Here is a 224,479-nt window from a genome sequence, read left to right as displayed (position 1 = left end):
GCGCCTCCCACCTCCTCCCCGAGGACGCGCCCCAGTACGCCGAGGCGGTGGCCACCTGGGTGACCGACACCTTCGCCGCACCGGACACCGCGGCCGTGGGCAGCCGCGGCACGGCGGTGGAGCCGGCCCGGCCCTGGGCGGCCCTGGCCGCCCGCGCCGAGGACGACTCCCCGGCCGTCGTGGAGACCGGCGGGGACTCGGTCACCTGGGCGGAGCTGGCCCGCCGGGTCGCCGACCTCGCCGCCGGGCTGGCGGCGGCCGGTGTCCGTCCAGGAGATCGGGTGGCGCTCCTGCTGGAACCGTCGGCGGACCTGACGGCAGCGGTCTACGCCACCTGGCACGCGGGCGCCGTCATCGTGGTCGCCGACAAGGGACTCGGCTTCCGGGGCATGCGCCGCGCGCTCCGGGGAGCGGCGCCGGACCACGTCCTGGGCGGCCCCGCCGGCCTGGCGGCCGCCAGGGCGATGGGGCTGGCCGGGACGCGCATCGTCGCGGGGCGGACGACGGCCCGGCTGCGCCGGGCCCTCGGCGCCGAGCGCGACCTGGCCTCGCTGGAGGCCCTCGGCCGGTCGTCGGCCGCGCCCGAGGAGGTCCCGGCGGACTCGGACTGCGCGGTCGTCTTCACCTCCGGGGCCACCGGCCCCGCCAAGGGTGTGGTCTACACGCAGCGCCAGGTCGGCGCCCAGCTGGAGCTGGTCAGGACCGCCTACCGCCTCACGCCGGGCGACTCGCTGGTGGCCGCGTTCGCCCCCTTCTCGATCCTCGGACCGGGGCTCGGGATCGCGTCGTCCGTGCCCGACATCGACGTCACGGCGCCCGGCACGCTGACCGCCGCGAAGCTGGCCGACGCGGCGGCCGCCGTGGACGCCACGGTGGTCTTCGCCGCACCGGCCGCCCTGCGCCGCGTCGCCGACACCACCGAACAGCTCACCGCGGAGCAGCGCTCGGCGCTGAGCCGGGTCCGGCTGCTCATGTCGGCCGGCGCACCCGTGCCGACCCCGCTGCTGCACTCCCTCCGGGAGACGTTCCCGCGGGCCGAGGCGCACACGCCGTACGGCATGACCGAGGCGCTCCCGGTCACCGACGTCTCCCTGGACGACGTCGAGGCCGCCGGGCCGGGGAACGGCGTCTGCGTCGGCCGCCCGGTGCCCGGTGTCGAGATCCGCGTCAGCCCGCTCTCCCCGCTGGGCGCGGCCGACGGCCCGCTCACCGAGGCGCCCCACGTTCCCGGCGAGGTCTGCGTGCGCGCCCCCCACGTGAAGGACCGCTACGACGCGCTGTGGGCCACCGAGCGATCCGCCGCCCGCGATCCCGGATGGCACCGCACCGGGGACGTCGGGCACCTGGACGGCGCGGGACGGCTCTGGATCGAGGGTCGGCTGGCGCACGTGATCAGCACCGCGGAGGGGCCGCTGACCCCGGTCGGCCCGGAGCAGCGGATCGAGCGGCTGGACGCCGTCTCCGCCGCGGCGGTCGTCGGCGTCGGCCCGGCAGGCGCGCAGGTGGCCGTCGCCGTCGTCGTGCCCAGCGCCGCCCCCGGGCGACGGCGCTCCCGCCTCCGGGTGGCAGCCGGTGCCGAGCGGCTGACCGTGGCGTCGGTCGAGCTCGCCGACCGGGTCCGGAACGCGGCCGGGACGGACCTCGCCGCCGTGCTCGAGACGAAGGCGCTGCCGGTCGACATCCGGCACCAGTCGAAGGTCGACCGGGCGGCACTGGCGCGCCGGGCGACCCGGGTCCTCTCCGGCTCGCCGGTGCGATGGGCGACCCGGAGCGGCGGAACCTCGTGAAGGTGCTGGTCACCGGCGCGAGCGGGATGCTCGGCCGGGTCACGGCCCAGCGCCTGATCGCGCGGGGCGACGAGGTGACGGTCTTCCAGCGCCGTCCCTCGGGCCTGCCCTGCGCCGAGGTGCTCGGGGACATCGCCGACCCCTCCGTGGTGGCACGGGCGGCCGCGGGGCAGGACGCCGTCGTCCACCTCGCCGCGAAGGTGGACGTGACCGGGACCTGGGAGGAGTACGCCCGGGCCAACGTCGAGGGCACGCGGAACGTCGTCGCCGCCTGCTCCGCCGCGGGCGTCCAGCGGCTGGTGCACGTCTCCTCCCCCTCGGTCTCGCACGCCGGGGCACCCCTGTTCGGGGCCGGGGCAGGGCCGGCCGACCCGGCCCGGGCGCGTGGCGCCTACTCGAGGTCCAAGGCGCTGGCCGAGCAGGTTGCGCTCGGCGCGGACTCGGCTGCCCTCGCGGTGCTGGTCCTCCGCCCGCACCTGGTGTGGGGCCCGGGCGACGAGCAGCTCGTGGCGCGGATCGTCGCCCGGGCCGGCAGCGGCCGCCTCCCGCTCATCGGTTCCGGCGCGGCCCTGATCGACACCACGTACGTCGACGACGCCGCTGCCGCCCTCGTGGCAGGGGTCGACGCGTGCGGGCCCGTCCACGGAGAGGCGCTGGTGGTCTCCAACGGTGAGCCCCGCACGGTGGCCGAGATCCTGCGACGGCTGTGCTCGGCAGCCGGCGTGCCCGGACCCCGGGGTCGGGTGCCGGCGCACGCCGCCTGGCTGGCCGGCGCCGCGGTGGAGAGGACCTGGTCAGCGCTCGGCCGCCGGTCGACCCCTCCCCTGACCCGGTTCCTCACCGAGCAGCTGACGACGGCGCACTGGTTCGACCAGCGGCGGACCCGGACCGCGCTCGGCTGGCGGCCGGAGGTCGGCCTCGACGAGGGCTTCGCCCGGCTGGCCGCCTGGTACGGCGATCGGCACACGGCTCCGGACGACGCAGTCCTACCCGCCTGACGCCGGACGCTCCGGCCGTCAACCGTCCGGGGAACGCGCCTCCTCCTGGGCCGGGGTCCGCCGTCCGAACCACAGGATGCCCGTCCCCAGCGACAGGACCAGCAGGACCGACATGGCGATCAGCAGCGGCACCGGCCCGAACTGGGCGATCAGCGGGAGCGACGCCGCGGTGACCAGTCCGCCGCCGAAGAAGGGCTCGAAGGCCAGCTGCTTGTAACCGAAGGCCTCCATCGCCGGGGTGGCGGCGTTGGGGTCGGCGACCCGGATCAGGATCAGGCCGGTGGCCGTGACGCCGAGGGACTGCCCCAGGTCGCCGATACCGCGCTCGAACCAGAAGCGCGGGATCATCCGGCGCGCCAGGAAGACGAAGGCGCCCACGTTCCACGAGAGGCCGGCGACGGCGAGGAGGAGGAACGTCACCCAGTTGTCCGCGATCGCCTGGATGGACAGCGTGGCGAGGGCGCTGATGATCAGCAGGTCGAGGGCGATCCCCTGGATGCGCAGCATCATCCGCCGGTCGACGATGCCGGTCCGGTCGAACCGGTCGACGAACTTCTGCACCAGCACCCCGCCGATCATCGCCAGCGGGAACAGCGGCACGAACTCGAAGAGCTCGACGGTGTCGGCCCACAGCGCCGCCTCGAGAGCCTGGAGCGCCTCGAGCAGGCCGAGGCCGATGAGGATCGCCACGGCGACGATCGCGAAGTGGATGGCCAGCGGCTCGACCGAGGCGGTGCGCACCGTCATCAGCGCGGCGGGCGGCTGCTCCTCCCGCTCGTAGAGCCCGCGCTGCTCGGCCAGCGACGTCTTCGCGTCGCCCTCCAGCACCTGGGCGCGGCCGGTGTGCACCCCCCAGTTGATCAGCGCGATGCCGACGACGACGCCGGAGACGACGCCCACCGTGGCCAGGCCCAGCGCCAGGTCCTGCGCCTCCGGGAAGCCCAGGTCGGCGAAGGTGGTGCCCAGGCCTGCGGCCGTGCCGTGGCCGCCCTCGAACCCCACCTCGATGAGCGCGCCGACCATGGGGTCCTGGCCGAGGAACGGCACGAGCAGCAGGACGGCCAGCAGCAACCCGATCACGTACTGGCCCGACGCCATGGTGACGCCGAGGGCCAGCTGCGGCCCGGCGAGCTCGGCGGCCTCCTTCACCTTGGGGATCCGCTCGCCGAGGAACAGGGTCGCGAAGACGACCGAGATCAGCAGGCCCGGCAGCGACGCCCAGACCTCGAGGAACTCGGCCGGCCACAGTCCGCCGCTCAGCGGCGCGTCCTCCCCGCCGATCGCCTCGGCCACCGAGCCGACCACCTCGGGGCCGATGAGCAGGGCGAGGAACCCGCCGATGATCGAGCTGGGGAGGAAGAGCTTCTGGGCGATGCGTGACCGGATCCGGACGAGTTTGGCGACCAGGAGCAGGACGCCCAGCACCAGCAGGCTGAGTCCGATGACGTCAGGGGACACGCTGCCTCCGTCAGGTCAGGCCGTCCCGGGGACCGGTCGCGCCGGCCGGTCCCCGCCGGGTGCCGTCCACCATGGCGGCTCCGGTATCCGGCGACAACCGGTTCCGGCGCACCGGCTGCGGCCTGTGCCCGGGCGTCGTCGAGGATCAGGTCGACGTCGATCGCCGCGGCGGCGGCCGTCCGCTGCGCCGCCGCGGCCATGACCGGCGCCGTGACGTGGGCAGTCGGTCACGAGGCGGTTCGGCCACCGCGCGGCCCATGCCCTCAGGGTGGTGGGACGTCTCCCGGTTCGCGGGCCGCAGGCAGCTCCGCCACGACGCGGAGACCGCCGGCCGGGCGCGCGACGATGGTCAGCGTTCCGCCGTGCGCCCGCACGATGCCCTGGACGATCGCCAGGCCGAGGCCCACGCCCGCGTGGTCGGAGCGGATGCGCTCGGTGCCGCGCCGGAACGGCTCGGAGAGCGTCGAGACCAGCTCCGGATCGATCTCCTCGCCGGTGTTCTCCACGGTGAGCACCGCCGTCCCGGAGCGGGCGCCGGTTGTGATCCGCACCGTGCCCCGCTCGGGGAGGTTGTGGACCACGGCGTTGTGCAGGAGGTTCGTCGCCATCTGCAGCAGGAGCGACGGTGATCCGACCGTGGGGGCGGCGTCCGCGGAGGTCTCGATCGTGACGCCGTGCTTCTCCGCGAGCGGCAGGAGCGTCTCGGTGGCTTCCTCGGCCACGAGCGAGAGGTCGACGCGTTCCCGGGGGAAGGATCCTCCCTCGGTGCGGCTGAGCAGCAGGAGTGCGTCCGTGAGGTCGATCGCCCGGGCGTTGACGTCGTGGAGGCGGTCGACGAGCTCGGCCGGGTCGCGGTCCGGGTCCTTGCGGGCGACCTCCAGCAAGGTCTGCGTGATCGCCAGCGGGGTGCGCAGCTCGTGAGAGGCGTTGGCCGCGAACCTCTGCTGTTCGGCGACGTGCGCCTCGAGCCGCGCGAGCATCCCGTCGAAGGCGTCGGCGAGCTCCCGGAACTCGTCCTGACGGCCCGGCAGCCGGATGCGGTGGGAGAGCGACCCGGTCGCCGCCGTGCGGGTGGCCTCCGTGATGCGGCGCAGCGGGGCGAGCATCCGGCCGGCGAGGAACCACCCTCCCGCGAGACCCAGCACGAGCAGGAACGCCAGCGCAGCGGCCGCGCGCGGGACGAAAGCGCGCACGAGGTCCGACCGGTTCGGGACGAAGAGCCCCGGTTGGCGTCCCGGCCGGCCGGAGGTGACGAGCACGCCGTCGGGCACGTAGCGCAGCAGGAACACCCACACGACCGCCAGGAGCAGCGCCCCCGCGAGCACGAGGAAGCCGGCATAGCTGAGAGTGAGCTTGAGGCGGGCACTCGGACCGGGGGCCCTAGCCATGGTCCCCTCCCCCGGGTGCCGTGCCCGGTGCTGTGTCGATCCGGTACCCGACGCCCGGAACGGTGGCGATGAGCCACGGTTCGCCGAGGCGCTTGCGCAACGCCGAGACGGTGATCCGGACAGCGTTGGTGAAGGGGTCCGCGTTCTCGTCCCACGCGCGCTCCAGCAGCTCCTCGGCGCTGACGACGCCCCCTTCGGCGGCGACGAGGACCTCGAGCACGGCGAACTGCTTCCTGGTCAGCGCGACGTACCGGCCGTCCCGGTAGACCTCGCGCCGGAACGGATCCAGCCGCAGACCCGCGATCTCCCGCACGGGCGGCCGGTTGTGCGCTCGCCGGCGGTCGAGTGCTCGGAGCCGCAGGACCAGCTCCCTGAGCTGGAACGGCTTGGTGAGGTAGTCGTCGGCGCCGAGCTCGAACCCGGACGCCTTGTCGTCGAGCCGGTCGGCAGCGGTGAGCATCAGGATCGGCATGCCGCTGCCCGACGCGACGATGTGCGCGGCGATCTCGTCACCGGACGGCCCGGGGATGTCGCGGTCGAGGACCGCGATGTCGTAGGCGTTCACGCCCAGCAGTTCGAGCGCGGTCTCGCCGTCCCCGGCGACGTCGGACGCGATCGCTTCCAGACGCAGCCCATCGCGGATGGCTCCTGCCAGCAACGGTTCGTCCTCGACGATCAGCACGCGCACGCTGCCGAGGCTAGAGAACGAGCACGTATCGCCGGCATATCGAGAAACGCGTACGTGGTGGCAACGGAACCCTGCCTTGACTGCAGGCATGTCCCACAGCGACCACGTACGAACGAGAGCCGGGCGGGCCCGATCGACCATCGCAGTCGTCCTGGTACTGCCCATCGCCGCGATCGTCGGAGGGATCCTCGGGTACCAGGGGGTGGCAGCCCCGTCCTCGTCGGCAGCACCCGTCGTCCGGACGGACGGGGAGGAGCGAGCAGTCCCCGACGACGACGTCCGGAGCGGTTCGCCGTCCCCCGACCTGCGTCACAACCCGGATGCGCCCGACCGTCCCCGGCCGCTCGGCGTGACGGTCGACGACGGCGTCGTGCCCGACGGTGTGACGGTCTTCGACGGCGAGTTCCCGGCCGTGGCCAACCTCGATGCCGATCTCCTCGGCGCCCTCCGCAGGGCAGCGGCGGCTGCCGCGGGTGACGGGGTCGGGTTCACCGTCACCAGCGGCTGGCGTTCCCCTGCGTACCAGGAGCAGCTGCTCCGCGAGGCCGTCACCGAGTACGGCTCGGAGGAGGAGGCTGCCCGATGGGTGGCCACGGCGGAGACCTCCGCCCACGTGTCCGGGGACGCGGTCGACGTCGGCCCCTCCGAGGCACGGGCGTGGCTGGCCGAGCACGGGGCGCGGTACGGGCTGTGCCAGACCTACCGCAACGAGCCCTGGCACTACGAGCTGCGCCCCCGGGCCGTCGACGACGGCTGCCCCAGGCCGTACGCCGACCCCACCCACGATCCGCGGATGCAGCAGTGACCGGGGCTCCGTCCGGCTCGGTGACGAGCGCCGACGTCGAGCCGCGGTCGCCGCGCCGGCGGGAAGTCGTCCCTGACGCTGATGCCGGCAGCTGCGCCCAACTGCGTTGTTGCGGCCGCTCGCGCACGAGAGGATGGCCGGGTGAACACGCGGTCCACCTCATCCCGAGCCCTTGCCGCCCTGGTCGGCGGGGCGGCAACCGCCCTGTACTACGCCACGCCGGACTTCATCCCCTCGCGCACGACCCGCGGCTGGGCGAAGGCCGGGCTCACGGCCGTCGCCTTCGCGGCGTCGGTCCCCGACCTGCGGGCGACGCGGCGCACCGCCCCCGCTGGGCAGGAGCCCGACGGCGCGGTCACCCCGGCGCAGGCACTCCGTTCGCTGCCCGCCCGCAGCAAGGCCGTCATCGCCGGGTCCGTGGCCGCCGCACTCGCCGCGGGGGTCGGCGCGCAGCTGACCGCGGAGCGGTGGATGTTCCGCCGCGGCGAGGCACGGGCGGCGGCCGGGAAGCGACTGCCGCACACCGGCCCGGCCGTGGTGTACGGGGCGCTGTCGAGCGTGCTCTGGTTGTTCCCGTCGTCACCGGACACGCCCTGACGGGACGAGCCGTCGTCGGCGGGACGACCCCGCGAGCGACGCGCTGCCGGCCCGGGATCCACCCTCACGTGGGACGGACGTACGGCGCCACCGCTCCGGCCGGTCGCAGGGCCTGCGCGCGGTCGGCGAGCAGCTGACGGACCTCCTCGACGGTCCCCACCTCGAGGCACTCCTTCGCCACCTCGTCGCACGCGCGCAGGGCCAGTGCCCGCACCGCCGCCTTCACGCGCGGCACGGCGGCGCCCGCGACGCTGAGCTCCGTCACACCCAGGCCGAGCAGCAGGGGGACGGCCAGCGGATCAGCTGCCATCTCGCCGCACACAGCGACGGGAGCCCGACCGGCCGCCCGGCTGCCCACCTCGCCGATGAGGCGCAGAACGGCCGGGTGGAGCGGATCGGCCAGCGGCGCCACGGCCGGGTTCCCGCGTTCGACGGCGAGCGCGTACTGCGTGAGGTCGTTCGTCCCGATGCTGACGAAGTCCAGGTACGGCAGGAACGCCCCGACGGTCAGCGCCGCCGCCGGCACCTCCACCATGATCCCGATCCGCAGGGAGCTCGGCAGCCCCTCCGGGCCGGCCGCCCGGTCGAGCAGCTGCCGTGCCGTGATCAGCTCGTCGACGGCCGTCACCATGGGGAACAGGACGTTGACCGGCGCATGGCGCGCGACCTCGCAGATCGCGGTCAACTGCTCGACGAACAGCTCCGGCCGCGCGAGCGAGAGGCGCAGGCCCCGCAGGCCGAGATAGGGGTTCGCCTCGGAGGGCTGCCGGAGGTAGCGCAGCGGCTTGTCGCCGCCGACGTCGAGGGTCCGGATCGTGATGGGATGGCCGTCGAACGCCTCCGCCATCGCGCGGTACTCCCGCTCCTGCTCCGCCACGGACGGCGGGCGGTCCCGATCGACGAAGACCAGCTCGGTCCGGACCAGGCCGGCGCCGTCGGCTCCGGTCGCCGCCGCGGCACGGGCGTCGGCGACGGACGCGAGGTTGGCCGCCACCTCCACCCGGACGCCGTCCGCGGTGATCGCCGGGCGGGTCGCCTCGGCCGCCGAACGCTCCGCCTGCTCGGCGAGGCGGGCCGCCTCGCGCCGGTACTCCTCGAGGGCCTCGGGGGCCGGATCCACGACCACCCGCCCGGCCGCACCGTCGACGACGACCACCGTGCCCTCGGCCACGTCGAGGACCGCCGGGCCGGCGGCCACGACCGCGGGGATGCCCAGCGAGCGCAGCAGGATGCTCGCGTGCGAGGTGGCGCTCCCCCCGGCGAGGACGACACCGCGCACGGTGCGCGGGTCGAGCGCCGCAGCCTGCGCCGGGGTCAGGTCCCGGTCGAGCAGGACGCCGTCCACCGCCACCGGCACCGCCGCGGTGGCACCGCCCAGCGCGCGCAGCACCTGCTCCCCCACCGCCCGGACGTCCGCTGCCCGACCGCGCAGGTAGGGGTCGGGCAGCGTGAGCCAGCCCTGCTCCACCGTGCCGACCGCCGCCTCCCAGGCGGCCGGCGCGGAGGTGCCGGCGTCGATCCGCGACCGCGCCTCCCCCAGCAGCTCCGCGTCGTCGAGCAGCAGCAGGTGGGCCTCGAAGATCCCGGCCGCCGCCGCTCCGGCGCTCTGCAGCGCGCCGTCGCGGAGCCGCTCGACCTCCCGGCGGACGTCGGCCACGGCCTCGGTCAGCCGTCGCCACTCGGCGGCGGGGGGACCGGCTGGTCGGTCGGTGGGCGGCGGCGACCACGTGGGCAGCCGGCGGGCGGGGCCGATCCCGATCCCCGGGCCCGCGGGCAACGGTGTTCCCGGCGCGGGCGGCGCGTCACCGGACGGGGCGGCCTCGCCGACGTCGTCCACCTCGTCGAAGCGGCGTGCGGCCAGCGCCAGCAGGCGGTCCACCGCGGCGCGCGCCTGCCGTCCGGTCGCCGCCACCTCGACGACGTGCCCCTGGAGCGCACCCAGCGTCGCCACCCGGCTGAGGCTGGCCGCCGGGACCACCGCTCCGCCCGCCGTGAGGTTGCGCAGCGTCACCGCGGCGTCCAGCCGGCGCACCTCCGCGACCAGCCGGGCCGCGGGCCGGGCGTGGAGCCCGTGAAGGTTCTCGACGGTGAAGGTGGCGGTGACACCGGTCCCGTCCTCCCCGCGGGCCGGGCCTCCGGGTTCGTCGTCGGCACCCAGGTGCCCGGTCTTCGCCAGGAGCGCCGCCCGGGCCTCGGCGGCGACCTCCTGCCGGGATGCGCCACCGGCAGCCGCGACCGCCGCGACCACGAGCCCCTCGACCAGCGGTGCCGGGCAGAGCGTCACGCGGTCCCGGACGACGTCGTCGTCCAGCAGCTCCAGCGCCATCTCCGCGCTGAGCACCGCGCTGCCGAGGTCCATGAGGACCACCACGCCGGCGTCGCCGTCGACGCGCTGGATGGCTGCGGCGATCTGGACGGCGTCCGTGCCGAAGGTCGTGTCGCCGAGCCCGGCCGCGACCGCGATTCGGGGCTCGGCGCCGTGCACCATCTCCGTCGCCAGCGCGACGGCGGCCGTGGCCAGGGCCCGGCTGTGCGAGACGACCACGATCCCGACGCCCTGCGCTCCGCCACCGCTGGACGCCGTCATCCGCAGGGCGTCCCGTCGGCCGGCCCGGCCGCCACCGGATTCTGGACGCCACCCAGGGCCGTCGCCGCCGCGGCGACGAGCAGCGCCGCACTGGTCGCGCCGGGGTCCTGGTGCCCGGCGCTCCGCTCGCCGAGATAGCTGGCCCGGCCCTTGCGGGCCGGCATCGGGATCGTCGCGTCCCGCCCCGCGGCCGCACCCGCCGACGCCCGCTGCAACGCGGTGCCCCACGGCTGGCCGTCGGCCAGCGCCGCCTCCAGTGCGTCGACCGCCGGGGCCAGGGCGTCGTACATGGTCTTGTCCTGCGCCTCCGCCTTGCCACGGGCCACCACCCCCTCGAGCCCCGCGCGCAGCCCGGCGGCGAAACCGTCGGGGTCCACCGGTTCGGCGTCCCCGACGGCTCCGCCGAACCGGAGGAAGAAGGTTCCGTACAGCGGGCCGCTCGCCCCGCCGACGGTCGACACCAACGTCATGCCGACCTTCTTGAACAAGGCGCCCGGCGTGGTGGCCGCGCCCTCGTCGAGCGCAGTCACCACCGCGGTCATCCCGCGGTGCATGTTGGCGCCGTGGTCGGCGTCGCCGATCGCCGCGTCGAGCTCCGTGAGCAGGTCCTTGTTCTCGTCGACGAGCCGAGCGAAGGCCCGGACCCAGTCCGCCAGGTCGCCCGTCGTCATGCCGTCAGCCATCGGTCAGACCCCCCACCGCAGCGCCGGCGTCCGCACGGGCGCGTCCCACAGCGAGAGCAGGTCGTCGTCGACGCGCAGCAATGTGACCGACGTGCCGGCCATGTCGAGGGAGGTGATGAAGTTGCCGACCAGCGAGCGGGCGATCTGCACGCCGCGCCCGGAGAGGATCCGGTTCACCTCGTTGACCATGACGTAGAGCTCGATCAGCGGCGTCCCACCGAGGCCGTTGACGAAGCAGAGTACGCCGTCGCCGGAGCGGAACGGCAGGTCGTTGAGGACCGGCTCGACCAGCATGGCGGCGATCTCCCGTGCCGACGCCAGCGGGATGCGCTCGCGGCCCGGCTCGCCGTGGATGCCCACGCCGAGCTCCATCTCGTCGGGCCCCAGGTCGAACGACGGGTGCCCGACCGCCGGCAACGTGCAGCTGGTGAGCGCGAGGCCCATGCTGCGGCCGTTGGCGTTCACCGTCCGGGCCACGTCGGCGACCTCGTCCAGCGAGCGGCCCTGCTCGGCGGCGGCACCCGCGATCTTCTCCAGCAGGACGGTGACGCCGACCCCCCGCCGCCCCGCCGTCCACGTGCTGTCCTGGACGGCGACGTCGTCGTCGGTGATCACCGGGACCACCCGCGCCCCGGTCTCGGCCTCGGCCAGCTCCGCGGCCATCTCGAAGTTCATGACGTCGCCGGTGTAGTTCTTGACGACGTGCTGGACTCCTGCGCCGCCGTCGACCAGCTTCGTGGCCGCGAGCACCTGGTCGGGCACCGGAGACGTGAAGATCTCGCCGGCGCAGGCGGCGTCGAGCATGCCCAGCCCCACGAATCCGCCGTGCAGCGGCTCGTGGCCGGAGCCGCCGCCGGAGACGATGCCGACCTTGCCCGGCTTCGGCAGGTCGCCGCGGTGGATCACCTTGTTCGCGTGGTCGACCCGCAGGTCGGGGTGGGCGGCCTCGAAGCCCCGCAGGGCTTCCGAGACGACGTCCGCAGGGTCGTTGACGAGCTTCTTCATGACTTCGGTTCTCCTGGTGGCGTAGGGATCAGGAGGCCGTCGCGGGTGCGCGGGCCTCGTCGGGGGCGCCCACGTCGACGCCGGGCACGGCGGCGCGCCACGGCGGGCGTCCGCGCGATGACGGTGCAGGCGAGTGCGAGGCCCACCACGCCGTCGACACCGTCGCCGCCGTGCGGTGGTCCGCACGGACCACGGTGGCCTCGCCGGAGAACCCGACGACCGGACGCCGGGGCAGGGCCGTCTCGTCGAGCACGGGGCCTCCGCTTCACCGAAGACCATTCGACATCGTCGAATGTGTGACGTGGATTACTAGAGCGCGCCGGTGCTCGACAAGGCACGGCCACGCACCGGACGAGCGGGAGGGGCGGGCCGGTGATTCAGTCCGTCGACCGGGCGGTCCGGGTGCTGACGGCCCTGCAGGGCTCCCGCCGGATGGCCCTGTCCGAGCTGGCCGCCAGGCTCGAGCTGCCCCCGTCGACCGTGCACGGGCTGGTGCGCACCCTCGTCTCCCACGGGCTGGTGGCGCAGGAACGCGGGTCGGGCCGCTACCAGCTGGGCCCCGCCGTCCTGCGCCTGGGCAACGTCTACCTCGACACCATCGAGCTGCGCTCCCGCGCGATCCCGTGGGCCGAGGAGGTGGCCCGCCGGACCGGGTTCGCGGTGCGGACCGCCGTCCTGCTGCTCGACGACGTCGTGATCATCCACCACGAGCCGCGCCCCGACGGCAGCCGGCAGATGCCCGAGGTGGGGATCGTCATCCCCGCCCACGCCTGCGCCCTGGGCAAGGCGATCCTCGCCTTCTCCGGAGCGGCCGGACGGGGTGTGCTCCAGGAGCCGCTGAGGAGCATGACGGGCGAGACCCTCACCTCCGTGACGGAGCTCCGGGCCGAGCTGGAGGAGGCGCGCTCCACCGCTGTCGCCCTGGAGCAGGAGGAGGCTCTCCTCGGCGAGTGCGGGCTCGCCGCGCCGGTCTTCGATGCGCACGCCGATGTCGCCGGCGCCATCGGCGTCGTCGTCCCGTCGGCCGCCTGGCCGGTGGACGACTCCGTCCTAGGGGCGGTCCGGGAGGCGGCGCGGGCCGTCTCCCGGGAACTCGGCGCGCCGGGGTGGCCCGTGCACGGCGTCTAGCTCCTCACCGGTCCACCGGGCGCCTCACGAACGTGTCGCCAGGCCCTGCCGCAGCTCGCCCAGGGCATGCGCGAGGCTGACGCGGGGCTGCCAGCCCCACCCGCGCGCGCGGTCGGTGCGCAGCCGGCCGGTCCAGACCGGCTCGTCGGTCCACTCGGGCTCGACGCCCAGCGCATCGGTCACCGTGCCGAGGTAATCCCGCCAGGTCGCGGGCTCGCCCGCGACGATGACCGGGGTCGTACCGCCGGCGACCGGGCCCCGTTCCGCGTCGTCGGCGGTCGCGACGGCGCCCGTGGCGACGTCCGCGATCAGGGCCGCCAGGTCCTCGACGTGCACCCAGGCCCAGGTCTGCGCCGGGTTCGCCCGGCGGTTCCCGTCGCGGATCGCCCGCGGCCGCAGCGTGTTCCACACCGACGTCTCGCCGGCCCCCAGGATGGCCGGCGGGCGGACCAGCACGGTGGTGAGCCCGCTGATCTGCGCAAGCGCGGCGTCGGCGGCGTTCTTGGTGTCGGGGTAGTCGCCGCTCCCCTCGGGCAGGAGGGCGCCGTCCTCGGCCACGTCCCCGACGCCGGCCGAGCGGTCGTAGACCCCGGCCGTGGACACGTGGACGAGCCGGGCGACGCCGGCATCGCGGGCGGCCCGGGCGAAGGCCGACGTGCCCTCGACGCCCACCCGGTGCTGCACCTCCCGGGGCGAACCCATCGGGTGGACGGTCGTGACCACCGCGTCGACGCCCCGGGCCACCGTGCCGGCGAAGCCCTCGTCGGCGAAGTCACCGACGTGCTCGACGACCCCGTCGAGCGCGGGCGCACTGCCGGCGCGCCGGACGACGGCGCGCACCTGCGCCGAGCGCTCGACCAGCGCGCGGCACACCGCGGTGCCCACCAACCCGTTCGCACCGGTCACCACGACGGCGGGAGAGGTATCGGCCATGCCGTCCACCCTGCCAGCGACCCGACCTCGGCGCCTGCCGCGCGGGGCGGGGAGTGTCGGCAGCCGGCCGACGGGTAACGGGGGTCGATGCCCCCCTCCCCCTCGTCGCCCTCCGCCGCCGACGGGACCAGCGACCTGGCGGCGGTGCTCGCCGAGGTCGCGGACCGGTCCCAGCATCGCGCCGAGGAGGGCGAGGTCAAGGAGCAGCCCGAGGAGCTGACCTCGGCCGAGCCCGCCCGCTTCGCCCTGGCGCTCGCCGAGCTCGACGGGACCGAGCACGTCACCGGGGACGCCGACGTCGGCTTCGCGGTCCAGAGCGTCGTGAAGGTCTTCGCGCTCACGGCTGCCCTGCAGCGGGTGGGTGAGGAACTGTTCGAGCGGCTGGGCCGCGAGCCGTCCGGGGACCCGTTCAACTCGCTGATCCAGCTCGAGCACGAGATGGGCGTGCCGCGGAACCCGTTCATCAACGCCGGGGCCCTCGTGGTGAGCGACGTGCTGATCGACGTGGCGGACGATCCCGTCGGCTCGGTGGCCGGCCTCCTGGGCGAGCTGGTCGGCGACGAGCTGGTGGTCGACGAGACCGCACTCGACGCCGAGCGGGAGGGCAGCCACCTCAACCGCGCCATCGCCCATCTCATGCGGTCGTTCGGGAACCTGCACCACGAGGTCGACGAGGTCATCGAGCTCTACGCCCGCCTGTGCTCCCTCACGGTCACCACGCGGACGCTGGCCCGAGCCGCTCGTTTCCTGGCCAACGACGGCGTCGAGCCACGCACGGGAACCACGGTGCTCTCCGAGCCCCTCGCGCGCCGGGTCAACGCGCTGATGCTGACGTGCGGCACGTACGACGCGGCCGGCCAGTTCGCCTACGACCTGGGATTCCCGTGCAAGAGCGGCGTCGCCGGCGCGGTCATGGGCGACGTGCCGGGCCGGTTCGGTGTGTGCGCGTGGTCGCCGCCGCTGGACGAGAAGGGCAACTCACGAGCGGGACGGGCCGCCCTGCACCTGCTGTCGGAACGGCTCGACCTGTCCCTGTTGTGACCTGCCCCGGCCGCACCGGTACGGGGTGGGCGACCCTCCGCTCCGGCCAGGCGGACCCGGCCGTCCGGACGAGGTCCCGGCGCGATGGGCCGGCACCCGCATCCGGCCACGGCGCTCCGGCTCGGGGTCGCGGTGCCCGGAAGGGCTCCACCGACGGAGTGGCGACGGCCCGGGCCGCCGCGTGGCGGTCGGGTCCGAGGGAGCTGTCCCGGACCCGACCGCCGTGCGGGTCAGCGGCTGCCGCCCCCGATCATGGGGTCGTCGTCGGCTTCCCTGGTTCCCCGCTCCACGCCCTCGGTGGAGGTGCCAGCGGTGAAGCCGGCGGGGTCGGACTCGTCCACGACGACCTCGTCGCGCACCGCCTCCCTCGGCGGCTGCGGAACGACCGCGACGTCCTCCTGCGGGGGCTGTGCCTTCTCCTGGCCGCCGCCCTGACTGCTCCCGGACGCGGCGGCGGCAGCACCCGCGGCTGCCACGCCGGCCACCGCGGCCGCTCCCGCGGCGACGGCCTTGCCGGACACTCCCGCCTTCCCGCTGTCGCCGCGGGAGGTGAAGGCCGCGTTCACCCCGGGGGTGCCGACGTCCTCTCCGGGGTTGATCGTGCCGCGCCATCCGCCGGTGGCGTAGCCCTCGCTCTCCACGAGGGACTTGAAGCGCTGGAGGTCGGACTCCACCTGCCGCTCCACGACGCCGAGCTTGTCGCCGACCTTCTCCACGAGCCCTTCGGGCTCGTACTCCAGCGACAGGTGGACGAGGGTGGACCCTGCGCCGACCGGCTCGAACCGCACGGCGCCGGCGTTCGTCGCGCCCTCCTGCGCGGCCCAGGCGATCTTCTGGTCCGGCACCTGCTCGATGATGACTGCTTCCCACTCGCGCCGGACGCCCGCGATCTCCGCCACCCAGTGCAGGCGCTTGTCGCTGTGCTGGTGCACCTCCTTGACCCCGCCCATGAAGTACGGGAAGTCCTCGAACTGGGTCCACTGGTTGTAGGCCGTGGACACCGGTACGTCGACCTGGATCGACTTCTCGGCCTTGGTGGTCATCGCTGACTCCTTGTCACTGGTCGTCCGCTGTCGTAACCGCGCCACTCGGCTACCCCCGCCACGGACGGTCGATGCAGCGGCTCGCGGTCCGCGTCGACGTGCCATGGGCGCCTCGCGCCGGACCGGGCGGCCGAGCCGGCCCGGGAACCACCGGCCGGGTGGAGGACGTTGTCCCTGGGCCCCCACCGCCTGAGACGAGGAGCCCGATGACCACCCCGCTGCCGACCGGCACCGCCGGCGCCCTGGACGTGCGGGCCGACGAGGAGCTGTCCTTCCTGCTCTCGCTGGACCCCGCGGTGGTCGCCGTCCTCGGTGGCGTGCTCCTCGTGCTCCTGCTGGTCGCCGCGCTCGCCGGATGGCTGGTGCTCAGGCGCTTCCGGCGCAGCCCGCTCGCGGCCCGTGGCCGGGAGCTCGCCGCCCGCGGCCGGGTGCTCGGTGTGCAGGGGGCCACCGCCGTCGCCGCGCGCCGTCTGCCGCCGGGCCAGCGGCGCTCGGCCGCGGAGCTCCAGCTCGACGTCGCCCGAGCCCGGGACGGGCTGCGCCGCCAGGTCGTCGCGGCCCAGGCCGCCGGTGCGCATCTCGGCGACGTCCCCGAGCTGCTGCCGTCGCTGGAGGCCGAGGGCAGCCGCCTCGAGCAGCGCCTGCGGCAACGGGCGCTGTTCCCGAACCCGACGGAGCAGGCCGACCCGGAGCCGGAGGCCCGGGCGTACCTCGAGATGGTCGCCGACGTCTGCGACGCGGTGCGGCAGGCGGAGGACGTCGCGTCGGCGGCCGGGAGGGCGGCCACCGACGTCGCCGACGCGGTCGCCGCCCTCCGCGCGCACACCACCGCCTACCAGGAGCTCACCGCCCAGCCGGTGGCGCCGCCGCTGCCCCGGATCCCGTCCCCGTCGCCGGAACCCCCGGTCCGGGAGCCCACGCAGCGGTGAACGGATGGGCCCGGGGTACGGGCCCGCCGGCAGCGCGACCTGGACGGATCAGGGCACCGGGATGCCGCGACGCCACCGGGTGGACCATCGCCATGACGCGCGTCACACTCCTGTCGTCGAGGCGTCCACCGAACAGGAGCACCGGGCCATGCGCCGCTGCTTGATCGTCGCCAACCAGACCCTCTCCGCCGACGCGCTCCGGCGGGCCGTCCAGGACCGGATCACCGCCGAACCGCACGCGTTCCACCTCGTCGCGCCCGCCACCCCGGCAGAGGACGAGGTCGAAGGCCCCAGCGCCTACGCCGGCCTGGGGCCCTCCGTGACCGACCGCGCGTACGCGCTCGCCCGCCAGCGCCTCGACCGGGCGCTGGAGGACCTCCGCGCCCTGGGCGCCCAGGTCGACGGCGAGGTCGGCGACCCCGACGCGCTCCAGGCCGTGCGGGCCACCCTCGGCCACTTCCCGGCGGACGAGATCGTCGTCTCCACGCTGCCGCACACGCTCTCCCACTGGCTCCGCCGTGATCTACCGGCGCGGCTGCGCAGGAGCTGCGGCGTTCCGGTCACCCACCTCAGCGCCGACGCCGCCACGAGTACGAGCGCGTGAGGGCGCACGGCAGGCGGGTCGCAGTCGTCGCCTGAGCCGCCCGATCGAGGCGGAGGTGAAGGCGACACCGAACCGTCTGCAGCGAGCCATGGACGAACGCCTCGGGACGATGGGGACCGAGCACGCCGAGCACCGCACGATCGACATCCGAAAGCGCCAGCAGGTGCGCGTGAACTACCGGCTCCCCTGGGCCTGCACCTCCCCGTTCGCACCGATCCGAACCACCGAGATGGTGCGTCGGCAGCAACGCACGTAGGCGGCGCGAGCGTGCCAGGAGCGACATCGTGCCTCCGGCGGGCTCGACGCCGGCGACCCGTCCCGGGCACCGCGAGGTCCGGAGCGGATCACCCCTCAGCAGGTCTGCCCGGCCCGGCGGCGGGCCGGGAACCGGGGGCAGAGCCGCCGGCCGAGGCGGCCGTGGAGCCCACGGGGGCCGGGAGCGGCGGCGCCGACGTCGCCAGCCCCTCGAGCACACCGACCAGCTCGTCGATGCGCCTGTTCACCTCCCTGCGGAGCCGGGCGGCGAGGCGCTCCCAGTCCTGACGGGAGGGCGCCTGCTTCGGGGGCAGCTCCTCGAGAGCGGCACCGATCTCGGCGAGCGAGAGGCCGGCCTCCTGCGAGGCACGGATCATCGCGACCCGGCACAGGACATCGGCGAAGAAGCGGCGCTTCCCGGCGACTCGTTCGCAGGGCAGCAGGCCCTGGTCCGCGTACCAGCGCACGGCCGACTCCGCGATCCGCATGCGCGCGGCGACCTGGCCCACGGTCAGCCCGTCGACGTGCCAGTCGGCGTCCACGGGGCGAGCCTGGCACGTCTCGTTGCTTGCCCTCAAGTGCACGTGAGGTCCTAGCGTCGCCGTCCGCGGAGGTCCCGCTCCGCACCACACGGAAGGAGAGGACGGTGACCACGAGACGACCCACGGTGCTCACCACCGGGGCCACCGGGCGGGTCGGCCGCCACGTCGTGAGCGGCCTGCTGGAGCGCGGCGCCACAGTGCGCGCGCTCGTCCGCCACCCGGCCACGGCCGATCTGCCACCAGGCGTCGAGCTGGTGGCGGGTGACCTCACCGAACCGGCCAGCGTGGCAGCCGCAGCGGCAGGCGCGGACGCCGCGTTCCTGCTCTGGCCCAGCTTCTCCGCCGAGGGGGCGGCCGAGGTGGTCGAGACCCTGGCGGCGCACGTCCGGCACGTGGTCTACCTCTCGGCTGCCCGGTTGCAGCGCGGGCAGCGCGGGTCCATGCCCGGAGTGTGGGCCGACGTCGAGCGCCTGGTCGAGCGCAGCGGCTCCTCCTGGACCTTCGTGCGGGCCGGTGGCTTCGCCGCCAACACACTGGCGTGGGCGGACCAGCTCCGCTCCGGCGACACCGTGCGCCTGGCCTTCCCGCTGGCGGCACGGTCGCTGGTCCACGAACGCGACATCGCCGACGTCGCCGTCCGCGCCCTGCTCGACCCGGAACACGTCGGCCGCAGCTACGCCGTGACCGGGCCGGAGGTGCTCACGCAGGTCGACCAGGTGGGCCTCATCGCCAAGGCCACCGGACGGCCGCTGCAGATCGAGGAGCTGACCGCGCAGCAGATCATCGACTCCGCCGCTCCGGAGGAGCGCCCGATCCTGGAGGCGTCCCTGGCGCACTGGGCCACGCTGGTCGGCGATCCCGAGAACTCCACCGACGACGTCCTCGCGGTCACCGGTCGCCCGGCCCTGAGTCTCGCGCAGTGGGCCGAGGAGCACGCCGCGCAGTTCGGCCTGGTCAGGGCGTAGCTCCGGCGTCACCCCTCGGGACCGCCCTCGCACAGGAGGAGGCGGCCCCGGACGTCCGGGACCGCCTCCTCGTGAGGGCGCGCTGCGCCCTCGGTCAGCGGGTCGAGCAGGTGAGGTAGGCGAAGCCCTCCCGCGCCGCCTCGAAGGGGTCGAACGTGGGGTCGCCGAAGCGCGGGTCGTGCTCGACGACGAAGTACCGGGTGCTGCCGCCGGCCACCCGGAAGATCGGCGCGAAGTCGATGTCCCCGCGTCCGACGATCTCGATCCGCCGGTCGAGCTCCTCGTTCAGGTCCTTGACGTGGAACAGCCGGACCCGGTTGCCGTACTCCTCGATGATCTCGATCGGATCGGCGCCGGCGAAGACCGCCCAGTACAGGTCGAGCTGCGACACGACGTGCCGCCGCTCGGTGTGCTCCATGAGGATGTCGAAGGCGCTGCGGTCGCCGAAGGTGGTCTCGAACTCCCAGTTGTGGTTGTGGACCATGAGCCACTGCCCGGCCTGGCGGGCCTGCGCACCGACCGCGTCCAGGTACTCGGCGTAGGCGATCCACTCGGCCTCGGTCGTGAGCTGCGGGGTGCCACCGGAGCCGAAGTAGCGGACGCCCAGGACCCGGTTCTCCTCGAGGATCTGCGCGATGTCCGCCGGCTCGGCGTGCGTGCCGACGCCGACGTGCCGCCCGGAGGCCTTGAGCCGGTACTCCCGGAGCAGGTCGGCGTACTGCTCCGCGGTCATCCCGCTCAGGGTGAACGGCTCGACGTTGCGGTAGCCCATCTCGCTGAGCCGGCGGAGGACCTCCTCGTGACGGGCCTGCGTGGCGGCGTCGGTGCCGAAGCCGATGTACTCGGCGAACGTCCACAGCTGGACGGAGACCTTGCTCGCCGGCACGGGCCGCTCGGCGCAGTCGGAGGTCCCGGACGCCCCGGGCGCGGGCGGTGCCGCACTCGCCGTGCCGACGAGTCCCAGGAACAGCAGTGCGGACAGCGCAGCGAACAGCGCGGCCCGCAGCGTGTGGCGCAGGTTTCTCTTCACCTTCACGGATTCCCCTCGAGTGGCTGTGACGGCGCGCGTCATCGAGCGCAGTGAGCGCCTGTTCGGCGTGCCGTTCGTGACGAGATCTCGGGGGCCACCGCCGGACGACGACCCCTGAGGCCCCAGGTGTGTGCTGCGTCACGAAGCTAGCAATGCTTCTGCTCCGTCGGAAGCAGAAGTTCGTCAGAACCGGGCGCATGTGCTCCTCCCGCCGCCTACGCAGAGAGGGCATCGGTCCGCCGGACGTGCCCCGCCCGCGCGAGCCGGGAACAGTGGCCCCCGACCGGGACGACCGCGGCCCGGTGCAGCAGCGAGGGGAGACGCGTGTCGGTGGGCAAGCGCTTCGAGGAGCTCGCCTGGAGCCCCACGCCGATCGGCGAGCTCAGCCTCCGCCGGCGCCGGGACCCGGTGACCGGGGCCGACGTGTTCGAGGTCAAGCTGGGCGACGAGTTCTTGATGTCCTCCCTGTTCACGGTCGCCGAGGTGGAGGTCGCCCGGCTGGCCCTGGCGCGATTGGACGGCGACCGGCTGGACGTGGCGGTCGGGGGCCTGGGGCTCGGCTACACCGCCCAGGCGGTGCTCGCCGACCCCCGGGTCGCCGAGCTCGTGGTGGTCGATCTGCTGGAGCCGGTCATCGAGTGGCACGAGCAGGGGCTGCTGCCGCTCGGGCGCGCCGTCGCCGCGGACCCGCGGTGCCGACTGGTGCACGGCGATTTCTTCGCGATGGTCGCGGGAGACGGGTTGGACCCGGCGGCCCCCGGCCGGGTCTTCGACGCCGTCGTCGTGGACATCGACCACTCCCCCGGGCACCTGCTGGACGAGGGCAACGCACCCTTCTACCGCCCCTCGGGCATGCGACGGCTGGCCGCCCTCCTCCGGCCCGGCGGCGTCTTCTCGCTGTGGTCGAACGAGCCACCCGACGAGGAGTACCTGGCCGCGCTGTCGGCGGTCTTCGTCGACGTCGACGCGCAGGTGGTGAACTTTCCCAACCCGCTGCAGGACCGCCCCGCCGCCAACACGGTCTACCTGGCCACCGCCCGGGGGTGAGCGCGGCCGTCGCCGCCGAGACGTCGGGCGGCGCCGCCGGAACGTCCCGCCTGCCCGACGGGGTCCACCGGAGTGGCTCTCCGCGCGAGACCGCGCCACGATGGGCCCCCGCCGAACCTGGAGCCCGGTCTCCCGACCGGCAGACGGCCGGTCAGCGAGAAGGATCGACCATGGTCATGCCGGCCACCGTTGCGCGGTCGAAACCGGGAAGCAGCGCAGCCGCCTCGTCCAGTCCGATCGTGCGTTCCACCAGCCGCTCGGGGTCGAGCGCCCCCTGCTCGATGAGGGCCAGCATCCCCGGGTAGTCGGCCGCCGCCATCCCGTGGCTCCCGAGCAGATCGAGTTCCCAGCCGATCACCCGCTCCATCGGGACCCGGGGGTGCCCGCCGACGGGTGGCAGCAGCCCGACCTGGACGTGCCGGCCCCGACGGCGCAGGGCGAGGATGGCGTCGGCACAGGTCTGCTCGCTGCCCACGGCGTCGACGGCGACGTGGCTGCCGCCACCGGTCAGGTCGCCGACCACGGCGGGGACGTCGATGCCATCCGCCCGCAGGGTGTGCTCCGCGCCCAGCGCGGCGGCGACGTCGAGCGCCTCGGGATTGCGGTCCACCGCGACGACCCGGCCGCCCAGCGCGCGGGCGATCATGACCGCGCTGAGGCCCAGACCGCCGGCGCCGAGCACGGTCACCCACTCCCCCTCTCGGACCCGCGCACGGCCCACCAGGGCGCGGTACGCCGTGGCGAACCGGCAGCCGAGGCCCGCCGCGGCCGCGAACCCGACGTGGTCGGGGATGCCCACGAGGTTGGTGTCCGCGGCGTGCAGGGCCACGTACTCGGCGAACGATCCCCAGTGGGTGAAGCCCGGCTGCTGCTGATCGGGGCAGACCTGGGCCTCCCCGGCCCGGCACCACGCGCACCGGCCGCAGCCGCAGACGAACGGCACGGTGACGCGGTCACCGATCCGCCAGCGACGGACACCGGCACCGAGCTCCACCACCACACCGGCGAGCTCGTGCCCCGGTACGTGCGGGAAGGCGATGTCGTCGTGGCCTGCCCAGGCGTGCCAATCACTGCGGCACATCCCGGTGGCCATCACCCGCACGACCACCCCGTTCGCCGGCGCGGCGGGCACCGCCACCTCCCGCACGAGGGGCTGTGCCCGGACAGCATCGACGACCATGGCGCGCACCCCGCCATGCTGCCAGCCCGCGGGAACCGGCCGGGAACGCCTCGCCCAGAGCGGCGGAGTGGCCGGCCGCTGCCGCACGGGTGCGACGGTCAGGCGCCTCCGGTGGTGCGCCTCGTCACCGCACCGGACCGCCCGCGGGGCGTCGGCTCCTGCGCCGCTTCCCGGCGGCGGGTCTCGTCGATCCACGCGTCGATGCCCTCCCACCAGTGGTAGAGCCAGTCGACCTGCTCGGTCGCCTCGCGCGGCACGTCGGCCGCCGGGACGAACCACCAGCGCAGGTGCAGCGTCTTGTCCATGGGCAGGCCCCGCCACAGGTCCCGCACGGTGTTGAGGTGCTCCAGCCCGGTGTGCGCGACGAAGACGACGTCCGCGTGCGGGGCCGCCTGGAGCGCCGCGGCGACGCCGGCCGGCCGCGGCGGCAGCACGTGCTGCATCGCCTCGGCCCGGCGGACCGCGGCGAGCAGCCCCCGGGAGCGCAGCCGCTCGATGGCCCGGAAGCGACGCTGCGGGGTGAAGTTCGCCCCCTCGGGGAAGACCAGGAGGGCGTCCTCCTCGCCGAGCCCTCGGGCCAGGTCGGCGATCGCCCGCACGGAGGCCTCGGAAGCCCCCGGCCCGGCCGCGACGAAGTGGTTGGGCAGCCGGTTGAGGTAGAGGTCGATCAAGGGGTCGAGCTGGAGGAAGTCCTTGAGCACGATCCGCGGCCGGCGGAGGTGGTCGCGGTTCATCAGGGTGTGCACGAGCAGGAGCGAGTCCCCCGGCCCCGCATGGCGGGAGAGCACGATCATGGCGTTCGTCGAGCCGGGCTGGCCGTCGTCGAGCGGTGACCAGGACGCGCCGTCGGTGATCAGCCGCAGGGCGAAGATCCGCTGCGCCACCCGCATGAGCACGTCGAGGAGCACGCGCAGGACGGTGTAGTGCGCCCTCCGGTAGGCCGACCGGGTCAGCAGGCCCGCCCGCCGCAGCGTCCACAGCACCGCGCCGGCCGCCTGGCCGGCGACCTGCAGCGCCACGTACACCAGCACGAAGAGCAGCAGTCGCAGCGCCCGCCAGCGGCCGGGGAGCCACACCGAGACGATCGCCGCCACGAGTACCAGCACGGGCAGCAGCACGATCCCGGCCACGAGGGCACCCAGCAGGAGGGGGCCGGCGAGGCGGCGCACGGGGCGCGGTGGGAGCACGTCAGACCGTCCGGTCGTCGGACGGGTGGGTCCGCGCCAGGTGCTCCAGGGCGGCGTCCCGGGCCCGGTCGATCCGGCTCCGCACACCGGAGAAGTCGCGGTAGCGCAGGTTCCGCAGGTCACCGGCCGAGGGCTCGGCCTGCTCCCCCGAGGGCAGGACGTGCAGCGCCACCCCCGAGGGCAGCGCCGCGAGGTCGGCGGCGAACCGGTGCCGCCGGGCGATCTCGAACGCCACCGTCGCGACCTCCCAGGGCCGGGTCGGTGGGCGCAGCGGCCGGTCGATCCGCCCGACGTGGAGCACGTAGATGGTGTCGGCGCCCAGCGCCACCGCCCGGCCCACCGGGATGCTGTGCACCAGCCCGCCGTCCAGGTAGTGCTCGCCGTCGAGCTCGACCGGCGGGAGCAGACCCGGCACCGCGCAGGACGCGAGCACCGCCGGGACCAGCGGCCCGTCGGAGAACCAGTGCTCGGCGGCCCGCTCGATGCTGGCGGCGACGCATTGGAACGGGACCCGCAGCTCGCCGAAGGTCTCCACCGGCAGGTGCCGGGCGAGCAGGTCGCGCAGCGGCTCCCGCGGGTGCAGGTGGGTGCGCGTGCGCACCAGCGTCCCGACCCGCGCGAGCACGGAGCCGGCCAGAACCCCCTCGGATGCCAGCTCCTCCCAGACGGCGCGCATCCGGTCCACCGCGGCCGGCGTGGGGTCGGCCGCGACGAGCGCGCCGTTGATGGCGCCCACCGACGTGCCCACGATCAGGTCCGGGCGGATTCCGTGCTCGAAGAGGGCCTCGAGCATCCCGACCTCGGCCGCTCCGAGCACTCCCCCGCCGCCGAGGACGAAGGCCGTGCCTCCTCCACCGGCCGGCACCTGCGTCGAAGCCATGGCCGCATCCTGCCAACTCCCTGCCCGGCCGGCCGGACGTGCGGGACCCGGCACCGCTCCGGTACCGACGACGCGGCGGGGAACCCCGCCGTCCAGCGGATCGGGTCACGTGAGCGCGGCGAGCACCTTCGTGACGCGGCGGGCGCTCGTCTCCGGAGTGCGGGCACCGGCCACCGACTCCGCGTGCGCCCGCTGCTTGCTGTACGAGAGGGATGCCCAGGCGTCGGCCGCGGCGGGGTGGGCGGCGAAGGCCTCGGCGAGCGCGGGCGGGAGGTCCACCGTGCGCGGCGCGTCGTCGACCTCGAGCCGCACCTCGACCTCGTCCCCCGCCCCACGGCCGGTGGCCGCACGGGTCGCGGCGCTGAAGGTCACGAGGAACCGGCCGCCCATCGAGGCGGTGGTCGTGCGGTAGGTGTGGCCGCCGTCGACGGTGACGACCACGGGCACCCGCGCACCGCGGCCGAAGCTCCGCAGCACGTCGTCGGGAACGACGATGCCGACGTTGTTCCCGCCGCTCGCCCAGAGGGTGGTGCGAAAGGTGGCCGAGGTGGTGGGGGTGCTGGTCATGAGGGCTCCTGCCGTTCCGCGTCGCTCACGAGCGGTAGACCCCCGCCGCCACCCGTTCTCATCGGTCCGGTCGGCCGACCGCGAGCGGGCGGGATCGACGCACGCCCCCTCGTGCGCGGCGCGGTGCGTCTCCGGTCGCCGACCTGCGACGGAGGGAGGAACGTAGGGCAGGTCGTCGCCGCATGGCGTTCCAGCCCGGACGGAGGTCGCGTGGCACGTGTCCACCTGCTCGCCACAGGCGGCACCATCGCCAGCCGGCAGGGGCCCGAGGGGCTCGCGGCCGTCACCCCCGCAGCCGAACTGCTCGAGGCGGCCGGTCCCCTGGCCGGCCTGACCGTGACGACGAGCGACCTCGGCACCGTCGGCAGCTTCGCGCTCACGACGTCCGACCTGCGGGAGCTGGTGGCCGAGGCGCGACGCTGCCTGGCCGGCGGGGTGGACGGCGTCGTCCTCACCCAGGGCACCGACACCATGGAGGAGTCCGCGTACCTCGCCGACCTCGTCCACGACGACTCGCGCCCCATCGTCTTCACCGGGGCGCAACGCCCGTTCGACAGCCCGGCTCCCGACGGTCCCGCCAACCTCGCCGATGCGCTGCGGGTCGCCGCCTCCCCCGCCGCGCGGGACCTCGGCGCCCTGCTCTGCTTCGACGGCCTGGCCTTCGCCGCCCGCGGGGTGCGCAAGGTCGACACATTGCGCAGCGGTGCGTTCGGCGCTCCCGGGCGTGGGCCGGTGATCCGGCTGGCCGGCGAGTCGGTGCTGCCGCTGGCCACGCCCGCGCGCCGCCCACCCCTCCCGCTCGACCTGCGGTCGGAGCTGCCCCGCGTCGATGTCGTGGCCTGCTACCTGGGCGCGGACGCGTCGCTGCTGCACGCGGCGGTGGCCGCCGGCGCCGCGGGCGTCGTCGTGCAGGCCTTCGGCGCCGGCAACGTCCCCCCGGCGATCGCCGAGGCCGCCGAGGAGCTCGTGGCCCGCGGGATCCCCGTCCTGGTGTGCTCCCGGGTGGCATCGGGCCCCGTGGCACCGCTCTACGCCGCCGGCGGAGCCCGCCTAGCGCGCGGCGGGGCCGTGTTCGCCGGTGATCTGAGCCCGTGGCAGGGGCGGCTGCTGCTGGCGGCGGCGCTCGCCCTCGCCCCCGACGATCCGCAGCGGGTCCTGGACCAGCACCTCACCGGCTGAACCCCCGCCCCGGCCCGGGGCGGCCTAAGCGAAGGAGCGCGACGACGATGAGCAAGGAGATCTTCGTGGCCTTCGGTGTCGACATCGACGCCGTGGGTGGCTGGCTGGGCTCGTACGGCGGGGAGGACTCCCCGGACGACATCTCGCGGGGTGTGTTCGCCGGCGAGGTCGGCGTCCCGCGCATCCTCGAGCTCTTCCGGCGCAACGAGCTCACCCAGACGTTCTTCTGGCCGGGGCACTCGATCGAGACGTTCCCGGAGCAGTTCGACGCCTGTGTCGCGGCCGGGCACGAGATCGGCGTCCACGGCTACAGCCACGAGAACCCGATCGCGATGAGCCGGGAACAGGAGCAGGCGGTGCTCGACCGCTGCATCGGGCTGATCGAGCAGAGGGCCGGGCGCCGCCCGACGGGGTACGTCGCGCCGTGGTGGGAGTTCAGCGGCGTCACGAACGAGCTGCTGCTCGAGCGCGGGATCACGTACGACCACTCCTTGATGCACCGCGACTTCGAGCCCTACTACGTCCGGGTCGGCGACTCGTGGACGAAGATCGACTACTCGGCGCCCGCGGAGAGCTGGATGGAGCCGCTCGTCCGCGGGGAGGAGACTGATCTGGTCGAGATCCCCGCCAACTGGTACCTCGACGACCTGCCGCCGATGATGTTCATCAAGTCCAGCCCCAACAGCCACGGCTTCGTCAACCCGCGGGACATCGAGCAGATGTGGCGCGACCAGTTCGACTGGGTGCACCGGGAGATGGACTACGCGGCGTTCACCATGACCATCCACCCGGACGTCGCCGGGCGCCCGCAGGTGCTGCTCATGCTGGAACGCCTGATCGAGCACATCAACGGGCACGACGGCGTCCGCTGGGCGACGTTCGACCAGATCGCCGACGACTTCCTGCGCCGCTCCCCGCGCACGGCTGGCCGGTCCTAGGTCCGGGCGCGGCCGGGCGTCCCCGCACCGCCGGCCAGGGCGGTGCGGGGACGCCGGGGAACCGGCCCCGATCAGGCGGCCGTGCCCACCATGCCGTGCGGATCGAGCACGTACTTGCGGGGCGCGCCCTGGTCGAACTCGGTGTAGCCGCGCGGTGCGTCCTCCAGCGGGATGACCGTGGCGTTGACCGCCTTCGCGATCTGCACCTTGTCGTGCAGGATCGCCATCATCAGCTGGCGGTTGTACCGCATGACCGGGCACTGGCCGGTGGTGAAGACGTGCGACTTCGCCCAGCCCAACCCCAGCCGGATGGAGAGCGACCCGGTCTTCGCCGCCTCGTCGGCCGCGCCCGGGTCCCCGGTGACGTAGAGCCCGGGGATGCCGAGGGCACCGCCGGCCCGGGTGATCTCCATCAGCGAGTTCAGCACGGTCGCGGGCGCCTCCTGCTGGGCCCCCTCGCCGTGTCCCCGGGCCTCGAAGCCCACGGCGTCCACGCCGCAGTCGACCTCGGGCTCGCCCAGGATCTGGGCGATCTGGTCCTTCGGGTCGCCCTCGGAGACGTCGATCGTCTCGCAGCCGAAGCTGCGGGCCTGGGCCAGCCGGTCCTCGATCAGGTCGCCCACGATCACGACCGCGGCCCCGAGCAGGTGCGCCGACACGGCCGCTGCCAGTCCCACGGGACCGGCGCCGGCGATGTACACCGTCGACCCGGTGGTCACCCCGGCCGTGTAGCAGCCGTGGTAGCCGGTCGGGAAGATGTCGGACAGCATCGTGAGGTCCTGGATCTTCTCCAGCGCCTGGTCGCGGTCGGGGAAGCGCAGGCAGTTGAAGTCCGCGTACGGAACCATGACGTACTCGGCCTGACCACCGGTCCACCCGCCCATGTCGACGTACCCGTACGCCGAGCCCGGACGGTCCGGGTTCACCGTGAGGCAGAGGCCGGTCCGGCCCTCCTTGCAGTTGCGGCAGCGGCCGCAGGCGATGTTGAACGGCACGCTGACGATGTCGCCGACGTCCAGGAACTCGACGTCGGGCCCCTTCTCCACGACCTCCCCGGTGATCTCGTGCCCGAGGACCAACCCCTCGGGAGCGGTCGTGCGCCCGCGCACCATGTGCTGGTCGCTGCCGCAGATGTTGCTGGTGACCGTCTTGAGGATGACCCCGTGCGGCGTCTTGCGGCCGACGTTGGACGGGTGCACCCCCGGGCCGCTCGACAGCTCCAGCTTGGGGTAGTCCAGGTCCGCGACCTCCACCTTGCCCGGTCCCATGTACCGGACGGCCTTGTTCCCTGCCACCGCGCTCCTCCTCTGGTCCTGGACGGCCCGCGTCGTGCGCGTCCCCTCCGTGGTCCCCCGCGCCGATCGGCGCGGACGTCTCTGCCGTCCGGTCGGGCGGCGCCGCGTCACCCACCGCTCCGGTCGCGGGGCGCGGTCGGGCGTGGCGGGGCGAGCCGTGCTGAGGGTCGGCGGCGAGGGCGCCCCACCAGGCTGACCGGCATCGGGACCTCCGCAGCGGTGCGACCAAGGCGTGATCCAGCTCACATGCCGGTCCCTCCCGTCCGCAATCGGGCACGGCACCGGTCCGCGCGGCGGCTACCCGATCCGCGGCTACCCACGACGCGGTGTGAGGGCGTCGACGCCGAGACGTCACCTCGCTCGTCGGGTGCAGGAGCGGCGCCCCCGACCCCGCACCGCGGTCAGGTGCGACCGACGCTGAGCACGGTCAGGTAGGCGGCCAGCCCCAGGGCGAGGCAGCCGGCGATCACCGGGGCGTAGGACCCGGAGGCATCGACGGTCGCACCGGCGAGCGGCGCTCCCACGGCCGAGCCGAGGCCGGCGCTGGTGTACAGCACCCCCAGCAGGCCGCCCAGGCGGGTGGTGCCGAAGCGCTCGGCGACGACCGCGGGACCGATCGCGACGAACCCTCCGTAGCCCACCCCGAGCACCACGGCGAAGGCGGCCAGCACGCCGTACCCGCCACCGACCCCCCACAGCGCGAAGCTCACGGCCATCGTCAGGAAGCACCCCTGGAAGGCGCGCAACGTCCCGGTCCGCGCGGCGACCAGTCCGAGCAGCAGCCGGCCGGCGGTGCTCGCCGCGCCGATCACCCCGACCAGCGCTGCCGCCGCGACCCGGTCGATCCCGGCCTGCTCGGCGTACCCGGGCAGGTGCACGAAGGGCACGAACAGCGCGACGGCCATGAGGCCCGACGCCAGGTACAGCCGCCGGTAGTCCCGGTTCCGGACGGCCTCGCGCAGCGTCAGCGCCGCCGGGCCGGTCTGCACCGGCGGGCGCTGCACGGCCGCGGCGCACACCAGCAGGACGACCGCGCCGGCCAGTCCGAGCACGAGGTGCGTGTTCCGCCAGCCCAGCTCGCCGATCAGGGCAGCCGCCAGGGGCGCGACGGTGAGCGTGCCCAGGCCGATCCCCGTCACCGCCACCCCGACGGCGATGGTCCGCCATCCCTCGAACCACCCGCTGACGACGGCGACCATCGGGACGTACGCGCAGGCCACCCCGATGCCCACCCCCAGGCCGTAGGTGAGCAGCCCGATCCACAGCTCGCCGGCCTGCGAGGTCGCGGTCAGCCCGGCCCCGAGCGCGACGCCGCCGATCAACAGCACCCGCCGGGGGCCGTAGCGGTCCACCGCGACGCCGCTGAGCGCGCCGAGGCCGAAGTAGGTGAGCGAGGTCAGCGCGAAGAAGGCCGACGTGGCGCCCCGGCCGGAGCCGAACTCCGCCGCCATGGGCTCGAGGAACGCGCCGAAGGAGTAGGCGATCCCGAACGACACGAACATGCCCGCGAACGCCGCGGCGACCATGACCCAGCCACGGCCCGTGTCGACGGCTGCCGAGGGGCGCATGGCGGAGGACGATACGAGATCGCCGCGGGTGCGCCCGGGAGGCCGGGCGTCCGGGGTCAGGGCTGCCAGCGTCCGCGGACGTCCTCGGCGAAGGCCGCGTACTCCCGGATCGGGAGCACCTCCTCCAGGGTCAGGTGGTGACTCATCGGTAGGGCGCCCATCACGACCTGGTCGAGCTGGTCGTGCGACTCGACGTCCAGGACGCCGATGACCCTGCGCTGCCCGGCGACCTTGTACAGGTTCTTGACGAGCCCCGCCTCCATCGCGCCGAGCGCCGCCTCCGTCTCCCGCTCCCACTCGTCCCAGAAGGCGTCCCGGTCCAGCCGGGTGTGGTCGACGCGGAGGCTGACGTAGAACAGCATCGGGGCGCTCCTGGGATCCGCACGGCGTCCGGCCGACGCCGGTTCTGCCGGGACGGCCGCAGTGTGTCCGCCCTCGCCCCCTCGGGACAAGAGGCCGGGCCCCGCGCCCGGGCACGGAGGGTCCGACGGCGCTCCGGGCCGGGGTGGCCAGGGTGGGACGTCGACGCGCGAGCGCTCGGGCGTCTCAGGCGCCTCGGGCCCGCTCCCCGCGCCTCAGCCGCGGTCGACCGGGCGGCGGAACAGCTTCCCGACCCGCGAGGGCGGTTGCTCCGCGGGCGGCCGGGGGCGCTGCCGCGCGCCCACGGCGTGCGCGCCGGCCGGCCAGGGCCGGGCGGCCTCGGTGAGCCGCTCGTGGGCGAGGTAGTGCTGCACGACGTCCGGGGCCGCTCGGTGACCGCGGGCGGCGACGTCGTGCCGCGCCTCCCACTCGCAGACCCGCTTCTCGAACGCCGTCATCTGCAGCGGATCCGGCGCCCGGCGCCCGCGCCCGGCCCCCGGTCCCCCCTGTGCGTTCTCCCTGGTGGTCATCCCGCCTCCTCGAGGCCGCTGGTGAGGACCACGGTGCTCCTCCGGGCGCCGCGGGGGCAGGGCGGAAGATCCCTGCCCGCTCCGCGCGGCCGTCCCACGCACGCGTGCCGGAACCGGCCACTCCGCCGAGCGCACCGTGGCGCGTGTCACCATCGCCCAGGCAGCAGGACCGCTCGCAGTACCGGCCCCGACGCTCCGAGCAGGCGGGCCCGGGCTCCGGACGCGCAGGACACCCAGTGGAGGGCGTGTGATGACGCAGGACCAGGGCCGCACGATCTACGTCGACGGGCAGTGGTGCCCGGCCGACGGAGGTGCCTCCTTCGACGTCACGGACCCGGCCACGGGGCAGGTCATCGGGCAAGCCGCGGACGGTGGCCGGGCGGAGACCGAAGCGGCGATCGCCGCCGCGGAGCGCGCGCTGCCGGCGTGGTCCGGGGCGACGGCCTACCAGCGCGCGGCCGTGCTGGCGAAGGCCGACGGCCTGATGCGCGAGCGCCGCAGGGAGCTGGCCGCGCTGATGACCCGGGAGCAGGGCAAGCCGCTCAAGGCCGCCATGAACGAGGTGGCGTACGCCGCGGACTTCCTGGCCTGGTTCGCCGAGGAGGCCAAGCGCATCGGCGGCGTGACGATCCCCTCGGCGCGGGCCGACCAGCGGTTCCTGACCATGCGCCAGGCGGTCGGTGTGGTCGCGGCCATCACCCCGTGGAACTACCCGATCTCGATGCTCACCCGCAAGCTCGCGCCGGCCATCGCGGCCGGGTGCACCTCGGTGCTCAAGCCGGCGGACCAGACGCCGCTCTGCGCGGTCGCGACGGTGCAGCTGCTCGCCGACGCCGGCGTCCCCGCCGGCGTGGTCAACATGGTCACGACCACCCGGGCGGCGGAGGTCGGCGACACGCTGCTGGCGTCACCGGTGGTCCGGAAGCTCACCTTCACCGGCTCCACTGCGGTGGGGAAGATGCTCGCCGCGAAGGCCGCGGCCACGCTGAAGCGGGTGTCGGTGGAGCTGGGCGGGCACGCACCGTTCCTCGTGTTCCCCGACGCCGACCCCGTCCGCGCGGCCAAGGGCGCGGCGCTGGTGAAGTTCCTCAACACCGGGCAGGCGTGCATCAGCCCGAACCGCATCTACGTGCACCGCTCCCTCTACGACACCTTCCTCACGACGCTCGAGCAGCGGATCGCGGCGCTCCGCATCGGCCAGGGCGACCAGGACGGGGTCACCATCGGCCCGCTCGTGGACGAGCGCGCCGTGGCGAAGATGGAGGCCCAGGTGCTCGACGCGCGCACCCGGGGCGCCCGGGTCGTCATCGGTGGCGAGCGGGTCCAGGTCGACGGGCTCGACGGGACGACCTTTTTCGCCCCCACGCTGCTGGCCGACGTGACGCCGGACATGCTCGTCTCCCGCGAGGAGACCTTCGGCCCGATCGCCGCGGTCACCCCGTTCGACGACGAGGACGAGGTCATCGCCCGGGCGAACGACACCGAGTACGGCCTCGCCGCGTACGTCTACACCAACGACCTGTCGACGGCGATCCGGGTGACCGAGCAGCTGCGTTTCGGGATGGTCGGGATCAACGACATCAATCCCACGTCCGCCGCGGCGCCCTTCGGCGGGGTGAAGGCGAGCGGCCTCGGCCGCGAGGGCGGGTACGAGGGCATCGACGAGTACCTCGACACCAAGCTCGTCGGCATCTCCGTCTGACGCCCCGCCGCCCGGGTGGCGGGGCGCGGCGGGGCCTGCGGCACCCGCTCCGCCGGGAGCGGGTGCCGGGCGGCGGTCACCTGAGGTGGTGCACCTCCTGGAGGCGGTGGACGGGGGTCGGGATCCGCTCGTAGCGCGCCTTCAGCTGCAGCGCGAGGTACAGCGAGTAGTGCCGCGACTGGTGCAGGTTCCCGCCGTGGAACCACAGCGCCTCCTGCTGGGTGGGCTTCCACATGTTGCGCTGCTCGCCCTCCCAGGGCCCGGGGTCCTTGGTGGTGTCCGAGCCGAGGCCCCACACCTTGCCGACCCTGTCGGCCACCTCCTGGCTGATCAGGTCGGCCGCCCAGCCGTTCATCGACCCGTACCCGGTGGCGTAGACGACGAGGTCGGCCGGCAGCTCGGTGCCGTCCTCCAGGACGACGGCGTCCTCGGTGAGGTGGTCGACGATCCCGTGGGCCAGCTTCACCTCGCCGTTCGCGACCAGCTCGGCAGCCCCCACGTCGATGTAGTAGCCGGAGCCGCGGCGCAGGTACTTCATGAACAGGCCGGAGCCGTCCTCGCCGAAGTCGAGCCAGAACCCGGCCTTCTCGAGCCGGTCGTAGAAGTCGGCGTCGCGCTCCTTCATCTGGTCGTACAGCGGGATCTGGAACTCGTGCATGATCCGGTACGGCAGCGAGGCGAAGATCAGGTCCGCCTTCTCCGTCGTGACGCCGGCGGCCAGCGCCTGCTCGGAGTAGAGCGCGCCGAGCCCGATCTCCATGAGGGTGTCGCTCTTGACGATGTGCGTCGAGGAACGCTGCACCATGGTGACGTCGGCGTCGTTCTCCCAGAGGGCCCCGCAGATGTCGAAGGCGGAGTTGTTGCTGCCGATGACGACCGCCTTCTTCCCGGCGTAGGCGTCGGGGCCCGGGTGCGCCGACGAGTGGTGCTGGTCGCCGCGGAAGACGTCCTGGCCGGGGATGACCGGGACGTTCGGCTTGCCGGACATCCCGGTGGCCAGCACGACGTGCGCCGGGCGCAGGGTGAGTGGCTTGCCGTGCCGCTCGACCTGGACGGTCCACTCCCCCTTCTCGGGCGAGTAGGCGGCCGTCGTGGCCACCGTGCTGCCCCAGTACGGGACCTCCATGACCGTGACGTAGGACTCGAGCCAGTCGCCGATCTTGTCCTTGGGTGAGAACACCGGCCAGTTGTCCGGGAACTTCAGGTACGGCAGGTGGTCGTACCAGACCGGGTCGTGCAGGCACAGCGACTTGTACCGGCCGCGCCACTGGTCCCCCGGCCGGTCGTGCTTGTCGACGACGAGAGCCGGCACGCCGAGCTGCCGCAGCCGGGCGCCCAGGGCGATGCCGCCCTGGCCGCCGCCGACGACGAGCACGTAGGGCTGGACGCTCACCCCCAGCTCGGCCTCCTCCTTCTCCCGCCGCTCCAGCCAGGTGAGGCGGTGCTTGTTCGCCCCGTGCTCGGCGCCCATCGGCCGAGCGGCGCCACGTGGCTCCTCGTGGCCCTTGAGCTCGTGCATCGTGGTGAGGAACGTCCACGCCTTCGGCGCACCGTCCTCCTCGACCAGGCGCACCAGCCCGGTGCCGCGGCCCACGGCTGTCTCGAAGGTGAACCACGCGGTGGTGACGCCGTCGGCCTCCTCGGGCGGCTCCGCCACGGTGAACGACGACGGGTCGGTGCGCTCCAGCGTCTGGGTCAGCAGGTCGCTCACGCCGGCCGGGTTCTCGACCGTGGTGATGTTCCAGCTGAAGGCGATCAGGTCGCGCCAGAAGCTGGTGGCGGCGAACATGCCGGCCGCACGCGCGACGTCGCGGGCGCGCAGCGCGTCGGCGAAGTCGGCGAGCCAGCGCTCGGCCCGCTGCGCCGGGGCCTGCGTGGTCGTGTCGAGGGTCTGCGTCATGGCTACCTCCCGCGGGCACGGGTCGACGTGGTGTGATGTGCAGCACAGCGCCCGGGGGTCGGCGGCGGAAGCGTTGCAGCGTGTTGCACGCGGCCGGGGCGAGGTGGAGGTGCGGCGTGACCGGCTACTCGGCGATCGCTCCCGGTACCGACCTGTCGCAGCACGCCCGCGTGCTGGTGCGCGTGCACGACGCGGTGATCGGGGGCAGCCGGCCGCCCGTCCGCCCCCGCGGGGTCGTCGCGCGCTCGTGGTCACGGGTCCTGGGCCTCGGGCTCGACCCGTCGCGCACCAACGCCCGCGAACCGCTGTGCCCCGCCGAGGTCGAGCGCCGACGCCGGTGCTCGCCCCTGCTGCCGGTGATCGGTGAGCTGCGGCAGGTCCTCGGCAGCGTGGCGGACGCGTCGGCCTTCCTCATGGTCGTCACCGACGCCGACGGCGTCCTCCTCTGGCGGGAGGGATCGGCCCGGGTGCGGCTGCGCGCCGACGCCCTGGGCTTCACCGAGGGCGCCCGGTGGACCGAGCAGACCGTCGGCACCAACGCCATCGGGACGGCGTTGGCCGAGGCGGCGCCGGTGCAGCTGTTCTCCGCCGAGCACTTCGAGCAGGCCCAGCACCCCTGGTACTGCACGGCCGCGCCGATCCACCACCCCGTCAGCGGTGAGCTGCTCGGCGTCGTCGACGTCAGCGGGCCCGCGCTGACCCTGCACCCGGTCATCGCGGCGCTCGTCGAGACCGCCGTCCGGCTGGCAGAAGCCCAGCTGTGGCGGCACCACGAGCAGCGCCTGGAGCGGTTGCGCCGCTCGGCCCGCGGCGTGCTGGCCACCGCCTCCGGCCCGCTGCTGCTGGTCGACGAGCACGGCTGGGTCGCGCACCGGTCGGGTATCGCCGCGCGCGACCGGGTCGCGGTGCCGCGCGATGGCACGGTGCTCGCCGTCCCGGGCCTCGGGCTGTGCACGCCCGAACGCGTCGGTGAGGGCTGGCTGGTCCGGCCGCACGACCCCGGGGACGCCGTCGCCGCCGAACTGGACCTCACCGGCCCACCCGTGCTCCGCCTCCGGTCGCGCGGTGACCCCTGGGTCACCCCGCTGACCCGCCGGCACGCCGACCTCCTGCTCCTGCTGCACCAGGCCGGCCGGGCGGGGCTGGGCGCCGACCGGTTGAGCACCGCGCTCTTCGGCGACACGGCGCACTGCGTCACCGTCCGGGCGGAGATGTCCCGGCTGCGGAAGGTGGTCGGCGGCCTGGTGACCACCAACCCCTACCGCCTGGCCGCCGGGGTCACGCTGACGGTGCTCCGCCCCGAGGAGGGCTGACGCGCACCGGCGACGGCGAGGCGGGCGGTCGGCCCCGTCGCCGTTGCGACCACCCGCCTCCAGGGGTGGGATGAGTCATGGCTGTGGCCCGGCACGGGCGTCCCCCGACCGGCACCGAGGACCGGGAGGACGGGACCGAGCGGTACGACGCGGACTCGCCGCACCGCATCTCCGCCGCGGGTTGGCGGGCTCTGCTGGCGCGAGCCGTCCGGCAGCTGCTCACCGATCGGCTGATGGTCCAGAGCGCCGGGGTGGCGTTCTTCGCCGTCCTGTCGGTCGCCCCGGTGCTGGTGACCGCCGTGTCGATCTACGGCGTCGTGAACACCCCGGGAACGGCGCTCGAGCAGCTGTCCGAGGTGGCGGACGTGCTGCCCGACGACCTCGAGTCGATCGTCGCCGACCAGCTCACGACGATCACCGCCGCGTCGGCCCAGGTGCTCACCTTCCGGGGACTCACCGGCCTCCTCGTGGCCCTCTGGACGGCGACGACCGCGATGACGTACCTCATCGACGGCGTCTGCATCGCCTACCACCAGACGGAGACCCGGGGTCTGCTGCGCCGCAGTGGCCTGGCCCTGCTCTTCGTGCTCGCCGGCGCCGTGGGGCTCGCCGGCCTGATCGCCGCGGCGGGGGTCGTCGGCGCCCGGCTCGCTGGCGCCCCCGGTCCGGTCCGCGCCGCCGCGTCGGTGCTGTCCTGGATTGCGCTGGCTGTGCTCATGGTGGCGGCCCTCACGGTCCTCTACCGGTTGGCCCCGGACCGCAGGGACGCGCGGTGGCGGTGGCTCACGGCCGGATCGGTGCTGACGACGCTGGTGTGGCTCGGCACCACCCTGGCCTTCTTCTCCTACGTGCAGAGCCTGGGCAGCTACCAGTCGACCTACGGCTCCCTCGCCGGCGTGGCGATCAGCATGTTCTGGCTGTGGACGACGGTCGCCCTCATCTTCCTCGGTGCCGCGGTGAACGCGGAGACCGAACGGCAGACCGTGCGCGACTCGACGGTCGGGCCGGAGCAGCCGCTCGGCCGACGAGGCGCCGTCGTGGCCGACAGCGCGCCGCCGTACCCGAACGACGGCTGAACCGGTACGCGCCGGCCCCTCCGGCATCCCGGTCACCCGCCCACCGCGCTCCCGGGACCCCGCGCCGACGGGCGCCGCAGCAGCACCCACGAGGTCCCCGGCCGCGCTACCGTCCGCGTCCTGGCCCGCTGCTGCAGTCCTTCCACGACGTCGTCCCGGAGGTGGACCGGAGGTGACCGCCGACCGCGAGGCCCTGCTGCGCTCGCTGTACGACGCGTTCGACGCGCGCGACATCGAGACGGTGGTGGCGGCGATGACGCCGGATGTGGACTGGCCCGACGGCTGGCAGGGCGGCCGGCTCGTCGGGCGTGACGCCGTCGGCCAGTACTGGGAGCGCCAGTGGGCCGAGATCCGGCCGAACCTGCGGCCGACCGCCGTCTCCGAACGCGGGGACGGCTCGGTCGAGGTCGGCGTCCGGCAGGTGTTCCGCGACCCCGGCGGTCTCGTCCTGGAGCGCTCCGACGTCCGCCACGTCTACACCTTCGACGGTCACCTCGTGCGGCGCATGGACGTCGAGCGGTAGCGGCCGACGAGGCCGGTCAGCGGGCTCCGGAGTCGAACTCCATCCACGCTCTCCGCCGGTCCTTCCGGGAGCGCGCCTGCGACATGGCCTCCACCCGGCGACGCTGCTCGTCGGTCTCGTTCCCCTGGGCGACGGCCCGCTCGGCCTCGTGCATCGCCTCCTCGGCCGCGGACTCCGCCGGCGTCTGCGGGGTCTCCTCCACCGGACTGGACTCCTCCCCCGGCTGCTCCGGTGACCGGTAGGGGCTCTCGGCCGGGAGGTTGCCGCTGATCCGGCCGTACGCGCCGAGCAGCAGCAGGACCAGGCCGACGACGGCCGAGAAGACCACGTTGCTGAAGCCGAAGGCGAAGACGTTGAAGTCGGTGCGCAGCACCGCCAGGTTGCCCAGTGCCGACACGAGGAACAGCACCCCGACGGCGATCATGACCGTCGAGGCGACCCGCGCTCCCGCGAGCGCGCCGCCGATCAGCACGAGCCCGACGATCACGGAGACGGTGGACAGCAGACCGTTCGTCGACATGCCCACCACCGATTCGCCAGTGGTCGAGAAGAACGGCAGCCCGCGGGCGAAGCCGAGTACCGCGAACACCAGCAGGACGACACCCACGACGCCCGCTCCCACGCGGTGCACCATGAGCACCCGGTTCCGCACGGCCCGCCGGTCCGCCGGCGACGGCGATGTCGTGGTCGATCGCTGCGGGTCACTCCTGCGGGTCATCGGAAGGGTCCCTCCCTCGGATACCGAGGCGATCGGCGCCTACGCCTCCTGACGTCCGTACCGGCCTGTCTCCGATGAACGAGCCGGGCGCCGGCGGAGTGCCCGCCCGAGCACCGGTCCGGGGCGATCGGCGCGGGAAGTCAGGCGCGCACCCGGTTCCCCGGCCGACGGCGGCGGGCGAAGAAGCGCTCGACCCGGCGCCACCGGTTCGGTGTCTTCTCGGGATCCATGACCTCCGACTCCGCCAGCGCCCGGTCGGCCGGGCCGAGCTGCGGCGGCTCGAACGGCACCAGCGAGCGGCCGGTCGGGCGGCGCAGTCGCTCGATGCCCCGCACCAGGGAGCCGGTGTCGGCGATCGCGGCGGTGACCTCCTCCGGCGCGCAGCCCAGGTGCTCGGCGATCAGCCGGTCCCGGAAGGCGACGATCGTGTCGGCCAGCCCGTCGGCCCCGGGCCGTCCCTCGACCGCCTCGATCGCCAGATCGCACTCGGTGTCCAGGCCCATCGAGCGGTTGTTCACGTTGCTGGAGCCGATGCGGAGCAGCCGGTCGTCGACGACGGTGATCTTGGCGTGCACGTAGATGTGCGCGCGCCGCTCGGTCACCGGGGTGTAGATCCGGAACCGGTCGTGCACGTCGGCCTCGCGGACGATCTCCAGCGCCCGGGCACGCGCGGTGCCCATCGCCTTCTCGGAGAGCCAGCCGTCGGCCGTCCAGGGGTTGACCACGACCACGTCGGGGCCGTCGGGCTCGCGCAGCCGTTCGGCGATCGCCTCGGCGATCCGCCGGCTGGCGAAGTACTGGCTCTCCACGTAGAGCGCCCGGCGGGCACCGGCGATCAGGGCCAGCCACAGCAGCTCGACCTCGTGCACCAGCGGTGTGCCACCGTGCTCGGGCCGGGTGCGGGAGATCGCCACGTCCACGTCGGTGAGCAGGGGCTCGACACCCTCGGGCCAGTGGTCCCGTTCCTCGGGCAGGGGCTCGAGGCGCTCACCGGTGCCGCTCTCCCACCGTTCGCGGGCCAGCTCGGCGAGAGCCCGTGCGGCAGGGCCGGTCATGATGCTGGTCGCGTCGTGCCACGGTCCGGTGAGCCGACCCGGTGCGGGCCCGGTCGCCGGCCGGCAGCGGTGCGGGTTGTCATCGGCGTGGTCGGAGGTGTCCCAGCGGTCCGCGGTGACGTCGATGCCGCCGGCGAACGCCAGGGAGTCGTCGATCACCACGATCTTCTGGTGGTGCGCGCCGCCGACCGGGTGGTGGGTGTCGACGGCGAGGGTGAGCCGTTCGGGGGCGCGCCGGTCCAGGAGCACGATCGGCTTCAGCCCCCGGCCGAGCGCGCGCAGCATCCCCAGGTCCCACTGCAGGACGCCGACGTGCAGGTCCGGGTTCTGCTCCACCGCCCGCTCGAGCACGTCGCCCAGCCGGTCGTCCTCGGGCCGGCCGCCGTCCAGTGGGTCGAGCCGGATCCGGGGATCGAAGTCCCAGCCGATGAACAGCACCCGGCGCCGGGCACCCAGCACGGCGCGCTTGAGGGTGGCGAAGTACCCGGCCGCGTCGACGAAGACCGCGAACCGGGTGGCCTGCTCGATCCGCCAGCAGGTCTCGCCGGGGACCAGCAGCCGTGCGCCCTGCTCGGGCGCGCCGACGTCCCCACCGCGCGGGGCGGAGAGCCTGAGCCCGGGATCGGTGCTCGCCTCGCCGCCGCCCGTCACACCGGCAGTCTGCCCGGCGGCGAAGGCGCGGACCAAGCCTCCCCCCTCCGGACGCCCGATCGGGTCCTCGGCCGCGGCGCTCCACCGGCGATCCGGCCCGGTCGGGGCCTGCTCCCCGCCGGCACCGGCTCGGCCACCTCGTCGGGGTGCCTGCCCCGGGCGACCGGATCCGCGCCCGCGACGGGACGCCGTTTTCTGTCGGCATCCCTCACCAGCATGTCGTGGCGGCACCGGTGGGGAACGAGCCCGCGGGTGCCGTCCATGGCGGTTCCCGCACGCAGAGGAGGACCAGTGAGGATCGTCGTCACCACGCCCACCGGTTCCGTCGGCTCGCGCGTCGTGCGCCTGCTGCTGCAGGCCGGGCAGCGGCCGACGCTGCTGCTCCGGGACGCCGGCCGGCTCGACCCGGCCACCCGCGCCCTGGTCGACACGGTCGAGGGGGACCAGCGCGACCTCGACGTGGTGCTGCGCGCGACGGAGGGGGCCGACGCCCTGTACTGGGTCAACCCGCCCACGGACGACGACGACCCGATCGAGGCCCAGCGCCGGCTGGGCCGGATCGCCGCCCGCGCCGTGGTCGACAACGGCATCACGCGCACGGTGTTCCAGAGCAGCGTGGGTGCGGAGAAGCGCACGGGTGCCGGGGACATCGACGGCCTGGCCGCCACCGAGGTGGCGCTCGACGGCACCGGCGCCTCGGTCACCCATCTGCGCTGCGGCATGTTCTTCACCAACCTGCTGCTCGACCCGGGCCTCGACGAGGGCGTCTTCCGCGTCGCCCTGCCGGTGGGCATGCCCCTGCCGTGGGTCGACCCGCGGGACGTCGGGGACGTCGCCGCCGTGCGCCTACTGTCCACCACCTGGTCCGGGCGGCACGTCCAGGCCGTCCACGGGCCCGAGGACCTCAGCTGGGCCCAGGTCGCGGACGTCGTGGCCGCGGCGACCGGACGCTCCGTTCGCGTCGAGCGCGTGCCCGACGACACCATCCGAGCCGGGCTGCGGGCCGCGGGCCTCACCGATCCCCAGGTCGAGGCGATCCTCGGCATGAGCACCGGTCTCCGCGACGGGTTCGTCCCGGAGGACCGCCAGAGCGTCGTGACCACGACGCCGGGCACGCTCGCCGCCTGGGCGTACGAGCACCTGAACCAGCGGGCCTCCTAGGCGCTCGCGGGGTGAGCACCGGGGCGGCGCGACGGCGGGCGGGGTGGCCGCTTCGCCACCGGCCCTTGGTGCCCGCCTCCCTGGCGGCCACTGGAACACCTCACGGCCGAGGAGCGCTGGCGCCGACGTGACCGACATGTCCCCGGGGCTGTCCCTGCTCGACCGTTCCCGCACCCGGATCGGCGAGCCCGACGCCGCGGCGCTCCAGGGCAGCGTCGCGCGCGCCGTCCACGCCGAGCAGCTCGGGTTCGAGCGGTTCTGGGTCGCCGAGCACCACGGGGTGCCGGGGATCGCCGGCGCCGCCCCGGCGGTGGTGCTGGCCGCCGTCGCCGGCCGGACGACGACGATCCGGCTCGGCTCGGCCGGCGTGATGCTGCCGCACCACCAGCCGCTCGTCGTCGCCGAGCAGTTCGCCACCCTGTCGGCCTTCGCGCCGGGCCGGGTCGACCTGGGGCTGGGCCGCTCCCCCGGGTTCACCGCGCCGGTGCGCCGCGCCCTGCGGGAGGCCGACCGGGACTTCCCGGCCGATCTCGCCGAGCTGCACGCCTACCTCACCGGCGCGGCGGAGATCACCCTGCACCCGCAGCCCGTCGGCCCGGTGCCGCTGCACGTGCTGGCGACCGGGCGCGGGTTGCAGGTCGCGGCGGAGCTGGGGCTCCCCGTCATCGTCGGCGGCCCGCTGCTGGGCCTGGCCGGCGACCCCGAGCCCGGGCTGGCCGCGCTGGCCGAGTACCGGCGCACCTTCCGGCCCTCCAGGCAGCAGCCGGAGCCGCGCGTCGCGATCAGCCTCGACGTGCTGGTCGCCGACACCCCGGCGGAGGCCGCGGACCTGCTGCTGCCCGAGGCGTGGGCGATGGCCCGGGCCCGCACCACCGGCATCTTCCCGGCGCTGGAGCCGGTGGCCGCGGTCCGCGCCGCGCACCGCACCCCCCGTCAGCAGCAGTACGTCGAGGAGACGGCTGCGGCGGCGATCGCCGGCACGCCCGCCCAGGTGGAGAGCAGGCTGGCGGAACTGCTCGACCGCACCGGGGCGGCCGAGCTTGTGGCCGCCGGCAGCACCTTCGACCGGGCGGCCCTGGCCGCCTCCGACGCCGCCCTGGCGGCTGTGCTCGGCCGGCGGCCGGTGCCGGCCGGCGCCGGCACCGGCTCAGGAGGTGGGCCCGCCCCGTCGGGCCGCCCCGGGTCGGCTCAGAACGCCGGCAGGACGGCGCCGGAGTAGTTCTCCTCGATGAACTGACGCACCTCGTCGGAGTGCAGCAGCTCCTCCAGCGCGACGATCCGCTCGGCGTCCTCGTCGCCGCTGCGGACCACGAGCAGGTTCGCGTTCGGGTTGCCCTCGGCCTCCTCCAGCGCGAGGGCGTCCTCGGCCGGGGAGAGGTCGGCGTCGATCGCGTAGTTGCCGTTGATCACCGCGGCGTCGACGTCGGCCAGCGAACGCGGCAGCTGTGCGGCCTCGACCTGCTGGATCTCCAGGCCCTTCGGGTTGCCCTCGATGTCCAGGGCCGTCGGCGCGGATTCCCCCGTGTCGGCCAGGGTCAGGAGGTCGTTGGCCTCGAGCAGCCGCAGGGCGCGGGCGGCGTTGGTCGGGTCGTTCGGGATCGCGACCGTACCGCCGTCGGGGAGGTCGGCCAGGGTGGTCAGCGAGGCGGAGTAGATGCCCAGCGGCTCGATGTGCACCGGCTCCAGCGCGGTGAAGTCGTAACCGGCGCTGGCCTCCTGCTCCTCCAGGTAGGGCACCGTCTGGAAGTAGTTGGCGTCCAGTGAGCCGTCGTCGAGGGCGACGTTGGGCTGCACGTAGTCGGTGAACTCGATGATCTCCAGGTCCAGGCCGGCGTCGTCGGCGAGCTCCTCGTCGACGAACCGCAGGATCTCCGCGTGCGGCACCGGGGAGGCGCCGACGCGCAGGGGCTCGTCCGCCGCCGACAGCTCGGCGTCCCCACCTCCGCAGGCGGTCAGGCCGAGCAGCGTGGCGGTGGCGACGGCGGCGAGGGTGGTCCGGGTGGGGCGGAGCATGTGCGGGGTTCTCCTAGCGAGAGGTCGGGTGGTGCGGAGGATCAGGCGTGCGCGAGCCGTCGGGCCCAGCGGTCGCCGGCCCACTGGAGCAGCTGGACCAGCACGAGCAGCAGGACGACGGTGACCACGGTGATGTCGGTGCGGAACTGCTGGTAGCCGTAGCGGATGGCGAAGTCGCCGAGGCCGCCGCCGCCGATGGCGCCGGCCATCGCCGAGTAGCTGATGAGAGCGACGACGGTGACCGTGACGCCCGAGACCAGCGACGGCAGCGCCTCGGGCAGCAGCACCGTGCGGACGACGTCGCGCCGGCGGGCGCCCATGGCCAGCGTCGCCTCGACCTTGCCGTGCCCGACCTCCCGCAGGCTGGTCTCCACCAGCCGGGCGAGGAACGGGATGGCGCCGATGGTCAGGGGCACGATCGTCGCCGTCGACCCGATCGTGGTCCCCACGATGCCCCGGGTGACCGGGGCGACGAGCACCAGCAGGATGATGAACGGCAGCGACCGCCCCAGGTTGACCACCAGGCCGAGGACGCGGTGCAGCACCGGGCTCGGGGAGAGCGCGCCCGGTGCGGTGACGGTGAGCAGCACGCCGAGCGGGACGCCGAGCAGCACGGTGAGCAGCGTGCTCACGCCCACCATGTACAGCGTCTCCCACGTGGCATCGGCCAGCTGCGGGGCGATCCGGTCCCAGTTGCTCACCGCTGCACCTCCGGGGCGTCGAGGAATCGGGGCTCGTCGGGTCCGTCCGGCGGCCCGGCCGCCGGCTGCTCCGGCTCCCGCCACGCCGCCGGCTCGTCGCCGGGGTGGGCGCGCTCGACCAGGGACCCGCCGTCCCGGAGGCGCAGGAGCGCGGGGTCCAGTCGCCCGTCGTCGCCGGTGACCGAGAGCAGCAGCCGACCGAAGCGGCGGCCGGCGACGGTCTCCACCGACCCGCCCACCACCTCGACGTCGAGCCCCAGCTCGCCGGCGAGGGTGCGCAGCACCCGGCCCTCCGGTGCGGCGTCGGTGACGGTGACCCGGACCAGGTCGCCGGCCCGGCCGGCGACGGGTGGGGCCGGGAGCAGCTGGGCGGCCAGCGGTGACCGGGGGCGGGTCAGCACCTCGGTCAGCGGGCCGCCGTCGACGACCCGGCCGCGGTCCATGAGCACCGCGCTGTCGCACACCGCCCGGACCACCGCCATCTCGTGGGTGATGAGCAGAACGGTCAGGCCCAGGTCGGTGCGCACCTGCCGCAGCAGGTCGAGCACACCGGTGGTGCTCGCGGGATCGAGGGCGCTGGTCGCCTCGTCGCAGAGCAGCACCTTCGGCCGGGCGGCCAGCGCGCGGGCGATCGCGACGCGCTGCTTCTGGCCACCCGAGAGCTGCGCCGGCCGGGCGGCGTGCCGGTCGCCCAGGCCCACCAGGTCCAGCAGCTCCGCCACCCGGCGGCGGCGGTCGGCCCGGCCGACGCCGGCGAGCTCCAGGGGGTGCTCGACGTTCCCGGCGGCGGTGCGGGAGTCGAGCAGGTTGAAGTGCTGGAACACCATGCCGACGGTGCGTCGGGCACGCCGCACGCCGTCGGCGTCGAGGTCGGTGAGCGGCTGACCGTCGACGACCACCCGCCCCGACGTCGGCCGCTCCAGCAGGTTGACCAGCCGGGCGAGGGTGCTCTTGCCGGAGCCGCTGGGGCCCACCACGCCGGCGAACTCGCCGTCGGCGACCGACAGGCTCACGCCGTCGACGGCGACGACCTCGGGTGCCCCCCGGCGCGCGGGGAAGACCTTGCGGACGTCGGACAGCTCGATCACGGGGGCCTCTGGATGGCTCGGCGGGGCAGGGCGCGGACGGGGCCCGGACCGGCGCGGTGGCGCACGCCGACGACGGGCGGCGCGCGGTGTCTCCGCGAAGGTGGGCGGCGCGGCGCGCTAGAGCAGGCTCGCCGTGCGCAGGAGGTCGACGGCGCGACGACGCGTCAACGCAACACTCCTCGGCACCCGTCGAGCATGCCGCGCCGGTCGGCCGGCTGCCAGCGGGGCGGGCAAATGTGAGAGAACGCTCAACCACATGGTCGTGCGGTTCAGCGATCGACCAGCGGAGACGTCGCCTCGGCGCTCGCCGCCGCCCGCCGCGGAACCCCCGGCTGGAGCGCGTCGATCAACCGGTCGTCGAGGGCCGCCGCTCCCCCGGTGACCACCACGGTCGCCGTCCACTCGGTCAGCTCCGTGTTCTGGCCCTGAACGGGTCGGGCCGGCCCCTGCACCCGGAGCGTCGACCAGTCCGGGTCCGCTCCCGCAGCGGCCGCCATCACCCGCAGTTGCCCGCGGAGCCCGGCGGTCACCCGGTCCCGGTCGGAGAACGGCACAGCAGCGGCAGCGCGGTACATCATCGCCCCGAGGTCTGCCCATTTCGGCTGCCCACTACACGTATTCAGCGCCCTCGTCACCCCGCGGCACCCCGCCGGTAACCGCGCGTCGGCGGAACGGCTCAGATGAACGGCACCACGACCGCGACGGTGAGCACCGCCAGGCCGAGCGACAGGTGGCGGTAGTTCTTGTACCAGGGCTTGCCGCGGAGCTCCCCGGACTCCTCGCGCCACGTCTGCCGGTCGAACACCACCTCGGCGATCTTCTCGCGGTCCGGCGCCTCGGTGGACAGCGTGATGGCCACCAGGGTGACCACGCTCAGGAGGAGCATGATCCCGGTCGCGTACAGGAACTGGACGCCGTACAGCTCGAAGATCTCCCCGGTGACGAAGCCGATCACCCCGATGGGGACCACGACGACCAGCGTCCAGAAGGCGGCCGGCGCGGTGGCGCGCTTCCAGAAGATGCCGCCGAGCAGGACAACGACGATCGGCATCGTCACGTAGCCGAGGAACGACTGGAAGTACTGGACGATCGTGTCGAACTGCAGGATGACCGGCGCCCAGGCCACCGCGATGAGCATGAAGATGCCGACGAGCACCCGGCTCATCAGCAGCAGCCGCTTCTCGCTGTACTCCTTGTCACGGGTCTTGACGAAGTCGTTGATCACCAGGCTCGCGGCCCCGTTCAGCACCGAGTCCAGGGTGGACATCAGGGCGGCGAGCAGCGCGGCGACGATCAGCCCGCGCAGCCCGACGGGGATGAACTCGAAGATCAACGAGGGCCAGGCGAGGTCCGGATTCTCCAGGTCGGGGAAGACGTCGCGGGCGAGGATCCCGGGGAAGATCAGCAGCACGAGCAGCGGCAGCTGCATCAGGCCGGCGAACAGCGCCCCCCACCTGCCGTGGTCCAGGTTCTTCGCCGCCAGCACCCGCTGGACGACGACGTGGTTGGCGACCCACACGTAGAAGCCGAGCCAGATCGCCCCGGTGAAGATGCCCGGCCACGGCAGGAAGTCGTCGTCGGGCGGAGGCGCGATGGTGAAGCCGTCCTCCGGCGCGAGCTCGGGGAACACCGACCACTGGAAGTCGAACTCCCGGAACACGATCACGAAGATGATGCCGGCCGCCAGGAACAGCAGCACGCCCTGGATCGTGTCGGTGATCATCACCGCCCGCAGCCCGCCGAGGATGACGTACACGCCCGCCAGCACGGCGATCGCCACGATGTGCACGATCATCGGGACGTCGGGGAACAGCAGGTTCAGGACCAGCGCGCCGGCGATCATGCCCCCGGCCGAGTCGATGAGCATGCCCGTGAGCACCGTGAAACCGGAGAACGCGTACCGGGAGCGCCGGTCGTACCGCCGTTCGAGGAACTCCGGGACGGTGCTGATCTTCGACTGCAGGTAGATCGGCAGGATGAGCACCGCGAAGACCAGCAGGACGAGCGTTGCCATCCACTCGAAGTTCCACACCGCGATCCCGGTGTCGTAGCCGGCTCCGGCCAACCCCAGGAACTGCGTGCCCGAGAAGTTGGTGACGATGAGCGAGAAGCCCACGAGCGGCCACGCCATGCCGCGGCCGGCGAGGAAGTAGTCGTCGGAGTCCGAGGTCCGCCGGGACACCCAGTAACCGATCCCGATGATCATGACCACGTAGGCGCCGATGACCACGAGGTCAACGGTCGCGAGGTCGAATTCGGGCATGGCACCGCCCTCCCCCTGCGCCTCGTCGCGCATGGTCCAAGTTGGCGGATGAGCGGGCCTGCCGCGACTCGGAACCGGGTCGCCCCGGCGCCGCCGTCCGGCCGGTCAGCCGGGAGCGAGCAGCGCCACCACCTGGCAGCGGATCTCGAGGTCCTCGCGCGCGGTCACCACCACCGTCCGCACCGGCGCGTCGTCGCGTTGTCCGCTGCACGCCGACGGCTCCAGCGGCCGGGGGCGAGGGTGTCCAGGTGAATTCCCGGCGCCGTCGTCAGCCGGTGAGCTCGGCCATCATGCGCAGGGTCTCCGGAGAGCCACCGACCAGCATCGTGGTGACGAGCGACTCCTCCCAGGCGGCGAGGTCGTCGGCGATCTTGGCCCGCGGCCCCACGAGCGCCACCTTCTCCACCATCGCCAGCGGGACGGCCGCCGCCGCCTCGTCCCTCCGGCCGGCCAGGTACAGCTCCTGGATGCGGGCGCACTCGGCCTCGAAGCCCATGCGCGCGAAGACCTCGTAGTGGAAGTTCACGCCCCGGGCACCCATCCCGCCGACGTAGAGGGCGAGCATCGGCCGCACGCGGTCGGCCGCGGCGTCGACGTCGTCGGCCACCTCCACCTGGACCATGCAGGCGACCTCGAAGCCGTCGGCGCCCCGGCGGACCCCCGGGCGGGCGAAGCCCTCGGCGAGCGACTCCCGGTAGTGCCCGTCGTCGTGCGGTGAGTAGAACAGCGGGATCCAGCCGTCGGCGATCTCCGCGGCCAGCGCCACGTTCCTCGGCCCCTCGGCCGCCAGCAGGACCGGGATGTCGGTGCGGAGCGGGTGCACGGTCGGCCGCAGCGACTTCCCCAGCCCGGTGCCGCCCGGGAAAGGGATGCGGTAGTGCTCGCCGTCGTGGCGCACGGGCTGCCGCGCGAACACCTGCCGCAGCACCTCGACGTACTCGCGGGTGCGGGCGAGCGGCCTGGGATAGGGCTGGCCGTACCAGCCCTCCACCACCTGCGGCCCGGAGACCCCGAGGCCCAGGACGAACCGCCCGCCGGAGAGGTGGTCCATCGTCAGCGCCGCCATGGCGGTGGCCGTCGGCGTCCGGGCGGACATCTGCACCACCGAGGTGCCGAGCCGCAACCGGGTGGTCGCGCTGCCCAGCCAGGCCAACGGGGTGAGGGCGTCGGACCCGTACGCCTCCGCGGTCCACACCGACTCGAAGCCCAGGCGCTCGGCCTCGGCGACCAGCTCGGCCTGACCCGGCGGCGGCCCGGCCCCCCAGTACCCCAGCGACAGCCCCAGCCTCATCGAGCCCCTCCTGTCCGGCGTGCCGTGCGACGGCGGTCGACCGGCGTGGGCGGCCGGCGACGAGGCGCGACGTTAGCGCAGCGGGTTGTTGTGCGGGTCACACCCGGCTGATAGACCTGACGCCGACGTCAAGTTCGGCCGGTGGCGCTGCCGTCGGCCATTCCCACCGGGAGTTCCGATGCGCTTCACCGACGAGCACCACGCCTTCCGGAAGCTGGTGCGCGACGTCGTCGACCGGGAGATCGCCCCCCACGTCGACGAGTGGGAGGCGGCGGGCACCTTTCCGGCCCACGAGCTGTTCCCGAAGCTCGGCGAGCTCGGCCTGCTGGGGCTCGAGTACGACCCCGAGTACGGCGGGCAGGGCGCCGATCACCTGTTCAGCGTGATCCTGTGCGAGGAGCTGCACCGCTCCGGGTGCGCCGGCGTGCCGATGGCGATCGGCGTGCAGACCATGATGGCGACGCCGTCCCTGCACGAGTTCGGCAGCGACGAGCTCAAGCGCCGCTACCTGGAGCCCGCGATCCGGGGCACCGCCGTCTGCTCCATCGCGGTGACCGAGCCCGGCGCCGGCTCCGACGTCGCCGGGCTGCGCACCCGCGCGGTGCAGGACGGCGACGAGTGGGTGATCAACGGCAGCAAGCTGTACATCACCAACGGCACCCAGGCCGACTGGCTGTGCCTGCTGGCCCGCACCTCCGACGAGGGCGGGCACCGCGGGATGAGCCAGATCATCGTGCCCACCGACGTCCCCGGCTTCGCCGTCTCCCGGAAGCTCGACAAGCTGGGCAACCGCTCGTCCGACACCGCCGAGCTGTACTTCGAGGACGTGCGGGTGCCGGTGTCGAACACCATCGGCACGGTCGGCCGCGGCTTCCAGCAGCAGATGTCGCAGTTCGTGGTGGAGCGCATGTTCGCCGCCTACGGCGCGGTGGGCAGCTGCCGGATGGCGCTGGAGCGCACCCGGGACCACCTCCAGCAGCGCCAGGCCTTCGGCGGGCCGCTGCTGGCCAGCCAGTACATCGCCTTCCGGCTGGCGGAGCTCGCCGCGCAGGTCGACCTGCTGCAGTCGCACAACTACGCGTGCGCGGAGGCCTACCTGAACGGCGAGGACACCACCCGCCAGGCCACGGTGGCCAAGCTGACCGCCGGCCGGCTGCTGCGCGAGGTGGCCGACACGTGCCTGCAGTTCCACGGCGGCATGGGCTACATGGAGGAGACCTGGACCGCCCGGTTCTTCCGGGACAGCCGGCTCGCCTCGATCGGCGGCGGCGCCGACGAGGTGATGCTGCAGGTGCTCGCCCGGATGCAGGGGTTCTCCGCGTGAGCGACCGCAGCGCCCTGCTGGCCGCCCTGGTCGACGACCTCACGGCCGAGTCCGCCGACCTCGACGCCCGGGTGGCGCCGCTCGACGACGCCGGGTGGCGCACGCCCACCCCCGCGGCCGGCTGGGACGTCCGCGACACGATCAACCACCTGCGGTTCTTCGACCGGGACGCCCTCCTGGCCGTGACCGACCCCGCCGGGTTCGCCGCCCTGGTCCAGGGGCTCGGCGACGCAGCCGGCGACTACGTCGAGCGGCGCACCGCCGAGGGCCGGGACACGCCCCCCGCGGAGGTCCTCGCCGACTGGCGGGCCGGCCGGGAGGCGCTGGCAGCCGCCCTCCGCGCGACCGACCCCGGCGTGCGGGTGCCGTGGTTCGGCCCGCCGATGAGCCCGGCGTCGTTCGTGACCGCCCGGCTGATGGAGACGTGGGCGCACGGTCAGGACGTCGTCGACGCCCTCGGGCAGGACCGCCCGGGCACACCGCGGCTGCGCTCGGTCGCCGAGATCGGTGTGCGCGCGCGGCTCTTCTCCTACGCCGTCCGCGGGCTGCCGGTGCCCGACCGCGCGGTCCGCGTGGAGCTGACCGGGCCCGGTGGCGAGCGGTGGACGTGGGGGCCCGCGGACGCCGCCGACACCGTCCGCGGCCCGGCGCTGGACTTCTGCCTGCTGGTGACCCAGCGCCGGCACCGCGACGACCTCGCCCTGGAGGTCACCGGGCCGGCCGCGCGGGAGTGGATGTCGATCGCGCAGGCCTTCGCCGGTCCCCCCGGCGCGGGCCGGCAGCCGCTGGTCGGTGCCCGGTGACCGCACCCCTCCGCATCGCCAACGTCTCCGGCTTCTACGGCGACCGGCACAGCGCCATGCGCGAGATGCTGCACGGCGGCGCGGTCGACGTCCTCACCGGCGACTACCTCGCCGAGCTGACCATGCTCATCCTCGGCCGGCAGAAGGCCGAGGACCCGGCCGCCGGGTACGCCCGCACCTTCCTCTCCCAGCTCGAGGAGTGCCTGGGCACGGCGCTGGAGCGCGGCGTCCGGATCGTCAGCAACGCGGGCGGGCTCAACCCGCAGGGGCTCGCGGCGGCGGTCACCGAGCTCGGCCGGCGCCTCGGGGTGCCGGTGCGGGTGGCCACGGTCGGTGGCGACGACCTGCTGTCCCGCCTCGCGGACCTGCGCGACCGCGGTCTGCTCCGCGCCGGTGACACGCCACCCGGGGACGGCGAGGTTCCCGACGCCCTCACCGCCAACGCCTACCTCGGGTGCCGGGGGATCGTCCGGGCCCTGCAGGGCGGCGCGGACGTCGTCGTCACCGGCCGGGTCACCGACGCCAGTCTCGTCGTCGGCCCGGCGGCCTGGCACCACGGCTGGGGGCCCGACGACCTGGACGCGCTCGCCGGGGCCACCGTCGCCGGGCACGTCCTGGAGTGCGGCGCTCAGGCGACGGGCGGGAACTTCAGCTTCTTCGCCGAGCTGCTCGACGCCGACCCCGCGGCGCTGGACTCCATCGGCTTCCCGCTGGCCGAGATCGCCGCCGACGGCACCTCGGTGATCACCAAGCACCCGGGCACGGGCGGGGCGGTCACCGTGGAGACGGTCACCGAGCAGCTGCTCTACGAGCTCACCGGGAGCGCCTACGGCGGCCCCGACGTCGTCACCCGCTTCGACGGCCTGCGGCTGCGGCAGGCCGGCCCCGACCGGGTCGAGATCACCGGGGCCCGCGGGCTGCCCGCCGGGGAGTGGCTCAAGGTCGCCGTCAACCGCCTCGGCGGCTTCCGCAACTCCATGACCCTGCCGCTGACCGGTCTGGACGTCGAGCGCAAGGCGGAGCTGCTGCGCCGCCAGCTCGCCCCCGCGCTCGAGGCGATCGAGGACGTCACGGTGGCGCTGGCCCGCACCGACTCGCCGGATGCCGACGCCCAGGAGGAGGCCGCGGCCCTGCTGCACGTCACGGTCAAGGACCGCGACCGCCGGAAGGTGGGCAAGGGCTTCACCGTCCCGGTGATCGAGCTCGGCCTGGCCAGCATCCCGGGCTTCCACGCCACCGCCGCGCCGCCCAGCCCCTCGCCGTACGGGGTGTACTCGGCGGCCTGGGTGCCGGCCGGGGAGGTGCCGCAGGTCGTCGGCCTGCCCGACGGGACGACGCAGACGCTGTCCCCGGCCCCCGCGGCGGCTCCCGGCGCGCCGCCGCCCGACCCTGTCGCCGCGCCGACGTGGGCGGGCGACGCCACCACCGCGGCCGTCCCGCTCGGCCGGGTCGCCGGTGCCCGCAGCGGCGACAAGGGCGGGGCGGCGACCCTGGGCGTCTACGCGCGCTCCGACGACGGCTACGCCTGGCTCGCCGCGTTCCTCACCCCCGACCGGCTGCGGGTGCTGCTCCCCGAGGCCGCCGCCCTCCCGGTCACCCGCGAGCTGCTGCCCGGCCTGCGGGCGCTGCTGTTCCAGCTACCCGGTCTCCTCGGCGACGGCGTCGCCGCGGGCACCCGGTTCGACCCCCAGGCCAAGGCCGTGGGCGAGTGGCTGCGCTCCCGCGTGGTCGACGTCCCGGCCCGGCTGCTGCCCCCGGAGGTGGGCTCATGACGATGCTGGACGAACGGGCCGCGAGCAACCGCGCGGCCCTGCTGGAACGACTGGCCGAGCTGGAGGTGGAGCGCGGCCGCGCCAACGCCGGCGGCGGCGAGAGCGCCGTGGCCCGGCACCGCGACCGGGGCAAGCTCACCGTGCGGGAACGGATCGAGCTGCTGCTCGACCGGGACAGCCCCTTCCTGGAGCTCTCCCCCTACGCCGCCTGGGGCACCGACTTCCCCGTCGGCGCGAGCACCGTCACCGGCATCGGCGTCGTCGAGGGCGTGGAGGTGATGATCTCCGCCAACGACCCGACGGTCCGCGGCGGCACGTCCAACCCGTACACGCTGCGCAAGTCCCAGCGCGCGCACGACATCGCCGAGACCAACCGGCTGCCGTTCCTCAGCCTGGTCGAGTCCGGCGGTGCGGACCTGCCCACCCAGTCGGAGATCTTCATCCCCGGCGGCCGCGGCTTCCGCAACCTCACCCGGCTCTCCGCCCAGGGCATCCCCACCGTCGCGCTGGTCTTCGGCAACAGCACCGCGGGGGGCGCCTACGTCCCCGGGATGAGCGACCACGTGGTGATGATCGACGGGCGCAGCAAGGTGTTCCTGGCCGGACCGCCGCTGGTGAAGATGGCCACCGGCGAGGAGGCCGACGAGGAGTCCCTCGGCGGGGCGTCGATGCACGCCCGCGTCTCCGGCAGCGCCGACCACCTCGCCGTCGACGAGGTCGACGCCATCCGGCTGGGCCGGCAGATCGTGCGCAACCTCAACTGGCGCAAGCAGGGCCCGGGCCCCTCACGCCCGGCCGACCCCCCGCTGCACGACCCCGAGGAGCTGCTCGACCTGGCGCCCGCCGACCTGCGGCAGCCGCTGGACCCGCGCGACGTGCTCGCCCGCATCGTCGACGGCAGCCGCTTCGACGAGCACAAGCCGCTGTACGGCACCTCCCTGGTCACCGGGTGGGCGAGCATCCACGGCTACCCGATCGGCGTGCTGGCCAACGCCCGCGGCGTGCTGTTCCGGCAGGACGCCGAGAAGGCCGCGCAGTTCATCCAGCTGGCCAACCAGACCGACACCCCGCTGCTGTTCCTGCAGAACACCACCGGCTACATGGTCGGCACCGAGTACGAGCAGGACGGGATCATCAAGGCCGGGTCGCAGATGATCAACGCGGTCTCGAACAGCGCGGTCCCGCACATCACCCTCAACATCGGCGCCTCCTACGGCGCCGGCAACTACGGCATGTGCGGCCGCGCCTACGACCCCCGCTTCCTCTTCACCTGGCCCAACGCTAAGAGCGCGGTCATGGGCGCCGCCCAGCTCGCCGGCGTGCTCGACATCGTCGGCCGGGCCAGCGCCCGGGCCCGCGGCCGCGACTACGACGAGGAGGCCGCGGCCGCCATGCGCGCCGCGGTGGAGCAGCAGATCGAGGCGGAGTCGCTGGCGCTGTTCCTCTCCGGCCGGCTCTACGACGACGGCATCATCGACCCCCGCGACACCCGCACCGTCCTCGGGCTGGCGCTCTCGGCGATCTCCAACGCACCGGTCCGAGGGCTGCACGACGGATGGGGGGTGTTCCGGCTGTGAGCCGCACCCTGAGCTGCGTCCTGGTCGCGAACCGGGGCGAGATCGCGCGGCGGGTCTTCACCACCGCCCGTGCCATGGGCCTGCGCACGGTGGCGGTGCACTCCGACGCCGACGCCGACGCGCCGTTCGTCCGCGAGGCCGACGTCGCCGTCCGGCTGCCCGGCAGCACGCCCGCCGAGACCTACCTGCGCGCCGACCTCGTGGTGGCCGCCGCGCTGCGGGCCGGCGCCGACTGCGTCCACCCCGGCTACGGCTTTCTCTCCGAGAACGCCGACTTCGCCCGTGCGGTCGCGGCCGCGGGGCTGGTGTTCGTCGGCCCCGACCCCGAGGCCGTCGAGGCCATGGGCAGCAAGCTCGCCGCGAAGGAGCTGATGAGCCGCGCCGGGGTGCCGACCCTGCCGAGCGTGGACGCCACAGGGCTGTCCGGCGACACCCTGGAGAAGGCCGCCGGTGAGGTGGGCTACCCACTGCTGGTCAAGGCCTCCTTCGGCGGGGGTGGCCGCGGCATGCGGGCCGTGCGCGGGCCGGACGAGCTGGCCGACGCGGTGGCCGGCGCCGGCCGGGAGGCGGCCTCGGCCTTCGGCGACGGCACCGTTTTCCTCGAACGCCTGGTCGAGCGGCCGCGGCACGTCGAGGTGCAGGTGTTCGGCGACCGGCACGGCACCACGGTGGCGCTGTTCGAGCGGGAGTGCTCCATCCAGCGCCGGCACCAGAAGGTCGTCGAGGAGGCCCCCTCCCCCGCCGTCGGCCCCGAGCTCCGGGCCCGGCTGCAGGAGGCCGCGGTGGCCGCCGCGCGGGCGATCGGCTACGTCGGCGCCGGCACGGTGGAGTTCCTGCTCGACGAGTCGGGCGAGTTCTTCTTCCTCGAGATGAACACCCGGCTGCAGGTCGAGCACCCGGTCACCGAGGCGGTCACCGGGCTGGACCTGGTCCGCCTGCAGTTCGACGTCGCCGCCGGCCGTCCGCTGCCGGCGGCGGCCGTGTCGGCCACGTCGTCCGGCTCGGCGATCGAGGTGCGGCTCTACGCGGAGGACCCGGCGCGCGGCTGGCTGCCGCAGTCGGGACGGCTCGCCGACTTCGCGATCCCGGCCGACACCGCCTTCCGCACCACCGCCGGGCCCGGCATCCGGGTCGACAGCGGGGTGGAGGCCGGTGGCGAGATCGGCGTGCACTACGACCCGATGCTGGCCAAGGTCATCGCCTGGGCGCCCGACCGGTCGTCGGCGGCGCTGGCGCTGGCCGGGGCGCTGGCCCGGGCGCGGTTGCACGGGCTGACCACCAACCGCGACCTGCTGGTGCGCGTGCTGCGCAGCGAGGCCTTCCTCGCCGGGGAGACCGACACGGGGTTCCTCGACCGGCACGGGCTGGCGCAGCTGGCCGCCCCGCTGGTCGACGAGGCCGCCCGGCGCCGGCACGCCGTCGTGGCCGCGCTGGCCGGGGCGGCGCTGCGGCGGGCCGGCGCGCCGGTGCTGGGCGGGCTGCCGTCGGGCTGGCGCAACAACCCCACGGCCCCGCAGGTCACGGTCTTCGACACCGGCACGGTGCGCTACCGGATCGGCTCGGCAGGCGTCACCGCCGACGTGGACGGCGAGCCCGTGCCGCTCACAGTCCTCGGTACGTCGGTCCCGGCCCCCGGCCGGGTGCGGCTGGACCTCGAGCTCGGCGGGCTGCGCAGCACCTACGACGTGCACGCCGACGGCGACCGCTGGCACGTCGACGGTCCCGAGGGCGGCAGCACGCTGGTCGAGCAGCCCCGGTTCCCGGAGCCGGGCGCCGCCGTGCAGCCCGGATCCCTCACCGCCGCCATGCCCGGAACCGTGGTCCGGGTGGCGGTGGCCGAGGGCGAGCAGGTCGCCGCGGGCCAGCTGGTGCTGGTCCTGGAGGCCATGAAGATGGAGCACCCCGTGGTCGCGCCGGCCGACGGGGTGGTCACCCACCTGCACGCCGACGTGGGCCGGCAGGTGGAGACAGGCGCGGTCCTCGCGGTCGTCGGCGAACCCCCCGCACCGCAGACCGAGACCGAAGGGAACAGCCATGCGTCCTGACCTGTCCGGGGTCGACCCCCTGGAGCTCAACCTCGCGACCCGCTTCTCGGTCGGCGACATGCTCACCCGCACCGCCCAGCTGTTCGCCCACCGCACCGCGATCGTCGACGGCGACGAGGAGATCGGCTACGCGCGGCTCGACGGGGCGGCCGAGGCGTTCGGTCGCGGCCTGCTCGACGCCGGCGTGGGCCGCCAGGAGCCCGTTGCCTTCCTGCTGGGCAACTCGTGGCGCTTCGCCGCCAGCTTCTTCGGCTGCGCGAAGGCGGGGCTGGTGGCGCTCCCGGTGAACCTGATGCTGGCGCCGGAGGACATCGGCTGGATCCTCGCCGACTCCGGCACCCGCACCGTCGTCGCCGACCCGCCGTTCCTCCCGCTGCTGGAGGCGGTGCTGCCGCAGCTGCCGCAGATCACCACGGTGATCGTGACCGGCGACCAGGCCCCGGCGTCGGTCGCCGGCCGCGACGTGCGGCGCTGGGACGACGTCGCGACCGACCCCACCCCGGTCCAGGTGATCGTCGAGGACCGCGACACCCTGCACTGCCTCTACACCTCGGGCACCACGGCCCGGCCCAAGGGCGTGCTCACCAGCCACCTCTCGGTGCACGTGGGCGTGCTGAGCAACGCGCTGCAGACCGGCCACCGGCGGGGGGACGAGTTCTCCGTCCTGCCGATCGTGCTCCCCCTGTTCCACACGACCGCGCTGGACACCCTCCTGCTGCCGATCCTGCTCACCGGCGGCACCGCCGTGCTCCCTCGCGGGTTCGAGCCGGAGGGCTTCCTCGAGGTCGTGGAGCAGCGGCGGGCGACGCACCTGATGCTGCTGCCGATGATGTACGGCGCGCTCCTGGCCTCCCCCGGGATCCGGACCCGCGACCTCTCCTCGGTGCGGCTGTGCATCTACGCCATGGCCCCCATGCCCCAGGAGCGGATCACCGCGATCGCCGCCGCCTTCCCCAACGCCCAGGTGCTGCTCGGCTCCGGGCAGACCGAGTGCGTACCCGCGACGGTGTTCCAGTGGCCGGCGCACCAGGAGACCAAGGCGGCGTCCTGGGGTCCGTCCACGGTCACCGTCGACACCCGGATCATGGACCCGGCCGGCGCCCTGCTGCCCGCGGGCGAGACCGGCGAGATCGTCTACCGCGGCCCGCACGTGATGAGCGGCTACTGGAACAACCCGGCCGCCAACACCGCCGCGTTCGCGCACGGTTGGTTCCACAGCGGCGACGTCGGCCACCTCGACGACGAGGGCGTCGTCTGGTTCACCGACAGGGTCAAGGACATGGTGAAGACCGGCGGCGAGAACGTCTCCTCGGTGGAGGTGGAGCGGGTGCTGCTGGCCTCCTCCGAGATCGCCGAGGCGGCGGTCATCGGGGTGCCGGACGACCGCTGGGGCGAGGCAGTGACCGCGGTGGTCGTGCCGGCCGACCCGGACACCGACCCGGTCGCGCTGGCCGAGCGGCTGCTCGCCCACTGCAGGCAGCACCTGGGCGGCTTCCAGGTGCCCAAGCGGATCGAGGTCCGCGCCGGGCTGCCGAAGACGGCGACCGGGAAGATCCAGAAGCACGAGCTGCGGGACGAGTTCCGTGCCTGACGACCGCCTGGTCCAGGTCGCCCGGCGGGGGCCGGCCGCCGTGCTGACGCTGGACTCCCCGCACAACCGCAATGCGCTCTCCCGGGCCCTGGTCGAGCAGCTGCACGCCGCGCTGGGTGCGGCGCTGGCCGACGCCGCCGTCCGCGTGGTGGTGCTGACCGGGGCGGGCCCGGTGTTCTGCTCGGGCGCCGACCTGAAGGAGCAGCGGGCCGGCGGCGCACCGGGCGCGGTCGGCCTGCCGGAGGTGCTGGCCCTGCTCCTGACGGGGCCCAAGCCCGTGGTCGCCCGGGTGAACGGGTCGGCGCGGGCCGGTGGACTCGGCCTGATCGCGGCCTGCGACCTCGCGGTGGGCCCCGCGGGGGCGACCTTCGCGTTCAGCGAGGTCAGGATCGGTGTGGCGCCGGCGATCATCGCCGTCCCCGTCCTGCGGCGGATGGACCCGCGGGCGGCGCGGGAGCTGTTCCTCACCGGCGAGCCGTTCGACGGTGCCCGGGCCGGGGCGGCCGGTCTGCTCGACCGGGTCGTGCCCGACGACCGGCTGGACGCCGCCGTCGACGAGCTCGTGGAGCAGCTCGGCCGCGGCGCCCCGGAGGCGCTCGCGGTCACCAAGCGGCTGCTGCGCGAGCTGCCCGGCGCCGACCTCCAGGACGACTTCCGCCGCATGGCGGAGGTGTCCGCCGAGCGGTTCGCCTCCGCCGAGGCGCGGGAGGGCATCGCCGCGCTGCTGGAGAAGCGCCGACCGGCCTGGGGCCTCGACGCCTGAGCTCAGCCGGGGCGACCGGCCCCGCCGTCCGGCCAGGCGGCGGGCGGCAGGCCGATCGCCCCGGCCCAGAGCCGGGTCAGGACGTCCACGGCGGCGTCCTCGTCCAGGTCCTCCACGGGGTCCTGCCACAGGTGCGCGAACGACTCGACCATCGCGCCGAGGGCGCTGGCCGTGGCCCGCGGCGGAAGGGTGCGGTCGGCCAGCCCCAGCTCCTGCAGCCGCAGCAGACCTTCCATCCCGCGGCGCACGAAGACCTCGCGGACGTCGACCCGCAGCCGCCGGAACTCCTCACGGGTGTCGGCCAGCGAGTCGAGCACCCGGAGGATGCGGGCGTGCCGGGTGACGGCGCCGAGGTAGAGCCGGTTGGCCGCCTCGATCCGCCCGTACGGGTCGTCCGGCGGCAGCCGCGAGCCGACGGTCGTCGCGGCGAACACGTCCTCGACGACGACGGCCACGATCGCCCGGAGCAGCGACTCCTTCGAGTCGAACCAGGTGTAGAAGGTGCCGTGCGAGACGCCGGCCCGCTCCGCCACCAGGTCGATCCGGACGTCGGCGAACCCGCGCTCCTCGAACAGCTCGCGCCCGGCCTGCAGCAGGGCGGCCCGCGTCCGCCGGCCCCGGTCGGTCACCGGCAGCTGCTCCTGCTCCGCGCCTGGCATGCCACCTCCGAGAGAACCGGGCCGGAGCAGCCTGCCACACCGCGCCCGCGAGCCGGCGCACGCCGCCGACCCCGCCGGGGCGCCCCCTAGGCCGTGGCCGTCGTCCACGGGGCGGCCGGAGGGCGCGCGACCCGCGTCGCGCATCATCGACTCCTCCGGCGGGCGGCCCGGTCGCCCTCCCCCAGCAGATCGCGAGTGAGCATGCACGAGATGTCGTCCGGTGCCCCGGCGGGTACCACGGGGCCGGGGACCAACTGGGCCGGGAACGTCTCCTACCGCGCGGCGCGGCTGCACCGGCCGACCAGCCTCGCCGAGCTGCAGGCCGTCGTCGCCGCCGGCCACCGGGTCAAGGCGCTCGGCTCGCGGCACTGCTTCAACGACATCGCCGACACCACCGCCGAACTGGTGGCCCTCGACGTGCTGCCCGGCGAGGTGACGGTCGAACGGGGCAGCGACGAGGCCGGCGGCGTCGCCTGGATCCCCGGTGGCGCGCGCTACAGCGAGGTGGTGCCCCGCCTGGCCGAGCAGGGTTTCGCGCTGCACAACCTCGCCTCGCTGCCGCACATCACCGTCGTGGGGGCCACGGCCACCGGAACGCACGGGTCGGGCAACCGGAGCGGCTCGCTCAGCACCGCGGTGGCGGGTCTGGAGCTCGTCCGGTCCGACGGCGAGCTCGTGACGCTGGGGGCCGGCCACCCCGACCTCGCCGGCGCCGTCGTCCACCTGGGTGCGCTCGGGGTGGTGACCCGGATCGGCCTGCGCTTCCAGCCGACCTTCCAGGTCCGCACTACCGTTTTCGTCGGGCTGACCTGGGACCGGCTGTTCGCCGACTTCGACGCGGTGGCCGACGCCGCCTACAGCGTCAGCGTGTTCACCGACTGGCACGAGGTGACGCAGGTGTGGGTGAAGGCGCGCACCGACGAGCACGACGTCACGCCGGAGGAGTTCTTCGGCGCCCGGGCCGCGACGGAGCCCACGCACATGCTGCCCGGCACCCCGGTCGAGAACCTGACCGACCAGCTCGGCCTGCCCGGCGAGTGGCACGAACGGCTGCCGCACTTCCGGACCGGCTTCACCCCCAGCAACGGCGACGAGCTGCAGACCGAGTACTTCGTCCCGCGCCGGTACGGGCAGCAGGCCTGCGACGCGCTGCGCTCCCTCGCGCCGCGGATCGCCCCGCTCCTCCAGGTGAGCGAGCTGCGCACCGTGGCGGCGGACGACCTGTGGCTGAGCCCGGCCTACGGCGGGGACGTCCTGGCGCTGCACTTCACCTGGCTGCCCGAGGAGGCGCCCGTGCGCGCCCTGCTGCCGGAGATCGAGGCGGCGCTGCGCCCCTTCGGCGCCCGACCGCACTGGGGGAAGCTCTTCACCACGGGCGCCGACGAGCTCGCCGCGCTGTACCCGCGGATGCCCGCGTTCCGGGAGCTGGTCCGCCGCTTCGATCCGCGTGGCGCCTTCCGCAACGACTTCCTGGACCGGACCGTCGCCGCGTTCGGGTGACGGTCAGCCGGGGCCGGCGTCCCGGGCGACGCCGAGGTGGTGCGCCGCGGCCTCGCCCAGCGAGACGGCGTCCACGGCCACGGTGACCACGGTGGCGCCCTCCGCGGCGAAGCCCGCCGCCTCCTCGCCGCTGCGGGCGTGCACCCCGACGGGAACCCCGGCGGCCCGCGCCCGGGCGATGATCGAGGAGAGGACGGTGCGCAGCTCGGTCCGCCGGTCGGCGCCGGTTAGCTCCAGCGACAACGCGAGGTCGCCGGGGCCCACGTAGAGACCGTCGATGCCCTCCACGCGGAGGACGGCGTCGAGATCGGCGAGCATGGACGCCGCCTCCACCATCACGAACACCAGCGGCTCCTCCGCCCCGCCGGAGAGCCGGCCGACCGACCGTCCCCCGCCCGGCGCGTACCGGCAGGCGGCGACGATCTCGCGGGCGTGCTCGGCGTCGCGGACGTTGGGCACGATCACGCCACCAACGCCCAGATCCAGGGGCCGCCCGACGTCGGGGAACAGGGCGCTGCGGGTGCGGGCCAGCGGCACCGAGCCGGCGGCGGTGACCGCCGCGCAGATCCCCGGGAGCTCGGCCTCGGTCGTCGCCCCGTGCTGCAGGTCGACGACCACGTAGTCGGCGCCGGTCCGCGCGAGCAGCTCACCGGTCACCGCCCCGGGCAGCACGTTCCACAGCCCGTGGCAGGCCCGGCCCTGCGACCACCGCCGTCGCAACCCCGCCGCGCTGCCCGCCATTCGGCCCTCCCTCTCCGCACCCGAACCGGTTCGATCCTGCGCGCACGGCGCGGCGTGCGCGACCGAGCGGCACCGTCCGCGCGAGCAGGGCACGCCCAGCCGCGGCACTCAGCCGGCGCCGACCTCCACCCGGGCGGCCTCGATGCGGCCGGCGCGCGGGCCCGGACGCCAGCTCGGCGCGGTGCACACGAAGAGGGTTCGGCCGTCCTCCCCGCCCAGCGCGCAGGCGTAGGAGAGCGAGCCGCTGCCCACCTCGACCCGGGCGGTCACCTCTCCCCCGTCGCGCACCCGGAGCACCTCCGGCGTACGTGCGGTGGCCACCCACACCTGCCCCTCGGCGTCCAGGCAGATGCCGTCGGGGGCGACCCCCGGAAGCTCGGCGAAGACGCGGCGACCGGAGAGCGCCCCGTCCGGCGCGACGTCGAACGCCGTCAGCCGCGCGCCGTAGGTCTCGGCGACGACGAGGGTGCGGCCGTCGGGGCTGAGCACCATGCCGTTGGGGAAGACGACGTCCGCCGCGGCGACGGAGACCGAGCCGTCGGGGTCGACGCGGACCAGATCGGTCGCCTCGGGGGCGTCGCCGCCCTCGAGGTCGAAGCCGAAGCTGCTGACGTAGGCCCGGCCGGCCGCGTCGACGAGCAGGTCGTTGGCCCGGAACCGGGTCACGCCGGTCAGGTCGGCGTGCACCCGGATGCCGTCCTCCCCCACCCGCAGCAGCGCCCGCCGCACCATGGAGACGACCAGCAGGTCACCCCCGGGCAGCCAGCCCAGCCCCGACGGGCTGTCGTCGAACTCCAGCGCCACCTCGGGGCCGCCCGCGGCGGGCATCCGGCGCACCACGCGGTCGTGGAAGTCGGAGAACCACAGCCGGCCCGCGTGCCAGCGCGGGGCCTCCGGGAAGCCGAGGTCGTCGGCGAGCACGGTCGTCGTCGGAGCGGTCACCGGCGGACCGTAGCGCGCACCCGCCCGTGGGTCAGGCGGACGGTGCCTCGGCGGTCCGCGGCAGCCGGCCCATCAGGAAGAACTCCGGGTTCGGGGTGATCGCCGCGAAGTGCGCCAACCGGTTGGAGAGCGCGAAGAAGGACGTGATCATGCCGACGTCCCAGATGTCGTCCTCGGTGAGCCCGTGCTCGGCGAGACCCGCCAGATCCTCGGCGGTGACCGCCGCCGGGTCGGCCGCCAGGCGGGTGGCCACCGCGAGCACGGCGTGCATGCGCGGGGACAGCGGCGCCTTGCGCCAGTCGACCGCGACGTGGTCGGCGATGTGCGGGTCCTTCGTGCGGATGCGGGCGACGGCGCCGTGCGCGACGACGCAGTACAGGCAGTCGTTGCCGGCGCTGGTGGCCACCACGATCAGCTCCCGGTCGGCCTTCGACAGCCCCGGCGTCTCCTTGTCCATGAGCGCGTCGTGCATGGCGAAGAACGCCCGGGCCTCGTCCGGCCGCCAGGCCAGCGCGGCGAACACGTTGGGCAGGAACCCGGATCGCTCCGCGACCTCCGCGTAGCGCTCGGCGAGGTCGGGGGGCAGCTCGCCGGTGGACCGGAGGGGGAAGCGGCTGATCGGCATCTCGGTCATCGGCCCACCCTGGCAGCGCGGGCGTCCCACGTCACCCGCCGGAGGCCGCGGTGACGGCGGCGAGCACCGCGGGGTACGCCGACTCCGCGGCCGACCGCAGCTCCGCGTCGGTGCGGTCCTGGACCGGATGCGGCACCAGCACGCACGGCGCGGGGAAGCCCAGCGCCGCACCCTGCACCCGGGCGGCCTCGGCGAAGGCCTCGCTGGCGAGGAAGACCCCGACGACGCCGCGGCGCTCGAGGTCGGCGATGTCGTGCACACTGCACGACGTGCACGAGCCCTAATCGGCCAGTGCCTCGATGACCACCTCGCACTGCTCGGCTATCTCGTGCCGCAGGTCCACCGGGGCGGTGCGGGCGAAGGTCGGCTTTCGGTAGCGGCGCACGACCGCCCCGTCGGCGGTGAGCAGCTCGGCCAGGCGATCGAGGACGACGTCGCCGCGCGCCTTGCTGATGTCGAGCAGCCCCACGCGGCGGCCGCGCAGCGAGGCAGGGCGGGGCAGCAGCTCGCGGGCGGCCGCCCGCTGCTCCCCGGTCGGGTCCAGGACGGTCCTCATGCATGCACCTCTCTGGTCACCGGGACGCTCCCGGTCTCCCCGGCCACCCAGCCCCCGATGATCGCGCTGAACAACCCGGCGTCGCCGCCGGCGTGCGCGACCAGCAGACCGCCGGGCCGGAACTTGGGCAGGTCGCCCCCGGCCGGACCGGCGGGTATCCCTTCGGCCATGCCACCGGCACCGCGCACCAGCTCGTCGGCGGGGAGGGTGAGCAGGCCCTCGAGCTCGGCGAGCAGCCGCGCGCGGTCCCAGCCGGCGTCGCGGAACACCCGGCCGTGCTCGGGCGAGACCAGCAGCATCGCGTCGAACGCCATCGGCAGCTTGGGGTGGGCGTTGACCCGCAGGCACGCGGCGAACGTGCGGGCCAGCGACCCGGGATCGCGGCTGAGCTGGTCGACCACCGGCTGCACGCCCGACCCGGCGAAGACGGTGACGGCGTTCCCGGGGACGCCGCGGTCGGCGGCCAGCGGGGTGAACGGGCTGTCGTGCTCGCGCTCGGCGAAGCAGAAGGTGAACTTGCCCGGGTTGCCGAACGTCGCCCGGTCGACCTCACCGGGGCGGCCGCCACCGACGTTGCGGACCACGAGCTGCAGGGCGCGGCCGATGGTGGCGTTGGCGCGATTGCCCTGCCCCAGGGCGTTGACCCCGCTGTTCATGCCGATCCGCGCGGCCACCGGTCCGTTCACCACGACGAGCGGCCCGGAGAAGTACGTCGTCGCGAGCAGCCCGTGCAGGGCGAACTCCGCGGCGGCGGCGGCCTCCAGGGCGGCCAGCACGACCGGCAGGTGCTCGGGCAGGCAGCCGGCCATGACCGCGTTGACCGCCACCTTCTCCACCGTGCACTCGACGAGGTCGGGCGGCACCACGGCCACGACCTCGGCGGGATCGCGGGTGGTGCCGCGCAGCATCCGCAGCACCCGCTCCGGCGTCGGCGGGACGACGGGCAGCCCGTCGGTCCAGCCGCGGTCGAACAGCGCCTCGTGCTCGTCCTCCAGCTCGGCGAGCTCGACCCGCCGGCTCGCCAGCCCGCTGCCGCCGTAGCGGGCCTCCAGCCCGTCGACGCGCGAGGGGTCCACCGAGAGCGAACCGCAGCCGGGCCGGTGCTCGGGCAGCCCCGCACCGAGTCCCGGGACCCCGGTCAGCTCGACCCACTGCTCGCGGCTCCACCCGACCACCCGGGCGGTCTCGGCGCCGTCGGCCACGCGCAGCAGGGTCGGCACGGTCTCGATGCCCAGCCGGTAGGACAGCTCCAGGCCGGTGTCGTCACCGTCGAACCACCCGGCGTCGTCCTGGCACCAGACGGCGGCGCCGAGCTGCCGCAGCACCGGCTCGACGAGGACGCAGGTGGGGCAGTCGCGCTTCACCACGGCCACGAGACCGTCGGGGAGCCGCACGCCGCGACCGTACCGAGGCGCCGGCCCCCCGGCCAGGCGCGCGGGTCAGCCCGCCCGGGGGCCGAACCTCGTCAGGCGGACGGTCTCCGGCAGGGCGGCGAGGCCGGCCAGCAGATCGGCCGGCAGCGGGTCGCTGACGTCGGTGACCGCGTAACCCAGCTCCCCGCGCGTGGCCAGCACCTGGGCGTCCACGTTCAGGCCGTGCTCGCCGACGAGCGCGTCGACCCGCGCCAGGACGCCCGGGACGTTCCGGTGCAGCAGCGCGAAGCGGTCGGCGGAGGTGCTGTGCAGGACGACCGTGGGCAGGTTGACGCTCAGCGTCGTCGTCCCCGTGGCGGTGTAGTCGACGAGCTTGCCGGCCACGAACCGCCCGATGTCGTGCTGGGCCTCCTGCGTCGAGCCGCCGACGTGCGGGGTGAGGATCACGTTGGGCAGGCCGCGCAGCACGGAGGTGAACGCGTCGCCCTGCTCGCGCGGCTCCTCGGGGAAGACGTCGACCGCTGCTCCGGCGATGTGCCCGCTCAGGATGTTCTCGCGCAGCGCTTCGTGGTCGACGACGAACCCGCGGGAGAGGTTGAGGAACAGGCTGCGCGGCCGCATGCGGGCGAACTGCTCGGCGCCGAACATGCCCGCGTTGCCGCCCCGCCCGTCCACGTGCAGCGTGACGGTCTCCGACCGCTCGAGCAGCTCGTCGAGGGTCTCGCAGCGCTGCGCGTTGCCGAGGGCCAGCTTGTCCTCGAGGTCGTAGAAGAGCACCCGCATGCCGAGCGCCTCGGCGAGCACCGAGAGCTGGCTGCCGATGTTGCCGTAACCGACGATGCCCAGCGTCCGCCCGCGGATCTCGTGGCTGCCGGCGGCCGACTTGTCCCAGGTGCCGGCGTGCAGCGCGCGGTCGCGGTCGACCAGCCGCCGGGCCAGGATGATGATCTCGGCGATCGCCATCTCCACCACGCTGCGGGTGTTCGAGAACGGCGCGTTGAACACCGCCACGCCCGCCGCCGCGGCCGCGGTCAGGTCGATCTGGTTGGTGCCGATGCAGAAGGCGCCCAGCGCCGAGAGGCCCGGACGGCTGCGCAGCACCTCGGCGGTCACCTGCGTCTTGGACCGGATACCGAGCACGTCGACCCCGTCGAGCGCGGCGATCAGGTCGGCCTCGTCCAGCGCACCCCGCAACGACTCGACCTCGTAACCGGCGGCACCGAGGATCTCGGTCGCGACCGGGTCGATGTTCTCCAGCAGCAGCGCTCTGGGCACGTCCGGGACCTCCTCGACCGTGGAACCGCCGGCCCGGTGCGCCGACGCGTCGCCGCGCGTGCGCGACCTGCCCAGTATCCCGGCGGCACCGACCCGGCCTGCGACCGGTGTCCCGCTGCGCTCGGGGCCGGGCGCTGGTTCACTTCCCGGACGGCCGCGCCACGGCGACCGTGGCGACGGGAGGCGACCGGCGTGTGGGCGCAGCGGCTGAGCGGACCGTTCACCTTCGAGCGGGTGGAGGTCACCGCGCCGCGCGCCGAGGACCTGGCGGACGGGCAGGTCCTGCTGGCCACCAGGGCGGGCGGCATCTGCGGCAGCGACCTGCCGTTCTTCAAGGGCGCGCCGTTCCTGCACGCCGCGGACCCTGCGAACCGGACGACGCGGGCGCCCGGTTTCCCGCTGCACGAGGTGGTCGGCGAGGTCGTCGCCAGCCGGCACCCCGCGCACTCCCCCGGTGACCTGGTCGTCGGCTGGGCGGCCGCCTTCGACGGGATCGCCGAGCTGGTCGTCACCGACGGCGACGGGCTGGCCGGCTACGACACCGCGCTGGCGCCGACCACGGCCGTGATGCTGCAGCCGCTCGCCTGTGTCCTCTACGCCGCCGAGCAGCTCGGTGACGTGCGGGGGAAGGTGGTCGCCGTCGTCGGCCAGGGGCCCATCGGGCTGCTGTTCAGCCACGTGCTCAAGCAGCGCGGCGCCGGTGTCGTCGTCGGGGTCGACCGGGTCGACCGCAGCGCCGCGGCCGACGTCTTCGGCGTCGACGAGACGGTGACCGCCGGCGCGAGCCTGTGGGCGGCGTCCCTCGGCGACGCCGACCGGCCCGCTGTCGTCGTCGAGGCCGTCGGCCACCAGGTGACGACGCTGCAGGACTGCCTGGTCGCCGTCGCACCGGGCGGCGAACTGCTCTACTTCGGCATCCCCGACGACCCGGTCTACCCGCTGGACATGATCACCTTCCTGCGGAAGAACCTGACCCTGCGCGCCGGGGTCACGCTCGAGCGCGCGCGGGTGCTGCGGAACGCGGGCACTTACCTCGCCGCACACCCGGAGCTGCGCGACGTCTACGTCAGCGACGTCCACCCGGTCGACGACGTCCAGGCCGCCTTCGCGGCGGCGATCCAGCCGCGACCCGGCCAGTACAAGATCGTGCTCTCCACGGCCTGACCGGGCTCCGCCCGACGCGCTGCGGCGGGTCAGCCGTCCGCGCGCGGTCCGCCCGGCTCCGCACCCGTCCGCGACCGCGCGGCCAGCCAGCGCTGCCACTCGGAGCGGTCGCTCGCCCCCGGTGCGGCCGACAGCGCCACGACGGCGGCGATCGCCAGGACGGCCGCCACCAGCACGACGGTGGCCAGCACCTCCCACTGGAACAGGACGTCGACGGTCATGCTGCCCGGGGCCGGGGCGGAGCTGGACGGTGCCATGCGCCACGGTGTGCCCCGCGCCGGCCGGCCGTGAACGCCCGCGCGGCGCCACTCACCCCACCGGGGGACGTCACGCAGAGCGACGGCCACCGGAGGCGACGGCCGGACCGGGTGCGCACCCCACCCCGCCGGGTGACGAGCCCCGTGCTGGACGGGCGCGCCGCCGCTCCGCCGACCTAGCGTCAGCGCGATGGTCGCCGGAACAGCACAGGAGGAGGCAGCGGCATGAGCACTGCGACGCAGGACCAGAGCGCTGTCGAGGTCATCGGCAGCGCACCGCCGGCCGAGCGCACGCCGCCGAACGTCTCCGGGGACCTGCCCACCATCTTCCGGGCCGCGCCGATGTTCGGCCGGGCGCTGGCCGGTTACGACCGGTTCCAGGTCGACACCTACGTCCAGTGGGCGGAGGACGAACTCGCCACGGCGGACCGGGAGCGCGAGCACCTGCTCGCCCGCTGCCTGCAGACCCAGGCCGCGCTCGACGACGCGCGCCAGCTGCTCGACCACTCCGCCGGTGGCGGCGAGTTCCTGCGACTGTCGGACCGCATCGGGTCGATGCTCGCCGCGGCGGCCGACCAGGCCGAGGGCATCACGGCCGAGGCGGAGGCCCTTCGCGCCACGGCCCGCAGGCAGGCCGACGAGCTCACGGCCCGCGCCGAGGCCGAGCTGGCGGATGCCCGGGCGCGGGCCGGCGAGACGATCGCCGACGCCGCCACGCGGGCCCAGGCGATGGTCGCGGCGGCGCAGCGGGTGGTCGACGATGCCGAGCAGGCCCGCCGGGACGCCGCGGCCGAGGCGGAGGCCCGCGCGGCGGCCGCGCGCGCCGTGGAGCAGCGCGCCGCCGACCAAGCCGCTCGTCTCGGGGAGCAGGCCGCGGCCGATGTGGCCCACCTCCGCGTGCAGGGCAGGGACGAGGTCGTCCGGATGCTGGCGACCGCCCGGGCGGAACGCCGGCGCGCGGACGACGAGGCGGCGGCGCTCCGGGACCGCCTGGATGCGCAGGCGGCGGAGCGCCGGGCCGCGCTGCTGGCCGACGTCACCGAGCTCGAGCGCCGGCGGTCCGATCTCGAGACGGAGCTCCGGCGCACGGCCGGCTCGATCGCCCTCCCGACGGAGCGCCCGGAGGCCACGGCGCCCGGCCGGTTCCTCGGCCGGCTGCGCCGCGCCCGGCCACCGCGGGGTCGCTGAGCGCACCGGGCGCCGCACCGGGACGGCGCCCGGCCCGGATCGGCCCCGCACCACCCCCGGCGCGCACCTGCTGACCGGGCCGGCTGGTCGTGCCGGTCGGCACGGCCTCGACCGCCCCGCGACCACAGCATCGGGCGCCGGTGCTCAGAAGACGCTGTAGCCGCCGTCGATCACCACGGTGCTACCGGTCTGGTAGGCCGATGCGTCGCCGGCCAGGTAGACGGCGATGCCGGCGAAGTCGTCCGGCTCGCCCCAGCCGCCGGCGGGGACGCGCGAGATCACCCGGTCGGTGACGGTCGACGACGACTGCGCGGCGGCGGTCATGTCCGTGGCGATCCACCCCGGGAGGACGGCGTTGACCCGGATGCCGTGGCGGGCCAGCTCGACGGCCGAGGACCGGACCAACCCGGTGAGGCCGGCCTTGGCCATGCCTCGGGGAATCCGGTGGCCGTGCCGTCGGACGGCGCCCGGGTGGCCCGCCCGCCCTACTCGAAGTAGCGCCGCGGCGTGTCGACCAGCATCTGGCGGAGCTGCTCCTCGGTCATCCCGCGCTCGCGCAGCATCGGCAGCACGTCCCTGCTGATGTGCGTGTAGTTCCAGTTCGGCGCGATCTGCTGCTTCGCGGCCTGCCCCTCGACGCCCGGGAAGTAGTCGATGTAGCAGCTGGCGTCGTGGGCGAGCACCATCCGGTCGGCGTAGCCCCGCTCGGCCAGCGCGACGATGGTGTCCACCCGCGAGGAGGTCGGGTTGTAGATGTCGAGGCCGAACCGGTCCATGCCGAGCAGGCAGCCGGCCTCGGCCAGTTCGCTCAGGTAGTCGAGGTCGTTGCTGTCCCCGGCGTGCCCGATGACGACCTTGGTGAGGTCCACGCCCTCCTCGCCGAAGACCTGCACCGCCAGCCGGCCGGCGCCGGTGTGCGACGAGGTGTGCACGGTGATCGGCGCGCCCGTCTCCCGGTGGGTCGCGGCGACGGCGCGCACGGTCCGCTCGACGCCCGGCGTGAGCCCCTTCGCCTCGATGACGCACTTGAGGAACGCGGCCTTCACCCGGGTGCCGGCGATGCCGTCGCGGATGTCGCCGGTGAAGTCGTCGACCATCGGGTCACGCGGCAGGTCGAGCAGCAGCCCCGGGCCGCGGTGCTCGTACTGGTGCGGGATCTCGTCGTAGGTGTAGAGCCCGGTCGCCACGACGATGTTGATGTCGGTCTGCTCGGCGACCCGCTGCACCCGCGGGATGTAGCGCCCCAGTCCCCACACCGTCGGGTCGACGATCGTGTCGATGCCCAGCGCCTTGAGCTCGTTCAGCTGGTCGACCGCGTCGGCGACCCGCTCGTCCTCGTCCCACCAGTCGCCGGTGCCGTAGTTCTGCACGTGCTCGGTGGAGAGCACGAACACGTGCTCGTGCATGAGGGTCGCACCGAGCTCGGCGGTGTCGATCGGGCCACGGACGGTCTCGACGGTGGGCACTGCGGGGCCTCCCAGGTGTTGTGCGGTGTTCCGGACGGCCACCCTTCAGGGGCCCGCGCCGAGCGGGCGAGGCGTGGGGGGAAGGGTGGTCCTTCTTCAGCGCGGTGAGTGGGCGGTCTGCCAGTCCGTCTGCTCGCGCAGCGGCGGCTTGAGCACCTTGCCGCCGGGGTTGCGCGGCAGCGGATCGGCGCGCACGGAGACGAACTGCGGCACCTTGAAGTCGGCGAGCCGCTCACGGGCGAAGCCCAGCAGGCCGGCCGGGTCGAGCTCCTGCCCCGGACGCGGGACGACGACGGCGCCGACCTTCTCCCCCATCATCGGGTCGGGCACGCCGACGACGGCGACCTCGCCCACGGCGGGGTGGGCGGCCAGGGCGTTCTCCACCTCGACGCAGTACACGTTCTCCCCGCCGCGGTTGATCATGTCCTTCTTGCGGTCGACGACGTACACGAGCCCCTCGTCGTCGATGCGGGCCAGGTCGCCGCTGTGCAGCCACCCGTCGACGAAGGTCTCCGCCGTCTGCTCGGGCTTGCGCCAGTAGCCGGCGACCACGTTCGGGCCGCGGATCAGCAGCTCGCCCACACCGGTGGCCGGGTCCGGATCGGCCACGTCGAGGTCGACGACGGGGGCGGCGAACCCGACGGAGTCGGCGTGCTCGGCGGCGTACTCGTCGGGCAGGTAGGTCGAGACCGAGGACGTCTCGGTCAGGCCGAAGCCGTTGCCCACCCGGGCCGTCGGGAACGCCGCCTTGATGCGGTGCACCAGGTCCGGGGCGATCGGCGCGCCGCCGTAGCTGACCGCCCGCACCGACGAGGTGTCCACGTCGGCGAAACCGGGCTGCTGGAGCGCCAGCCAGTAGATCGCCGGGACGGTGGTGAGCACGGAGATGCGCTCCTCCTCGATCGCCCGCAGGAAGGCGCCGACCTCGAACGCCGGCATGATCACCGACGTCCCGGCCACCGCGGTGACGACCAGCAGCTGGGAGTTGCACCCGGTCACGTGGAAGAGCGGGACCGAGATCAGCGTCGAGAGCCGCGCGTCCCGCGGCAGCCCGAGGCAGCGCAGGCAGGTCTCGACGTTGGACAGGAAGTTCTCGTGGGTGGTCATCGCACCCTTGGGGAAGCCGGTCGTGCCGCTGGTGTAGAAGATCCCGGCCAGGTCGGTGTGCCCCTGGTCGGTGACGGCGAGCGGCTCGCCGTCGGGCAGTGCCGCGCCGGGCCCGACGACGAGCGCGGCACCGGAGTCCTCGACGACGTAGCGCACCTCCGGCTCGGCGAACCGGGTGTTGACCGGGACGACGACGGCGCCGGCGAGCAGCGTCCCCCAGAAGGCGAGCACCCAGTCGGTGCCGTTGCCCAGCCGGTTCGCCACCCGGTCGCCCGGTGCCACCCCGGCCGCCCGGAGCCCGCCGGCGACGCGGGACGCCCGCTCCCACAGCTCCCGGTAGGTGACGCGCTCGCCGCCGAGCTCGACCAGCGCCTCGGCGTCGGGGTGGGCATCGACGGCGGCGCGCAGCAGCTGCACCAGGTTCTGCGGCAGGCCGGTGTAGCGGCGGATGCCGTCCGGCCCGGTCCCGGTGCCGCCCCGGTCGAAGGGATAGGGCATCCGAACCTCCCGCTGACCTCGCCGTCCGCGTCGTCCCGGCAGTCTGTCGGCGGACGACCCGGCTGTCCACCGGTCCGCCGGGTCAGTCGACGAGCGGACGGATGTTCTCGGCCCAGACGTCCCAGCCGAGCCGGCCGATCAGCGCGGTGACGACCACGAGGAAGACGACGCGGATGAAGCCGCTGCCGCGGGTGGTCGCCGTGCGGGAGCCCACGTAGCCACCGAGCATGTTGGCCACGCCCATCAGGATGCCGAGGCCCCAGAACACCGCACCGTAGGGCACGAAGAAGACCAGGGCGCCCAGGTTGGTGGCGACGTTGACGATCTTGGCCTTGGCGCTGGCGTGCAGGAAGTCGTAGCCCAGCAGCGACACCAGCGCGAACACCAGGAAGGAGCCGGTTCCGGGGCCGAGGATGCCGTCGTAGAACCCGATGGCCGCACCGACCGCCGCGGCGACGCCGTGGTGCCGCCGCCCGCTGTGCCGCAGCTCGGTCACCTCGCCGAGCGACGGCCGCAGCAGCGTGAAGGCGGCGATGCCGATGAGCGCGACGACGATGACCGGTTTGAAGACCGCGGCCGGGAGCGCCGCGGCCACCGAGGCCCCCGCGATGCTGCCCACCAGGGCCACCCCGGCCATCGGCAGCGCGGTCCGCAGGTCGGGGTGGACCCGGCGGTAGTAGGTGACGGCGCTGGTCGTGGTGCCGAACACCGACGCCAGCTTGTTGGTGGCCAGCGCCTGCACGGGGCTCATCCCCGGGACGAGCAGCAGCGCGGGCAGCTGCACGAGACCGCCGCCCCCGACCACGGCGTCGATCCACCCGGCCGTCAGCGCGGCGAGCAGCAGGAGCAGGAAGACGCCGCCGGTGAGCCCCTCGGGCAGCAGCCCGCCCGGGAGGAGAGCGTCCATCCGGCCCCGCACCTCCTCGTCCCCGGCCCGCCCCGGGCTCGCCCCGAGCACGGTAGGGGCCCGCCGGCGGCACCCGTCAGCGGGGTCCGCGGTCGGCCTCCTTGCCCCGGCGGCGGCCGCCCGCGAGGGTGGCGCCGTGCGCAGACGGACGTTCCTCGCCGCGGCCGGGGCCACCCTGCTCGGGGCCTGCTCCAGCCCGGCCGCCGACCGCTCGGCCGCTCCCACCGGGCGCAGCCCCCGCACGTCGGGACCGGGCACGCCGACGCCGGCGGACACGCCGGCCCCGTCCAGCGCTCCGCCGACCCCGGCAACCGCGGAGGAGGTGCTGGCCCGGTCGACCGTGCCGGTGCTCTGCTTCCACCAGCTGCGCGAGTTCCGCGCCGACGACAGCGCGTACGCCCGCACGATGATCACCCCGCCGGCGGCCTTCCGAGCCCAGCTGCAGGCGCTGCGCGACGGTGGCCGCACCCCGGTCGGCGTCCCGGAGCTCCTGGACCACCTGCAGTTCGGCGCACCGCTGCCCGACCGGCCCGTCGTGCTCACCTTCGACGACGGCTCGGCGACCCACCACTCGGTGGGCCTCCCCGTGCTCCAGGAGTTCGGCTACCCGGCGGCCTTCTTCCCGATGACCGTGGTTCTCGGCAAGGCGGACTGGCTCAGCGCCGAGCAGCTGCGCGAGCTGGACCGGGCCGGCATGACCATCGGTGCGCACACCTGGGACCACCAGCGGGTCGACCGGCTGACCGGCGACGAGTGGGCGACGCAGCTGGACCAGCCGCGGGCCGAGCTGGGCGAGATCCTCGGCCACCCGGTGGAGGTGCTGGCCTACCCGCACGGGATGTGGTCGCCGGAGGCGCTGCCCCACGCGGCAGCGGCCGGCTACCGGGCGGCGTTCCAGCTCGCCGATCCCCAGGACCGGGCGTACCCGCTGCTGACCATCCGGCGGATCATGCCGCCGCCGACCTGGGACGGCCCCACGCTGCTCGCCCAGCTGGACGCCTCGTTCTGACCAGGGATCAGCCGCGGCCGGCGGCCGCGCGGAGCAGCACGGCAACCTCCGGCGTGGCCGCGTGGGCCCCCGCCGTCAGGAACGACTGCTGCACGACCTCGTCGAGCCGGGTGCGCGACATCATGTCGTTACCCATCACTTGCTGCTCACCGGGCCCGGGCCGGAAGACGACCGTCGCGACGCCGTCGGCCTCCAGCGCCCGCACCTCGCGCTGCAGCAGCCGGTCCGAGTAGCGGCGGGCCGCCGGTAACACGCCGGGCCGCCACCCGGTGGGACCGCTCATCGGCGCGACGACGACGACGAGGTCCAGCCCCTGCCCGCGCAGGACGGCGGCGTTGGTCGGTGAGTGCGCGCCGCCGTCGACGTAGTCGTGCCGCCCGACCGTGACCGGGGCGAAGTAGCCCGGCACCGCGCACGACGCCCCGACGGCCAGGTGCAGCGGCGCCTCCGGCGCACCTGGACGGCCGAACACGACGCGGCGACCGTCCCGCCGGCGCACCGCGCAGACCCAGAGGTCGCGGTCGGGCCAGCCCGGGCCGGCCAGCTCCCGGAGCGCCGCCAGCTGCTCGACGACGTCGCGCCGCCCCGGCGCCAGGAGCGCCATGCCCGCGGCCATCGGGCGGAACTGCAGCGGCCGGGTGAGCGCCCGCTGCACCATGTGCCGCCCGGGCAGCCGCAGCGGGCCGCGCACCAGCTCCCAGGGCCGGAACGGCGCGAGCTCGGGCACCGACGCCTCGGCCACCTGCCGGAGCACGGCGTCGTCGCCGGACAGCGGTGCCTTCACCGTCCACGCGGCGAGGTCCTCGGCGGCGACGCCCAGCCGCAGGAGGGCGCCGGTGATCGAGCCGGCCGACGTCCCGACGATCACATCGGCCGTCCGCGCGTCGAAGCCGACGTCGTGCTGCAGGACGGCCAGCACACCCGAGTGGTAGGCCTGCCCGACGACCCCGCCACCGCCCAGCACCAGACCCACGCGCGCCACGGCCCCGAGCCTGCCACCCGCCGGGACTGCGGGCAGGTCGTCCTCCGCCCGGCCTGTGCCGGCTCACCCGTACGAGGTGGCCGGCACCCGCGGGCCGCGTCGTAGCTCAAGGTCGGCCGGGAACACCCGATGGGACTGCGTCGGCCGGAAGGGGCGCGAGGTGGCACACGACAGCACGAGCACCAGCTCGGGGGGACGGCGCAGCCGGGGTGCCCTCGTGGTGTCCGGCCTGCTGGTCGGGGTGATGGGTGTGCTCGGGCTGGTGTCCACGCACGCGGCCGGCGCGCTCGCGATCGACCAGCACCGGGAGGACCGCGTCCAGCAGGTGGCGGTCCTCGGTCAGCTGACGGCCCAGACCGTGCGGGACGGCTTCGTCCAGCTGGCCTCGGTCATGACGGTCCAGGAGCAGTCCGGCGTCCCGCCGTTCAGCGCCACGCCCACGGACGGGCCGGCTGCGGAACAGGACGCCGCGCGGATCCAGAAGATCGTCGTCACCTCGGGCGGCGCCATGGACCTCGGTGCCGCCGTCTTCAACACCCGCGGTCAGGTCGTGGCGTCCTACGCGCCCACCGGCGACGCCGCCTCCCCCACCGACCCGGGGTTCGAGCCGTTGGTCGCGGCGGTCCGCGATCCGGCAGCCGGCGAGGTCCCGCTGTCCGGGATCGTGACCATCGGCGCCGAGCCCGCCCTCGCGCTGGGTGCCCCGGTACGGCTGTCCGACGGGAGCGCCGGCCTGTTCGTCTGCTTCTGGTCGGCTCGCGAGACCAGCACCGAGTACTTCACCGCCGGGGAGGGCGAGGGCTGGATCGTCGACGCCGCCGGGCTCGTCGTCGGCGCCCCGGAGCCGGAGCTGATCGGGGCCCCGCTGCCCTACCCCGAGGTGCTGGCGGCCGCGCGCACCGGCGGCGGGAACGGCATCGTGGACACCGACGAGAGCGGCACCGACCACGTCAGCGCCTGGCAGCGCGTCGACGGCACCAGCTGGCTGGTGTTCAGCGTGCAGACCCGGGAGGCCTTCCAGGGGCACCTGGAGCGGGCCAGCCTGCGCAGCCAGCTGCTCGTGCTGGCCCTGCTGCTGACCACCGGGACCGCGCTGGTCGTGCTGAGCCGTCGCCGGGAACAGGCGATGGCGGTGATCGCCTCGACCGACGAGCTCACCAGGATCCACAACCGACGGGGCTGGTTCGAGCTGGCGGAGCTGGAGCTGGCCCGGGCCGCCCGGGCCGGCGAGACGCGGCTGGCCGTCTTCCTCGACCTCGACGGCCTCAAGCAGGTGAACGACGTCCTGGGTCACGAGGAGGGCGACCGGGCCATCGCCTCGGCCGCGGCGGTGCTGCGGGCGGCGTGCCGGTCCGGCGACGTCCTCGGCCGGCTCGGGGGGGACGAGTTCGTCGTCCTCCTCGGCGACGGCGCGGACGCGGCCACCGCCCGTTCGCGGGTGCAGGACGCGCTCGACTCCTTCAACGCCGGCTCCAGCGCCGCCTTCGAGCTCCGGTTCTCCATCGGCGCCGAGCTCTGGGACCCGCGGGAGCCGTGCTCGGTGGAGGACCTGGTCCGCCGCGCCGACGAGCGGATGTACGCCGACAAGCAGTCGCGCACCGACCGCTACGACAACCTCATCCGCGTGCCGGTCAAGGTCGCGGCCGGCTGAGCGTCCGCACCTGGTCCGTACGTGTGCCTCGAACCGGCAGCCGCGGGGAGACGCCCACACCCCAGCGCGGAGCCCGTGGCGAGGGGCCGTCGGGCCGTCCCGCATGCTGAGCAGGTGTTCGACTCCACGCACCGACGACGCAACCCGCTCACCGGCGAGTGGGTCCTCGTCTCCCCGCACCGCACGGCCCGGCCCTGGCAGGGGCAGGTCGAGGACGCGGCGGTGCCCCGGCTGCCCGCCTACGACCCCGGCTGCTACCTCTGCCCGGGCAATGAGCGGGCCGGCGGGCAGCGCACCCCGCGGTACGACGGCACCTTCGTCTTCGACAACGACTTCACGGCGCTGACCCCGGACGTGCCGGCCGCGGCCACGGACCGATCCGGCCTGCTGGTCGCCGAGAGCGAGCGCGGCGTCTGTCGGGTGATCTGCTACTCGCCTCGGCACGACCTGGCGCTCGGACAGCTGCCGGAGGACCGCATCCGCGCGGTGGTGGACACCTGGGCGGACCAGTACACCGAGCTCGGCGGACTGGACTGGGTCAGCTGGGTGCAGGTGTTCGAGAACCGCGGCGCGGCCATGGGCGCCAGCAACCCCCACCCGCACGGCCAGATCTGGGCGCAGGAACGGCTGCCCACCGAGGCGGTGCGCGAGCTCGCCACGCAGCAGGCCGCCGCCGAGGCGGGGAGCTGCCTGCTCTGCGAGTACCTGGCCGTCGAGGAGGCCGACGGCGAGCGCGTCGTCTTCCGCGACGAGCACGTCACCGTGCTGGTCCCCTTCTGGGCGGTCTGGCCGTTCGAGACCCTCGTGCTGCCGCGCGCCCACTGCGGTGCGGTGCCCGACCTCGACGGCGCCCGGCGGGACGCGCTGGCCGGCGCGCTGGGCCGGCTCGCCCGCTGCTACGACGGGCTCTTCGGGGTGCCCTTCCCGTACACGATGGGCCTGCACCAGCGCCCCACCGACGGGCGCGAGCACCCGGGCTGGCACCTGCACGGGCACTTCTACCCGCCGCTGCTGCGCTCGGCGACGGTGCGCAAGTTCATGGTCGGTTACGAGATGCTCGCCCAGCCGCAGCGCGACCTCACCCCCGAGAGCGCGGCCGCCCGACTGCGGGAGGTGACCGCGTGAGCGGCGTCGCGGCCCGCGAGACCTTCGCCCGGGCCGTAGGTGGCGACCCCGATCTCGTCGTCCGCTCCCCCGGGCGGGTCAACCTGATCGGCGAGCACACCGACTACAACGACGGCTTCGTGCTCCCGGCCGCTCTGGACCGGGGCACGGTCGTCGCGGCCCGCCGGCGGTCCGACGGCCGGCTGCGGACGACCGCCGTGCGCATGGGCGGGAACGACGACCGGGCGGTGGCCGACCTGCGGCCGCAGGAGGGCACCGGCTGGTCCCGCTACGTGGCCGGGGCCGCGGCCGTGCTCCAGGACGAGGGGCACCAGCTGACGGGCGCGGACCTGGTGATCGACAGCGATCTGCCGATCGGGGCCGGTCTCTCCTCGTCCGCGTCGCTGGAGCTCGGCGTGATGGTCGCGCTGCTGGCGCTGACCGGGGACGCGCTCCCGCCGGAGACGCTGGCCCGCCTCGGCCAGCGGGTGGAGAACGAGGTCATCGGCGTGCGCACCGGCATCATGGACCAGCTCGCGATCGCCGGCGGCGTCGCCGGGCACGCGGTGCTCGTCGACTGCCGCAGCCTGCGCACCGAGGCGGTCCCCGTGCCGGCCGGGACGGCGATCCTCGTTCTCGACAGCGCCGTTCCGCGCACCCTGGCCGGCTCGGCGTACAACGACCGGCGGGCCGAGTGCGAGGCCGCCGTCGCCGCGCTGCGCACCGTCGACCCCGGCCTGCGGGCGCTGCGCGACGTCTCCTCCGACCTGCTCGCCGAGCACGCCCGGCTGCTCGACGAGGTGCAGCTGCGCCGGGCGCGGCACGTCGTCGGGGAGAACGCCCGGGTGCTGGCCGCCGCCGACGCGCTCCGGCGCGGAGACGCGCGCGCCTTCGGGGAGCTGATGGACCGGTCGCACGCCTCGCTGCGCGACGACTACGAGGTGAGCGTCCCGGAGCTGGACGCACTGGTCGACATCGCCCGCGGCACGGCAGGCGTGCTCGGGGCGCGGCTGACCGGGGCCGGCTTCGGGGGGTGCGCGGTGGCGCTGGTGGAGCGCGACTCCGCGGCAGCGGCGGCCGCGGCGATCACCGCGGCCTACCGATCGGCCATGGGCCGGCCGGGAGAGGCGACGATCTGCACGCCGTCGGACGGCACCCGGGTGGTGTGACCGCCCGGCCGTGAGGGTTCGGGCGGTCGACCCCCGCGTCCGCGAGCCGACCGCCCGAAATGATCAGCCCGGGCCGGAAACCGGGCCGATCCGCCGGTCCGCTGCCCACCACGCGGCCGCGGCACCGGACGAGGGGAGGTAGGTGCGCGTCTGCTGGGTGACCCGGAGCAGCGCCCGCAACTCGGCGAGCCCTCCCTCGAGCACCCCGGCGGCACGGGCCTGGACCAGGGCGTTGCCCAGGGCCGCGGCCTCGACCGGGCCGGCGACCACCGGCAGGCCGCACGCGTCCGCGGTAAGCTGGCACAGCAACTCGTTGCGGGCGCCCCCGCCGACCAGATGCACCACCTCGACGTCCCGGCCGGAGAGCTCCGCCGCCCGGCGGACGGTGCGCCGGTAGGCCAGCGCGAGGCTGTCGAGGATGCAGCGAACCGTCTCGGCCTGGCTCGAAGGCACGGTCTGCCCCGTTTCCCGGCAGCGCTCCGCGATGCGCGCGGGCATGTCCCCCGGTGGCAGGAAGCGGTCGTCGTCGGGGTCGACCACGGCGGTGAAGGCAGGCACCCGCGCGGCGGCCGCGAGCAGGTCGGCCAGGTCGGCCGGCAGGCCGGCGGCCGCCCAGGTGCGCAGCGACTCCTGCAGCAGCCACAGTCCCATCACGTTGCGCAGGTAGCGCACGGTGCCGTCGACGCCGAGCTCGTTGGTGAACCCGGCCTGGCGGCTGCCCTCGGTGAGCACCGGCGCGTCCAGCTCCAGGCCGACCAGCGACCAGGTGCCGCACGAGACGTAGGCGAACCGGCCGGACTCCGCAGGAACGCCGACGACGGCGGACGCCGTGTCGTGCGACCCGACCGCGGTCACCGGGACCGGCCCGGCCAGCCCCGTCTCGGCGAGCACCTCGGCGGTCAGCTCCCCCAACCGCTCCCCCGGCTGCCGCAGCGGTGGCAGCAGCCCCCGGTCCAGACCAAGCCGGTCGACGACGTCCCACGCCCACTCCCGGGTCGTCGCGTCGAGCAGCCCGGTGGTGGAGGCGTTGGTGACCTCCGCGCCCACCGCGCCGGTGAGCCAGTACGCCAGCAGGTCGGGGACCAGCAACGCCGTCCGGGCGGCGGCGAACTGCGCGCTCCCCCGGGCCGCGGCAAGCTGGAACACCGTGTTGAACGGCAGGTGCTGCAGCCCGTTGACCCGGTACAGCTCGTCGGGCGGGACGACCGCGTGCACGTCCGGCACCGCGGTGGCGTGCCGGCCGTCGCGGTAGTGCAGCGGGTTGCCCAGCAGCGCGCCGTCGGCGTCCAGCAGCCCGACGTCGACCGCCCAGCTGTCGATGCCGACCCCGCCCAGCCGGCCGGCGTCCCGGCCGGCCGCCCGCAACCCGTCGAGCACGCCGGCGTAGAGCCCGAGCACGTCCCAGTGCAGGGTGCCCGCCGTGCGCACCGGCCGGTTGGGGAAGCGGTGCACCTCGTGCAGGTCGAGCCGATCCGGGCCCACCGTCGCGGCCATCACCCGGCCGCTGGAGGCGCCGAGGTCGACGGCCGCGAAGGCGGGCATCAGCGGAGGAAGGCGCCGGCGACGCCGGAGTCGACCGGGATGTGCAGCCCGGTGGTGCGGGTGAGCTCGCCACCGGTCAGCGCGAAGACGGCGTCGGCCACGTGGTCGGGCAGCACCTCGCGCTTGAGCAGCGTGCGCTGGGCGTAGAACTCGCCGAGCTCCTCCTCCTTGACCCCGTAGACGGCCGCGCGCTGCGCACCCCACCCACCGGCGAAGATGCCCGAGCCCCGGACGACCCCGTCGGGGTTGATGCCGTTGACCCGGATCTGGTGCGGCCCGAGCTCCGCCGCCAGCAGCCGCACCTGGTGGGCCTGGTCGGCCTTGGTGGCGCCGTAGGCGAGGTTGTTCGGGCCGGCGAACAGCGAGTTCTTGCTGGAGATGTAGACGACGTCGCCGCCCATCCCCTGCTCGATCATGATGCGCGCCGCCTCGCGGGAGACGAGGAAGCTGCCCTTGGCCATGACGTCGTGCTGGAGGTCCCAGTCGGCCTCGGTGGTCTCCAGCAGCGGCTTCGAGATCGACAGCCCAGCGTTGTTGACCACCAGGTCGACGCCGCCGAACGCGAGGCAGGCCTCGCGGAAGGCGGCGGCCACGGCCTCGGCGTCGCTGACGTCGGCGGCCACGCCGAGCGCGACGTCGGACGAGCCGATCTCCTCCGCGGCGACCTGCGCCTTGGCGAGGTCCAGGTCGGCGACGACGACGCAGGCACCCTCGCGGGCCAGCCGCTGGGCGATCGCCTTGCCGATGCCGCTGGCCGCGCCGGTGACCAGCGCCACCCGGGACGCCAGCGGCTTGGGCTTCGGCATGCGCTGGAGCTTGGCCTCCTCCAGCGACCAGTACTCGATGCGGAACTTCTCGCTCTCGTCGATCGGCGCGTAGCTGGAGACCGCCTCGGCGCCGCGCATCACGTTGATGGCGTTGACGTAGAACTCACCGGCCACCCGCGCGGTCTGCTTGTTGGCGCCGAAGCTGAACATGCCCACGCCCGGCACCAGCACGATCGCCGGGTCGGCGCCGCGCATGGCCGGGCTGTCCGGGGTGGCGTGCCGGGAGTAGTAGGCCGCGTACTCGGCGCGGTACTCCTCGTGCAGCTCCTTCAGCCGCGCGACGACGTCCTCCACCGGGGCGTCGGCCGGCAGGTCGACGACCATCGGGCGCACCTTGGTGCGCAGGAAGTGGTCCGGGCAGGAGGTGCCCAGCGCGGCCAGGGGCGCGAGCTTCTCGCGGGACAGGAACTCCAGGACGACGTCGGAGTCGGTGAAGTGGCCGACCTGCGGCTTGTCGGTGGAGGCCAGTCCGCGGATCACCGGCGCGAGCGCGGCGGCCTTGGCGCGGCGCTGCTCCTGCGGCAGCGGCTCGAAGCCGGGGACGACGGCGCCGAACGGCTCGGCCTTCCCCTTCTCGGCGAGGAACGTCTCCGCGGTGCGGATGATCTCGAGGCTGTTGGCCTCGCACTCCTCGCTGGTGGCGCCCCACGCGGTGATGCCGTGCCCACCGAGGATGCAGCCGATCGCCTGCGGGTTCTTCTCCTTGATCGCGGCGATGTCCAGGCCGAGCTGGAATCCGGGCCGGCGCCACGGCACCCAGACCACGCGGTCGCCGAAGCACTCGCGGGTGAGCGCCTCGCCGTCGGCCGCCGTCGCCAGGGCGATGCCGGAGTCCGGGTGGAGGTGGTCGACGTGCGCGGCGTCGACGAGACCGTGCATCGCGGTGTCGATCGACGGTGCGGCGCCACCGCGGCCGTGCAGGCAGAAGTCGAAGGCGTGGACCATCTCGTCCTCGCGGTCGACACCCGGGTAGACGTCGACGAGCGAGCGGAGCCGGTCCAGCCGGAGGACGGCGAGGCCGGCCTCCTTCAGGGTGCCCAGGTCCCCGCCGGAGCCCTTGACCCAGAGCAGCTCGACCGGCTGCCCGGTGACCGGGTCGGTCTCGCTGCCCTTGGCGGAGGTGTTGCCGCCGGCGTAGTTGGTGTTGCGCGGATCGGCGCCCAGCCGGTTGCTGCGCTCGATGAGGTCACTGACCACGGGGTTGCTCACGTTCGGGAGTCCTCTCTTGATGGCGTTTCGTGCCCAGCCGTGGCCCCCTGCAGGGCCCCGCCGCGAGCGGAGCGAGTGGCGGGGGGCAGGGAGTCCTTTCTCAGGCGCCCCAGCCGGCCTGCTGGCCGCCGACGCGCTCGCGCTCGATGCGCTGCTGGTAGCCGCTGCGTGCATAGGCGGCGTACGGGTCGGGGTCCAGGCCCTGGGACTCCCGCAGCTCGCCCAGCAGCGGGCGGACGTCGGTGCTGAACGCGTCCATGAGCACCGAGTGCGCGTCGAGTACCTCACCGGCCTGCTGCGCGGCCGCCAGGGCCTCGCGGTCGACCAGCAGCGCCTTCGCCGTCGCCTCCTGGACGTTCATCACCGAGCGGATCTGCCCGGGGACCTTCTTCTCCAGGTTGTGGCACTGGTCGAGCATGAAGTTGACGCCGGACTCCGGGCGGAGCGCGTCGTTGCCGACGATCTCGTTCATGATCCGGAACAGCTGGAACGGGTCGGCCGAGCCGACGATCAGGTCGTCGTCGGCGTAGTTGCGGGAGTTGAAGTCGAACGCCCCGAGCCGGCCGGCCCGCAGCAGCTGCATGACGATGAACTCGATGTTGGTGCCCGGGGCGTGGTGGCCGGTGTCGAGGACGACGGTGGCCTGCTCCCCCAGCGCCAGGCAGTGCACCAGCGACGTGCCCCAGTCGGGGATGTCCATCGCGTAGAAGTGCGGCTCGAAGAACTTGTATTCGAGCAGGATCCGCATGTCCGCGTCCAGCATCGCGTAGATCTGCTGGAGGGAGTCGGCCAGCCGGTCCTGCCGGCCGCGCAGGTCGTCCTGGCCCGGGTAGTTGGTGCCGTCGGGCAGCCAGATCTTGAGGTCGGTGGAGCCGGTCTGGCGCATGACCTCGATGCACTGCGCGTGGTGCTCGACCGCGCGGCGGCGCACTGCCGGGTCGGCGTGGGTGAGCGAGCCGAGCTTGTACTCGTCGTCCTGGAACAGGTTCGAGTTGATCGCGCCGATCGTGACGCCGAGGTCGCGGGCGTGTGCGGCCAGCTTGCCGTAGTCGTCGACGAGGTCCCACGGGATGTGCAGCGATACCCGCGGCGCGGCACCGGTGTGGCGGTGCACCTGGGCGGCGTCCTCGAGCTTCTCGTAGGGGTCGCGGGCGACGCCCGGCTGGCCGAACACCTTGAACCGGGTGCCGGAGTTGCCGAACGCCCAGGACGGCAGCTCGATGGTCTGGTCGGCCAGCGCCGCGAGGGCGCCGGTGCGGAGGTCGGTCACGGGCGTGCTCCGTTCGAGTGCGGGGGTGGTGCCTGGTCGAGCGCCGCGAGCTGGGCGTCGAGGTCGAAGACGAGGTCGAGCTGCTGCTTGGCGCGGCCGTCAGCGCCGCCGGGGAGGTCGAAGAAGGGCGCCATCTCGGCCTCCCACCGGGCGCTCACCGCGGTGACGTCCATGGCGGCCTGCGCGCCGGCGAGGTCGTCGGTCTCGACGATGCCGACCAGCAGGCCGTCGTTCCGCAGGAAGAGCTGGTAGTCGCGCCACCCGGCGTCCCGCAGCGCGTGCAGCATCTCCGGCCAGACGGCGGCGTGCCGCTCGCGGTACTCGGCCAGCCGGTCGGGCCGGACCTGGAGGGTGAAGCAGATGCGGGGCACGAGGAAGTTCCTCTCAGGTGTTCGGGCGCGGGCCGGGCCTGCCGCCGCCGACCGGACGACGGCCGGCGGCGGCAGGCGAGGTGCGATCGGCTCAGAAGTCGAACTCGCCGATGTTCTCGGCGTCGAAGACCGTGGGTTCGCCGAGGACGACGACCCCGCCCTCCTCGACGGTGTACTCGCCCAGCTCGCCGGCCTCGAAGGTCTCGCCCTCCTGGCCGGTGATCTGCCCGGCGGCGAGGGCCGCCCCGGCGTAGGCGGCCAGGTAGCCCAGCTCCTCGGGGTTCCAGAGCGCGAACGCCTGGACGGTGCCGTCCTCCACGTACTCGCGCATCTGGTTCGGCGTGCCGAGACCGGTCAGCGCGACCTCGCCCTTGTACTCGGAGCCGGACAGGTACCGCGCCGCCGCTGCGATGCCGACCGTGGTCGGCGAGATGATGGCGTCGAGGTCGGGGTGGGTCGCCAGCAGACCCTGGGTCTCCTGGAAGGACTTCTGGTCCTCGTCGTCGCCGTAGACGGTGGCCACGATCTCGATGCCGGGGTACTCCTCGGCGGCGTACTCCTTCATCATCTCGATCCACGCGTTCTGATTCGTGGCGTTGGCCGTCGCCGACAGGAAGGCCACCTGGCCCTCGCCGCCGATCTGCTCGGCCACCAGGTCGATCTGGGTCTGCGCGATGCCCTCGGCCGTCGCCTGGTTGATGAACAGGTCACGGCACTCGGGGTCGGTGTCGGAGTCGAAGGTGACGACGGCGGCGCCGGCCGAGCGCGCCTGGTCGAGCGCGCCGCAGATCGCGTTCGGGTCGTTGGCCGAGGTCAGGATGACGTCGGCGCCCTGCTGGGTGAGCGTGTTGATGTAGCTCACCTGCGAGGAGGCGCTCGCCTCCGACGGACCGGTGACCGTGAGCTCGCCGTCGAACTCGGAGACGGCTGCCTCCGCGCCGTCGGCGGCGGTGTCGAAGTACGGGTTGTTGACCTGCTTGGGCAGGAAGGCGACGGCGAGGTCGGCGGGGATCTCGGCGTCCGGGTTCGCCTCGGCGGCCGCGCCGCCTCCGCCGCCGGTGGTCTCCTCGTCGCCGCGGGTGGTGCCGCCACAGGCGGCCGTCGCGAGGACGAGGGCGGCGACGGCGACACCCGTCACGCCGCCGCGCAGCGGCCGGCGGCCGGTCAGGAAGCTGGTCATTGGTTCCCTCTCTGGAGTGCGCCGGCGTGAGAGCGGCCGGGGTCGGTGGGTCGGACGGGCACCCGTCGGTGGGTGCACGGCGGTGGTGTCACGGGATCCGGCTCCGGGCAGCGGCACGCCGCCGGACCCATCCGATGACCTGGGGGGCGACCACGGCGGCGATGAGCAGCACGCCGGTCACGATGTTGAGGACGTCGGCCGGCACGCTGGCCAGGCGCAGGGCGTTGCGCACGGCACCGAGGAGGAGCGCGCCGGCGAGGACGCCGACCATCCCTCCCCGGCCGCCGAAGATCGACACCCCGCCCAGCAGGATGGCGGCGACGACCTGCAGCTCGAGCCCGGTGGCGTTGTCGGCGCGGGCGCTGCCGTAGCGGAGGGTCCAGTAGACCCCGCCCAGCGCGGCGATCACCCCGGTGACGACGAACAGCCAGAACTTGGTGCGGGCGACGTCGATGCCGCTGAAGCGGGCGGCGTCCTCGCTGTTGCCGATCGCGTACAGCGACCGCCCGATCGGGGTGGCGTGCAGCACGACGCCGAAGACGAGGACCAGGACCGCGAGGGGGACGGCCGCCACGGGGATCCCCGAGTCGCCGATCGTGCTGATCGCCCACGTGGTCCACGCCCGGGGGAAGTCGGCCACCGCCTGGTCACCGAGCACGACGAAGGCCAGCCCCCGGTAGAGGGCGAGGCTACCGATGGTGACCGCCAGCGACGGCAGGCCCAGCCGGGTCACCAGCGCGCCGTTGACCGCCCCGAGCACGGCGCCCAGGAGCAGGCACAGCGGGACGATGAGCTCCAGCGGGAGGCCGGCGATCCACAGCTGGCCCATCACGGCCCCGGTGAGGCCGACCGTGCTGGCGACCGACAGGTCGATCTCGCCGGTGATGATGACCATCGTCAGCGGGAGCGCGATGAGCACGATGACGATCACGTCGAGCAGCAGGAAGCCGGTGTTGCGCGCGGTGGCGAAGCCCTCGACCGAGAGGGAGGCCAGCAGCACGAAGACGACGAGCACCAGGGTGATGACCCCGTCGCCGGTGCCCAGCAGCCGCATCCGGTCCGACAGCGTCCGCGGCGGCGCCTGGTCCTCGGCGGGCGGGGCGACGGTCTCAATGGCCACGGGAACTCCTCCTCCGCAGGCGCCCGGCCAGGCGCAGCGCGAGCACCCGGTCCAGCGCGATGGCGGCGATGATCAGGGCGCCGACGGCGGCGTTGCGCCAGAACGGGTCGATGCCGAGCTGCGGCAGGGCGGTGCCGATGGTGGTGAGGAGCAGGGCGCCGAGCGCCGCGCCGGCCACCGAGCCGCTCCCGCCGAAGATGGCCACGCCGCCGACGACGGCGGCGGCGACGACGGTCAGCTCGTATCCGGTGCCGGCGGTCGCGTCCAGCGTCTGGAAGCGGGCCGCGTACAGCACCCCGGCCAGCCCCGCGAGCGCCCCGTTGACCACGAACGCGGTGAGCACCCGCCGGCCGACCGGGATGCCGGACAACCGCGCGGCGTCCGGGTCCGAGCCGATGCCGTACATCTCCCGGCCGCTGCGGTAGCTCCGCAGGTAGTAGCCCGCGACGAGCACCACCAGGACGGCGACGAGGAAGAGCACCGGGATGCCGAGCAGCCGGGCGGTCCCCAGGGACTTGAACCCGCTGGGCAGATCGGCGGCGTTGATCTGCAGCCGGCCGCTGGTGCTGGCCCACAGGGCGTCGATGCCGCGGAAGACGTAGAGCGTGCCCAGGGTGACCACGAGCGAGGGCACCTTCGCGACGGCGACGATCACGCCGTTGACGACGCCCGCGACGGCGCCGACCGCCATGCCGACGAGCACCGCCAGCAGTACCGGCGTGTCCGGCTGCGTCGCCAGCAGCGTCCCGGTCGCGTAGGCCGACAGGCCGAGCGTCGAGCCGACGGAGAGGTCGACGTTCCGGGTGATGATCACCATCGTCTGGCCGGCCGCCAGCACCGTCAGGATGGACGCCGACAACAGCAGGTCGCGGATGTTCTGCTGGGAGAGGAACCGCGGCTGGACGACCACCGTCACGACGACGAGCAGCAGCAGCGCGGCGAGGATGCCGAACTCGCGGACGGCGAACAGCCGGTGCACCAGCGGGCTGCCGCCGGTGCCGCGGCCGGACGTCTCCTCCGGGGCGGCGGGAGGCCGGGTGACCGCCGTGCTCACGACGCCACCGCCGTGCGGGTCGCCTGACCGGTGGCCGCGAGCATCACGTTGCTCTCGTCGGCCCGGGAGCGCGGGATGTCGTCGACCAGCCGCCCCTCGTGCATGACGAGGACGCGGTCAGCCATGCCCAGCACCTCGGGGAGCTCGCTGGAGACCATGACGACCGCCATCCCCTCCGCGGCGAGCTGCGACATCAGCCGGTGCACCTCCGCCTTGGTGCCGACGTCGATGCCCCGGGTCGGCTCGTCGACGATCAGCACCTTCGGCCCGGTGGAGAGCCACTTGGCCAGCACGACCTTCTGCTGGTTGCCGCCGGACAGGGTGGAGACGGGATCGCTGAGCCTGCCCGCCTTCACCTGCATCCGCCGGGTCCACTCCGACGCGGCGTCACGCTCGCGCCGGGCGGACAGCCAGCCCCGCCGGGACAGGGCCCACCGGCGGGTGAGCGTGGTGTTGCGCTCGACGGAGAGCTCCATGACCAGGCCCTGCTGACGGCGGTCCTCGGGCACCAGCGCGACGCCGGCGGCCATGGCCGCTGCGGGGCTGCCCCGGCGGAGCTCCTGGCGGGCGACGCGCACGGTGCCGGCGTCGTAGGGGTCGACGCCGAACACCGCGCGCACGACCTCGCTGCGGCCCGCCCCGACCAGGCCGGCCAGCGCGACGATCTCACCGGCGCGCACGTCGAAGGAGACGTCGCTGAAGACCCCGGCGCGGGTGAGCCCGCGGACCTCGAGCAGCACCTCGCCGGGCTCGACGTCCTGCTTGGGGAAGAGGGTGGCGACCTCGCGGCCCACCATCGCGTGCACGACCCGGTCGACGGTCAGCTCCGAGGTGCGTTCGGTGGAGACCCACTCGCCGTCGCGCATGACGGTGATCCGGTCGCAGAGTTCGAACACCTCGTCGAACCGGTGGGAGATGAACAGCACCGCGGCGCCGGCCTCCCGCAGGGCGCGGGCGACGGCGAACAGCCGCTCGACCTCGACGCCGGACAGCGCGGCGGTCGGCTCGTCCATGACCAGCACCCGCGCGTCGAACGACAGCGCCTTGGCGATCTCCACCATCTGCTGGTCGGCGATCGACAGGCCACGCGCGGGTCGGTCGGGGTCCAGGTCCACGCCGAGGCGGTCGAACAGCTCGCGGCACCGCGCGGCCATCGCCTTGCGGTCGATGCGCCGGCCGGCCGTCAGGGGCTGCCGGCCCATGAAGATGTTCTCCGCGACCGACAGGTCGGGGAAGAGCGTGGGCTCCTGGTAGATCACCGCGATGCCCGCGGCCCGTGCGGTCGCCGGGCTGTCCAGGCGCGCCGGCTCGCCGTCCAGGAGGACCCGCCCGCCGTCGGGGGCGTGCACCCCGGCGAGGATCTTCACCAGCGTCGACTTGCCCGCGCCGTTCTCGCCGACCAGGGCGTGCGCCTCACCGGCGCGCAGCTCCAGGCGGGCGCCGCGGAGCGCGGCAACCGCCCCGAAGGACTTGCGCACGTCCTCCAGCGCGAGGACGACGTCGCCGGGCGTCGCCGGCTCCCTCGTGTGGTCCACAGTGACCGCCTCCGTGTCCGTAGCACCGCTGTGAATCGTTTCACCAGCGATGTGACGGCCACCATAGGAAGGCCGTGATTGTTGTGTCAACCGCCACATCTCGGCCGTGATGCGAGCGTGACCCGGGCGCGCGCTATGCGGTTGACACGTTTCAGACAGTGGCCCCATCATGGCCTGCACCGGGTCTCGCGCGAGGTCCGTCGACGCGCGCCCGAGGAGGAGCACTGACCGCCAGCATCCGGGACGTCGCCGGCCGGGCGGGCGTCTCGGTGGGCACGGTCAGCAACGTCCTGAACCGGCCGGAGGCGGTCGGCCCCGCCACCCGCGAGCGCGTGCTCGCCGCGATCGCGGAGCTCGGCTTCGTCCGGAACGAGTCCGCCCGGCAGTTGCGCGCCGGGTCCAGCCGGACCGTGGGGCTCGTGGTCCTGGACATCGCGAACCCGTTCTTCACCGATGTCGCCCGTGGCGTGGAGGAGGTGGTGGACGCCGCCGGGCTGTCGCTGATCCTCTGCAACACCGACGACCGCCCGGAGCGGGAGACCGCGCACCTGGCCGCCCTCGCCGAGCAGCGGGTGCACGGCGTGCTCATCACGCCCACCGCCGAGCTCAGCCCGGACCTCGCCGCCCTTCGCAGGAGAGGCGTACCCGTCGTGCTGCTCGACCGCCGGGCTCCGGACGGTGACCAGTGCGCGGTCGCCACCGACGACGTCCTCGGTGGCCGGATCGCCGCCGAGCACCTGCTCGAGCGCGGCCACCGGCGCATCGCCTTCATCGGGGGCGCCTCCGGACTGCCGCAGGTGCAGGAGCGGCACGCCGGCGTGGCCAGCGCCGTCCGCGAGGCGTCGGGCGCCGAGCTCACCGTCCTGTCCCCGGAGGAGCTCACGGTGGCCGGCGGACGCGAGGCGGCGGGGCGGATCATCGGCATCCCCGCCACCCGGCGCCCGACCGCCGCGATCTGCGCCAACGACCTGCTCGCGCTGGGTGTGCTGCAGGAGATGGTCCGGCACCGCGTGCGGGTCCCCGACGAACTGGCGATCGTCGGCTACGACGACATCGACTTCGCGGCCGCCGCCGCCGTCCCGCTCACCTCGGTGAGCAAGCCGCGGCACGCCATGGGCCGCCGCGCCGCGCAGCTGCTCCTGGACGAGGCGCGCGAGGGCCACGTCCACGAGCAGCCCGTCTTCGAGCCGGTGCTCGTCGTCCGCGAGTCGAGCATGGTCCGGCGGGATCCGCCGCCCGACCGGGAGGGGATCCGATGAAGGTCGCGCTCTTCGCCACCTGCCTGGTCGACACGATGGTGCCGCGGGTCGCCGAGGCGACGGCGGTGCTGCTGGAGCGGCTCGGCCACGAGGTGGTCGTGCCCCCGGGCCAGAGCTGCTGCGGGCAGATGCACGTCAACACCGGCTACCGGCGCGAGGCGGTGCCCGTCATCGCCAACCACGTGCGCGCGTTCGCCGGGGCGGAGGCGATCGTGGCGCCGTCCGGCTCCTGCGTCGCCTCCATCCACCACCAGCAGGCCGCCGTCGCCCGCCGCGCCGGGGAGCACGCGCTCGCCGACGACGCCGCGGCGCTGGCCGAGCGGACCTACGAGCTGTCGCAGTTCCTGGTCGACGTCCTGGGCGTCACCGATGTCGGGGCGTACTACCCGCACCGGGTCACCTACCACCCGACCTGCCACTCGCTGCGGATGCTGAGGGTCGGCGACCGGCCGCTGCGCCTGCTGCGCGCCGTCCGCGGCCTGGAGCTGGTCGAGCTGCCCGCGGCCGACCAGTGCTGCGGGTTCGGCGGCACGTTCGCGGTCAAGAACGCCGAGACCTCGACCGCGATGCTCACCGACAAGATGGCCAACGTGCTCGCCACGCACGCCGAGGTGTGCACCGCGGGCGACGCCTCCTGCCTCATGCACATCGGCGGCGGGCTCTCCCGCCTCCGGGCCGGCACGCGCACGGTGCACCTGGCCGAGATCCTCGCGTCGACGGAGGACGCCGTGACCCCCGAGCAGTCGACCCGACCGGCGGTGCGCTCGTGACCGCCGTCTTCCTGGGCATCCCGACCGCTCCCCGGGGCATCGGGCACCTGCGCGGCGACCGGTCGTTCCCCGACGCCGCGCGCGACTCGCTGCGCGACGGGCAGCTGCGCGCCAACCTCGGCCATGCCACGGCGACGATCCGGGGCAAGCGGGCCGCCGTGGTCGGCGAGGTGCCCGACTGGGCGGAGCTGCGCGAGGCCGGCCGGGCGATCAAGGCCGCCACGATGGCCCGGCTCGACGAGCACCTGGTCGCCCTGGAGGAGCAGGTCACCGCCCGCGGCGGCACGGTGCACTGGGCCCGCGACGCCACCGAGGCCAACCGGATCGTCCTCGACCTGGTGCAGGCCACCGGCACCGACGAGGTGGTCAAGGTCAAGTCGATGGCCACCCAGGAGATCGGGCTCAACGAGGCGCTGGAGGCCGCGGGTATCGCGGCGCACGAGACCGACCTCGCCGAGCTGATCGTGCAACTGGGCGAGGACCGGCCGTCGCACATCCTGGTCCCGGCGATCCACAAGAACCGGGCCGAGATCCGCGAGATCTTCCTGCGCACCATGCCCGGGGTGGACCCCGAGCTCACCGACGACCCCCGTCGGCTGGCCATGGCGGCGCGGGCGCACCTGCGCGAGCGCTTCCTCCGGGCCCGCGTGGCGATCAGCGGGGCGAACTTCGCCGTCGCCGAGACCGGCACCCTCGCCGTCGTCGAGTCCGAGGGCAACGGGCGCATGTGCCTGACGCTCCCGCAGACCCTCATCACCGTGATGGGCATCGAGAAGGTGGTGCCCACCTGGACCGACCTCGAGGTCTTCCTGCAGCTGCTCCCCCGCTCCTCGACGGGCGAGCGGATGAACCCCTACACCTCGCTGTGGGCCGGGGTCACGCCCGATGACGGACCGCAGGAGTTCCACCTCGTGCTGGTCGACAACGGTCGGACGGCGGTGCTCGCCGACGAGGTGGGGCGCGAGGCGCTGCACTGCATCCGCTGCTCGGCGTGCCTGAACGTCTGCCCGGTGTACGAGCGCGCCGGTGGCCACGCCTACGGATCGGTGTACCCCGGGCCGATCGGCGCCGTGCTCTCCCCCCAGCTCACCGGCGTCGAGGACAACGCGTCGCTGCCGTACGCCTCGTCCCTGTGCGGCGCCTGCTACGACGTCTGCCCGGTGGCGATCGACATCCCCTCGATCCTGGTGCACCTGCGCGCCGAGCACGTCGAGGCCCAGACGCGCACGACCCCTGAAGCAGCGGCCTTTCGCCTCCTCTCCCGCGTGATGGCCTCCCCGCGGCTCTGGCGGCTCGCCCAGCGGGCCGCCGGTCTGGGCCGGTTCCTGGCCCGTGGGCGGCCGACCCTCCCGGCCACGCTGCCGCCGCCGCTGTCGGCCTGGACCCGGTCCCGCGACCTCCCCACTCCGCCCGGGAAGACCTTCACTTCTCAGTGGGCCGAGGAGCACCGGCGGTGAGCGCGCGCGAGGAGGTGCTCGGGCGGATCCGCACGGCGCTGGGCCCGGACCGGCGCGCCGAGGAGCCCGTCCGGCGCGACTACCGGCGGCGCGACGACCGCCCCGCCGCCGTGCTGCACGAGGTGCTCACCGACCGGCTGGAGGACTACAAGGCCACGGTGGTGCGCTGCGCGCCGGCCGAGGTGGCCTCCACCGTGGCCCGGTCGCTCGGCGACCTGGACCTGCCCCCCGACGCCGTCGTCGTCGCGCCGGACCTGCCCGCGGACTGGCGGCCCGACGGCGCGGTGCCGGACGACGGCCGGCCCGCGGTCGGGCTGGCGTCCTTCGGCGCGTCGGTCACCGGGGTGGCCGTGGCCGTGGCCGAGACCGGCACGCTGGTGCTGGACGGCTCCCCGAGCTGCGGCCGGCGGGCCCTGTCGCTGCTGCCCGACGTCCTGGTGTGCGTGGTGACGGCGGACCAGGTCGTCGGCGGGGTCCCCGAGGCGCTCGCCCGGCTGGAACCGACGGCCCCGCTCACGATGATCAGCGGCCCGTCGGCGACCAGCGACATCGAGCTGCAGCGCGTCGAGGGCGTGCACGGCCCGCGCACCCTGGTCGTCGTCCTCGCCGGCTGACCGGCCGATCGGCCGGACGGCCACCCTCTCCGGCGGAACGGTGCCTAGCCTCGGGTGCGTGCCCTTCACGCTTCCCGACGCCCACCTGCTCGCCCTGGAGGCGCACGAGGGCCAGGTGGACGAGGACGGCCGCGACCACTACCTGGCGCAGCTGCGGCCGCTCGCCGAGGCGCTGCGGCCGTTCGGACCCGAGGCCGAGATGGCCGGCGTGCTCAAGGACGTCGTGGCGGGCACCCGCGACCACCCCGACCCGGCCCGCCGGTACGACCTGGACCGGTTGCGGGCCCTCGGGGTGCCGGGCGTGGTGGTCGAGGCGATCGACGCGGGGACCCCGCGCCCGGGCGAGCCCTACCTGTCCGGGTTCGTCCGCCGGGTGGCCGCCCACCCGCTGGCCCGCCTGGTGAAGCTGGTGGAGAACAAGGCCGACCTCGCCGCCACGGAGCGGCTGGCGGGCACCGACCCCGACCGGGCACGCACCCTCCGCGAGGGCCGCTACCGCCCGGTCCGCCGGATGCTCCTGTCCGCCGAGGCCGCCGACCGGGTGCACGGCCACCGCATCCTGGTCTGACGGGCCGGCGCCGCACCCGCTGTGTCGGCCCGTGGTGGTGTCGCCCCGTGCCGACACCACCACCACGGGTCGACGACCGGCGCGGCCCGCCGGCGGGTCAGCCTCCCGGCGCGAGCGCGGACGACAGCTCCGCGCACACCTGGGCGAGGGCCTGCGGCGCGCTGCGGCAGAGCGTCGGGAAGGCCAGGTACCCGTGCGGCATCCCGACGTAGGTCGTTGCCCGCACCGGCACCCGCGCGGCCCGCAGCGTCTCCGCGTAGCGCAGCCCGTCGTCGCGGATCGGATCGTGCTCGGCGACCTGCACCAGCGCCGGCGGCAGGCCGCCGTGGTCGGCGGCGAGCAGCGGCGAGACGTAGGGGTGGGTGCGGTCCCGGTCGCCCAGGTAGTGGGCGCGGTAGGCCTCCATGTCGCGCCGGGTGAGGATCGGGGCGTCGGCGTTCTCGGCGATGGAGGCGCTGCCGAACGTCAGGTCGGTCGCCGGGTAGAGCAGCGCCTGGACGGCGATCGCCGGCCCGGACCGGTCGCGGGACATGAGCGCGACGACCGCGGCCAGGTTCCCCCCGGCGCTGTCGCCCATAACCGCCAGCCGGCCCGGATCGGCCCCCAGCTCGCCGGCGCGGGCGGCGACGTCGACCAGCGCCGCGTAGCAGTCCTCGGGCGCGGCGGGCCACGGGTGCGCCGGCGCGAGGCGGTAGTCGATCGACACCACGACGGCGCCCACGGTCGCGGCCACGTTGCTGCACAGCCAGTCGGCCTGGTCGAGCGAGCCGAGCACCCAGCCGCCGCCGTGGAAGTTGACCACGAGCGGCAGCGGCCCGCCGGCGGCGCCGCGGGGGCGGTAGACCCGCATCGCCAGCGGTCCCGCCGCGCCGGCGGTGACGCCGTCCTGCAGGGTCACCCCCGGCGCCACCCCGCCCAGGAGCAGGTCGGTCAAGGGGTTGTGCCCGGGCGAGCGCTCCTGGACGCGAGCGAGCCGCTCGGCGTCCAGGGTGGCGACCGACCCCAGCCGCAGCGCCCGCCCGAGCAGCCGCACCCGCAGGTCGAGGCGAGCCACGTCAGCGCCCGAGGATGCCCAGGTCGACCGGCAGCTGGACGCCGGTCACGTGCCGGGCCTCGTCCGACGCCAGCCAGGCCACCGCGGAGGCGATGTCCTCCGGCTGGGAGATCGGGTCGGGCAGCGCGCCCATCAGCATCGGCGCCAGCGTGGTGGAGAACTGCTGGGCCAGCTCGAACATCTCCGCCGGCTGCATGCCGGTGGCCACGCCGTGCGGGTGCACGGTGTTGACCCGGATGTTGTGCTGCCCGAGCTCGTTCGCCATGGTCCGCGCCAGGCCGACGATGCCGTGCTTGCTGGCCGCGTAGTCGGCGAGGAACGGCAGCCCCCGCAGCCCGGCCACCGAGCTGATCACGATGATCGAGCCGCCGGTGCCCTGCTCCAGCAGCACCGGCACGGTCGCCTTCATCGTGAAGAACGTGCCGGTGAGGTTGGTGTCGATCGTCTCCTGCCACTTCTCCACCGGGATCTCCCAGGACATCGAGCCCGAGCAGATGCCGGCGTTGGCGACGACGACGTCGAGCCGGCCGAACTCCGCCACTCCGTCGCGGACCACGGACATCTGCCCGTCGAGGTCGCGGACGTCGACCTTGCGGGCCAGGATGCACCGCCCCTGCACCTCGACCAGGCGGGCGGTCTCGGCGAGGTCCTCCTCGGTGGGACCGGCGTAGGACGTGGTCTTCGCCGTCTCGCAGTTGTCGATCGCGATGACGTCGGCGCCCTCGGCCGCGAGCCGGACCGCATGGGCGCGGCCCTGGCCGCGGGCGGCGCCGGTGACGTAGGCGACCTTGCCGGCGAGCCGGCCGGACGTGCTGGTGGTCACGCATTCCTCCGGGGGTGAGGGAACCGGCGCGCGGTCGCGCGCCGGGCGGGTAGGGGCCGGGCTCAGGCGGGCCGGCGGGCCATGCGCCGGGCGGCGCGCAGTCCGAAGACGGCGGCGGGGCCGATGGTGGAGCCCGGGCCGGGATAGGTCCGGCCCATGACGGAGGCGGAGTTGTTGCCCGCGGAGTACAGGCCCTCGATGACCGAGCCGTTCTCGCGCAGCGCACGACCGTCGGGGTCGGTGACCACGCCGCCCTTGGTGCCGAGGTCACCGATGACCACGCGGAACGCGGTGAACGGGCCCTTCTCCAGCGGACCGAGGCACGGGTTGGGCCGCACGGTCGGGTCGCCGTAGTAGCGGTCGTAGGCGGAGTTGCCCCGCCCGAAGTCGCCGTCGATGCCGGCGCGGGCGAACCCGTTGAACCGCTGGACGGTCGCCTGCAGCCGGCCCGGCTCCATGCCCAGCCGCTCGGCCAGCTGCGGGATGCTCCCGGCCTTGACCATGATCCCGGCTTCGCGCATCGCCTTGTTCAGCCGCGGGTCCAGGGCGAACGTCCGCAGGTACCGGCGGGCGTGCCGGGCATCGGCGATGAGCCAGTACGGGCCGTCCTTGTCGTGCTCGAGCATGTGGTGGCCGAGGTCGACGTAGGACTCCGACTCGTTCGCGAAGCGGTCACCGCGGGCGTCGGTCATGAGCGAGTAGGGCATCGACCGCTCCCCCACGATGAACGCCGACGTGTGCCCGGCGGGGGCGGCGACCGACGCGCCCCACCACGCCTCGTCCATGAGCTCCAGGGCCGTCCCCGCGCGCTGCGCGATCTCGATCGGGCCACCGACGTTGCCGGGGTTCCCCGACGGCGAGCCGTCGATGCCGTGGTGCTTCTGCCGCCAGTCGCGGTTGTGCTCGAACCCACCGCCGGCCAGCATCACGCCGCGCACGGCGCGGATGCGCACCTCGCGACCGTTGCGGCGGACCCGCACGCCCACCACGCGCTCGTCGTCGAGGACCAGGTCCTCCAGCGGCGCCTGCAGCCAGAGCGGCACCTTCCCGTCGACCACGACGGCCTTGCAGAAGGCGGTGGCCAGGGCGACCCCGATCCCGACCACCCGCCGCCCGCGGGCGACACCACCGAGCGCGCGGAACACGAACCGCGCGCCGCGCACGAACCCGCCCGGGGTGGACCAGGCCCGGCCCAGCAGCCATACGTCGTCGGTCTTCACCGGGAGCGGCACCGCGTTGCGCAGGGTCGACCACCAGTCGCCGATCTGCTTGGAGTCCAGCGGCTCGGCCTCGAGCGAGCGGCCGATCTTGCCGCCGGGGAGCTCGGGGTAGTAGTCGGGGTAGTCCTTCGCCCGGGCGAAGGCGAGGCCGTGCCGTTCCGCCGTCGTCACGAAGCCGGCGACACCGTCGACGAACGCCTCCTTGCGCTCCCGCGTCGCGGCGCGCCCCTCGTCGCCGACCGTCGCCTCCAGGTAGGCGAGCGCCTCCTCCCGGGAGTCACCGGCGCCGGCGCGGCGCATGAGCGGGTTGTCCGGCAGCCACATGCCACCCCCGGACATCGCCGTGCTCCCGCCCCACTTCTCCGTGCCCTCCAGCAGGAGCACGCTGAGCCCCTCGTCCAGGGCGCCCAGCGCGGTGGCGAAGCCGGCGCCACCGGTACCGACCACGACGACGTCGTAGGTCTCGTCGAACTGCTCCACGCTCCCGGCCACGGTGCCCTCCTCGCCCACCGACCGGACAGTATTGTCCGGATCGCTAGGGTGTGAGCATGGCCACGTCGGGCGGGAGAGTCAACCGGGGTCCGGCAGCGGCTCCGGACAACCGGCGGGCGATCCTGCAGGCGGCCCGCCGGGTCATGGCCGCGGGTGGCTACCGGGTGCCGCTGAGCGCGATCGCCCGCGAGGCGGGCGTGGGGCAGGGCGTGCTCTACCGGCACTTCCCGACGCGGCTGGATCTGGCGTTCGCCGTGTTCGAGGACAACTTCGCCGAACTCGAGGCGATCGCCGCCGATCGGGACGCCGGGTCTCTCGGCCGGCTGTGGAGTCGCCTGGTCGACCAGGCCATCGAGACCACGGCCTTCGTCGAGATGGTCGTCGACGCCCGCCGGAACCTGCCCGAGTACGACGGGGCGGAGCGGCTGCTCAGCCTGGTGGAGGCCACCCTGCGCCCCGCCCGCGACGCCGGGGTCGCCCCCCCGGAGGTCACCGCCGACGACGTGCTGCTCGCCCTCCGGATGACCTTCGGCGTGGTCATGACCGCCGCGACACCGGACGCCGTCCGGCCCGCCGTCGACCGGGCCCTGGCACTGCTGGACCCGCCGTGGGCCCGGCCGCGTGCCGGGGTCAGCCGGTGAAGGCCTCGATCTCGGCGAGCCGGGAGGGGGTCACCGTCTTCAGCCGGGCGACGGCGCGCGCCAGCGGGACCAGCTCGATCTCCGTCCCCCGCAGCGCGACCATCTGACCGGTACGGCCCTCGTGCGCAGCGATGGTGGCATGCAGGCCGAAGCGGGTCGCCAGCACGCGGTCGAACGACGTCGGGGTCCCACCGCGCTGGACGTGCCCCAGCACCGTGGCCCGCACCTCCTTGCCGGTGCGCCGCTCCAGCTCCTCCCCCAGCTGCTGGGTGACGCCGGTGAACCGGCGGTGGCCGAACTCGTCGACGCCGCCGCGACGGAAGGCCATCTGCCCGGGCAGCGGCTCGGCCCCCTCGGCGACGACGCCGATCACGTGGGACGCCCCGCGGGCGAACCGGTCGCAGACCAGCCGCACCACCTCGTCCACGTCGAACGGCTGCTCGGGCACCAGGGTCAGATGGGCGCCGGCGGCCAGGCCGGCGTGCAGCGCGATCCACCCGGCGTGCCGGCCCATCACCTCGACCAGCAGCACGCGCTGGTGCGACTCGGCGGTCGTGTGCAGCCGGTCGATGAGCTCGGTGGCGATGCTGACCGCGGTGTCGAAGCCGAACGTCAGATCGGTGCCGTCGATGTCGTTGTCGATCGTCTTCGGGATGCCCACCACCGGCACGCCGGCCTCCGACAACACGTGGGCCGCGGTGAGGGTGCCCTCCCCGCCGATGGGGACGAGGACGTCGACCCCGTGCTCGTCGAGCGTGCCGATCATCTCCTCGATGCCGGCGTGCAGCTTCTCCGGAGCGACGCGGGCCGAGCCGAGCGTCGTGCCACCGCGGGTGAGCAGGCCGTCGACCGCGGCCACGTCCAGCGGCGTCCAGCGGTTCTCCAGCAGCCCGCGCCAGCCGTCGCGGAAGCCGATCACCTCGCTGCCGTAGTGGGCACCGGCGGTGCGCACCACCGAACGGATGACGGCGTTGAGGCCGGGGCAGTCCCCGCCTCCGGTCAGGATTCCGATGCGCACCGGCTGGCTCCTCGCGCTCGTGGGCCGGGTTGACCCGACCATACGTCATGACGTCTCGACGACCGCCCGCCGACGCGCGGGGTGACTGCGAGCCGTCGGCGCGGCGCGCCTGCCGGTCACCGCCCGGGGCGGAAGGGGTTCCGGCCGGGCCGGAACAGCGTCTCCTGGGTGAAGCTCGCGCCGAGCACACCGCCGGCCGTGGTGATCGATCCGGTGTACCAGCCCCGCCCCCCGGACACGGTGCGCGGCACCATGTCCATGAGCACCCAGTCGTCCAGCGGCGCGTGGCGGTGGAACCAGACGGCGTGGTCCAGGCTCGGGCCGGGGGCGGCCTCGTCGTCGGGCAGCGCCGACAGCCCGGTCCCGATGTCGGAGAGGTAGGTCAGCACGCAGGCGTGCACCAGGCGGTCGGCCGGCAGCGGCACGGTGGCCCGCGCCCAGAAGCGGGTCGGCCAGTGCGCGTCCGGGTAGGGCTGCGGGGGCCGGCGGCTCTCCATGGAGAACACCCGGGGCAGCTCGAAGACCGGCAGCCCGTCCGGCGCCTCGACGGCGGGGGTCGGCTGCACCTGCTGGTCCGGGCCGGGACCGGGCACCGCGAACGAGGCCGACATGCTGAACACGACCTCGCCGCCCTGGAGGGCGACCACCCGCCGGGCCGAGAACGAGCCGCCGTCGCGGTCGCGGTCCACGCGGAAGATCGTCGGGCGGGCGGCGTCACCGCTGCGCAGGAAGTAGCCGTGCAGCGAGTGCGGGAGGCGGTCCGTGGCGACCGTGCGCCCGGCGGCGTACAGCGCCTGCGCGGCCACCTGCCCGCCGTACAGCGGGAAGGGGTCGCTGAACAGCAGGGTGCTGCGGTACAGGTCGCGGTCGATCTCCTCCAGAGCCAGGACGTCGAGGACCGTCGGCCCCGCCGCTCGGCGTGCGTCGTCGGCAGCCACGGTCTCCACGCAGGGCACCCTAACCGGGTCCTCGGATCGGGTTAGGGTCCCCTCTGTACCGTCGCCAGTCGTGATGAGCGAGCCACGGAACGGCGACGGACGACCGCCCCGCAGACGGATCCCCCGGATCGGCGAGGTGGTCCGGACCTCGTGGCTCACCCCGCACATGGTCCGCGTCGTGCTCGGCGGCGAGGGCCTGGCCGGCTTTCCCGACGGCGAGTTCACCGACCGCTACGTCAAGCTGCTCTTCCCGCCCGCGGACGCGTCCTACGCGGTCCCCTACGACGTCGAGCAGGTGCGTGCCGAGCTGCCCGCCGACCAGTGGCCGGTCACCCGCACCTACACGGTGCGCGCGTGGGACGCCGCCGCCGGCGAGCTGACCATCGACTTCGTCCACCACGGCGACGAGGGGCTCGCCGGCCCCTGGGCCGCCGCGGCCCGGCCCGGCGACCGGATCCAGTTCATGGGACCGGGCGGCGCCTACGCGCCCCGGCCGGACGCCGACTGGCACCTCCTCGCCGGCGACGAGGCCGCGCTCCCCGCCATCGCCGCGTCCCTCGACCGGCTGCCGGCCGGCGCACGGGCGCTGGTGTTCGTGGAGGTGGCCGGGCCCGAGGAGGAGCAGACCGACCTGGCTCTCTCCCCCACCGTCGACCTGCGCTGGCTGCACCGGGGCGACGCGCTGCCCGGTGTGGCCCTGGTCCAGGCGGTCGAGGCCACCCAGCTCCCGCCGGGGAACGGGCACGTGTTCGTGCACGGCGAGGCGTACGCCGTCCGCGACCTGCGGCGCCACCTGCGGGCCGAGCGCGGGCTCGACCCGGAGTGGACGTCGATCTCCGGCTACTGGCGGCGCGGAGACACCGAGGACGCCTGGCAGTCGGGCAAGCGCCAGTGGAACGCCGCGATCGAGGCCGAGGACGCCGTCGGTCGCTGACCGTCAGCCCCCGAGCGGCGGGGCGAGCTCCGCCGCGCCCGGCGCCTCCGGGCCGCCGACGACAGGGTGCACCACCCCGGCGCTCCCGCCGCCGCGGCGCTCCACCTCCGCGGCGGCCAGCAGCAGGCCGCCCGGCAGGTACTCGATGCCCGTGGCCGCGCCGAGCTCCTCCACGACGGTGAACTCGTGCCCGAGGGCGGTGAGCGGCTCGCCGTACGCGTCGACGAACGCCGGCTCCGCGCTGACCGCGGCCGTGTTGCGCTGGCTGGCGCGCGGGGCGGCGATCGCCTCCGCCAGGTCCATGTTGCGGTCGACGCGGTTCACCAGCGTCTGCAGGACGGTCGTGATGATCGTGCTGCCGCCCGGCGAGCCGAGGGCCAGGACCGGCTCGCCGTCGTGCAGGACGATCGTCGGCGCCATGCTGCTGCGCGGGCGCTTCCCCGGGGCGGGCAGGTTCGGCTCGGGCCGGGTGGGGTCGGCGGCGGCGAACGTGAAGTCGGTCAGCTCGTTGTTCAGCAGGAACCCGCGGCCGGGCACCGTGATCCCGCTGCCCCCGGTCTGCTCGATGGTCAGCGTGTAGCTGGCGATGTTGCCGGCGGCGTCGCCGACCGTGAGGTGGGTCGTGGACGGACCCTCCGCACCCTCCTCCACCGTCGGCCCCTCGCCGGCCGGGCAGGGGGCGTACTCGCCGTCCGGGTCGCCCGCGGGGGTGGGCTTCGCCAGCACCGCATCCGGCGCAATGGCGCAGGCTCGCTCCGTGGCGAACCGGTCCGAGAGGAGCTCGGCCAGCGGCACCTGGTTGTACGCCGGGTCGCCGACGTAGGCGTTCCGGTCGGCGAACGCCAGCGCGCTCGCCTCCAGGTAGGCGTGCAGCACCGGCACCTCGGGCAGCGAGGCGAGCGGGAAGGGCTCCAGGATGTTCAGCGCCTCACCGACGGTCGAGCCGCCGCTGGACGGAGGGGCCATGCCGTAGACCTCGAGTCCCCGGTAGCCGACCCGGGTCGGCTCCCGGAGCGGCGCCTCGTACAGCGCTAGGTCCACGGCCTCCAGCAGACCCGGCCGGACCTCCGCGGCCCCCTCCGCCTCGGGCGGGTCCTGCACCGTCGCCACGATCTCCTCGGCCAGCTCCCCCGTGTAGAGCGGGTCCACCCCCTTGCCGGCCAGCAGCCGGTAGGTGTCGGCCAGGTCGGGGTTGCGGAACACCGATCCCACCTCGGGCAGGGCGCCGCCGGGGAGGAAGAGCTCGGCGGTCGGCGCGAACATGCGGAACCTCTCCTCGTTGTCCGCCGTCTGCTGCCGGAACGTCTCGTCGACGACGAAGCCCTCGTCGGCCAGCCGGGTCGCACCGCCGAGCGCGTCGGCCAGCGACCAGGTGCCGAACTCCTCCAGCGCCGTCACCCAGGTGGCCGGGGTGCCCGGCGTGCCCACCGACAGACCGCTCGAGACTGCCTCGGCGAACGGGATCGGGTCGCCCGCCTCGTCGAGGAAGGCGTCCGCGCCCATGGCCAGCGGTGCGGTCTCCCGGCCGTCGATCGTGGTGACCTCTCCGGTTGCGGCGTCGTAGTAGACGAAGAAGCCGCCCCCGCCGATGCCCGCCGAGTACGGCTCCGTGACGCCCAGCGCGGCGGCCGTGGCCACCGCCGCGTCCGCAGCGTTGCCACCGGCGGCCAGGACGTCCAGCCCCACCCGGGTCGCGTCGGGGTCGACCGTGGCGACCGCGCCCCCGGTGCCCACGGCCAGCGCGCGCTTCTCCGGGGGCGCCCCGCCCGGAGCGTCGTGCGGGGCGGCGCTCGCGGGGCCGCCCGCCACGAGGGCGCCGCCGGCGAGCGCAGTCAGGGCCAGGAGGGTGGTACGCGGACGCGGCATGGGAGCTCCTCGGGCGTCATCGCTGCGCAGGAACCCATGGGACACCCGCGGAGCCCGGCGCGCCAGGCGGTCCGGCGTCCCCGTCCCGGGACGGGGACGTGGCGGCGGCTGTCACACAACCGTCGTGCCTGGTCGGGGCGCCGACGGGTAGCCGGGGACCATGGACTCCCCACTCAGCTCAGCACCGCCTCTCGCGACGAGCTCCTGCGCCTGGCCCGGGAGCACGGGATCCCCGGCCGCAGCCGGATGGCCAAGGAGCAGTTGGTCGCCGAGCTGCGGCAGCGGGAGCAGCCGGAGCCGCTGCACGAGACCGAGCAGCCCGGCGCGGGCCGGCAGCAGATCGGCTCCCGGGTCGACGCGTTCCGCCGGCTCGCCGAGGCGCGGGCGGCCGGCGAGATGGTGCTGATCCCCCGCATGCTCACCGGCAACGACCGCCGGGTGCACGTGCGGGAGACCGTGCGCGAGGACCACGAGACCCGCATCGCGAACGGGGACCTGGAGGCGCGGGCGAAGTTCGACAAGCTCGCCGGCTCGGTCTTCCACTTCTTCCGCGGCACGAACCTGCTCTTCTACCGGGACCTGGTCGGCGAGGACGCCCGGCTGCCCACGGTGCTCGCGCTCGGTGACGTCCACCCGGGCAACTTCGGCGTGATGCCCAGCTCGGACAACGTGCCGATCTTCGGCGTCAACGACTTCGACGACGCCTACTACGCGCCGTTCACCTGGGACCTCAAGCGGGGCGCCGTCGGCTTCCTGCTGGGCGCGGCCGAGAAGTCCGGCTCCGGCCGGAAGAAGCAGCGGGCCATCGCGGAACGGTTCGTGCGCGGCTACGCGGCCGGCATCGCCTCCTACGCCGCCGACGGCCGGGAGCAGACCGAGCAGCTCCGGCTCGACAACGCGCCGCCCCTGATCCGGCGGCTGATCGCCGGCACGCTGGAGACCAGCCGCGCCGACTGGCTGGCCGGTCTGCTGGACGAGACCCGGAGCGGCTTCCGGACCGACGAGGAACTGGTGCCGGTCAGCAGCCGCCGGCAGGAGTTCCAGGAGCTCGTCGACCGCTACGTGGCCGAGAACGAGGTGGCGGTGCCCGAGCGGGCCGGCGCGGTGCGGGTCAAGGACGTCGCCGAGCGACGCGGCGCCGGCACCGCCTCGCTGGGCCTGACCCGGTACTACGTGCTCGTCGCCGGGGTGCGCGACGACGGGACCGACGACCTCCTCCTGGAATTCAAGCGCGCCCGCCGCTCGGCCCTGTCCGGGCTGGTGCCGCCGTCGGGATACGAGGTGGACGGCGAGGGCGACCGCATCCGGCACGCCCAGCGGGTGCACCTGGTCAGCGGGGACGTCTTCTACGGCAGCGTCGACATCGGCGGCCGGAGCTTCATGGTGCGCGAGCGGGCACCGTTCCGCGACGACATCAGCCTCGGCTCGCTCTCGACCGGCGAGTGGAAGCAGTACGCGGAGATCTGCGGCCGGGTGCTGGCGCACACCCACGCGATGTCCGACGAGACCGGCAACGTCGACTACGACGTGGAGCCCGCGATCCTGGACGCGATCGGCAACCGGGACCTGTTCGTCGACGACATCCTGCGGTTCGCCGAGGAGGCGGCCGCCCGGGTGCGCCGGGACCACGAGCACTTCGTCGCCGACCACGCGCTGGGCGCCTTCCGCAGCGTGGACGTCGTCTACCGCTGAGCACCTCGCGGACGCTCCCCGGCCCCGTCCCCGACCCCGTCCCCGGCCTCGTCCTGCGCGACGTCGCCGGGGAAACTCTCGGCGTCGGCGGCCCGCGGCCTCGCCCCCTTCCGGAACGACGCCTCTACCCGCTGGAAGCCCTTGTACCGCTCGCTGCGCGCGTAGCCGGTGTAGGCGCGGACGTCGGCCGGGGTCAGGTCCACGTCGTCGGTGAAGGGGGTCAGCAGCGACCGGGGGTAGAGCCGTCGGTGCCGGACGACGTTGATCTCGGCGGCCAGCACGACGACGAGCGCCTGCAGGTAGATCCAGACGACCAGGCCGAGGATCACGCCGAAGACGCCGTAGACGTCGGTGGAGCGCGTCACGTACGTGCCGAAGTAGTAGGTGCCGAGCACGTGCAGCAGCTCCCAGAGAACCGCGGCGACGACGGCACCGACGGCGACGTTCCGCCAGTCCAGCCGGCGGGCGGTGAGCACCTGGTAGACAACCAGGAAGATCCCGACGTTGATCGCCAGGCCGACCAGCGTGCCCGCGGCCGCCACCACCGGCCCGGGCACCGGCAGCGCGCCGGAGAAGGTCGACACGAAGGCGGTCAGCGCGGTCGACGCCACCGCGGCCAGGCCGAGCGCCACGACGAGCAGCAGGCTGCGCAGCCGGGACAGCAGGGGGTTCGGCTGGGCGAAGCGCGGCACGGCGTAGATGCGGTTGAGGGCCGCCTGGGCCGCCTGCATGACGCCGAGCCCGCCGTACAGGCTGCCGAGGACGCCGATAACCAGCGCCACGCCGCTCCCCCGGAAGGTGCCGATGTTCTCCACCAGCGCGGGGCCCAGCAGCGGGAAGTCCGACAGCGCGGACTCGAGGATCCGCTGCTGGAGCGCGGGGTCGTCCTGTAGGAGGAAGCCCAGCACGGAGGTGAGCATCAGCAGCAGCGGGAACAGCGAGACGACGCCGTAGTAGGTGATCAGCGCGGCGAGGTGCGGGCCGCGGTCGTCGGCGAACTTGTAGGCCACCGCGAGCGGGAAGCCCACCACGCGATGCCGGGCCTGGAACGCGTCGAACCGCGCGACGACCGACATCGGTGCACCCCTCCCTCGTCGGCGGCTACCCACGACCCGCCTGCGCACTCGCGACCGCGGCGGATCCCCCGTAGGAAGAGGGCATGTCCGAGTCCTTCCCCACGCTCGCCGAGCTCGCCGCGGAGGAGGAGCGCCTGCAGCTCACCTCCTTCACCAACGAGGACGCGTGGGTGCTCGGCTGCGCACTGGTGGCCGCCGCGAGGCGCGATGCCGCCCCCGTCGCCGTCGAGATCACCCGCAACGGCCACCGGCTCTTCTCGGTCGCACTGCCCGGGGCGACGCCCGACAACGCCCACTGGATCGAGCGGAAGTCCCGGGTGGTGCACCGGTTCGGGCACAGCTCGCTCTACGTCCGGCAGGCCAGCATCGAGCGCGGCACCACCTTCGAGGCGGAGTTCGGGCTCGACCCGCAGCACTACGCCGCGCACGGCGGCGCCTTCCCGCTGCTGGTGCGGGACGTCGGCCCGGTGGGTGTCGTCGCCGTCTCCGGGCTCCCCCAGCTGGACGACCACCGGATGGTCACCGCCGTCCTCGCCGAGCACCCGGGGCGCTGACCCCGGTACCGATCGCGCCCGGCCGGCGTGACGGACACCACCGACCGAAGTGGTCGGTACACCTACCGATCCGGTCGGTCGCGCGTAACCTGCATTCCGTGGCGCGACCGTTCCGGCAGCAGGTGGACGAGGGCATCCTCGACCACGCCGCCGCCCTCTTCGCGCGGCGCGGCTTCGCCAAGACGTCGGTCCAGGACGTCGCGGACGCCGTCGGGTTGTCCAAGGCCGGGCTGCTGCACCACTTCCCCAGCAAGGAAGCGCTCCACGCGGCCGTGCTGGCCCAGGCCGGCGCGCTCGGCCAGCGGGTGCTCGACCAGGTGGTCGACCTGCCGCCGGGCCCGGCACGCGACCGGCTTGCGCTGGACGTGCTCGTCGACATCGCGCTGGCCCACCCCGGGCTGGTCGCGCTGCTCCTCGCCCCGCTGACCCAGGGGGGCACCGAGGACGCCGGGCCCGAGGTCGAGACCGCCGTCGCGGCGGCTCTGGAGGCCTTCGGCGTCACCCCCGGCGCGCTCGGGTCCGAACGGGCCATCCGGGTCGTCGGCGCTCTCACCGCGCTGGCCGTGCTCACCCTGACGGCCCGGCAGCACGACGGCACCACCGCGTGGCGCCCCCTCGTCGTCGCCACCTGCTTCGACGCGCTCGGCCACCACGGGGCCGGCGCCGCTCCTCCCGCTACCGACCAGGTGGAGGCCTGATCCCCATGGCTGTCTTGTTGTCCCGGCTCGGCGCGTTCGCGCACCGCCGCCGTCTCCCGGTGATCCTGGTCTGGCTGGTGGTCCTCGTCGCCGGCGGCGCGGGCGCCGCGACCCTCGCCGGCGAGACGACGAGCTCCTTCTCCATCCCCGGGCAGGAGTCGACCAACGCCCTCGAGCGGATCGGCGAGGAGTTCGGCGCCGGCGGTGAGGGCGCGACCGCCCGCGTGGTCGTGCAGGCGCCGGAGGGCGAGACCCTCACGACGCCCGAGAACGCGCCGGTCGTCGGGGAGCTCGTCGCCGAGCTCGCCGAGCTGCCCGGCGTGGTCGACGCCACGAACCCGCTGGACCCGGCGGCGCCGGCGGTCAACCAGCAGCAGAACACCGCCTACAGCACCGTCACCTACGACGCGGCGCCGGGCGAGGTCACCCCCGGGCAGCAGGAGGCGCTGCTCGAGGCGGTCGACGGCGCGCGGGAGGGCGGCTTCACCGTCGAGGTCTCCGGGGAGGCCACCCAGGAGGCGCCGCACGTCGGCGGCCCCGCCGAGGCCATCGGCGTCGTCGTCGCGCTGGTCGTCCTCGCCGTCACCTACGGCTCGCTCGTCCTCGCCGGCCTCAACCTGCTGACCGCCCTCGTGGGCGTCGGCATCGGGGTCCTGGGCATCACCATCGCCACCGGCTTCACCGACCTCTCCTCGACCACCCCGACCCTCGCCGCCATGCTGGGGCTGGCCGTCGGCATCGACTACGCGCTCTTCATCGTCAGCCGCCACCGGCAGGAGCTGCGGGCCGGCGCCGACGTGGGCACCGCGATCGCGACCGCCGTCGGCACCGCCGGCTCCGCGGTGGTGACCGCGGGGCTCACCGTCGTCATCGCGCTGACCGGCCTGGCCGTCGTCGGCATCCCGTTCCTCACGCAGATGGGCGTGGCGGCGGCGCTGACCATCGTCGTCGCCGTCCTGATCGCGCTGACCCTGGTACCGGCCGCGCTGAGCTACCTGGGGTACCGCGCCCTGCCGCGCGCGCAGCGGTCGGCCGCGCAGGAGGGCGCGGGGGGCGTCGCGACCTCGCACCGGCGGGGGCTGCTCGCCGGGTGGGCGGACACCGTGACCCGCCACCGCATCCCCTCGCTGCTGCTCGCGGTCGTCCTGCTGGGCGCGATCGCCGTGCCGTTCTTCTCGATGCAGACCACGCTGGTGCAGACACCCCCGGCCGACAGCACCCAGGCGCGCGCCCAGCAGCTGCTCGCCGACGGTTTCGGCGAGGGCTTCAACGGGCCGATCACCGTGCTGTTCGAGGGCGCCGGGGCCGCGGAGTCCGCCGCGCAGGTCAGCGGCACGATCTCCACGCTCGACGACGTCGCGCTGGTGACGCCGCCGGTGCCGAACGCCGACGGCAGCGCCGCCCTGCTGACCGTCATCCCCGAGTCCGGCCCCACCGACCCGGCGACCGAGCAGCTCGTGGCCGACCTGCGCGCCGAGTTCGCCGACCTCGAGGGCGTGCAGGCGTCGGTCACCGGGCAGACGGCGGTCAGCGTGGACGTCGCCCAGAGCCTCGACGAGGCCCTGCCGGTCTACCTCGCCCTCGTGGTGGGCCTGGCGCTGGTGCTCCTCGTGCTGGTGTTCCGCTCGCTGCTGGTGCCGCTGGTCGGGGTGCTCGGCTTCGTGCTGACCATCGGCGCCTCGCTCGGCGCCACGGTGGCGGTGTTCCAGTGGGGCTGGCTCGCCGACGCGGTCAACCTCGACACCACCGGGCCGCTGATCAGCCTCACGCCGATCCTGGTGATCGGCATCCTGTTCGGGCTGGCGATGGACTACCAGATCTTCCTGGTGTCCCGGATGCACGAGGCGCACGCCCACGGCGTGGCACCCCTGCAGGCGATCCGCACCGGGTTCCGCCAGGCCGCGCCGGTCGTCGTCGCCGCCGCACTGATCATGTTCTCGGTCTTCGCCGGGTTCGTGCCGGCGGGCGAGGCGACCATCAAGTCGATCGCCTTCGCCCTGGCCGCGGGCATCCTGTTCGACGCCTTCGTCGTCCGCATGGTGCTCGTCCCCGCGGCGCTGGCGCTGCTGGGCGAGCGGGCCTGGTGGCTGCCGCGCTGGCTGCGCTGGCTGCCGGTGCTCGACGTCGAGGGCTCAGCGCTGGAGAAGTCGGCGCCTCCGCAGGACCGGGAGTCGGTCGGCGCAGCCCCGCGCTGAGCCGCACGACCTTGGTCATGGAACGGCCCGCCTGCACCGCAGGCGGGCCGTTCCGTCGTCCGGGATGGAGCAGGCCCGGCGACGTGGTCGCGACCGGCTCGGGCTACCGGATCGACGCGCCCGCCGGCTGACGGCTCGATGACTCAGCGTCGTCCTCGGCTCCCCGTCCAGCCCCGGCTCATTCCTGTGGATACGCCGCTGACCTGTGGATTCGTCCTGCGCGCGGTCGTCGACGGCGGTAGTATTCGCACATGTGTTCGACAGGTGGGTCCGATGCGCTGGCCCGGTTGGCCGCCGCGCTGGACGACCTGTCGGCCGAGGACCTGACCGGCCGGTTCGGGCCGCAGCTGATCGAGCGGCTGGGCCCGCTGCTGACCACGGCCAACCGGCTGACCGCCGAGGCGGCGCGCACGGTGCGCCAGTGCGAGCTCACCGGCGCCGCCGAGCACGACGGCAAGGCCTCGATGGCCTCCTGGCTGCGCGGGCACGCCCTGCTCTCGGCCGGCGCGGCATCCCGGCTGGTGACCTCCGGGCGGGCGCTGGACGCCCTGCCCGCGGTGGCCGCGGCCGCCGCCTCCGGTGCGGTCACGGCTGAAGCGCTGGTGGCCATCGCCCCGGTGGCCGCGCCGGCCACCCTGGCCGCCGCCGCCGCGCAGGGCGTGGACCTGGCCGGAATCGATGCCACCCTGGCCGAGGTCGCGGCGTCCCGCCCGCACGCCGAGCTGCGCCAGATCGTGGCCCACTACCTCGCCCGCCTCCACCCCGACGGCCCCGAACCCGACCCGACCGAGGGCCGGTCGCTGTCGATGACCAGGCATGCCGACGGGTCGCTGTCCTTCCGCGGGGAGCTGGACGCCGTCGGCGGGGAGAAACTCCAGGCCGCGGTCGAGTCGATCGTGCAGGCCAACCGGCCCGCCGGGGACACCCGGACTCGCGCCCAGCAGCAGGGTGACGCCCTGGTGCAGCTGCTGTGCGACAACGCCCTGGCCGCCGGCGCCCTGCCGACCCTGCGCACCCACAAACCGCACGTCGTCGTCCGGGTCGACCTCGAGGACCTGGTCGACCCCGCCACCGGCCCGGCCGCAGCGAAGCTCGGCTTCGGAGCCACCATCTCCGCCGCCCGCGCCCGCTGGCTGGCCTGCGACGGCACCGTCACCCGCATCGTGATCGGCCCCGAGGGCCAGCCCTTGGACCTCGGCCGCGCCCCGGCCGCTCCGCAGGGACCCGCCGCGAGCTTGCGAGCGGTGGGGGGCGGAGGGGTCCTTTCATTCGCCGGCTGCGACGCCCCCGCCCACTGGTGCGACGTCCACCACCTCCTGCACTGGGCAGACGGCGGCGACACATCCCTGGCCAACTCAGGGCTGCTGTGCGAACGGCACCACACCAAGGTCCACCACGGGTACCGCATCGTCCGGGACGCCGAGGGCCGATGGCACACCTACCGGCCCCACGGCACCGAGATCCTCATCCTCCCCCACCTCACCGGAGAACCAGAGCGGGCACGAACCGGCTGAGTCCCCCACAGCTGCTGGAACCTCGGACGGCCGCTCGTCGTGCCGCGCTCCGACGCCCGTTCCCAGCGCTGGCGCCCAGGCGCGCCCGGGGGCATGAATCGGTGACCGTCAGTGTTGGGTGTAGACGACGGTGTGCCTCCGGGAGGCGCACAACCCCCGGACTCTCCACCACGAAGGAACACATTTGCCTGACACCCACGCCCAGCCCGCCACCGTGCGCCGCCGGGAACGCTCCGCCGGCCGCCAGGCCGCGGCGCGCGAGACCGACCGAGCGGCCGCCCGCGAGGAGAAGCGCGCCCAGCAGAGCTGGGTCGAGGGAGCCGCGCCCGAGCTGCCGGCCCGCGCGACCCGCCCCGAGAACGTCGTCTTCCACCTCGGCCCGACCAACTCGGGCAAGACCTACGAGTCCCTGCAGGCGCTGGCCGCCACCGGCTCCGGCGTCTACGCCGCCCCGCTGCGCCAGCTCGCCCACGAGGCCTACGCCAAGCTCTCGGCCCAGCTGCCCGAGGGCACCGTGGGCCTGTCGACGGGCGAGGAGGAGATCGACCCGTTCGCGCCCATCGTCTGCTGCACGGTGGAGAAGGCGCCCGACCGCGGCGAGATGCTGGTGCTCGACGAGGCCCACTGGGTCACCGACCCCGACCGCGGCCACCACTGGGCGCGGCTCCTGCTCACCGGCGAGTACCGCGAGATGCACCTGATCTCCGCTGCCGAGGCCTACCTGGTGCTCAAGCCGCTGGTCTCCGACGCCGAGCACGTCGAGGTCGTCAACCACAAGCGGCTCTCCCGGCTGGACGTGCTCCGCGCGCCGGTGCGACCGGCGAACGTGCGGCCGCAGACCCTCGTCGTCGCGTTCTCCCGCAAGGCCGTCTACGCCGTCGCCGCGGAGCTCGACCAGCACCGGCCCGGCAAGGTGGGCGTCCTCTACGGCGCGCTCCCGCCGGCCACCCGGCGCGAGGTCATCGAGCGGTTCACCAGCGGCGAGCTCGACGTGCTCGTCACCACCGACGTCATCGGCCACGGCATCAACGTGCCGGCCACGACCGTGCTGTTCGCCGAGACGACCAAGTTCGACGGCCAGGAGATGCGGCCGCTGCGCACCTGGGAGGCCGCCCAGATCGCCGGGCGGGCCGGGCGCTACGGCCTGACCGGCCACGGCGCCGTCGGCATCCTCATCGGGGTGAGCGGGCTCAAGCCGATCGCCTCGCTGGTCGGCGCCGGAGCCGCCGTGGCCCGCGGCGACGAGATGAGCGACCTGCCCAAGCGCGCGCCCCGGCTGCGGCCGGAGCTCGAGGACCTCGGCGCCTTCGAGGCGGTCGACCTCCCGGAGGCCCTGACCCGTTGGATGGCCTGGGCGCGGGCGGCGACCCGCGACGAGGCCATGACCGCCGACGACGTCACCAGCCTCGTCCTGCGGGTGCACGCCCTGCTGCCGCTCCTGCGCGGCCCGCTGGGCGCGGCCGGCGACCTGACCACCGTGTGGCGGCTGGTCAACCTCGCCATCGACTACAACCCGCCGCGCCGCACCCGCTGGCTGGTGCTCGCCAAGGCGGCGCTGCAGCACGCCGTGGGGCTGCCCGTCCCGCCCGAGACCGTGCTGCCAGACGTCCCCCGCGGCGGCACCGTCGAGGAGTACGAGCAGGCCGCCGCGGCTGCCCGGGACGCCCAGACCCTGCTCCGCCAGTTCCCCGGCGTCGCCGGCCTGGACAGCGAGGACGCCGCGTGGGTCGAGGAGGAGTGCGCCGAGATGATCACCGAGCTGCTCCCCGACGCCATCGCGCTGGGCCGGTCCGGGAAGTGCGTGGAGTGCGGCAGCGCGATCGCGCCGTGGTTCACCACCTGCCGGCCCTGCAGCGCCCCCGCGGGTCGCGGCGGCGGCGAGCGGGACCGCCGGCCGAGCACGGGCGGCCGCCGGACCGCCGGTCGCGCGGCCGGCCGCACGCTCGGCGGGCGGCAGGGCGGTCCCCGGGGCAGGTCTCGCCGGAGCTGATCAGCCGGGCCGCCCGCCCCCCTCCCCCGCCGGCTGCTCCGCCCCGGTGCCCTCGGGGAACCACAGCACCCGCTGGGGGAAGGGGATGGAGATCCCGGCCGCGTCCAGCGCCGCCTTCAGCGAGATGGCGACGGCGCTGCGCACCCGCCAGCGGCTCGCGATGTCGGCCGGGTGCCAGTAGCGCACGGCGACGCTGATCGAGGAGTCCGCGAACTCCTCCACCCAGACCTCGGGCGGCGGGCTGGCCTGCACCTCGTCGGTGTCGCGGCACGCCTGCAGCAGCACCTGCCGGGCCCGCTCCAGGTCGGCGTCGTAGGGCAGCCCCACGGTGAGCGAGGTGCGGCTCACCGGCGTCTGGGTGTAGTTGATGATCGGATTCTTCAGCACCTCGGCGTTGGGCAGGTACACGACCAGCCCGTCGTAGGTGCGCAGGACCGTCGTCCGCAGGTTGACGTCGTCGACCACGCCCTCGTGGTCACCGCTGCCGATCTGGTCGCCCACGCGGAAGGGGTGCCGGACCTGCAGGAGCACCCCGGCGATGAAGTTCTGCAGGATGTCCTGGGCGGCGAAGGCGATCGCGATACCGCCCACGCCCAGCGCCCCCAGCAGCGGTCCGATCTGCACGCCGATGAGGCCCAGCGCGTAGACGGCCCCCGCCGCGGCGATCAGGACGCTCGCGAACCGGCCGACCACGCGGCCGATGTGACGATCGCCCTCGCGGTCGATCGCGCGGACCAGCACCCGGCGGACGACGGCGGCCAGGGCGATGCCGAGGACCAGCGCCAGCAGGGCCGCGGTGGCCTCCTGCCACCTGATCGCGTCCGTGACCAGCTCGTCCTCGGCCGCCAGGAGTGGGATCAGGGCATGCTGTCCGGCCACCCCCGGAGGCTAGGCAGCGCTCGCGGATCCCGCTGCGCGACACGGGTCGTCCGACGGCGACAGGACACAACTGGCCAAACGGACGAGACGGTTTCGTACGGATTCTGCCAGTGCCGACGCGACAGCTCCTCCGTAACGTCACAGGTAGCAAGCAGGCCGTACCGGTCCGTCACCGCGCCTGCCACCGGCCACCGTTCGAGGAGCTTCCCCCGTGTCTTCCTTCTCCCGCCCCGTCCTCACCCTGGTTCCCGGCTCCGCCACCGAGCACCTCGCGCCGATCGACGACGCCCCGGCCTGGCCGGCCCTGCCGGCGGCCGACGACGCGTGGCGGCTCGACGCGCTCTGCGCCGAGACCGACCCGGAGGCGTTCTTCCCCGAGAAGGGCGGGTCGACCCGCGACGCCAAGCGCGTCTGCACCGGCTGCCCGGTGCGGGCCGAGTGCCTGGAGTTCGCGCTCGCCAACGACGAGCGGTTCGGCATCTGGGGCGGCCTCTCCGAGCGGGAGCGCCGCCGGGTGCGCCTGCAGCGCCGCGACACCATCAGCGCCTGATCGTCCCCGGCCGCCCGCCGGTGATCCTCGTACCCTCGGAGGGGTGACCTCCGCGCCGGTAAGCACCGTTGCCCTGGACGACCGCTTCGCGCGGGACTTCCCGGAACTAGCGGTCCCCTGGCGGGCCGAGGAAGCTCCCGACCCGCGGCTGCTGGTGCTCAACGAGCCGCTCGCCGCGGAGCTGGGCCTGGACGCCGCATCGCTGCGCAGCGCCGAGGGCGTGCGCCTGCTGGTCGGCAACCTGGTCCCCGACGGCGCCACACCGGTGGCGCAGGGCTACGCCGGGCACCAGTTCGGCGGGTTCACCCCCCGCCTGGGCGACGGACGCGCACTCCTGCTCGGTGAGCTCACCGGCCCCGACGGAGCGCTGCGCGACCTGCACCTGAAGGGCTCCGGCCGCACGCCGTTCGCCCGCGGCGGCGACGGCCTGGCCGCGGTGGGCCCGATGCTGCGCGAGTACGTGGTCAGCGAGGCGATGCACGCCCTCGGCATCCCGACGACGCGCGCCCTGGCCGTGGTGGCGACGGGCCGCCCGGTGCGCCGCGAGACCCTGCTGCCCGGCGCCGTGCTCGCCCGCGTCGCGAGCAGCCACCTGCGGGTGGGCAGCTTCCAGTACGCCACCGTCCTGGGCGACGTCGAGCTGCTGCGCCGCCTCGCCGACCACGCCATCGACCGTCACCACCCCGACGCGGCCGGCGCCGAGCACCCGCACCTCGCCCTGTTCGACGCGGTGGTCGCCGCCCAGGCCGAGCTGGTCGCCCAGTGGATGCTGGTCGGCTTCGTGCACGGCGTGATGAACACCGACAACACGACCATCTCGGGCGAGACCATCGACTACGGCCCGTGCGCCTTCCTCGACGCCTACGACCCGGCCACCGTCTACAGCTCCATCGACCACAGCGGGCGCTACGCCTACGGCAACCAGCCCGCGGTCGCCCAGTGGAACCTGGCCCGGCTGGCCGAGGCGCTGCTGCCGCTGCTGTCCGACGACCAGGACCGGGCCGTCGCCCTCGCCGTCGAGTCCCTGGGCCGCTTCGGCCCGCTGTACCAGACCGCCTGGACCGCCGGGATGCGCGCCAAGCTGGGCCTGCCCGACGACGTCGAGGACTCCGTCGTGCGGCCGTTGGCCGAGGAGCTGCTGGCCTTGCTCGCCCGGGACCACGTCGACCTCACGGCGTTCTTCCGCGGGCTGGGGTCGGCGGCGCGGGGGGACGTCGAGCGCGTCCGGCTGCTGTTCCTCGACCTGGCCGGCATCGACGACTGGCTGGGGCGCTGGCGGGCGCTCGCCCCCGACGCCGCGGCCATGGACGGCGTCAACCCGGCGTACATCCCGCGCAACCACCTCGTCGAGGAGGCCCTGGACGCGGCGACCGACGGCGACCTGGCGCCGCTGGAGCGGCTCCTGTCCGTGGTGACCGCCCCCTTCGACGAGCGGCCGGGGCTGGAGCGCTACGCGGAGCCCGCCCCGCAGGACTTCGGCGCCTACCGCACCTTCTGCGGGACCTGAGCACGGGACCGGAACCGCCGGCCCCGTCGCGACGGGTTCACCCCGGCCGCGCCGGGTAGTCGCGATCCGTGCCACGAGAGATGGACCCCCGGGACCCGGAGACCCTGTACGCCGAGGGGCCGGTGGCCCCCGAGCCCCCCGACGACGACGTCCCCGACACCTCTCCCCTGCCCGACTCCGGCGGCACCGGTCCCGGGCCGGACGACCTCGACCGGCTGCTCTGACGGCCGGCCGACCGGCCGGTGCCGGTGCCGGTCAGTCAGATCCGGGCGGCGGGCGCCACCTCGTCGCCGGCCGGCTCCGTCGCCGTGGCGGGGGCGTCGTCGTCCTCGTCCTCCGGGGCGGCGGTCTGCTCACCGGCGTCCCCGTCGTCGTCCTCCGGCGGGGTGGTGGACCCGGTGTCCCCGTCGTCCTCCGGCGGGGTGCTGGACCCGGTGTCCCCGTCGTCCTCCGGCGGGGTGCTGGGCTCGGTGTCCCCGTCGTCCTCCGGCGGGGTGCTGGGCTCGGTGTCCCCGTCGTCCTCCGGCGGGGTGCTGGGCTCGGTGTCCCCGTCGTCCTCCGGCGGGGTGATCGGCTCGGTCGTGCCCCCGTCACCGTCGGGCGGGCTGCTCGGCCCGGCGATGACCTCCCCGTCCTGCGGCGGGGTGCTCGGGCCGGCGACATCCCCGCCGGGGGACGTCGTGGGCGTGCCCGTCGCCGGATCCGCGCTCTCCTCCGCCGGGCCGCGGGTCGACGCGCCGCTCGGCACCGGCTCCTCGGCGACCGGCACCTCCGGGGCAGGTGCCACGGGCTGGGGGCGTCCCACCGGGATGGCACCCCCACCGGTCGACGGCGCCACCTCCGGAACCGTCACACCCGGCCGGACAGCGACACCGAGACGCACCTCGTCGCCGGGGAGCAGCATGCCGGCGGCCGGCTCGAGGCGGGTCACCGTGCCCGGGGCCTGCTCCGCGGTCGCGTCCTCCTCCTGCCGCACCGTCAACCCGAGCGCGCCGAGTTCAGCGGCCACCTCGGCGGCCGGGCGGCCGAGGTACTCCTCCGGCGCCAGCACGACGCCCGCGGCTGCCGAGGGGGTCGAGACGGCGCCGGCGGACCGGCCGGCGCCCGCGTCCCCACCCGGATCCGGGATGATCCACAGGGCGCCGCCCCCGAGCAGGAGGAACGCCGCCAGCGGCGTCGCGACGGCCAGGGCCGGACGACGGCCGGCCCTCCCGGGCGCCGCCCGGGTGCCCCGGGACGGGGGGCGCGCCGCCCGCACCGGGCGCGTGACCAGCGGCCGGCGACCCGGTGCGGTCCCCGCCGGTCGGTGGATCGCCTCCTCGATGGCCGACAGGAAGGCGCCGCCGTCCCGCGGCCGCTGCGCCGGGTCCTTGACCAGGGCGGCGTCGATCAGGGCGCGCACGCCGGGCGGCAGCTCGGCGGGAAGGGGCTCGGGGTGCTCCTGCACCTGCTTGAGCGCGACCGTGACCGGGTTGTCGCCGTCGAAGGCGGCCTGGCCGGCCAGCGACTCGTAGCCGACCAGACCGAGGGCGTAGACGTCGCTCGCCGGGCTGACGTGCTCGCCCCGGGCCTGCTCGGGCGACATGTACTGGGCGGTGCCGACCACCTGCCCGGTGCCCGTGATCGGCGCGCTCCCCGCCGACCACGAGATCCCGAAATCGGTCAGCTTCACCGTGCCGTCCCGGCCGAGCAGGATGTTGGCCGGCTTGACGTCACGGTGGACCACGCCGGCCCGATGGGCCTCGGCCAGCCCGGCCGCCGCCTGCCGCAGCAGCGAGAGCGCGGCGGCGGTGTCCAGCGATCCCACCTCGGCCAGCCGAGCCGACAGCGGGGGCCCCTCCACGAGCTCCATCACCAGGTAGGCCAGCCGCTCGCCGGTGTCCTCGGCGGTCGTCTCCCCGTAGTCGAGGACCGCGGCGATGTTGGGGTGGCTCAACGCCGCCGCGTGCCGGGCCTCGGAGCGGAAGCGCGCCGCGAACACCGGGTCGTCGGCGTACTCGCTGCGCAGCACCTTGACCGCCACGGACCGGTGGAGCTGCAGGTCGCGCGCCCGCCAGACCTCACCCATCCCGCCGACGGCGATGAGCTGCTGCAGCTGGTAGCGGCCGTCCAGGCACCGTCGGCTGGTTCCGGCCGTGGTCACTCCCGAGTCCCCTCGTGTCGGTGCCGAGAGGGCGCCTCCGCGCTCCCCCGTACTCGTACGTCCTGCAGGTGTGCCCGCCCGGAGGGGGTCTGAACCCCGGCGGAGCCGACGAGGTGGAACCCATCCGGCCCCACGCGCCGCCGCGGTGCCGGCCGCGGATCCGCCTGCGGGCTCTCGTACCGTGCGTGCCGGCCGGCCGCAGCGGCCTGCCGCACCGAACGACAGGAGCACCCATGAACACCGGCGCCGTCCTCATCACCGGCGCGAGTTCCGGCCTGGGCGAGGAGATGGCCCGGCAGTTCGCCGCCCGCGGCCACGACCTGGCGCTCTGCGCCCGGCGCACCGATCGGCTGGACGCCCTCGCAGCGGAGATCCGCCCGGCCACCGGCCGGCGGGTGGAGACCGCGGCGCTCGACGTCACCGACGCCCAGACCGTGCCCACGGTCTTCGCCGCGTTCGCCGCGGCGTTCGGCTCGATCGACCGGGTGGTCGTGAACGCCGGCCTCGGCAAGGGAGCGCCCCTGGGCACCGGCCGGGCCGAGGCCAACCGCGAGACGGCGATGACCAACTTCGTCGGCGCGCTGGCGCAGACCGAGGCGGCGCTGGAGATCTTCCGCCGCCAGGGCCGCGGGCACCTCGTGCTGATCTCCTCGATGTCGGCGCTGCGCGGCATGCGCCGGTCGATGACCACCTACGCCGCCACCAAGGCCGGGGTCGCGTCCCTCGCCGAGGGGCTGCGGGCCGAGCGGATCCCCGGCCTGGACGTGTCGGTGATCTACCCCGGCTACATCCGGTCGGAGATGAACCAGCACGTGCAGCAGCGGACCCGGTTCATGGTGGACACCCCGACGGGCGTCCGCGCCATGGTGGCCGCCATCGAGGCCCGGCGGGCCACGGCCTACGTCCCCGCATGGCCGTGGGTGCCCATCGGGCTGGCCATGCGGGTGCTACCGCTGTCCGTGGTCCGCCGGCTCACCTAGGCACCGCCGCGGGGCGGCGGGGTCAGTTGTAGTTCACGTGCACGTGGTCGAAGTGGTTGGCCGTCGCGCTGCCCCGGTTCTCCATCGCCTGCCACGATCCGCCCGGGGACGAGAGCATGCGCTGCTGCCAGATCAGGTAGTCCACGCCCAGCTCGGCCCAGTGGGCGCGGTGGTAGGCGACGATCGCGTCCCCGAGGGCGGCGTCGGACATCACCATGTAGTCCAGCGCCAGGCCCGAGGGGTGCCCGCCCGGGTCGGCGGCGCTGGCCCGGGTGCCGCCGAGGGTGATCCCCGCGGCGCCGGGCACGTTGCTGACCACCGCGTCGGCCGCGGCCTGGGTCTGCGCCTTCACGCTGCCCGCGGTGTTGGAGATCCGGGCGACCGCCGTGGCCGCCACGGAGGCGGCGGTGGTGGCGGCGGCCCGGGCCTCCTGCGTGGGCGTCGCCGCGGCGGGGGGCGCGGCCGCCCGCTCGGCGGCCCGGGCCTCCTCCGCGGCCTTCTCCTCGACAGCCTTCGCCTCGGCCTCGGCGCGGGCGGTGGCCTCGGCCTCGGCGCGGGCGGTGGCCTCCGCCTCGGCCGCCTGCCGGTCGAGCTCGGCCTGGTCGGCCGCGGCCTGGGCCTGCTGGGCCGCGACCTGCTCGGCCTCGCGGCTGCTGCGGCTGGCCGCCAGGTCCTGCAGCGGGGCGAGGTCCTCGGCGACGTCGACCGGGCCGGAGCGGGAGGTGAGCCCGAGCTCCTGGGCGACGCTCACCGACTGCGAGGTGCCGGCCTCGGCCTGGGCGCCCGGGTCCACGCCGACGAGGGTGTTGACCAGGAGGGCACCGGCGGCGGCGACCCCGAGGTAGAGCGCCGGACGGCGGAGGCCCGAGGGCGGGCGACGGCGGAGGACGAGCGGGCCACGACGGCCCGAGGTGGTGGTGCGGGGATCCATGGGTTCGGGGTGCTCCGTTGGTGCGGCGGGATCGGCCGGGCGAGGCGGACCGCGAGGGATGCGGGCTGCGGACCGGCGCCGGGTCGCGGGGCCACCGGGCACCGGCGGCTCGGCCGGCGGTTCATCGGTGGCGGGGGGCGACCGGCGGGACGCCGGGTGCGCGTGCGGTCAGGTCCGGGGACGCACCGGGGGGCGGCGGTGCCGGCGGGCGCGGGGTGGTGCGGCGGTGCAGGGGCGCGCCATGCGGCGGCTCTCCGTTTCTTCCGTCGTGCCGCCTACCGGGTTAGCTGACGGATTCGGACGGGAAGCAGCCCTACCCGCACCGGGACGTGCCCGGTGCGCGATTCACCCCAGAACTTCGGTGGGTCCCCGGCTCGCCCGCAGCTCGAAGGCGGCGGGCGACTCGGCGGCGCCCGGCAGACCCTCCCCGGATGGGGAGAGAACGATCGGCCGGGCTCCGCCACGGTAACCGTCGTTATGCAGTCGTGACAATGCGGAAGCGGTCACTTCCGCAGATCGTGACGCGTGTCGCGCCACGTCTCCTGCCCCGTCGGTGGTGTATGGCAGGCCGTCAGCCGGCGTCGGCCCAGGCCCGGACGACGGCGACGTCCAGCGGGAAGTCCACCGGGAAGGCGCCGAACAGCAGCCGCCCGGCCGTGGTGGCCGCGGCGCGCACCGCCTCGACCACGTCGTCGGCCAGGTGCTCGGGGGTGTGCACGACCACCTCGTCGTGGAGGAAGAACGCCAGGTGCGCCCGGGTCTCCAGCGGCCCGTCGCCGCCCAGCCGCCAGAGCCGGTTGCGGAGGTCGGCCAGCCAGCACAGCGCCCACTCCGCTCCGGTGCCCTGGACGACGAAGTTGCGGGTGAACCGACCCCAGGCGCGGCGAGCGCGGTCGCGGTCCTCCCGGGAACCGGCCTGCTCCGCGGCGTCGCCGAGCCCGTCCGCCCGCTGCGCCCAGGCCGCGCTGGGCGACGGCGACCCCCGGCCCAGCAGCGTGTGCACCACCTCGCCGCGTTCGCCGGCCCGGGCGGATTCCTCGACCAGGCCGATGGCGCGCGGGTAGCGGCGGGCGAGCCGGGGCATCATGCGGCCGCTCTCCCCGCGGGTGCCGCCGTACATGGCCCCGAGGATGCCCAGCTTGGCCTCCGCCCGGGTCGCCACCGCGCCACCGGCGACCATGCCCGCGTAGAGGTCCGAGGCCCGCGCCGCCTCGGCCATCGCGGTGTCCGCGCTCATCCCGGCGAGCACCCGGGGCTCCAGCTGGGCCACGTCGGCGACGACGAACCGCCAGCCGTCGTCCGCGACCGCCGCGGGGCGGATCAGCGTGGGCACCGAGAGCGCACCCCCGCCGTTGGACGCCCACCGACCCGTGACCACCCCACCCGGCAGGAAGGCGGAGCGGAACCGCCCTCCCTGCACCCAGGCCTCCAGCCAGCTCCAGCCGTTGGCCGTGAGCAGCCGCATCAGCTTCTTGTACTCGAGCAGCGGGGGGACGCACGGGTGCTCGAGCTGCTCGAGGGTCCACGAGCGGGTGTCGGCCACCGGGAGGCCGGCCTGCTGGAGTGCCCGCAGCAGCTCGGCCGGCGAATCGGGGTTGAGCGACGGGGTCCCCAGCGCCGCGCGGATCTCGCCCAGCAGCCGCTCGAGCACCGCGGGGCGCCCACCGGTTCCCGGGCGCGGGCCGAGCAGGTCGGTGAGCAGGCGCTCGAGCACGTCGGCCCGCCAGGGCAGGCCCGTGTGCGTCATCTCGGCCGCCACCAGGGCGCCCGAGGACTCCGCGGCCAGCAGCAGGGCGAGCCGGCCCGGCCGCGCGGAGGCCGCCACGGTCACCTGCTGGCGCTCGTGCTCGGCCAGGGGGTCGAGCCGGTCCGCCGGGTCGGCCAGCGGGAAGAGGGCGGACTCCGGCGGCGGGCCGGGCTGCAGCACGTCCCACCCAGGGGTGTCGTCCCCGGCGAGCAGCTCCTGGGCCGCGAACGGGGACCGCCGCAGGATCGCGTGGCCGAGCCGCAGGTCGGTGCAGCGCTCGACGCGGACTCCCGCCGCCAGCAGCGCGGGGTACCAGCGGGTGGTGTCGTCCCACACCCAGCGGACGGGTGCGGCAGCGGCCTCCCGCTGTGCCACGACGGCGGGCAGCCCCCCGGCCGCGACGCGGGTGACCGACCCCGTCGACCCGTCGTCGACGAGCTCCGTCATCTCCACCGCGGACTCGCGGCGCCGGAGCAGGATCCGCTGCACGCCCGCAGTGTCGCCGACGGAGCCGACCGATCCGCCGGACGGCCCCGACGCATGTCCCCGGTGCGGGAGCGCGCGAGGACGGCGGCCGGCGCGACGCGACGCGACGCGACGATGGAGCAGGGGGTGCTCGTCGCGACAGGCCGCCATCACGACGGACCCACGACGTCGAGCAAGGTCAGCGCCCGGCGTCCACCCCCGCCGCCTGCAGGTAACGGCCGAGGGCGGCGCTGTTGTCCTGCAAGCAGGCGATCCGCGCGTCGATCTCGCGCCGAGTGGCCACGAGGGTCGCGATGAGGTCGGGGCAGGGCTCCAGCTCGGGCCGCTCGCCCCGGGCGCATGGCAGGACGTCGCGGATGACCTCGGTGGACAGACCCGCAGCCAGCAGCCCTTGGATCTGGCTGACCGTCAGCGGCGCGTCGCCGGGGAACTCCCGATAGCCGTTGGCCGCGCGCGCCGGGGTCAGCAGCCCCTGCTCCTCGTAGTAGCGCAGGGCTCGCGGACTGGCGCCCGTCCGCCGAGCCAGCTCACCGATGCGCACGGCGCTCTTCCCTCCGCCCTTGACCTTCACGTCGACGTCAGACTTTACGGTCGCCGCCATGTCCACCGATCAGCGATCCCTGCGCCTGCCCCGCGCGGCCACTCCGGCCCTGCCCGCTGTCGTCACCGGCACGGGACCGGTCCTCCTGCTCCTGCACGGCGCCGGCGGCAGCCCGCAGGACAACTACCCGTTCCTGGACGACCTGGCTTCCGACCACACCGTCGTAGCGCCCTACCTCCCCGGCACCGCCCCCGCTCCACTGCCCGATGGACCACTGGACGTCGACCCGGTCGCCGACCAGGTCGTCGCCACCGCGGACGCCGCGGGGGTGGACACCTTCGCCCTGTCGGGCTACTCGCTCGGCAGCGCCCTCGCGATCCGCGTGGCCGCCCGACACCCGGAGCGGGTCACCGCGCTGGTTCTGACCGCCGGCTTCGCTGCCGCCCGCCCGTCGCTCGCGGCGACCAGCCGGCTGTGGCAGCGGCTGCTCGAGCAGGACCCCGTCGGCGCCGGCTGGTTCGTCGCGGCCCTGTTCCCCGGGGATGCCGCGCTCCACGCCCTCGGCCGGGACGCCACCGCCCAGCTGGCCCGGGACGTCACCGAGCACCTACCGGCCGGCGCACGCGCGCAGGTCGAGCTGGTCGGTCGCGTCGACGTCACCGCCGACCTGCCCCGGTTGGCCGCACGCCGTCTTCCGGTCACGCTCCTCGTCCCCACGCGCGACCGGCTGGTCGACCCCGCACATTCCGCAGACCTCCAGGCCGCCCTGCCGCACGCGGTCCGACACGAGCTGACCACGGGTCACGACGTCGCCGGCGAGGCCCCGATCGCCTGGCTGCAGATCCTTCGAGCCGCGGGCACGACGCCCTGATCCCCCGCGGCGCCCCCGAACCGACCACCGCCCCCGCCGACCCGCCCGTCCGGGAGGCGCCTAGCCGAGCAGCCGGCGAAGACAGCGGACGGGCGTGGCGAGGACGGCCCGGGCGACGTGCACGCCCAGCCGCAGCAGGTCGGCGTAGTCGGGCGGACGGACGGTGGCACCCGCCCCTGGCCGGCCGGGAGACGGCCGGTCGTCCGTCGCCACCCGGGCCGCGGCGACCGGCGGGGCCGGCGCCGGTGTCTCGGTGAGGAGCAGGTCGACCGCCGACCGGCGTCGTGGGGCCCGGAGCGAGTCGAACGACGGGATGGCCGGCGCCACCGGACCGTCCTCCTCGGACGGCTCGCCATCGGTCGGCTGCCCACCGGCCGGCCCGCCCACCGCCGCGCCGGCGCCCGGCAGCTGGGCCGGCGGCTCGGGGACGACGGCGCGGATCGCCGCGACCAGGCCCGGTCCGAGGCCGGCGACGTCGCTGAGCTCCCGCCGGGTGAGCGCGGCGAGCGCCTCGACGTCGGTGATCCCCGCCCGGGTCAGCGCGCTGACCGCGCGCGTCGGCAGACCCAGGTCACGGATCGTCCCGGCGGGCTGTCCCGGTGAGCTGGTCGGCATGTCGGCCAACCCTAGCGATGCCGGCCCGCGGTCGCGCCGGCGGCGGCAGCCCGGTCAGACCTCGGTCACCTCGTAGGTGTGCCCCGCCGCGCGCAGCCGCTCCACGAGCACCTCCCCCAGCGCCGTCGCCGGCGTCAGCGAACCGGCCCGGTCGGGCAGCCGCTCCCCGTCGAGGGCGAGCGCCAGCGCGGCCTCCCCGAGCATGACGGCGGTGGCGGCGTACCCCGGGTCGCCGCTGCCCGCGGCGGTGGCGCGGTAGCGGCGGCCGCTCTCGGTCGTGGCGTCGACCACCATCCGGAACCAGCCCTTCCGCCGCACGGCCTCGCTCGGGCCGGTGCCCGGCGCGGGGAGCACCCGGTCCAGCACCGCACGGGTGGGCGCCAGGCTCATGGCGGACACGGTGGCGACCAGCCCGGCGGAGACACCGGCCGCGGCGACGGCGCCGAGCGGCCCGCGCCCCACCCCCATGACCTCGCCGTAGCGCATGTCGCGCCCGTACGCCCAGCCCTGCAGCGCGTTGCTCCGCCGCACGATGCGGGTGTTGAACGGCGCCATGACGAAGGCGGCCGTCCAGCGCCCGTCGTCGGTCCGGCGTGGCAGCGCACCGTCGAGGGGCTGCGGGGTGTCGGGCTCGGCAGCCCGGTCGGGGCTCAGGCCGAACGGGTCGCCGACGACGCGACGCAGCGACGGGTTCTCCTGCATCGCCTCCACCTGGGCGCGCATCGAGTCGATCGTGCCGCCGCTGAGCCCGCCCCGGGCCGTGGCCACCAGCTGGACGTCGCGCAGCCCTCCCGCACCGTCGGCCGCGGCCCGCCGGCCCAGCAGGAGGGCGCTGAGGTCGGAGGGGATGGAGTCGTAGCCGCAGGCGTGGACGAGGCGGGCGCCGGTCTCCCTGGCGACGGCGTCGCAGCGCTCGATGGCGTCACGGACGAACAGGATCTCCCCGGTCAGGTCGGCGTAGTGCGTGCCGGCCCGGGCGCAGGCCTCCACCACCGGCAGCCCGTAGCGGGCGTAGGGGCCGACCGTGGTGACCAGCACGCGGGTGCTGCCGGCGAGCGCGGTCAGCGACGCGGGATCGGTCGAGTCGGCCTCGACCAGCGCCCAGTCGCGGCCGGCGGCCGGCAGGGCGTCGCGGACCTCCTCGAGCCGCCGCCGGGAGCGCCCGGCCAGCGCGATGCGGGTTCCCTCCGGGGCGTGCTCGGCCAGGTAGGCCGCGAGCAGCCGCCCGACGAAGCCGGTGGCCCCGTAGACGACGAGGTCGTAGGTCCGTGCGTCTTCAGCCATGCGGCCATCCTGACCCGCCCGGGGAGCGCGGGCAGCCCGCGCTCACCCCGGGCGCCACCTCACGGCGAGGTCACGGAACGGCACACGGGTCACTCCGACCTCCCCCGTGCGCAAGGAACTGCGGGGAGGTGCCGATGGAGGTCGCATGGCAGTGCGGCTCGCAACGGTGCGGACCGCGACCCGGCAGCAGGTCGCGGCCCAGACGTCGACGTCCCCGTGGTGGCGGTCGGCGGTGGTCTACCAGGTCTACCTGCGCTCGTTCGCCGACGGCAACGGCGACGGCATCGGCGACCTGGCCGGCCTCCGCTCCCGGCTGCCGTACCTGGCGTGGCTGGGGGTCGACGCGGTCTGGATCAACCCGCACTACCCCTCCGGTGGTGCCGACGGCGGCTACGACATCGTCGACTACCGCGCCGTCGACCCCGAGTACGGCGACGTCGCGGACCTGGAGGCGCTCGTCGCCGAGGCCCGCGCGCTCGGCCTGCGGGTCGTGCTCGACGTCGTCCCCAACCACACCTCCGACCGGCATCCCTGGTTCCAGGCCGCGCTGGCCGACCCGGACTGCCCCGAGGCGTCGCGGTACCACTTCGCGCCCGCGTCGGAGGAGCCGCCGAACAACTGGCGCTCGCTCTTCGGCGGCCCGGCGTGGTCGCGCACCCCGGACGGCCGCTGGTACCTGCACCTGTTCGCCCCCGAGCAGCCCGACCTCAACTGGCGCGACCCCGCCGTCGCCGCCGACTTCGAGCGGACGCTGCGCTTCTGGCTCGACCGCGGCGTCAGCGGATTCCGCGTCGACGTCGCCTACGGCCTGTTCAAGGACGCCGGCCTGCGGGACAACCCGGGCGCCTACTCCCCCACCCTGTTCGGGCACGGCCCCGAGCAGGCGATGACCTGGAACCAGCCCGAGGTGCACGACGTCTGGCGCCGCTGGCGGTCGATCTGCGACGAGTACCCGGAGACGATGCTCGTCGGCGAGGTCTGCCTGGCCGATCCGCACGAGGTGGCCCTCTACTCGCGGCCCGACGAGATGCACCAGTCCTTCAGCTTCCGCCTGCTGAAGTCCCCGTGGTCGACGGAGGCCTTCGCCGACGGCGTGCGGAGCGCGCTGGACGCGTTCGGGCAGGTGGGCGCACCCGTTTCCTGGGTGCTCGGCAACCACGACAAGGACCGGCAGGTCACCCGGTTCGGTGGTGGTGCCGTGGGCACCGCCCGTGCCCGCGCCGCCGCGCTGCTCATGCTGGCCCTGCCCGGCTCCGCCTACGTCTACGCCGGCGACGAGCTGGGCCTGCCGCAGGCCGACGTCCCCGACGAGGCCAAGCGCGACCCGATCTTCTTCCGCAGCGGCGGCGCCCGCAGCGGACGGGACGGCTGCCGCGTGCCCATGCCGTGGAACCCCTCGCCCGGCGTGGGCTTCTCCGCCGGGACGGCGGCCGAGCCCTGGCTGCCGATCCCCGACGAGTGGAGCCGGTACGCGGTGTCCCGCCAGGCGCGGGACGGCGGGTCGATGCTGACCCTCTACCGCCGCGCCCTGGCGCTGCGCGAGGCCCACCCGGCCCTCGGCTCGGGCGAGGCCACGGTCAGCACCCGGGGCGACGTCCTCACCGTCCGGTGCACGGCCGCCGACGGCAGCGTCGTCCGGTGCGTGGTCAACATGGGCACCGGGACGACGCTCGTGCGCACGCGCGGCACCGTGCTGCTGGCGTCGAACACCAGCGTGCGGCGGTCACCGGGCACCGTGGCGCTGCCCCCGCACACGGCGATCTGGCTCGCCGAGAGCTGAGCTCCTCCCAACGGGGTATGTCCGCGCCCTGGGGTTGGAGCCGTCGCGGCGACGGGCCGATGGAGGTCCGGTGACCAGCGTGGCGGAGAGATCCGGTGGGGAAGGCGGCTCCGTCGTCCCCGCACCGGCTGCCGTCGATGCCGGGGCCGTGGGGCTGTGGGAGCGGATCGCCGAGCTGGAGGACCGCTCCCGATTCGACGACGACGGCTTGGAGGAGCGGGCCGAGCAGGCTCTCGCCGACGCTCGCGAGGTCGGGACGGCCGAGCTGGAACAGCGCGCCCGGCTGGTCCAGGCCGACCTGGTGCGGCGCCGCGGCAACATCGCCGAGGCAGGCCGGCTGGCCCGGGAGATCCAGCGCTGGGCTGCCGACCGCGGCTTCCGCTGCCTCCTGGCGCGCAGCCACTTCGTGCTGGCCGCGGTGTTCCAGGAGCTGGGCGATCTCTCCCTGGCGCTGGAGAACGCCGTCCGCGCCGTCGAGCTGCTCGACGAGGACGTCCGGCCCCAGCAGCGGATCGACCACCACGCCCGGCTGGCCGACTGCCTGGGGCTCAACGGCGACCTCGCCGCGCGGGAGCGCTACGACCACGTGCTCCAGCTCGCCGACGAGATCGGCGACGTCGACCGGCAGGTGCTGGTGCTCAACAACCGCTCCTACTGCGAGATCCTCTCCGGTCACTTCGAGGAGGCCCTGGTCTGGAGCACGAAGCTGCAGGACCTCGCGGCACGGCACGGCGTCCCCCTCCGAGTCGGTCGGCTGGACACCGTCGGCCGCGCGCTGCTGGAGCTGGACCGGCTGGAGGACGCCGAGGCCGCACTGCTGCCCGGTCTGCACCCGGAGGTCCTCGACGCCTCGCTGGACGGTGACGCAGGCGCGGACTTCCTGCTGACCCTCGCCGAGGTCCGCCGCCGCCGGGGGCACCTCGACCGGGCCCGGGACAGCCTCGACGAATGCCTGCGCCGCTGCGAGCGGTATGGGCTGACGTCCATCCGCGTGCGCGCCCGCCGGGAGAAGGCCGAGCTGCACGCCGCCGCCGGGGACTTCCGGGCCGCGTACGAGGAGCACCGGCAGTACTCCGACGAGCTCGTCGAGCTCCAGTCGGCCGAGCGCGACGCCCGGGCCCGGGCGTTGCAGGCCATGTACGAGACCACCGAGGCCCGCCAGCAGAGCCGGCGGTACCGCGAACTGTCGCTGCGCGACCCGCTCACCGGCCTCTACAACCGCCGCTACGTGGACGACGAGCTGCCGCGCGTGCTGGCCGCGCACCCCGGCGAGGTGACGGTGGCGCTGCTGGACCTCGACCACTTCAAGCAGATCAACGACACGTGTTCGCACGAGGTGGGCGACCGGGTGCTGCGCACCGTGGCGGAACTCCTCCAGGCACACGGCCGTCCGGACTCCGGCCCGAGCGGCGCGTTCGTCGCCCGGCTCGGCGGGGAGGAGTTCCTGGTCGTGCTGACCGGCACGGACCCCGCCACCGCGACGCGGCACCTCGAGGACCTCCGCCGGGCCATCGCGGAGCACCCGTGGGGAGAGCTGACCGGTGGCCTGCCGGTGACCGTCAGCATCGGCACGGCCGGCGGCGGCGCCACCGCGGCGGATGCGCTCGGCCGGGCCGATGCCGCCCTGTACACCGCCAAGCGGCGGGGTCGGGACCGCGTCGTCGCGTCCTAGGTCCCGTCCCGCCGCGCGACGGTCAGACCGGTTCGACGCCGAACACCCCGGCCAGCCGCTCGATCTTGCGCGCGCGGGCGAGCCGGGGCAGGTCGCTCCCGTCGCGGATCACCTGACCGCGGGCGTCGAAGTCGGCGAGGAAGTCCCGCGCCCACGCGACGTCGGAGGGGGCGGGGCTGATGACCTCGTTGATGACCGGCAGCTGCTCCATGTCCAGGCACAGCTTCCCGGTCAGCCCCAGGGAGACGGTGACCGCGGACTGCTCCCGGAGCACCGGGAGGCTGCTGCTGACCGTGGGGCCGTCGATCGGGCCGGGGAGCCCGCCGATGCGGCTGGCCACCACCAGGCGCGAGCGGGGGTAGGCCATGGCCAGGTCGTCGGCGCTCGTGCCGGTGTCGCGGCGGTAGTCCCCGCTGCCGAAGGCCAGCCGGAACGCACCGCGGGCGCGGGCGATGTTCACGGCCTCCTCGATGCCGAGCGCGGACTCGACCAGGGCCAGGACCGGCGTCGCGCCGCCGAGGCGGTCGAAGGTCTCGGTCACGTGCTCGGCGGCCTCGGCCTTGGCCAGCATCACGCCCAGCAACCCCGGCACCCCGGCGAGCGCGGCGACGTCGTCGGCCCAGAACGGGGTGGAGTGGTCGTTGATCCGCACCCAGGCGCTGTTGCCCTCCTGGGACAGCCAGGCGATCACCCCGTCGCGGGCCTCGCCCTTGTGCGCCGGATCGACGGCGTCCTCGATGTCCAGCACCACCTGATCGGCTCGCGACGCGTGCGCTCCGTCGAACAGCTCCGTGCGGGCGCCGTTCACCAGCAACCAGGAGCGGGCGTCCTCGGGGCCGACCCTTTTGCTTCTCACCACCGGTCCATCCTCGTACGGATCCGCTCCCGGCACCGCCCGGCGCGCCCGCGCCGATCCGTTCGGATGACCTGACCGGTCCCCGCACGCAGGTGTTCCCCGGTCCCCCTCGGGTACGCCGGGCAGGCACGGACGACCCCGAACGAGAGGAGCAGACGTGACCGAGGGAGACCTGGAGCAGACCGGCACCGGCGACGCCGCCAAGCGCATCGGCCAGGCGCCGACGACCACCGATGTCACCGACCCGGAACGCTCGTCCCGCAACACCGCCGCCGGCTCCGGTTCCGAGCCCGGCGAGGGCCCCGTGCAGCCCGCGGCCGACGAGGGCGTCGACCCCTCGGCGAGCATCGAGCCGCACAACGAGGGCCTGGCCTGAGCCCGCGGCCCGTCGCCGGCTCCCCTCGGGGGCGGGCGACGGGCCGCCGTCAGACCCCGGCCACCCGGGGGGCGACCTCGGTACCCAGCAGCTCGATGCCGCGCAGCAGGTCCTCGTGCGCCAGCCGCGGGTTGGTCATCTGCAGGGCCACCCGGTCCACGCCCCCCAGTTGCTCGGACACCCGCAGCAGCTTGGCGGCCACGGTCTCCGGGTCGCCCATGAAGAAGGCGCCGTCGGGCCCGCTGGTCGCGTCGAACTGCGCCCGGGTCGGGGTGGCGAAGCCCCGCTCCCGGGAGATCTTCGCGAACATCTCGTGCCAGCCGGGATAGATCGTGTCCGCCGCCGCCTGGGTGCTCTCCGCGACGAACCCGAACACGTGCAGCCCGACCTGCAGCGCCTCGGGCGGGTGCCCGGCGTGCTCACCAGCCCGCCGGTACAGGTCCACCAGCGGGGCGAACTGCCGCGGCTCGCCACCGATGACCGCCACCATCAGCGGCAGCCCGAGCAGCCCCGCCCGGGCGAAGGACTCGGGGGTGCCGCCGACGCCGACCCAGATCGGCAGCGGGTCCTGCAGCGGGCGCGGGTACACCCCCTGACCGGTCAGGGCCGGCCGGTGCTTCCCCGACCAGGTGACGTGCTCGGACGCCCGGATGCGGAGCAGCAGGTCCAGCTTCTCGGCGAACAGCTCGTCGTAGTCGGCGAGGCTCAGCCCGAACAGCGGGAACGCCTCGGTGAACGACCCGCGGCCCACCACGAGGTCGATCCGGCCCCGGGAGATCAGGTCGAGGGTGGCGAACTGCTGGAAGACCCGGACCGGGTCGGCGGCGCTGAGCACCGCGACCGCGCTGCCGAGGCGGATGCGGGAGGTGCGCGCCGCTGCGGCGCCGAGGATCACCGGCGGCGCGGAGTCGTAGTACTCGCTGCGGTGGTGCTCCCCGATGCCGAAGGAGTACAGCCCCACCCGGTCGGCGAGCTCGATCTCCTCCAGCAGGTGGGCCATCCGCTCCTCCGGGCCGATCAGCCGCTCGGTGCGCGGGTCGGTGACCGCCGCGACGAAGCTGTCGACGCCGACGTGCATGGCCTTCCTCCAGGAGTTCGGTCGGGGGCGGGGCCGGGTGGTCCCGCCCCCCAGTCAACACCGCGGCCGCGCGGGGCGCGCCCGCTCGGCGGGGTGCTCCTCCCCAGCACCGCGTCCCACGTCAGCCGCGCCGCCGCCCGGCGGTCGACGACGATCGCGTCACCGGCCTCGGCGGGCGCGTCCCCCAGCCCGGCGAGGTACCGGCGCCACCGACGCTCGTGGCGCCGCATCCGGGCGTCGGGCAGGGTCCGGCCGCGGGCCCGCTGTCCCTCCTGGGCGAGCTCGGAAGGCACGTCGAGGAGCACCAACCGCACCGACCGGCCGGCGCTGCGGGCCGCCCCCAGCACCGCCGCCCGCCATCCGGGGCTGGTCCAGGGATCGGTGAGGACGACGACGGGCGACCCGCCGGCGACATGCCGGAGGACCCCCCACCGGTGCACCAGGTGCACCCACGGGCGGAGCAACCGGTAGGGCACGCCGATGTCCGTGCCGCGGATCCGGGCCGCGACGTCCTCGGAGTCCAGGGCGGTGAGGGCACCGCCACCGTCGTGGGCGAGCAGCCGCCGCAGCAGCGTCGTCTTCCCGCTCCCCGGCAGCCCGGCGACGACGATCAGGCTGGTCCCGGTCACCGGATCACCCCCGCGCCCCGTGCTCACCATGCCGCCTCCTCCGTCAGCCGGGGCCGACGGTGCGCTGCGGACCTCCCGTCGGCGTGTGAGCCGGCTGGGGAGCGGCTGTGCGTCTCCCGGGAGCCGGGCTAGCGGGAGACGCGAACCGACGCCGACGTGAGCGTGCAGGGACAGCGTGTGTCGGTGCCCGTGGACACCGCCGCGCTCGGGGACCTGGCGCGGCGGCCGCCCTACCCGGGTGTCCGCCGTGCGACGGACTTCCCGCCCCACCGCGCCACGGGCCAGGCGAGGACGGCGGTGACCGCGGCGAGGGCCGCTACACCGAGGACGGCGGTCCGCAGGCCCGCGGCGCCGGCCAGCGCACCGACGTACACCGGCCCCAGCACGAAACCCAGGTAGGCAGTCGCCGCGACGGCGGAGGTGGCCCGGCCGCGGAGCTCCGGCCGGATGTTCCGGAGCGCCTCGCGGAGCAGCGTCGGGAAGAGCACCGACGTGCCCGCCGCGGCCAGCGCCAGCCCGGCGAGGGCGGGAACCGGCGTCGTCGAGCGGGCCAGCAGCAGCGTTCCGGCGGCCGCCGCGACCGCGCCGCCGGTGAGCACCGGCGCGGGGGGCAACCGGCCTGAGGCGCCGGCCGCGAACCGGGTCAGGGCTGAGACCCCGGCGAAGACCGCCGGTGCGGCGGCGGTCAGGCCGCCGGCGACGGAGATCTCGTCGGCCAGGAAGACGGCGCTCCACGACTGGTGGGCGTTCTCCACCGCGAAGGCCAGCGCCCCGACCAGCCCCGTGCCGACGAGCGGCAGTGCCCACGACGGCGCGCGACCGGCAGCCGGTGCGTCGGGGGGCGAGGAGCCAGCGGCGGGCGTGAGCCGCACGGTCCACAGCGAGCGCGCGGCGACGAGCGCGACGAGCACGACGAGCGCGAAGGCGACGCCCACGGGTGTTCCCGCCGCCTCGAGACCGCCGGTGACCAGCGCACCGGCCACCACGGCGGTCGAGAAGACGCCGTGGGCACGGGTCAGCACCGGCCGGCCCGCGGCGCGCTCGGTCGCCCCGGCCACCGTGTTGACGCCGACGTCGGCGGCTCCGGAGGTCGCCCCCAGCAGGAGCAGCAGCGCCGCCAGCGAGCGCAGGTCCGCCGCAGCGGTCGCCACGGCCACCCCGCTCGCCGCCATGAGCACGAGCGCGATCCCGGCCACGCGGCCGCCGAACCGGTCCACCGCCCGGCCGGCGAGCAGCATCGCCGGCAACGCGCCGGCCCCGATGCAGAGCAGCGCCGCGCCCAGCTGAGCCTCCCCCACGCCGGTCGCGTCCCGCACGGCGGGGAGGGCCGCCCCCCACGTGCCCCACAGCGCACCGAAGGCCGTGAAGCCGAGGTAGGCCGATCGGGCGGTGGGGGACGTGGCGAGTTTATCGATACACACATGGCTAGACTAACCGCGTGGCAGGCAGACCGACCATGTCCGACGTCGCCCGTGCGGCCGGCGTCTCGGTGATGACGGTCAGCTACGCCTACAACCAGCCCGGCCGGGTCGCGCACGCCACCCGGGAGCGTGTGCTGCAGGCCGCGACCGCCCTCGGCTACGCCGGCCCCGACGCCGCCGCCCGCAACCTCCGCCGCGGCCGTGCCGGCAACCTCGGCGTCGTCCTCGGCGAGCACCTCACCTACGCCTTCGCCGATCCGCAGGCCACGGCCTTTCTCGCAGGGATCGCAGAGGTCTGCACCGGGCACGGACTGGGGCTCACGCTGATCCCGACCACCGGAGGACCCGCCGACGTGCAGCGCGTCCGGGAGGCCGCCGTCGACGGCTTCGTCGTCTGGACGACCGTCGACGACGACCCGGTCCTGGCCGCGGTCGCCGCCGCCCACCGCCCGGCCGTCGTACACGGCGGACCGGCGGTCGACGGCATCCACCTGGTGACGATCGACAACCGGGCCGCCGCGGCAGCCATCGGGACGGTAGGGCTGCGGGGCTCGACCCGTCCCGCGGTGCTCTCCTTCCCCCTCGACCGACGGCGCGAGCCGGGCCTGGTGCTCGGACCGGACCCCGGGGCCGCGGCGTTCCCGGTCACCCGCGACCGACTGGCCGGCTACCGCGACGCGGTCACCGCCGCCGGCCTGGACTGGGCCGGCGTCCCGGTCGTGGTACTGGCCCGGAACGACCCCGCCGAGGCCGGACGGGCGGTCGGGCGGTTGCCGGCCGCCGCGGACGCCGTGCTCGCCATGGGCGACCAACTCGCACTGGCCGTGCTGCGCGCCACCGCTCGGGCGGTCCCCGGCCAGCTCGCCGTCACGGGGTGGGACGACTCCCCCGGCGCGGCCGCCGCCGGGCTCACCACCGTGCGGCAGTCGCTGCAGGATCAGGGCCGGCGCTGCGCCCGGCTGCTGGTGGGCGACGCGCCCGGCCCGGAGCCCACGTGGACGGTGGTCGAGCGCACCACCACCCGCTGAGCGGTCAGCCCGCGGGCGGGACCACCCGGTCCAGCCAGGCCAGCAGGTCGGCGATGACCTCGTCCCGGTTGGTCTCGTTGAACACCTCGTGCCGGGCACCGGGGTACGCCCGCAGCGTCACGTCGCGCACCCCGGCCTCGCGCAGCCGGTCGACGAGGACCTGGACGAGCGCCAGCTGCCCGTTGAGCGGGTCCGCATCCCCGACGGCGACGTACACCGGCAGGTCGCCCCGGATGCCGCGCAGCCGCTCGGGGTCGGCCAGCTGCCGCCCCGACAGGAACATCTGCCTGCTGTCCGCGGCGGCCAGGCCGAACCCGCACCGCGGGTCGGCGACGTAGGCGTCGACCTGCGCCTCGTCGCGGGAGAGCCAGTCGTAGTCGGTCCGGGCCGGCGCGAACGGCGCGTTGAACGCCGAGAGGTCCGTCGGTCCGTCGAGGTCGACGGCGGGCTCGAGCAGGTCCAGCACCGTCGTCCCGGTGAGCACCAGGGCGGCAAGGTCGGCGGAGTGGTCGAGGACGTACTGCTGGGCGGCGAAGGAGCCCATGCTGTGGCCCAGCAGCACCAGCGGGACGTCCGGCAGGTCGGCGCGCACGTGCGCGGTGAGCCGACCGATGTCGCGCACCAGCTCGTCCCAGCCGCCAAGGCCGAGCTCTCCCCAGTGGCCGTCCTGCGCGGTGGCGCCGTGCCCGCGGTGGTCCTGGCCGACCACCACCCAGCCGGCGCCGGTCAGCGCGGCCGCCAGCGGTTCGTAGCGCAGCAGGTGCTCGCCCATCCCGTGGGTCAGCTGGACGATCCCGCGCGCGGGACCGGCGGGGTCCCACCGGTAGGCGGTGACGCGGACGTCGGAGGCGGAGTCCAGGGAGAAGGTCTGATCCGGCATGCCGGGAGGCTACGGGTGCCCGCGGGCCGGCTCAGCTCGACTCGGCGATCCGCTTGATCGCCGCGAGGGTGGCGGGGATGCCCTCGTGCGCCTGCCGGGTGCGGAGGGCGATCTGCTCGTCGGCCCGCTCCCCGTAGCGCTCGGCGAAGAGGGCCAGCCCACCGGGCAGGAACTCCCACGACTCGGTGAGCTCCGTCCCGCCGGCGACGGGGGCGAGCGTGAAGCTCCAGTGCACCAGGTTGCCGCCGACGACCCAGGCGAACTCCCGGCCGCGGTCGGCCACCACCACCTGCGAGCGCGTCTCCCAGGTCCGGTCCGGGGTCACGTTGCGCCCGCTGAACCAGTCCCCGACCGCGCCCGACGCACCCTCGTCCCACCAGCACTCCCGGCAGACGGGGCTCCACTCCCCGGTGCGGGTCACGTCGGAGACCAGGTCGTACAGCTCCTCGGGCGACGTCGCGACGGTGATCGACCGGGAGTGGCGCAGCTCGCTCATCGGCGCAGTCTCGCAGGCGCCATGCGTGGTCGCGCGGGCCCGCCGGGTATGCGCGCCGCGTGGAAGAGCTGCTGCAGGACGTCGTGGACGTGCTCGTCGTCGTCGTGGAGGCCTGCGGTGCCGCCGTGATCATCATCGGCGCCGTCTGGGCGTTCATCCGGTTCGCCTGGGCCGGCCTGCGGCACCGCGACGTGCACGGCTTCGTGCCGGTCCGGCTGACGCTGGGCCGCTTCCTCGCCCTGGGGCTGGAGTTCCAGCTCGCGAGCGACGTCCTGCGCACCGCCGTGGCACCCAGCTGGGAGGAGATCGGGCAGCTCGCCGCCATCGCGGCCATCCGGACGGCGCTGAACTACTTCCTCGGCAAGGAGATCGCCGAGGAACGCCGCGAGGTCGCGGAGGACCGCGAACGGTCCGGGCGGGGATCGGACCACGCCGCGTCGCCGCAGCACACGGCCGGGACGGCGCCGGACCGTCGGGGGCGGCCGGGGTGAACGCCTGGCTCGCCACGGTCACCGGCCTGGCCGCGCAGGTGGTCGTCGTGCTCGCCCTGCTGTCCGGCGCGCTGGTGCTGGCAGTGACCCGTTCGCCGGCTCCGGCGCTCGCGATCACTCTCGACCACCTCGTCGCGGCCGGGCTGCTCCGGCTGGCCGGCGAGCCGAGCTGGCAGGCGATCATGACGGCCGCGGTGGTGATCGCGATCCGGCACCTGGCCGGCTACTCCCTGCGCCACGGGGCCGCGTCGTGGCGGAAGGGGCCGGGCCCCCGTGCCGGCCGGTCGCCCCTGACCCCGCGGCGGCTGCAGGACGAGGTGCACCGCGCCCTGCACCCCGCCTGGCGGCGGTGACACCGTCGTCCTGGGGCACCTGTGGGCCACGACCCGGCTCCCCTGACCCGGTCCGCGGTCCCGGGGGTCAGGACCGCCCGGGCTCCGCCGACGCCGGCGTCTGCCCGCCCTCCAGGTCGCCCTCGGTGTCGAGGTAGGCCTGCTGGAGCTCGGCGAGCAGCGCCGGATCCGGCTCGGCCCACATCTTCCGGTCCACCGCCTCGAGCAGCCGCTCGGCGATCCCGTGCAGCGCCCACGGGTTGCTCGTCTCCAGGAACTCCCGGTTCTCCGGGTCGAGCACGTAGGTCTGGGCCAGCTTCTCGTACATCCAGTCGGCGACCACACCGGTCGTGGCGTCGTAGCCGAACAGGTAGTCCACGGTCGCGGCGAGCTCGAAGGCGCCCTTGTAGCCGTGCCGTCGCATGGCGGCCAGCCACTTGGGGTTGACCACCCGGGCGCGGAACACCCGCGCGGTCTCCTCGGACAGCGACCGGGTGCGCACGTGCTCGGGCCGCGTCGAGTCACCGATGTAGGCCGCGGGCGCCCGGCCGGTGAGCGCGCGGACCGTGGCCACCATCCCGCCGTGGTACTGGAAGTAGTCGTCGGAGTCGGCGATGTCGTGCTCGCGGGTGTCGACGTTCTTGGCCGCGACGGCGATCCGCCGGTACGCGGCCTCCATGTCCGGCCGCGCCTGGACGCCGTCGAGGTCGCGGCCGTAGGCGTAGCCGCCCCAGACGGCGTAGACCTCGGCGAGGTCGGCGTCCCCCCGCCAGTTGCGCGAGTCGATCAGCGGCAGCACCCCGGCCCCGTAGGCGCCGGGCTTCGAGCCGAACACCCGGGTGGTGGCCCGCCGCCGGTCGCCGTGGGCCGCCTCGTCCGCGTCCACGTGCGCCTTCACGTAGTTGGCGTCCGCCGGCTCGTCGAGCCCGGCGACCAGGGTGACCGCGTCGTCGAGCATGGTCACCACGTGCGGGAAGGCGTCCCGGAAGAAGCCGCTGATCCGCACGGTGACGTCGATCCGCGGCCGCCCGAGCTCGTCGAGCGGAACCGGCTCCAGCGCGGTGACCCGCCGCGAGGCGTCGTCCCACACCGGCCGGACGCCGAGCAGCGCGAGCACCTCGGCGACGTCGTCGCCGGAGGTGCGCATCGCCGAGGTGCCCCACACGGAGAGGCCGACCGAGCGGGGCCACTCGCCGGTGTCGGCGCGGTACCGGTCGAGCAGCGACTCGGCCATCGCCGAACCGGTCTCCCACGCCAGCCGGGAGGGCACCGCGCGCGGGTCGACGGAGTAGAAGTTGCGCCCGGTCGGCAGCACGTTCACCAGCCCGCGCAGCGGGGAGCCCGACGGCCCGGCGGGCACGTAGCCGCCCTCGAGCGCGTGCAGCGTCGCGTCCAGCTCGTCGGTGGTGCGCGCCAGCCGCGGCACCACCTCGTCGACGGCGAACCGCAGCACCGCGGCCACGGCGTCGTCGTCGTGGCCGAGCACCTCCCGGACGACGTCGGCCACGGCGTCGGGCGTCCACCCCCGGGCCTCCATGCCGGCGACGAGGGCCTCGGCCCGCGCCTCCACCTGGTCGGTGGCGGTGCGGCCGGCGGTGCCGTCCTCGGTCAGGCCGAGCGCCTCGCGCAGCCCGGGCAGGGCGACCGAGCCGCCCCAGATCTGGCGTGCCCGCAGCATCGCCAGGACGAGGTCCACGCGGTCCTGCCCCGACGGCGGGGTGCCGAGCACGTGCAGCCCGTCGCGGATCTGCGAGTCCTTGATCTCGCAGAGCCAGCCGTCGACGTGCAGGATCATCTCGTCGAAGTGGTCGTCCTCCGGCCGCTCGTTCAGCCCGAGGTCGGCGTCGAGCTTCGCCGCCTGCAGCAGCGTCCAGATCTGCGCGCGCACCGCCGGCAGCTTCGCCGGGTCCATGGCGGCGACGTTGGCGTGCTCGTCGAGCAGCTGCTCCAGCCGGGCGATGTCACCGTAGGAGTCCGCCCGGGCCATCGGCGGCACCATGTGGTCGACGAGCGTGGCGTGCGCCCGTCGCTTGGCCTGGCTGCCCTCGCCCGGGTCGTTGACCAGGAACGGGTACACCAGCGGCAGGTCGCCGATGGCGGCGTCGGGGCCGCAGGAGGGCGAGAGCCCGACGGTCTTGCCCGGCAGCCACTCCATGTTCCCGTGCTTGCCGACGTGCACCAGCGCGTGCGCGCCGAACACCGAGCGCAGCCACCAGTAGGCCGCGAGGTAGTGGTGGGACGGCGGCAGGTCGGGGTCGTGGTAGATCGCGATCGGGTTCTCCCCGAAGCCGCGCGGCGGCTGCACCATCACCACGACGTTGCCGGCGCGGAGCGCGGCGAAGACGATCGCCTGGTCGTCGCCGGAGCCGTCCACGAAGAGCGAGCCAGGGGCCTCACCCCAGTGCTCCACCATGGCCTCGCGCAGGTCGGCGGGGAGGGTGTCGAAGAAGCGCCGGTACTCGGAGGCATCGATGCGGACCGGGTTCCCGCTCAGCTGCTCCTCGGTGAGCCAGTTCTCGTCCTGGCCGCCGGCGGCGATCAGGGCGTGCACCAGGGCGTCGCCGTCGAGGTCGGCGACGCCGGGCAGCGCGTCGGGGCCGTCGAACGGGCCGATGTCGTACCCGGCGCCGTGCATGGCGGCGAGCAGCCGGACGACCGAGGCCGGGGTGTCCAGCCCGACCGCGTTGCCGATGCGGGCGTGCTTGGTCGGGTAGGCGCTGAGCATGACGACGATCCGGCGCTCGGCGGGTGGGGTGTGCCGCAGCCGGGCGTGGGCGACGGCGGTGCCGGCCACCCGTGCGGCCCGCTCGGGGTCGGGCACGTAGTGCGTCAGGCCGTCGGCGTCGGTCTCCTTGAAGGAGAAGGGCACGCTGATCAGGCGGCCGTCGAACTCGGGGATGGCGACCTGGTTGCCGACGTCGAGCGGCGACAGCCCGTCGTCGTCGGCGAGCCACTCCTCGCGGGAGCGGGTGAGGCACAGCCCCTGGATCACCGGCACGTCGAGCTCGGCGAGGGCACCGACGTCCCAGGCGCCGTCGTCGCCGCCGGCCTGCGCGGTCGCCGGGCGGGAGCCGCCGGCGGCCAGGACGGTGACCACCAGTGCGTCGGCGGTGCGCAGGGTCTCCAGCAGGTCGCCGGGCACGCTGCGCAGCGAGCTCACGAACACCGGCAGCGCCCGGCCACCGGCGTCCTCGATCGCGGTGCACAGCGACTCGACGAACGCCGTGTTCCCGGCCAGGTGGTGGGCGCGGTAGTAGAGCACCGCGACGGTCGGGCCGGTCCCCCGGGAGCTCCGCTCGAGCAGCCCCCAGTCGGGCGCGACCGACGGCGGCTCGAACCCCTCCCCGGTGAGCAGCACGGTGTCGGAGAGGAACCGGTGCAGCTGGGTGAGGTTGTCCGGCCCGCCCTGCGCCAGGTAGCCGTGCGCCTCGGTCGCCACGCCCATGGGCACGGTGGAGAGCTCCATGAGCTCGGCGTCGGGCAGCTGCTCACCGCCCAGCACGACGACGGGGACGCCGGAGCCCAGCAGCGGCGCGAGCACCTCCTCGTACTGGCGGCGGACGCCCAGGATGCGGACGACGACCAGCTCGCTGCCCTCCGTGAGGGCAGCCATGCCGGCGGCGTCGAGGCGGGCGGGGTTGCCCAGCCGCCAGTCGGCGCCGCTGGCGCGGGCGGAGAGCAGGTCGGTGTCGCTGGTGGAGAGCAGGGTGAACACGTGTGTGCGGCCTCCCTCGGGGTCCGCGCCCCGGGTCGTCGGGCACGGCAGCCGGAGTGTCTGGCTCGCCCCCGCTGCTCAGCGCAGCGCGGGCTCACAGTGGCGGGACCGCGCCGGGTTCGCACCGGCTTCCTCGCCGCACTGCCGTGTTGTGCCGCAGACGCTACCGGGCGGTCCCGCGACCGTCTCAGCCGTCGGTCCCGACCCCGTCCCAGTCGACGACGCGGTCGGCCACCGCGTCCACCAGCGGGCGGTCGTGCGAGATCGCGAGGACGCCGATGCCGGCCGACCGGCAGTGCTCGAGCAGCAGCCGCCAGATCGCCGCCTGGGTGACCGGGTCGAGGCTGGCGGTGATCTCGTCGGCCACCAGGTGGCGCGGCCGGGCGAGCAGTGCCCGGGCGAGGGCCACGCGCTGGAGCTGGCCGCCGCTGATCTCGTGCGGGCGGCGGTCCAGCCAGCCGGGCTCGACCAGCCGCGGGTCCAGCGCCGCCGGCTCGTCGGCCGGCGCGCCGGTCGCGGCGAGCACCTGCCGGACCGTCCAGCGCGGGTCCATCGCCCGCTCCGGGTGCTGGAAGACGAGCTGGACCGGGTGCGGTGCCCGACCGGACCGTGGCTCCCGGCCGTCGAGGGTGACCCGGCCGCGGTGCGGCCGCGCGAAACCGGCCAGCACCCGCCCCAGGGTGCTCTTGCCCCCGCCGCTCGGACCGCACAGCCCGACCACCTCGCCGGCCTCGATCGCGAGGTCCGCCCCGGCGAGCACCCACGGGCGGTCGCGGCCGTAGCGGAACCAGACGTCCTCGGCGCGCAGCATCACGCCTCCGCCGGCACGCGGAAGCCGTGCGCCGGCAGCGCCTGCCACATCGCCCGCGTGTAGGGGTGGGCCAGCCGCTCCCCGGTCCCGGTGAAGTCGGCGGGGCGGGCCTCGTCCACGGTGCGCCCCTCGCGGCAGATCACCACCCGGTCGGCGACCTCGACCGCGGCCTCGAGCTCGTGGGTGATGAGCACGACGGCGCAGCCGTCGTCGGCCAGCCCGCGGAGCTCGGCCAGCGTCGACCGGACGGTCGCGGTGGGCAGCCCGGTGGTCGGCTCGTCGGCGAGCAGCAGCCGGGGCCGGCTCATCGTCGCCATCGCGACCAGCACCCGGCGGGCCATGCCGCCGGAGAGTTCGTGCGGGTACCGGCGGAGCACCTCCGCGCCGAGGCCGCGCCGCTCCAGCGCCTCCGCCGCGGCGCGGCGCGGATCGGGGTGCCCGGCCAGCCGCGCCGACCGCCGGACCTGGCGGCCGACGGGGCTGGTGGGGTCGAGGAAGGCCGCCGACTGCGGCAGCAGCGTGGCCTCACGACCGGCCAGCCGGCGCCGGTCCTCCGGCGCACGCACGGTGCCGTCGAAGGCGATCGTCCCCCGTTCGACGGCGTTGGGCGGCAGCAGGCCCAGGACGGCGTGCGCGAGCAGGCTCTTGCCGGCCCCGCTGGCGCCGACGAGGGCGACCACCTCTCCGGCCGGGGCCACGAGGTCCATGCCGGCCAGCGCGGTCACCGTCCGGCGACGCAGCCCCCGCTCGTACTGGACGAAGTCCACCTCGAGGCCGCGGACCTCCAGCAGCGCGCTCACAGGTGGGCGCTCCGCGGGTCGAGCAGGGCGCGGCCGTTCTCCCCGATCGTGTCGACGAGCTTGACCACGGCCAGCAGGCACAGCCCCGGCAGGACCGCGAGCCACCACGTCCCCGCGCTCAGGTAGCGCATCGCCTCGGCCAGCAGCACCCCGATCGAGGGCTCACCGGGGTCGACGCCGAGCCCGAGGAACGACAGGGCCGCCTCGTGCAGGATCGCGTGCGGGAAGAGCAGGACCGTGCCGACGACGAAGTGGCCGGTCAGGTGGCCGGCCAGGTGGTGCCGGGCGATCCAGCCGCGACCGCGGCCGAGCTGCCGGGAGACGGCGACGTAGTCGGAGTAGACGACCTCGCGCGCCCGGCCGCGCAGCACCCGGGTCAGCGTCGGCCAGTGGGTCAGGGCCACGGCGAGCACCGTGGCCCGCGTGCCGCCGCCGAGCGCGAACGCGAGCAGGATCAGCAGCACCAGGTGCGGCAGGGCGAGGAACAGGTCGACCAGCCAGCTCACGACCCGGTCGACGACGCCGCCGAAGACCGCGGCGGCGCAGGCCAGCACCAGCGCGATCCCGGCGGAGATCAGCGCCGCACCCGTTCCGACGAGCAGGCTGAGCCGGAGCCCGGCCAGGACACGGGCGAGCACGTCCCGGCCCAGCGGGTCGGTGCCGAAGGGGTGCTCGGCCGACGGCGCCAGGTTGCGGTCGCCCAGCTGGGTCGTGACGGCGTCGTCGGCCGCCAGCCCCCCGGCGACGAGGACGGCGAGCACCACCACCAGGGACAGGCCGGTCCAGGCAAGGGTGCGGCGGCGGCGGTCACCGAGGAACCCCGGCCGGACGGCCGGCTCGGCGGCGACGGCGCTCATCGCACCCCCTGGCCGGCCGGGGACGGAGCGACCGGCGACGCCGCCCGATCGGGCAGCTCGTCGGGCGACGGGGAGCGGGGCGCGAGCACCGGGCCGCGCAGGCCGCGCCGCGCCCGGCGGGCGCCGGCGAGGTCCGCCGAGACCCGCGGGTCCAGCCGCGCGTGGACGAGGTCACCGAGCTGGTTGCCGACGAAGACGAACACGGTGGTGAACAGCACGATGCCCAGCAGCAGAGGCACGTCCTGCCCCAGCGCGGCGGCCGTCGTCGCCGCGCCGAGGCCGGGATAGGCGAACACCTGCTCGGCCAGCACGGCGCCGCCGAAGAGCTCGCCCAGCGAGCTGAACTGCAGCAGCACGGCCGGCGCCGCGGCGTTGCGCAGCACCCGGTGGACGACGACGCCGCGCGTGGACTCCCCCTGAGCGCGGGCGAAGGCGACGTAGTCGCTGGCCAGCGCCTCGACGACCGCGTGCCGGGTGTGCAGGACGACCGGGGCGATGCCCACGACCGACAGCGTCAGCGCCGGCAGCGCGAGGTGGTGCAGCCGGTCCAGCAGGGTCACGTCCTCGGCGAGCGTCCCGACCGGGACGGCGCAGCACACCGGCGTCCACCCCAGCTGGACGGAGAAGACGTAGAGCAGGAGGAGCCCGACCCAGAAGGTCGGCGCGGAGGCCAGGGTGTAGGCCCACCAGCAGATCGCCCGGTCGGCGAAGCGTCCCCGCCGCGCCCCGGCGAGCACGCCGAGCGCGAACCCGACCAGCCCCGACAGCAGCCAGGCGGTGGCCATGAGCGCGAGGCTGGCGAGGAAGCGCTCACCGATGACGTCGGCCACGGGCTGGCCGAACGTCAGCGAGCGGCCGAGGTCGCCCTGCACGACCTGCCCGAGCCAGGCGGCGAACCGCTCGGGCGCCGGCTCGTCCAGCCCCCACCGCTCGGCGATCTGCGCCCGCTGCTCCGGGCCGATCGCGGCCACGTCCCCGCCGACGTAGGCGTTCACCGGGTCGACCGGTGAGTGGACCATCAGCGTGAACGAGGCGACCGCGACCGCCGCGAGGAGGAGCACGAGCCGCACCAGCCGGCCGCCCACCCACCGCAGCACCGGTCGAGCGCGGCTCAGCAGCTCCACTGCCACCCGGCGATGCCCGCGGTGATCGGCCAGCCGTGCCCGTGCGGTTCGACCTGCGTCGAGCCGAGGTCGAGGCACTCGTCGACGAAGTAGGTGTGGTCGAGGTTGACCAGCCACGCCCAGGCGGCGTCCCCCGACGGCCCGAAGCCGGTGCCCTCGCCGTCGTACTGGGCGGCCCGCCAGTGCGGGATGGCGCTCTCCTGGTCGGGCGCGGTCATCGCCGCCTCGAGCTGCTCGTCGACCGCCGGGTTGGCGTAGAAGCCCGGGTTCCAGTACTCGACCCCGGCCTGGCGCGAGGAGTAGAGGTTGTACATCTCGGTGGGGTCGTGGCTCCCCCAGCCGAACAGGACGGCGTCGGCGTGCAGCCGCTGGTCGATGACGTCCCAGCTGGCGCCGTCCGCGGTGACCTCGATGCCCACGGGCGCGAGCATGTCCGCGACCGACAGCGCGAGCGCCTGCCGCAGCGAGTCGCCCGCGGGGTAGAGCAGTGTGAACGCGGCCGGGACGCCGTCCCGCTCGCGCACGCCGTCGCCGTCGGAGTCCACCCAGCCGGCCTCGTCCAGCAGCTGCCCGGCCCGCTCCGGGTCGGCGTCCTCGATCGCCGCCGCCGGCTCCGCCCAGGGCAGGCCGTCGACCGGTCCCGTCGCCGGGGAGCCGAAGCCCTCCAGGACGCCGTCGACGAGCGCCGCCCGGTCCACTGCGTGGTTGACGGCCTGGCGGATCGCCCGGTCGGAGGTCACGTCGTTGCCGATCGGCTGCCCGTCGTCGGTGGTGCGGCCCTCGTCCGGCACGTACGGGAACATGATCCCGCGGTTGTCGACCGACGGGACGGCGACCAGCCGCATGCCCGGTACCTGGGTCGTCGCCAGCGCGGACGGGACCGCCGCCATGTCGACCTGGCCGGCCGTCGCGGCCGCCAGCGAGGTGTCCTCGCCGGTGAACTGGAAGACGATCCGCTCGAACTCCGGCTGCTCGCCGTAGTAGTCCTCGTTGCGGTCCACGATGAGCTGCTGGCCCTCGTCCCACTGCACGAAGCTGAACGGCCCCGAGCCCACCGGGTCGCGCGCGTAGTCCGGGCCGTGCGCGTGCTCGGGCACGATGCCCAGCGAGACGAGCCGGTTGACGAAGGTGCTCTGCGGTCGCTCCAGGCGGAGCTCCACCGTGTCCTCGTCGACGGCGACCGCCTCGGCCAGCGCGGTGACGTCGGTGAGGCCGCCGCTCCGGCTCGCGGTGGTGAACGTGTAGGCGACGTCGTCGGCGGTCACCGGCTCGCCGTCGGTGAAGCGCGCGTCGGTGCGGATGTCGACGGTCCAGACCAGACCGTCCTCGCTCACCGACCACTCGGTGGCGAGGTCCGGGACCAGGTCGAGGTCGGCGTTCCGGCTCAGCAGCGTGGACTGGAACAGTGGCGAGCCGTACCGGCCCCAGCCGAGGGTCGGGTCGAAGCCGTCGTCCGGCTCACCGCCGATGGCCAGACGCAGCTCGGTCGGCGCGGCGTCGGCGGCCGGTGCGGCCGCTCCCCCGCCGCCGCAGCCGCTCAGCGCGACCAGGGCCACCGCACCCATCGCGGCGACGCGCCCCGCCGGCCACTCCCCGCCCATGCCCGCTCCCGTGCTCGACCTGCTCCGACCCTGGGCCTCCGACTCTATTGCAAAGTCTTTGCAACAGACTCGTCGGTGTCGGTACCGGTGCCGCCCGGCGCATCCGGATGGGACCGCCCGGCGGAAGCAGGGGTGTCGAACGGACCACCGAGGGAGTCGTCATGGCACTGCGTCCCCACCTCCGCCGCACCGGCCCCCCCGCCGGGGCCCCACCGACGTCCGGCGCGGCCGCCCCACCGGCAGCCGGCACCCCGACGCCGCCGGCGTCCCGGACCCGCCGGGCGCCCTCCGCGCCGCCCGCGGGTGGCCGCAGCCCGGGCGGCGACCGGGTCCTCGCCGTGCACCGGATCGGCGCACTGCTCGTCGCCGCGGTGATCGCGGTTTTCGGCATCCTCGGCTTCGCCGACGGGCTGGAGTTCTTCTCGACCGACGGCGAGCGGATCCTGGGGCTGTCGTCCAACGGCCTGCTGTCGACGATCTCGGTGGTCACCGCCGCCGTGCTCGTCGCGGCGGCCCTCCGCGGGGCCGCACATCGCGTCGACGGTCATGATCGTCGTCGGCGTGCTGTTCCTGGTCTCGGCGCTGGCCAATCTGGCCGTGCTGCAGACCGGGTTGAACGTGCTCGCGTTCCGCTTCGCCAACGTCGTCTTCTCGGTCGTCGCCGGACTGGTCCTGCTGCTCCTGGGAGCCTACGGGCGGGTCAGCGGGAACCTGCCGCCCGACAGCCCCTACGCCCGCCCCGGCAGCGATGCCGGCGGCGATGACCCGGCCGCCGACCACCCCTCCACCCCGGCGGAGTTCGCCGCCGAGCGGGCGATGCGGGACGCCGAGGTGGCGGTGGTGCAGCACACCGCCACCCTCGACCAGCAGCGCCGCGTGGCCGCCATGTCAGCGGCGCACAGCCGGGCGGAGCGCCGCCGGATCTGGCTCTCCTTCGACGAGCCCACTGGCGGGGCGATGCCTCAGGTGGCCGACCAGTAGCCGACCGCGGAGTCCCGGTCCCTGGCCACGCCGAGATGCCGGCGCAGGTGCGTGGCCAGCGCCCGGGTCGCGGCCGCCTCGCAGGGACCCAGAACCAGTCCCGCGACGGGTCGGCCCCCGCGGACGCCGATGGGCCCGCCGCCCAGGCGGCGGTCACCGCGTCGCGCAGCGCAGCCCCGGGCGCGGCGCGGTCGCGGTCCACCCGCAGGACCTCGTGCCCACGGCGGCGCGGACCGGTAGTTCGCGGTCGGACGGGTGGCGTGCGGCGCTGGTCCGGCGCATCGCCGGCCTGCCGCTGCTCGCGCCCCTGCACCGCCCGGCCGACGGCCGTGCGCCGCGTCGTCGTGGAGCCGGACGCCGGCAACGAGCTGGCCCTGGAGCGCGTCCGCCGGACAGGGTTCGAGCTGGGGCCGGAGGTGGACCTGCCGCAGAAGCGCGCGCGGCTGGCCTTCCTGCACCGGGAGACCCTCGAGGCGTTGAGCGGTGCGGCAGGCATATCGGGCTGACGCGCCCGGTCGGCCGCCCTAGCCTGCCGCGGTGGCCTACGACCCGCTGGCGGAGAGCATCGCGCTCATCGAGCGCGGTGTGCCGGACTCCCCGCCGCGGATCAGCCGGCGACGGCGGTTCGCCCCGCTGGCCGTCGACGTCGACGGGGACGCCGCCTGCACCCTCTTCGCCCGCCGCAGCGTCGGCTGCGCGGTGCAGGAGACCTGGGTGCTCGTGCGGCGCGGCGCCCAGTGGGCGCTGCTCGGGGGCGGCGGGGGCGGCGGGTTCGACGACGACCTGGCCGACCGCCCCGCCGCCGCGGCCCTGGGCGGTCACCTCCTCTGGCGCGGCGGTGGCTCGTCGCTCCGGAACGCCGGGCGGCTGCTGCCCTGGGGTGCCCGGTACATCACCTACGCGGTGCTCCGGGCGAGCGCGGAGGTCGACCGGGTCGTCGTCGGTCCACGGGAGATCCGGGTGCCGCGGCACGGGCACCTGGTGGTGGTCTGGGACGGCCCGCCACCGGTCGCGGAGGCGCTCGCCGCCGACGGCCGGCTGCTCGCCGCCCGTCGGGTGGACCTGCGGCGCCGCCGCCTCCCCGAGGCGTACCGCGACCCCTCCTGATCGCCCGACCAGCGCGGATGCGCCGTCCGGACTGGTCAGGGCCGGATCGGCCCCCTACCGTGGCCGGGTGCGGCGGGGAGCGCAGGACGACCGGCGAGGAGCCGGTCCCTCCGGGGCAACCCCGGGGTCTCGCAGCAGAGCAGGGCGATGCGTCACCCGCCGGACGGCGCGCTCCGCGCACGTCCCGGCGCCTCCGTCACGGAGCGGCTGCCCTCCCCGCCGTCCCTCCCGGCGGCCCGGCCGGTGACGGCGAACCGACGCGCCGAGGTCACCGCCAGCGGCGTCGCCACCGCGCTGCTGGCGGGCGCCTGGCGGCGGCGGGAGATGGTGCGCCGGGTCGCCGTCGCGCTCGGGTACCCGCGGGCACCGCGCTGGGTGGGCGCCCTGGTCGGCGAGGTGCTCGACGCCTACTGGCACCCGCCGGCCGACCGACCGCGGGAACTGGCGGCCTTCCTCCGCACGACGGGGGGCTGGGCCCGTGGCACCGCGTCCGGGCCGCCGCCCCGGGTGGTGCACTGGGAGCCGGTGCCGACCGCCGTCGTCCGACCCCGGCTGCCCACGGTGGAGCTGCCCGACCTGAGCGCCCTGGCCCGGCTGCTCGACCTCGACCAGGGCGAGCTGGCCTGGTTCGCCGACGCCCGCACCCTCGAGCGCACGGCGCCCGAGCCCCTGCGCCACTACCGCTGGCGGGCGGTGGACCGGCCCACCGGCGTCCGGCTGCTCGCCGCACCGAAGCCCCGGCTGAAGGAGATCCAGCGGCGGCTCCTGCGGCACGTGCTCGACCCGGTCCCGGTGCACGGTGCCGCGCACGGCTGCGTGCCCGGCCGGTCGGTGCGGACGGCGGCCGCCCCGCACGCCGGCGCCGCCGTCGTCCTGCGGATGGACCTGGAGCACTTCTTCGCGAGCGTCCCCGCACCCCGGGTCCACGGGCTGCTGCTGGGCCAGGCCGGCCTCCCCGAGCCGGTCGCGCACGCGGTGACCGGCCTGGTCACCACCGTGGTGCCCGCCGCGGTGTGGCGGCGCATCCCGCCGCCGGAGGACCCCGTGGCCCGGGAGCGGCACCGGCGGCTGGGGACGCGGCTCGCCGTGCCGCATCTTCCGCCGGGTGCGCCCACGTCCCCGGCCCTGGCGAACCTGGTCTGCTACCGGCTGGACCGCCGGCTCGCCGCGCTCGCGGCGACCTTCGGCGCGACCTACACCCGCTACGTCGACGACCTGACCTTCAGCGGCGGCACCCGGGTGGGGCGCGGCCGGCTGGCCCAGCTGGTGGGTGAGATCGCCCGGGAGGAGGGCTTCCGGGTGAACGCCGTCAAGACACGCGCGATCGGCTCGGCCCGCCGGCAGGCAGTGCTCGGCGTCGTGGTCAACGAGCGCCCGGCGCTGCCCCGCCGCGAGCGGGACGCGCTGCGCGCCCTGCTGCACAACTGCGCCACCCGCGGCTGGACCACCCAGCTCCGCGGCCGCGACCCCGCCGCCTTCCGGGACCACGTCCTGGGCCGGGTGGCCTGGGCCGCGTCGGTCGACCCGGCGTCCGGGGCGCGGCTGCGCGCGCTGGCCGAGCGCATCGACTGGAGCTGACCGCCGACGGCCCGGGCCGGCCCGGGACGTAGCCTCGCGGGCGCCATGTCATCAGCCGGGCTGCCCACGCCTCCCCTCCGGGACCGGGCCGACGCCTGCCCCGGCGCGCTGCAGACCCACTCCGCCGCCGACGGCGAGCTGGCGCGGGTGCGGGTCCCCGGTGGAATGCTGGTGGCCGACCAGCTGCGCGTCCTCGGCGCGGCCGCCGTCGAGCTCGGGGACGGCGCGCTGGAGCTCACCAGCCGCGGCAACGTGCAGCTGCGGGGCCTGCGCCCCGGGTCCGCGGCCGAGCTCGGCGGCCGGCTGGCGGCGGCCGGGCTGCTGCCCAGCGACAGCCACGAGATGGCCCGCAACCTGCTGGGCAGCGTGTTGAGCGGGCGGACCGGGGGCCTGCTCGACGCCCGGCCCTGGGTGCGCGACTTCGACGCCGGGCTGTGCGCCGACCGGTCGCTCGCCGCGCTGCCGGGACGGTTCCTCGCCACGTTCGACGACGGCCGGGGTGACGTCGCCGCGCTCGGCGGGGACGTCGGCCTGTTCGCGCTCGCCCCCGACGCCGTCGCGCTGACCCTCGCCGGCGCCGACTCCGGCCTGCGCGCCGCCCCGGCCGACGCCGTCGACCTCGCGCTGGCGGCCACCCGGGCATTCCTCGACGAGCGCGCCGCCCAGGGCGGGACGGCCTGGCGGCTGGCCGAGCTCGCCGAGGGGCCGGCGCGGGTGGCGGCGCGGGTGGCGGCGCGGGTGGACGCATCGACCGGGGAGCGCGTCGAGGTGCCGGCCGAGCCGCGGGTGCGCCCGATCGGTGCGGTGCGGCAGGACGACGGCCGCACGGCCCTCGCCGCGGTGGTCCCCCTGGGCCGGCTGACCGCCGCGCACCTCGCGCTGCTGGCCGACCTCGCGACGGAGGTGCAGCTGACGCCGTGGCGCGGGGTCGTCGTGCCCGATCTGGCCGACGGGTCGGCGGCCAGGTCGCTGGCCGACGCCGGGCTGGTGCTCGACCCCACGAGCCCGTGGACGCGCGTGACCGCTTGCGCGGGGCTGCCCGGGTGCGCGAAGTCCCTGGCCGACGTGCGGTCGGACGCGACCGCTGCCGTGATCACCGGATCCCTCCCGGCGGACGGGGCGCGGCAGCACTGGGCCGGGTGCGAGCGGCGCTGCGGCCGGCCCGGCGGCGCAGTGGTGGACGTGGTCGCGACCGGCACCGGCTACCGGGTCGAGGGCAGCGGTCACCCCGGCTGAGGCCGGCTCGCTCCGGCAGAGGTGACGGACGGCAGCCCACGATGCTGAACCCGGGGCTGGGGCGTGCGCCCTGTTACCGGTAGTCGCTCAGCAATGCGCGGAGCACGCGGACGACGTCGGCCAAGACGTCATCGAGGTCGGTGAGGTCCCGCCACTCGTGCCGGACCAGCCGGCGTCGCCACCGGCGGCCGCGGACCTGGTCGACCGCGATGTCCTCGTCGAGCCCGTCGAACCACACCTCGATCGGCTCGCCTGCCGTCCTGGGCTCGATCGTCGTGCCCCGAGCCGTAGACGGCCTCCCGCCGGTTCCCGGACTGCCAGAAGCGGTCGTGGTGCCGGTACGACACGGTGCCCTCGTGGTCACGCAGCACTGACTCGACGGTCGCGCGCAAGGCCACCTGCTGGGCGGGCGGCTCCGGAGCGGGGAAGTCGGGCACGGCGCGACGCTAGCCCGGAGCCGGGCCGGAGGACGCACGTGGCGGGTCGGGCCATGCGAGAGCGGGCACCCGCCGCAGTGAACTGCCGAGCACCACGACCGACCGCTGTCCACGCTGTGCTGAAATCTGTGGACAGGCTTCTGACCTGCACCTTCGGTTGCCGAGGCCGGCCCGCCCGGCTAGGATTCGTAAATGCGTTCGACCGCTGCGGGTGATGCGCTGGACCGGTTGACGGCCGCGCTGGACGACCTGGCGGCCGAGGACCTGGCCGGCCGGTTCGGCCCGCAGCTGCTCGACCGGCTGCGGCCGCTGCTGGTGGCGCAGAACCGGCTGGCCGCGGAAGTCACCCGCACCGTGCGGGAGTGCGAGGTCACCTCCGCCGCCGAGCACGACGGGCAGCGGACGATGGCCTCCTGGCTGCGCGGACATGCCCGGCTGTCGTCGGCCGCGGCGTCCCGGGTGGTGCGCTCCGGGCGGGCGCTGCCCGAGCTACCGGCGGTGCGAGCCGCGTTCGCCGCGGGTGCGATCACGGCGGAAGCGGTCGCGGTGATCGCCCCGGTCGCCGCACCGGTGAACGTGGCCGCCGCGCAGGCGCACGACGTGGACCTCGCCGGGGTCGACGCAACCCTGGCCGAGGTCGCCGCGAGTCGCCCGCACGCCGAACTCCGCCAGGTCGTGGACCACTACCTGGCCCGGCTCGACCCCGACGGCCCCGAGCCCGATCCCACCGAGGGCCGGTCACTGGTGTTCGTCACCCACGCCGATGGCCGCGTCGGGTTCCGCGGCGAGCTCGACGCCGTCGGCGGGGAGAAGTTCCAGGCCGCGGTCGAGTCGATCGTGCAGGCCTCCCGCCCCGCCGGGGACAGCCGCACCCGCGCCCAGCAGTCCGCCGACGCCCTGGTCCAGCTGGCCGACAACCAGCTCGCCTCCGGCGCCCTGCCGGTCCTGCGCACCGTGAAGCCGCACGTCATCGTCCGGATCGACCTCACCGACCTGGTCGACCCCGCCACCGGACCGGGCGCGGCCACCACCGGGCTCGGCGCCACCATCTCCGCCGCCCGCGCCCGCTGGCTGGCCTGTGACGGCAACGTCTCCCGCATCGTCATCGGCCCCGACGGCGAGCTCCTGGACCTGGGCCGCCTGCACCGGGTCGTCCCGCCGGCCCTGCGCCGCGCGGTCGAGTACCGCGACCGGGGATGCGTGTTCGCCGGCTGCGACGCCCCCGCCCACTGGTGCGACGTCCACCACCTCGTGCACTGGGCCGACGGCGGAGAGACCTCGCTGGAGAACTCCGGGCTGTTGTGCGAACGCCACCACACCAAGGTCCACCACGGATTCCGCATCGAACGAGATACCGCCGGCCGATGGCACACCTACCGGCCCGACGGCACCGAGATCCTGATCTTCCCCCGCATCACCGGCCAACCCGAACACTCGCGCACCGGCTGAGCCACCGACGCACGACGAACCCCTCCCCGGGTCCTGGGAGGGGTTCGTCGGCCTGCTCGAGCACGCAGCACAGCGGTGGGCTGGGACCGCCCGCCGTTCCCCGGAGCAGGTGGCCCGAGCGCGGGACGTAGCCTCCTGCCCGATGTACGACTACGAGAAGGACGGCGCCGAGATCTACCGGCGCTCGTTCGCCACCATCCGCGCCGAGGCGAACCTCGCGAACCTGCCCGCCGACGTCGCCCAGGTGGCGGTGCGGATGATCCACGCCTGCGGGCAGGTGGACCTCGTCGACGACATCGCCCACTCCCCCGACGTCGTGCAGCGCGCCCGCGAGGCGCTGAACGCCGGCGCACCGGTGCTCTGCGACGCGCAGATGGTCGCCAGCGGCATCACCCGGCGGCGGCTGCCGAAGGACAACGACGTCATCTGCACCCTGAACGACCCGCGGACCCCCGGGCTCGCCGCCGAGCTGGGCACCACCCGCACCGCCGCGGCGCTGGAGCTGTGGCGCGACCGGCTCGACGGCGCGGTCGTCGCGATCGGCAACGCCCCCACCGCGCTGTTCCACCTGCTCGAGATGGTCGCCGCCGGCGCCCCGCGCCCCGCCGCCGTGCTCGGCATCCCTGTCGGGTTCATCGGCGCCGCCGAGTCCAAGGACGCCCTCGCCGCCGCTGACCTCAAGTTCCTCGTCGTACGCGGCCGCCGCGGCGGCAGCGCCATCACCGCGGCCGCGGTCAACGCGATCGCGAGCGACGTCGAATGACCGGCCGGTTGTACGGCGTCGGCCTGGGCCCCGGCGACCCGGAGCTGGTGACCGTCAAGGCCGCCCGGCTGATCGGCGCCGCCGACGTCGTCGCCTTCCACGCCGCGCGGCACGGCCGGTCGGTGGCGCGCGGCCTGGCCGAGCCCTACCTGCGCGAGGGGCAGATCGAGGAGCTGCTGGTCTACCCGGTCACCACCGAGACCACCGACCACCCCGGCGGTTACCAGGGCGCGATCGACGCGTTCTACGAGGCCGCCGCCGCACGGCTGGCAGCCCACCTGGACGCCGGCCGCGACGTCGTCGTCCTCGCCGAGGGCGACCCGCTCTTCTACGGCTCCTACATGCACATGCACAAGCGGCTGGCGCACCGCTACCCGACCGAGGTCGTCCCGGGGGTGACCAGCGTGAGCGGCGCGGCCGCCGCGGTCGGCCGCCCCTTGGTCGAGCGGGACGAGGTGCTCACGGTGCTCCCCGGCACGCTGCCGGCCGACGAGCTCGCCGCCCGGCTGGCCGGCACCGACTCCGCTGCGGTGATGAAGCTCGGCCGCACCTTCCCGCAGGTGCGGGAGGCGTTCGAACGGGCCGGCGTGCTCGACCGGGCGCTCTACGTCGAGCGGGCCACCACCGACCGGCAGCGGTGCCTGCCGCTGGCCGAGGTCGACCCGGCGAGCGTCCCGTACTTCTCCCTCGCCCTGCTGCCCAGCCCGCTCACGCCGCAGGTCACGGAGCCGGCCCAGCCCTCCGGCGAGGCGGCCACGCACGGAGAGGTCGTCGTCGTCGGGCTCGGTCCCGGCGCGCGGAGCTGGACGACCCCGGAGGCCGCCGAGGCGCTCGCCGCCGCCGACGACCTCGTCGGCTACGGCCCCTACCTCGACCGGGTCGCGGCCAACCCGCGCCAGACCCGGCACCCCAGCGACAACCGCGTCGAGGCCGACCGCGCCGCGCACGCGCTGACGCTGGCCCGGGAGGGGCGGCGGGTCGCGGTGGTCTCCAGCGGAGACCCGGGCGTCTTCGCCATGGCCGCCGCCGTGCTCGAGGTGGCCGAGCGCCCCGAGTTCGCCGACGTCCCGGTGCGGGTCGTCCCCGGCCTCACCGCCGCCCAGGCGGTCGCCTCCCGGGTGGGGGCCCCGCTGGGGCACGACTTCTGCGTGCTGTCGCTCTCCGACGTCCTCAAGCCCTGGGAGGTGATCACCGACCGGCTGCGCCACGCCGCCGCCGCCGACCTGGTCATCGCCCTCTACAACCCGCGCTCGAAGCACCGCCCGCACCAGCTCGGCGAGGCGCTGCGGGTGCTGCTGGAGGTGCGCCCGCCGGAGACCGTGGTGGTCGTGGGGCGGGACGTCGGCGGGCCGCAGGAGAGCCTCCGGGTCACCACCCTGGGCGCGCTGGACCCCGCGACCGTGGACATGCGCTGCCTGGTGCTGGTCGGCTCCTCGCAGACCCGCGTCACCCCCTCCGGCGCGGTCTACACCTCCCGCCGCTACCCGGGCTGACACGCCGGGGCGGGGAATGCCCGCGCGATCGTTGCCCTTTCCCACCGTCGTGGCACCTCCGACGCTCAGCAGAGCCCCCGCGTTCTGGACCACCGCCGGCCTGCTGCTGCTCGTCCTCGCGGCCTCGGGGGTGCCCACGCCGCTGTACCGCGTCTACCAGGAGCAGTTCGGCTTCGGGCCCGGCATGCTCACGACGGTCTTCGGCATCTACGCCCTCGCCCTGCTGGCCGCCCTCCTCGTGGTGGGTGGCCTCTCCGACCACGTGGGCCGCCGACCGGTGGTGGCCGGCGGGCTGCTGCTGCAGGCGGTCTCCATGGCCGTCTTCCTGTCCGCCGACAGCGTCGGCTGGCTGCTCACCGCCCGGGTGCTGCAGGGCCTGTCCATGGGCGCGCTCACCGGAACCCTCGGCGCCCTGCTGCTCGACACCCAGCGCCCGGCCCGCCCGCTGGGCCCGCTGGTCAACAGCGCCGGGCCCGGCATCGGGCTGTCGCTGGGGGCCGTGGGCGCCGGCCTGGTCGTGGAGTACGTCGCCTCGCCCACGCGCTGGGTCTTCGCCGTCCTGACCGGGGTGTTGCTCCTCGCCGCCGCGCTGGTGCCGCTGCTGCCCGAGACCTCCCCCCGCGCACCGGGAGCGCTGCGCTCGCTGCGGCCGACGGTGCGCGTGCCCGCACCCCAGCGCCCGGCGTTCCTCACCGCGCTCCCGGCCATCGTCGCCGCGTGGGCGCTCGGCGGCCTGTACCTCTCCCTCGGTCCCTCGCTGGTCGCCTCGGTCTTCGGCATCGAGGACCACCTGGTCGGCAGCCTGCTGGTGCTGGCCATGCAGGGCACCGCGGCGCTCGGCGCCGTCCTGGGCCGCGACCTCGCACCGGAGCGCGCCATGGTCGCGGGCGCCTCCGTGTTCGCCGTCGGGGTGACCGGCACGATCGCCGCCCTGCTGACCGGGCAGGTCGTCGTGCTCTTCGGCTCCGCCGTCGTCTCCGGCCTCGGCTTCGGCCTGGCCTTCCTCGGCGCGGTCGCCACGGCCAGCGCCGGCGTGGCACCGGCCGAGCGCGCCGGGCTCCTGTCGAGCGTCTTCGTCGTCGGCTACCTGAGCTTCAGCGTCCCGGCCGTGGCCGCCGGGGCCGCCGCCGGGGCGTTCGGCCTGGCACCGGTCACCGAGGTCTACGCCGCCGTCCTGGTCGTCCTGGCGCTGGCCGCGGTCGCCGGTGTGCGGCTGCGCCGCCGGGCGAGCGGCGCCGACCGGGCGCCGGACGCCGCGGAGTCGCTGCCTGCCTGAGCCGGGTCGGCGGTACGTCGGATCAGGTCGTGCGCGACCGAACCCACTCCCGGGCCGCTTCCACGGTGTCGGCCACCGCGACCCCCGGCGGCAGCGGCGGGCGGCGCACCAGCACGACCGGCACCCCCAGCTCGCGAGCGGCGGTCAGCTTGGCGGCCGTCATCCCGCCCCCGCTGTCCTTGGTGACGACGACCTCCACGGCGTGCGCCCGCATCAGCGCGATCTCGTGCGCGACGGTGAACGGCCCGCGGGCGAGCACCACCGTGCTGCGCCGGGGCAGCGGCGGCGACGGGGGGTCCACCGACCGCACCAGGCAGTGCCCCGGGACGTCGGCGAACGCGGCGAGCCCCTGCCGCCCGGTCGTGAGGAACACCGAGTCGTACCCGGTCACCGCTGCCGCCGCTCGTTGCAGTGACCCGACCCAGTGCCACTCGTCCCCCGGCCCGGCGGCCCAGCCCGGTCGTTGCAGTCGCAGCAACGGAATCCCGGTGACCGATGCCGCCTCCGCCGCCGCCGTCGTCATCCCGGCGGCGAACGGGTGCGTGGCGTCCACGACGGCCGCCGTCGGGGCTTCCCGCAACCAGGCCACCAGCCCCGCCGCACCGCCGAACCCGCCGATCCGCACCGCACCCGCCGGCAGCAGGGGCTCGGCGACGCGCCCGGCCAGGGAGCTGACGACGTCGACCCCGTCATCCACCAGCGCTCCGGCCAGCCGTCGCGCCTCCCCGGTCCCGCCCAGGACCAGCACCCGGCCGGTCACGCCGCGCCGCCGTGCATGCTGATCACGTGACGACGGCGGACCGGACGGACGGCACGGGCCTGCGCTCGGGCTGGACCACGGGCGCCTGCGCGACCGCGGCGGCCACCGCCGCCTACACCGCGCTGCTCACCGGCGAGTTCCCCGACCCGGTCACCATCGACCTGCCGCACGACCGGCACCCGTCGTTCGCGCTGGCCATCGAGCGGCTCGAGGACGGCGCCGCCACCGCCGGCGTGGTCAAGGACGCCGGTGACGACCCCGACGTCACCCACGGCGCGCTCGTCTCCGCGCGGGTGACCCACGGGGCGCCCGGCAGCGGGGTCACCTTCCGCGCCGGCGAGGGCGTGGGCACGGTGACCAAACCCGGGCTGCCGCTGGCGGTCGGCGAGCCGGCGATCAACCCGATGCCCCGGCAGTTCATCGCCGCGCACGTGGCCGCGGTCGCCGCCCGCCACGGCGGCTCCGGGGACGTCGTCGTCGAGGTGTCGGTCGAGCACGGCGCGGAGCTCGCCCGCCGGACCTGGAACCCCCGGCTGGGCATCCTGGGCGGGCTGTCGATCCTGGGCACCACGGGCGTCGTCGTCCCGTACTCCTGCTCGGCGTGGATCGACTCGATCCGCCGGGGCATCGACGTGGCCCGCGCCGCCGGGTACGCGCACGTGGCGGCCTGCACCGGCAGCACCAGCGAGCGGGTGGCCGTCGAGACGTACGGGCTGCCCGAGGACGCGCTGCTGGACATGGGCGACTTCGCCGGGGCCGTGCTCAAGTACCTGCGCCGCCACCCGATCGGCCGGCTCACGATCGCCGGCGGCATCGGCAAGCTCGCCAAGCTCGCCGACGGGCACCTCGACCTGCACTCCGGCCGCTCGCAGGTGTCCTTCGAGTCGCTGGCCGGCCGGGTGCGCGCTGCGGGCGGACCCCCGGAGCTGGTCGACGGGGTGCGGGGCGCCAACACCGCGCTGGACGCGCTGCAGCAGTGCCGGGCGGCCGGCCTCCCGCTGGGCGATCTGGTGGCCGCCGCGGCGCGGGAGACCGCGCTCGGCGTGCTGCGCGGCGCCCCCGTGGCGGTCGACGTGATCGTCATCGACCGCGCGGGCACCGTGGTCGGCCGGAGCTAAGCCTCGTCCGGTTGGACGGCCCTGCTGCAGGGGCCCGCCGCGAGCTCGCGAGCGGTGGGGGGCAGCAGGGTCCTTCATCGGCATCGGCTCGTCGAGTAGAGGTGGCTGTCGGGGAACTCCCCGGCGGTCAGCACCGAGCCGACGATCACCACCGCCGTCCGCTTCACCCCGGCGTCGGCGACCTGCGCCGCGATGTCGGCCAGGGTCCCGCGCAGGACCAGCTCGTCGTCCCGGCTGGCCCGGGCGACGACGGCGACCGGGCAGTCCGCGCCGTAGGAGGGGACGAGCTCGGGCACCAGCTCGGCGATCCGCTGCACCGCGAGGTGCAGCACCAGCGTGGCGCGTGAGGCGCCGAGGGTGGCCAGGTCCTCCCCCGCCGGCATCGGCGTGGACCGGGCAGACGTGCGGGTGAGGATCACCGTCTGCCCGACGCCGGGGACGGTCAGCTCCCGCTTGAGCGAGGCGGCCGCCGCGGCGAAGGCGGGCACGCCCGGGACGACGTCGTAGGGCACGCCGGCCGCGTCGAGGCGCCGCATCTGCTCGGCCATCGCGCTGTAGACCGACGGGTCGCCGCTGTGCAGCCGGGCGACGTCGAGCCCGGCCTCGTGGGCCGCGACCAGCTCGGCGGTGATCTGGTCGAGGTCGAGGTTCGCGGTGTCGACCAGCCGGGCGCCCGGCGGCGCGGTGTCCAGCAACTCGCGGGGCACCAGCGCCCCGGCGTACAGGCACACCGGCGCCGTGGCGATGAGCCGGGCGGCCCGGACCGTGACCAGGTCGGCGGCGCCGGGCCCCGCGCCGATGAAGTGCACCGTCATGGCTTGACTCCCGACCAGATCGTCACGGGCATGGCCGCCTTCCAGCCGGTGAAGCCGCCCACGGGTGCGGCGGTGGCGACGGCGAGGCGCACCAGCTCGCCACCGTGCCGCGCGTACCGGTCGGCCAGCACCGCCTCGCTCTCCAGCGTGACGGCGTTGACCACCAGCCGGCCACCCGGCGGCAGCGCGGCCCAGCAGGCGTCCAGCACGCCGGGGACCGTCGCGCCGCCGCCGACGAAGACGGCGTCGGGGGTGGGCAGGCCCGCCAGCGCCTCGGGGGCGCTCCCCCGCACCACCCACAGGTCGGGGACGCCGAGCCGCCCGGCGTTGCGCGCGATCCGCTCGGCCCGCTCCGCGCGGGACTCGACCGCGACCGCGCGGCAGGACGGGTGCGTCCGCATCCACTCGATGCCGATCGAGCCGGCACCGGCCCCGACGTCCCAGAGCAGCTGGCCCGGCAGCGGGGCCAGCCGGGCCAGGGTCACCGCCCGCGCGTCGCGCTTGGTCAGCTGGCCGTCGTGCTCGTAGGCGTCGTCGGGCAGGCCCGGAACGGTGGGCAGCGGCACGGTGCCCGGGTCGGCGACGACCTCGACGGCGGTCACCACCAGCGGGTCGGTCTCGGCGTGCGGCCACCCCGCGGCGGTGCCGGTGAACCGCCGCTCGCCCGGCCCGCCCAGCTGGGCCAGCGCGGTGAGCCGGCTGGCGCCGTACCCCCAGGCCACGAGACGGTCCGCGACCGCCGCCGGGGACGACGTGTCGGACCCGAGCACCAGCAGCCGCCGGCCCGGCGTCACGTGCGGGGCCAGCAGCTCCACCGGCCGGCCGACGACCGTCACCACCGTCGTCTCCTCCACCGCCCAGCCCAGCCGCGCGCACGCCAGCGTCACCGACGACGGGTGCGGGACGACGTCGACCGCGTCGGCCCCGAGGACCCGCGCCAGCGAGGTGCCGATCCCGGAGAACATCGGGTCGCCGCTGGCCAGCACGACTACCCGCCGGCCGGGGTGCGCCGTGGGCAGGGCGCGGATCGCCGGCCCCATCGGCGAGGGCCAAGGCACCCGCTCCGCGGCCACCGACGGCGGCACCAGGGCCAGCTGGCGGGCGCTGCCACGCAGCACCTCGGCCGTCTCGATGGCCCGCCGGGCGGTCGTCGACAACCCGTCCCAACCGTCCGCGCCGATGCCCACGACCACGATCGGGCGCTCGGCGGGGACCTCGGGGGCTGGCACGGGCGCCGATCCTAGGCAGCCCTCCCGACCGCGGCCGGCGCACGGGCGCCGGGCTGCGCCGGCCGGGCCGCGGTCGGGGTCGCGTGCCGCAGCGGATCAGGCGGGCGCGAGGCCGCCGGCGTGCAGCCGGCGCTTGGCGACCGCGATGGGCACCTGCCCGACGACGGCAGGCAGCACCCAGAACACCGGATTGGCCGTCTCGGCGACCAGGAGGGCGGTCACGAGGGCGATGTAGGAGCCGCCGAGCAGGTGCGGCTGGAGCGTGGCCCAGTGGTGCCACGCCCGCCGGCGGGCGAGCGCGCCCGCCACGGCGAGCACCTCCGTGAGCACGGCGACCGGCAGCAGCCAGAGCAGACCCGGCGACGTCGCCGCGAGCACCCCGCCGGTGACGGCCGCGACCACGACGGCGACCTGGTAGCCGGCCGCCGCGGCAACGCCCCGAGCACCCGCGCGACGGGCCGCGAGCCACACGGGCCCGAGGAGCAGCCCGGCGGTCCCCGCGAGGACGTGGACGCCGAGCAGGGGGTCATCCATGGCCGGTCTTCCTTCCCGGTGAACCGAACAGCATCCCGGCCGCACGCCGGGCGAGCTCGAGCAGCGCCTCACCACCGCCGTCGGTGGCGAGACCGGCTCCGGCGAGGTTCCCGGTCGCCGCCAGCCCGGCGAACCCGTGGACCAGGGACCACGCGGCCACGACCGCGGCCCGCGCGTCGTCGACCCGGCCGTCGACGGTCAGCGCGTCGACCCCGCGCTGGAGCACCGCGAAGGTCCGGGCCCGGGCAGCGGAGAGCTCGCCGTCGTCCGGGTCGAGGACGTCGGGGGCGAACATCACCGCGAAGTGACCGGGGTGGTCGCGGGCGAAGCGCACGTAGGCCACGCCGACCTCGCGGAAGTCGGAGGCGGCCGCGTCCTCGAGGGCGCTGGCGAGCATCCGGTGGCCCTCGGCGGCCAGCGCCGTCAGCAGGCCGGTCCGTGAGGCGAAGTGGTGCCGGTGCGCGGCGTGGGACACGCCCGCCGATCGGGCGAGCGCCCGGATCGAGACCTCGGCGACGCCGGAGCGGGCCGCCACCTCGGCCGCGGAGCGCAGCAGCACCGCGCGGAGGTCGCCGTCTGCCCGGGGCACACCAGCAGCTTGCCACTGACAACTTGCCAGTGGCAAGCACCGGTGGACGGCGCCGCTCGGCGATGCGGCCGGGGCCCTGTCGCCCCGTCGACCGGCAGGGGCGGGATCAGAAGGGCACCTGCTGGCCCAGCAGGCCGGCTGCGCTGCCCCGGCCCGAGAGGACCCGGCAGAACTCGACGGCGTCGAGCTCCAGCTGCTCGCCGTCCGTCCCCGCCGACCACTGCCCGCCCGCCGGGCCGGTGAGGGTGAGCCGGTACGGCCGGCCGTGCCGCTCGGCCCACTCGGCGACGACGTCGGCGACCAGCACCCCGTCGTGCTCGAGGGTCAGCTGGGGCTCGCGCCCGGTGGCGCGGCTGATGTCGACCCGGTGCATCCAGACGTCGCGGGTCAGGACGACGTCGAGCAGGAAGCCGATCCGCCAGAACTCGCGGACCGTGCCGTTGACCTGCTCCTCGGGCAGCTTGACCCGCCCCGCCACCCGGGACAGCCGGCGCCGCCCCCGCAGCGCGCGCGGCGCCGTGACCTCGAGCGCGGCGACGACTGCCGGGCCGTCGAGGTCGGCGTGCTCCCGCACCTGCACGTCGGTCAGCGCGTCGATGCCGCCCCCGGCCTTGCCGGCGAGCCGCTGCTGACGGGCCATCTCCCGCACCGAGGCGGCCATCTCCGCCATCCCGAGCACGTGCGCGGCCATGGCCCGCACGTCCCAGCCCGGGCAGTCGGTGGGCCGGCTCCAGTCGTCGGCGTCCAGCTGCCGGAGGAGGGCGACGATGCGCTCGTACTCCGTGTCGGCGAGGCGGTAGGCGGTGTCCCGGTCCAGGGCGTCGGACCGCGGGCGGGGACGGGCAGGGGCAGGAGAGGGAGCGGTCACGACGGACCTCCTCGGATCAGCGGGTGGATGGGTTCCTCTGATGGTGGCCGAGCCACATGTCCATGACGTCGGGCAGGACGGTGGTGAAGGCGCCGGTCTCGAACGGCTCCCCGGGCGCGTTGGACAGCTGCTGGGAGATGACCCCGCCGACCAGCGCCGTCCAGGCGCGGTAGGCGCGGTCGAGGTCGACGTCCGGCGCCAGGTGCCCGGCGTCCCGCAGCCGGGCCAGCAGCGCACGGGACTCCGCGTCCAGCGCGACGGCCGGCTCGTACGCCCGCGGCGAGGGCGTGAAGCCGGGCACCGGCCGCCAGAACATGAGCGCGGAGTGGGCGGGGTGCTCGACGGCCCAGCGCACCAGGGCGGTGGTTCCGGTGCGCAGGGCGGCGAGCGGGTCGGCGTCCGCCCGCGTCGCGCCCGCCTGCCGCAGCACGTCGGCGAGCGCACGCCAGCCGCGTTCGAAGAGGGCGTCGTACAGCGCGTGCTTGCCGTCGAAGTACCCGTAGAGGGAGGGCGAGCGGATGCCCATGCGACGGGCCACCTCACCGAGGGTCAGCCCGGCGACACCGTGCTCGGTCATCACCTCGACGGCGACGTCGACGACCTCCTCGATCGTCTCCTGCCGCCGCCGCTGTCGGCGGTCCGGCGGTGCCGCCCCGGTCACACGCGCATAGTTTTCCTAACGGCGTTAGGAAGTCAACGAGGTTTTAGGTCCCTGTCGCGGGGCGGGGGGTCTGTCGCCGGCCGGGCAGCTCGTGGTCTGATGACGCAGCCACACGCGACGGCAGCGGAGGAAGCCCGGTGAGAATCCGGCGCGGTCCCGCCACTGTGACCGGGGAGCCCGTCCCCACGCTCGGCCACTGCTCCCCCGGGAGCGGGAAGGTCGGGGACGGGCGTCGAGCCGGGAGCCAGGAGACTCCAGCCGTCGTCCCTGCCACCTCCGGGCGTGGACACCCGGGGAGAGGACGCGTGCCATGCGCGGGTACCCCGCATGAGCTTTCCCTTCACCGCCGTCGTCGGCATGGACGACCTGCGGCTGGCCCTGCTGCTCAACGCCGTCTCCCCCGCCGTCGGCGGGGTGCTGGTGCGCGGCGAGAAGGGCACGGCGAAGTCGACGACGGTCCGCGCGCTGGCCGCCGTCCTGCCGCCGGTCGACGTCGTCGCGGGCTGCCGCTTCGGCTGCGACCCGGCAGCGCCCGACCCCGCCTGCCCCGACGGCCCGCACGAGCCGGGTGCGGCGGCCCGCACCCGCCCGGCCCGGCTGGTCGAGCTGCCCGTCGGCGCCTCCGAGGACCGGCTGGTCGGCTCCCTGGACCTGGAACGGGCGCTCACCGAGGGGGTCAAGGCCTACGAGCCGGGCCTGCTCGCCGCCGCCCACCGCGGGGTGCTCTACGTCGACGAGGTCAACCTGCTGCACGACCACCTGGTCGACCTGCTGCTCGACGCCGCCGCGCTGGGCACCGCGTACGTCGAGCGCGAGGGCGTCTCGGTGCGGCACGCCGCCCGCTTCCTGCTGGTCGGCACCATGAACCCGGAGGAGGGCGAGCTCCGCCCGCAGCTGCTGGACCGGTTCGGGCTGACCGTGGAGGTCGCCGCCCCGCGCGACCCCGCCGTCCGCGCCGAGGTCGTGCGCCGGCGGTTCGCCTCCGACGCCGACCCGGCCGGTTTCGCCGGGCAGTGGGCCGCCGACGAGTCCGCGCTCGCCGCCCGCATCGCCGACGCCCGCGCCCGCCTGCCGCACGTCACCCTCTCCGACACCGCGCTGCGCCAGGTCACCGCCGTCTGCGCCGCGTTCGACGTCGACGGTCTGCGTGCGGACATCGTCACCGCCCGCGCCGCCATCGCGCACGCCGCCTGGTGCGGCCGCGACGAGGTGACCGAGGACGACGTGCGGGTGGCCGCACGGCTGGCGCTCCCGCACCGGCGCCGGCGCAACCCGTTCGACGCGCCCGGGCTCGACGAGGAGACCCTGGACCGGGCGCTCGAGGACAGCCGCCCCGAGGACGACCCGGAGCCCCCGGACGGCCCGCAGGACGGCGGCCCGCAGGACGGCGGCCCGGACGACAGCGGCCCGGACGACAGCGGCCCGGACGACGGCGGCGGCCCCGGCGCGGACCCAGGCATAGGAAGCAATACACCCATGTCCGACGCCGAGACGCAGGTAGAGCCTCCTATGCCTGGGGACGACGGGGGGGAGGTCCCGCCGACGACCGCCCCGCGCGGTGAGGGCGGCGGGCACACCGACGCGGCCCCGGCTCCGGAGAAGGCCGCGGTCGCTCCGTCCGACCCGTTCCGCACCCGGCGGCTGGAGGTGCCCGGGATCGGCGCCGGGGCCGCGGGCCGCCGGTCGCGCGCGCGGTCGGAGCGCGGCCGGGTGGTCGGGTCGACCCGCCCCGAGGGCACCGTCACCAAGCTGCACCTCGCCGGCACCGTGCTCGCCGCGGCGCCCCACCAGCGCGCCCGCGGCCGCAGCGGGCCGGGGCTGCGGATCGAGCGCGACGACCTGCGCCAGGCCGTGCTCGAGGGCCGCGAGGGCAACCTCGTGCTGTTCGTCGTCGACGCCAGCGGCTCGATGGGCGCCCGCTCCCGGATGGCCGCGGTGAAGGGCGCCGTGCTCTCCCTGCTGCTCGACGCCTACCAGCGCCGCGACAAGGTCGGGCTGATCACCTTTCGCGGCGGCGCGGCCGAGCTCGCCCTGCCACCCACCTGGTCGGTCGAGGCGGCCGCCGCCCGCCTCGGCAGCCTGCCCACCGGCGGGCGCACCCCGCTGGCCGCCGGGTTGCTCGAGGCCCACCGCACGCTCACGCTGGAGCGGGTGCGCGACCCACGGCGCCGGCCGCTGCTGGTCGTCGTCACCGACGGCCGGGCCACCGGCGCGCGCGGCGGCGACCACCTGGGCGAGGCCCGCCGGGCAGCCGGGCTGCTCGCGGCGGCGGACGTCGCGAGCGTCGTCGTCGACTGCGAGTCCGGGCCGGTACGGCTCGGGCTGGCGGCGTCCCTGGGGCTCCAGCTCGGTGCGCAGACGCTGCGCCTGGAGGAACTGGGCGCCGAGTCCCTGGCCAGCACGGTCCGCGACGTGCGGAAGGCCGCCTGATGCCGCAGGGACAGGTCGCCGTCGTCCCGCAGGACGGGCTCACCACCCGGCAGCGGCGCAACCGCCCGCTGCTCGCGGTGCACACCGGCGAGATGAAGGGCAAGTCCACCGCCGCGTTCGGCATGGCGATGCGGGCGTGGAACCAGGGCTGGTCGGTCGCGGTCTACCAGTTCGTCAAGAGCGCCAAGTGGAAGGTCGGCGAGGAGAACGCGCTGACCGCGCTGGGCCGGCTGCACGAGCAGACCGGTGAGGGCGGGCCGGTCGTCTGGCACAAGATGGGCGCGGGCTGGAGCTGGTCGCGCAAGCACGGCGAGGAGACCGACCACGCCGCCGACGCGGCCGAGGGCTGGGCGCAGATCAAGCGCGACCTCGCCGCCGAGGCGCACCGGTTCTACGTGCTCGACGAGTTCACCTATCCCCTGAAGTGGGGCTGGGTGGACGTCGACGACGTCGTCGCGACGCTCACCGCCCGGCCCGGCAGCCAGCACGTCGTCATCACCGGACGGGACGCTCCCCCGGCGCTGGTCGAGGCCGCCGACCTGGTCGTGGAGATGACGAAGGTCAAGCACCCGATGGACGCCGGCCAGAAGGGCCAGCGGGGGATCGAGTGGTGACCACGGGCGGGCGGGAGCTGCCCCGGATCGTGGTGGCCGCACCGTCGAGCAACGCCGGCAAGACGTCGGTCACCACCGGGCTGATCGCCGCCCTCACGGCCCGGGGGCTGACGGTCTCCCCGCACAAGGTGGGCCCCGACTACATCGACCCCGGCTACCACGGGCTGGCCGCCGGGCGGCCGGGCCGCAACCTCGACCCCTGGCTCGTCGGCGAGGAGCGGATCGCGCCGCTGCTGCTGCACGGGGCCCGCGGCGCCGACGTCGCCGTGGTCGAGGGCGTCATGGGGCTGTTCGACGGCGCCACCCACCCGAGCGTCGAGCCCGGGTTCGCCTCCACTGCGCACGTGGCCGGGCTGCTGCGCGCGCCGGTGGTCCTCGTGGTCGACGCCTCCTCGCAGGCCCGCAGCGTCGCCGCCCTCGTGCACGGGTTCGCCACGTTCGACCCGTCGGTGCGGCTCGGCGGCGTCGTGCTCAACCGGGTCGGCAGCGACCGGCACGAGGCGATCCTGCGCGAGGCGCTCGGCGCCGCCGGCGTCTCGGTCCTCGGGGCGATCCGGCGGCTGGAGACCCTGCACACGCCCTCCCGCCACCTGGGCCTGGTGCCGGCCGCGGAGCGCTCGGCCGAGGCGGTGGCCACGGTGCGCCGGCTCGGGGAGGTCGTCGCCGCCGGGGTCGACCTGGACGCCGTGCTGCGGCTGGCCCGCTCGGCGCCCGACCTCGCCGAGCAGCCCTGGGACCCGGCCGCGGAGGTGGCGCCGACCGGCAGCCGGCCGCGCATCGCGGTCGCCGGCGGCCCGGCTTTCACCTTCGGCTACGCGGAGAACGCCGAGCTGCTCGCGGCCGCCGGTGCCGAGGTGGTGACCGTCGACCCGCTGCGCGACGAGGCACTGCCCGCCGGCACCGCGGGGCTGGTCGTCGGCGGTGGCTTCCCCGAGGTCTACGCCGCCGAGCTGTCGGCCAACGAGTCCCTGCGCGCCGACGTCGCCGCGCTCGCCGCCCGCAGGGCACCGATCGCCGCCGAGTGCGCCGGCCTGCTGTACCTGGCCCGCGAGCTGGACGGCGTCCCCATGTGCGGGGTCCTGGACGTCGGGACGGCGATGGCCCCCCGGCTCACCCTCGGCTACCGCGCCGCGGTGGCGACCACCGACTCCGTGCTCGCCGCGGCCGGCACCCGGGTGCGCGGCCACGAGTTCCACCGCACCTACGCCGATCCCCCGGCCGGCCCCACCCCCGCCTGGCAGTGGGCCACCACCGGTCCCGAGGGGTTCGTCTCCGGCGGGGTCCACGCCTCCTACCTCCACCTCAACTGGGCCGGCACCCCCGAGCTGGCCCAGCGCTTCGTCACCGCCTGCGCCCCCGCCGTCCGAACGGAGCACGCCCGTGCACATCGCTGAAGGCTTCCTGCCCGCCGGCCACGCGATCGGCTGGACGATCGCCGCCGCGCCCTTCGTCGTGCACGGCGCCCGGGCCGTGGTCAAGGAGGTGCGGGAGAACCCGGAGTCGACGCTGCTGCTCGGCGCGGCCGGGGCGTTCACCTTCGTACTGAGCGCGATCAAGCTGCCGAGCGTCACCGGCAGCTCGAGCCACCCGACCGGCACGGGGCCGGGCGCGATCCTCTTCCGGCCCCCGGTGATGGCGCTGCTCGGCACGGTCGTGCTGCTGTTCCAGGCGCTGCTGCTGGCGCACGGCGGGCTGACCACGCTCGGTGCCAACGCCTTCGCCTTCGCCGTCGTCGGGCCGTGGGCCGGGTACGCCGTCTACCGGCTGACCCGCGCCGCGGGGGCCGGGCTGCTACCCGCCGTCTTCGCCGGGGTCGCGGTGGCCGACCTGGCCACCTACGTCACCACGTCGGTCCAGCTCGCGCTGGCCTTCCCCGACCCGGCCAGCGGCCTCGCCGGGGCGCTGGCCAAGTTCCTCGGCGTCTTCGCCGTCACCCAGATCCCGCTGGCCATCGGCGAGGGCCTGCTCGGGGTACTGCTCTTCCGGGTGCTCACGGTCAACGCCCGCCCCGAGCTCGAGCGGCTCGGCATCCTGAAGCCCGCCCCCGTCCCCGCGGCCGTGCCCGCCGGAGGTGCCGCGTGAACCGCCGCGCGCTCGTCAACGCCCTCCTCGTCGTGGCGGTGGTCGCGCTGTTCGCCGTTCCGCTGCTCCTCGACGGGGGCAGGTCGGAGTTCGGCGGCACCGACGCCGCGGTGACCGAGGAGCTCGAGGCCGACGGCTACACCCCGTGGTTCGACTCGCTGTTCAGCCCGTCCGGTGAGGTGGAGTCCGGTCTGTTCGCCCTGCAGGCGGCCCTCGGCGGTGGCGTGCTCGGCTACGTGCTGGGCCGGCTACGCGGCCGGCGGACGGCAGCTCCCGCGCCCGCCACGAGCACGCCGGCGGAGACCGACCCGCGGTGAGCGGCCTCGCGGTCGACGACGCGGCGTGGCGCAGCGCGTGGCGCGGGCGTTCGCCCGGGGACAAGCTGCTGCTCTGCGCCGGCCTCGTCGGCTGCGCGCTGGTGCTGCCCGCCTGGCCGGGCAGCGTGCTCGTCGGGCTCACCGCCGTCGGGCTGGCCCTCGGCCCGGCCCGGGTGCCCGCCCGCACCTTCGGCCGGGCGATCCGCTGGCCGCTGGCGTTCATCGCGATCGGTGCGCTCACTGCGGTGGTGTCCGTCGGCGACGGCGGCATCGGCTGGGCCCCGGACGCCGCCGCGCAGGCCGGCTCGCTGGTCGGGCACGCGGTCGCCGGCAGCGCCGCGGTCCTCCTGCTGGCCACCACCACGCCGATGTCGGACCTGCTGCCCGCGCTGCGTCGGCTCCGGGTACCGGCCGCGGTCGTCGAGGTGGCGGGCGTGATGTACCGGCTGCTGTTCGTGCTGCTCGACAGCCTGCACACGATCCGCGAGGCGCAGACGGCGCGGATGGGCTGGTCCTCACCGCGCCGCTCCTACCGCTCCGCCGGGCTGCTCGCCGCCGGGGTGCTCACCCGTTCCTGGGACCGCGCCCGCCGGCTGCAGGAAGGCCTGGCCGGCCGGGGCATGGAGACCGACCTGCGCGTGCTGCCCGAGGTGCTGCCGTCGTCCCGGCTCTTCCTGGCCACCGCGCTCACCGGCCTGGCGGGGATCGTCGCGGTCAGCGTGGTGGTGGCATGAGCCACCGGACCCTCGGCGCCACCGGGCTGGTCGTCGGCTACGAGCGCGGCCGCCCGGTCCTCGACGGCGCCGACCTCACCGTCCCCGCCGGCCGGCGGCTGGCCGTGCTCGGGGCCAACGGCTCGGGCAAGACCACGCTGCTGCGCTGCCTGTCCGGCGCGCTGGCGCCCGTCTCCGGCGCGGTGACCGTGGACGGGGTGCCGCTGGAGCACACCCGCCGCGGCCTGCGGCAGCACCGGCAGACCGTCCAGCTGGTGCTGCAGGACCCCGACGACCAGCTGTTCTCCGCTTCCGTGGCGCAGGACGTCTCGTTCGGCCCGCTCAACCTGGGGCTGGACGAGGACGCGGTGCGCGCGCGGGTGGCCGAGGCCCTGGACCTGCTCGCCGTCGACCACCTCGCCGCCCGGCCCACCCACCAGCTCTCCTACGGAGAGCGGAAGCGGGTGGCGATCGCCGGTGCGGTGGCGATGCGGCCGTGCGTGCTGCTGCTCGACGAACCCACCGCCGGGCTCGACCCCTCTGCGGTCACCGAGGCGCTGGCCGCGCTGTCCCGGTTGCAGGAGCACGACTCCACCGTGGTGATGAGCACCCACGACGTCGACCTGGCGCTGCGCTGGGCCGACGAGGTGGCCGTCGTCGTCGACCGCGCGGTGGTGCAGGGCGCCCCGGACGACGTCCTCGGCGACGGCGAGCTGCTGGCCCGCGCGCGGCTGTCCCGCCCCTGGGCGCTGGAGGTCGGCGGCCGGCTGCGCGAGCTCGGTCTGCTCCCCGAGGGCCCCCTCCCCCGGGACGCCGCCGGGCTGCTGGGCGCCCTGCCCGACCGTCCCGGCGTGCCCACGTGAGGACCGTCGGCATCGGGCTGTCCTCCGGGGTGAGCGCCGCCGAGGTGCTCGCCGCCGTCGACGCCGTCCTCCCCCGGCCGCCCGGGCCGGTCCGGCTGGCAACCCTGGACACGCGCGTGCGCGAGCCGGGGCTGGTGGACGCCGCCGCCCGGCGCGGCTGGCCGCTCGCCGGTCACCCGGCCGAGGCGCTGGCCGGGGTGCGCGTGCCCACACCGTCCGGCGCGGTCGCCGACCGGGTGGGCACCCCGTCGGTCGCCGAGGCGGCGGCGCTCCTCGGGGGCGGGGTGCTCGAGGTCGGGAAGACGGTGCGCGGCCGGGTGACCGTCGCCGTCGCGCGGCCGCCGGACCCGACCGCCGACCCGCACCGGACCACCCCCACCGATGCAGCAGGAGGACCCGTGACCACCCAGCCCACCGGCGACAGCGTGCACCCGGTCGGGCTGCGGCTGGCCGGCCGGCGCGTGGTCGTCGTGGGCGGAGGTGCGACCGCGCACCGCGGGGTGACCGGCCTGCTCGCCGCCGGCGCGGAGGTGACGGTGGTCAGCCCGGGCCTGACGCCGGCGCTGGAGTCGGCCGCCACCGCCGGGCACCTGGAGTGGTGGCCGCGGCGCTACGCCGCCGGGGATCTCGCCGGGGCGTGGTTCGCGCTGGCCGCGACCGGCGATCCCGACGTCGACGCCGCGGTGGCCGGGGACGCCGACCGGCACCGGATCTTCTGCGCGCGGGCCGAGGGCCCGGGGCCGGCCAGCGCCGAACTGCCGGTCACCGGCCGCGCCGGTGACCTCGTGCTGGCGGTGCACGACGCGGCCGATCCCCGGGCGGCGGCCGGGCTCCGCGACGCGGTCCTCGCCGGGGTCGCCGACGGCACCCTGCCGGTCCGCCGGTCCGACGGCGGACCGGGGCGGGTCGTCCTCGTCGGTGGCGGCCCGGGTGATCCGGGGCTGATCACCGTGCGCGGCCGGCAGGCGCTGGCCACCGCCGACGTCGTCGTCGCCGACCACCTCGGCCCCCAGCCACTGCTCGCCTCGCTCCCCCCCGAGGTCGAGGTCGTCGACGCCTCCAAACTGCCGCGCGGCCGCTCGATGGCCCAGGAGACCATCAACGACCTGCTGGTCACCCACGCCCGCGCCGGCCGCCGCGTCGTCCGCCTCAAGGGCGGGGACCCCTTCGTCTTCGGCCGCGGCTTCGAGGAGGTGCGGGCCTGCACCGAGGCAGGCATCCCCGTCGAGGTGGTGCCCGGCATCACCAGCGCCGTCGCCGTCCCCGCCCTCGCCGGCATCCCGGTCACCCACCGCGGCCTCACCCACGAATTCGTCGTCGTCTCCGGCCACCTGCCCCCCGGCCACCCCCAGTCACTGGTCGACTGGGCCGCCCTCGGCGCACTGCGCGGCACCCTCGTCGTCCTCATGGGCGTCGACACCGCCCCCGCCATCGCCGCCGCCCTCGTCGAGCACGGCCGCGCACCCGACACCCCCGTCGCGGTCGTCACCGACGGCTCCACCCCCACCCAGCGGTCGCTGCGCACCACCCTGGCCGACCTCCCGGCCACCCTCACCGAGCACGCAGTCCGCCCCCCGGCGGTCTGGGTCGTCGGCGAGGTGGTCCACCTCACGTCAGCCGACCGCGGGCGTGTCACGGCGCGTCGGTGACTGCGCGTGAACGCCCGCCGGACGGTCGGCCACGGTGCTGGACGAAGTCGTCCCCAGGCATGGTGATCCGCCGGATCGGCACCTAGCGTGGGCCCGTCCGGACGGACCCTCTCGTCACTCGACCCGTGACAGCCGCCCGGACGCCGCCGAACCACCCGCCGGATCCGTCCGGCACCCGGACCGGGGACCCAACGCACCACCTGGGGTGAAGCGACGAGCGGCCCGCACGGGCCGTCCGCCGCCGGGCGACTTCCCGCCCGAACCCGTCAGCTAACCCGGTAGGCGGCCGTGGAAGAAAGGAAGACCCGCCGAACATGGCGAGTTCGCTCAGCCCTGCCCACCGCCGCATCACCGGACGGCGGGCCCTGCTGGCCCTCGTGGCCGCCGGTGGCGTCGTCCTGGCGCCGCTCCCCGCCGTCGCCGACCCCGAGCCGGCCACCTCCCAGGAGGCCGCGGACCTCGTCGCCGCCCGCGCCCACGACCTGGAGGTGCTCACCGAGCGCTTCAACGAGACCCGCGAGCACCTCAAGGCGGCGCAGGCGTCCGCCGACGCGGCCGCCGAGGAGCTCACCGCCGCGCAGGCCGCCCTGGCCCAGGCGCAGGACCGCGTCCGCACGGTGGCCCGCAGCGCGTACACCGGTGACCGGCTGGACACCGTGACGGCGATGCTGACCAGCGGCTCGCCCACGGAGCTGATCGACCGGGTCGGCCTGCTCGACACGATCGCCGCCCACAACAACGGCGTGCTCGGGGAGGCCCGGACCGCCGGCGAGGACGCCGAGCGCGCCCGTGCGGACGCCGAGCGGGCCGCGGCGGACGCCCAGGCGCAGGTCGACCGCGTGAACGCCGAGCGGGCGCGCCTCGACGAGGAGATCGCCGTCTACCAGGCGCACTTCGACCGGCTGAGCGCCGAGGAACAGCGAGCCTCCCGCGCCGCCGCCGAGCGGCACGCCGCCGAGGAGGCCGCCGCGGCCCAGGCAGCCCAGGCCGCCGAGGAGGCGCCGGCCGCCGCCCCGGCTCCCGCAGCCGCGGCTCCCGCCCCGGCCCCCGCGGCTCCCGCCCCGGCCCCCGCGGCTCCGGCCCCGGCCCCCGCCCCCGCGCCGCCCGCGCCGGTGTCCGGCGGCAGCGGCGCGGCGCAGACCGCGGTGAACACCGCCATGGCCCAGATCGGCGACCCCTACGTGTGGGCGGCCGCCGGCCCGAACGCCTTCGACTGCTCGGGCCTGGTGCAGTACGCCTACGCGGCCGCGGGCATCAGCCTGCCGCACTCCAGCCGCATGCAGTCGACCATGGGGACGCCGGTCTCCCGCTCCGCCCTGCAGCCGGGTGACCTGGTCTTCTTCTACAGCCCGGTCAGCCACGTCGGCATCTACATCGGCAACGGCCAGATGGTGCACGCCGCCACGTCCGGTGTCCCGGTGAAGGTCGCGTCGATCGACTCGATGGGCGGCTACAACAGCGCCCGGCGGATCGCCGGCTGACGACCGCCGGCTGAGACACCCGGGCGCGCGGGGCGGTCCGTCCGCCCCGCGCCCCCCCCCCCCCCCCCCCCCCCCCCCCCCCCCCGCCGCCCCCCCCCCCCCCCCCCCCCCCCCCCCCCCCCCGGGTGTCTCGTGCGTGTCGGGCCACCGCACGTGCGACGATCGCCTCTCGTGCGGGTGGGGACACGGGGCGAGCTGCCCCGCGAGGTCAGGGTCCTGGCGGTCATCGCCTTCGTCGTGGCGCTCGGCTTCGGCATCGTCGCCCCGGCGATCCCCCTGTTCGCCCGCAACTTCGGGGTCGGGACCACCGCCGTCGGGCTGGCGGTCAGCGCCTTCGCGTTCTTCCGCTTCGTCTCCGCCTTCAGCGGCGGCACCCTGGTCGAGCGGTTCGGCGAGCGGCTCGTGCTCGCCTCCGGGCTGGTGGTCGTCGCCGTCACCACCGGTCTCGCCGGGCTGGCCGGGTCCTTCCCGCTCTTCCTCGGGCTGCGGGCCGCCGGCGGGATCGGCAGCGCCATGTTCACCGTCGCGGCGCTCTCGCTGCTGCTGCGGGTGGCCCCGCCGTCGCACCGCGGGCGGGCCGCGGCCACCTGGCAGGGCGGCTTCATCCTCGGCGGCATCGCCGGGCCGGCCGCCGGCGGGCTGCTGGCGGAGCTCTCCCCCCGGCTGCCGTTCTTCCTCTACGCCGGGTTCCTACTGGTGGCCGGTGCGGTGGGCGTCGCGCTGCTGCGCACCGCCGAGCCCGACCCGGCCGCGCCCCCGGCGGGTGACGCCGCCGGCCCCGACCTCGACGCCGGCCCGGTCCGGCTGGGCAGCGCGCTGCGCTCGCGGGTCTACCTGGCCGCGCTGCTGGCCAACTTCGGCGTCGGCTGGGTGCTGTTCGGCGTCCGCAACTCCCTGGTGCCGCTCTACGTCACCGAGGAGCTGGGCCGAACCGTGGCCTGGGCGGGGGCCGGGCTGCTCGTCGGCTCGGTCGCGCAGGCGCTCGGCCTGCTCCGATCCGGCCGACTGGTGGACGGCTGGGGACGCCGGCCTTCGCTGATCGTGGGCGCGGCGCTGGCGACGGCGGCCATGGCGGTGCTGGTCCTGCCGCCCGTCCTCTGGGCCTTCCTGCTGTCCATGGCCGTCTTCGGGCTCGCCGCCTCGCTGCTCGCCAGCGCCCCGGCGGCCCTGGTCGGCGACCTGAGCGCCGGGCGGGGCGGCCGGGTCGTCGCGGTGTTCCAGATGTCGGCGGACCTGGGTGCCATCGCCGGGCCCCTGATCGCCGGCTGGCTCACCGACGTGGCCGGCTTCCAGGTGGCGTTCGGCGTGAGCACCGCGGTGCTCGCGGCCGGGCTCCTCGGTGGGCTGGCCATCCCTCGCGAGGCCCCCCGCCCCGCAACGGTGGGGGCTCGCTCCGCCTGATCCCGGCCGCCGGGCTCAGCGGCTGCGGTACAGCCGGGTGGTCAGCGGGAGGAAGACCGCGGCCAGGGCGGCGGCCACCGCCAGCGAGACGCCGATCGAGACACCGTCCGGCGCGCCGTCCATCAGCGAGCGGCACGCGGTCGCGAGCACCGAGATCGGGTTGACCTCGACGAAGGCCTGCAGCGGCCCGGGCAGGGTGGCCGGGTCGACGAACACGTTGGACAGGAAGGTCAGCGGGAAGATGCTCATGAAGCCGGCGTTCATCACGGCGTTCGGGCTCCGCATGAGCAGGCCGAGCACCGAGAAGGCCCACGACAGCCCGAACGAGAAGACCACCACCAAGGCCAGCGCCGCCACGGCGCCGGCCGCCCCCGCGTCCGGGCGGTAGCCCAGCAGCACGCCGACGACGATGATGACCGTGCCCGCCACGACGTACCGGACACTGTCCCCGAGCAGCGAGCCCAGCAGCGGCGCGGGCCGCCAGATCGGCAGCGAGCGGAATCGGTCGACGACGCCCTTGGTCAGGTCGGTGTTGAGCGAGACGCCGGAGTAGACCGTCGTGAAGAGCACCGACATGACCAGCAGGCCGGGCAGCGTGTAGTCCAGGTAGGCGCTGGTGGAGCCCGCGATGGCGCCGCCGAAGAGGTACGTGAACATCAGCAGGAACATCACCGGCGTCACGGTCACGTCGAGCAGCTGCTCGGGGACGTGCTTGACCTTGAGCATCCCCCGCCAGCCGAACGTGAGGGCCGCCGACAGCGGTCCGGGCCGCGGGGGCCGCTCGCGGCCGGCGATCGCCCGGCGGACGGCCGCGGCGTCGGCGTCGGTGGTTGTGGTCGCCGTGCTCATGACGTCCGCTCCTCGAGGGTCGGTGCCGCTCCGGGTGGGTCCTCGGCGCCGCGGCCGGTCAGGGCGAGGAAGACCTCGTCCAGGCTGGGCTGGTCGAGGGAGAAGTGGGCGATGCCGATGCCGGTCCGCGCCAGCTCGGCCACGCCGGCGGCGGCCCGGGCGGAGTCGGGGCAGGTGGCCGACAGCGCCGCCGGGTCCGGCTCCAGGGCGACCGAGCCGAGCGCGCCCTCGAGGACCGCGGCCGCCTCGGCGCGCCGGGCCGGGTCGAGCAGCCGCACGTGCAGCGCCCCGGTGCCGACCGACGCCTTCAGCTGGGCCGGGGTCCCCTCGGCGATCACCCGTCCCCGGTCGATCACCGCGATCCCGTCGGCGAGCTGGTCGGCCTCCTCCAGGTACTGCGTGCAGAGCAGGATCGTCGTCCCCTCGGCCACGAGCGCGCGGGCGATCTCCCACACCTGGTTGCGCGACCGCGGGTCCAGCCCGGTGGTCGGCTCGTCGAGGAACATCAGCCGCGGGGTGACCACGATGCTGGCCGCGATGTCCAGCCGGCGCCGCATCCCCCCGGAGTAGTGCTTCACCAGCTTGCCCGCGGCCGCGGCGATGCCGAAGGCGTCCAGCAGTTCGTCGGCCCGCGCCCGGGCCCCGGCGCGGGACAGCCCGAGGAGGCGGCCGAGCAGCACCAGGTTCTCCCGCCCGGTCAGCTCCTCGTCGACCGACGCGAGCTGCCCGGTCAGGCTCACCTGCGCGCGCACCGCGTCGGCCTCGGCCACGACGTCGTACCCGAGCACCCGGGCGCTGCCCGAGTCGGGGCGGACGAGGGTGGCCAGCATCCGGATGGTGGTCGTCTTGCCCGCCCCGTTGGGCCCCAGGACGCCGTAGATGCTCCCGGCCGGCACGGCGAGGTCGAGCCCGGCCACCGCCTGGGTCTCCCCGTAGGTCTTGACCAGCGCCGTCGCCTCCACGGCCAGCGGTGCGTGCTGCGGCATGGGTACCTCACCCGGGGGTCGGTGTCGGCCGGTGTCGTCGTGGTGCAGACGGACTCTCCCCGGAGATCTCATCGGCGGCGAGCGACTTTTCCGCCGCACCGCCGGCCGGCGGGCAGAAACCTCGCCGGTGGCCGTGTGACGCCGCGTGCACCGGGGAAGGGGACGGCGGAGCGCGCAGGCGTCGTCGCGCACCGGAGCCGGTGCCGCGCCCAGGCAGCCGGACGGATCCCGCCGCGAGGAGGCACGCATGGACATCGCCGCGATGCGGGCGAGCTTCGCCAAGGCCGCGGCGACCGGCGACGAGGCACCGCTGTACTTCTACTCGCACCTGTTCCTGAGCCACCCGGAGACGCGGGCGATGTTCCCGGTGTCCATGGCCCACCAGCGCGACCGGTTCTTCCACGCGCTGGGCGAGGTGGTGTCCCACGTCGACGACCTGGACGCGCTGGTCCCGATCCTCAAGCAGCTCGGCCACGACCACCGCAAGTTCGGCACGCTGCCGGCGCACTACCCCGCGGTGATGCCCAGCCTGCTCGCCACGCTCGAGCACTTCGACGACGAGTGGGACGAGCACCGCGCCCGCACCTGGACCGAGGCCTACGAGCTCGTCGCCTCGGTCATGATCCAGGGCGCCGAGGAGTCCGGCGACCAGCCGGCCACCTGGCGGGCCGAGGTCGTGTCCCACGAACGCCGCGCCATCGACGTGGCGGTGCTCCAGGTGCGGCCCGAGGTGCCGGTCAACTACCTGGCCGGCCAGTCGCTGTCCCTGGAGATCGACCGCCGGCCGCGGCTCTGGCGGTACTACTCCCCCGCCAACGCTCCTCGCGACGACGGCACCCTGGAGCTGCACGTGAAGGCCCGCCCCGGCGGCCCGGTCAGCACCGCGCTCGTCCGCAGCACCGAGGAGGGCGACCTGCTGCGGCTGGGGCCCCCGCTGGGCGACCTCACGCTGGCCGGCGACTCCGACCGCGACCTCCTGCTCGTCGCCGGCGGCATGGGGCTGGCGCCGCTGAAGGCCCTGGTCGACCAGGTGGCCCGGCAGGGGCCCGCCCGCCGGGTGGACCTGTTCGTCGGCGCCCGCACCAAGGACCAGCTCTACGACCGCGCCGCCCTGGACGAGCTGCGGGCGGCCCACCCGTGGCTCGGCGTGACCTACGCGGTGTCCGACGACGACCTGTCGGGCCTCGAGCAGGGGGACGTCGGTGACGTCGTCCTCCGGCACGGTCCGTGGCTCAGCCGGGAGGTGTTCGTGGCCGGCCCGGCGCCCATGGTGGAGGCGACCGTCAGCGGTCTCCTGCAGCACGGCGTACCGCGGGAACGGGTGCGCAGCGAGGTGTTCGCCCCCAGCCGACCGGGGCCCAGTGCCGAGGGGAAGGTGACCGAATGACCACCACCGAGACGTCCGGGACCGGAGGGAACGCTCGGCGGCTCACGCCCGAGCAGATCCGGGGTGCGCGGTTCGCCGCGGGCACGATGCTGCACCCGGGGTACGACCAGGGGCAGGTCGACCGCTTCCAGGAGCTGGTGGCCGCGGAGGTGAGCACCCTGGTCGGCGAGCGGGAGCGGCTGCACCGGCAGGTGGCGGAGCTGCAGCAGCGCCTGGACGGCATCACGGTGCCCGAGCCCCCCAGCGAGCAGGCGGTCCGCATCCTCGCCAGCGCCCAGCAGACGGCGGACGAGTACGTCGCCGAGGCGGAGGACTTCAGCCGGCAGATGACCGCCGAGGCCCGCGACCAGTACGAGGAGCAGCTACGGCTGGCACGCGAGAACGCCGGCGCGATCATGCAGGCGGCGCAGGAGGCGGCCGCCCGGCTCACCGGGGGCACCACCGGGGACGGCGGCGGCGACGCCTCCGGGCAGCGGACCGCCGCCGAGCTCGAGGAGCAGGTGGCGTTCCTCAGGGCGTTCGCCCAGGCCTGCCGGGCGCAGCTGCGGGCCTACCTGGAGGCCCTGCTCACCGACGTCGAGACCGAGTGGGGCCGCGTCGACCCGGCGCTGGCCCCGGAGGCGCTCGCCGCCGCGGAGCCGGGCCGGCGACCGGGCCCCGCGCCGCAACGCACCGCCTTCCACTCCAACAGCGCCGGGAGCACGGCGCGGTCGGAGGAGGACGCCGAGAGCCGGACGGCGCCCGCGGGCGCCCCCGCCTCCGGCTCCTGACCCGCCACTGCCCGGCCGGCGGGCCGCCCGCGGTGCGCGGTCACGGCGCGGGCGGCGTGCCGCGGCGGCTCCTCCGGGGCGCGCGGACGGCCGCTCGCGGCGGCAGGTCCCAGCAGGCGCCCAGCGCCCGGTCCACCACGGGGTGCAGCCGGTCCAGCCCGCCGCCGGGGTACGGGGTCAGCTCGCCGAACCAGAGCTCGCCGTCGACGTCGTAGAGGTCCACGCGCACGAAGTCGAACTCCCGGCCGAGCGCCTCCGCCACCGCCCGCATCGCCGGGTAGCTCGCCGGCGGCGGGTCGGCCGGTCCCAGGGTCATCCCCGGGTCGACGAACGGCAACGGCGACCACTCCGCGGTGTAGAGCCGGCGCCGATGCTCAGCGCTGAACCGGCCGGTGTCCACCTGCACCAGCCGCACCCGGCCACCGAACACCAGCAGCTTGTGGTCGGCGGGCGGGACGCCGGGGCGGCCGAGGAACTCCTCGACGAGCAGCAGGCGCCGGGCCCGGCTGTACACCCACTCCCCGCGGGTGGGGAACAGCGGCTCGTCCAGCCAGCCCGCGGTGGCCTCCCGCAGGGCAGCGACGTCGGGCCGTCCGGAGGCCAGCCGCACCCGCATGGTCCCGTGGTTGGGCTTGAGCACCCAGTGCTCGGGCAGCGGCACCCCGGCCAGGTCGGCGACGTCCGTGCCCGCCCAGAGGACGCGCGGCACCCGCACCTCCGGGCAGACGCGGGCCGCGTACGCCTTCATCGCCAGCTTGTCGCCGAGCTGCGCGATCAGCGGGCGGCGGTCGTGGACCACCCGCCAGTTCAGCTTCTCGGTGAAGGTGCGCGGCGGGCGGCGGGGGAACCGGCCGTGCGCCTCCCGGAAGAGCAGCGCCCGCTTCGCCGGCAACGGCAGCCTGCGGACCACCTCCCGGGGCAGCCTGTCCAGCACCCGACGCACCGCCCCTCGACCCGCCGCGCTCCGCCCGGCTCCCGGCTGCCCAGTCTGCCGAGCCGCCCGCGCCCCGGCGCCCTAGGGTCGGGGATCGTGCGCACCGCAGGAGCCCCCCGCTGAACCCCGTCCCCCCTGCCGCACCGGCCACCCGGGTCGGGTTCGTCGCGAAGGACCCCTGGCACCCTGCGATCCGCCGCGAGCAGATGATCGCCCGGGAGCTGGTCCGCCGGGGCGGCGACGTCCGCTTCGTCCAGGCCCCGGCGGACGCCCACCGGGTGCGCACCGACCCGGGGAACTGGTGGCGGCACCTGCGCGCGGCGCGGTTCGCCGAGGTCTGCGACGGCGTCACCGTGACCGAGCGCTCCACGGTCCTGCCCGGCTCCCGGGGAGCCCTGTCCGAGCGGGTGGACGCCGCGCTCCTGCGCGCCTTCCTCCGCCGCTCGGGCTGGGCCGAGGACGTCACCGTCCTCATGCTGCCGTGGGACTGGCGGGCCACCCGCGGCCTCGGTGGCCGCGTGGTCTTCGACTGCACCGACGACTGGGCCCGGCTCCTCCCGCACGCCCGCAACGTCCCGGCCCAGCTGCGCCGGATCGCCGACGAGGCCGACGAGATCGTCGTGGTGAACCCGGTCCTCGCCGGGCTGTTCCCGGGGCGGCGCCCGGTCGTCGTGCCGAACGGCACCGACGAGGCGCTGCTGACCGCACCACGCTCCGCCCCCCGCGCGGAGCGGCACGCCGTCTACGTGGGCAGCGTCGCGGAGCGCTTCGACGTCGAGCTGGTCCGGGCCGTGCTCACCGCGCTGCCCGACTGGACCCTCGCCGTGCACGGCCAGCTGGTGTTCCCCGAGCGCTCGGCCCCGGCCCGCGCCCGCTTCCTCGCGCTCGAGGGCGAGTTCCCCGGGCGCTTCACCTACCGAGGGCTGACGCCCCGCGACCGGCTGCCGGCCGTGCTGGACGCCGCCCGCGTCGCCCTGGTCCCCGACGTCGCGGCGCGGGCGCTGGGGCAGTCGTCGATGAAGACCTACGACTACTCCGCCCGGGGCCTGCCCGTGGTGGCCACCGCCGGGCACCTCGAGCACTCCGGGGAGGTGCCGCCGCACACGGCGGTCGTCTCCGGCGCCGACGAGATGGTCGATGCGCTCCGCGCGGCCGCCACGGAGCCACCGGGCCGGGCCGACGAGCGCCGGGCCTGGGCGGCGGGGCGCACCTGGGCCCGCCGGACCGACGACTGGCTGACCGCGGTGACCGGCCGGCCGGCCGGCACGGTCTCCCCGCCGGTTTCGGTCTAGGGCCGCTCCGCGCCGAGCGAGCGGACGACGCGCGCGGGGTTCCCGACGGCCACCACGTCCGGTGGCAGGTCACGGGTGACCACCGAGCCCGCCCCCACGACCGTGCGCGCGCCGACTGTGACGCCCGGCAGCACGATCACGCCACCGCCGAGCCAGACGTCGTCGCCCAGGGTGATCGGCGCCCCCTGCTGCCAGCCGGCCCGGCGGAGCCCGGCGTCCACGGGGTGGCCGGCGGTCAGCAGCTGGACCCCCGGGCCCAGCTGCACGTGGTCCCCGAGGGTGATGGGCCCGACGTCGAGGAAGATCCCGCCCCAGTTGACGAAGCAGAACGCGCCGACGGAGATGCGGTAGCCGTAGTCGCAGCGGAAGTCCGAGCGGATCGTCGTGCCGCCGCCCACCGACCCCAGCAGCTCGGTGAGCAGGGTGTGCCGGGTCACGCCGTCGGACTCGGCGTTGTAGCGGGCCAGCAGAGCCGCCGCCCGCCGGCCGTCGGCGGCGAGGTCGGGGTCGTCGGGCCGGTAGGGCCGGCCCGACAGCATCCGGTCCTTCATCCCGCCCATGCCCGCCACGCTAGCCAGCCCGCCGCGATAGGTTCGACCGGTCCGTACCGAGCCCGGAGGCCCGCGATGCCCGATGTCCTGCTCGTCCTCCTGGTCGTGGTCCTCGTGGCGCTCGCCGCGCTCGCCGTGGTGGTCCTCGTGCTGCGCCGGCGGAACCTCGCCCGGGCCGCCGCACCGCGGCCCCGCGTCGACCCCCTGGCCGACGAGCCCGACGTCTACGACCCGCACGCCATCGGCGTCGGTGACGTGATCACGTACGCGGGCGTCGACCACGTGGTCCGCGGCACGATCGTCCTCGAGGAGGGCGGGATGACCTGGCGCGAGCACCTGCTCGACGGGTCGACCGGCCGCCGCTGGCTCACCGTCGAGGACGACGAGGGCGAGCTGGAGATGACGCTGTGGATGCGGCGGGAGGGCACCAACCTCACCCCCGACGGCGACGTGATCCTCGACGACCGGGTGCACCGCCAGATCGAGCGCGGCCGGGCCGCCTACACCGCCGAGGGCACCACCGGCACCCCGCCGAGCGGCACCGTCGAGTACGCCGACTACGCCACGGCGGACAAGACCGGGCTGCTGGCCTTCGAGCGCTGGGCACCCACCCAGTCCTGGGAGGTCTCCACCGGCCGAGCCGTCAGCCGCGGGGAGCTCACCGTCTACCACCGCACCCCCGGCGCATGAGCCTGCACGTGCTGGACGTGGAGCCGCGCGACGTGTCCGCGACGGCGCTCGGCCTGGTGCTCGACGGGCCCCTGGCCGAGCCGCTCGCCCGGCTCCGGCTGGACGACGGTCGGGGTGGCTCCATCACGCTAGGGGTGCTCGGCGCCTCGCACGTGGTCACCGCCGCCGTCCCCGGCTCCCGGCTGACCGAGGAGGTCTCCTGCGACGCCGTCGGCGCCGGCGGCGACCCGCTGCCCCGGAGCACGCGGTCCGGCGGCTACACGCTCACCTCCTCGGTCACCACCGTGACGCGGGCCGAGCTGGACGTGAACGCTCAGCGGCTGCGGGACCGGGGCGGCGCGGACCCGGCCTGGCTCTGCGGCGCGTTCCCCGGGGGGGCCGGGGCCCTGACCGCCCTCACCGCGCGGCCCCTGGCCGGGGGCGGGTGGGCGTGGCGGACCTGGCACCTCTACCCCGCCGGCGACACCGGCGAGGTCGTCACCACACGAACCAGGTGGACGCCATGAGAGATCTGCACCGGGTGGTCGGCCTCCTGCTGGCCGCCGCCGTCCTCCTCGCCGGCTGCGGCACCGGCACGCGCATCCGCGACCACCTCGAGAGCACCTACGAGCGGACCGAGATCATCGGTGACGCCGCGGTCTACGCCTCACCCGACCCGGTGGGCACCACGACCGCGGCCATCGCCGACGCCGTCCCGCCCGCGGAGCGGCAGGCCGACGGCGGCAACGAGTACCTGCGGTACGACGACGACATCGTCATCGTCAGCGCCGCGACCGCCGGCAGCACCGTGCGCGTCGAGGACCTCGACGGCCGGTACCGCAGCGGCTTCTTCGCCTTCCTCGGGCCGGGCTTCCGGCCGGGCTCCCCCGCCGGCACGGGCGGCGGCGGCGGCCCCGGGGACGCCAAGTGATCCCTCCCGTGCACGCCTCCACCCCCTCCGAGACCGGGAGCGACCCCACGTGACCTCGACCTACCAGGCCCTGGAGTTCGGCCACGTCGACGCCGATCTGCTGACCCAGGGCGTCGTGGCGACGCTGCTGTTCTTCGTCATCGGGGTCGGCGTGCTGGCCCTCGGCTTCCTCGCGCTCGACCTCATCACCCCGGGGAACCTGCGCACCCAGGTCTACCTCGACCACAACCCGAACGCGGCGATCCTGCTGGCCGCCAACCACCTCGCGCTGGCGATCATCGTGGTCACGGCGATCATGACCAGCGCCGACAACCTGGGCCAGGGACTGGTGGACACGGCGGTCTACGGCCTGGTCGGGGTGCTGCTGCAGGCTCTGGCCCTGCGGGTGCTGGACGCGATCATCCCCGCCGACCTGCGCGCCCTGGTGAACGAGCCGCGGATGCGCGGATCGGCCTGGGCGGTCGCCGTCAGCCTGGTGGCGATCGGCGCGGTCAACGCCGCCGCGCTGTCCTGAGGCCATGACGGCGTCCGCACGAGAGGTGCCGGCGGCAGGGCCGGCCGCGGCGGGCGGCGGAGTGCGCTCGCGCCCCCTGCTGCTGGCGGCGGTCGCGGTCTGCGCGGCGTGCGGGCTGATCTACGAGCTGGTGCTGCTCACGCTGTCGGCGAGCCTCACCGGCGGCGGGATCACCCAGACCTCCCTGATCGTGGCCGGTTTCGTCGCGGCGCTCGGCGCGGGCGCGCTGCTGGTGAAGCCCTTCCTCGGGCACGCCGCCGCGACGTTCGTCGCCGTGGAGATCCTGCTCGGCATCGTGGGTGGGTTGAGCGCGGTGACCCTCTACGTCTCGTTCTCCTTCTACGGGACCAGCAGCGCCGTCCTGGTGACCGGCACCGCCGTGATCGGGGTCCTCGTGGGTGCCGAGGTGCCGCTGCTCATGACGCTGCTGCAGTCCGGGCGCAGCGGCATCGACGCGCGCGGTTCGGGCACGCTGCTCGCCGACCTCAACGCCGCCGACTACGCCGGCGCCCTGCTCGGCGGCCTGGCCTGGCCGTTCCTGCTGCTGCCCCTGGCCGGCCAGATCCGGGGCGCTGCCCTGACCGGGGTGCTCAACCTCCTGGCGGCCGCGGTCGTGGCCGCCTTCGTCCTCCGCGGGGAGCTCACCCCCCGTGCCCGCCGCACCGCCACGGCGGCGCTGCTCGCCGCGGCCGCCGTCCTCGGGGTGCTGCTCGTCCGGGCCGGTGACATCGAGACCACCGCCCGGCAACGGCTCTACGCCGACCCCGTGGTGAGCGCCCAGCGGTCGCCCTACCAGGAGATCGTGCTCACCGAGCGCGGCGACGACCTCCGCCTCTACCTGGACGGCGACCTGCAGTTCTCCAGCCGCGACGAGCACCGCTACACCGAGGCGCTCGTCCACCCGGTGCTCGCCCGCGATCCCGGGCGGGTGCTCGTCCTCGGCGGCGGGGACGGCCTCGCCGCGCGCGAGGTGCTGCGCCACCCGACCGTTCGCGAGGTCGTGCAGGTGGAGCTCGACCCCGCGGTCGTCGACCTGGCGCGGACCCGGCTGGCCGACCTCAACGCCGGCGCGCTGGACGACCCGCGGGTCGACGTCGTGCTGGACGACGCCTTCCGCTGGCTGCGCTCCCCGGCCGCCGCGGGGTTCGACGCGGTGATCGTGGACATGCCCGACCCGGACACCCCGGTGCTCGGCCGGCTCTACTCGACCGAGTTCTACGGGCTCGTCGGCGCCGCCCTGGCGCCCGGCGGGCTGGTCTCGGTGCAGGCCGGCAGCCCCTACTCGACGCCGACCGCCTTCTGGCGCACCGTCTCGACCCTCGACGCCGCCGGGCTCGCGGCCACGCCGTACCACGTGCACGTGCCGAGCTTCGGCGATTGGGGGTTCGCCCTGGCGCAGCCCGGCGCGACCCCGCCCGGGCTCGCCCTCTCCCCCGGCGCCCCGCCGCTGCGGTTCCTCGACGACGCGGTCCTGGCGGCCTCCGGCGTCTTCCCCGCCGACCGGCGCCCGCAGCACCTGGAGCCCTCCACCCTCGACCGACCGCGGATCGTCGACGACATGCGCAGCGGCTACGTCGGCTGACGCATGTAGCGTTCTTCTCCTGGGCCGCCCTTCCGGGCCGCTCGTCCGGGTCGCCTGCCCGGACCCGCTGGACGCCGCCCGAGGGCCGGCCGCCGCGGACGCAGACCGAACGAGGAGAGTGCCACCGTGGCCGCCGTCACCGACGCAGCCGAACGACACGAGGCCGGCCGGGCCGCACAGTCGGCCCTCGCCGAGGCCACCCGCCGGCGCACGTTCGCCGTGATCAGCCACCCCGACGCCGGCAAGTCCACGCTCACCGAGGCCCTCGCCCTGCACGCCCGCGTCATCGGCCAGGCCGGTGCGGTGCACGGCAAGGCCGGCCGCCGCGGCACGGTGTCGGACTGGATGGACATGGAGAAGGCGCGCGGCATCTCCATCACGTCGGCGGCCCTGCAGTTCGAGTACCGCGACGCGGTGATCAACCTGCTCGACACGCCCGGGCACGCCGACTTCTCCGAGGACACCTACCGGGTGCTCACCGCCGTCGACGCCGCGGTCATGCTCATCGACGCCGCCAAGGGTCTCGAGACCCAGACGATGAAGCTCTTCGCCGTCTGCAAGCACCGCGGCATCCCGATCGTCACCGTGGTCAACAAGTGGGACCGCCCCGGCAAGGACGCCCTCGAGCTCATGGACGAGATCGCCGAGCGCACCGGGCTCACCCCCACGCCGCTCACCTGGCCGGTCGGCATCGCCGGCGACTTCCGCGGCGTGCTCGACCGCAGGGACGGCACCTTCCGCCGCTTCACCCGTACCGCCGGCGGCGCGACGATCGCGCCCGAGGAGCTGCTGAGCGCCGCCGACGCCGCGGCCCAGGAGGGCGACGTCTGGCAGCAGGCGCAGGAGGAGGCCGAGCTGCTCGAGGCCACCGGCGCCGAGCACGACCAGGACTCGTTCCTCTCCGGCGTCACCACGCCGGTGCTGTTCGCCTCCGCGGTCTCCAACTTCGGCGTCGGTGCGCTGCTGGACACGCTGGTCGACCTCGCCCCCGCGCCGTCGGGCCGGCCCGACGCCGAGGGCGTGGTCCGCGGCCTGGACGAGCCGTTCAGCGCCTTCGTCTTCAAGGTGCAGTCGGGCATGGACGCCGCGCACCGCGACCGGCTCGCCTACATCCGCGTCTGCAGCGGGGTGTTCGAGCGCGGCATGGTCGTCACCCACGGCCGCACCGGGCGCCCGTTCACCACCAAGTACGCCCAGCACGTGTTCGGCCGGGAGCGGGAGAGCATCGAGACCGCCTACCCCGGCGACGTCGTCGGGCTGGTCAACGCCTCGGCCCTGGGCGTCGGCGACAGCCTGTACGTGGAGCGGCCCGTCACCTTCCCGCCGCTGACCACCTTCGCCCCGGAGCACTTCGCCGTCGTCCGCAGCCAGGACACCGCCAAGCACAAGCAGTTCCGCAAGGGCATCGAGCAGCTGGACTCCGAGGGCGTCGTCCAGGTGCTGCGCTCGGACCGCCGCGGCGACGGATCCCCGGTCCTGGCCGTCGTCGGGCCGATGCAGTTCGAGGTCGCCACCCACCGCATGGAGCACGAGTTCCACGCGCCCGTCGCCCTGGACCGGCTGCCCTACAGCCTGGCGATGCGAACCGACGAGGAGTCCCTTCCGCTGATCGCCTCCTCCGGCGGCGTCGAGGTGGTACGGCGGACCAGCGGCGAGCTGCTGGCGCTGTTCCCCGACAAGTGGGCGCTGCGGATGCTGCAGCAGCGGCACCCGCGGGTGACCCTCGAGCCGCTGGTGGCCGCCCAGCTGGCCTGAGCCCGGCCGCTCACGGCCGGAGCGCGTCGTAGACCTCCTCGGCCCGGTCGAAGACGAAGAAGTGCCCCTCCCCGGGCAGCCAGTGCGCCGAGCAGCGGGGCAGCATCGCGCTGAGCACCTGACCGAGGACGACGGGGACCTGCCAGTCCTGCGTGCCGTGCCACAGGTGCACCTGCTGGCGGACGGCCGACAGCGGGAACCCCCACGGCCGGAACAGCAGGGCCCGGTCCTCGGCCAGCACCGCGCTGCCGTTGCGCAGGCCCTCGGCGAACGTGTCGGCGAGGATGCGCCGGACGGCCGGGCGCCCGATCACCCGCCGGTCGGCCGCGTTGAGCCGCAGCTGCAGGTAGCGCGGGATCGTCCGCGGCCGCAGCCCGACCGGGGCGAGCACCGGGCGCAGCACGGCCGCCAGCCGGGCCGGACGGTGCACGGCCGCCCGCAGCTGCCGCGGAATCCAGCGCGGCCAGGGCCACGGCACGTCCGGCGGGGGTGCGCCGCCGAGGATCCCGACGGCCGACACGCGGTCTCCCAGCGCGTGCGCGCAGGCCAGCGCGTAGGCGGCGCCGCCGGAGAGGCTGAGCACCGCGCACCGCTCGATGCCGAGGTGGTCCAGCAGCTGGGCGACGTCGTCGGGCCAGTCGGCGACCCGGCGGCCGGGGTGCGGGTCCGAGCGCCCGAAGCCGGGACGGTCGGGGACGATGAACCGGACGCCCCACCGCCAGTAGTCCTCCGGGTCCTCGACGTGCCGCTCCAGCCGGGAGCTGGGCGACCCGTGGCAGCCCAGCACCGGCCGGCCCGCGGGGTCGCCGTGCTCCGCGTACGCGAGCGTACGGCCGTCACGGAGCCGGATGCTGCTCTCCCGTAGTTCTGGTCGGCTCTGCATGCCTGCGCCCCTACCCGGGCCGGGCGGAACCCCACCGTCCGGGCCGGCTCCGCGCCCACGCGCGAGGCCGCACCCGACGCACTGCCCCAGCTCCCGGCGGGAGCCGCGGGCCGCGCCCCGGATGCCGGTGGGCGGCGCGCACCCGGGCGGAGGTGTGCCCGTGATCTCCGCGGGTAGCCGCCGAGGATGCCAACGTCGAGACAGCCGTCGACCGCCAGCGTGCTGGGACGGAGCGTGCTCGCCGGCATCGCCGGCACCGCCGTCATGACGGCCTTCCAGGAGTTCGTCGAGATGCCGTTGACCCGGCGGGGCGAGAGCTACGCGCCGGCCGACTTCGCCCAGAAGGTGCTGCCCGTCGACCCGGAGACCGCGCAGGGGCGTCGGCGGCTGAACTGGGTCACCCACTTCTCGCTGGGAGCGATGTGGGGTGCCGCCTACGGCGTCGCCGCGCTCCGGGGAGCCCGTGGCCAGCAAGCGGTGCACGCCGTCTTCGCGGCCGTCTACCCCGGTGACGTGCTGCTCAACTCCGCGCTGGGGCTCTACCACCCCACGCGGTGGTCGATGCGTGACCTGGTGGTGGACGTGGTGGACAAGTACGTCCAGGCGCAGGCCACCGGGGCGGTCTTCGACCGGCTGCTCGATCCCGCCGGACGGCGCTGAGCGGAGACCTTCGTGCGCCCGCGTCCCAGCCGTGCTGGTGCGCCCGGGCGCCCAGCGGATTCAGGAGGCCAGGTGGCCGGCACGGAAACGGCACGACAGCGGGTGGCGATGGTCACCGGGGCGAGCAGCGGGCTGGGGCGGGCGGTGGCGCTCCGGCTGGCGAAGGACGGGTACCGCGTGGCCCTCCTCGCGCGGCACGCCGGTGACCTCTCCGCCGTCGAGCGCGACGTGGAGCGAGCGGGTGGGACGGCTCTGAGTCGTGCGGTGGACCTCGCCGACGCGGCCGAGACCCAGACCGCCGTCGACGAGGTCGTCGCGGCCTGGGGATCGGTGGACGTCCTGGTCAACGCCGCCGGCACCGACGTCCCCGGGACCGTCGAGCAGACGACGGTCGAAGAGTGGGACCGTGTCCTCGCGGTCAACCTGCGCGCCCCCTTCGTGCTGAGCAAGGCCGTCTTCCCGCACCTGCGTGCTGCCGGCGGAGGCACGATCGTGAACATCTCGTCGGTCGCAGGGCTGCGCGGGTGGGCGAACGCGGCTGCCTACTGCTCCTCGAAGTTCGCCCTGACCGGCTTGACGCAGTCGCTGGCCGCCGAGGGGCGGGAGCACGGCATCCGGGCGTGCGTGCTCTACCCCGGCGCGATGGCGACGTCCTGGGGTGCGTGGGATCCGGCGGACCGCCGCACGACCGGCCGCGAGGGCGCGGAGAAGCCGGCCACCGAAGCTCTGCCGGCCAGTCACGTCGCCGACCTCGTGGCGTGGGTGGTCGGCGCCCCGGACCACCTGGTGCTCAACCAGGTCACGGTGACGCCGCTGCACGAGCAGGGCTGGCCGTGACCGCAGCGGCGGGCACCGCCGGCCACCGGCCGCGCTTGCTAGCTTGCAGGCATGGCGATCGATCCCCGCGGTGCGGACCTGAAGCGCTACCTGCAGGAGGACCCCGGCGGGCCCGTCGTGATGCTCAACCTGCTCCGGTTCGCCGAGGGCGGCCGGGAACTCTACGCGCAGTACGCCGAGGCGCTGAACAGCACCTTCCTCCCCCGCTACGGCGGCGAGGTGCTCTACGCCGGCGACGGCTCGACCTCGCTGGTGGCCGAGGACGGGCAGTCCTGGGACGCGGTGCTGCTGGTCCGCTACCCCTCCCGGGAGGCGTTCAGCCGCATGGTCGCCGACCCCGAGTACCAGCAGGTGACGGAGCTGCGCACCCGCGCCCTCACCGAGGCCGTGCTGCAGGCCACCACCGCCTGGTGACCGGCTGCGGCCTCAGTGGCCGCGGAACGCCTCCTCCAGCCACCACGACGGCTGCTCGCGGGTCACCTTGGCGTCGACGAGCAGCGGCGCCGTCCGGGGGCCGGCCAGCCAGACGGCGACCCTTTCGAGGTCGGCGGGCCGCCGGACGGTGACCGCGGCGTAACCGTGCCCGCGGGCGATCGCGGCGAAGTCGGTCTCCGGGAAGCGGACGGTGTCCAGCGGGTGCCCGTGCGGGCCGAAGTGGTGCACCTCGGCGCCGTAGCCGGCGTCGTCGTAGACCACCACCACCATCGGCAGGCCCAGCCGGACGACGGTCTCCAGCTCGGCGGCCCCCATGAGTGCGCCGCCGTCGCCGAGCGCCGCCACCGGCAGCCGGTCGGGGCGGGCCAGCGCCGCGCCGATCGCCGTCGCCAGGCCCAGGCCGACGGACTGGAACGCCTGCGTGAAGCAGAAACCCTGCTCGTCGGGGACGTCGAGGAACATGCTCGGGTAACCCATGAAGTTGCCCGAGTCGACGGCGACCACGCGCTCGGTGGGCAGCAGGTCGTCCAGCGCGACGGTGAGCGCGCGCGGGTCGATCCGCCCGCCGTCCCCGCCGTCGCCGTACGGCTCGTCCCGCCAGCGGCCGCGGGCGGCCAGCGCGGCGCGCACCTCCGGCGTCCGGTAGCCGCCGGTGACCGGCTCCCCCAGCCGGGCCGCGGCGGCCTCGGCGACGGCGCGCACGTCGCCGACCACGCCGAGGGCGATCTCCCGCTGGGCCCCGAGCGCGTCGGCGTCGAGGTCGACCTGGACGACGGTCGCGTCGCCGGCGATGAGCCGGCCGTGCCGCATCGTCCACATGTTGAGCTGGCAGCCCCAGCCGACGACCAGGTCGGCGCCGGAGATGAGCTCCGCGGCCAGCGGGGTCGCGAACCCCCCGGAGACGTCCAGGTCCCATGCGCTACCCCGGAACAGGCCCCGGGCGACCGCCGAGGTGGCGAGCAGCGCGCCGCAGCGCTCGGCGAGGGCCTCCAGCGCCGCCCGGGCACCCCGTGCGCCACGGCCGGCCACGAACACCGGCCGCCGCGCCGCCCGCAGCGCCTCCGCCAGGCGGTCCACCTCGGCGTCGGCGGGCACCGCGGGCGGCCGGTGCGGTGCCGGCGGCGCCTCGCCCTCCTCCGCCGCGAGGGACTGGACGTCCAGCGGGAGGTTGAGCACGACCGTGCGCCGCTCCAGCCGGGCGGCGTCCACCGCGGCTGCGGCGCACGCCACCGCGTCCGCCGCCGAGGTCACCCGCATCGGCGCCGCTTCGACGGCCGTGGCCAGGGCGAACTGGTCGACGAAGAAGTTCGACCGCGGCGAGGTGGCCTCGGCGGTGAGCACCACCAGCGGGGTCCGGCTCTTCGCGGCCTCGGTGATGCCGGTGAGCGCGTTGGTGAGCCCGCAGCCCTGATGCAGGCTGAGCACCGCCGGCCGGCCGGTGGTGCGGGCGTACGCGTCGGCCATCGTCGCCGCGCCGCCCTCGTGCCGGGCGGCCACGTACCGGGCCCCGGCGGTGACCATCGCGTTGGTCGCCACGAAGTTGCCCGAGCCGACGACGCCGAAGACCGTGTCGACCCCGCGCGCGACGAGCGTCTCCCCGACGGCCGCCGCGACCGTGCGCCCGGGAACCCGGGTCATCCCCGCTCGACCAGCGCCAGCACCCGCGACGGCGAGCCGGAGCCGGAGACGATCGGCAGGGGGGCCACCACGAGCAGGGCGCCGGTGGGCGGCAGCAGCGCGAGGTTCTGCAGCTGGGTGAGCCCGTACTTCCCGCTGCCCATCAGCGCCGCGTGGCAGGGGAACGGCGGGTCGAAGGAGTGCGCGGCGCCGGCGTCGGTGCCCACGGTCTCCACACCCAGCCCCAGCACCGGCGACTCCTCGGCCAGCCAGCGCGCGCACTCCACGGACAGGCCGGGGGTGTGCGGGCCGGTGTCGTCGGCGTTGAGGAACTCCTGCTGGGAGGCCGACCGGGCGTCCCAGCCGGTGCGGTAGAGCAGCCAGCCGCCCTCGGGCAGCGGCCCGTGCTCGGCCTCCCACGCGCGCACGTGCTCGACCTCGAGCAGGAAGTCCGAGTCCTCGGCCGCCTGCGCGGAGAAGTCGAGGACCACCGCCGGGGCGATCAGCCGGCGGGCGGGCACCGAGGCGACGTCGTCGCCGTCCCGCCCGCTGACCCAGTGGTTGGGCGCGTCGAAATGCGTGCCGGTGTGCTCACCGGTGCGGAAGTTGTTCCAGTACCAAGCCGGGCCCCGGTCGTCGTACCGGCTCAGCTCCTCCAGCTCGAACCTCGCCGTCTGGGCGAACTGCTCGGGCAGCTGGATGACCGGCGTCTCCGCCGACAGGGGCGCGGTGAGGTCGACGACCTCGACCCGCGCGCTGACCAGCGCCTCGGCGAGGCTCGGGAGGATCGGCATGGCGGTCCCTTCGCAGGCGTGCGGAACGGCCGTCAGCCAATCACAGCCGTCGCGGCGCGTCAGCGCTGCTTCGGGATCATGATCCAGAGCCCGATGTAGACGATCTCGCCGACCCCGAAGAGCCCGAAGAGCACGAAGGCGATCCGGACCAGTCCGGTGGAGACGCCGAACCGGTTGGCCAGGGCCGCGCAGACCCCGGCGATCATCTTCTGCGAACGTGGCCTGACCAGCGGTGATGTCATGACGGAAGGCCTACCCGACCCCGGGCGGCCGGACACGTCGGCGAGCACGTTCACGCCTGCTGGACCAGGCGGAGCACCGCCTCGGCCACGACGTCCGGCCGGTCCGCGGGCACGAAGTGGCTGGCGTCGTCCACCCAGGTGAGGCGCGCGCCGGGGATGTCGTCGGCGAGCCGCTGCCCGTACCGCGACTTCATCTGGTGGTCCTGGCGGCCCCACACCACCTCGGCGGGCATCTCCAGCCGGGGCAGGAACGGGGCCACCGTCTGGGTGTACACCGAGTCCAGCGACCGCAGGTGGCGTGCGAGCTGCGCCGGGCCGCCCGGGCGGGCCCACGGCGCGACGAAGCGGTCGATGAACGGCGTGGCCCGCTGCTGGTGGACGAAGAGCGAGCGCAGCGCCGGGCGCAGCGCGCTCGCGAGCAGCGGCGGCGGGAGGAGCTGGAGGGCGGGCCAGGTGCCCTTCATCGCCCGCACCAGGGGAACCGGCCACCCGTCGTAGCAGACGCCGTTGACCACACCGAGCCCGGCGACCCGGTCCGTGGCGGTGGTCGCCAGGATCTGCGCCACGCCACCGCCCAGGTCGTGGCCGACGACCACCGCCCGGTCCACGCCGAGGGTGTCGAGCAGCCGCAGCAGCCGCGCCGCCTGGGCCGCGAGGTCGACCGGGTGGTCGCCGGAGGGGTCGGAGTCGCCATAGCCGAGCATGTCGACGGCCAGCACCCGGGCCGAGGCGGACACCTCTGGGACGACGTCCCACCACAGCCGGGAGTTGGTGGGGATGCCGTGGACCAGCAGGACCGCCGGCCCCGAGCTCCCGGCTTCCCAGACCTCCAGCCGGTGATCGCCGACCTGCACCGTGCGCGCCGCTCCGATGGGTAGCTCCATGAGCGGTCACTGCCCACCTGCCCGTCTCGCTGCACGTGGCCTCGGTCTCGTCCGGTGGTACCGGTGGTGGCTATCCGGGCGCGCGCGGGGTAGGGACCCCTGCCATGGATGCGATCACCTTCGGTAAGGCCGGCCTCAAGGGCTGGCGCGCGCGTGTGGCCGACACCGTGGCCGGGCCGGTGGCCCAGCGGACGTCGGTCACGGACGACCAGGTGCGGGCGGCGATCGGGGCGGTGTTCCTGGTGCTGTCGGTGATGTACGTGGCCAAGGCGGTGAAGGACCTGGCGACCAGCCGCTGAGCCGGCGTCAGCCGGCCAGCACCGCCCACCCGTGCGCCGGCACCCGCACCCGGGCTCCGTCGGAGCCGGGTGCGGAGACGTCGGCCGCCCCCGACAGCACCGCGCCCGCCCGCGGCGCCGGCAGCTCGGCCGGGCCGTCGGCGACCGAGAGGGCCACGACGAGCCGCTCGCTGCCCGCCACCGCCTCGTAGACGACCGTCTCGTTGGTCAGGTGCAGCGTCCGCGTGCGGGCAGCGTGCAGCCAGCGGTGCCGGCGGCGCACGCCGATGAGCTCCTGGTGCAGGTGGTAGACGGGCAGGCCGACCGGTGAGAGCTCGGCCGGCGAGCCGGGGAACGGGGGCCGGACGGCGTCGTCGCCGCCGGCCCGGTCCTCCTTGACACCGCGGAAGGCGTGCTCGTCGCCGGCGTAGACCGAGGGCGTCCCCCCGGTGGTGAGCAGCACGACCAGGGCGTGCGCGAGGTGGCGGTCGTCGCGCAGCCGGCTGGCGATGCGCGTGACGTCGTGGTTGCCGACGAAGGTGTAGGGCACGAAACCCTCGAGGAAGCCGCGGTGCCGGTCCAGCGCCGCATCCAGCTCGAAGAAGTTGCGGTCGTTCAGCGCGCTCCAGATCGCCTTCCACAGCTCGTACTGGGTCACCGAGTCGAGGGTCGACTCGTCGACGAACCGGCGGTAGTCGCCGTGGATGACCTCACCCATGAGGTAGGCCCCGGGATGCCGGGAGCGCACCCGCCCGGCCACCTCCGCCCAGAACGACGTCGGGACGGCGTACGCCGCGTCCAGCCGCCAGCCGTCGGCGCCGCGGTCCAGCCAGTGCGACATCACCTCGGTGACGTGGTCGACGACGGCCGGCGACCCGTGGTCGAGCGCGACCAGGTGGCGGTGGCCCTCGAAGTCGTCGTGGTCGGGCTCCGTGCCCGGCGTCCACACCTCCGGGCCGCCGGGCCAGCGCAGCCGGAACCACCCCGCTGTGGCCGCGGCCGGACCCTCCGCCAGCACCCGCTGGAACGCCGGGTGCCCCCGGCCCACGTGGTTGAAGACGCCGTCCAGCAGCACTCTCAGGCCGCGGGACCGGCACTCCGCGACCAGGGCGTCGAAGTCGGCGTCGTCGCCGAGCCGGGGGTCGATGCGCAGGTGGTCGGTGGTGTCGTAGCCGTGGGTCTCCGCCGCGAACACCGGTCCCAGGACCAGGCCGGAGACGCCCAGCCGCAGTGCGTGGTCCAGCCAGGGGACCAGCCCGCGCAGCCGGTGGCGCAGCGGCTGGCCGGGTGTGGTCTCCCGCTCCGCCCCGACGAAGCCGAGGGGGTAGACGTGCCACCAGATCGCGTCGTGCACCCAGCCGGGTTCGCGGGGGCCCGGAAGAGTCATACCGACGATGCTCGCGCACCGGTCCGAGACGTCCGCCGGCCGGGTCGCCCACCGGAGGGGCACCGCCGACCCGGCCGCGCCCGGGAGAACCGCAGGAGGAGTAGTGTTCTCCTCGGTCGCTGTTGCGCCTCTGCTTTCGTTCTCGAACGTCCGCGGTCGTCTCTGCCTGACGTTCCTCTCGGTCCTGCCGGTCGGTGCGGCGGCCCCGCACCCGGTACGTACCTGTGCGGTCACCTCCCAGCACGGAAGAAGAACGACATGGCTCAGGGCACTGTGAAGTGGTTCAACGCGGAGAAGGGCTTCGGGTTCATCGCCCAGGACGGCGGCGGCGCCGACGTCTTCTGCCACTACTCCGCCATCACCGGAAGCGGCTACAAGTCCCTCGACGAGGGCCAGCAGGTCGAGTTCGACGTGACGCAGGGCCAGAAGGGCCCGCAGGCGGAGAACGTCCGCGCTCTCTGATCGACGCGTGAGGAGGGGGGCCGCGGCGCTGCGCCGTGGCCCCCTTCGCGCATCGGTGCCGGGCGATCCGCGCACCGGCTCCGACGAGGAGCGCCGCAGGCGCCCCTCGACCACGACATCGAGGGAAACCCCATCGCCACACGCTGCGAGGACGTCCATCTCGGTTGCTCCTGCCGGGGGGACGAGACGATCCACGAGGAGAGCTCCCGCGCGCTCCGCGAAGCACGCGCCAGCTCCGAGGGTGCGGTCGAGTGCCCCGAGTGCGGCGGGCCGACGACTCCGCTGTGCATCGTCTCCTGGGGGAACTGCCGGGCCTGCCGGACCGCGCACTCCCGGTCGACCCATCCCCTGCGCTGGTGAGCCCGCAGCCCTCGGCTCCCTGAAGCTGCTGCATCGCAGGTGTTCCGACCCCGCCGTGCAGCATCCCCGGCCGGACGTCGCCGCCCCACCTGCAGCGGTGGCGACGGCGTCCGGCCGGGGAACCAACCCGCACCGGCCGGCTCGGGCGCAGGTCACCCGCCACCGTGCCGGGCGTCGTCCCCGACGGTCACCGGCACCGCTCAGCCGGTTGCCAGCCACTCGACGGCCTCGCGGGCCACGTCGGGCGGCACGGCGTGCGGCCCGTCGAACTCCCGGTAGGTGACGTCGTAGCCGTCGTCCTCCAGCGCGGGGACGATCCGGCGGCTGGTCCGGTCGATCGGCAGCACCTCGTCCGCCACGCCGTGGGACACGAACACCGCCGGGCGCCCCGAGCGCGGCGCGGACGGCACGAAGCCCGGCGAGAAGGCGACCACGTGCGAGAACAGACCGCCGTTGGCCAGGCCGAGCCCGAGTGCGTAGGACGCACCGTCGGAGAAGCCGGCCACGGCGATGCGCCCGGGATCGACCGGCAGGGTCGCGAACACCTCCTCCAGCGCGCGGTCGATGCGTGTGACGTCCGGGCCGAAGCCGCCGCCGACGGCGTCCCACGTCGAGGACTCCGAGGACGGCGCGAGCAGCACCAGCCCGTGCTCCTCGGCGAGTGGGCGCAACAGGTCCAGCCCCGCCGCCGCGTCGCCGCCGGCGCCGTGCAGGCTGACGACCAGCGGCACCGGCTCCCCCGCAGGCAGGCCGGGGGGCACGTGCAGCAGCGCCCCACCGGTGCCGGCCAGCTCGCGGGTGCGGGCCCCGGGAGGCTCGTCGGGCGCCGCCGGCGGTTGTGCCGGCCGGGCGCCGAGCGAGGCGCCGTTCCCCGGCGCCGCCTCCTGCCCGCCCCGGCCCTCCGTCCCGGACCGCCGCTCGGCCCCGCAGGCCCCCAGCAGACCGCCGAGGGCCGCCGTGACGCCGGCCGCGAGCACGGTCCGCCGATCGGGCACCGGTCCGCCCCGCCTCAGAGACCGACCGCGACGGTCGCCGCGAGCTCCCGGCAGGCCTCCAGCTCCGCCGGGCCGGGCGCGCCGGTGAGGCTCAGCGGCGCGGCCACCTGCTTCCAGCGCAGGGCCCCGGTGATCCGCTCGATGCTGCGCAACGCGCCGGCGGTGTCGTCGTTGCCGTGCACGTAGACCCCGAACGGCAGGCCGGCCGTCGCCTCCAGGCAGGGGTAGTAGACGGTGTCGAAGAAGTGCTTGAGCGCCCCCGACATGTAACCGATGTTCGCCGGGGTGCCCAGCAGCACCCCGTCCGCGGCGAGCAGGTCGGCCGCCCCGGCCGAGAGCGCCGGCCGGAGGGTCAGCTCGACGTCGTCGACGAGGGCGGCGCCCTCCCGGACCGCTTCCAGCACTGCCTGCAGCGCCGGCGAGGGGGTGTGGTGGACGACGAGGAGACGGGCCATACCGGCATTCTCGATCCCGACCGACCCAGAGCACCACCACCGCCGCCCGCGGCGTGTGAGAGTGATGGCGTGCATCTGGTGCTCGAGTACGTGCTGGCCGAGGACTACCTGGACCGTCGCACCGCCCTGCGGGCCGACCACCTGGCGTTGGCCCAGGCGGCGCACGAGCGCGGCGAGCTGCTGCTGGCCGGCGCGCTGCCCGATCCGTACGACCGTGCGCTGCTGGTGTGGACGGCGCCGCGCGAGGCGGTGGAGGGGTTCGTGGCGCAGGACCCCTACGTCGCGCACGGCCTCGTCTCGGCATGGTCGATCCGGCCGTGGAACGTGGTCGTGGGCTGACCCGGCAGGTCAGCCGGCCGCACCCTCCCCGTCCGGACGCAGCTGCCGGTACACGCGGGCCAGCTCGGGTAGCTGGACGTGGGCGTTGAGCCCGCTGGGGTTCGGCACCACCCAGGTCACGACGCCGCCCACGCGCTCGGGCTGACGGCCGGCGACCGCCTGGGGCCGGCCGAAGCCCTGCCGCCACGCCGTGATGCCCAGGACCGCGAGCACCCGCGGCCGGATGCGGGCCACCAGCCGCTCCAGCGCCTCCGCGCCGGCTCGCAGCTCCTCGACCGACAGCTCCGCGGCGGTGCGGCTCGGGCGGTCGGCGACGTTGGTCACCCCCAGCCCGTACCGGAGCAGCTCGCGGTCCTCCTCGGGGCGCAGCAGCCGGGGGGTGAACCCGGCGAGGTGGATCGCCGGCCAGAACCGGTTGCCCGGCCGGGCGAAGTGGTGGCCGGTCTCCGCCGACATCAGCGAGGGGTTGATCCCGCAGAAGAGCACGTCGAGGCCGGGCGCGACGACGTCGGGCACCGGTTTGGCGTACGGCTGCCCTGCGGCGGGCGGGAGGGCGGACACGGCCCCATCCTGGTCGCTCGCGGCCCGCCCGGTCAGCGGTAGGTGAGCAGGTGCCGCCGGTCGCCGGTGACGTGCGCGTGGTCGTTGAACCCCAGCAGCGACAGGCCGGAACCACCCGCCACCACCGAGGTGATCCCGACGTTCACGGCGGCCCGGTTCAGCGCCACCACACCCTCGGCCCGGGCGCCCAGCAGGCCGGCCACCACAGCGGCGATCACCCCGGCGGAGCTGACGACGACCGCATCACGCCCCCGGGGCAGGCCGGCGGCCAGCCCGCCGACGGCCGCGAGGGCCCCGCTGGAGAAGGCCGGCCAGCCGTCGGCGTCACCGGCGGCGATCCAGGACCGCAGCGCGCTGTCGAGCAGCCGCTGCACCTGCCGCGACCCCGAGTCGCCGACCGCTCCCCCGTCCCCCGGGTAGCGCTTCAACAGGTCGAGGTGGTCGTACTCGTCGAGGCGGGGGTCGACCTGCTCGGGGGCTGCCCAGCCGGCCGCCGCTGCCAGCAGCGCCGCGGTGTCCCGCTGCCGGCGCAGGGTGCCGGAGACGACCACCGGGTCGCGCAGGTCGCGCCGGCGCAGCTCCTCCCCCACGCAGCCGGCCTGCTCGCGACCGAGCTCGCTGAGCACGTCGTAGTCCTCGGCGCCGAAGGAGGCCTGCCCGTGCCGGACGAGGCAGATCAGCGGCATCCGGCCAGCCGTTCCGCGCGCTGGAGCAGGACGGCGGCGGCGATGCCGAAGTGCGCGAAGCGCGGGTTGGTCGTGTGCCCGGAGCGGTACCGCGCCCAGATCTGCTGGATGATCACCGCGAGCCGGAACAGCCCGAACACCTCGTAGAAGGCCCAGTTCGCCGGCTGCAGCCCGGTCCGGGCCAGGTACCGCTCGACGAGCTGCTCACGGGTCGGCATCCCGGGCAGGGTGCTCGGCTGCGTGGCGACCAGCCCGAACTCCTCGTCGTCGTCGGCCGTCACCCAGTAGGCCAGGGAGGCACCGAGGTCCATGAGGGGGTCGCCGACGGTGGCCATCTCCCAGTCGAGGACGCCGGTGATGCGCGGCGTGCCGGAGAGGTCGAGCACCAGGTTGTCCAGCTTCCAGTCCCCGTGCAGCAGACTGGCCCGCACGTCCTGCGGCTGGTGTGCCGCGAGCCAGGCCATCAGCTCCTCGGCCGGCGGTACGTCGTCGGTGAGCGCGTCCCGGAACCGCCGCGACCAGCCCTCGACCTGCCGGCGGACGTAGCCGGGGCCCCTTCCCAGGTCGGCCAGACCGGCCTGGTCCACGTCGATGGAGTGCAGGTCGGCCAGGGTGTCGTAGGCGGTCTCCCCCAGCACCCGCGCCTGCTCCGGCGAGATCTCCACGCCCTCGGGGAGCTTCCGCCCCAGCACGACCCCGCGCAGCCGCTCCATCACGTAGAAGTCGCTGCCGATCACCGCCGGGTCCTGGCAGAAGGCGTGGATCTCGGCGACGACGTCCAGGTGCGGGCGCAGCCGCTGCTGCACCCGCACCTCGCGGCCCATGTCGTGCGCCGAGGCGGCCTTGTGCCCGTGCGGCGGCCGGCGCAGGACGAGCTCCAGGTCGCCGTAGTCGAGGAGGTAGGTGAGGTTGCTGGCCCCGCCGGAGAACTGCCGGACGGCGGGTGCGGAGCGCCCCTCGACCACCGGCACGCGCGGGGTCAGCCAGGCGTGCACGGCATCGACGTCGAAGGCGTCCTCGGGGCGGACATCGCGCAGGCCGCTCGTGTTCTCGCTCATCGCACCCATCCCACCACGGCCGCGGCGGCGGCCGTCCGGGGGCGCCGCTCGCCGCGGGTCGGCCGAGCCCGGGGCTGGTAGCGTCCGGGGCGGGTCGAAGCTCCGGCCCGAGCAGCGCCGTCACGGGCGCCGCGGCGCCCCGGAGCTCCCCGTTCCTGGCACCGGGGGCCCGGGTGGGAGTTCCCCATGGGTCCGCACGACATCGCACTCCCCGCCCCCGAGGGTGGCCCGTTCCTCCTGTCGGTCGACCCGTCCGCGGCCCGGGTGACGGTCCACGGGGAGCTGGACCGGGAGCACGCGCACCTCGTCCTCGACGCCCTGGCGACGCTGTCCGTCGCGGACGGCACCCACTGGACGCTCGACGCGGGCGGAGTGACCTTCTGCGACGCCGAGGGCCTGCGCGTGCTGCTGTCCGCACACTGCCTGGCGCGCGGTCGAGGCGCCCAGCTGGAGGTGCTGCCCAGCCCGTGCGTCCACCGGCTGGTGATCCTGGTGGGGCTCGACCAGTTGCTGGAGACGCCTCCTCCGCCACCGGCCGTCAGCGCCGACGTCGCGGAGACCCGGCGCACCCGCCGCTCGCTGGCCGCGGTGCGCGACCCCAACCGCCGGCGGTCGACCCCGGACCGGACGCCGTTCGTCAGCTGACCGGTGCGCCGCGGGTGGGCACACCGGGGACCGTCACTGGACCGGCGCCTCCGGTGGCGGCAGCCGGTGGACGAGCCGCTCGTCGACCGACACGACACCGGCGACGCCGGTGAGCTCCCGGACGCTGCCGGGCGGCACGGAGCCGGTGATGATCCCGAGCCCGTCGAGCACCTGGTCCACCCGCATGCCGCGCGCCCGCAGCCCACGCACCACGCCGTCGAGCGCGGACAGGTGCCCGTCGTCCACGGTCACGCTGACCTGGGTCATGGCGCGCAGAGTACGCGGCGGCGACTCAGCGGGGGGCGACGGCGAGACCGCTACCGGCGTCGGCCGAGGGCTGGAGCAGCCGTTCGCTCTCCTGCAGCAGGGTGGCCCACAGCTCCAGGCCGCGCCGGCCGGTGGCCTCCGCCCACAGAGCGGCGACGCCGGCGACGTGCGGGGCGGCCATGCTGGTGCCGCTGATCGTCCGGTAGCGCTCGGGCATGGGCCAGGCCGAGTACACGTCCACACCCGGACCGGCGACGTCCACCTGCCCGCCGCGCCCGGGCAGGCTGCGCGCGGAGAAGTACGCCGTCTCCAGCGACCGGTCCACTGCTCCGACGGCCAGGACCTCGACGCTGTTGGCCGGGGCGCCGACGAAACCCGGGTCACCCGCCCGCCGGTCGGCATTGTTGCCCGCTGCCGCGATGACCAGCGAGCCCCGCTGGAGCGCGCGACGCCCCGCCGCCGAGTACGGCGGGTGGGCAGCCGCGACATCGGCCCCCAGCGACATGGAGACGACCGGGCAGCGGCTGGTCACCGCCCAGTTGATCCCGGCCAGGATGCCCGCGTCGGTGCCGCTGCCGTCGTCCCCGAGGACCTTGCCGGCGAAGACCTCGGCCGCGTGGGCGATGCCGTAGCGCGGCCCGGCGGGCGGCGTCGCCGGCCCGCAGGCGGTGCCGATGCAGTGCGTGCCGTGGCCGTGCCGGTCCTGGGCGTCCTCCCCGGCGACGAACGACCGGGCGATCACCGCCCGGCCGGCGAAGTCGGGGTGCGCGAGGTCGAAGCCGGTGTCCAGCACGGCCACCCGGATGCCGCGGCCGGAGTACGGGGAGACGTCGGCCCGCACGGCCTGCACCCCCCAGGTGGCCTGCGCGGTGTCCTCGAAACGCGCGGCCGGCCCGGCGGGGCGCTCGTCCGCCGCGATCAGCCGGCCGGTCAGGTCGGCCACCCCGTCCCGGTAGCCCCGCGCGTAACTGCCGGCGTCGGCGGGGAGCGCGTGGTGGACCAGCTCCGGCGACACGGAGAGGAACCGCCGGGCCGACGCGGCCTGCAGGTCGTCCAGCCGGGCGGGGCCGGCGACGACGGCGATGCCGAGCGCCGCGAAGACGGTGGCGCCCGCCTCGCGGAGGGTCTCCGGCGGCACGTCGCCGTCGGCGAAGTCCCGGGAGTCGGCGACGTCGCGCACGCCGGCCCGCGCCCAGTCGACCGGGACGTCGTCCTCCGGCGCGTCGGCGAACACGACGACCTGCCGGCCGGTGGTCCGCGGCGGCGGCAGGGCCGCCCCGGGCCGCACGCTGCCCTGGTTTCCCGGATCGGTCACTGCGCCTCCCCCGTCGGGACGTCACGGGGCGGCCGGGTGGCACAGCGCCCGCTCCTCGATCACCGGCCGTCGCGACCGGTCGACCCAGCGTGGCGGGAGGGAGCGGACCGGGCAACCCGGGGAGCGCCCGCCGGTCAGCCCTGGACGACCGCCGGGTCCATCCACATGACCTCCCAGACGTTGCCGTCGGGGTCGGCGAAGCTGGCGCCGTACATCGCGCCGTGGTCCTGGGCGGGCAGCCAGGGCTTGCCACCGGCCGCGATCGCGTCGGCGACCAGCCGGTCGACCTCCTCGCGGCTGCCGGCGGACAGGCAGGTCAGCACGGAGGTCGCCTGCGCCGGGTCGCCGACCTCGCCGGTGACGAAGTCGGCGAACCGCTCGCGGGTCAGCAGCATGACGTGGATGTTCTCCTCGATCGCGTAGGAGACGCAGCGGTCGTCGGAGAACTGGTCGTTGCGCCGGAAACCGAGCGCTCCGTAGAAGGCGTCGGCGCGGTCGCGGTCGGCCACGGGCAGGTTCACGAAGATCATGCGCACGGTGAGCTCCTCCGGTTCGGGGCGGCCCGCCGTCGTCCGCGGCGGGCTCGTCAGCTAGGACGGGGCCGCCGCCGGGAACTCATCGGTGGGGATCCCGGCGCCCCACCCCGGACCGCGCCTCACCCCGGGGCGGCGGCCGCCCCGGCCGGCCGGGGCCGGACCTCGCGCGGCCCCCCGATCTCGTGACCGTCCCCGCAGACCACCGCGACCCGCACCGGCGCGCCGCACTCGCGGTGCTCCAGCGCCAGCGGGGCCGGCCCGTCGGCGAGGTAGCGGTCGCCCCACTCCATGAGGGCCACCAGGGTCGGGTACAGGTCGCGCCCCTTGTCGGTGAGCCGGTACTCGTGCCGCTGGCGCTCACCCTCGGCCCGGTACGGCTCCCGGCTGAGCACCCCCTCGCGCACCAGGGTGGCCAGCCGGTCGGTCAGGACCGCCTTGGGCGCCCCCAGGGCCTGCTGGAGGTCGGCGAACCGGCGGACACCCAGGAACGCCTCCCGCAGGACGAGCAGGCTCCACTTCTCCCCCACCACGGCGAGCGTGCCGGCGACGGAGCAGCGGGACCGGTCGAACGAGGCGTCGCTCACAGTGTGAGCATAACCATGCTGGGTTCACTTGCCGAACTTCGCGTCGAAGAGCAGAGTTCGTGGTGCGAACCCAGGAGGCGGACGGTCTCCGGCCGGCCCGCCCGGCCCCCTGCAGCGCTCGCACCACCACCGCTGCTCCGGAAGGACCCGCCATGACCCGCCTCCGCACCGTCCTCGCCCGCCGGCACGCCGTCCGCGCGCACCTGCGCGACGAGCGGGCGCTGGCCCGGGCGCTCGCCACGGCCCCGACGCTCGAGTCCGCCCACGAGATCGCCGCGCTGGGCGCCCGCCGCTGATCACACCGGCGCTCCCGCCGTCGCGGGGGCGCCGCCGGTGCACGGCCCGGTGAGGTGGCGGTCGCGCGACCTCACCGGGCCGCCTGCCGTGCGCCACGGGATCAGCCGCGTACCTCCACCCGGCTCGCGTCGAGGTACGGCTCCCCCTCCCACCCGGCGTAGGCGTCATCGGGCAGATCGGTCCCCAGCTCTTCCTCCAACGCCACCAGCTCGAACTCCGCCGCCGGCTCGGCGGCCAGCGCCACGCGCTCGCCGGGCCGGAGGTCGGGCAGCTCCTCGTCCGCGATGACCAGGATCGGCTCGACGTCCTCGCCGGTCAGGGTGAAGGCCACCGGCGAGACGATCCGCTCCACCTCGCCGAGGAGCGTGACCTCCAGGCCGTCGTAGGCCTCGAGGTCCTCGCGGAAGGCGGCGGTGTACTCGCCGTCGTACGGGTCCTCGAGGTCGTCGGAGGCCCGGACGTCGACGTCGGCCGCCGTCGTGTCGTCCACGTCGTCCTCACCGCAGCCGCCTAGGACGCCCCCGGCGAGGGCGGCGGCCAGCAGGACGGTGGTCACGCGACGGTGGGACCCCAGGCCCCGGCGCATCACCGGGATCCCCCGTGCCGCGAGGCGGGATCGGCGGCAGGCGCCACGGAACTGGGCCAGCTGGTCGTCATGGCGGGTGTCCTCTCCGGCTCCGGTGCCGCCGCGGGGTTCCGCGGCGGAGCCTCCGGTTGCTGCCCCATGCGGCACGCGCCCTCCCCCGTGCGGGCCGTTCGTCACCGCATCGCAAAACGCTGCGGGCGCAGCGCCGTGCCGGTGTTGCAGGGACGTCACACGGACCTCCCGCGGCCGGGCGGTGCGGAGGTCGTGGCGACGGGCGTCCGGATCGGGCGGTCCAGGGTCGGAGCCCGGGCCGCGCCGTCGGGGTGCCCCGAGGCGGACACTGCATGGTCGGAGGGTCAGGCCGGCCCCGGGACGTCCCACTCCCACCCGGCGTCCTCGACCAACCGGCGCAGGCGGGCGCGACGCCCGGCGGCCCGATCGACGGCCCCCTGCCACGCGTGCGCGTCGACGAGGGGCACGCCCGCCGCGGCCAGCCGGTCGGTGCACGGTGGTGGCGGCGGTCCCCCGTCGTCCGGGACCACGGGGTGGTCGCTGCCCGCCGTGGACAGGTACCGGTCGATCACCCGGCGCACCGGGGCGACCGCCGCCACGGGTGGGCGCACCGGCGCGGCGACCGCGGACTCGAGCAGGAGCAGCGCGTCGTCGAGCCGGGCGATCGCGAGCGGAGCGGCGGCCTCGGGGCGGCGGCTCCGGAAGAAGTGCAGCACCGGGTAGGCCAGGTGCTGCTCGGCGAGCGACGCCAGCTGCGCGGGCAGCTGGAGGAGCTGCTGGGTCAGCACGGGGCTGAACCGGTCGCCGTCCCAGCACCCGAGCACCATCTCCTCGGCGGTCCCGCCCTGCGCGTGCAGCTGGGTGGCCAGGGCGCGGCGGGAGACCACCGCCGACATCACCGAGAACAGGTAGGTGATGGCCAGGGTCATCAGCGCCAGCCCGCTGAATGCGGCGACGGCGGCGGCCACGCGCCAGGTCGGCGTGGTCGCGACGAAGTCACCGACGCCTAGCGTCGAGATCGCGGTGCCGGCGAAGTAGATGGTGTCCAGCACCGACGCCGGCCGGCGGGGATCGGCGTCCCCCACCGCCTCGGCGCCGAGGAACACCAGCGACCAGCCGGCCCAGAACAGCGTGACCCAGAGGACCACGGTGGTGACCATGAGCAGCGGCCCGGCTGCCGTGAGCTGCCTCGCCCGGCGCCCGTCGCTGCGCCGGTGCCGGCGCAGCAGCCGCCGCCACCCGCCGGTGAGCACCCGCCGGGTCAGCGGGCCGGCGCCCTCACCGATGGTGAGGGTCGTGGAGACCACGTCCCACGTCACCAGGGCGATGACCAGCAGACCCGTGCCGACCGCGAGGACGGACGCGCCGGCGTTCACCGGCGACCGGCCGTCACGCCGAGGACCGGCCGGCTCCAGCCGGCCGGGTCGGGAACGGGCAGAGGGCGCTCCGTCCGCGGTGGCCGGACGGACGGGGCCAGGGGAATCGGGAGCACGCTTCCTTCCTCACCGGCAGCACGGACGACCGGTTGTCCCGGTCCGGGTAACCAGCGGCGGGCCGGCCGACCCGGACGTCACGGAGTTGTCACCTTCGCGGCGCGGCAGCCGTGCTCCCCGCGAGCAGCACGGCCGGCTCCGTCACCCGGACGGGGCGGGGCGACTAGTTGCCCACCGCGCTGGGCAGACTGACCGGCATGTCCCGGTCGGTGCTGATCATCGAGGACGACCCCCGGATCCGGCGCATGCTGCAGATGACGCTGCAGCGCGAGGGCCTCGAGGTCACCGAGGCCGGGAGCGGCGAGGACGGGCTCGCACGGCTGGGCGAGCGGTCGTTCGACGTCATCCTGCTGGACCTGATGCTGCCCGGGAAGGACGGCTTCGAGGTGTGCCGCGAGATCCGGCGCTCCTCCAACACGCCCGTCATCATGGTCACGGCCCGGTCGGACAGCCACGACGTGGTCGCCGGCCTGGAGGCCGGTGCCGACGACTACGTCTCCAAGCCGTTCGTCGTCAAGGAGCTCTCCGCGCGCATCCGGGCCCTGGCCCGTCGTACCCGCGCCCCGGAACCGCGGGCACGGCTGACCGTCGGCGACGTGGAGATCTCGCCGGCGGAGGGCACGGTGGCACGGAACGGGCAGCTGCTGAATCTCACCCGCACGGAGTTCCGGCTCCTCTGCGAGCTCGCCGCCGAGCCCGGTCGGGTGCTCAGCCGCGAGGAGCTGCTCGAGCGCGTCTGGGGGTACGACTACTTCGGCGACTCCCGGCTGGTCGACGTCCACATCCGCCGGCTCCGGAAGAAGATCGAGCCCGACCCGGGGAACCCGACGCTGGTGACGACCGTCCGGGGCATGGGCTACCGGGTTCCCGGGTGACCGCCCTCGCCCCTCCTGAGCCCCCCGGGCGCACCCCGTGGGGCCCGCGCACCCTCCGGGCCCGGGCGACGGCGGCCTTCACCGCGGTGACCCTCGTGCTCTCCTCGGTCGTGGCGGTCGCGGTCTGGGTGGCGGTCTCGCAGTTCCTGCTCCTGCAGCGCGAACGGGTCACGCTCGTGCAGACCGCCGACAACGCGGCCCAGGTCCAGCGCTCCCTGGCCACCGAGGGGCTGAGCGTCGCCCAGGTGCTGGCCCAGCTCCCGCGGGAGACGGGGTCGACGTCCCTGCTGGTCGACGCCGGCGCCTGGACCACCACGTCGTTGCTGGTGGGCCGCGACGACCTGCCGGAGGAGCTGCGCGCAGCGGCCGAGGCGGGTACGCCGGTCCGGCAGCGGATCGAGGTGCACGGCGAGACGGTGATGGCCGTCGCGGTGCCGCTCGCCGAGCTCGGATCCGCCTACATCGAGGTCTTCCCGCTGGTCGAGCTGGACAAGACCTACCGGGTGCTGGCCACGGTGCTGGCCGTGTCGGTGCTCGGCTCGGTGCCGCTCGCCCTGGTGGTCGGCTGGTGGGTCACCGGGCCGGCGCTGCGTCCGCTGGACCGCATCTCCGCCGCCGCGGCGGCCGTCGCCGCCGGGGCGCTCGACACCCGCATCGATCCGCGGGGCGACCCGTCGCTGGCGCCCATCGCCACCTCGTTCAACCAGACCGCCGAGGCGCTCGAGCAGCGGGTGCGCAGTGACGCCCGGTTCGCCGCCGACGTCAGCCACGAGCTCCGGAGCCCGCTGACCACGATGCTGGGGGCGCTGCACCTCGTCGAGGACACCGCCGACCCCGCGGACGAGGAGCAGGCCGAGGCCCTGGGCCTCCTGCGCTCGGAGGTGGAGCGGTTCGAGCGCCTGGTCGCCGACCTGCTGGAGATCTCGCGCGCCGACGCCGGGAGCGCCGACATCGCCGTCGAGCCCGTGCAGCTGTCCGCCCTGGTGCGGGAGGTGGTCGGACGCCACCGGCTGCACGGCACGGCCACGGCGCTGCTGACCGTCGACCCCGACGCCGAGGAGGCGCTGGTGCACGCGGACAAACGCCGGCTGGAGCGCGTGCTGGGGAATCTCCTGGACAACGCCGACAAGCACGCCGGGGGCGTCACCGGAGTCGCGGTGACCCGCGCCGGCGACGTCCTCCGGGTGGCCGTCGACGACGCCGGTCCCGGCGTTCCCGAGGCCGAGCGCGACCGCATCTTCGAGCGGTTCGCCCGAGGGGTGGGCAGCGTCCGCACCCGCACGGAGGGAGCGGGCCTCGGCCTCGCCCTCGTCGCCCGGCACACACGGATGATGGGCGGCGCGGTGCACGTGGAGGGTCGTCCCGGCGGTGGGGCCCGGTTCGTCGTGGAGCTGCCCGTGGGAGCCGCCTCGTGAGAGCGCTCGCCGTCCTGCTCAGCGTGCTCGCGGCGCTGCTCACCGGTTGCGGCGTCGGACCGCAGCCGCGGCCCGAACGCGTCGCCGTGCCCGCCGCGACGGCCGGCAGCCCGGCGCTGCCGACCGACGACGCCGGACCCGAGGTCGTCGTCTACTTCCTGCGCGGGGCCGAGCTGGCCCCGGTCCCGCGCGCTGCCCAGGCCGCCGACCCCGGGAGCGTCCTGGCCCTGCTGGCCGCCGGCCCCACCCGGGTGGAGGTCATCGGCGGGCTCCGCACCGCGCTGGCGCCGCAGTCCATCGCGGTGGACGAGGGCCTGCCCGGCGGCATGACGTCGGTGAGCGTGACCGAGGAGTTCGCGAGGATCACCGGCGGCAACCAGTTGCTCGCCGTCGCCCAGGTGGTCTGGACGCTGACCGAGCTGCCGGGCACCGCCCAGGTGCGCTTCCTGCTGGACGGCCTGCCGGTCGAGGTGCCCACCGACGACGGGCTGTCCCACGGGCCGGTCGGCCGCGACCAGTACCGCTCGGTCGCCCCGTCCGGCAGCCCCGATCCCTCCACCCCTGCGACCCCCGGCGAGGACTGACCCCGTGAGCGACCTCCACCCCGTCCAGCGCCAGTGGCGGTGGATGCGCCGCGCCCTGTGGCCGATCCCGCTGCTGGCGGTCGTGCTCGCCGTCGGGCTCGGTATCGCGATGCCGTTCCTCGACGGTTTCCTCGGCACGGGCGGCCCGGCGTCACCCCTGGGCTTCGTGTTCGGCGGTGGCCCGGCGGCCGCCCGGGACCTGCTGGCCGCGATCGCCGGCTCGCTCATCTCGGTGACCGGTGTGATCTTCTCGCTCACCGTCGTGGCGCTGCAGCTGGGCAGCAGCCAGTACTCGCCGCGGCTGCTGCAAACCTTCGCCACCGACCGCGTCGTCCAGTTCACCCTCGCCCAGCTCACCGGCACCTTCGTCTACGCGCTCACCGTGCTGCGCACCGTCCGGACGGCGGAGGCCGCGACCGGTGAGAACTCGTTCGTCCCCCGGGTGTCGATCACGCTGGCGTTCCTGTTCGCCTTGGGCAGCGTCGTGGCCCTGGTCGTCTTCCTCGGGCACCTGGCGCGCACGCTGCGGGTCGAGACCATGCTGCGCGACGTGCACGACGAGGCGACCCGGGCGATCCGGGGCGTGGACGACGACCGGCTCGAGCACGACACCGGCATCCCCGAGGGCCCGGGCTCGGTGATCGAGGCGACCGGAAGCGGCTTCGTCGTCGACCTGGACGTCGATCAGCTCGTACGGGCGGCCCGGGACGCCGACGCCGTCATCGGCCTCTCCCCCCGCATGGGCGACGCCGTCGTCGCCGGCACACCGCTGGCCGAGGTGTGGTCACCGGCCGGAGATCCGGTGGGCGACCTGGACCCCCTGCGCGACGCGGTCAACCGCGGCGTGCGGCTGTCCTACGAGCGCACCCCCGACCAGGACGCGGCCTACAGCCTCCGCAAGATCGTCGACATCGCGGGCCGCGCCCTCTCCCCGGGCATCAACGACCCGACGACCGCCGTCCACGCCCTGTCCCACGTCTCCGCGCTGCTCGCCGACCTCCTCCCCTGCCGCAGCACCGTGCGGTCGTGGCGCGACGACGACGGCACGGTGCGGCTGCTCGTGCCGCGGTGGACCGCCCAGGAACTGCTCACCGTCGGCCTGGAGGAGCCCCTGCAGTACGCGTCGGGGCAGCCGGCCGTCCTGCGCCGGATCGCCGGCCTGCTGCAGGAGGTCGCGTGGCGGGTGCGCGGGGAGGACCTCGACGACGCCCTGCACGCACTGCTCGACCGGTGCGTGGACTCGGCGCTGGAGAGCACCGCGATCGACAGCCGCGAGACGAACGCCTGGCGGTCGGCCGTCGAGGACGCGCTGGAGGGGCGCTGGTCGCCGGCCCGGCGGCTCAGCCCCCGACCGGGGCCTCCGGGTGGGCCGACCGGGTGACCGCCGGGTCGAGCGGCGTCTCCCACGCCGGGGCCGCCCGCCCGGCGCTGCGGCGCACGACGCCGCGGTGTCCCCCGTCAGGCCTGGGCAGCGCGGGATATCTCGTCGGCCCCCGCGATCCCCCCGAGCGCGGAGCCGCTGCCGTACTTCTTCGCCGGGATGACGCTCATCGAGCCGTCGCTCTCCAGCACGACCGCCGCCACGTCGGACAGGTCGCCGGACCCCGAGGAGCGGACGGCCTGCCGGATCTCGTCGATGCCGACCCGCACCTCCCGCATCTGGTCCGGCAGCGGCTGCCCGTTGCGCAGCACCAGCGTCGGCCGGGAGGTGACCACGCCTCGGAGGACGGGCCAGCGCACCGTCAGCCAAGCGACCACGAGCTGCAGCAGGGCGAGCAGCCCGAGCGCGACCGCACCCTCGGTCCAGGCGACGTCGCTGCTGAGCAGGATGGTGGCCAGCGTGGAGCCCAGCGCCACGGTGACCACCAGGTCGAAGGCGTTGAGCTTGGTCAGCGTCCGTTTCCCGCTGAACCGCAGGACCACCACCACGGTGACGTACGCCGCTGATCCCACCAGCAGCACTCGGAGGACACCGGACCATTCGTCGAACCACATGGGGTCCCCCTACCCCGCCGACCCCTGCGACGACTCAGCGCTCTGCGCACCGGCGTCCCGCTGCCCGCCGGTGGCGCCGCGGTACAGCCGCCGGCCGAGCGTGGCGGTCAGCCCGTGGGCGAGCGTGCTGGCCGCGACCACCAGCGAACCGGCCGCCAGCACGACCGGGTCGATCGCGAGCCGCTCCGACTCCAGCGTCAGGTAGAACAGGGCGGAGATCCCGATGGGACCGAACCAGCCCAGGTAGGCGGCGTCCGGCGGCGCCAGGCCCAGCGGACGGCGCAGCAGGTAGATCACCGGTGGCCGGCGCAGCAGCAGGATCGACGCCGCGAAGAGCACCCCTGCCCAGCCCAGTTCCCGCCACTGCGCCCACGGCAGCAGCGCACCGAACGCCACGAAGAGCGGGAGGACGACGAACCGGTTCACCGCCTCGTCGATCCGGACGTCCGCCACCCGCTCCCGTCCCGTGCTCACCGCGTTGAAGGCGAGACCACAGACGAAGACGGCCAGGATCCCGTCGATGTGGATCAGGCCCCCGATGCCCAGGACGGCGAGGGCCAGCACCACCGTGAACACCAGTTCGGGGCCGGGGTCGGTGGCCCCGTGGTCGGCCCCCGCGCGCAGCGCCCGGCCGCCCAGCCAGCCGAGCAGGGCGCCGAGCAGGACGGCGCCGGCGACCTGCCAGAGCGACTCGAGCAGCGCCTCCCCCAACGAGAGGGGGCCGGCGAGCGCGACCGCCACCAGGACCAGCGGCAGGGCCAGGCCGTCGTTGGCACCGGACTCCAGGGAGAGCACCTGCCGGTCGCGCCCGGGCAGGTCCTCCTCCGCGGGCTTGCCGGTCACCACGTTGGAGGCCAGCACCGGGTCGGTCGGCGCCAGCGCGGCACCCAGCAGCGCGGCGACCCCGAGCCCGAGGCCCAGGGTGGCCGCGGCCAGCCCGGTGCTGACCAGGGCCATCACCGGCATCACCACGGCCAGCAGCAGCAGGACCGGCCGCCAGCGGGCCCGTGCCTCACGGGCCGGGTAGCGGAGCGCCACCGACATGACCGAGACGGCGAGCAGCATCCGGGTGGCGGTGTGCAGCCAGCCGTGGTCCTCGAGCAGGTCCGGCAGCGGCAGGAGGCCGAGCACGGCGGGGCCGAGGACGACGCCGATCGCGAGCGCCAGGAGCGGTTCGCTGATCGGCAGCCGGCGGATGCGGTCCGACCAGGCGGCGGCGACGAGCGCGAGTGCGCCTGCCGCCGCCAGCAGGACGTCGACGGTCACCGGGAACCTCCGGGAGAGGTGCGCGTCGTCCGCATGGTGGTCAGCCCAGGCTGGCGATGAGCTCCCGGCACGCCGTCTCGCAGCGGCGGCACGCCTCGGCGCAGACCCGGCAGTGCTCGTGCATCTCGGCGTGCTGGGCGCACTCGTCACCGCAGGCCTTGCACGCGGCAGCGCAGGCCTCGAGCACGGCCCGGGTCAGGTTGGCGTCGTAGCCGGTGTGCCGGGAGAGCACCCGGCCGGTGGTGTCGCAGATGTCGGCGCAGTCGGTGTTGCTGCGGATGCACTTCGTGAGCTCGGCGACGGAGTCCTCGCTCAGGCAGGCGTCGGCGCACGCGGTGCAGGCCTGGGCGCACTCGAAGCAGGCCTCGATGCACTCCAGGAGCTTCTGCTTGTCCACCCCGCCGAGGTCCTTGGGGTACGTGTCGAGCATCTGGGCGGCGACGGTCACGTCGGCCTCCTTCGCTGGGTCGTCGGCCCGGGCCGCGGTCGCGCCCCGAGGGCTCTCGCCGGGGGGAGCCCTACCCGCGCCCCGACGCCGGGCACACGTGCCGCCCGTGACGATCCCGTGACGGACCCGCTGGTGGGACCCGCGAACCCCCCGGCCGGCCGGTCAGCCGCGTTCGGCGGGCTCGCCCTCCGGCGCCGTCTCCGAGGTGTCGCGCAGGAAGAGGTACCAGTAGGACGTCGCCACGAAGATGACCGCACCGACCAGGTTGCCCGCCCCGGCCAGCAGCCAGTTCAGCGCCGTGTCGTCCCAGCCGACGTCGGGGACGCCGGCGAAGATCGCCGCGGGCAGGAAGAACATGTTCGCTACGACGTGGTCGAACCCCATCGCCACGAAGGCCATGATCGGGAAGAAGATCGCCAGGATCTTGCCCGACACCGACGTCGCCGCCAGCGACATCCACACCGCGAGGCAGACCAGCCAGTTGCAGCCCACCGCGCGCAGGAAGGTCTGCCACGGCGACTCCCCCAGCGCCTTCCCCTCGGCGATGGAGGCGAGGCGTTCGTAGGTCAGCCCGGCGGTCCCGACGGCGTCGGCGTCCCCGATCACGCCGGTCTCGACGGCGAGGAAGAAGGCGACGAACAACGCGCCCAGCAGGTTGCCGAACAGGACGAGCGTGAGGTTGCGGACCACGTCGGTCACGGCGAGCTTGCCGTGCATGGCACCCATCGGGACCAGCAGCATGTTCCCGGTGGCCAGGTCGGAGCCGGCGATCAGCACCAGGACCAGGCCGAGGGTGAAGGTGGCCCCGGTGAAGAGGGTCGGCAGCGTGCCCCACGTCGCCGGGTCCAGGCCGGCGGAGACGGTGATGGCCACCAGGCCGCCGAAGGCGATGTAGGCGCCGGCGAGGAAGGCGCTCACCAGCACGCGGTCCCAGGTGCGGCCCACCTTCTTGGCGCCCATCGCGGTGGCGACCTGGGCCATCTCCTTCGGTTCACGTGCCGCCATCGTCACCCTCCGGTCGGTGGTCGCTGCTGAGGGCAGCCTCCCGCCCGGCAGGAGCCGCGGCAACCCGGGTCACCGGGCCGCGGCAGGTCGGAGCAGCCGCTGCCGACCCGGATCGTTCAGCGCAGCCGTACGGGCCCGGCGTCGATCGGGGTGCGGAACAGGACGTAGGGCCTGCGTCGCTGGTCCTCACCACCGCGGTACGTGGACTGCCGGTGGAGCTGGTTGGCCGTCACGTAGAGGTGGCCGTCGGCGGCCACGCTCAGGGTGTCGGGCCACAGCAGCCGCGGGTCGTGCACCACGGTCTCCCACGACCCGTCGGGCAGCCGGCGGTGGATCGCGTCGTGCTCCCCGTCGGTGACGTAGAGCCGCCCCGCGTCGTCGGTCTCCAGGCCGTCGCTCACGCAGCCCTTGTCCCCCTCGTCCCGCACCGTGGCGGCCACCGCGTCGTCGTCCCGGCCACGGTCGACCAGGGCGTCCACCGCGACGCTGTACCAGCTGCGGCCGGCGAGCGGGCAGTAGTACAGCCGGCTGCCGTCGGCGGCGAGGGCGATGCCGTCGGCGCCCATCGTGACCGGTGAGACCTCGCCGTCGGGCGAGCGCTCGGCGAACTCGACGCCCTCGACCACCATCCGGAGCTGCGGCGGGGTGCCGGCCTTCGTCGTCGGGTGCTCGTGCAGCCGCCGCCAGCTCTCCCCGGACGCCAGGTCGACGACGACGATGCCGTTCGGGCCCTGGTCCGAGGAGTCGGTGATGAACGCGTACCCCGCCTCGCCCCGGTGCAGGTCGAACCGCACGTCGTTGAGGTACGTCGTCGGCAGCGCCACGTCGGTCGGGAAGAGGATCACCCGCTCGACGGTGTCGCTGGTCAGGTCGACGCAGACCAGTTTCGGCCCCCCGTGCTCGGTGGGCCGGAACATCGGGCTGCCGGTGTCCAGGAGCCACAGCCGGTCGGCCGGGTCGACGACGACGCTCTGCACCGAGACCAGGCGCTCGGGGTCGGCGTCGGAGCGGTTGTCGTTGAGCTCCTGCGACGGGTAGGCGACCGCCTGCCCGTCCCGGAGCTCGCCCACGGTGAACCCGACGTCGTCACCCCACTTCGGGTAGCAGACGAAGATCCGCCCGCCGTGCGAGACGGTGACGCCGGTGGGCATGGCGTCGTGGAAGAGGTGCACGACCTCCAGCTCGCCGACCGGCTCGTCGACCGCCAGCCGCAGCGCCGCCGTCGTCACGCCGTCCCGCCGCTGGTGGGTACCGCCCCCACCGCCGGCCGGGCCGCCCCGAAGGCGCGGACGAAGTGCCGCGCGGCCTCCTGCTGGGCCTGCTCGGCCTTGTCCAGCACCGCCGCGGCGCCGAAGAACTCGTGCATGACGCCCTGGTAGTGGCGGTGCGTGGTCGGCACGCCGGCGGCCTCCAGGTTCTGCGCGAACTGCTGTCCCTGGCTGCGCAGCACGTCCCGCTCGGCGGTGATCACCAGCGTCGGCGGCATCAGCGCGAGCTCGTCGCGGCCCCACCCCAGCAGGTCGACCCGCGGGTCCTTCGCCCCGTCGGGCTTCCCCTCGAACGCGTGCATCGCCATCCAGGAGAGCAGCGGCCGGTCCAGCGGCCGCGCGTCGGCGGCGTCCTCCATCGACTCACCGACCTGCTCGCCGGTGGTCAGCGGGTAGACGCAGACCGCCGCCGACGGCACCGGCTCGCCCGCCCGGGCGAGCTGGAGGACCGTGGCAGCGGCCATCGTGCCGCCGACCGACTCCCCGCCGATGCCGATCCGGGTCGCATCGCCGCCGAGTTCGGCGGCGTGCTGCACCACCCACCGGTAGGCAGCCAGGACGTCGTCGTGCGACGCGGGGAAGACCGCCTCGGGCGCCCGCCGGTAGTCGGGGCTGACCACCATCGCACGGGCCTTGTTGGCGAGACCTCGGCAGGAGGCGTCGTAGGTGTCGATGTCGAACAGCACCCAGCCGCCGCCGTGGATCCACATGATCACGGGCAGGCGGTCGCTGCCGGCGTCGACGGGCTTGTAGACCCGCATGCGCTGCTGCCCACCGGCGGCGTCCGGGATCACGATGTCCTCCACCGACCCGACCGGCTCCGGGCCCTCGAGGCCGTTGTCGGCCATGACCTTCGCGACCGCGTCGTCGGGGCCGGGCTGGGAACGGGCCTGGTCGGGTTCGAGGATCTCGAACGGCAGCGGGCCGAGGGAGGAGTGCGCGTCGACGATCGCCTGGGCCTGCGGGTCGAGCAGGCCCGAGGCATCGGTGGCCATCTCCTTCTGCTTCCCCGAGAGCAGGTCCCGGACGTGGTCCAGCGGCTTGGCGAGCATGCCGGCGATGCGCTCGGCGATGCCCTCGTCGGGGGCATGCGGGTGCGGTCGGGTGGGCGCCATCCGCTTGGCGGCCAGGAACTCCTCGCCCAGCTGCGCCATGCGCTCCGGGCCGGCCTTGCGGCGGAACTCCGGAAGTTCCTCGTCCTCCTCGTCGTGCACGTGGTGGCGGACGACGCCCATCAGCTTCGCCAGCGCCTGCTCGAACTCGTCCTCGCCGGGCTCGGTGCGGCCGAGGACGACGAGCAGCTCCTTGATCTCCTGGTGCTCGTGCTCGGCGTCGTCGTGCTCGTCGGTCATGCCCAGCTCGGGCCAGATCGGGTAGAGCACGGTCTCCTCGGCGAAGGCGTGCAGCGCCAGCTCGAAGGAGATCTGGTCGACCAGCACCCGGCGGTTGCCACGGCCGGCCTCCAGGTGCTGGAACTGCCGCTCGACCACCGCGTGGTCGTCGGCGATGAGGTGGTCGATGTCGCCGGGCAGGGTCGGGTAGTCCAGGGCCACGGGGGCCTCCCACGTCTCTCCGTCATGTGCAACCGGTCGTCCGGCTCCTACCCGTGGCCGGCTGCGGGCACGCGTGCCGACGGGTCTTCCTGACCGCCGGCGCCGGTCCCGCCCGTGGCGGTCCCGGCCCGGGGCGGCACCGGCACGGTCTGCAGATCGGCCGCGACGACGACGTCCCCGCCGAACACCGCCCCGGCCTCGTCGGCGAAGCGGCGCGGGTCGTCGTACCGCTGGGAGAAGTGGGTCAGCACGAGCGTCCGCACCCCGCAGTCGGCGGCCACGGTGGCGGCCTGGCGGGCGGTGAGGTGGCCGTACTCGCGGGCCAGCCGCGCGTCGGCGTCGAGGAAGGTGGACTCGATGACCAGGAGGTCGGCGCCCTCGGCCAGCCCCCACACGGCGTCGCACAGCCGGGTGTCCATCACGAACGCGAACCGCTGCCCCGGCCGCGGCGCGCTGACCTCCTCGAGGTGCACCACCCGGCCGTTCCGCGCCAGCGAGCCGAGCCGCTGCAGCCGGCCCACGTCGGGGCCGGCGATGCCGTGCCGGGCGAGCCGGTCGGGCAGCATCCGGCGCCCGTCGGGCTCCGCCAGGCGGTAGCCGTAGGTCTCGACCGGGTGGTCCAGCCGCCGGGCGACGAGCGTCCCGAAGCCGCCGGCCGCGACCGTCCCGTCGCCGGCCACGGGCAGCTCGGGGACATCGAGCACGTCGTGGAACACCGAGGCACGGCGCAGCCGGTCGAACCACGGCCGGCCGCCGGCCGGGAAGTGCACCGGGACCGGGTGCGCCACCCGGTCGAGGTTCATGCGCTGCAGCACGCCGGGGAGACCCAGGCAGTGGTCACCGTGGAAGTGCGAGACGCAGATGCGGGTGATCGCGCTGCTGGGCACCCCGGCCAGGAGCAGCTGCCGCTGCGTGCCCTCGCCGGGGTCGAACAGGAGACCCTCGCCGTCCCAGCGCAGCAGGTAGCCGTTGTGGTTGCGGTCGCGGGTCGGCGCCTGGCTCGAGGTGCCGAGGACGACGAGTTCGCGCGACGACACCGCGGCCGCCTCAGGACGGGTCGTCCGGCTCCTGCCCCATCGCCTCGTCGACGGAGGTCTCCCCGCCGGTGCGGCCGCCGCCGGGGCGGGCCGGGTCGTCGCCCACGCTGGCGTGCGAGCCCTCGTCGGTCGGCTCGGCCTGTCCCTGGGTGTCCGGGTCGGTCATCCCACGCTCCTTCCGTCGGTCCGGCGTCCGTGCTCCCATCGTGGCGGCGAACCGGCCCCGCCGCGATCCGGGACCGGCGGCGGCCCTCAGGACTGCCGCTGCAGCACGAAGTCGTAGCGCGACTCCAGCCACGGCACGTCGATCGAGCCGCCGTCGGGGGTGGCGCCCGGTTCCCGCTCCTCGAACGCCGTCACCAGCTCCTGCTTGGTCCCGAAGACGACGTCGCTGTCCAGGTACGGCGCACCCTCCTGGAACAGGTGGGTGATGAGCGGCTCGAAGCCCGGCACGTTGATCAGGAAGTGGATGTGCGCCGGCCGGAAGTGGCTGATGTCGGTCCGGGCGACCAGGTCGCCGACCGGGCCGTCCATCGGGATCGTGTAGCCCAGCGGCGCGATGGTGCGCACGCAGTACTCGCCGTTCTCCCCGGTCGTGTACTTCGCACGCAGCCGGGCCTCGTCGATGTCGGGCAGCTGCGACTCGTAGGCGCCCTCGGTGTCGGCCTGCCACACGTCCAGGACCGCGCCGGCCACCGGCGCGCCGTCGAGGTCGGTCACCCGGCCGTGCAGGAACAGCGGCGTCCCGGGCAGGCCCTCGGACATGTCCTCGGCGTACCCGAGCTCGGGCGAGCCCTCGATGTGGAAGGGCCCCAGGACCGTGGCCGGGGTCGCGCGCGGATCGAGGCGGTGGTTCATCTGCACGACCAGCATCGACAGCCCGACGACGTCGGAGGCGAGGATGAACTCCTCGCGCTTCTCGGTGCTGATCTTGCCGGTGGCGGTCAGCCACTGGACGGCGGCCATCCACTCGTCCTCGGTGAGCCGCACCTCGCGGGCGAAGTCGTGCAGGTGCCGCACGAGCGCGGTCATGACCTCCGCCAGCCGCGGATCGCGGGCGGTGGCCCAGCGCTCGACCGCGAGGTCGGTGATGTTCTCCTCGGTGACCAGCTGCACGGTGTCCTCCTGCCGTCCGCGCGGCCGGGGCACCGGCCGCGCAACCTCGACCCCCGCGGCTCCCGCGGGGGCATGCTCGTTCAGGGCGTCAGCACCAACCGGACGCCGGGGTCGCCGGTCGCCTGCCGCTGCCACGCGGCGGCGACGTCCGCGAGCGGCACCTGCTCGTGGGCGACGGACAGCCGGCCGGCCGCCGCCTCCCGGGCGATGGCGCCGACCGCCTCGGCGCGCTGCGCCGCGGTCAGCGCGTTGTTCGTGTAGCCGAGCACCGACGCCGACTTCCCCCGCAGCACCGCCGAGGAGAACTCCGCGCTGTCCCCGGAGGCGCCGCCCAGGTTGACCAGCCGGCCGCCCGCGGAGAGCGCCCGGGAGGCCGCGGTGGCCGCCGGACCGAAGACGGGGTCGACGACGAGGTCCAGCCGCCCAGCGGCCGCGTCGGCGAACCGGGCGGCGAGCGTGTCGACGTCGGCATCGAGGGCCACCACCGCGTCGGCGCCGGCGGCGAGCGCCCGCTCGCGGGCCGCCGCGGACCGGGCCGCCGCCACCACCCGCCCGGCACCGAGCAGCCGGGCCGCGCCGACCGCCGCCTGCCCGACGGCCCCGCCGGCGCCGAGCACGAGCACGTGCTCGCCCGGGCGCAGGCCCCCGCGCCAGGTCAGCGACATCCAGGCGGCCACGGCGGAGAGCCCCAGCGCGGCCAGCGCGGCGTCCGGGACGTCGGCGTCCACCGGGACCAGGTCGCCGGCCGCCACGGCGCAGCGCTCCGCGAGGCTGCCGTCGCCGGGGGCCATGCCCGCGGCGGTGCTGAACCAGACCCGGGTGCCGGGGACGGCGCCGGGCCCGTCCTCGACCACGCCCATGCCCTGCACCCCGGGCACGTAGGGCACCGCGGGCCGCCCGAAGTAGGAGGTGCCCGACGCGCAGAGCAGGTCGAGCGGGACCAGGGGCGCCGCGGTCACGCGGACCACGGTGCTGTCGGCCCCGGGCACCGGATCGGGGTGCTCGCGCAGCTGCGGGGCCTCCCCCGGGGCGTGCAGGACGGCGGCGCGCACGGCCGGTCCCCTCAGGCCTGCGGCCCGGCGCCGCGCAGCGGCGCGGGGACGAACGGGTCGGGGTCGACCGGCCGGTTGTTGAGGTCGACCGAGAGGAAGACGTCGTTGGCCACCGGGTGCCGGAGCTCCTCGGCGAGCTGCCCGATCAGCCCGGCAGTGCGGGCCAGGAGCGCGAATCCGCGCAGCAGCTCCATCGGCAGCCCCAGGTCGGCCAGGGCCGCGCCGCAGACGCCGGCGCCGTTGAGCGGGAGCCGCTTGCCGAGCACCTGCTCGTGGGTGCGGCCGATGGCGGCGAACAGGGAGAGGTGCGGGCCGACGAGCCCTTCCTCGGCCGCGATCTCGAACAGCCGCGGGGTGCGCGGATCGCCCTGCTTGTGCACGTGGTGCCCCAGCCCGGGGACGAACCGGCCGGCCGCGCGCTGCGCGGTCACGGTCTCCAGGGCGAGCGCGTCCCAGCCGGCGTCGTCGGTGGGCAGGTCGCCGTCCACGGCGGTGAGGACGCCGTGCAGGAAGCGGCCGCAGTCCTCGGTGACGCCGAGGAACCGGGACCCGCCGCCGAGCAGCCCGGCGGCCAGGGCGCCCTGGATCGAGTCCGGTGCCGAGAGGTAGGTGAGCCGGGTGACGATCGCGGTGGGCGTGAACCCGTGATCGGCCAGCGCGGCGAGCACGGACTCGAACACGCGGGTCTCCCCCGGTCTGGGACGCCGCTGGGTGGCCAGCCAGAAGGCCAGCTCCCCGAAGCCCACGGTGCCCATGACGTCACGGGCCAGGTCGGTGCCCAGGAGGGTGATCGACTCGAGGCTGGAGGCGCCGAGCGCGGTCGGGTACGTGGGGCGCTCGTCGGTCACCGGGACTCCTCGGGCGCGGCCAGCCAGCGCCGGATCTCCGTGCCGTGCTCGTCCAGGCCCGGCGGGGGCAGCCGGTAGGCCGGCGGCGTCGCGGAGAAGGTGATCGGGTTGCGCACCGAGGGCACGGCGGCCGCACCCTCGCCCACCCGGACGACGGGGTCGAGGCCGACCTCCTGGGCGAACGCCACCCCCTGGTCGATCGTGTTGATGGGTCCGCAGGGCACGCCCGCGCCGATGATGTCGCGGAACCACTCCTGCTTGCTCCGGGTGCGCAGCCGCTCGACCAGCAGCGGGCGCAGCTCGTCGCGGTTGGCGGTGCGGTCCTCGTTGCGGCTGAACCGGGGGTCGTCGGCGAGCTCCGGCACGCCGAGGACCTCCACCAGCCGGCGGAACTGGCCGTTGTTGCCGGCCGTGATGATCAGGTCGCCGTCGGCGCACGGCAGGGGCTCGTACGGGAACAGGCTCGGGTGGCTGTTCCCCATCCGGAAGGGCACCACGTTCCCGGCCACGTAGGCGCTCGTCTGGTTGACCAGGCCCGACAGCGCCGAGGAGAGCAGGTTGACCTCGATGTGCTGTCCCTCGCCGGTGGCGTGCCGGTGGTTGAGCGCCGACAGGACGCCGATCGTGGCGTGCAGGCCGGCCATGACGTCGAAGAGCGCGACCCCGGCCCGGTACGGCGAGCCGTCCGGGTCGCCGGTGAGGCTCATGAAGCCCGAGATCGCCTGGACGATGAGGTCGTAGCCCGGCAGCGACGCTCCCTCCGGGGCGCTGCCGAAGCCGCTGATCGAGGCATAGAGCACGCCCGGGTTGGTCGCGGAGACCGTGTCGTAGTCCAGCCCGAAGCGCGCCAGGCCACCGGGCTTGAAGTTCTCCACCAGCACGTCGGCCCGGCGCGCGAGCTCCCGCGCGGCCTCGGCGTCCGCGGGGTCCTTGAGGTCGAGGGCGACCGAGCGCTTGTTGCGGTTCGCGCCCATGTAGTACGTCGACACGCCGTCCCGGACCGGCGGCTGCCAGGTGCGGGTGTCGTCGCCGTGCGGGCCCTCCACCTTGACCACCTCCGCGCCCAGGTCGGCCAGCAGCATGGTGGAGTACGGGCCGGCCAGGATGCGGGAGAAGTCCGCCACCAGCAGCCCGGCCAGGGGCCCCGCAGCCGGCGCCCCGGGGACCTCCGCGACCGCAGTGTCAGCGCTCATCCGGGATGCACTCTCCTCGTCGCAGGCCTTGCCGGACACTCGTCCGCGTTTCGACGCTCGCAGTCTCCGACGGCTCGCTGCGGGCTGTCAACCGGAGTCCAGCCGCTGCACGCCGAACTGCGCAGCCCGGTTGACACCATCCGACGAGCAGGAGATGGTGACCCACGTCGCACAGGCTGTCCGTCTAGCGGACGCTGGTCCGGCGACGCGACGACGACGTCCAGGAGGAGACGATGACCCACTCCGAGCCCGCTCCGGCGGCCGGCCGGCCGGTGGTCCTGCGCGGCGGGACCGTCCTGACGATGGACGAGACCTGCACCGTCCTGCCCGAGGCGGACGTGCTGGTCGTGGACGACCGCATCGCCGCGGTCGGGCCGGCGCTCGACGTACCCGAGGGGACGCAGGAGATCGACGCCCGGGGCGGCATCGTGATGCCGGGCATGATCGACACCCACCGGCACATGTGGCAGACCGCGATGCGCGGCTACGGCGCCGACTGGACGCTGACCCAGTACTTCGTCTGGTACTACCTCGAGCACGGGAAGAAGTTCCGCCCCCAGGACGTCGCGGCGGGCAACCGGCTCTCGGCGCTGGAGGCGCTCGAGGCCGGCGTCACCACGACCGTGGACTGGTCGCACGGCCTGCAGTCGGTCGACCACGCCGAGGCCGCCGTCGACGCGCTGCGCTCGGTGCCGGGCCGGTTCGTCCTGGCCTACGGCAACATCCAGGCCGCGCCGTGGGAGTGGACCGCCGACCCCGCCGTCCGGTCGTTCCTCACCCGGCAGCGCGACGCCGCCGACGACATGCTCGGCCTGCAGCTGGCCTTCGACGTGACCGGCGACCCCGCCTTCCCGGAGAAGGCCGCGTTCGAGGTGGCCCGGGAGCTCGGCCTTCCGGTGACGACGCACGCCGGCGTCTGGGGCGCCACCAACGACGACGGCATCCGGCTGATGCACGAGCACGGCTTCATGACGCCGGAGACGGTGTACGTGCACGCAGCCACCCTGACGCCGGACTCCTACCACCGCATCGCGGCCACCGGCGGTTCCATCTCGGTGTCCACGGAGTCGGAGCAGAGCGCCGGACAGGGCTACCCGCCCACCTGGCAGGTGCGCTCGCACGGCATCCCGGTGTCGCTGTCGATGGACACCAGCGTCTGGTGGAGCGGTGACCTGTTCTCGGCCATGCGCACCACGCTCGGCGCCGACCGCTCCCGCGAGCACTTCGAGGCCCACCTGAAGGGCGACACCGTCACCCACCTCCAGCTGCGCGCCCAGGACGTCGTCCAGTGGGCCACCCGGGGCGGCGCGCTGGCGCTGGGCCGCGACGACCTGGGCACCCTGGCGCCCGGGAAGAGGGCCGACGTCGTCCTGATCAAGAACGACGACTCCCCGGTCTCCTTCCCCCTGCTCAACCCGTTCGGCCACGTCGCCTTCCAGGCCCAGCGCGGTGACGTGCACACGGTGCTGGTCGACGGCCGGGTCGTGAAGCACGCCCACCGGCTGGTCGACGTCGACCTGGCCGCGGCGCGCAGGGAGATCGACGCGACCGTGGAGCACCTGCGCGGCGCAATGGGCGAGGAGGCGTGGGCCGGCGGCATGTACCCCGACCTGCCCGACACGCAGATGCTGGACAACCCGTACCAGTACACCGAGTACAAGTCCCACGGGACGCACACCGCCCGGGAGCAGGCCTTCGAGGAGCACCTGGCCACCGAGCGTCCGGCCGGGGCGGTCACCGAGCACTGAGGAAGCGTGCCCGCGGGCACACCATCGCGCGCCGAGGTCGCGCGATCTCGCACACTGCTCCCATCCGGGAGCGAGGGGATCGCGCGATCTCGGTACGGCGGACGACGGAGGGAACCGGGATGGCAGGGCGAGGCAGCGGGCCCGACTTCGTCGAGGCGCTCGCACGGGGTCTGGACGTGCTCGCCTGCTTCGACCGCGAGCACCCGACGATGACGCTGTCGGAGGTGGCCGCCGCCGCCGGGCTGGCCCGCCCCACCGCCCGGCGGCTGCTGCTGACGCTCGAGGAGCTGGGCTTCGTCCGATCGTCGGCCGGCGGGTTCGCCCTCACCCCCAAGGTGCTGACCCTGGGGATGGCCTACGTCGGCGCCCTCGGCCTGTGGGACATCGCCCGCCCGCACCTGGAGGCGCTGGTCGCCCGCACCGGCGAGTCCTCGTCGATGGCCCAGCTCGACGGCTCCGACATCGTCTACGTCGCGCGGGTCGCGGTGCCCAAGCTGATCGCGCTGCGGGTCGACATCGGCACGCGCTTCCCGGCCACCCAGACGTCGCAGGGGAAGGTGCTGCTCGCCGCCCTGCCGCCCGACCAGCTGGCCGACACCCTCGCCCAGCCCAGCCGGGCCGGGCTGCCGCCGATGATCGGCCGCTCGCCCGAGCAGCTGCGAGCGGAGCTCACCGAGGTGCGCGCCCGCGGCTGGGCGCTCGCCGACGAGGAGCTCGCCCCGGGGGTCCGCTCGGTGGCCGTGCCCGTCCGCGACGGCGACGGCGTCGTCCGTGCGGCCATGAACGTGACCGTGCACGCCGCCGAGACCTCCACCGAGCGGCTGGTCGGCGAGCACCTGCCGCAGTTGCTCCGCACCGCCGGGGACATCAGCGCCGAGTGGGCGCTGTGGCAGTCCCGCCCGCACGTGCAGCTGCCCCCGGGTCGGGCGGCCGGCGCCGGCTGAACGCCCGTGAAGATCAGCGGGTCCGATGTGCCAGGGTCTGTCCCGTGACCGCCGTCCTCTCCATCCAATCGCACGTCACCTACGGCCACGTCGGGAACAGCTCCGCCGTCTTCCCGCTGCAGCGCCTGGGCATCGAGGTCTGGCCGGTGCACACCGTCCAGTTCTCCAACCACACCGGCTACGGCCAGTGGACGGGCCGGGTCTACGACGGCCAGTCGATCGAGGAGCTGGTCCAGGGGGTCGCCGACCGCGGCGTGCTCGGCAGCTGCGACGCGGTGCTGTCGGGCTACCTCGGCTCCGCCGACATCGGGCACGCCGTCGTCGGCACGGTGGCGCGGGTGCGCGCGGCCAACCCGGCCGCCGTGTACTGCTGCGATCCGGTGATCGGCGACGTCGGTCGCGGAGTTTTCGTGCGCCCGGGCATCGAGGAGTTCATGCGCGAGGTCGCCGTCCCGGCCGCGGACCTGGTGACGCCGAACCACTACGAGCTGGACCTGCTCTCGGGCACCCCGACCCGCTCGCTGACCTCGGTCAAGGACGCGGTCGCGGCGGTGCACGCGCTCGGGCCGCGGGTCGTGCTCACCACGTCGCTCGTCGCCGAGGACACCCCCGAGGACGCCGTCGACCTGCTCGCCTCCGAGGGCGGCCGGCACTTCCGCGTGCGCACCCCGCGGCTGGGGGTGTCGGTGAACGGCGCCGGCGACGCGATCGCCGCCCTCTTCCTGGCCCACTGGCTCGACACCCGCTCGGCGGGTGAGGCGCTGGGGCGGGCGGCGGCGTCGGTGTTCGGTCTGCTCCAGCGCACCGAGGACGCCGGTTCGCGGGAGATCCTGCTGGTCGCCGCGCAGGACGAGTTCGTGACGCCGTCGCGCAGCTTCGCCGTCGAAGAGGTCTGACCGGCGCCCCCGGACGAACCCGGGGGCGCCGCGGGTCAGGTCTTGCTCTTCCCCTGGGCGCTGGAGTGCTCGTGCCGGTCGTCCTTGTGGGTGTGGTGCTCGATCTGCTTGCTGGCCCCGGTGGTGACACCGGCCGCGCTGGGCGCCACACCCTGCTTCTTGGCCTCGCGGACGGCGGCGCGCTGGGCGTCCTGGTCGTTGTTCTTAGCCATGGGTCGATGGCTACCCAGGCAGCGATCCCGGACACATGGAGCAGGGATCAGTGGCCGGCGAGCGTGGCCGCGATCCGGGTGATCGTGCCCTCCTCCACGGGCAGGTGCACCAGCACCGACGGCACCTCCTCGGCCTCCAGCCCGGTGTCGCCGAGCGCGGCCAGCAGGAGGTCGGCCTCCTCCGGCGGTACGGGCACCGTGCAGCCGGAAGCCTCGAGCGCCGCCCGGGCGAGGAACAGCGCACCGGCCAGGCTCTCGTCGGGTACCGGCACGGGCTCGGGGACGGCGGCCGACCGGGTGGCGGCCTCGGCCGCGCGGACCAGCGACAGCGGCAACCCCTCGGCCTCGACCTCGATCAGCGGGACGTCACGGAGCGCGGCGAGCACCAGGTGCTCGGCGTCGATGCGCAGCGGCGCGTCCCAGCCACCGGCCCGTACCACGTCGGCGACGTCGGCCGGGTCCTCCCCCAGGTCCTCGGCGAGCTCCGCCCACTCGGCCTGGCGGGTGGCGCGGGCCCGCTCCCCCGCCACCCGGCAGGTCTCCGCCACGAAGGGCAGCAGCACCTCGTCGTCGAACCGCTCGGCCACCAGCCGCCCGTCGGCGCCGATCATGTTGAGCGCGTCCTGGAAGCTGCCCGGCGCGGCGTCACCGAGGTCGACCCGGCCGTCCTCGTCATCCCCCAGCGGCTGCCCGGTGGCGGCCCGCTCGCCCACCGTCAGGCCGCTCGGGGCGACGCGGCCCGCGCGCCGCCGGTAGTGCGGGCGGTCGGAGAGGCCGACGGCCCAGGCGCAGATCTCGGCGATGAGCGCGGCGCCGCGCTCGCGCAGCACCTCCCGGGTCAGCAGACCCATCCAGTCGACGTCGAACACGCCTCCACTGTGCCCCGGCACCTCCGTCGTCCGCCGTAGGACGAGGATCACCCGGTCGGGGGGGGGGGGCGGCCCGCCCGCCCCCCCCCCGCGGCACCCCCCCGCGGCCCCCCCCGGGGAGGGCCACTGCGGGTATCACAAAGGGGCACCCC

At 75.1% G+C, this 224,479-nt stretch carries 218 protein-coding genes, 1 pseudogene and 4 riboswitches (1 of these 223 cut by a window edge); of the genes and pseudogenes, 101 read left to right on the top strand and 118 right to left on the bottom strand.

Going from position 1 to position 224,479, the window contains the following annotated elements:
- Together ACI8AG_RS01095 and ACI8AG_RS01090 are read left to right on the top strand one after the other, a co-directional pair.
- Positions 1–1,787, top strand: the 3' portion of a protein-coding gene (locus tag ACI8AG_RS01095; protein WP_456595583.1) for an alpha/beta fold hydrolase. It extends 823 nt beyond the left edge of the window; the window shows 1,787 of its 2,610 coding nt (coding positions 824–2,610); its start codon lies beyond the left edge, outside the window; the stop codon is at positions 1,785–1,787.
- Positions 1,757–2,785, top strand: a complete 1,029-nt coding sequence (locus ACI8AG_RS01090) for an NAD-dependent epimerase/dehydratase family protein (RefSeq protein WP_456595582.1) — start codon at positions 1,757–1,759, stop codon at positions 2,783–2,785. Before ACI8AG_RS01095 ends, ACI8AG_RS01090 begins: the two co-directional genes overlap by 31 nt.
- Before the next feature lie 18 nt (positions 2,786–2,803).
- Here ACI8AG_RS01090 and ACI8AG_RS01085 read toward each other — a convergent pair whose 3' ends face one another.
- The 3 genes from ACI8AG_RS01085 to ACI8AG_RS01075 all read right to left on the bottom strand — a co-directional run bounded on the left by ACI8AG_RS01085 (position 2,804) and on the right by ACI8AG_RS01075 (position 6,319).
- Positions 2,804–4,243 carry a sodium/glutamate symporter gene (locus ACI8AG_RS01085; RefSeq protein WP_456595581.1) on the bottom strand — a complete coding sequence of 480 codons (1,440 nt, stop codon included), beginning with the start codon at positions 4,241–4,243 and terminating at the stop codon, positions 2,804–2,806.
- Positions 4,244–4,506: 263 nt separating this feature from the next.
- Positions 4,507–5,631, bottom strand: coding sequence for a sensor histidine kinase (locus ACI8AG_RS01080; protein WP_456595580.1), 1,125 nt, complete (start codon positions 5,629–5,631; stop codon positions 4,507–4,509).
- Positions 5,624–6,319: a response regulator transcription factor gene (locus ACI8AG_RS01075; protein WP_456595579.1), complete on the bottom strand. Its 696-nt coding sequence runs from the start codon at positions 6,317–6,319 to the stop codon at positions 5,624–5,626. The genes ACI8AG_RS01080 and ACI8AG_RS01075 overlap by 8 nt, the downstream gene beginning before the upstream one ends.
- An 88-nt stretch (positions 6,320–6,407) precedes the next feature.
- Here ACI8AG_RS01075 and ACI8AG_RS01070 point away from each other — a divergent pair, with 88 nt between their 5' ends.
- Positions 6,408–7,124, top strand: a complete 717-nt coding sequence (locus tag ACI8AG_RS01070; protein WP_456595578.1) for a M15 family metallopeptidase — start codon at positions 6,408–6,410, stop codon at positions 7,122–7,124.
- Between the two features lie 141 nt (positions 7,125–7,265).
- Complete coding sequence (locus tag ACI8AG_RS01065) at positions 7,266–7,721, top strand: hypothetical protein (protein ID WP_456595577.1); 456 nt, start codon at positions 7,266–7,268, stop codon at positions 7,719–7,721.
- A gap of 64 nt (positions 7,722–7,785) precedes the next feature.
- On the opposite strand, the gene ptsP is transcribed toward ACI8AG_RS01065, so the two are convergent.
- The 4 genes from ptsP to ACI8AG_RS01045 are packed head-to-tail and all read right to left on the bottom strand — an operon-like array spanning position 7,786 to position 12,249.
- On the bottom strand, positions 7,786–10,308 hold the full coding sequence (ptsP, locus tag ACI8AG_RS01060) for a phosphoenolpyruvate--protein phosphotransferase (protein WP_456595576.1): 2,523 nt from the start codon (positions 10,306–10,308) through the stop codon (positions 7,786–7,788).
- Positions 10,305–10,991, bottom strand: coding sequence for a dihydroxyacetone kinase subunit DhaL (gene dhaL, locus ACI8AG_RS01055; RefSeq protein WP_456595575.1), 687 nt, complete (start codon positions 10,989–10,991; stop codon positions 10,305–10,307). Before dhaL ends, ptsP begins: the two co-directional genes overlap by 4 nt.
- A gap of 3 nt (positions 10,992–10,994) precedes the next feature.
- Positions 10,995–11,996: a dihydroxyacetone kinase subunit DhaK gene (gene dhaK / locus ACI8AG_RS01050; protein ID WP_456595574.1), complete on the bottom strand. Its 1,002-nt coding sequence runs from the start codon at positions 11,994–11,996 to the stop codon at positions 10,995–10,997.
- A 28-nt stretch (positions 11,997–12,024) separates the two neighbouring features.
- Positions 12,025–12,249: a hypothetical protein gene (locus ACI8AG_RS01045; protein WP_456595573.1), complete on the bottom strand. Its 225-nt coding sequence runs from the start codon at positions 12,247–12,249 to the stop codon at positions 12,025–12,027.
- A 119-nt stretch (positions 12,250–12,368) separates the two neighbouring features.
- Here ACI8AG_RS01045 and ACI8AG_RS01040 point away from each other — a divergent pair, with 119 nt between their 5' ends.
- Positions 12,369–13,124: an IclR family transcriptional regulator gene (locus tag ACI8AG_RS01040; protein ID WP_456595572.1), complete on the top strand. Its 756-nt coding sequence runs from the start codon at positions 12,369–12,371 to the stop codon at positions 13,122–13,124.
- A 24-nt stretch (positions 13,125–13,148) separates the two neighbouring features.
- Here the strand turns inward: ACI8AG_RS01040 and ACI8AG_RS01035 are convergent, their stop codons facing one another.
- The gene (locus ACI8AG_RS01035; protein WP_456595571.1) at positions 13,149–14,057 is read right to left on the bottom strand and encodes an NAD-dependent epimerase/dehydratase family protein; all 909 of its coding nucleotides are present in this window, start codon (positions 14,055–14,057) and stop codon (positions 13,149–13,151) included.
- Positions 14,058–14,144: 87 nt separating this feature from the next.
- Here ACI8AG_RS01035 and glsA point away from each other — a divergent pair, with 87 nt between their 5' ends.
- Positions 14,145–15,098 carry a glutaminase A gene (gene glsA, locus ACI8AG_RS01030; protein WP_456595570.1) on the top strand — a complete coding sequence of 318 codons (954 nt, stop codon included), beginning with the start codon at positions 14,145–14,147 and terminating at the stop codon, positions 15,096–15,098.
- A 230-nt stretch (positions 15,099–15,328) separates the two neighbouring features.
- Here the strand turns inward: glsA and ACI8AG_RS01025 are convergent, their stop codons facing one another.
- Positions 15,329–16,141, bottom strand: a complete 813-nt coding sequence (locus ACI8AG_RS01025) for an SRPBCC family protein (RefSeq protein ID WP_456595569.1) — start codon at positions 16,139–16,141, stop codon at positions 15,329–15,331.
- 206 nt (positions 16,142–16,347) lie between these two features.
- On the opposite strand from ACI8AG_RS01025, the gene ACI8AG_RS01020 reads away from it, so the two are divergent.
- The 3 genes from ACI8AG_RS01020 (at position 16,348) to ACI8AG_RS01010 (ending at position 17,930) form a co-directional block, all read left to right on the top strand.
- On the top strand, positions 16,348–17,070 hold the full coding sequence (locus ACI8AG_RS01020; protein ID WP_456595568.1) for a hypothetical protein: 723 nt from the start codon (positions 16,348–16,350) through the stop codon (positions 17,068–17,070).
- Between the two features lie 148 nt (positions 17,071–17,218).
- Positions 17,219–17,674: a hypothetical protein gene (locus ACI8AG_RS01015; RefSeq protein WP_456595567.1), complete on the top strand. Its 456-nt coding sequence runs from the start codon at positions 17,219–17,221 to the stop codon at positions 17,672–17,674.
- 88 nt (positions 17,675–17,762) lie between these two features.
- Positions 17,763–17,930, top strand: coding sequence for a hypothetical protein (locus tag ACI8AG_RS01010; RefSeq protein ID WP_456595566.1), 168 nt, complete (start codon positions 17,763–17,765; stop codon positions 17,928–17,930).
- Between the two features lie 88 nt (positions 17,931–18,018).
- On the opposite strand, the gene ACI8AG_RS01005 is transcribed toward ACI8AG_RS01010, so the two are convergent.
- Positions 18,019–18,471 (bottom strand): MerR family DNA-binding protein, encoded by a 453-nt coding sequence (locus tag ACI8AG_RS01005; RefSeq protein WP_456595565.1) that lies wholly within the window; start codon positions 18,469–18,471, stop codon positions 18,019–18,021.
- A 104-nt stretch (positions 18,472–18,575) separates the two neighbouring features.
- Here ACI8AG_RS01005 and ACI8AG_RS01000 point away from each other — a divergent pair, with 104 nt between their 5' ends.
- The gene (locus ACI8AG_RS01000; RefSeq protein ID WP_456595564.1) at positions 18,576–19,436 is read left to right on the top strand and encodes an SDR family oxidoreductase; all 861 of its coding nucleotides are present in this window, start codon (positions 18,576–18,578) and stop codon (positions 19,434–19,436) included.
- Between the two features lie 94 nt (positions 19,437–19,530).
- Here ACI8AG_RS01000 and ACI8AG_RS00995 read toward each other — a convergent pair whose 3' ends face one another.
- Positions 19,531–20,472 carry a sugar phosphate isomerase/epimerase family protein gene (locus tag ACI8AG_RS00995; protein ID WP_456595563.1) on the bottom strand — a complete coding sequence of 314 codons (942 nt, stop codon included), beginning with the start codon at positions 20,470–20,472 and terminating at the stop codon, positions 19,531–19,533.
- 318 nt (positions 20,473–20,790) lie between these two features.
- On the opposite strand from ACI8AG_RS00995, the gene ACI8AG_RS00990 reads away from it, so the two are divergent.
- A complete protein-coding gene (locus ACI8AG_RS00990; RefSeq protein ID WP_456595562.1) occupies positions 20,791–21,513 on the top strand; it encodes a spermidine synthase in 723 nt (240 codons plus the stop codon).
- A 151-nt stretch (positions 21,514–21,664) separates the two neighbouring features.
- Here the strand turns inward: ACI8AG_RS00990 and ACI8AG_RS00985 are convergent, their stop codons facing one another.
- From ACI8AG_RS00985 to ACI8AG_RS00970, 4 genes are all read right to left on the bottom strand, one after another.
- Complete coding sequence (locus ACI8AG_RS00985; protein ID WP_456595561.1) at positions 21,665–22,693, bottom strand: zinc-dependent alcohol dehydrogenase family protein; 1,029 nt, start codon at positions 22,691–22,693, stop codon at positions 21,665–21,667.
- Positions 22,694–22,791: 98 nt separating this feature from the next.
- Positions 22,792–23,880, bottom strand: a complete 1,089-nt coding sequence (locus ACI8AG_RS00980) for a 1-acyl-sn-glycerol-3-phosphate acyltransferase (RefSeq protein WP_456595560.1) — start codon at positions 23,878–23,880, stop codon at positions 22,792–22,794.
- A 1-nt stretch (position 23,881) separates the two neighbouring features.
- Positions 23,882–24,760 (bottom strand): patatin-like phospholipase family protein, encoded by an 879-nt coding sequence (locus tag ACI8AG_RS00975; protein ID WP_456595559.1) that lies wholly within the window; start codon positions 24,758–24,760, stop codon positions 23,882–23,884.
- 105 nt (positions 24,761–24,865) lie between these two features.
- Positions 24,866–25,327, bottom strand: coding sequence for a DUF1905 domain-containing protein (locus ACI8AG_RS00970; RefSeq protein WP_456595558.1), 462 nt, complete (start codon positions 25,325–25,327; stop codon positions 24,866–24,868).
- Between the two features lie 210 nt (positions 25,328–25,537).
- On the opposite strand from ACI8AG_RS00970, the gene ACI8AG_RS00965 reads away from it, so the two are divergent.
- Both ACI8AG_RS00965 and ACI8AG_RS00960 read left to right on the top strand, forming a co-directional pair.
- The gene (locus ACI8AG_RS00965; RefSeq protein ID WP_456595557.1) at positions 25,538–26,506 is read left to right on the top strand and encodes an asparaginase; all 969 of its coding nucleotides are present in this window, start codon (positions 25,538–25,540) and stop codon (positions 26,504–26,506) included.
- Positions 26,507–26,553: 47 nt separating this feature from the next.
- A complete protein-coding gene (locus ACI8AG_RS00960) occupies positions 26,554–27,444 on the top strand; it encodes a polysaccharide deacetylase family protein (RefSeq protein ID WP_456595556.1) in 891 nt (296 codons plus the stop codon).
- A gap of 71 nt (positions 27,445–27,515) precedes the next feature.
- Here the strand turns inward: ACI8AG_RS00960 and fdhA are convergent, their stop codons facing one another.
- The 4 genes from fdhA to ACI8AG_RS00940 all read right to left on the bottom strand — a co-directional run bounded on the left by fdhA (position 27,516) and on the right by ACI8AG_RS00940 (position 31,197).
- Positions 27,516–28,739 carry a formaldehyde dehydrogenase, glutathione-independent gene (fdhA, locus tag ACI8AG_RS00955; RefSeq protein ID WP_456595555.1) on the bottom strand — a complete coding sequence of 408 codons (1,224 nt, stop codon included), beginning with the start codon at positions 28,737–28,739 and terminating at the stop codon, positions 27,516–27,518.
- 401 nt (positions 28,740–29,140) lie between these two features.
- Positions 29,141–30,307, bottom strand: a complete 1,167-nt coding sequence (locus ACI8AG_RS00950) for an MFS transporter (protein ID WP_456595554.1) — start codon at positions 30,305–30,307, stop codon at positions 29,141–29,143.
- 56 nt (positions 30,308–30,363) lie between these two features.
- Positions 30,364–30,669 (bottom strand): muconolactone Delta-isomerase family protein, encoded by a 306-nt coding sequence (locus ACI8AG_RS00945; RefSeq protein WP_456595553.1) that lies wholly within the window; start codon positions 30,667–30,669, stop codon positions 30,364–30,366.
- Between the two features lie 213 nt (positions 30,670–30,882).
- A complete protein-coding gene (locus ACI8AG_RS00940) occupies positions 30,883–31,197 on the bottom strand; it encodes a hypothetical protein (RefSeq protein ID WP_456595552.1) in 315 nt (104 codons plus the stop codon).
- Positions 31,198–31,447: 250 nt separating this feature from the next.
- Here ACI8AG_RS00940 and ACI8AG_RS00935 point away from each other — a divergent pair, with 250 nt between their 5' ends.
- A complete protein-coding gene (locus ACI8AG_RS00935; RefSeq protein ID WP_456595551.1) occupies positions 31,448–32,899 on the top strand; it encodes an NAD-dependent succinate-semialdehyde dehydrogenase in 1,452 nt (483 codons plus the stop codon).
- A 76-nt stretch (positions 32,900–32,975) separates the two neighbouring features.
- Here the strand turns inward: ACI8AG_RS00935 and ACI8AG_RS00930 are convergent, their stop codons facing one another.
- Positions 32,976–34,799, bottom strand: a complete 1,824-nt coding sequence (locus ACI8AG_RS00930; RefSeq protein WP_456587966.1) for an NAD(P)-binding domain-containing protein — start codon at positions 34,797–34,799, stop codon at positions 32,976–32,978.
- 116 nt (positions 34,800–34,915) lie between these two features.
- Here ACI8AG_RS00930 and ACI8AG_RS00925 point away from each other — a divergent pair, with 116 nt between their 5' ends.
- The 3 genes from ACI8AG_RS00925 to ACI8AG_RS00915 all read left to right on the top strand — a co-directional run bounded on the left by ACI8AG_RS00925 (position 34,916) and on the right by ACI8AG_RS00915 (position 37,711).
- On the top strand, positions 34,916–36,112 hold the full coding sequence (locus tag ACI8AG_RS00925; protein ID WP_456595550.1) for a GAF domain-containing protein: 1,197 nt from the start codon (positions 34,916–34,918) through the stop codon (positions 36,110–36,112).
- A gap of 77 nt (positions 36,113–36,189) precedes the next feature.
- A complete protein-coding gene (locus ACI8AG_RS00920; RefSeq protein ID WP_456595549.1) occupies positions 36,190–37,188 on the top strand; it encodes a YihY/virulence factor BrkB family protein in 999 nt (332 codons plus the stop codon).
- Positions 37,189–37,360: 172 nt separating this feature from the next.
- Complete coding sequence (locus ACI8AG_RS00915) at positions 37,361–37,711, top strand: nuclear transport factor 2 family protein (RefSeq protein WP_456595548.1); 351 nt, start codon at positions 37,361–37,363, stop codon at positions 37,709–37,711.
- A gap of 16 nt (positions 37,712–37,727) precedes the next feature.
- Here the strand turns inward: ACI8AG_RS00915 and ACI8AG_RS00910 are convergent, their stop codons facing one another.
- Both ACI8AG_RS00910 and ACI8AG_RS00905 read right to left on the bottom strand, forming a co-directional pair.
- Complete coding sequence (locus ACI8AG_RS00910; RefSeq protein ID WP_456595547.1) at positions 37,728–38,429, bottom strand: DUF4383 domain-containing protein; 702 nt, start codon at positions 38,427–38,429, stop codon at positions 37,728–37,730.
- Positions 38,430–38,569: 140 nt separating this feature from the next.
- Positions 38,570–40,135: a phospholipase D-like domain-containing protein gene (locus tag ACI8AG_RS00905; RefSeq protein WP_456595546.1), complete on the bottom strand. Its 1,566-nt coding sequence runs from the start codon at positions 40,133–40,135 to the stop codon at positions 38,570–38,572.
- Positions 40,136–40,426: 291 nt separating this feature from the next.
- On the opposite strand from ACI8AG_RS00905, the gene ACI8AG_RS00900 reads away from it, so the two are divergent.
- Both ACI8AG_RS00900 and ACI8AG_RS00895 read left to right on the top strand, forming a co-directional pair.
- Positions 40,427–41,296, top strand: coding sequence for an NmrA family NAD(P)-binding protein (locus tag ACI8AG_RS00900; RefSeq protein WP_456595545.1), 870 nt, complete (start codon positions 40,427–40,429; stop codon positions 41,294–41,296).
- Between the two features lie 136 nt (positions 41,297–41,432).
- A complete protein-coding gene (locus tag ACI8AG_RS00895; protein WP_456595724.1) occupies positions 41,433–42,515 on the top strand; it encodes an MsnO8 family LLM class oxidoreductase in 1,083 nt (360 codons plus the stop codon).
- Here the strand turns inward: ACI8AG_RS00895 and ACI8AG_RS00890 are convergent.
- The 6 genes from ACI8AG_RS00890 to ACI8AG_RS00865 form a co-directional block, all read right to left on the bottom strand.
- Positions 42,485–43,309: a MetQ/NlpA family ABC transporter substrate-binding protein gene (locus ACI8AG_RS00890; RefSeq protein WP_456595544.1), complete on the bottom strand. Its 825-nt coding sequence runs from the start codon at positions 43,307–43,309 to the stop codon at positions 42,485–42,487. The two genes, ACI8AG_RS00895 and ACI8AG_RS00890, sit on opposite strands and share 31 nt — an antisense overlap.
- A gap of 41 nt (positions 43,310–43,350) precedes the next feature.
- The gene (locus tag ACI8AG_RS00885; RefSeq protein ID WP_456595543.1) at positions 43,351–44,010 is read right to left on the bottom strand and encodes a methionine ABC transporter permease; all 660 of its coding nucleotides are present in this window, start codon (positions 44,008–44,010) and stop codon (positions 43,351–43,353) included.
- Positions 44,007–45,098, bottom strand: a complete 1,092-nt coding sequence (locus ACI8AG_RS00880) for a methionine ABC transporter ATP-binding protein (RefSeq protein ID WP_456595542.1) — start codon at positions 45,096–45,098, stop codon at positions 44,007–44,009. Before ACI8AG_RS00880 ends, ACI8AG_RS00885 begins: the two co-directional genes overlap by 4 nt.
- 269 nt (positions 45,099–45,367) lie before the next feature.
- Positions 45,368–45,676, bottom strand: a complete 309-nt coding sequence (locus ACI8AG_RS00875) for a hypothetical protein (protein WP_456595541.1) — start codon at positions 45,674–45,676, stop codon at positions 45,368–45,370.
- Between the two features lie 98 nt (positions 45,677–45,774).
- Positions 45,775–47,361 (bottom strand): sodium:solute symporter family transporter, encoded by a 1,587-nt coding sequence (locus ACI8AG_RS00870; protein ID WP_456587980.1) that lies wholly within the window; start codon positions 47,359–47,361, stop codon positions 45,775–45,777.
- A 268-nt stretch (positions 47,362–47,629) separates the two neighbouring features.
- Positions 47,630–48,652 carry an LLM class F420-dependent oxidoreductase gene (locus ACI8AG_RS00865; RefSeq protein WP_456595540.1) on the bottom strand — a complete coding sequence of 341 codons (1,023 nt, stop codon included), beginning with the start codon at positions 48,650–48,652 and terminating at the stop codon, positions 47,630–47,632.
- Between the two features lie 178 nt (positions 48,653–48,830).
- On the opposite strand from ACI8AG_RS00865, the gene ACI8AG_RS00860 reads away from it, so the two are divergent.
- The 7 genes from ACI8AG_RS00860 to ACI8AG_RS00830 are packed head-to-tail and all read left to right on the top strand — an operon-like array spanning position 48,831 to position 58,527.
- Positions 48,831–49,976: an acyl-CoA dehydrogenase family protein gene (locus ACI8AG_RS00860; RefSeq protein ID WP_456587982.1), complete on the top strand. Its 1,146-nt coding sequence runs from the start codon at positions 48,831–48,833 to the stop codon at positions 49,974–49,976.
- Positions 49,973–50,779: a TIGR03084 family metal-binding protein gene (locus tag ACI8AG_RS00855; protein ID WP_456595539.1), complete on the top strand. Its 807-nt coding sequence runs from the start codon at positions 49,973–49,975 to the stop codon at positions 50,777–50,779. The genes ACI8AG_RS00860 and ACI8AG_RS00855 overlap by 4 nt, the downstream gene beginning before the upstream one ends.
- The gene (locus ACI8AG_RS00850; protein ID WP_456595538.1) at positions 50,776–52,551 is read left to right on the top strand and encodes an acyclic terpene utilization AtuA family protein; all 1,776 of its coding nucleotides are present in this window, start codon (positions 50,776–50,778) and stop codon (positions 52,549–52,551) included. Before ACI8AG_RS00855 ends, ACI8AG_RS00850 begins: the two co-directional genes overlap by 4 nt.
- Complete coding sequence (locus ACI8AG_RS00845) at positions 52,548–54,128, top strand: acyl-CoA carboxylase subunit beta (RefSeq protein WP_456595537.1); 1,581 nt, start codon at positions 52,548–52,550, stop codon at positions 54,126–54,128. The genes ACI8AG_RS00850 and ACI8AG_RS00845 overlap by 4 nt, the downstream gene beginning before the upstream one ends.
- Positions 54,125–56,173 (top strand): ATP-binding protein, encoded by a 2,049-nt coding sequence (locus tag ACI8AG_RS00840; RefSeq protein WP_456595536.1) that lies wholly within the window; start codon positions 54,125–54,127, stop codon positions 56,171–56,173. The genes ACI8AG_RS00845 and ACI8AG_RS00840 overlap by 4 nt, the downstream gene beginning before the upstream one ends.
- Positions 56,163–57,764, top strand: a complete 1,602-nt coding sequence (locus ACI8AG_RS00835; protein ID WP_456587987.1) for a class I adenylate-forming enzyme family protein — start codon at positions 56,163–56,165, stop codon at positions 57,762–57,764. The genes ACI8AG_RS00840 and ACI8AG_RS00835 overlap by 11 nt, the downstream gene beginning before the upstream one ends.
- Positions 57,757–58,527, top strand: coding sequence for an enoyl-CoA hydratase-related protein (locus ACI8AG_RS00830; protein ID WP_456595535.1), 771 nt, complete (start codon positions 57,757–57,759; stop codon positions 58,525–58,527). The genes ACI8AG_RS00835 and ACI8AG_RS00830 overlap by 8 nt, the downstream gene beginning before the upstream one ends.
- Before the next feature lie 2 nt (positions 58,528–58,529).
- Here ACI8AG_RS00830 and ACI8AG_RS00825 read toward each other — a convergent pair whose 3' ends face one another.
- Entirely contained in the window at positions 58,530–59,186 is a 657-nt protein-coding gene (locus ACI8AG_RS00825; RefSeq protein ID WP_456595534.1) for a TetR/AcrR family transcriptional regulator, read from the bottom strand.
- 201 nt (positions 59,187–59,387) lie between these two features.
- Here ACI8AG_RS00825 and ACI8AG_RS00820 point away from each other — a divergent pair, with 201 nt between their 5' ends.
- Positions 59,388–60,686 (top strand): D-arabinono-1,4-lactone oxidase, encoded by a 1,299-nt coding sequence (locus ACI8AG_RS00820; protein ID WP_456595723.1) that lies wholly within the window; start codon positions 59,388–59,390, stop codon positions 60,684–60,686.
- Positions 60,687–60,689: 3 nt separating this feature from the next.
- Here ACI8AG_RS00820 and ACI8AG_RS00815 read toward each other — a convergent pair whose 3' ends face one another.
- The 6 genes and pseudogenes from ACI8AG_RS00815 to serA all read right to left on the bottom strand — a co-directional run bounded on the left by ACI8AG_RS00815 (position 60,690) and on the right by serA (position 66,207).
- Positions 60,690–61,427 (bottom strand): HpcH/HpaI aldolase family protein, encoded by a 738-nt coding sequence (locus ACI8AG_RS00815; RefSeq protein ID WP_456595533.1) that lies wholly within the window; start codon positions 61,425–61,427, stop codon positions 60,690–60,692.
- A gap of 108 nt (positions 61,428–61,535) precedes the next feature.
- The gene (locus tag ACI8AG_RS00810) at positions 61,536–62,369 is read right to left on the bottom strand and encodes an SMP-30/gluconolactonase/LRE family protein (RefSeq protein WP_456595532.1); all 834 of its coding nucleotides are present in this window, start codon (positions 62,367–62,369) and stop codon (positions 61,536–61,538) included.
- A 31-nt stretch (positions 62,370–62,400) separates the two neighbouring features.
- Positions 62,401–63,003: a peroxidase-related enzyme gene (locus tag ACI8AG_RS00805; RefSeq protein WP_456595531.1), complete on the bottom strand. Its 603-nt coding sequence runs from the start codon at positions 63,001–63,003 to the stop codon at positions 62,401–62,403.
- Positions 63,004–63,034: 31 nt separating this feature from the next.
- Positions 63,035–63,559, bottom strand: a pseudogene (locus ACI8AG_RS00800) (UGSC family (seleno)protein).
- Positions 63,556–64,953 carry a thioredoxin family protein gene (locus ACI8AG_RS00795; protein ID WP_456595530.1) on the bottom strand — a complete coding sequence of 466 codons (1,398 nt, stop codon included), beginning with the start codon at positions 64,951–64,953 and terminating at the stop codon, positions 63,556–63,558. The pseudogene ACI8AG_RS00800 and the gene ACI8AG_RS00795 overlap by 4 nt, the downstream one beginning before the upstream one ends.
- A 45-nt stretch (positions 64,954–64,998) precedes the next feature.
- Positions 64,999–66,207 carry a phosphoglycerate dehydrogenase gene (gene serA / locus ACI8AG_RS00790; RefSeq protein WP_456595529.1) on the bottom strand — a complete coding sequence of 403 codons (1,209 nt, stop codon included), beginning with the start codon at positions 66,205–66,207 and terminating at the stop codon, positions 64,999–65,001.
- Positions 66,208–66,399: 192 nt separating this feature from the next.
- Here serA and ACI8AG_RS00785 point away from each other — a divergent pair, with 192 nt between their 5' ends.
- Complete coding sequence (locus ACI8AG_RS00785; RefSeq protein ID WP_456595528.1) at positions 66,400–67,371, top strand: zinc-binding dehydrogenase; 972 nt, start codon at positions 66,400–66,402, stop codon at positions 67,369–67,371.
- A gap of 29 nt (positions 67,372–67,400) precedes the next feature.
- Here ACI8AG_RS00785 and ACI8AG_RS00780 read toward each other — a convergent pair whose 3' ends face one another.
- Positions 67,401–67,628, bottom strand: coding sequence for a hypothetical protein (locus ACI8AG_RS00780; protein WP_456595527.1), 228 nt, complete (start codon positions 67,626–67,628; stop codon positions 67,401–67,403).
- Between the two features lie 225 nt (positions 67,629–67,853).
- Here ACI8AG_RS00780 and ACI8AG_RS00775 point away from each other — a divergent pair, with 225 nt between their 5' ends.
- On the top strand, positions 67,854–68,816 hold the full coding sequence (locus tag ACI8AG_RS00775) for a hypothetical protein (protein ID WP_456587997.1): 963 nt from the start codon (positions 67,854–67,856) through the stop codon (positions 68,814–68,816).
- A 144-nt stretch (positions 68,817–68,960) separates the two neighbouring features.
- On the opposite strand, the gene ACI8AG_RS00770 is transcribed toward ACI8AG_RS00775, so the two are convergent.
- From ACI8AG_RS00770 to ACI8AG_RS00755, 4 genes are all read right to left on the bottom strand, one after another.
- On the bottom strand, positions 68,961–69,245 hold the full coding sequence (locus ACI8AG_RS00770; RefSeq protein WP_456595526.1) for an SDR family NAD(P)-dependent oxidoreductase: 285 nt from the start codon (positions 69,243–69,245) through the stop codon (positions 68,961–68,963).
- A 56-nt stretch (positions 69,246–69,301) separates the two neighbouring features.
- A complete protein-coding gene (locus ACI8AG_RS00765) occupies positions 69,302–70,282 on the bottom strand; it encodes a phosphotriesterase family protein (RefSeq protein WP_456595525.1) in 981 nt (326 codons plus the stop codon).
- Positions 70,283–70,378: 96 nt separating this feature from the next.
- The gene (locus ACI8AG_RS00760) at positions 70,379–71,887 is read right to left on the bottom strand and encodes a class I adenylate-forming enzyme family protein (protein WP_456595524.1); all 1,509 of its coding nucleotides are present in this window, start codon (positions 71,885–71,887) and stop codon (positions 70,379–70,381) included.
- An 82-nt stretch (positions 71,888–71,969) separates the two neighbouring features.
- On the bottom strand, positions 71,970–72,794 hold the full coding sequence (locus ACI8AG_RS00755) for a sulfite exporter TauE/SafE family protein (protein WP_456595523.1): 825 nt from the start codon (positions 72,792–72,794) through the stop codon (positions 71,970–71,972).
- Positions 72,795–72,930: 136 nt separating this feature from the next.
- Here ACI8AG_RS00755 and ACI8AG_RS00750 point away from each other — a divergent pair, with 136 nt between their 5' ends.
- On the top strand, positions 72,931–73,803 hold the full coding sequence (locus ACI8AG_RS00750) for a polysaccharide deacetylase family protein (protein WP_456595522.1): 873 nt from the start codon (positions 72,931–72,933) through the stop codon (positions 73,801–73,803).
- Positions 73,804–73,810: 7 nt separating this feature from the next.
- Here the strand turns inward: ACI8AG_RS00750 and ACI8AG_RS00745 are convergent, their stop codons facing one another.
- Positions 73,811–74,785 carry a patatin-like phospholipase family protein gene (locus tag ACI8AG_RS00745; protein WP_456595521.1) on the bottom strand — a complete coding sequence of 325 codons (975 nt, stop codon included), beginning with the start codon at positions 74,783–74,785 and terminating at the stop codon, positions 73,811–73,813.
- Positions 74,786–74,945: 160 nt separating this feature from the next.
- On the opposite strand from ACI8AG_RS00745, the gene ACI8AG_RS00740 reads away from it, so the two are divergent.
- From ACI8AG_RS00740 to galK, 3 genes are all read left to right on the top strand, one after another.
- Positions 74,946–76,436, top strand: a complete 1,491-nt coding sequence (locus tag ACI8AG_RS00740) for a diguanylate cyclase (protein WP_456595520.1) — start codon at positions 74,946–74,948, stop codon at positions 76,434–76,436.
- A gap of 114 nt (positions 76,437–76,550) precedes the next feature.
- Complete coding sequence (locus ACI8AG_RS00735) at positions 76,551–77,561, top strand: UDP-glucose--hexose-1-phosphate uridylyltransferase (RefSeq protein WP_456595519.1); 1,011 nt, start codon at positions 76,551–76,553, stop codon at positions 77,559–77,561.
- Positions 77,558–78,709, top strand: coding sequence for a galactokinase (galK, locus tag ACI8AG_RS00730; RefSeq protein WP_456595518.1), 1,152 nt, complete (start codon positions 77,558–77,560; stop codon positions 78,707–78,709). Before ACI8AG_RS00735 ends, galK begins: the two co-directional genes overlap by 4 nt.
- Before the next feature lie 63 nt (positions 78,710–78,772).
- Here galK and ACI8AG_RS00725 read toward each other — a convergent pair whose 3' ends face one another.
- The 8 genes from ACI8AG_RS00725 to ACI8AG_RS00690 all read right to left on the bottom strand — a co-directional run bounded on the left by ACI8AG_RS00725 (position 78,773) and on the right by ACI8AG_RS00690 (position 88,817).
- Positions 78,773–80,251, bottom strand: coding sequence for a rhamnulokinase (locus ACI8AG_RS00725; protein WP_456595517.1), 1,479 nt, complete (start codon positions 80,249–80,251; stop codon positions 78,773–78,775).
- Complete coding sequence (locus ACI8AG_RS00720) at positions 80,251–82,287, bottom strand: bifunctional aldolase/short-chain dehydrogenase (RefSeq protein WP_456595516.1); 2,037 nt, start codon at positions 82,285–82,287, stop codon at positions 80,251–80,253. Before ACI8AG_RS00720 ends, ACI8AG_RS00725 begins: the two co-directional genes overlap by 1 nt.
- A gap of 100 nt (positions 82,288–82,387) precedes the next feature.
- The gene (rhaI, locus tag ACI8AG_RS00715) at positions 82,388–83,557 is read right to left on the bottom strand and encodes an L-rhamnose isomerase (protein WP_456595515.1); all 1,170 of its coding nucleotides are present in this window, start codon (positions 83,555–83,557) and stop codon (positions 82,388–82,390) included.
- Positions 83,554–83,928 (bottom strand): L-rhamnose mutarotase, encoded by a 375-nt coding sequence (locus ACI8AG_RS00710; protein ID WP_456595514.1) that lies wholly within the window; start codon positions 83,926–83,928, stop codon positions 83,554–83,556. Before ACI8AG_RS00710 ends, rhaI begins: the two co-directional genes overlap by 4 nt.
- A gap of 91 nt (positions 83,929–84,019) precedes the next feature.
- Entirely contained in the window at positions 84,020–85,108 is a 1,089-nt protein-coding gene (gene rhaS, locus ACI8AG_RS00705) for a rhamnose ABC transporter substrate-binding protein (protein WP_456595513.1), read from the bottom strand.
- A gap of 88 nt (positions 85,109–85,196) precedes the next feature.
- A complete protein-coding gene (locus ACI8AG_RS00700; RefSeq protein ID WP_456595512.1) occupies positions 85,197–86,228 on the bottom strand; it encodes an ABC transporter permease in 1,032 nt (343 codons plus the stop codon).
- Positions 86,218–87,282: an ABC transporter permease gene (locus ACI8AG_RS00695; RefSeq protein ID WP_456595511.1), complete on the bottom strand. Its 1,065-nt coding sequence runs from the start codon at positions 87,280–87,282 to the stop codon at positions 86,218–86,220. Before ACI8AG_RS00695 ends, ACI8AG_RS00700 begins: the two co-directional genes overlap by 11 nt.
- A complete protein-coding gene (locus ACI8AG_RS00690; protein ID WP_456595510.1) occupies positions 87,279–88,817 on the bottom strand; it encodes a sugar ABC transporter ATP-binding protein in 1,539 nt (512 codons plus the stop codon). The genes ACI8AG_RS00695 and ACI8AG_RS00690 overlap by 4 nt, the downstream gene beginning before the upstream one ends.
- Positions 88,818–88,975: 158 nt before the next feature.
- Between ACI8AG_RS00690 and ACI8AG_RS00685 the strand changes: the two genes are divergently transcribed.
- The 5 genes from ACI8AG_RS00685 to ACI8AG_RS00665 are packed head-to-tail and all read left to right on the top strand — an operon-like array spanning position 88,976 to position 93,485.
- Positions 88,976–90,076, top strand: a complete 1,101-nt coding sequence (locus ACI8AG_RS00685; protein WP_456595509.1) for a LacI family DNA-binding transcriptional regulator — start codon at positions 88,976–88,978, stop codon at positions 90,074–90,076.
- On the top strand, positions 90,073–90,846 hold the full coding sequence (locus ACI8AG_RS00680) for a (Fe-S)-binding protein (protein WP_456595508.1): 774 nt from the start codon (positions 90,073–90,075) through the stop codon (positions 90,844–90,846). The genes ACI8AG_RS00685 and ACI8AG_RS00680 overlap by 4 nt, the downstream gene beginning before the upstream one ends.
- On the top strand, positions 90,843–92,303 hold the full coding sequence (locus ACI8AG_RS00675; RefSeq protein ID WP_456595507.1) for a LutB/LldF family L-lactate oxidation iron-sulfur protein: 1,461 nt from the start codon (positions 90,843–90,845) through the stop codon (positions 92,301–92,303). The genes ACI8AG_RS00680 and ACI8AG_RS00675 overlap by 4 nt, the downstream gene beginning before the upstream one ends.
- Positions 92,300–92,917 (top strand): LutC/YkgG family protein, encoded by a 618-nt coding sequence (locus ACI8AG_RS00670; RefSeq protein WP_456595506.1) that lies wholly within the window; start codon positions 92,300–92,302, stop codon positions 92,915–92,917. Before ACI8AG_RS00675 ends, ACI8AG_RS00670 begins: the two co-directional genes overlap by 4 nt.
- A gap of 58 nt (positions 92,918–92,975) precedes the next feature.
- Entirely contained in the window at positions 92,976–93,485 is a 510-nt protein-coding gene (locus tag ACI8AG_RS00665) for a phosphohydrolase (RefSeq protein WP_456595505.1), read from the top strand.
- A gap of 97 nt (positions 93,486–93,582) precedes the next feature.
- Here the strand turns inward: ACI8AG_RS00665 and ACI8AG_RS00660 are convergent, their stop codons facing one another.
- From ACI8AG_RS00660 to ACI8AG_RS00650, 3 genes are all read right to left on the bottom strand, one after another.
- The gene (locus tag ACI8AG_RS00660) at positions 93,583–94,539 is read right to left on the bottom strand and encodes an alpha/beta hydrolase fold domain-containing protein (RefSeq protein ID WP_456595504.1); all 957 of its coding nucleotides are present in this window, start codon (positions 94,537–94,539) and stop codon (positions 93,583–93,585) included.
- A 1-nt stretch (position 94,540) separates the two neighbouring features.
- On the bottom strand, positions 94,541–95,362 hold the full coding sequence (locus ACI8AG_RS00655) for a mycofactocin-coupled SDR family oxidoreductase (protein ID WP_456595503.1): 822 nt from the start codon (positions 95,360–95,362) through the stop codon (positions 94,541–94,543).
- A 62-nt stretch (positions 95,363–95,424) separates the two neighbouring features.
- On the bottom strand, positions 95,425–97,092 hold the full coding sequence (locus tag ACI8AG_RS00650) for an FAD-binding protein (protein WP_456595502.1): 1,668 nt from the start codon (positions 97,090–97,092) through the stop codon (positions 95,425–95,427).
- 38 nt (positions 97,093–97,130) lie between these two features.
- On the opposite strand from ACI8AG_RS00650, the gene ACI8AG_RS00645 reads away from it, so the two are divergent.
- Positions 97,131–97,715: a TetR/AcrR family transcriptional regulator gene (locus tag ACI8AG_RS00645; protein WP_456595501.1), complete on the top strand. Its 585-nt coding sequence runs from the start codon at positions 97,131–97,133 to the stop codon at positions 97,713–97,715.
- Here ACI8AG_RS00645 and ACI8AG_RS00640 read toward each other — a convergent pair.
- A complete protein-coding gene (locus tag ACI8AG_RS00640; RefSeq protein WP_456595500.1) occupies positions 97,705–98,733 on the bottom strand; it encodes an ATP-dependent 6-phosphofructokinase in 1,029 nt (342 codons plus the stop codon). The two genes, ACI8AG_RS00645 and ACI8AG_RS00640, sit on opposite strands and share 11 nt — an antisense overlap.
- Before the next feature lie 116 nt (positions 98,734–98,849).
- Positions 98,850–99,680, bottom strand: coding sequence for an acyl-CoA thioesterase (locus ACI8AG_RS00635; protein ID WP_456595499.1), 831 nt, complete (start codon positions 99,678–99,680; stop codon positions 98,850–98,852).
- 64 nt (positions 99,681–99,744) lie between these two features.
- Here ACI8AG_RS00635 and ACI8AG_RS00630 point away from each other — a divergent pair, with 64 nt between their 5' ends.
- Positions 99,745–100,605, top strand: coding sequence for a siderophore-interacting protein (locus tag ACI8AG_RS00630; protein ID WP_456588280.1), 861 nt, complete (start codon positions 99,745–99,747; stop codon positions 100,603–100,605).
- A gap of 3 nt (positions 100,606–100,608) precedes the next feature.
- Here the strand turns inward: ACI8AG_RS00630 and ggt are convergent, their stop codons facing one another.
- The gene (gene ggt, locus ACI8AG_RS00625) at positions 100,609–102,471 is read right to left on the bottom strand and encodes a gamma-glutamyltransferase (RefSeq protein WP_456595498.1); all 1,863 of its coding nucleotides are present in this window, start codon (positions 102,469–102,471) and stop codon (positions 100,609–100,611) included.
- 246 nt (positions 102,472–102,717) lie between these two features.
- Here ggt and ACI8AG_RS00620 point away from each other — a divergent pair, with 246 nt between their 5' ends.
- Positions 102,718–104,163: a DUF2252 domain-containing protein gene (locus tag ACI8AG_RS00620; protein WP_456595497.1), complete on the top strand. Its 1,446-nt coding sequence runs from the start codon at positions 102,718–102,720 to the stop codon at positions 104,161–104,163.
- Here ACI8AG_RS00620 and ACI8AG_RS00615 read toward each other — a convergent pair.
- On the bottom strand, positions 104,154–105,239 hold the full coding sequence (locus tag ACI8AG_RS00615) for a YihY/virulence factor BrkB family protein (protein ID WP_456595496.1): 1,086 nt from the start codon (positions 105,237–105,239) through the stop codon (positions 104,154–104,156). The two genes, ACI8AG_RS00620 and ACI8AG_RS00615, sit on opposite strands and share 10 nt — an antisense overlap.
- Before the next feature lie 83 nt (positions 105,240–105,322).
- On the opposite strand from ACI8AG_RS00615, the gene ACI8AG_RS00610 reads away from it, so the two are divergent.
- From ACI8AG_RS00610 to ACI8AG_RS00590, 5 genes are all read left to right on the top strand, one after another.
- Positions 105,323–105,793 (top strand): heme-degrading domain-containing protein, encoded by a 471-nt coding sequence (locus ACI8AG_RS00610; RefSeq protein WP_456588284.1) that lies wholly within the window; start codon positions 105,323–105,325, stop codon positions 105,791–105,793.
- Positions 105,794–105,891: 98 nt separating this feature from the next.
- A complete protein-coding gene (locus tag ACI8AG_RS00605) occupies positions 105,892–106,491 on the top strand; it encodes a TetR/AcrR family transcriptional regulator (RefSeq protein WP_456588285.1) in 600 nt (199 codons plus the stop codon).
- 5 nt (positions 106,492–106,496) lie between these two features.
- Positions 106,497–108,686 (top strand): MMPL family transporter, encoded by a 2,190-nt coding sequence (locus ACI8AG_RS00600; protein WP_456595495.1) that lies wholly within the window; start codon positions 106,497–106,499, stop codon positions 108,684–108,686.
- 251 nt (positions 108,687–108,937) lie between these two features.
- Entirely contained in the window at positions 108,938–110,200 is a 1,263-nt protein-coding gene (locus tag ACI8AG_RS00595; RefSeq protein WP_456595494.1) for a DUF222 domain-containing protein, read from the top strand.
- 184 nt (positions 110,201–110,384) lie between these two features.
- Positions 110,385–112,190 (top strand): helicase-related protein, encoded by a 1,806-nt coding sequence (locus tag ACI8AG_RS00590; protein ID WP_456595493.1) that lies wholly within the window; start codon positions 110,385–110,387, stop codon positions 112,188–112,190.
- On the opposite strand, the gene ACI8AG_RS00585 is transcribed toward ACI8AG_RS00590, so the two are convergent.
- On the bottom strand, positions 112,191–113,069 hold the full coding sequence (locus ACI8AG_RS00585; protein ID WP_456595492.1) for a mechanosensitive ion channel family protein: 879 nt from the start codon (positions 113,067–113,069) through the stop codon (positions 112,191–112,193). It lies immediately after the preceding gene.
- A 211-nt stretch (positions 113,070–113,280) separates the two neighbouring features.
- Between ACI8AG_RS00585 and ACI8AG_RS00580 the strand changes: the two genes are divergently transcribed.
- From ACI8AG_RS00580 to ACI8AG_RS00570, 3 genes are all read left to right on the top strand, one after another.
- Complete coding sequence (locus ACI8AG_RS00580) at positions 113,281–113,619, top strand: WhiB family transcriptional regulator (RefSeq protein ID WP_456595491.1); 339 nt, start codon at positions 113,281–113,283, stop codon at positions 113,617–113,619.
- Positions 113,620–113,662: 43 nt separating this feature from the next.
- On the top strand, positions 113,663–115,126 hold the full coding sequence (locus tag ACI8AG_RS00575; protein WP_456595490.1) for a protein adenylyltransferase SelO: 1,464 nt from the start codon (positions 113,663–113,665) through the stop codon (positions 115,124–115,126).
- A 68-nt stretch (positions 115,127–115,194) separates the two neighbouring features.
- Positions 115,195–115,350 (top strand): hypothetical protein, encoded by a 156-nt coding sequence (locus ACI8AG_RS00570; RefSeq protein WP_456595489.1) that lies wholly within the window; start codon positions 115,195–115,197, stop codon positions 115,348–115,350.
- A 35-nt stretch (positions 115,351–115,385) separates the two neighbouring features.
- Here the strand turns inward: ACI8AG_RS00570 and ACI8AG_RS00565 are convergent, their stop codons facing one another.
- Complete coding sequence (locus ACI8AG_RS00565) at positions 115,386–117,269, bottom strand: protein kinase domain-containing protein (protein ID WP_456595488.1); 1,884 nt, start codon at positions 117,267–117,269, stop codon at positions 115,386–115,388.
- A 233-nt stretch (positions 117,270–117,502) separates the two neighbouring features.
- Between ACI8AG_RS00565 and ACI8AG_RS00560 the strand changes: the two genes are divergently transcribed.
- Positions 117,503–118,249: an SDR family oxidoreductase gene (locus tag ACI8AG_RS00560; RefSeq protein WP_456595487.1), complete on the top strand. Its 747-nt coding sequence runs from the start codon at positions 117,503–117,505 to the stop codon at positions 118,247–118,249.
- A gap of 22 nt (positions 118,250–118,271) precedes the next feature.
- Here the strand turns inward: ACI8AG_RS00560 and ACI8AG_RS00555 are convergent, their stop codons facing one another.
- From ACI8AG_RS00555 to ACI8AG_RS00545, 3 genes are all read right to left on the bottom strand, one after another.
- Positions 118,272–119,180 (bottom strand): hypothetical protein, encoded by a 909-nt coding sequence (locus tag ACI8AG_RS00555; protein WP_456595486.1) that lies wholly within the window; start codon positions 119,178–119,180, stop codon positions 118,272–118,274.
- Positions 119,181–119,436: 256 nt separating this feature from the next.
- Positions 119,437–119,584, bottom strand: a riboswitch (cyclic di-AMP (ydaO/yuaA leader).
- Positions 119,585–119,751: 167 nt separating this feature from the next.
- The gene (locus ACI8AG_RS00550) at positions 119,752–121,416 is read right to left on the bottom strand and encodes a bifunctional 3'-5' exonuclease/DNA polymerase (protein ID WP_456595485.1); all 1,665 of its coding nucleotides are present in this window, start codon (positions 121,414–121,416) and stop codon (positions 119,752–119,754) included.
- Positions 121,417–121,591: 175 nt separating this feature from the next.
- A complete protein-coding gene (locus tag ACI8AG_RS00545; RefSeq protein ID WP_456595722.1) occupies positions 121,592–122,014 on the bottom strand; it encodes a MerR family transcriptional regulator in 423 nt (140 codons plus the stop codon).
- On the opposite strand from ACI8AG_RS00545, the gene ACI8AG_RS00540 reads away from it, so the two are divergent.
- Positions 122,013–122,825 (top strand): alpha/beta fold hydrolase, encoded by an 813-nt coding sequence (locus ACI8AG_RS00540; protein WP_456595484.1) that lies wholly within the window; start codon positions 122,013–122,015, stop codon positions 122,823–122,825. The two genes, ACI8AG_RS00545 and ACI8AG_RS00540, sit on opposite strands and share 2 nt — an antisense overlap.
- Positions 122,826–122,885: 60 nt before the next feature.
- On the opposite strand, the gene ACI8AG_RS00535 is transcribed toward ACI8AG_RS00540, so the two are convergent.
- Positions 122,886–123,440, bottom strand: coding sequence for a DNA-directed RNA polymerase subunit alpha C-terminal domain-containing protein (locus ACI8AG_RS00535; RefSeq protein WP_456595483.1), 555 nt, complete (start codon positions 123,438–123,440; stop codon positions 122,886–122,888).
- A gap of 54 nt (positions 123,441–123,494) precedes the next feature.
- Complete coding sequence (locus ACI8AG_RS00530; protein WP_456595482.1) at positions 123,495–124,724, bottom strand: saccharopine dehydrogenase family protein; 1,230 nt, start codon at positions 124,722–124,724, stop codon at positions 123,495–123,497.
- 145 nt (positions 124,725–124,869) lie between these two features.
- Between ACI8AG_RS00530 and ACI8AG_RS00525 the strand changes: the two genes are divergently transcribed.
- Both ACI8AG_RS00525 and ACI8AG_RS00520 read left to right on the top strand, forming a co-directional pair.
- Positions 124,870–126,504 carry a glycoside hydrolase family 13 protein gene (locus tag ACI8AG_RS00525; RefSeq protein ID WP_456595481.1) on the top strand — a complete coding sequence of 545 codons (1,635 nt, stop codon included), beginning with the start codon at positions 124,870–124,872 and terminating at the stop codon, positions 126,502–126,504.
- Between the two features lie 70 nt (positions 126,505–126,574).
- A complete protein-coding gene (locus ACI8AG_RS00520; protein WP_456595480.1) occupies positions 126,575–128,176 on the top strand; it encodes a diguanylate cyclase in 1,602 nt (533 codons plus the stop codon).
- A 22-nt stretch (positions 128,177–128,198) separates the two neighbouring features.
- Here ACI8AG_RS00520 and ACI8AG_RS00515 read toward each other — a convergent pair whose 3' ends face one another.
- Positions 128,199–129,032, bottom strand: a complete 834-nt coding sequence (locus tag ACI8AG_RS00515; protein WP_456595479.1) for an HpcH/HpaI aldolase/citrate lyase family protein — start codon at positions 129,030–129,032, stop codon at positions 128,199–128,201.
- Between the two features lie 157 nt (positions 129,033–129,189).
- Here ACI8AG_RS00515 and ACI8AG_RS00510 point away from each other — a divergent pair, with 157 nt between their 5' ends.
- Positions 129,190–129,408: a hypothetical protein gene (locus tag ACI8AG_RS00510; protein ID WP_456588303.1), complete on the top strand. Its 219-nt coding sequence runs from the start codon at positions 129,190–129,192 to the stop codon at positions 129,406–129,408.
- Positions 129,409–129,457: 49 nt separating this feature from the next.
- Here the strand turns inward: ACI8AG_RS00510 and ACI8AG_RS00505 are convergent, their stop codons facing one another.
- The 3 genes from ACI8AG_RS00505 to ACI8AG_RS00495 form a co-directional block, all read right to left on the bottom strand.
- Positions 129,458–130,486: an LLM class flavin-dependent oxidoreductase gene (locus ACI8AG_RS00505; protein ID WP_456595478.1), complete on the bottom strand. Its 1,029-nt coding sequence runs from the start codon at positions 130,484–130,486 to the stop codon at positions 129,458–129,460.
- Positions 130,426–131,115, bottom strand: coding sequence for an AAA family ATPase (locus ACI8AG_RS00500; RefSeq protein WP_456595477.1), 690 nt, complete (start codon positions 131,113–131,115; stop codon positions 130,426–130,428). Before ACI8AG_RS00500 ends, ACI8AG_RS00505 begins: the two co-directional genes overlap by 61 nt.
- Positions 131,116–131,345: 230 nt before the next feature.
- A complete protein-coding gene (locus ACI8AG_RS00495; RefSeq protein WP_456595476.1) occupies positions 131,346–132,536 on the bottom strand; it encodes a hypothetical protein in 1,191 nt (396 codons plus the stop codon).
- A 17-nt stretch (positions 132,537–132,553) separates the two neighbouring features.
- Between ACI8AG_RS00495 and ACI8AG_RS00490 the strand changes: the two genes are divergently transcribed.
- On the top strand, positions 132,554–133,564 hold the full coding sequence (locus tag ACI8AG_RS00490; protein ID WP_456595475.1) for a LacI family DNA-binding transcriptional regulator: 1,011 nt from the start codon (positions 132,554–132,556) through the stop codon (positions 133,562–133,564).
- A 4-nt stretch (positions 133,565–133,568) separates the two neighbouring features.
- On the opposite strand, the gene ACI8AG_RS00485 is transcribed toward ACI8AG_RS00490, so the two are convergent.
- Together ACI8AG_RS00485 and ACI8AG_RS00480 are read right to left on the bottom strand one after the other, a co-directional pair.
- A complete protein-coding gene (locus ACI8AG_RS00485; protein WP_456595474.1) occupies positions 133,569–134,444 on the bottom strand; it encodes an alpha/beta fold hydrolase in 876 nt (291 codons plus the stop codon).
- Positions 134,445–134,475: 31 nt separating this feature from the next.
- Positions 134,476–134,940 (bottom strand): SRPBCC family protein, encoded by a 465-nt coding sequence (locus tag ACI8AG_RS00480; protein WP_456595473.1) that lies wholly within the window; start codon positions 134,938–134,940, stop codon positions 134,476–134,478.
- A 59-nt stretch (positions 134,941–134,999) separates the two neighbouring features.
- On the opposite strand from ACI8AG_RS00480, the gene ACI8AG_RS00475 reads away from it, so the two are divergent.
- Positions 135,000–135,431 carry a DUF1622 domain-containing protein gene (locus ACI8AG_RS00475; protein WP_456595472.1) on the top strand — a complete coding sequence of 144 codons (432 nt, stop codon included), beginning with the start codon at positions 135,000–135,002 and terminating at the stop codon, positions 135,429–135,431.
- Positions 135,428–135,784, top strand: a complete 357-nt coding sequence (locus ACI8AG_RS00470; RefSeq protein ID WP_456595471.1) for a hypothetical protein — start codon at positions 135,428–135,430, stop codon at positions 135,782–135,784. The genes ACI8AG_RS00475 and ACI8AG_RS00470 overlap by 4 nt, the downstream gene beginning before the upstream one ends.
- Before the next feature lie 67 nt (positions 135,785–135,851).
- Here ACI8AG_RS00470 and cobN read toward each other — a convergent pair whose 3' ends face one another.
- The 6 genes from cobN to ACI8AG_RS00440 all read right to left on the bottom strand — a co-directional run bounded on the left by cobN (position 135,852) and on the right by ACI8AG_RS00440 (position 144,671).
- Entirely contained in the window at positions 135,852–139,478 is a 3,627-nt protein-coding gene (cobN, locus tag ACI8AG_RS00465) for a cobaltochelatase subunit CobN (RefSeq protein ID WP_456595470.1), read from the bottom strand.
- A 54-nt stretch (positions 139,479–139,532) separates the two neighbouring features.
- Positions 139,533–139,613, bottom strand: a riboswitch (cobalamin riboswitch).
- Positions 139,614–139,665: 52 nt separating this feature from the next.
- Positions 139,666–140,289: an ABC transporter ATP-binding protein gene (locus tag ACI8AG_RS00460; protein WP_456595469.1), complete on the bottom strand. Its 624-nt coding sequence runs from the start codon at positions 140,287–140,289 to the stop codon at positions 139,666–139,668.
- On the bottom strand, positions 140,289–141,089 hold the full coding sequence (locus ACI8AG_RS00455) for an ATP-binding cassette domain-containing protein (protein WP_456595468.1): 801 nt from the start codon (positions 141,087–141,089) through the stop codon (positions 140,289–140,291). The genes ACI8AG_RS00460 and ACI8AG_RS00455 overlap by 1 nt, the downstream gene beginning before the upstream one ends.
- Positions 141,086–141,946 (bottom strand): ABC transporter permease, encoded by an 861-nt coding sequence (locus ACI8AG_RS00450; RefSeq protein WP_456595467.1) that lies wholly within the window; start codon positions 141,944–141,946, stop codon positions 141,086–141,088. Before ACI8AG_RS00450 ends, ACI8AG_RS00455 begins: the two co-directional genes overlap by 4 nt.
- Positions 141,943–143,076: an ABC transporter permease gene (locus ACI8AG_RS00445; RefSeq protein WP_456595466.1), complete on the bottom strand. Its 1,134-nt coding sequence runs from the start codon at positions 143,074–143,076 to the stop codon at positions 141,943–141,945. The genes ACI8AG_RS00450 and ACI8AG_RS00445 overlap by 4 nt, the downstream gene beginning before the upstream one ends.
- Positions 143,058–144,671, bottom strand: a complete 1,614-nt coding sequence (locus ACI8AG_RS00440; RefSeq protein WP_456595465.1) for an ABC transporter substrate-binding protein — start codon at positions 144,669–144,671, stop codon at positions 143,058–143,060. Before ACI8AG_RS00440 ends, ACI8AG_RS00445 begins: the two co-directional genes overlap by 19 nt.
- A gap of 546 nt (positions 144,672–145,217) precedes the next feature.
- On the opposite strand from ACI8AG_RS00440, the gene ACI8AG_RS00435 reads away from it, so the two are divergent.
- The 5 genes from ACI8AG_RS00435 (at position 145,218) to cobG (ending at position 149,573) form a co-directional block, all read left to right on the top strand.
- Positions 145,218–145,652, top strand: coding sequence for a hypothetical protein (locus ACI8AG_RS00435; RefSeq protein ID WP_456595464.1), 435 nt, complete (start codon positions 145,218–145,220; stop codon positions 145,650–145,652).
- Between the two features lie 329 nt (positions 145,653–145,981).
- Entirely contained in the window at positions 145,982–146,158 is a 177-nt protein-coding gene (locus tag ACI8AG_RS00430; protein WP_456595463.1) for a hypothetical protein, read from the top strand.
- Between the two features lie 31 nt (positions 146,159–146,189).
- Positions 146,190–146,759, top strand: coding sequence for a hypothetical protein (locus ACI8AG_RS00425; RefSeq protein ID WP_456595462.1), 570 nt, complete (start codon positions 146,190–146,192; stop codon positions 146,757–146,759).
- Positions 146,760–146,906: 147 nt separating this feature from the next.
- The gene (locus tag ACI8AG_RS00420; protein WP_456595461.1) at positions 146,907–148,337 is read left to right on the top strand and encodes a reverse transcriptase family protein; all 1,431 of its coding nucleotides are present in this window, start codon (positions 146,907–146,909) and stop codon (positions 148,335–148,337) included.
- Positions 148,338–148,382: 45 nt separating this feature from the next.
- Positions 148,383–149,573 carry a precorrin-3B synthase gene (cobG, locus tag ACI8AG_RS00415; protein WP_456595460.1) on the top strand — a complete coding sequence of 397 codons (1,191 nt, stop codon included), beginning with the start codon at positions 148,383–148,385 and terminating at the stop codon, positions 149,571–149,573.
- A 73-nt stretch (positions 149,574–149,646) separates the two neighbouring features.
- Here cobG and ACI8AG_RS00410 read toward each other — a convergent pair whose 3' ends face one another.
- On the bottom strand, positions 149,647–149,811 hold the full coding sequence (locus ACI8AG_RS00410) for a hypothetical protein (RefSeq protein WP_456595459.1): 165 nt from the start codon (positions 149,809–149,811) through the stop codon (positions 149,647–149,649).
- 418 nt (positions 149,812–150,229) lie between these two features.
- On the opposite strand from ACI8AG_RS00410, the gene ACI8AG_RS00405 reads away from it, so the two are divergent.
- The 4 genes from ACI8AG_RS00405 (at position 150,230) to ACI8AG_RS00390 (ending at position 154,991) form a co-directional block, all read left to right on the top strand.
- Positions 150,230–151,459, top strand: a complete 1,230-nt coding sequence (locus ACI8AG_RS00405) for a DUF222 domain-containing protein (protein WP_456595721.1) — start codon at positions 150,230–150,232, stop codon at positions 151,457–151,459.
- Between the two features lie 142 nt (positions 151,460–151,601).
- On the top strand, positions 151,602–152,222 hold the full coding sequence (locus ACI8AG_RS00400; RefSeq protein ID WP_456595458.1) for a precorrin-8X methylmutase: 621 nt from the start codon (positions 151,602–151,604) through the stop codon (positions 152,220–152,222).
- Positions 152,219–153,715: a precorrin-2 C(20)-methyltransferase gene (locus ACI8AG_RS00395; protein WP_456595457.1), complete on the top strand. Its 1,497-nt coding sequence runs from the start codon at positions 152,219–152,221 to the stop codon at positions 153,713–153,715. The genes ACI8AG_RS00400 and ACI8AG_RS00395 overlap by 4 nt, the downstream gene beginning before the upstream one ends.
- A 49-nt stretch (positions 153,716–153,764) precedes the next feature.
- Positions 153,765–154,991, top strand: coding sequence for an MFS transporter (locus tag ACI8AG_RS00390; protein ID WP_456595456.1), 1,227 nt, complete (start codon positions 153,765–153,767; stop codon positions 154,989–154,991).
- A 22-nt stretch (positions 154,992–155,013) separates the two neighbouring features.
- Here ACI8AG_RS00390 and ACI8AG_RS00385 read toward each other — a convergent pair whose 3' ends face one another.
- Positions 155,014–155,751, bottom strand: a complete 738-nt coding sequence (locus tag ACI8AG_RS00385; protein ID WP_456595455.1) for a cobalt-precorrin-6A reductase — start codon at positions 155,749–155,751, stop codon at positions 155,014–155,016.
- A 26-nt stretch (positions 155,752–155,777) separates the two neighbouring features.
- On the opposite strand from ACI8AG_RS00385, the gene ACI8AG_RS00380 reads away from it, so the two are divergent.
- Positions 155,778–156,869: a cobalt-precorrin-5B (C(1))-methyltransferase gene (locus ACI8AG_RS00380; protein ID WP_456595454.1), complete on the top strand. Its 1,092-nt coding sequence runs from the start codon at positions 155,778–155,780 to the stop codon at positions 156,867–156,869.
- A gap of 74 nt (positions 156,870–156,943) precedes the next feature.
- Here the strand turns inward: ACI8AG_RS00380 and cobM are convergent, their stop codons facing one another.
- From cobM to ACI8AG_RS00350, 6 genes are all read right to left on the bottom strand, one after another.
- Positions 156,944–157,684, bottom strand: a complete 741-nt coding sequence (gene cobM, locus ACI8AG_RS00375) for a precorrin-4 C(11)-methyltransferase (protein ID WP_456595453.1) — start codon at positions 157,682–157,684, stop codon at positions 156,944–156,946.
- Entirely contained in the window at positions 157,681–158,913 is a 1,233-nt protein-coding gene (gene cbiE / locus ACI8AG_RS00370) for a precorrin-6y C5,15-methyltransferase (decarboxylating) subunit CbiE (protein ID WP_456595452.1), read from the bottom strand. The genes cobM and cbiE overlap by 4 nt, the downstream gene beginning before the upstream one ends.
- A 96-nt stretch (positions 158,914–159,009) precedes the next feature.
- Positions 159,010–159,447: a hypothetical protein gene (locus ACI8AG_RS00365; RefSeq protein ID WP_456589699.1), complete on the bottom strand. Its 438-nt coding sequence runs from the start codon at positions 159,445–159,447 to the stop codon at positions 159,010–159,012.
- Positions 159,440–160,036 (bottom strand): TetR/AcrR family transcriptional regulator, encoded by a 597-nt coding sequence (locus ACI8AG_RS00360; protein WP_456595451.1) that lies wholly within the window; start codon positions 160,034–160,036, stop codon positions 159,440–159,442. The genes ACI8AG_RS00365 and ACI8AG_RS00360 overlap by 8 nt, the downstream gene beginning before the upstream one ends.
- Positions 160,037–160,142: 106 nt before the next feature.
- Positions 160,143–160,904, bottom strand: coding sequence for a maleylpyruvate isomerase family mycothiol-dependent enzyme (locus tag ACI8AG_RS00355; RefSeq protein WP_456595450.1), 762 nt, complete (start codon positions 160,902–160,904; stop codon positions 160,143–160,145).
- 16 nt (positions 160,905–160,920) lie between these two features.
- Entirely contained in the window at positions 160,921–161,565 is a 645-nt protein-coding gene (locus ACI8AG_RS00350) for a TetR/AcrR family transcriptional regulator (RefSeq protein ID WP_456595449.1), read from the bottom strand.
- A 127-nt stretch (positions 161,566–161,692) separates the two neighbouring features.
- Positions 161,693–161,819, top strand: a riboswitch (cobalamin riboswitch).
- Positions 161,820–161,892: 73 nt separating this feature from the next.
- On the opposite strand from ACI8AG_RS00350, the gene ACI8AG_RS00345 reads away from it, so the two are divergent.
- The 10 genes from ACI8AG_RS00345 (at position 161,893) to ACI8AG_RS00300 (ending at position 173,115) form a co-directional block, all read left to right on the top strand.
- A complete protein-coding gene (locus tag ACI8AG_RS00345) occupies positions 161,893–163,995 on the top strand; it encodes a putative cobaltochelatase (RefSeq protein ID WP_456595448.1) in 2,103 nt (700 codons plus the stop codon).
- Entirely contained in the window at positions 163,995–164,609 is a 615-nt protein-coding gene (cobO, locus tag ACI8AG_RS00340; RefSeq protein WP_456595447.1) for a cob(I)yrinic acid a,c-diamide adenosyltransferase, read from the top strand. Before ACI8AG_RS00345 ends, cobO begins: the two co-directional genes overlap by 1 nt.
- The gene (locus ACI8AG_RS00335) at positions 164,606–166,003 is read left to right on the top strand and encodes a cobyrinate a,c-diamide synthase (protein ID WP_456595446.1); all 1,398 of its coding nucleotides are present in this window, start codon (positions 164,606–164,608) and stop codon (positions 166,001–166,003) included. The genes cobO and ACI8AG_RS00335 overlap by 4 nt, the downstream gene beginning before the upstream one ends.
- Positions 165,990–166,691: an energy-coupling factor ABC transporter permease gene (locus ACI8AG_RS00330; protein ID WP_456589706.1), complete on the top strand. Its 702-nt coding sequence runs from the start codon at positions 165,990–165,992 to the stop codon at positions 166,689–166,691. The genes ACI8AG_RS00335 and ACI8AG_RS00330 overlap by 14 nt, the downstream gene beginning before the upstream one ends.
- Entirely contained in the window at positions 166,688–167,008 is a 321-nt protein-coding gene (locus ACI8AG_RS00325; RefSeq protein WP_456595445.1) for an energy-coupling factor ABC transporter substrate-binding protein, read from the top strand. The genes ACI8AG_RS00330 and ACI8AG_RS00325 overlap by 4 nt, the downstream gene beginning before the upstream one ends.
- Complete coding sequence (gene cbiQ / locus ACI8AG_RS00320; RefSeq protein ID WP_456589708.1) at positions 167,005–167,742, top strand: cobalt ECF transporter T component CbiQ; 738 nt, start codon at positions 167,005–167,007, stop codon at positions 167,740–167,742. Before ACI8AG_RS00325 ends, cbiQ begins: the two co-directional genes overlap by 4 nt.
- Positions 167,739–168,584, top strand: a complete 846-nt coding sequence (locus tag ACI8AG_RS00315) for an energy-coupling factor ABC transporter ATP-binding protein (protein ID WP_456595444.1) — start codon at positions 167,739–167,741, stop codon at positions 168,582–168,584. The genes cbiQ and ACI8AG_RS00315 overlap by 4 nt, the downstream gene beginning before the upstream one ends.
- On the top strand, positions 168,581–170,233 hold the full coding sequence (cobA, locus tag ACI8AG_RS00310; protein ID WP_456595443.1) for a uroporphyrinogen-III C-methyltransferase: 1,653 nt from the start codon (positions 168,581–168,583) through the stop codon (positions 170,231–170,233). The genes ACI8AG_RS00315 and cobA overlap by 4 nt, the downstream gene beginning before the upstream one ends.
- Positions 170,234–170,379: 146 nt before the next feature.
- A riboswitch (cyclic di-AMP (ydaO/yuaA leader) is annotated at positions 170,380–170,533 on the top strand.
- A gap of 14 nt (positions 170,534–170,547) precedes the next feature.
- Positions 170,548–171,714, top strand: coding sequence for a C40 family peptidase (locus tag ACI8AG_RS00305; protein WP_456595442.1), 1,167 nt, complete (start codon positions 170,548–170,550; stop codon positions 171,712–171,714).
- Between the two features lie 171 nt (positions 171,715–171,885).
- The gene (locus ACI8AG_RS00300; RefSeq protein WP_456595441.1) at positions 171,886–173,115 is read left to right on the top strand and encodes an MFS transporter; all 1,230 of its coding nucleotides are present in this window, start codon (positions 171,886–171,888) and stop codon (positions 173,113–173,115) included.
- A gap of 15 nt (positions 173,116–173,130) precedes the next feature.
- Here the strand turns inward: ACI8AG_RS00300 and ACI8AG_RS00295 are convergent, their stop codons facing one another.
- Positions 173,131–173,964, bottom strand: coding sequence for an ABC transporter permease (locus tag ACI8AG_RS00295; RefSeq protein WP_456595440.1), 834 nt, complete (start codon positions 173,962–173,964; stop codon positions 173,131–173,133).
- Complete coding sequence (locus tag ACI8AG_RS00290) at positions 173,961–174,950, bottom strand: ATP-binding cassette domain-containing protein (RefSeq protein WP_456595439.1); 990 nt, start codon at positions 174,948–174,950, stop codon at positions 173,961–173,963. The genes ACI8AG_RS00295 and ACI8AG_RS00290 overlap by 4 nt, the downstream gene beginning before the upstream one ends.
- A gap of 247 nt (positions 174,951–175,197) precedes the next feature.
- On the opposite strand from ACI8AG_RS00290, the gene ACI8AG_RS00285 reads away from it, so the two are divergent.
- Positions 175,198–176,337 carry a globin domain-containing protein gene (locus ACI8AG_RS00285; protein WP_456595438.1) on the top strand — a complete coding sequence of 380 codons (1,140 nt, stop codon included), beginning with the start codon at positions 175,198–175,200 and terminating at the stop codon, positions 176,335–176,337.
- Entirely contained in the window at positions 176,334–177,107 is a 774-nt protein-coding gene (locus ACI8AG_RS00280) for a DivIVA domain-containing protein (protein ID WP_456595437.1), read from the top strand. The genes ACI8AG_RS00285 and ACI8AG_RS00280 overlap by 4 nt, the downstream gene beginning before the upstream one ends.
- Before the next feature lie 40 nt (positions 177,108–177,147).
- Here ACI8AG_RS00280 and ACI8AG_RS00275 read toward each other — a convergent pair whose 3' ends face one another.
- Positions 177,148–178,041, bottom strand: a complete 894-nt coding sequence (locus tag ACI8AG_RS00275) for an ATP-grasp fold amidoligase family protein (protein WP_456595436.1) — start codon at positions 178,039–178,041, stop codon at positions 177,148–177,150.
- Between the two features lie 206 nt (positions 178,042–178,247).
- Between ACI8AG_RS00275 and ACI8AG_RS00270 the strand changes: the two genes are divergently transcribed.
- Positions 178,248–179,333: a glycosyltransferase family protein gene (locus tag ACI8AG_RS00270; RefSeq protein ID WP_456595435.1), complete on the top strand. Its 1,086-nt coding sequence runs from the start codon at positions 178,248–178,250 to the stop codon at positions 179,331–179,333.
- On the opposite strand, the gene ACI8AG_RS00265 is transcribed toward ACI8AG_RS00270, so the two are convergent.
- Positions 179,330–179,893, bottom strand: a complete 564-nt coding sequence (locus ACI8AG_RS00265) for a sugar O-acetyltransferase (protein WP_456595434.1) — start codon at positions 179,891–179,893, stop codon at positions 179,330–179,332. The genes ACI8AG_RS00270 and ACI8AG_RS00265 overlap by 4 nt on opposite strands.
- 66 nt (positions 179,894–179,959) lie before the next feature.
- On the opposite strand from ACI8AG_RS00265, the gene ACI8AG_RS00260 reads away from it, so the two are divergent.
- The 6 genes from ACI8AG_RS00260 to ACI8AG_RS00235 all read left to right on the top strand — a co-directional run bounded on the left by ACI8AG_RS00260 (position 179,960) and on the right by ACI8AG_RS00235 (position 185,335).
- Positions 179,960–180,574 carry a DUF4178 domain-containing protein gene (locus ACI8AG_RS00260; RefSeq protein WP_456589720.1) on the top strand — a complete coding sequence of 205 codons (615 nt, stop codon included), beginning with the start codon at positions 179,960–179,962 and terminating at the stop codon, positions 180,572–180,574.
- Positions 180,571–181,080: a DUF2617 family protein gene (locus ACI8AG_RS00255; RefSeq protein ID WP_456595433.1), complete on the top strand. Its 510-nt coding sequence runs from the start codon at positions 180,571–180,573 to the stop codon at positions 181,078–181,080. The genes ACI8AG_RS00260 and ACI8AG_RS00255 overlap by 4 nt, the downstream gene beginning before the upstream one ends.
- On the top strand, positions 181,077–181,484 hold the full coding sequence (locus ACI8AG_RS00250; RefSeq protein ID WP_456595432.1) for a DUF4247 domain-containing protein: 408 nt from the start codon (positions 181,077–181,079) through the stop codon (positions 181,482–181,484). Before ACI8AG_RS00255 ends, ACI8AG_RS00250 begins: the two co-directional genes overlap by 4 nt.
- Before the next feature lie 49 nt (positions 181,485–181,533).
- The gene (locus ACI8AG_RS00245) at positions 181,534–181,998 is read left to right on the top strand and encodes a DUF350 domain-containing protein (protein ID WP_456595431.1); all 465 of its coding nucleotides are present in this window, start codon (positions 181,534–181,536) and stop codon (positions 181,996–181,998) included.
- Between the two features lie 4 nt (positions 181,999–182,002).
- Positions 182,003–183,580 (top strand): polyamine aminopropyltransferase, encoded by a 1,578-nt coding sequence (locus ACI8AG_RS00240; RefSeq protein WP_456595430.1) that lies wholly within the window; start codon positions 182,003–182,005, stop codon positions 183,578–183,580.
- A gap of 126 nt (positions 183,581–183,706) precedes the next feature.
- Positions 183,707–185,335, top strand: coding sequence for a peptide chain release factor 3 (locus tag ACI8AG_RS00235; RefSeq protein WP_456595429.1), 1,629 nt, complete (start codon positions 183,707–183,709; stop codon positions 185,333–185,335).
- A gap of 10 nt (positions 185,336–185,345) precedes the next feature.
- Here the strand turns inward: ACI8AG_RS00235 and ACI8AG_RS00230 are convergent, their stop codons facing one another.
- Positions 185,346–186,218: an alpha/beta fold hydrolase gene (locus ACI8AG_RS00230; RefSeq protein ID WP_456595428.1), complete on the bottom strand. Its 873-nt coding sequence runs from the start codon at positions 186,216–186,218 to the stop codon at positions 185,346–185,348.
- 186 nt (positions 186,219–186,404) lie between these two features.
- Between ACI8AG_RS00230 and ACI8AG_RS00225 the strand changes: the two genes are divergently transcribed.
- The 3 genes from ACI8AG_RS00225 (at position 186,405) to ACI8AG_RS00215 (ending at position 188,129) form a co-directional block, all read left to right on the top strand.
- Entirely contained in the window at positions 186,405–186,878 is a 474-nt protein-coding gene (locus ACI8AG_RS00225) for a hypothetical protein (RefSeq protein ID WP_456595427.1), read from the top strand.
- Between the two features lie 72 nt (positions 186,879–186,950).
- Positions 186,951–187,715 carry an SDR family oxidoreductase gene (locus tag ACI8AG_RS00220; RefSeq protein WP_456595426.1) on the top strand — a complete coding sequence of 255 codons (765 nt, stop codon included), beginning with the start codon at positions 186,951–186,953 and terminating at the stop codon, positions 187,713–187,715.
- A 51-nt stretch (positions 187,716–187,766) separates the two neighbouring features.
- Positions 187,767–188,129 carry a DUF1330 domain-containing protein gene (locus ACI8AG_RS00215; RefSeq protein WP_456595425.1) on the top strand — a complete coding sequence of 121 codons (363 nt, stop codon included), beginning with the start codon at positions 187,767–187,769 and terminating at the stop codon, positions 188,127–188,129.
- A gap of 12 nt (positions 188,130–188,141) precedes the next feature.
- Here ACI8AG_RS00215 and ACI8AG_RS00210 read toward each other — a convergent pair whose 3' ends face one another.
- The 4 genes from ACI8AG_RS00210 to ACI8AG_RS00195 are packed head-to-tail and all read right to left on the bottom strand — an operon-like array spanning position 188,142 to position 191,687.
- A complete protein-coding gene (locus tag ACI8AG_RS00210; RefSeq protein WP_456595424.1) occupies positions 188,142–189,788 on the bottom strand; it encodes a thiamine pyrophosphate-binding protein in 1,647 nt (548 codons plus the stop codon).
- Positions 189,785–190,561: a cyclase family protein gene (locus ACI8AG_RS00205; protein ID WP_456595423.1), complete on the bottom strand. Its 777-nt coding sequence runs from the start codon at positions 190,559–190,561 to the stop codon at positions 189,785–189,787. Before ACI8AG_RS00205 ends, ACI8AG_RS00210 begins: the two co-directional genes overlap by 4 nt.
- 59 nt (positions 190,562–190,620) lie before the next feature.
- Positions 190,621–190,803 (bottom strand): PspC domain-containing protein, encoded by a 183-nt coding sequence (locus tag ACI8AG_RS00200; protein WP_456589731.1) that lies wholly within the window; start codon positions 190,801–190,803, stop codon positions 190,621–190,623.
- A gap of 50 nt (positions 190,804–190,853) precedes the next feature.
- Positions 190,854–191,687 (bottom strand): alpha/beta fold hydrolase, encoded by an 834-nt coding sequence (locus ACI8AG_RS00195; protein WP_456595422.1) that lies wholly within the window; start codon positions 191,685–191,687, stop codon positions 190,854–190,856.
- 104 nt (positions 191,688–191,791) lie between these two features.
- On the opposite strand from ACI8AG_RS00195, the gene ACI8AG_RS00190 reads away from it, so the two are divergent.
- Positions 191,792–191,986, top strand: coding sequence for a hypothetical protein (locus ACI8AG_RS00190; RefSeq protein WP_456595421.1), 195 nt, complete (start codon positions 191,792–191,794; stop codon positions 191,984–191,986).
- 7 nt (positions 191,987–191,993) lie between these two features.
- Here the strand turns inward: ACI8AG_RS00190 and ACI8AG_RS00185 are convergent, their stop codons facing one another.
- The gene (locus ACI8AG_RS00185) at positions 191,994–193,352 is read right to left on the bottom strand and encodes an alpha-amylase family protein (RefSeq protein ID WP_456595420.1); all 1,359 of its coding nucleotides are present in this window, start codon (positions 193,350–193,352) and stop codon (positions 191,994–191,996) included.
- A 258-nt stretch (positions 193,353–193,610) separates the two neighbouring features.
- Here ACI8AG_RS00185 and ACI8AG_RS00180 point away from each other — a divergent pair, with 258 nt between their 5' ends.
- On the top strand, positions 193,611–193,814 hold the full coding sequence (locus ACI8AG_RS00180; protein ID WP_236826100.1) for a cold-shock protein: 204 nt from the start codon (positions 193,611–193,613) through the stop codon (positions 193,812–193,814).
- Positions 193,815–194,374: 560 nt separating this feature from the next.
- On the opposite strand, the gene ACI8AG_RS00175 is transcribed toward ACI8AG_RS00180, so the two are convergent.
- Positions 194,375–195,169 carry an alpha/beta hydrolase gene (locus tag ACI8AG_RS00175; RefSeq protein WP_456595419.1) on the bottom strand — a complete coding sequence of 265 codons (795 nt, stop codon included), beginning with the start codon at positions 195,167–195,169 and terminating at the stop codon, positions 194,375–194,377.
- A 14-nt stretch (positions 195,170–195,183) separates the two neighbouring features.
- Positions 195,184–195,624 carry an NAD(P)H-dependent oxidoreductase gene (locus ACI8AG_RS00170; RefSeq protein WP_456589736.1) on the bottom strand — a complete coding sequence of 147 codons (441 nt, stop codon included), beginning with the start codon at positions 195,622–195,624 and terminating at the stop codon, positions 195,184–195,186.
- 69 nt (positions 195,625–195,693) lie between these two features.
- Here ACI8AG_RS00170 and ACI8AG_RS00165 point away from each other — a divergent pair, with 69 nt between their 5' ends.
- Positions 195,694–195,963, top strand: coding sequence for a YciI-like protein (locus ACI8AG_RS00165; protein WP_456595418.1), 270 nt, complete (start codon positions 195,694–195,696; stop codon positions 195,961–195,963).
- A 9-nt stretch (positions 195,964–195,972) separates the two neighbouring features.
- Here ACI8AG_RS00165 and mug read toward each other — a convergent pair whose 3' ends face one another.
- Genes mug through ACI8AG_RS00150 form a run of 3 tightly spaced genes read right to left on the bottom strand, consistent with a single transcriptional unit; the run spans position 195,973 to position 198,268 of the window.
- Positions 195,973–196,524 carry a G/U mismatch-specific DNA glycosylase gene (mug, locus tag ACI8AG_RS00160; RefSeq protein ID WP_456595417.1) on the bottom strand — a complete coding sequence of 184 codons (552 nt, stop codon included), beginning with the start codon at positions 196,522–196,524 and terminating at the stop codon, positions 195,973–195,975.
- Positions 196,525–196,556: 32 nt separating this feature from the next.
- Positions 196,557–197,210, bottom strand: a complete 654-nt coding sequence (locus tag ACI8AG_RS00155) for a histidine phosphatase family protein (RefSeq protein WP_456595416.1) — start codon at positions 197,208–197,210, stop codon at positions 196,557–196,559.
- Positions 197,201–198,268 (bottom strand): phosphotransferase family protein, encoded by a 1,068-nt coding sequence (locus ACI8AG_RS00150; protein WP_456595415.1) that lies wholly within the window; start codon positions 198,266–198,268, stop codon positions 197,201–197,203. Before ACI8AG_RS00150 ends, ACI8AG_RS00155 begins: the two co-directional genes overlap by 10 nt.
- Before the next feature lie 186 nt (positions 198,269–198,454).
- Here ACI8AG_RS00150 and ACI8AG_RS00145 point away from each other — a divergent pair, with 186 nt between their 5' ends.
- Positions 198,455–198,913 carry an STAS domain-containing protein gene (locus ACI8AG_RS00145; protein ID WP_456595414.1) on the top strand — a complete coding sequence of 153 codons (459 nt, stop codon included), beginning with the start codon at positions 198,455–198,457 and terminating at the stop codon, positions 198,911–198,913.
- A 33-nt stretch (positions 198,914–198,946) separates the two neighbouring features.
- On the opposite strand, the gene ACI8AG_RS00140 is transcribed toward ACI8AG_RS00145, so the two are convergent.
- The 4 genes from ACI8AG_RS00140 to ACI8AG_RS00125 form a co-directional block, all read right to left on the bottom strand.
- Positions 198,947–199,180 (bottom strand): hypothetical protein, encoded by a 234-nt coding sequence (locus ACI8AG_RS00140; RefSeq protein ID WP_456589742.1) that lies wholly within the window; start codon positions 199,178–199,180, stop codon positions 198,947–198,949.
- A gap of 25 nt (positions 199,181–199,205) precedes the next feature.
- Complete coding sequence (locus ACI8AG_RS00135; protein ID WP_456595413.1) at positions 199,206–200,495, bottom strand: S8 family serine peptidase; 1,290 nt, start codon at positions 200,493–200,495, stop codon at positions 199,206–199,208.
- A 134-nt stretch (positions 200,496–200,629) separates the two neighbouring features.
- Positions 200,630–201,025, bottom strand: a complete 396-nt coding sequence (locus tag ACI8AG_RS00130; RefSeq protein WP_456589773.1) for a VOC family protein — start codon at positions 201,023–201,025, stop codon at positions 200,630–200,632.
- 125 nt (positions 201,026–201,150) lie between these two features.
- The gene (locus ACI8AG_RS00125; protein ID WP_456589744.1) at positions 201,151–201,615 is read right to left on the bottom strand and encodes a winged helix-turn-helix transcriptional regulator; all 465 of its coding nucleotides are present in this window, start codon (positions 201,613–201,615) and stop codon (positions 201,151–201,153) included.
- 152 nt (positions 201,616–201,767) lie between these two features.
- On the opposite strand from ACI8AG_RS00125, the gene ACI8AG_RS00120 reads away from it, so the two are divergent.
- A complete protein-coding gene (locus ACI8AG_RS00120; RefSeq protein ID WP_456589745.1) occupies positions 201,768–201,911 on the top strand; it encodes a hypothetical protein in 144 nt (47 codons plus the stop codon).
- Positions 201,912–202,012: 101 nt separating this feature from the next.
- Here ACI8AG_RS00120 and ACI8AG_RS00115 read toward each other — a convergent pair whose 3' ends face one another.
- Together ACI8AG_RS00115 and ACI8AG_RS00110 are read right to left on the bottom strand one after the other, a co-directional pair.
- Complete coding sequence (locus ACI8AG_RS00115; RefSeq protein ID WP_456595412.1) at positions 202,013–202,468, bottom strand: hypothetical protein; 456 nt, start codon at positions 202,466–202,468, stop codon at positions 202,013–202,015.
- 386 nt (positions 202,469–202,854) lie between these two features.
- Positions 202,855–203,886: a potassium channel family protein gene (locus ACI8AG_RS00110; protein WP_456595411.1), complete on the bottom strand. Its 1,032-nt coding sequence runs from the start codon at positions 203,884–203,886 to the stop codon at positions 202,855–202,857.
- Between the two features lie 314 nt (positions 203,887–204,200).
- Here ACI8AG_RS00110 and ACI8AG_RS00105 point away from each other — a divergent pair, with 314 nt between their 5' ends.
- Genes ACI8AG_RS00105 through ACI8AG_RS00090 form a run of 4 tightly spaced genes read left to right on the top strand, consistent with a single transcriptional unit; the run spans position 204,201 to position 208,258 of the window.
- A complete protein-coding gene (locus tag ACI8AG_RS00105; protein ID WP_456595410.1) occupies positions 204,201–204,878 on the top strand; it encodes a response regulator in 678 nt (225 codons plus the stop codon).
- Positions 204,875–206,293 carry an ATP-binding protein gene (locus ACI8AG_RS00100; RefSeq protein WP_456595409.1) on the top strand — a complete coding sequence of 473 codons (1,419 nt, stop codon included), beginning with the start codon at positions 204,875–204,877 and terminating at the stop codon, positions 206,291–206,293. Before ACI8AG_RS00105 ends, ACI8AG_RS00100 begins: the two co-directional genes overlap by 4 nt.
- Positions 206,290–206,877, top strand: a complete 588-nt coding sequence (locus tag ACI8AG_RS00095; RefSeq protein WP_456595408.1) for a GerMN domain-containing protein — start codon at positions 206,290–206,292, stop codon at positions 206,875–206,877. The genes ACI8AG_RS00100 and ACI8AG_RS00095 overlap by 4 nt, the downstream gene beginning before the upstream one ends.
- Before the next feature lie 4 nt (positions 206,878–206,881).
- Positions 206,882–208,258, top strand: a complete 1,377-nt coding sequence (locus ACI8AG_RS00090; protein ID WP_456595407.1) for a DUF2254 domain-containing protein — start codon at positions 206,882–206,884, stop codon at positions 208,256–208,258.
- A gap of 77 nt (positions 208,259–208,335) precedes the next feature.
- Here ACI8AG_RS00090 and ACI8AG_RS00085 read toward each other — a convergent pair whose 3' ends face one another.
- The 12 genes from ACI8AG_RS00085 to ACI8AG_RS00030 form a co-directional block, all read right to left on the bottom strand.
- A complete protein-coding gene (locus tag ACI8AG_RS00085) occupies positions 208,336–208,872 on the bottom strand; it encodes a DUF421 domain-containing protein (RefSeq protein ID WP_456595406.1) in 537 nt (178 codons plus the stop codon).
- 9 nt (positions 208,873–208,881) lie between these two features.
- A complete protein-coding gene (locus ACI8AG_RS00080; RefSeq protein WP_456595405.1) occupies positions 208,882–210,138 on the bottom strand; it encodes a cation:proton antiporter domain-containing protein in 1,257 nt (418 codons plus the stop codon).
- Between the two features lie 40 nt (positions 210,139–210,178).
- Entirely contained in the window at positions 210,179–210,586 is a 408-nt protein-coding gene (locus ACI8AG_RS00075; RefSeq protein ID WP_456595404.1) for a four-helix bundle copper-binding protein, read from the bottom strand.
- Positions 210,587–210,748: 162 nt separating this feature from the next.
- On the bottom strand, positions 210,749–211,591 hold the full coding sequence (locus tag ACI8AG_RS00070) for a formate/nitrite transporter family protein (protein WP_456595403.1): 843 nt from the start codon (positions 211,589–211,591) through the stop codon (positions 210,749–210,751).
- Between the two features lie 116 nt (positions 211,592–211,707).
- Positions 211,708–212,820, bottom strand: a complete 1,113-nt coding sequence (locus tag ACI8AG_RS00065; RefSeq protein ID WP_456589757.1) for an L-dopachrome tautomerase-related protein — start codon at positions 212,818–212,820, stop codon at positions 211,708–211,710.
- Positions 212,817–214,412, bottom strand: coding sequence for an alpha/beta hydrolase fold domain-containing protein (locus ACI8AG_RS00060; RefSeq protein WP_456595402.1), 1,596 nt, complete (start codon positions 214,410–214,412; stop codon positions 212,817–212,819). Before ACI8AG_RS00060 ends, ACI8AG_RS00065 begins: the two co-directional genes overlap by 4 nt.
- Positions 214,413–214,459: 47 nt before the next feature.
- A complete protein-coding gene (locus ACI8AG_RS00055) occupies positions 214,460–215,449 on the bottom strand; it encodes a ribonuclease Z (RefSeq protein ID WP_456595401.1) in 990 nt (329 codons plus the stop codon).
- Positions 215,450–215,459: 10 nt separating this feature from the next.
- Positions 215,460–215,615 (bottom strand): hypothetical protein, encoded by a 156-nt coding sequence (locus ACI8AG_RS00050; RefSeq protein WP_456595400.1) that lies wholly within the window; start codon positions 215,613–215,615, stop codon positions 215,460–215,462.
- Positions 215,616–215,701: 86 nt separating this feature from the next.
- Positions 215,702–216,565 (bottom strand): dioxygenase family protein, encoded by an 864-nt coding sequence (locus ACI8AG_RS00045; RefSeq protein WP_456595399.1) that lies wholly within the window; start codon positions 216,563–216,565, stop codon positions 215,702–215,704.
- 80 nt (positions 216,566–216,645) lie between these two features.
- The gene (locus ACI8AG_RS00040) at positions 216,646–217,617 is read right to left on the bottom strand and encodes a zinc-binding dehydrogenase (protein ID WP_456595398.1); all 972 of its coding nucleotides are present in this window, start codon (positions 217,615–217,617) and stop codon (positions 216,646–216,648) included.
- Between the two features lie 11 nt (positions 217,618–217,628).
- Positions 217,629–218,465: a citryl-CoA lyase gene (locus ACI8AG_RS00035; protein WP_456595397.1), complete on the bottom strand. Its 837-nt coding sequence runs from the start codon at positions 218,463–218,465 to the stop codon at positions 217,629–217,631.
- Positions 218,462–219,658 carry a CaiB/BaiF CoA transferase family protein gene (locus ACI8AG_RS00030; RefSeq protein WP_456595396.1) on the bottom strand — a complete coding sequence of 399 codons (1,197 nt, stop codon included), beginning with the start codon at positions 219,656–219,658 and terminating at the stop codon, positions 218,462–218,464. The genes ACI8AG_RS00035 and ACI8AG_RS00030 overlap by 4 nt, the downstream gene beginning before the upstream one ends.
- A gap of 233 nt (positions 219,659–219,891) precedes the next feature.
- Between ACI8AG_RS00030 and ACI8AG_RS00025 the strand changes: the two genes are divergently transcribed.
- From ACI8AG_RS00025 to pdxY, 3 genes are all read left to right on the top strand, one after another.
- On the top strand, positions 219,892–221,406 hold the full coding sequence (locus ACI8AG_RS00025; protein WP_456595395.1) for an amidohydrolase family protein: 1,515 nt from the start codon (positions 219,892–219,894) through the stop codon (positions 221,404–221,406).
- A 119-nt stretch (positions 221,407–221,525) separates the two neighbouring features.
- On the top strand, positions 221,526–222,350 hold the full coding sequence (locus ACI8AG_RS00020) for an IclR family transcriptional regulator domain-containing protein (RefSeq protein WP_456595394.1): 825 nt from the start codon (positions 221,526–221,528) through the stop codon (positions 222,348–222,350).
- A gap of 44 nt (positions 222,351–222,394) precedes the next feature.
- Positions 222,395–223,246: a pyridoxal kinase PdxY gene (gene pdxY, locus ACI8AG_RS00015; RefSeq protein ID WP_456589767.1), complete on the top strand. Its 852-nt coding sequence runs from the start codon at positions 222,395–222,397 to the stop codon at positions 223,244–223,246.
- A 35-nt stretch (positions 223,247–223,281) separates the two neighbouring features.
- On the opposite strand, the gene ACI8AG_RS00010 is transcribed toward pdxY, so the two are convergent.
- Positions 223,282–223,458, bottom strand: a complete 177-nt coding sequence (locus ACI8AG_RS00010; protein WP_456589768.1) for a hypothetical protein — start codon at positions 223,456–223,458, stop codon at positions 223,282–223,284.
- A gap of 47 nt (positions 223,459–223,505) precedes the next feature.
- Positions 223,506–224,327, bottom strand: coding sequence for a hypothetical protein (locus ACI8AG_RS00005; protein WP_456595393.1), 822 nt, complete (start codon positions 224,325–224,327; stop codon positions 223,506–223,508).
- Positions 224,328–224,479 lie beyond the last annotated feature (152 nt).

This window comes from Blastococcus sp. SYSU DS0552, assembly GCF_054050815.1.
The sequence above is the reverse complement of the archived record's forward strand: the minus strand, read 5'-3'. Positions and strand labels throughout refer to the sequence as shown.

What these genes read in the sequence shown, in the direction of transcription:
- ACI8AG_RS01090 (WP_456595582.1), top strand. Translation starts at nt 1,757, where the DNA reads ATGGGCGACCCGGAGCGGCGGAACCTCGTGAAGGTGCTGGTCACCGGC.
- ACI8AG_RS01080 (WP_456595580.1), bottom strand. Translation starts at nt 5,631, where the DNA reads ATGGCTAGGGCCCCCGGTCCGAGTGCCCGCCTCAAGCTCACTCTCAGC.
- ACI8AG_RS01070 (WP_456595578.1), top strand. Translation starts at nt 6,408, where the DNA reads ATGTCCCACAGCGACCACGTACGAACGAGAGCCGGGCGGGCCCGATCG.
- ptsP (WP_456595576.1), bottom strand. Translation starts at nt 10,308, where the DNA reads ATGACGGCGTCCAGCGGTGGCGGAGCGCAGGGCGTCGGGATCGTGGTC.
- dhaL (WP_456595575.1), bottom strand. Translation starts at nt 10,991, where the DNA reads ATGGCTGACGGCATGACGACGGGCGACCTGGCGGACTGGGTCCGGGCC.
- dhaK (WP_456595574.1), bottom strand. Translation starts at nt 11,996, where the DNA reads ATGAAGAAGCTCGTCAACGACCCTGCGGACGTCGTCTCGGAAGCCCTG.
- ACI8AG_RS01035 (WP_456595571.1), bottom strand. Translation starts at nt 14,057, where the DNA reads ATGGCCGATACCTCTCCCGCCGTCGTGGTGACCGGTGCGAACGGGTTG.
- glsA (WP_456595570.1), top strand. Translation starts at nt 14,145, where the DNA reads ATGCCCCCCTCCCCCTCGTCGCCCTCCGCCGCCGACGGGACCAGCGAC.
- ACI8AG_RS01025 (WP_456595569.1), bottom strand. Translation starts at nt 16,141, where the DNA reads ATGACCACCAAGGCCGAGAAGTCGATCCAGGTCGACGTACCGGTGTCC.
- ACI8AG_RS01020 (WP_456595568.1), top strand. Translation starts at nt 16,348, where the DNA reads ATGACCACCCCGCTGCCGACCGGCACCGCCGGCGCCCTGGACGTGCGG.
- ACI8AG_RS01015 (WP_456595567.1), top strand. Translation starts at nt 17,219, where the DNA reads ATGCGCCGCTGCTTGATCGTCGCCAACCAGACCCTCTCCGCCGACGCG.
- ACI8AG_RS01010 (WP_456595566.1), top strand. Translation starts at nt 17,763, where the DNA reads ATGGACGAACGCCTCGGGACGATGGGGACCGAGCACGCCGAGCACCGC.
- ACI8AG_RS00985 (WP_456595561.1), bottom strand. Translation starts at nt 22,693, where the DNA reads ATGGTCGTCGATGCTGTCCGGGCACAGCCCCTCGTGCGGGAGGTGGCG.
- ACI8AG_RS00975 (WP_456595559.1), bottom strand. Translation starts at nt 24,760, where the DNA reads ATGGCTTCGACGCAGGTGCCGGCCGGTGGAGGAGGCACGGCCTTCGTC.
- ACI8AG_RS00970 (WP_456595558.1), bottom strand. Translation starts at nt 25,327, where the DNA reads ATGACCAGCACCCCCACCACCTCGGCCACCTTTCGCACCACCCTCTGG.
- ACI8AG_RS00960 (WP_456595556.1), top strand. Translation starts at nt 26,554, where the DNA reads ATGAGCAAGGAGATCTTCGTGGCCTTCGGTGTCGACATCGACGCCGTG.
- ACI8AG_RS00950 (WP_456595554.1), bottom strand. Translation starts at nt 30,307, where the DNA reads ATGCGCCCCTCGGCAGCCGTCGACACGGGCCGTGGCTGGGTCATGGTC.
- ACI8AG_RS00945 (WP_456595553.1), bottom strand. Translation starts at nt 30,669, where the DNA reads ATGCTGTTCTACGTCAGCCTCCGCGTCGACCACACCCGGCTGGACCGG.
- ACI8AG_RS00940 (WP_456595552.1), bottom strand. Translation starts at nt 31,197, where the DNA reads ATGACCACCAGGGAGAACGCACAGGGGGGACCGGGGGCCGGGCGCGGG.
- ACI8AG_RS00935 (WP_456595551.1), top strand. Translation starts at nt 31,448, where the DNA reads ATGACGCAGGACCAGGGCCGCACGATCTACGTCGACGGGCAGTGGTGC.
- ACI8AG_RS00930 (WP_456587966.1), bottom strand. Translation starts at nt 34,799, where the DNA reads ATGACGCAGACCCTCGACACGACCACGCAGGCCCCGGCGCAGCGGGCC.
- ACI8AG_RS00920 (WP_456595549.1), top strand. Translation starts at nt 36,190, where the DNA reads ATGGCTGTGGCCCGGCACGGGCGTCCCCCGACCGGCACCGAGGACCGG.
- ACI8AG_RS00910 (WP_456595547.1), bottom strand. Translation starts at nt 38,429, where the DNA reads ATGACCCGCAGGAGTGACCCGCAGCGATCGACCACGACATCGCCGTCG.
- ACI8AG_RS00895 (WP_456595724.1), top strand. Translation starts at nt 41,433, where the DNA reads ATGTCCCCGGGGCTGTCCCTGCTCGACCGTTCCCGCACCCGGATCGGC.
- ACI8AG_RS00890 (WP_456595544.1), bottom strand. Translation starts at nt 43,309, where the DNA reads ATGCTCCGCCCCACCCGGACCACCCTCGCCGCCGTCGCCACCGCCACG.
- ACI8AG_RS00875 (WP_456595541.1), bottom strand. Translation starts at nt 45,676, where the DNA reads ATGATGTACCGCGCTGCCGCTGCTGTGCCGTTCTCCGACCGGGACCGG.
- ACI8AG_RS00870 (WP_456587980.1), bottom strand. Translation starts at nt 47,361, where the DNA reads ATGCCCGAATTCGACCTCGCGACCGTTGACCTCGTGGTCATCGGCGCC.
- ACI8AG_RS00865 (WP_456595540.1), bottom strand. Translation starts at nt 48,652, where the DNA reads ATGAGGCTGGGGCTGTCGCTGGGGTACTGGGGGGCCGGGCCGCCGCCG.
- ACI8AG_RS00860 (WP_456587982.1), top strand. Translation starts at nt 48,831, where the DNA reads ATGCGCTTCACCGACGAGCACCACGCCTTCCGGAAGCTGGTGCGCGAC.
- ACI8AG_RS00845 (WP_456595537.1), top strand. Translation starts at nt 52,548, where the DNA reads ATGACGATGCTGGACGAACGGGCCGCGAGCAACCGCGCGGCCCTGCTG.
- ACI8AG_RS00835 (WP_456587987.1), top strand. Translation starts at nt 56,163, where the DNA reads ATGCGTCCTGACCTGTCCGGGGTCGACCCCCTGGAGCTCAACCTCGCG.
- ACI8AG_RS00825 (WP_456595534.1), bottom strand. Translation starts at nt 59,186, where the DNA reads ATGCCAGGCGCGGAGCAGGAGCAGCTGCCGGTGACCGACCGGGGCCGG.
- ACI8AG_RS00820 (WP_456595723.1), top strand. Translation starts at nt 59,388, where the DNA reads ATGCACGAGATGTCGTCCGGTGCCCCGGCGGGTACCACGGGGCCGGGG.
- ACI8AG_RS00815 (WP_456595533.1), bottom strand. Translation starts at nt 61,427, where the DNA reads ATGGCGGGCAGCGCGGCGGGGTTGCGACGGCGGTGGTCGCAGGGCCGG.
- ACI8AG_RS00805 (WP_456595531.1), bottom strand. Translation starts at nt 63,003, where the DNA reads ATGACCGAGATGCCGATCAGCCGCTTCCCCCTCCGGTCCACCGGCGAG.
- ACI8AG_RS00780 (WP_456595527.1), bottom strand. Translation starts at nt 67,628, where the DNA reads ATGGCACCGTCCAGCTCCGCCCCGGCCCCGGGCAGCATGACCGTCGAC.
- ACI8AG_RS00775 (WP_456587997.1), top strand. Translation starts at nt 67,854, where the DNA reads ATGAGCACTGCGACGCAGGACCAGAGCGCTGTCGAGGTCATCGGCAGC.
- ACI8AG_RS00770 (WP_456595526.1), bottom strand. Translation starts at nt 69,245, where the DNA reads ATGGCCAAGGCCGGCCTCACCGGGTTGGTCCGGTCCTCGGCCGTCGAG.
- ACI8AG_RS00760 (WP_456595524.1), bottom strand. Translation starts at nt 71,887, where the DNA reads ATGCCCTATCCCTTCGACCGGGGCGGCACCGGGACCGGGCCGGACGGC.
- ACI8AG_RS00755 (WP_456595523.1), bottom strand. Translation starts at nt 72,794, where the DNA reads ATGGACGCTCTCCTCCCGGGCGGGCTGCTGCCCGAGGGGCTCACCGGC.
- ACI8AG_RS00725 (WP_456595517.1), bottom strand. Translation starts at nt 80,251, where the DNA reads ATGCCCGCCTTCGCGGCCGTCGACCTCGGCGCCTCCAGCGGCCGGGTG.
- rhaS (WP_456595513.1), bottom strand. Translation starts at nt 85,108, where the DNA reads ATGACCAGCTTCCTGACCGGCCGCCGGCCGCTGCGCGGCGGCGTGACG.
- ACI8AG_RS00680 (WP_456595508.1), top strand. Translation starts at nt 90,073, where the DNA reads ATGAAGGTCGCGCTCTTCGCCACCTGCCTGGTCGACACGATGGTGCCG.
- ACI8AG_RS00645 (WP_456595501.1), top strand. Translation starts at nt 97,131, where the DNA reads ATGGCCACGTCGGGCGGGAGAGTCAACCGGGGTCCGGCAGCGGCTCCG.
- ACI8AG_RS00630 (WP_456588280.1), top strand. Translation starts at nt 99,745, where the DNA reads ATGAGCGAGCCACGGAACGGCGACGGACGACCGCCCCGCAGACGGATC.
- ggt (WP_456595498.1), bottom strand. Translation starts at nt 102,471, where the DNA reads ATGCCGCGTCCGCGTACCACCCTCCTGGCCCTGACTGCGCTCGCCGGC.
- ACI8AG_RS00620 (WP_456595497.1), top strand. Translation starts at nt 102,718, where the DNA reads ATGGCCAAGGAGCAGTTGGTCGCCGAGCTGCGGCAGCGGGAGCAGCCG.
- ACI8AG_RS00615 (WP_456595496.1), bottom strand. Translation starts at nt 105,239, where the DNA reads ATGTCGGTCGTCGCGCGGTTCGACGCGTTCCAGGCCCGGCATCGCGTG.
- ACI8AG_RS00610 (WP_456588284.1), top strand. Translation starts at nt 105,323, where the DNA reads ATGTCCGAGTCCTTCCCCACGCTCGCCGAGCTCGCCGCGGAGGAGGAG.
- ACI8AG_RS00600 (WP_456595495.1), top strand. Translation starts at nt 106,497, where the DNA reads ATGGCTGTCTTGTTGTCCCGGCTCGGCGCGTTCGCGCACCGCCGCCGT.
- ACI8AG_RS00595 (WP_456595494.1), top strand. Translation starts at nt 108,938, where the DNA reads ATGTGTTCGACAGGTGGGTCCGATGCGCTGGCCCGGTTGGCCGCCGCG.
- ACI8AG_RS00560 (WP_456595487.1), top strand. Translation starts at nt 117,503, where the DNA reads ATGAACACCGGCGCCGTCCTCATCACCGGCGCGAGTTCCGGCCTGGGC.
- ACI8AG_RS00555 (WP_456595486.1), bottom strand. Translation starts at nt 119,180, where the DNA reads ATGGATCCCCGCACCACCACCTCGGGCCGTCGTGGCCCGCTCGTCCTC.
- ACI8AG_RS00540 (WP_456595484.1), top strand. Translation starts at nt 122,013, where the DNA reads ATGTCCACCGATCAGCGATCCCTGCGCCTGCCCCGCGCGGCCACTCCG.
- ACI8AG_RS00545 (WP_456595722.1), bottom strand. Translation starts at nt 122,014, where the DNA reads ATGGCGGCGACCGTAAAGTCTGACGTCGACGTGAAGGTCAAGGGCGGA.
- ACI8AG_RS00535 (WP_456595483.1), bottom strand. Translation starts at nt 123,440, where the DNA reads ATGCCGACCAGCTCACCGGGACAGCCCGCCGGGACGATCCGTGACCTG.
- ACI8AG_RS00530 (WP_456595482.1), bottom strand. Translation starts at nt 124,724, where the DNA reads ATGGCTGAAGACGCACGGACCTACGACCTCGTCGTCTACGGGGCCACC.
- ACI8AG_RS00525 (WP_456595481.1), top strand. Translation starts at nt 124,870, where the DNA reads ATGGCAGTGCGGCTCGCAACGGTGCGGACCGCGACCCGGCAGCAGGTC.
- ACI8AG_RS00505 (WP_456595478.1), bottom strand. Translation starts at nt 130,486, where the DNA reads ATGCACGTCGGCGTCGACAGCTTCGTCGCGGCGGTCACCGACCCGCGC.
- ACI8AG_RS00485 (WP_456595474.1), bottom strand. Translation starts at nt 134,444, where the DNA reads ATGCCGGATCAGACCTTCTCCCTGGACTCCGCCTCCGACGTCCGCGTC.
- ACI8AG_RS00480 (WP_456595473.1), bottom strand. Translation starts at nt 134,940, where the DNA reads ATGAGCGAGCTGCGCCACTCCCGGTCGATCACCGTCGCGACGTCGCCC.
- ACI8AG_RS00460 (WP_456595469.1), bottom strand. Translation starts at nt 140,289, where the DNA reads ATGCTGCGCGCCGAGGACGTCTGGTTCCGCTACGGCCGCGACCGCCCG.
- ACI8AG_RS00450 (WP_456595467.1), bottom strand. Translation starts at nt 141,946, where the DNA reads ATGAGCGCCGTCGCCGCCGAGCCGGCCGTCCGGCCGGGGTTCCTCGGT.
- ACI8AG_RS00440 (WP_456595465.1), bottom strand. Translation starts at nt 144,671, where the DNA reads ATGGGCGGGGAGTGGCCGGCGGGGCGCGTCGCCGCGATGGGTGCGGTG.
- ACI8AG_RS00435 (WP_456595464.1), top strand. Translation starts at nt 145,218, where the DNA reads ATGATCGTCGTCGGCGTGCTGTTCCTGGTCTCGGCGCTGGCCAATCTG.
- ACI8AG_RS00420 (WP_456595461.1), top strand. Translation starts at nt 146,907, where the DNA reads ATGCGTCACCCGCCGGACGGCGCGCTCCGCGCACGTCCCGGCGCCTCC.
- cobG (WP_456595460.1), top strand. Translation starts at nt 148,383, where the DNA reads ATGTCATCAGCCGGGCTGCCCACGCCTCCCCTCCGGGACCGGGCCGAC.
- ACI8AG_RS00400 (WP_456595458.1), top strand. Translation starts at nt 151,602, where the DNA reads ATGTACGACTACGAGAAGGACGGCGCCGAGATCTACCGGCGCTCGTTC.
- ACI8AG_RS00395 (WP_456595457.1), top strand. Translation starts at nt 152,219, where the DNA reads ATGACCGGCCGGTTGTACGGCGTCGGCCTGGGCCCCGGCGACCCGGAG.
- cobM (WP_456595453.1), bottom strand. Translation starts at nt 157,684, where the DNA reads ATGACGGTGCACTTCATCGGCGCGGGGCCCGGCGCCGCCGACCTGGTC.
- ACI8AG_RS00365 (WP_456589699.1), bottom strand. Translation starts at nt 159,447, where the DNA reads ATGGATGACCCCCTGCTCGGCGTCCACGTCCTCGCGGGGACCGCCGGG.
- ACI8AG_RS00345 (WP_456595448.1), top strand. Translation starts at nt 161,893, where the DNA reads ATGAGCTTTCCCTTCACCGCCGTCGTCGGCATGGACGACCTGCGGCTG.
- cobO (WP_456595447.1), top strand. Translation starts at nt 163,995, where the DNA reads ATGCCGCAGGGACAGGTCGCCGTCGTCCCGCAGGACGGGCTCACCACC.
- ACI8AG_RS00315 (WP_456595444.1), top strand. Translation starts at nt 167,739, where the DNA reads ATGAGCCACCGGACCCTCGGCGCCACCGGGCTGGTCGTCGGCTACGAG.
- ACI8AG_RS00305 (WP_456595442.1), top strand. Translation starts at nt 170,548, where the DNA reads ATGGCGAGTTCGCTCAGCCCTGCCCACCGCCGCATCACCGGACGGCGG.
- ACI8AG_RS00295 (WP_456595440.1), bottom strand. Translation starts at nt 173,964, where the DNA reads ATGAGCACGGCGACCACAACCACCGACGCCGACGCCGCGGCCGTCCGC.
- ACI8AG_RS00290 (WP_456595439.1), bottom strand. Translation starts at nt 174,950, where the DNA reads ATGCCGCAGCACGCACCGCTGGCCGTGGAGGCGACGGCGCTGGTCAAG.
- ACI8AG_RS00285 (WP_456595438.1), top strand. Translation starts at nt 175,198, where the DNA reads ATGGACATCGCCGCGATGCGGGCGAGCTTCGCCAAGGCCGCGGCGACC.
- ACI8AG_RS00280 (WP_456595437.1), top strand. Translation starts at nt 176,334, where the DNA reads ATGACCACCACCGAGACGTCCGGGACCGGAGGGAACGCTCGGCGGCTC.
- ACI8AG_RS00270 (WP_456595435.1), top strand. Translation starts at nt 178,248, where the DNA reads ATGATCGCCCGGGAGCTGGTCCGCCGGGGCGGCGACGTCCGCTTCGTC.
- ACI8AG_RS00265 (WP_456595434.1), bottom strand. Translation starts at nt 179,893, where the DNA reads ATGGGCGGGATGAAGGACCGGATGCTGTCGGGCCGGCCCTACCGGCCC.
- ACI8AG_RS00260 (WP_456589720.1), top strand. Translation starts at nt 179,960, where the DNA reads ATGCCCGATGTCCTGCTCGTCCTCCTGGTCGTGGTCCTCGTGGCGCTC.
- ACI8AG_RS00255 (WP_456595433.1), top strand. Translation starts at nt 180,571, where the DNA reads ATGAGCCTGCACGTGCTGGACGTGGAGCCGCGCGACGTGTCCGCGACG.
- ACI8AG_RS00250 (WP_456595432.1), top strand. Translation starts at nt 181,077, where the DNA reads ATGAGAGATCTGCACCGGGTGGTCGGCCTCCTGCTGGCCGCCGCCGTC.
- ACI8AG_RS00240 (WP_456595430.1), top strand. Translation starts at nt 182,003, where the DNA reads ATGACGGCGTCCGCACGAGAGGTGCCGGCGGCAGGGCCGGCCGCGGCG.
- ACI8AG_RS00230 (WP_456595428.1), bottom strand. Translation starts at nt 186,218, where the DNA reads ATGCAGAGCCGACCAGAACTACGGGAGAGCAGCATCCGGCTCCGTGAC.
- ACI8AG_RS00225 (WP_456595427.1), top strand. Translation starts at nt 186,405, where the DNA reads ATGCCAACGTCGAGACAGCCGTCGACCGCCAGCGTGCTGGGACGGAGC.
- ACI8AG_RS00215 (WP_456595425.1), top strand. Translation starts at nt 187,767, where the DNA reads ATGGCGATCGATCCCCGCGGTGCGGACCTGAAGCGCTACCTGCAGGAG.
- ACI8AG_RS00210 (WP_456595424.1), bottom strand. Translation starts at nt 189,788, where the DNA reads ATGACCCGGGTTCCCGGGCGCACGGTCGCGGCGGCCGTCGGGGAGACG.
- ACI8AG_RS00205 (WP_456595423.1), bottom strand. Translation starts at nt 190,561, where the DNA reads ATGCCGATCCTCCCGAGCCTCGCCGAGGCGCTGGTCAGCGCGCGGGTC.
- ACI8AG_RS00200 (WP_456589731.1), bottom strand. Translation starts at nt 190,803, where the DNA reads ATGACATCACCGCTGGTCAGGCCACGTTCGCAGAAGATGATCGCCGGG.
- ACI8AG_RS00195 (WP_456595422.1), bottom strand. Translation starts at nt 191,687, where the DNA reads ATGGAGCTACCCATCGGAGCGGCGCGCACGGTGCAGGTCGGCGATCAC.
- ACI8AG_RS00190 (WP_456595421.1), top strand. Translation starts at nt 191,792, where the DNA reads ATGGATGCGATCACCTTCGGTAAGGCCGGCCTCAAGGGCTGGCGCGCG.
- ACI8AG_RS00185 (WP_456595420.1), bottom strand. Translation starts at nt 193,352, where the DNA reads ATGACTCTTCCGGGCCCCCGCGAACCCGGCTGGGTGCACGACGCGATC.
- ACI8AG_RS00180 (WP_236826100.1), top strand. Translation starts at nt 193,611, where the DNA reads ATGGCTCAGGGCACTGTGAAGTGGTTCAACGCGGAGAAGGGCTTCGGG.
- ACI8AG_RS00170 (WP_456589736.1), bottom strand. Translation starts at nt 195,624, where the DNA reads ATGGCCCGTCTCCTCGTCGTCCACCACACCCCCTCGCCGGCGCTGCAG.
- ACI8AG_RS00155 (WP_456595416.1), bottom strand. Translation starts at nt 197,210, where the DNA reads ATGCCGCTGATCTGCCTCGTCCGGCACGGGCAGGCCTCCTTCGGCGCC.
- ACI8AG_RS00150 (WP_456595415.1), bottom strand. Translation starts at nt 198,268, where the DNA reads ATGAGCGAGAACACGAGCGGCCTGCGCGATGTCCGCCCCGAGGACGCC.
- ACI8AG_RS00145 (WP_456595414.1), top strand. Translation starts at nt 198,455, where the DNA reads ATGGGTCCGCACGACATCGCACTCCCCGCCCCCGAGGGTGGCCCGTTC.
- ACI8AG_RS00140 (WP_456589742.1), bottom strand. Translation starts at nt 199,180, where the DNA reads ATGACCCAGGTCAGCGTGACCGTGGACGACGGGCACCTGTCCGCGCTC.
- ACI8AG_RS00130 (WP_456589773.1), bottom strand. Translation starts at nt 201,025, where the DNA reads ATGATCTTCGTGAACCTGCCCGTGGCCGACCGCGACCGCGCCGACGCC.
- ACI8AG_RS00120 (WP_456589745.1), top strand. Translation starts at nt 201,768, where the DNA reads ATGACCCGCCTCCGCACCGTCCTCGCCCGCCGGCACGCCGTCCGCGCG.
- ACI8AG_RS00105 (WP_456595410.1), top strand. Translation starts at nt 204,201, where the DNA reads ATGTCCCGGTCGGTGCTGATCATCGAGGACGACCCCCGGATCCGGCGC.
- ACI8AG_RS00085 (WP_456595406.1), bottom strand. Translation starts at nt 208,872, where the DNA reads ATGTGGTTCGACGAATGGTCCGGTGTCCTCCGAGTGCTGCTGGTGGGA.
- ACI8AG_RS00070 (WP_456595403.1), bottom strand. Translation starts at nt 211,591, where the DNA reads ATGGCGGCACGTGAACCGAAGGAGATGGCCCAGGTCGCCACCGCGATG.
- ACI8AG_RS00050 (WP_456595400.1), bottom strand. Translation starts at nt 215,615, where the DNA reads ATGACCGACCCGGACACCCAGGGACAGGCCGAGCCGACCGACGAGGGC.
- ACI8AG_RS00030 (WP_456595396.1), bottom strand. Translation starts at nt 219,658, where the DNA reads ATGAGCGCTGACACTGCGGTCGCGGAGGTCCCCGGGGCGCCGGCTGCG.
- ACI8AG_RS00025 (WP_456595395.1), top strand. Translation starts at nt 219,892, where the DNA reads ATGACCCACTCCGAGCCCGCTCCGGCGGCCGGCCGGCCGGTGGTCCTG.
- ACI8AG_RS00020 (WP_456595394.1), top strand. Translation starts at nt 221,526, where the DNA reads ATGGCAGGGCGAGGCAGCGGGCCCGACTTCGTCGAGGCGCTCGCACGG.
- ACI8AG_RS00010 (WP_456589768.1), bottom strand. Translation starts at nt 223,458, where the DNA reads ATGGCTAAGAACAACGACCAGGACGCCCAGCGCGCCGCCGTCCGCGAG.